This window comes from Thermodesulforhabdus norvegica, assembly GCF_900114975.1.
In the GTDB taxonomy this organism is placed as follows: domain Bacteria; phylum Desulfobacterota; class Syntrophobacteria; order Syntrophobacterales; family Thermodesulforhabdaceae; genus Thermodesulforhabdus; species Thermodesulforhabdus norvegica.
This window is the reverse complement of sequence record NZ_FOUU01000002.1, coordinates 218,825-446,362: the sequence shown is the minus strand read 5'-3', so window position 1 is coordinate 446,362 and position 227,538 is coordinate 218,825. Positions and strand designations below refer to the sequence as shown.

The 227,538-nt window shown below is 50.5% G+C and carries 204 protein-coding genes and 2 tRNA genes (1 of these 206 running past the window's edge); 76 read left to right on the top strand and 130 right to left on the bottom strand.

All coding sequences use genetic code 11. The features are described 5' to 3' along the window. Nucleotides 1-147: 147 nt before the first annotated feature. Both BM091_RS05670 and BM091_RS05665 read left to right on the top strand, forming a co-directional pair. Complete coding sequence (locus BM091_RS05670) at nucleotides 148-696, top strand: hypothetical protein (protein ID WP_093394133.1); 549 nt, start codon at nucleotides 148-150, stop codon at nucleotides 694-696. A gap of 251 nt (nucleotides 697-947) precedes the next feature. After that, nucleotides 948-1,505 (top strand): hypothetical protein, encoded by a 558-nt coding sequence (locus BM091_RS05665; protein WP_143083101.1) that lies wholly within the window; start codon nucleotides 948-950, stop codon nucleotides 1,503-1,505. Here the strand turns inward: BM091_RS05665 and BM091_RS05660 are convergent. The 3 genes from BM091_RS05660 to moaA form a co-directional block, all read right to left on the bottom strand. Continuing rightward, entirely contained in the window at nucleotides 1,456-3,420 is a 1,965-nt protein-coding gene (locus BM091_RS05660; protein WP_093394129.1) for a transketolase, read from the bottom strand. The two genes, BM091_RS05665 and BM091_RS05660, sit on opposite strands and share 50 nt — an antisense overlap. A gap of 30 nt (nucleotides 3,421-3,450) precedes the next feature. Beyond that, nucleotides 3,451-4,323: an Mrp/NBP35 family ATP-binding protein gene (locus tag BM091_RS05655; protein ID WP_093394128.1), complete on the bottom strand. Its 873-nt coding sequence runs from the start codon at nucleotides 4,321-4,323 to the stop codon at nucleotides 3,451-3,453. Between the two features lie 74 nt (nucleotides 4,324-4,397). Beyond that, a complete protein-coding gene (moaA, locus tag BM091_RS05650; protein WP_093394127.1) occupies nucleotides 4,398-5,387 on the bottom strand; it encodes a GTP 3',8-cyclase MoaA in 990 nt (329 codons plus the stop codon). 106 nt (nucleotides 5,388-5,493) lie between these two features. Between moaA and fbp the strand changes: the two genes are divergently transcribed. From fbp to rsmA, 3 genes are read left to right on the top strand one after another with little or no spacing between them, the layout of a single operon-like run. Beyond that, on the top strand, nucleotides 5,494-6,513 hold the full coding sequence (fbp, locus tag BM091_RS05645; protein WP_093394126.1) for a class 1 fructose-bisphosphatase: 1,020 nt from the start codon (nucleotides 5,494-5,496) through the stop codon (nucleotides 6,511-6,513). Nucleotides 6,514-6,517: 4 nt separating this feature from the next. Continuing rightward, a complete protein-coding gene (tsaD, locus tag BM091_RS05640; protein WP_093394124.1) occupies nucleotides 6,518-7,537 on the top strand; it encodes a tRNA (adenosine(37)-N6)-threonylcarbamoyltransferase complex transferase subunit TsaD in 1,020 nt (339 codons plus the stop codon). A 3-nt stretch (nucleotides 7,538-7,540) separates the two neighbouring features. Continuing rightward, nucleotides 7,541-8,398 (top strand): 16S rRNA (adenine(1518)-N(6)/adenine(1519)-N(6))-dimethyltransferase RsmA, encoded by an 858-nt coding sequence (gene rsmA, locus BM091_RS05635; protein ID WP_093394123.1) that lies wholly within the window; start codon nucleotides 7,541-7,543, stop codon nucleotides 8,396-8,398. Here rsmA and gspD read toward each other — a convergent pair. The 12 genes from gspD to mqnB are packed head-to-tail and all read right to left on the bottom strand — an operon-like array spanning nucleotide 8,395 to nucleotide 20,509. After that, entirely contained in the window at nucleotides 8,395-10,590 is a 2,196-nt protein-coding gene (gene gspD / locus BM091_RS05630; RefSeq protein ID WP_093394121.1) for a type II secretion system secretin GspD, read from the bottom strand. The genes rsmA and gspD overlap by 4 nt on opposite strands. A 3-nt stretch (nucleotides 10,591-10,593) precedes the next feature. Then, a complete protein-coding gene (locus BM091_RS05625) occupies nucleotides 10,594-11,196 on the bottom strand; it encodes a hypothetical protein (RefSeq protein ID WP_093394120.1) in 603 nt (200 codons plus the stop codon). 2 nt (nucleotides 11,197-11,198) lie between these two features. Beyond that, a complete protein-coding gene (locus tag BM091_RS05620; protein ID WP_093394118.1) occupies nucleotides 11,199-12,515 on the bottom strand; it encodes a PilN domain-containing protein in 1,317 nt (438 codons plus the stop codon). After that, nucleotides 12,516-13,352, bottom strand: coding sequence for a type II secretion system minor pseudopilin (locus tag BM091_RS05615; protein ID WP_093394117.1), 837 nt, complete (start codon nucleotides 13,350-13,352; stop codon nucleotides 12,516-12,518). Then, a complete protein-coding gene (locus tag BM091_RS05610) occupies nucleotides 13,345-13,962 on the bottom strand; it encodes a PulJ/GspJ family protein (protein ID WP_245735285.1) in 618 nt (205 codons plus the stop codon). The genes BM091_RS05615 and BM091_RS05610 overlap by 8 nt, the downstream gene beginning before the upstream one ends. Before the next feature lie 16 nt (nucleotides 13,963-13,978). Continuing rightward, the gene (locus BM091_RS05605) at nucleotides 13,979-14,335 is read right to left on the bottom strand and encodes a prepilin-type N-terminal cleavage/methylation domain-containing protein (RefSeq protein ID WP_177193536.1); all 357 of its coding nucleotides are present in this window, start codon (nucleotides 14,333-14,335) and stop codon (nucleotides 13,979-13,981) included. Further along, nucleotides 14,332-14,775 (bottom strand): pilus assembly FimT family protein, encoded by a 444-nt coding sequence (locus BM091_RS05600; protein ID WP_093394112.1) that lies wholly within the window; start codon nucleotides 14,773-14,775, stop codon nucleotides 14,332-14,334. The genes BM091_RS05605 and BM091_RS05600 overlap by 4 nt, the downstream gene beginning before the upstream one ends. A 20-nt stretch (nucleotides 14,776-14,795) precedes the next feature. Further along, on the bottom strand, nucleotides 14,796-15,983 hold the full coding sequence (locus tag BM091_RS05595; protein ID WP_093394110.1) for a type II secretion system F family protein: 1,188 nt from the start codon (nucleotides 15,981-15,983) through the stop codon (nucleotides 14,796-14,798). Nucleotides 15,984-15,994: 11 nt separating this feature from the next. Continuing rightward, on the bottom strand, nucleotides 15,995-17,692 hold the full coding sequence (locus tag BM091_RS05590) for a GspE/PulE family protein (protein ID WP_093394109.1): 1,698 nt from the start codon (nucleotides 17,690-17,692) through the stop codon (nucleotides 15,995-15,997). A 16-nt stretch (nucleotides 17,693-17,708) separates the two neighbouring features. Next, nucleotides 17,709-18,836, bottom strand: a complete 1,128-nt coding sequence (locus BM091_RS05585) for a hypothetical protein (RefSeq protein WP_093394107.1) — start codon at nucleotides 18,834-18,836, stop codon at nucleotides 17,709-17,711. 15 nt (nucleotides 18,837-18,851) lie between these two features. Next, complete coding sequence (locus tag BM091_RS05580; protein WP_093394106.1) at nucleotides 18,852-19,697, bottom strand: 1,4-dihydroxy-6-naphtoate synthase; 846 nt, start codon at nucleotides 19,695-19,697, stop codon at nucleotides 18,852-18,854. Nucleotides 19,698-19,699: 2 nt separating this feature from the next. Further along, complete coding sequence (mqnB, locus tag BM091_RS05575; protein ID WP_093394104.1) at nucleotides 19,700-20,509, bottom strand: futalosine hydrolase; 810 nt, start codon at nucleotides 20,507-20,509, stop codon at nucleotides 19,700-19,702. An 83-nt stretch (nucleotides 20,510-20,592) separates the two neighbouring features. Between mqnB and dusB the strand changes: the two genes are divergently transcribed. From dusB to BM091_RS05560, 3 genes are read left to right on the top strand one after another with little or no spacing between them, the layout of a single operon-like run. Further along, on the top strand, nucleotides 20,593-21,630 hold the full coding sequence (gene dusB, locus BM091_RS05570) for a tRNA dihydrouridine synthase DusB (RefSeq protein ID WP_093394103.1): 1,038 nt from the start codon (nucleotides 20,593-20,595) through the stop codon (nucleotides 21,628-21,630). A gap of 4 nt (nucleotides 21,631-21,634) precedes the next feature. After that, complete coding sequence (gene ispH, locus BM091_RS05565) at nucleotides 21,635-22,486, top strand: 4-hydroxy-3-methylbut-2-enyl diphosphate reductase (protein WP_093394101.1); 852 nt, start codon at nucleotides 21,635-21,637, stop codon at nucleotides 22,484-22,486. A 6-nt stretch (nucleotides 22,487-22,492) separates the two neighbouring features. Then, nucleotides 22,493-23,413, top strand: a complete 921-nt coding sequence (locus tag BM091_RS05560) for a glycosyltransferase (RefSeq protein ID WP_093394100.1) — start codon at nucleotides 22,493-22,495, stop codon at nucleotides 23,411-23,413. Here the strand turns inward: BM091_RS05560 and BM091_RS05555 are convergent. The 7 genes from BM091_RS05555 to BM091_RS05525 all read right to left on the bottom strand — a co-directional run bounded on the left by BM091_RS05555 (nucleotide 23,296) and on the right by BM091_RS05525 (nucleotide 29,890). Then, nucleotides 23,296-24,540, bottom strand: coding sequence for an ABC transporter substrate-binding protein (locus tag BM091_RS05555; RefSeq protein ID WP_093394098.1), 1,245 nt, complete (start codon nucleotides 24,538-24,540; stop codon nucleotides 23,296-23,298). The genes BM091_RS05560 and BM091_RS05555 overlap by 118 nt on opposite strands. Continuing rightward, nucleotides 24,518-25,864, bottom strand: a complete 1,347-nt coding sequence (der, locus tag BM091_RS05550) for a ribosome biogenesis GTPase Der (protein WP_093394096.1) — start codon at nucleotides 25,862-25,864, stop codon at nucleotides 24,518-24,520. Before der ends, BM091_RS05555 begins: the two co-directional genes overlap by 23 nt. A gap of 21 nt (nucleotides 25,865-25,885) precedes the next feature. Next, nucleotides 25,886-27,133, bottom strand: a complete 1,248-nt coding sequence (gene rho / locus BM091_RS05545) for a transcription termination factor Rho (RefSeq protein ID WP_093394286.1) — start codon at nucleotides 27,131-27,133, stop codon at nucleotides 25,886-25,888. A 177-nt stretch (nucleotides 27,134-27,310) separates the two neighbouring features. Beyond that, the gene (bamD, locus tag BM091_RS05540; RefSeq protein ID WP_093394095.1) at nucleotides 27,311-28,069 is read right to left on the bottom strand and encodes an outer membrane protein assembly factor BamD; all 759 of its coding nucleotides are present in this window, start codon (nucleotides 28,067-28,069) and stop codon (nucleotides 27,311-27,313) included. Between the two features lie 112 nt (nucleotides 28,070-28,181). Beyond that, nucleotides 28,182-29,138, bottom strand: coding sequence for a thioredoxin-disulfide reductase (trxB, locus tag BM091_RS05535; RefSeq protein ID WP_177193535.1), 957 nt, complete (start codon nucleotides 29,136-29,138; stop codon nucleotides 28,182-28,184). A gap of 11 nt (nucleotides 29,139-29,149) precedes the next feature. Next, nucleotides 29,150-29,479 (bottom strand): thioredoxin, encoded by a 330-nt coding sequence (gene trxA, locus BM091_RS05530; protein ID WP_093394093.1) that lies wholly within the window; start codon nucleotides 29,477-29,479, stop codon nucleotides 29,150-29,152. A 213-nt stretch (nucleotides 29,480-29,692) separates the two neighbouring features. Further along, complete coding sequence (locus tag BM091_RS05525; protein ID WP_093394091.1) at nucleotides 29,693-29,890, bottom strand: hypothetical protein; 198 nt, start codon at nucleotides 29,888-29,890, stop codon at nucleotides 29,693-29,695. A gap of 284 nt (nucleotides 29,891-30,174) precedes the next feature. Here BM091_RS05525 and BM091_RS05520 point away from each other — a divergent pair, with 284 nt between their 5' ends. The 5 genes from BM091_RS05520 (at nucleotide 30,175) to BM091_RS05495 (ending at nucleotide 41,056) form a co-directional block, all read left to right on the top strand. Beyond that, nucleotides 30,175-31,437 carry a CoB--CoM heterodisulfide reductase iron-sulfur subunit A family protein gene (locus BM091_RS05520; RefSeq protein WP_093394090.1) on the top strand — a complete coding sequence of 421 codons (1,263 nt, stop codon included), beginning with the start codon at nucleotides 30,175-30,177 and terminating at the stop codon, nucleotides 31,435-31,437. 4 nt (nucleotides 31,438-31,441) lie between these two features. Further along, entirely contained in the window at nucleotides 31,442-33,652 is a 2,211-nt protein-coding gene (locus BM091_RS14390) for an FAD-dependent oxidoreductase (RefSeq protein WP_093394088.1), read from the top strand. Between the two features lie 84 nt (nucleotides 33,653-33,736). Further along, nucleotides 33,737-34,888, top strand: a complete 1,152-nt coding sequence (locus tag BM091_RS05510) for a 4Fe-4S dicluster domain-containing protein (RefSeq protein ID WP_093394087.1) — start codon at nucleotides 33,737-33,739, stop codon at nucleotides 34,886-34,888. A 481-nt stretch (nucleotides 34,889-35,369) separates the two neighbouring features. Beyond that, nucleotides 35,370-36,527 (top strand): efflux RND transporter periplasmic adaptor subunit, encoded by a 1,158-nt coding sequence (locus BM091_RS05500; RefSeq protein ID WP_093394083.1) that lies wholly within the window; start codon nucleotides 35,370-35,372, stop codon nucleotides 36,525-36,527. Continuing rightward, the gene (locus BM091_RS05495; RefSeq protein WP_093394081.1) at nucleotides 36,527-41,056 is read left to right on the top strand and encodes an efflux RND transporter permease subunit; all 4,530 of its coding nucleotides are present in this window, start codon (nucleotides 36,527-36,529) and stop codon (nucleotides 41,054-41,056) included. The genes BM091_RS05500 and BM091_RS05495 overlap by 1 nt, the downstream gene beginning before the upstream one ends. Nucleotides 41,057-41,117: 61 nt before the next feature. Here the strand turns inward: BM091_RS05495 and BM091_RS05490 are convergent, their stop codons facing one another. Then, complete coding sequence (locus BM091_RS05490; RefSeq protein WP_093394080.1) at nucleotides 41,118-42,302, bottom strand: tetratricopeptide repeat protein; 1,185 nt, start codon at nucleotides 42,300-42,302, stop codon at nucleotides 41,118-41,120. A 204-nt stretch (nucleotides 42,303-42,506) separates the two neighbouring features. On the opposite strand from BM091_RS05490, the gene BM091_RS05485 reads away from it, so the two are divergent. Then, nucleotides 42,507-42,917: a thioesterase family protein gene (locus tag BM091_RS05485; RefSeq protein ID WP_093394078.1), complete on the top strand. Its 411-nt coding sequence runs from the start codon at nucleotides 42,507-42,509 to the stop codon at nucleotides 42,915-42,917. Between the two features lie 117 nt (nucleotides 42,918-43,034). Further along, entirely contained in the window at nucleotides 43,035-45,062 is a 2,028-nt protein-coding gene (locus tag BM091_RS05480) for an acetate--CoA ligase family protein (RefSeq protein WP_093394077.1), read from the top strand. On the opposite strand, the gene BM091_RS05475 is transcribed toward BM091_RS05480, so the two are convergent. Then, nucleotides 45,049-45,699, bottom strand: a complete 651-nt coding sequence (locus BM091_RS05475) for a class II aldolase/adducin family protein (RefSeq protein ID WP_093394075.1) — start codon at nucleotides 45,697-45,699, stop codon at nucleotides 45,049-45,051. The two genes, BM091_RS05480 and BM091_RS05475, sit on opposite strands and share 14 nt — an antisense overlap. A gap of 79 nt (nucleotides 45,700-45,778) precedes the next feature. Between BM091_RS05475 and ftsY the strand changes: the two genes are divergently transcribed. Further along, nucleotides 45,779-46,795, top strand: a complete 1,017-nt coding sequence (ftsY, locus tag BM091_RS05470; protein ID WP_093394074.1) for a signal recognition particle-docking protein FtsY — start codon at nucleotides 45,779-45,781, stop codon at nucleotides 46,793-46,795. 80 nt (nucleotides 46,796-46,875) lie between these two features. Here the strand turns inward: ftsY and BM091_RS05465 are convergent, their stop codons facing one another. Continuing rightward, entirely contained in the window at nucleotides 46,876-47,076 is a 201-nt protein-coding gene (locus BM091_RS05465; protein ID WP_093394072.1) for a cold-shock protein, read from the bottom strand. Between the two features lie 507 nt (nucleotides 47,077-47,583). Here BM091_RS05465 and BM091_RS05460 point away from each other — a divergent pair. The 4 genes from BM091_RS05460 (at nucleotide 47,584) to lpxC (ending at nucleotide 51,887) form a co-directional block, all read left to right on the top strand. Continuing rightward, nucleotides 47,584-48,579 (top strand): ABC transporter permease subunit, encoded by a 996-nt coding sequence (locus tag BM091_RS05460; RefSeq protein ID WP_093394070.1) that lies wholly within the window; start codon nucleotides 47,584-47,586, stop codon nucleotides 48,577-48,579. Beyond that, a complete protein-coding gene (locus BM091_RS05455; protein WP_093394069.1) occupies nucleotides 48,576-49,307 on the top strand; it encodes an amino acid ABC transporter ATP-binding protein in 732 nt (243 codons plus the stop codon). Before BM091_RS05460 ends, BM091_RS05455 begins: the two co-directional genes overlap by 4 nt. A 138-nt stretch (nucleotides 49,308-49,445) precedes the next feature. Continuing rightward, nucleotides 49,446-50,783, top strand: a complete 1,338-nt coding sequence (locus tag BM091_RS05450) for a TolC family protein (RefSeq protein WP_093394067.1) — start codon at nucleotides 49,446-49,448, stop codon at nucleotides 50,781-50,783. Between the two features lie 135 nt (nucleotides 50,784-50,918). Further along, on the top strand, nucleotides 50,919-51,887 hold the full coding sequence (lpxC, locus tag BM091_RS05445; RefSeq protein ID WP_093394066.1) for a UDP-3-O-acyl-N-acetylglucosamine deacetylase: 969 nt from the start codon (nucleotides 50,919-50,921) through the stop codon (nucleotides 51,885-51,887). Between the two features lie 14 nt (nucleotides 51,888-51,901). Here the strand turns inward: lpxC and BM091_RS05440 are convergent, their stop codons facing one another. Genes BM091_RS05440 through elbB form a run of 4 tightly spaced genes read right to left on the bottom strand, consistent with a single transcriptional unit; the run spans nucleotide 51,902 to nucleotide 54,686 of the window. Next, complete coding sequence (locus BM091_RS05440) at nucleotides 51,902-52,246, bottom strand: DUF4405 domain-containing protein (RefSeq protein WP_093394064.1); 345 nt, start codon at nucleotides 52,244-52,246, stop codon at nucleotides 51,902-51,904. 26 nt (nucleotides 52,247-52,272) lie between these two features. Then, complete coding sequence (locus BM091_RS05435; RefSeq protein ID WP_093394063.1) at nucleotides 52,273-53,178, bottom strand: TIGR01777 family oxidoreductase; 906 nt, start codon at nucleotides 53,176-53,178, stop codon at nucleotides 52,273-52,275. A gap of 15 nt (nucleotides 53,179-53,193) precedes the next feature. Next, nucleotides 53,194-54,024, bottom strand: a complete 831-nt coding sequence (locus BM091_RS05430; RefSeq protein WP_093394061.1) for a rhodanese-like domain-containing protein — start codon at nucleotides 54,022-54,024, stop codon at nucleotides 53,194-53,196. Nucleotides 54,025-54,026: 2 nt separating this feature from the next. Beyond that, nucleotides 54,027-54,686, bottom strand: a complete 660-nt coding sequence (elbB, locus tag BM091_RS05425; protein ID WP_093394060.1) for an isoprenoid biosynthesis glyoxalase ElbB — start codon at nucleotides 54,684-54,686, stop codon at nucleotides 54,027-54,029. A gap of 117 nt (nucleotides 54,687-54,803) precedes the next feature. On the opposite strand from elbB, the gene gltX reads away from it, so the two are divergent. The 3 genes from gltX to BM091_RS05410 are packed head-to-tail and all read left to right on the top strand — an operon-like array spanning nucleotide 54,804 to nucleotide 57,022. After that, on the top strand, nucleotides 54,804-56,228 hold the full coding sequence (gltX, locus tag BM091_RS05420) for a glutamate--tRNA ligase (RefSeq protein ID WP_093394058.1): 1,425 nt from the start codon (nucleotides 54,804-54,806) through the stop codon (nucleotides 56,226-56,228). Between the two features lie 15 nt (nucleotides 56,229-56,243). Then, nucleotides 56,244-56,636, top strand: coding sequence for a PilZ domain-containing protein (locus tag BM091_RS05415; protein WP_093394056.1), 393 nt, complete (start codon nucleotides 56,244-56,246; stop codon nucleotides 56,634-56,636). Next, nucleotides 56,633-57,022: a PilZ domain-containing protein gene (locus tag BM091_RS05410; RefSeq protein ID WP_093394055.1), complete on the top strand. Its 390-nt coding sequence runs from the start codon at nucleotides 56,633-56,635 to the stop codon at nucleotides 57,020-57,022. The genes BM091_RS05415 and BM091_RS05410 overlap by 4 nt, the downstream gene beginning before the upstream one ends. A 55-nt stretch (nucleotides 57,023-57,077) precedes the next feature. Here BM091_RS05410 and BM091_RS05405 read toward each other — a convergent pair. The 11 genes from BM091_RS05405 to BM091_RS05355 form a co-directional block, all read right to left on the bottom strand. After that, nucleotides 57,078-57,153, bottom strand: a tRNA-Val gene (locus tag BM091_RS05405). Between the two features lie 73 nt (nucleotides 57,154-57,226). After that, a complete protein-coding gene (gene fdhD, locus BM091_RS05400; RefSeq protein WP_093394053.1) occupies nucleotides 57,227-58,057 on the bottom strand; it encodes a formate dehydrogenase accessory sulfurtransferase FdhD in 831 nt (276 codons plus the stop codon). Further along, the gene (locus BM091_RS05395) at nucleotides 58,039-58,482 is read right to left on the bottom strand and encodes an NUDIX domain-containing protein (RefSeq protein WP_093394052.1); all 444 of its coding nucleotides are present in this window, start codon (nucleotides 58,480-58,482) and stop codon (nucleotides 58,039-58,041) included. The genes fdhD and BM091_RS05395 overlap by 19 nt, the downstream gene beginning before the upstream one ends. 19 nt (nucleotides 58,483-58,501) lie before the next feature. After that, nucleotides 58,502-59,824: a uracil-xanthine permease family protein gene (locus BM091_RS05390; RefSeq protein ID WP_093394050.1), complete on the bottom strand. Its 1,323-nt coding sequence runs from the start codon at nucleotides 59,822-59,824 to the stop codon at nucleotides 58,502-58,504. Then, nucleotides 59,821-60,774, bottom strand: coding sequence for a ribose-phosphate diphosphokinase (locus BM091_RS05385; protein ID WP_093394049.1), 954 nt, complete (start codon nucleotides 60,772-60,774; stop codon nucleotides 59,821-59,823). Before BM091_RS05385 ends, BM091_RS05390 begins: the two co-directional genes overlap by 4 nt. Nucleotides 60,775-60,814: 40 nt before the next feature. Beyond that, nucleotides 60,815-61,573, bottom strand: coding sequence for a zinc ribbon domain-containing protein (locus tag BM091_RS05380; RefSeq protein ID WP_093394047.1), 759 nt, complete (start codon nucleotides 61,571-61,573; stop codon nucleotides 60,815-60,817). A gap of 3 nt (nucleotides 61,574-61,576) precedes the next feature. Further along, nucleotides 61,577-62,398: a Nif3-like dinuclear metal center hexameric protein gene (locus BM091_RS05375; protein ID WP_093394045.1), complete on the bottom strand. Its 822-nt coding sequence runs from the start codon at nucleotides 62,396-62,398 to the stop codon at nucleotides 61,577-61,579. A gap of 212 nt (nucleotides 62,399-62,610) precedes the next feature. Next, nucleotides 62,611-63,888, bottom strand: a complete 1,278-nt coding sequence (locus BM091_RS05370; protein ID WP_093394044.1) for a DUF1302 family protein — start codon at nucleotides 63,886-63,888, stop codon at nucleotides 62,611-62,613. A gap of 15 nt (nucleotides 63,889-63,903) precedes the next feature. After that, entirely contained in the window at nucleotides 63,904-64,713 is an 810-nt protein-coding gene (locus BM091_RS05365) for an outer membrane lipoprotein-sorting protein (protein WP_093394042.1), read from the bottom strand. Next, nucleotides 64,710-65,345, bottom strand: coding sequence for an MMPL family transporter (locus tag BM091_RS05360; protein WP_093394041.1), 636 nt, complete (start codon nucleotides 65,343-65,345; stop codon nucleotides 64,710-64,712). The genes BM091_RS05365 and BM091_RS05360 overlap by 4 nt, the downstream gene beginning before the upstream one ends. Continuing rightward, entirely contained in the window at nucleotides 65,282-67,330 is a 2,049-nt protein-coding gene (locus tag BM091_RS05355; RefSeq protein WP_093394039.1) for an efflux RND transporter permease subunit, read from the bottom strand. Before BM091_RS05355 ends, BM091_RS05360 begins: the two co-directional genes overlap by 64 nt. Nucleotides 67,331-67,545: 215 nt before the next feature. Between BM091_RS05355 and BM091_RS05350 the strand changes: the two genes are divergently transcribed. Next, the gene (locus BM091_RS05350) at nucleotides 67,546-68,301 is read left to right on the top strand and encodes a DsbC family protein (RefSeq protein WP_093394038.1); all 756 of its coding nucleotides are present in this window, start codon (nucleotides 67,546-67,548) and stop codon (nucleotides 68,299-68,301) included. A 4-nt stretch (nucleotides 68,302-68,305) separates the two neighbouring features. Here the strand turns inward: BM091_RS05350 and BM091_RS05345 are convergent, their stop codons facing one another. The 3 genes from BM091_RS05345 to efp are packed head-to-tail and all read right to left on the bottom strand — an operon-like array spanning nucleotide 68,306 to nucleotide 70,302. Continuing rightward, nucleotides 68,306-68,815, bottom strand: coding sequence for a DUF1285 domain-containing protein (locus BM091_RS05345; protein WP_093394036.1), 510 nt, complete (start codon nucleotides 68,813-68,815; stop codon nucleotides 68,306-68,308). After that, a complete protein-coding gene (gene epmA, locus BM091_RS05340; RefSeq protein ID WP_281243977.1) occupies nucleotides 68,781-69,752 on the bottom strand; it encodes an EF-P lysine aminoacylase EpmA in 972 nt (323 codons plus the stop codon). The genes BM091_RS05345 and epmA overlap by 35 nt, the downstream gene beginning before the upstream one ends. Continuing rightward, nucleotides 69,727-70,302, bottom strand: coding sequence for an elongation factor P (gene efp / locus BM091_RS05335; protein WP_093394035.1), 576 nt, complete (start codon nucleotides 70,300-70,302; stop codon nucleotides 69,727-69,729). Before efp ends, epmA begins: the two co-directional genes overlap by 26 nt. A 133-nt stretch (nucleotides 70,303-70,435) precedes the next feature. Here efp and eno point away from each other — a divergent pair, with 133 nt between their 5' ends. Further along, nucleotides 70,436-71,722 carry a phosphopyruvate hydratase gene (eno, locus tag BM091_RS05330; protein ID WP_093394033.1) on the top strand — a complete coding sequence of 429 codons (1,287 nt, stop codon included), beginning with the start codon at nucleotides 70,436-70,438 and terminating at the stop codon, nucleotides 71,720-71,722. A 41-nt stretch (nucleotides 71,723-71,763) separates the two neighbouring features. Here eno and BM091_RS05325 read toward each other — a convergent pair whose 3' ends face one another. From BM091_RS05325 to BM091_RS05295, 7 genes are read right to left on the bottom strand one after another with little or no spacing between them, the layout of a single operon-like run. Then, nucleotides 71,764-73,320 carry an ABC transporter ATP-binding protein gene (locus BM091_RS05325; protein ID WP_093394032.1) on the bottom strand — a complete coding sequence of 519 codons (1,557 nt, stop codon included), beginning with the start codon at nucleotides 73,318-73,320 and terminating at the stop codon, nucleotides 71,764-71,766. A gap of 24 nt (nucleotides 73,321-73,344) precedes the next feature. Then, nucleotides 73,345-74,748 carry a sigma-54-dependent transcriptional regulator gene (locus BM091_RS05320; RefSeq protein ID WP_093394031.1) on the bottom strand — a complete coding sequence of 468 codons (1,404 nt, stop codon included), beginning with the start codon at nucleotides 74,746-74,748 and terminating at the stop codon, nucleotides 73,345-73,347. After that, entirely contained in the window at nucleotides 74,720-76,252 is a 1,533-nt protein-coding gene (locus BM091_RS05315; protein ID WP_093394030.1) for a two-component system sensor histidine kinase NtrB, read from the bottom strand. The genes BM091_RS05320 and BM091_RS05315 overlap by 29 nt, the downstream gene beginning before the upstream one ends. Then, nucleotides 76,249-77,610, bottom strand: coding sequence for a glucose-6-phosphate isomerase (locus BM091_RS05310; RefSeq protein WP_093394029.1), 1,362 nt, complete (start codon nucleotides 77,608-77,610; stop codon nucleotides 76,249-76,251). The genes BM091_RS05315 and BM091_RS05310 overlap by 4 nt, the downstream gene beginning before the upstream one ends. Before the next feature lie 12 nt (nucleotides 77,611-77,622). Continuing rightward, nucleotides 77,623-79,026, bottom strand: a complete 1,404-nt coding sequence (locus BM091_RS05305; RefSeq protein ID WP_093394027.1) for a replication-associated recombination protein A — start codon at nucleotides 79,024-79,026, stop codon at nucleotides 77,623-77,625. Continuing rightward, nucleotides 79,019-79,837, bottom strand: a complete 819-nt coding sequence (locus tag BM091_RS05300) for an alpha/beta fold hydrolase (protein WP_093394025.1) — start codon at nucleotides 79,835-79,837, stop codon at nucleotides 79,019-79,021. The genes BM091_RS05305 and BM091_RS05300 overlap by 8 nt, the downstream gene beginning before the upstream one ends. 28 nt (nucleotides 79,838-79,865) lie before the next feature. Next, on the bottom strand, nucleotides 79,866-80,402 hold the full coding sequence (locus tag BM091_RS05295; protein ID WP_093394023.1) for a hypothetical protein: 537 nt from the start codon (nucleotides 80,400-80,402) through the stop codon (nucleotides 79,866-79,868). Between the two features lie 311 nt (nucleotides 80,403-80,713). Between BM091_RS05295 and rpmI the strand changes: the two genes are divergently transcribed. Genes rpmI through purN form a run of 7 tightly spaced genes read left to right on the top strand, consistent with a single transcriptional unit; the run spans nucleotide 80,714 to nucleotide 89,805 of the window. After that, nucleotides 80,714-80,911, top strand: coding sequence for a 50S ribosomal protein L35 (gene rpmI / locus BM091_RS05285; RefSeq protein WP_093394020.1), 198 nt, complete (start codon nucleotides 80,714-80,716; stop codon nucleotides 80,909-80,911). Nucleotides 80,912-80,943: 32 nt separating this feature from the next. After that, on the top strand, nucleotides 80,944-81,297 hold the full coding sequence (rplT, locus tag BM091_RS05280) for a 50S ribosomal protein L20 (protein WP_093394018.1): 354 nt from the start codon (nucleotides 80,944-80,946) through the stop codon (nucleotides 81,295-81,297). A gap of 4 nt (nucleotides 81,298-81,301) precedes the next feature. Then, nucleotides 81,302-82,330, top strand: coding sequence for a phenylalanine--tRNA ligase subunit alpha (pheS, locus tag BM091_RS05275; protein WP_093394016.1), 1,029 nt, complete (start codon nucleotides 81,302-81,304; stop codon nucleotides 82,328-82,330). A gap of 20 nt (nucleotides 82,331-82,350) precedes the next feature. Next, nucleotides 82,351-84,753, top strand: a complete 2,403-nt coding sequence (pheT, locus tag BM091_RS05270; protein ID WP_093394015.1) for a phenylalanine--tRNA ligase subunit beta — start codon at nucleotides 82,351-82,353, stop codon at nucleotides 84,751-84,753. A gap of 4 nt (nucleotides 84,754-84,757) precedes the next feature. Further along, nucleotides 84,758-85,102, top strand: coding sequence for a PilZ domain-containing protein (locus BM091_RS05265; protein WP_093394013.1), 345 nt, complete (start codon nucleotides 84,758-84,760; stop codon nucleotides 85,100-85,102). A 14-nt stretch (nucleotides 85,103-85,116) separates the two neighbouring features. Further along, complete coding sequence (locus tag BM091_RS05260; RefSeq protein WP_093394011.1) at nucleotides 85,117-89,049, top strand: phosphoribosylformylglycinamidine synthase subunit PurQ; 3,933 nt, start codon at nucleotides 85,117-85,119, stop codon at nucleotides 89,047-89,049. 15 nt (nucleotides 89,050-89,064) lie between these two features. Beyond that, nucleotides 89,065-89,805 carry a phosphoribosylglycinamide formyltransferase gene (gene purN, locus BM091_RS05255; RefSeq protein ID WP_093394010.1) on the top strand — a complete coding sequence of 247 codons (741 nt, stop codon included), beginning with the start codon at nucleotides 89,065-89,067 and terminating at the stop codon, nucleotides 89,803-89,805. Here purN and bioB read toward each other — a convergent pair. From bioB to BM091_RS05235, 4 genes are all read right to left on the bottom strand, one after another. Beyond that, nucleotides 89,767-90,771, bottom strand: coding sequence for a biotin synthase BioB (gene bioB / locus BM091_RS05250; protein ID WP_177193534.1), 1,005 nt, complete (start codon nucleotides 90,769-90,771; stop codon nucleotides 89,767-89,769). The two genes, purN and bioB, sit on opposite strands and share 39 nt — an antisense overlap. 90 nt (nucleotides 90,772-90,861) lie before the next feature. Continuing rightward, on the bottom strand, nucleotides 90,862-92,187 hold the full coding sequence (locus BM091_RS05245) for an alginate export family protein (RefSeq protein ID WP_093394006.1): 1,326 nt from the start codon (nucleotides 92,185-92,187) through the stop codon (nucleotides 90,862-90,864). A 229-nt stretch (nucleotides 92,188-92,416) separates the two neighbouring features. Continuing rightward, nucleotides 92,417-93,202, bottom strand: coding sequence for an SAM hydrolase/SAM-dependent halogenase family protein (locus tag BM091_RS05240; RefSeq protein ID WP_177193533.1), 786 nt, complete (start codon nucleotides 93,200-93,202; stop codon nucleotides 92,417-92,419). Next, nucleotides 93,199-94,155, bottom strand: a complete 957-nt coding sequence (locus BM091_RS05235) for a DMT family transporter (protein WP_093394003.1) — start codon at nucleotides 94,153-94,155, stop codon at nucleotides 93,199-93,201. Before BM091_RS05235 ends, BM091_RS05240 begins: the two co-directional genes overlap by 4 nt. A gap of 218 nt (nucleotides 94,156-94,373) precedes the next feature. Between BM091_RS05235 and BM091_RS13865 the strand changes: the two genes are divergently transcribed. The 5 genes from BM091_RS13865 to BM091_RS05215 are packed head-to-tail and all read left to right on the top strand — an operon-like array spanning nucleotide 94,374 to nucleotide 98,173. Then, nucleotides 94,374-95,027 (top strand): 7-carboxy-7-deazaguanine synthase QueE, encoded by a 654-nt coding sequence (locus BM091_RS13865; RefSeq protein ID WP_177193532.1) that lies wholly within the window; start codon nucleotides 94,374-94,376, stop codon nucleotides 95,025-95,027. 3 nt (nucleotides 95,028-95,030) lie between these two features. Beyond that, on the top strand, nucleotides 95,031-95,735 hold the full coding sequence (gene queC, locus BM091_RS13860; protein WP_177193531.1) for a 7-cyano-7-deazaguanine synthase QueC: 705 nt from the start codon (nucleotides 95,031-95,033) through the stop codon (nucleotides 95,733-95,735). After that, nucleotides 95,732-96,178, top strand: a complete 447-nt coding sequence (gene queF, locus BM091_RS05225; RefSeq protein ID WP_093394002.1) for a preQ(1) synthase — start codon at nucleotides 95,732-95,734, stop codon at nucleotides 96,176-96,178. The genes queC and queF overlap by 4 nt, the downstream gene beginning before the upstream one ends. 16 nt (nucleotides 96,179-96,194) lie before the next feature. Continuing rightward, nucleotides 96,195-97,613 (top strand): UDP-N-acetylmuramate--L-alanine ligase, encoded by a 1,419-nt coding sequence (locus BM091_RS05220; RefSeq protein WP_093394000.1) that lies wholly within the window; start codon nucleotides 96,195-96,197, stop codon nucleotides 97,611-97,613. Next, nucleotides 97,610-98,173, top strand: coding sequence for an epoxyqueuosine reductase QueH (locus BM091_RS05215; protein WP_093393999.1), 564 nt, complete (start codon nucleotides 97,610-97,612; stop codon nucleotides 98,171-98,173). Before BM091_RS05220 ends, BM091_RS05215 begins: the two co-directional genes overlap by 4 nt. Here the strand turns inward: BM091_RS05215 and BM091_RS05210 are convergent. Next, nucleotides 98,145-99,629 carry a B12-binding domain-containing radical SAM protein gene (locus tag BM091_RS05210; RefSeq protein WP_093393997.1) on the bottom strand — a complete coding sequence of 495 codons (1,485 nt, stop codon included), beginning with the start codon at nucleotides 99,627-99,629 and terminating at the stop codon, nucleotides 98,145-98,147. The two genes, BM091_RS05215 and BM091_RS05210, sit on opposite strands and share 29 nt — an antisense overlap. Nucleotides 99,630-99,744: 115 nt before the next feature. Here BM091_RS05210 and BM091_RS05205 point away from each other — a divergent pair, with 115 nt between their 5' ends. Further along, entirely contained in the window at nucleotides 99,745-100,245 is a 501-nt protein-coding gene (locus tag BM091_RS05205) for a hypothetical protein (RefSeq protein WP_093393996.1), read from the top strand. Nucleotides 100,246-100,473: 228 nt separating this feature from the next. On the opposite strand, the gene BM091_RS05200 is transcribed toward BM091_RS05205, so the two are convergent. The 13 genes from BM091_RS05200 to BM091_RS05140 all read right to left on the bottom strand — a co-directional run bounded on the left by BM091_RS05200 (nucleotide 100,474) and on the right by BM091_RS05140 (nucleotide 112,773). Beyond that, on the bottom strand, nucleotides 100,474-101,316 hold the full coding sequence (locus tag BM091_RS05200; RefSeq protein WP_093393994.1) for an esterase/lipase family protein: 843 nt from the start codon (nucleotides 101,314-101,316) through the stop codon (nucleotides 100,474-100,476). 17 nt (nucleotides 101,317-101,333) lie between these two features. Next, nucleotides 101,334-102,017 (bottom strand): HAD family hydrolase, encoded by a 684-nt coding sequence (locus tag BM091_RS05195; RefSeq protein WP_093393993.1) that lies wholly within the window; start codon nucleotides 102,015-102,017, stop codon nucleotides 101,334-101,336. Between the two features lie 5 nt (nucleotides 102,018-102,022). Continuing rightward, the gene (locus BM091_RS05190; RefSeq protein WP_093393991.1) at nucleotides 102,023-103,504 is read right to left on the bottom strand and encodes a thymidylate synthase; all 1,482 of its coding nucleotides are present in this window, start codon (nucleotides 103,502-103,504) and stop codon (nucleotides 102,023-102,025) included. A gap of 1 nt (nucleotide 103,505) precedes the next feature. Then, nucleotides 103,506-104,075 carry a deoxycytidylate deaminase gene (locus BM091_RS05185; RefSeq protein ID WP_093393990.1) on the bottom strand — a complete coding sequence of 190 codons (570 nt, stop codon included), beginning with the start codon at nucleotides 104,073-104,075 and terminating at the stop codon, nucleotides 103,506-103,508. A gap of 2 nt (nucleotides 104,076-104,077) precedes the next feature. After that, on the bottom strand, nucleotides 104,078-104,716 hold the full coding sequence (locus BM091_RS05180) for a 2Fe-2S iron-sulfur cluster-binding protein (protein ID WP_093393988.1): 639 nt from the start codon (nucleotides 104,714-104,716) through the stop codon (nucleotides 104,078-104,080). An 8-nt stretch (nucleotides 104,717-104,724) separates the two neighbouring features. Further along, on the bottom strand, nucleotides 104,725-106,668 hold the full coding sequence (locus BM091_RS05175) for an NADH-quinone oxidoreductase subunit NuoF (RefSeq protein WP_093393987.1): 1,944 nt from the start codon (nucleotides 106,666-106,668) through the stop codon (nucleotides 104,725-104,727). Further along, nucleotides 106,668-107,216: an NADH-quinone oxidoreductase subunit NuoE gene (nuoE, locus tag BM091_RS05170; protein ID WP_245735273.1), complete on the bottom strand. Its 549-nt coding sequence runs from the start codon at nucleotides 107,214-107,216 to the stop codon at nucleotides 106,668-106,670. Before nuoE ends, BM091_RS05175 begins: the two co-directional genes overlap by 1 nt. A 43-nt stretch (nucleotides 107,217-107,259) precedes the next feature. Then, a complete protein-coding gene (gene rpe / locus BM091_RS05165; protein WP_093393984.1) occupies nucleotides 107,260-107,967 on the bottom strand; it encodes a ribulose-phosphate 3-epimerase in 708 nt (235 codons plus the stop codon). Between the two features lie 6 nt (nucleotides 107,968-107,973). After that, nucleotides 107,974-109,353: a 16S rRNA (cytosine(967)-C(5))-methyltransferase RsmB gene (gene rsmB / locus BM091_RS05160; RefSeq protein ID WP_093393982.1), complete on the bottom strand. Its 1,380-nt coding sequence runs from the start codon at nucleotides 109,351-109,353 to the stop codon at nucleotides 107,974-107,976. Beyond that, on the bottom strand, nucleotides 109,350-110,198 hold the full coding sequence (locus tag BM091_RS05155) for a DUF116 domain-containing protein (protein WP_245735272.1): 849 nt from the start codon (nucleotides 110,196-110,198) through the stop codon (nucleotides 109,350-109,352). Before BM091_RS05155 ends, rsmB begins: the two co-directional genes overlap by 4 nt. Next, the gene (fmt, locus tag BM091_RS05150; protein WP_218148812.1) at nucleotides 110,195-111,196 is read right to left on the bottom strand and encodes a methionyl-tRNA formyltransferase; all 1,002 of its coding nucleotides are present in this window, start codon (nucleotides 111,194-111,196) and stop codon (nucleotides 110,195-110,197) included. Before fmt ends, BM091_RS05155 begins: the two co-directional genes overlap by 4 nt. After that, on the bottom strand, nucleotides 111,186-111,710 hold the full coding sequence (gene def / locus BM091_RS05145; RefSeq protein ID WP_093393981.1) for a peptide deformylase: 525 nt from the start codon (nucleotides 111,708-111,710) through the stop codon (nucleotides 111,186-111,188). Before def ends, fmt begins: the two co-directional genes overlap by 11 nt. A 124-nt stretch (nucleotides 111,711-111,834) precedes the next feature. Beyond that, nucleotides 111,835-112,773, bottom strand: coding sequence for an NAD-dependent epimerase/dehydratase family protein (locus BM091_RS05140; protein ID WP_093393979.1), 939 nt, complete (start codon nucleotides 112,771-112,773; stop codon nucleotides 111,835-111,837). A gap of 211 nt (nucleotides 112,774-112,984) precedes the next feature. On the opposite strand from BM091_RS05140, the gene BM091_RS05135 reads away from it, so the two are divergent. From BM091_RS05135 to meaB, 3 genes are read left to right on the top strand one after another with little or no spacing between them, the layout of a single operon-like run. Further along, the gene (locus BM091_RS05135) at nucleotides 112,985-114,670 is read left to right on the top strand and encodes a methylmalonyl-CoA mutase family protein (protein ID WP_093394279.1); all 1,686 of its coding nucleotides are present in this window, start codon (nucleotides 112,985-112,987) and stop codon (nucleotides 114,668-114,670) included. Between the two features lie 15 nt (nucleotides 114,671-114,685). Further along, nucleotides 114,686-115,096, top strand: coding sequence for a coenzyme B12-dependent isobutyryl CoA mutase small subunit (gene icmB / locus BM091_RS05130; protein WP_093393978.1), 411 nt, complete (start codon nucleotides 114,686-114,688; stop codon nucleotides 115,094-115,096). A 51-nt stretch (nucleotides 115,097-115,147) separates the two neighbouring features. Then, on the top strand, nucleotides 115,148-116,137 hold the full coding sequence (meaB, locus tag BM091_RS05125) for a methylmalonyl Co-A mutase-associated GTPase MeaB (protein ID WP_093393976.1): 990 nt from the start codon (nucleotides 115,148-115,150) through the stop codon (nucleotides 116,135-116,137). A gap of 35 nt (nucleotides 116,138-116,172) precedes the next feature. Here the strand turns inward: meaB and rfaE2 are convergent, their stop codons facing one another. The 7 genes from rfaE2 to BM091_RS05090 all read right to left on the bottom strand — a co-directional run bounded on the left by rfaE2 (nucleotide 116,173) and on the right by BM091_RS05090 (nucleotide 120,789). Further along, a complete protein-coding gene (gene rfaE2 / locus BM091_RS05120) occupies nucleotides 116,173-116,607 on the bottom strand; it encodes a D-glycero-beta-D-manno-heptose 1-phosphate adenylyltransferase (protein ID WP_281243976.1) in 435 nt (144 codons plus the stop codon). 31 nt (nucleotides 116,608-116,638) lie between these two features. Further along, nucleotides 116,639-117,136 (bottom strand): hypothetical protein, encoded by a 498-nt coding sequence (locus tag BM091_RS05115; protein ID WP_093393973.1) that lies wholly within the window; start codon nucleotides 117,134-117,136, stop codon nucleotides 116,639-116,641. 19 nt (nucleotides 117,137-117,155) lie between these two features. Continuing rightward, nucleotides 117,156-117,365 (bottom strand): hypothetical protein, encoded by a 210-nt coding sequence (locus tag BM091_RS05110; RefSeq protein WP_093393972.1) that lies wholly within the window; start codon nucleotides 117,363-117,365, stop codon nucleotides 117,156-117,158. 79 nt (nucleotides 117,366-117,444) lie between these two features. Further along, on the bottom strand, nucleotides 117,445-117,966 hold the full coding sequence (locus BM091_RS05105; protein WP_093394277.1) for a tRNA (cytidine(34)-2'-O)-methyltransferase: 522 nt from the start codon (nucleotides 117,964-117,966) through the stop codon (nucleotides 117,445-117,447). Nucleotides 117,967-118,074: 108 nt separating this feature from the next. Then, entirely contained in the window at nucleotides 118,075-118,581 is a 507-nt protein-coding gene (infC, locus tag BM091_RS05100) for a translation initiation factor IF-3 (protein ID WP_093393971.1), read from the bottom strand. 15 nt (nucleotides 118,582-118,596) lie between these two features. Continuing rightward, the gene (gene thrS / locus BM091_RS05095) at nucleotides 118,597-120,546 is read right to left on the bottom strand and encodes a threonine--tRNA ligase (RefSeq protein WP_177193530.1); all 1,950 of its coding nucleotides are present in this window, start codon (nucleotides 120,544-120,546) and stop codon (nucleotides 118,597-118,599) included. A gap of 168 nt (nucleotides 120,547-120,714) precedes the next feature. Next, nucleotides 120,715-120,789, bottom strand: a tRNA-Val gene (locus BM091_RS05090). A gap of 758 nt (nucleotides 120,790-121,547) precedes the next feature. On the opposite strand from BM091_RS05090, the gene BM091_RS05080 reads away from it, so the two are divergent. After that, nucleotides 121,548-122,864: an MFS transporter gene (locus BM091_RS05080; RefSeq protein WP_093393966.1), complete on the top strand. Its 1,317-nt coding sequence runs from the start codon at nucleotides 121,548-121,550 to the stop codon at nucleotides 122,862-122,864. A gap of 33 nt (nucleotides 122,865-122,897) precedes the next feature. On the opposite strand, the gene BM091_RS05075 is transcribed toward BM091_RS05080, so the two are convergent. The 3 genes from BM091_RS05075 to BM091_RS13855 all read right to left on the bottom strand — a co-directional run bounded on the left by BM091_RS05075 (nucleotide 122,898) and on the right by BM091_RS13855 (nucleotide 125,696). Continuing rightward, nucleotides 122,898-124,712 (bottom strand): SLC13 family permease, encoded by a 1,815-nt coding sequence (locus BM091_RS05075; protein ID WP_093393965.1) that lies wholly within the window; start codon nucleotides 124,710-124,712, stop codon nucleotides 122,898-122,900. Between the two features lie 223 nt (nucleotides 124,713-124,935). After that, on the bottom strand, nucleotides 124,936-125,502 hold the full coding sequence (locus BM091_RS05070) for a type 1 periplasmic-binding domain-containing protein (RefSeq protein WP_093393963.1): 567 nt from the start codon (nucleotides 125,500-125,502) through the stop codon (nucleotides 124,936-124,938). Between the two features lie 23 nt (nucleotides 125,503-125,525). Next, the gene (locus BM091_RS13855; RefSeq protein ID WP_177193529.1) at nucleotides 125,526-125,696 is read right to left on the bottom strand and encodes a hypothetical protein; all 171 of its coding nucleotides are present in this window, start codon (nucleotides 125,694-125,696) and stop codon (nucleotides 125,526-125,528) included. A gap of 264 nt (nucleotides 125,697-125,960) precedes the next feature. Here BM091_RS13855 and lon point away from each other — a divergent pair, with 264 nt between their 5' ends. The 11 genes from lon to BM091_RS05015 all read left to right on the top strand — a co-directional run bounded on the left by lon (nucleotide 125,961) and on the right by BM091_RS05015 (nucleotide 138,085). Continuing rightward, complete coding sequence (lon, locus tag BM091_RS05065; RefSeq protein WP_093393962.1) at nucleotides 125,961-127,979, top strand: endopeptidase La; 2,019 nt, start codon at nucleotides 125,961-125,963, stop codon at nucleotides 127,977-127,979. An 86-nt stretch (nucleotides 127,980-128,065) separates the two neighbouring features. Next, the gene (locus BM091_RS05060) at nucleotides 128,066-129,844 is read left to right on the top strand and encodes a cation:proton antiporter (RefSeq protein ID WP_093393960.1); all 1,779 of its coding nucleotides are present in this window, start codon (nucleotides 128,066-128,068) and stop codon (nucleotides 129,842-129,844) included. After that, nucleotides 129,841-131,397: an alpha-isopropylmalate synthase regulatory domain-containing protein gene (locus tag BM091_RS05055; protein ID WP_093393959.1), complete on the top strand. Its 1,557-nt coding sequence runs from the start codon at nucleotides 129,841-129,843 to the stop codon at nucleotides 131,395-131,397. The genes BM091_RS05060 and BM091_RS05055 overlap by 4 nt, the downstream gene beginning before the upstream one ends. Nucleotides 131,398-131,406: 9 nt before the next feature. Further along, nucleotides 131,407-131,841 carry an acyl-CoA thioesterase gene (locus tag BM091_RS05050; RefSeq protein WP_245735267.1) on the top strand — a complete coding sequence of 145 codons (435 nt, stop codon included), beginning with the start codon at nucleotides 131,407-131,409 and terminating at the stop codon, nucleotides 131,839-131,841. A gap of 4 nt (nucleotides 131,842-131,845) precedes the next feature. Then, nucleotides 131,846-132,592: a 1-(5-phosphoribosyl)-5-[(5-phosphoribosylamino)methylideneamino]imidazole-4-carboxamide isomerase gene (hisA, locus tag BM091_RS05045; protein WP_093393958.1), complete on the top strand. Its 747-nt coding sequence runs from the start codon at nucleotides 131,846-131,848 to the stop codon at nucleotides 132,590-132,592. Continuing rightward, nucleotides 132,592-133,044 carry a GatB/YqeY domain-containing protein gene (locus BM091_RS05040; protein ID WP_093393957.1) on the top strand — a complete coding sequence of 151 codons (453 nt, stop codon included), beginning with the start codon at nucleotides 132,592-132,594 and terminating at the stop codon, nucleotides 133,042-133,044. Before hisA ends, BM091_RS05040 begins: the two co-directional genes overlap by 1 nt. A 107-nt stretch (nucleotides 133,045-133,151) precedes the next feature. Beyond that, nucleotides 133,152-133,604, top strand: a complete 453-nt coding sequence (locus BM091_RS05035) for an Hsp20/alpha crystallin family protein (RefSeq protein ID WP_093393956.1) — start codon at nucleotides 133,152-133,154, stop codon at nucleotides 133,602-133,604. 140 nt (nucleotides 133,605-133,744) lie between these two features. Then, nucleotides 133,745-134,542: a prolipoprotein diacylglyceryl transferase gene (gene lgt, locus BM091_RS05030; protein ID WP_093393955.1), complete on the top strand. Its 798-nt coding sequence runs from the start codon at nucleotides 133,745-133,747 to the stop codon at nucleotides 134,540-134,542. 6 nt (nucleotides 134,543-134,548) lie between these two features. Beyond that, nucleotides 134,549-136,465, top strand: coding sequence for a bifunctional acetyl-CoA hydrolase/transferase family protein/GNAT family N-acetyltransferase (locus BM091_RS05025; protein WP_093393953.1), 1,917 nt, complete (start codon nucleotides 134,549-134,551; stop codon nucleotides 136,463-136,465). Beyond that, nucleotides 136,455-137,357 carry a hypothetical protein gene (locus BM091_RS05020; protein WP_093393952.1) on the top strand — a complete coding sequence of 301 codons (903 nt, stop codon included), beginning with the start codon at nucleotides 136,455-136,457 and terminating at the stop codon, nucleotides 137,355-137,357. Before BM091_RS05025 ends, BM091_RS05020 begins: the two co-directional genes overlap by 11 nt. Continuing rightward, complete coding sequence (locus tag BM091_RS05015; protein ID WP_093393950.1) at nucleotides 137,354-138,085, top strand: MBL fold metallo-hydrolase; 732 nt, start codon at nucleotides 137,354-137,356, stop codon at nucleotides 138,083-138,085. Before BM091_RS05020 ends, BM091_RS05015 begins: the two co-directional genes overlap by 4 nt. 181 nt (nucleotides 138,086-138,266) lie before the next feature. Here BM091_RS05015 and BM091_RS05010 read toward each other — a convergent pair whose 3' ends face one another. The 19 genes from BM091_RS05010 to BM091_RS04920 all read right to left on the bottom strand — a co-directional run bounded on the left by BM091_RS05010 (nucleotide 138,267) and on the right by BM091_RS04920 (nucleotide 162,469). After that, complete coding sequence (locus tag BM091_RS05010) at nucleotides 138,267-140,336, bottom strand: molybdopterin-containing oxidoreductase family protein (protein ID WP_093393949.1); 2,070 nt, start codon at nucleotides 140,334-140,336, stop codon at nucleotides 138,267-138,269. 15 nt (nucleotides 140,337-140,351) lie between these two features. Continuing rightward, complete coding sequence (locus BM091_RS05005) at nucleotides 140,352-141,302, bottom strand: class I SAM-dependent methyltransferase (RefSeq protein WP_093393947.1); 951 nt, start codon at nucleotides 141,300-141,302, stop codon at nucleotides 140,352-140,354. A gap of 13 nt (nucleotides 141,303-141,315) precedes the next feature. Continuing rightward, entirely contained in the window at nucleotides 141,316-144,342 is a 3,027-nt protein-coding gene (locus tag BM091_RS05000) for an acyl-CoA dehydratase activase (RefSeq protein ID WP_093394274.1), read from the bottom strand. A 14-nt stretch (nucleotides 144,343-144,356) separates the two neighbouring features. Then, nucleotides 144,357-145,232: a radical SAM protein gene (locus BM091_RS04995; RefSeq protein WP_093393946.1), complete on the bottom strand. Its 876-nt coding sequence runs from the start codon at nucleotides 145,230-145,232 to the stop codon at nucleotides 144,357-144,359. Beyond that, nucleotides 145,229-146,425, bottom strand: a complete 1,197-nt coding sequence (locus BM091_RS04990) for a hypothetical protein (protein ID WP_093393945.1) — start codon at nucleotides 146,423-146,425, stop codon at nucleotides 145,229-145,231. Before BM091_RS04990 ends, BM091_RS04995 begins: the two co-directional genes overlap by 4 nt. A gap of 2 nt (nucleotides 146,426-146,427) precedes the next feature. Next, nucleotides 146,428-147,258: an AAA family ATPase gene (locus BM091_RS04985; protein WP_093393943.1), complete on the bottom strand. Its 831-nt coding sequence runs from the start codon at nucleotides 147,256-147,258 to the stop codon at nucleotides 146,428-146,430. Between the two features lie 87 nt (nucleotides 147,259-147,345). Continuing rightward, nucleotides 147,346-148,254, bottom strand: a complete 909-nt coding sequence (locus BM091_RS04980) for a glycosyltransferase family 2 protein (protein WP_093393942.1) — start codon at nucleotides 148,252-148,254, stop codon at nucleotides 147,346-147,348. Beyond that, nucleotides 148,229-149,665: a glycosyltransferase gene (locus tag BM091_RS04975; protein WP_093393940.1), complete on the bottom strand. Its 1,437-nt coding sequence runs from the start codon at nucleotides 149,663-149,665 to the stop codon at nucleotides 148,229-148,231. Before BM091_RS04975 ends, BM091_RS04980 begins: the two co-directional genes overlap by 26 nt. A gap of 16 nt (nucleotides 149,666-149,681) precedes the next feature. Next, nucleotides 149,682-151,907 carry a glycosyltransferase gene (locus BM091_RS04970; protein WP_093393939.1) on the bottom strand — a complete coding sequence of 742 codons (2,226 nt, stop codon included), beginning with the start codon at nucleotides 151,905-151,907 and terminating at the stop codon, nucleotides 149,682-149,684. Continuing rightward, the gene (locus tag BM091_RS04965) at nucleotides 151,889-152,656 is read right to left on the bottom strand and encodes a phosphocholine cytidylyltransferase family protein (RefSeq protein ID WP_093393937.1); all 768 of its coding nucleotides are present in this window, start codon (nucleotides 152,654-152,656) and stop codon (nucleotides 151,889-151,891) included. Before BM091_RS04965 ends, BM091_RS04970 begins: the two co-directional genes overlap by 19 nt. Beyond that, a complete protein-coding gene (locus tag BM091_RS04960; RefSeq protein WP_143083099.1) occupies nucleotides 152,656-153,762 on the bottom strand; it encodes a CDP-alcohol phosphatidyltransferase family protein in 1,107 nt (368 codons plus the stop codon). Before BM091_RS04960 ends, BM091_RS04965 begins: the two co-directional genes overlap by 1 nt. Before the next feature lie 20 nt (nucleotides 153,763-153,782). Further along, nucleotides 153,783-156,251 (bottom strand): Lon protease family protein, encoded by a 2,469-nt coding sequence (locus BM091_RS04955; RefSeq protein ID WP_093393934.1) that lies wholly within the window; start codon nucleotides 156,249-156,251, stop codon nucleotides 153,783-153,785. Between the two features lie 15 nt (nucleotides 156,252-156,266). Next, a complete protein-coding gene (locus BM091_RS04950; protein ID WP_093393933.1) occupies nucleotides 156,267-156,521 on the bottom strand; it encodes a KH domain-containing protein in 255 nt (84 codons plus the stop codon). Then, nucleotides 156,518-156,838 (bottom strand): MTH1187 family thiamine-binding protein, encoded by a 321-nt coding sequence (locus tag BM091_RS04945; RefSeq protein WP_093393931.1) that lies wholly within the window; start codon nucleotides 156,836-156,838, stop codon nucleotides 156,518-156,520. The genes BM091_RS04950 and BM091_RS04945 overlap by 4 nt, the downstream gene beginning before the upstream one ends. 36 nt (nucleotides 156,839-156,874) lie before the next feature. Continuing rightward, nucleotides 156,875-157,732: a sugar phosphate isomerase/epimerase family protein gene (locus BM091_RS04940; protein WP_177193528.1), complete on the bottom strand. Its 858-nt coding sequence runs from the start codon at nucleotides 157,730-157,732 to the stop codon at nucleotides 156,875-156,877. Next, a complete protein-coding gene (locus tag BM091_RS04935; protein ID WP_177193527.1) occupies nucleotides 157,702-158,904 on the bottom strand; it encodes a THUMP domain-containing class I SAM-dependent RNA methyltransferase in 1,203 nt (400 codons plus the stop codon). The genes BM091_RS04940 and BM091_RS04935 overlap by 31 nt, the downstream gene beginning before the upstream one ends. A gap of 83 nt (nucleotides 158,905-158,987) precedes the next feature. Next, entirely contained in the window at nucleotides 158,988-159,560 is a 573-nt protein-coding gene (locus BM091_RS04930; protein ID WP_093393927.1) for an archaemetzincin, read from the bottom strand. A 9-nt stretch (nucleotides 159,561-159,569) separates the two neighbouring features. Next, the gene (locus BM091_RS04925) at nucleotides 159,570-160,916 is read right to left on the bottom strand and encodes a sigma-54-dependent transcriptional regulator (RefSeq protein ID WP_245735265.1); all 1,347 of its coding nucleotides are present in this window, start codon (nucleotides 160,914-160,916) and stop codon (nucleotides 159,570-159,572) included. A 17-nt stretch (nucleotides 160,917-160,933) separates the two neighbouring features. Continuing rightward, entirely contained in the window at nucleotides 160,934-162,469 is a 1,536-nt protein-coding gene (locus BM091_RS04920; RefSeq protein ID WP_093393925.1) for an ATP-binding protein, read from the bottom strand. Between the two features lie 160 nt (nucleotides 162,470-162,629). Between BM091_RS04920 and BM091_RS04915 the strand changes: the two genes are divergently transcribed. The 6 genes from BM091_RS04915 (at nucleotide 162,630) to BM091_RS04890 (ending at nucleotide 171,143) form a co-directional block, all read left to right on the top strand. Further along, nucleotides 162,630-163,526 (top strand): glycine cleavage system protein H, encoded by an 897-nt coding sequence (locus tag BM091_RS04915; protein ID WP_093393924.1) that lies wholly within the window; start codon nucleotides 162,630-162,632, stop codon nucleotides 163,524-163,526. Beyond that, on the top strand, nucleotides 163,523-164,044 hold the full coding sequence (locus tag BM091_RS04910) for a 4Fe-4S dicluster domain-containing protein (protein ID WP_093393922.1): 522 nt from the start codon (nucleotides 163,523-163,525) through the stop codon (nucleotides 164,042-164,044). The genes BM091_RS04915 and BM091_RS04910 overlap by 4 nt, the downstream gene beginning before the upstream one ends. Before the next feature lie 11 nt (nucleotides 164,045-164,055). After that, nucleotides 164,056-164,913, top strand: a complete 858-nt coding sequence (locus BM091_RS04905; protein ID WP_245735263.1) for a CoB--CoM heterodisulfide reductase iron-sulfur subunit B family protein — start codon at nucleotides 164,056-164,058, stop codon at nucleotides 164,911-164,913. Nucleotides 164,914-164,918: 5 nt separating this feature from the next. Beyond that, nucleotides 164,919-169,403, top strand: coding sequence for an FAD-dependent oxidoreductase (locus BM091_RS04900; RefSeq protein WP_093393920.1), 4,485 nt, complete (start codon nucleotides 164,919-164,921; stop codon nucleotides 169,401-169,403). Beyond that, nucleotides 169,400-170,401 (top strand): radical SAM protein, encoded by a 1,002-nt coding sequence (locus BM091_RS04895; RefSeq protein ID WP_177193526.1) that lies wholly within the window; start codon nucleotides 169,400-169,402, stop codon nucleotides 170,399-170,401. The genes BM091_RS04900 and BM091_RS04895 overlap by 4 nt, the downstream gene beginning before the upstream one ends. 130 nt (nucleotides 170,402-170,531) lie before the next feature. Then, nucleotides 170,532-171,143 (top strand): zinc metalloprotease, encoded by a 612-nt coding sequence (locus BM091_RS04890; protein ID WP_143083098.1) that lies wholly within the window; start codon nucleotides 170,532-170,534, stop codon nucleotides 171,141-171,143. Nucleotides 171,144-171,147: 4 nt separating this feature from the next. On the opposite strand, the gene BM091_RS04885 is transcribed toward BM091_RS04890, so the two are convergent. After that, nucleotides 171,148-172,332 (bottom strand): PD-(D/E)XK nuclease family protein, encoded by a 1,185-nt coding sequence (locus tag BM091_RS04885; RefSeq protein ID WP_177193525.1) that lies wholly within the window; start codon nucleotides 172,330-172,332, stop codon nucleotides 171,148-171,150. 113 nt (nucleotides 172,333-172,445) lie between these two features. Then, nucleotides 172,446-172,979 (bottom strand): tRNA (N6-threonylcarbamoyladenosine(37)-N6)-methyltransferase TrmO, encoded by a 534-nt coding sequence (tsaA, locus tag BM091_RS04880; RefSeq protein ID WP_093393914.1) that lies wholly within the window; start codon nucleotides 172,977-172,979, stop codon nucleotides 172,446-172,448. Between the two features lie 269 nt (nucleotides 172,980-173,248). Between tsaA and BM091_RS04875 the strand changes: the two genes are divergently transcribed. Further along, nucleotides 173,249-174,751 (top strand): sensor histidine kinase, encoded by a 1,503-nt coding sequence (locus BM091_RS04875; protein ID WP_093393912.1) that lies wholly within the window; start codon nucleotides 173,249-173,251, stop codon nucleotides 174,749-174,751. Beyond that, a complete protein-coding gene (locus tag BM091_RS04870) occupies nucleotides 174,736-176,151 on the top strand; it encodes a sigma-54-dependent transcriptional regulator (protein WP_093393911.1) in 1,416 nt (471 codons plus the stop codon). The genes BM091_RS04875 and BM091_RS04870 overlap by 16 nt, the downstream gene beginning before the upstream one ends. Before the next feature lie 36 nt (nucleotides 176,152-176,187). Here the strand turns inward: BM091_RS04870 and BM091_RS04865 are convergent, their stop codons facing one another. The 10 genes from BM091_RS04865 to BM091_RS04820 all read right to left on the bottom strand — a co-directional run bounded on the left by BM091_RS04865 (nucleotide 176,188) and on the right by BM091_RS04820 (nucleotide 188,889). Then, nucleotides 176,188-177,147: a universal stress protein gene (locus BM091_RS04865; RefSeq protein WP_093393909.1), complete on the bottom strand. Its 960-nt coding sequence runs from the start codon at nucleotides 177,145-177,147 to the stop codon at nucleotides 176,188-176,190. A gap of 25 nt (nucleotides 177,148-177,172) precedes the next feature. Further along, a complete protein-coding gene (locus tag BM091_RS04860) occupies nucleotides 177,173-179,878 on the bottom strand; it encodes a bifunctional acetate--CoA ligase family protein/GNAT family N-acetyltransferase (protein ID WP_093393908.1) in 2,706 nt (901 codons plus the stop codon). Nucleotides 179,879-179,911: 33 nt separating this feature from the next. Continuing rightward, nucleotides 179,912-181,198, bottom strand: coding sequence for a GAF domain-containing sensor histidine kinase (locus BM091_RS04855; RefSeq protein WP_093393906.1), 1,287 nt, complete (start codon nucleotides 181,196-181,198; stop codon nucleotides 179,912-179,914). 21 nt (nucleotides 181,199-181,219) lie between these two features. Then, a complete protein-coding gene (locus tag BM091_RS04850) occupies nucleotides 181,220-183,847 on the bottom strand; it encodes a PEP/pyruvate-binding domain-containing protein (RefSeq protein WP_093393905.1) in 2,628 nt (875 codons plus the stop codon). Between the two features lie 72 nt (nucleotides 183,848-183,919). Beyond that, nucleotides 183,920-184,624: a hypothetical protein gene (locus BM091_RS04845; protein ID WP_093393903.1), complete on the bottom strand. Its 705-nt coding sequence runs from the start codon at nucleotides 184,622-184,624 to the stop codon at nucleotides 183,920-183,922. A gap of 2 nt (nucleotides 184,625-184,626) precedes the next feature. Beyond that, nucleotides 184,627-185,916, bottom strand: a complete 1,290-nt coding sequence (locus BM091_RS04840) for a sulfite exporter TauE/SafE family protein (protein WP_093393902.1) — start codon at nucleotides 185,914-185,916, stop codon at nucleotides 184,627-184,629. Nucleotides 185,917-185,936: 20 nt separating this feature from the next. Then, nucleotides 185,937-186,377, bottom strand: coding sequence for a sigma-54-dependent transcriptional regulator (locus tag BM091_RS04835; protein ID WP_093393901.1), 441 nt, complete (start codon nucleotides 186,375-186,377; stop codon nucleotides 185,937-185,939). Continuing rightward, complete coding sequence (locus BM091_RS04830) at nucleotides 186,374-186,769, bottom strand: response regulator (RefSeq protein ID WP_218148811.1); 396 nt, start codon at nucleotides 186,767-186,769, stop codon at nucleotides 186,374-186,376. The genes BM091_RS04835 and BM091_RS04830 overlap by 4 nt, the downstream gene beginning before the upstream one ends. Then, nucleotides 186,750-188,489, bottom strand: coding sequence for a sensor histidine kinase (locus BM091_RS04825; protein ID WP_093393899.1), 1,740 nt, complete (start codon nucleotides 188,487-188,489; stop codon nucleotides 186,750-186,752). The genes BM091_RS04830 and BM091_RS04825 overlap by 20 nt, the downstream gene beginning before the upstream one ends. Beyond that, nucleotides 188,476-188,889, bottom strand: coding sequence for a response regulator (locus BM091_RS04820; RefSeq protein ID WP_093393898.1), 414 nt, complete (start codon nucleotides 188,887-188,889; stop codon nucleotides 188,476-188,478). The genes BM091_RS04825 and BM091_RS04820 overlap by 14 nt, the downstream gene beginning before the upstream one ends. A gap of 269 nt (nucleotides 188,890-189,158) precedes the next feature. On the opposite strand from BM091_RS04820, the gene BM091_RS04815 reads away from it, so the two are divergent. From BM091_RS04815 to BM091_RS04785, 7 genes are read left to right on the top strand one after another with little or no spacing between them, the layout of a single operon-like run. After that, on the top strand, nucleotides 189,159-190,091 hold the full coding sequence (locus BM091_RS04815) for a sensor histidine kinase (RefSeq protein WP_093393896.1): 933 nt from the start codon (nucleotides 189,159-189,161) through the stop codon (nucleotides 190,089-190,091). After that, a complete protein-coding gene (locus BM091_RS04810; protein ID WP_093393895.1) occupies nucleotides 190,075-190,446 on the top strand; it encodes a hypothetical protein in 372 nt (123 codons plus the stop codon). Before BM091_RS04815 ends, BM091_RS04810 begins: the two co-directional genes overlap by 17 nt. Further along, a complete protein-coding gene (locus tag BM091_RS04805) occupies nucleotides 190,443-192,122 on the top strand; it encodes a sensor histidine kinase (RefSeq protein WP_143083097.1) in 1,680 nt (559 codons plus the stop codon). Before BM091_RS04810 ends, BM091_RS04805 begins: the two co-directional genes overlap by 4 nt. Beyond that, on the top strand, nucleotides 192,119-193,600 hold the full coding sequence (locus BM091_RS04800; RefSeq protein ID WP_093393892.1) for a sigma-54-dependent transcriptional regulator: 1,482 nt from the start codon (nucleotides 192,119-192,121) through the stop codon (nucleotides 193,598-193,600). The genes BM091_RS04805 and BM091_RS04800 overlap by 4 nt, the downstream gene beginning before the upstream one ends. Further along, the gene (locus tag BM091_RS04795) at nucleotides 193,582-195,243 is read left to right on the top strand and encodes a sensor histidine kinase (protein WP_093393890.1); all 1,662 of its coding nucleotides are present in this window, start codon (nucleotides 193,582-193,584) and stop codon (nucleotides 195,241-195,243) included. Before BM091_RS04800 ends, BM091_RS04795 begins: the two co-directional genes overlap by 19 nt. 23 nt (nucleotides 195,244-195,266) lie before the next feature. After that, nucleotides 195,267-195,662, top strand: coding sequence for a response regulator (locus BM091_RS04790; protein ID WP_093393889.1), 396 nt, complete (start codon nucleotides 195,267-195,269; stop codon nucleotides 195,660-195,662). 6 nt (nucleotides 195,663-195,668) lie between these two features. Continuing rightward, a complete protein-coding gene (locus tag BM091_RS04785) occupies nucleotides 195,669-198,260 on the top strand; it encodes a PEP/pyruvate-binding domain-containing protein (protein ID WP_093393887.1) in 2,592 nt (863 codons plus the stop codon). Between the two features lie 4 nt (nucleotides 198,261-198,264). Here BM091_RS04785 and BM091_RS04780 read toward each other — a convergent pair whose 3' ends face one another. From BM091_RS04780 to BM091_RS04725, 12 genes are all read right to left on the bottom strand, one after another. After that, nucleotides 198,265-199,104 (bottom strand): universal stress protein, encoded by an 840-nt coding sequence (locus BM091_RS04780; protein ID WP_093393886.1) that lies wholly within the window; start codon nucleotides 199,102-199,104, stop codon nucleotides 198,265-198,267. Beyond that, nucleotides 199,101-200,999 (bottom strand): hybrid sensor histidine kinase/response regulator, encoded by a 1,899-nt coding sequence (locus tag BM091_RS04775; protein WP_093393884.1) that lies wholly within the window; start codon nucleotides 200,997-200,999, stop codon nucleotides 199,101-199,103. The genes BM091_RS04780 and BM091_RS04775 overlap by 4 nt, the downstream gene beginning before the upstream one ends. 210 nt (nucleotides 201,000-201,209) lie before the next feature. After that, the gene (locus BM091_RS04770) at nucleotides 201,210-203,024 is read right to left on the bottom strand and encodes a methyl-accepting chemotaxis protein (protein WP_177193524.1); all 1,815 of its coding nucleotides are present in this window, start codon (nucleotides 203,022-203,024) and stop codon (nucleotides 201,210-201,212) included. A 260-nt stretch (nucleotides 203,025-203,284) separates the two neighbouring features. Next, complete coding sequence (locus BM091_RS04765; protein ID WP_093393881.1) at nucleotides 203,285-203,716, bottom strand: response regulator; 432 nt, start codon at nucleotides 203,714-203,716, stop codon at nucleotides 203,285-203,287. 70 nt (nucleotides 203,717-203,786) lie between these two features. Continuing rightward, complete coding sequence (locus BM091_RS04760) at nucleotides 203,787-205,397, bottom strand: SLC13 family permease (RefSeq protein WP_093393879.1); 1,611 nt, start codon at nucleotides 205,395-205,397, stop codon at nucleotides 203,787-203,789. Nucleotides 205,398-205,475: 78 nt separating this feature from the next. Beyond that, a complete protein-coding gene (locus BM091_RS04755; RefSeq protein ID WP_093393878.1) occupies nucleotides 205,476-205,928 on the bottom strand; it encodes a response regulator in 453 nt (150 codons plus the stop codon). A gap of 21 nt (nucleotides 205,929-205,949) precedes the next feature. Then, the gene (locus tag BM091_RS04750) at nucleotides 205,950-206,540 is read right to left on the bottom strand and encodes a CBS domain-containing protein (RefSeq protein ID WP_093393876.1); all 591 of its coding nucleotides are present in this window, start codon (nucleotides 206,538-206,540) and stop codon (nucleotides 205,950-205,952) included. 189 nt (nucleotides 206,541-206,729) lie between these two features. After that, nucleotides 206,730-207,362 (bottom strand): sensor histidine kinase, encoded by a 633-nt coding sequence (locus BM091_RS04745; protein ID WP_093393875.1) that lies wholly within the window; start codon nucleotides 207,360-207,362, stop codon nucleotides 206,730-206,732. Nucleotides 207,363-207,376: 14 nt separating this feature from the next. Beyond that, a complete protein-coding gene (locus BM091_RS04740) occupies nucleotides 207,377-207,751 on the bottom strand; it encodes a response regulator (protein WP_093393873.1) in 375 nt (124 codons plus the stop codon). Between the two features lie 15 nt (nucleotides 207,752-207,766). Next, nucleotides 207,767-209,473, bottom strand: coding sequence for a sensor histidine kinase (locus tag BM091_RS04735; protein WP_093393872.1), 1,707 nt, complete (start codon nucleotides 209,471-209,473; stop codon nucleotides 207,767-207,769). A 4-nt stretch (nucleotides 209,474-209,477) separates the two neighbouring features. Then, nucleotides 209,478-209,840 (bottom strand): NifB/NifX family molybdenum-iron cluster-binding protein, encoded by a 363-nt coding sequence (locus BM091_RS04730; RefSeq protein WP_093393871.1) that lies wholly within the window; start codon nucleotides 209,838-209,840, stop codon nucleotides 209,478-209,480. A gap of 20 nt (nucleotides 209,841-209,860) precedes the next feature. Next, nucleotides 209,861-211,285 (bottom strand): sigma-54 interaction domain-containing protein, encoded by a 1,425-nt coding sequence (locus BM091_RS04725; protein ID WP_093393869.1) that lies wholly within the window; start codon nucleotides 211,283-211,285, stop codon nucleotides 209,861-209,863. 261 nt (nucleotides 211,286-211,546) lie between these two features. Between BM091_RS04725 and BM091_RS04720 the strand changes: the two genes are divergently transcribed. From BM091_RS04720 to BM091_RS04710, 3 genes are read left to right on the top strand one after another with little or no spacing between them, the layout of a single operon-like run. After that, nucleotides 211,547-211,831 carry a hypothetical protein gene (locus BM091_RS04720; RefSeq protein ID WP_093393868.1) on the top strand — a complete coding sequence of 95 codons (285 nt, stop codon included), beginning with the start codon at nucleotides 211,547-211,549 and terminating at the stop codon, nucleotides 211,829-211,831. Between the two features lie 19 nt (nucleotides 211,832-211,850). Then, on the top strand, nucleotides 211,851-212,339 hold the full coding sequence (locus BM091_RS04715; protein WP_093393866.1) for a response regulator: 489 nt from the start codon (nucleotides 211,851-211,853) through the stop codon (nucleotides 212,337-212,339). Between the two features lie 11 nt (nucleotides 212,340-212,350). After that, on the top strand, nucleotides 212,351-212,812 hold the full coding sequence (locus BM091_RS04710; protein WP_093393865.1) for a response regulator: 462 nt from the start codon (nucleotides 212,351-212,353) through the stop codon (nucleotides 212,810-212,812). An 81-nt stretch (nucleotides 212,813-212,893) separates the two neighbouring features. Here the strand turns inward: BM091_RS04710 and BM091_RS04705 are convergent, their stop codons facing one another. The 7 genes from BM091_RS04705 to trkA form a co-directional block, all read right to left on the bottom strand. After that, nucleotides 212,894-214,042 carry an acyl-CoA dehydrogenase family protein gene (locus BM091_RS04705; protein ID WP_093393863.1) on the bottom strand — a complete coding sequence of 383 codons (1,149 nt, stop codon included), beginning with the start codon at nucleotides 214,040-214,042 and terminating at the stop codon, nucleotides 212,894-212,896. A 12-nt stretch (nucleotides 214,043-214,054) separates the two neighbouring features. Next, entirely contained in the window at nucleotides 214,055-214,915 is an 861-nt protein-coding gene (locus BM091_RS04700; protein WP_093393862.1) for a 3-hydroxybutyryl-CoA dehydrogenase, read from the bottom strand. A gap of 30 nt (nucleotides 214,916-214,945) precedes the next feature. Further along, complete coding sequence (locus BM091_RS04695) at nucleotides 214,946-216,121, bottom strand: acetyl-CoA C-acetyltransferase (RefSeq protein ID WP_093393860.1); 1,176 nt, start codon at nucleotides 216,119-216,121, stop codon at nucleotides 214,946-214,948. Nucleotides 216,122-216,218: 97 nt separating this feature from the next. Beyond that, the gene (locus tag BM091_RS04690; protein WP_093394268.1) at nucleotides 216,219-216,524 is read right to left on the bottom strand and encodes a DUF167 domain-containing protein; all 306 of its coding nucleotides are present in this window, start codon (nucleotides 216,522-216,524) and stop codon (nucleotides 216,219-216,221) included. After that, on the bottom strand, nucleotides 216,521-217,198 hold the full coding sequence (locus BM091_RS04685) for a rhomboid family intramembrane serine protease (RefSeq protein WP_093393859.1): 678 nt from the start codon (nucleotides 217,196-217,198) through the stop codon (nucleotides 216,521-216,523). The genes BM091_RS04690 and BM091_RS04685 overlap by 4 nt, the downstream gene beginning before the upstream one ends. Nucleotides 217,199-217,213: 15 nt before the next feature. Then, nucleotides 217,214-218,662 (bottom strand): TrkH family potassium uptake protein, encoded by a 1,449-nt coding sequence (locus BM091_RS04680; RefSeq protein WP_093393857.1) that lies wholly within the window; start codon nucleotides 218,660-218,662, stop codon nucleotides 217,214-217,216. Between the two features lie 3 nt (nucleotides 218,663-218,665). Next, nucleotides 218,666-220,030 (bottom strand): Trk system potassium transporter TrkA, encoded by a 1,365-nt coding sequence (trkA, locus tag BM091_RS04675; RefSeq protein WP_093393856.1) that lies wholly within the window; start codon nucleotides 220,028-220,030, stop codon nucleotides 218,666-218,668. Between the two features lie 341 nt (nucleotides 220,031-220,371). Here trkA and speD point away from each other — a divergent pair, with 341 nt between their 5' ends. Genes speD through BM091_RS04655 form a run of 4 tightly spaced genes read left to right on the top strand, consistent with a single transcriptional unit; the run spans nucleotide 220,372 to nucleotide 223,017 of the window. Then, entirely contained in the window at nucleotides 220,372-220,752 is a 381-nt protein-coding gene (speD, locus tag BM091_RS04670; protein ID WP_093393854.1) for an adenosylmethionine decarboxylase, read from the top strand. After that, complete coding sequence (gene speE, locus BM091_RS04665; RefSeq protein WP_093393853.1) at nucleotides 220,749-221,696, top strand: polyamine aminopropyltransferase; 948 nt, start codon at nucleotides 220,749-220,751, stop codon at nucleotides 221,694-221,696. The genes speD and speE overlap by 4 nt, the downstream gene beginning before the upstream one ends. Nucleotides 221,697-221,716: 20 nt before the next feature. Next, nucleotides 221,717-222,094: an FmdB family zinc ribbon protein gene (locus BM091_RS04660; RefSeq protein WP_093393851.1), complete on the top strand. Its 378-nt coding sequence runs from the start codon at nucleotides 221,717-221,719 to the stop codon at nucleotides 222,092-222,094. Beyond that, a complete protein-coding gene (locus BM091_RS04655) occupies nucleotides 222,091-223,017 on the top strand; it encodes an RluA family pseudouridine synthase (RefSeq protein WP_093393850.1) in 927 nt (308 codons plus the stop codon). The genes BM091_RS04660 and BM091_RS04655 overlap by 4 nt, the downstream gene beginning before the upstream one ends. On the opposite strand, the gene BM091_RS04650 is transcribed toward BM091_RS04655, so the two are convergent. Continuing rightward, nucleotides 222,953-225,238, bottom strand: a complete 2,286-nt coding sequence (locus tag BM091_RS04650) for a dynamin family protein (RefSeq protein ID WP_093393849.1) — start codon at nucleotides 225,236-225,238, stop codon at nucleotides 222,953-222,955. The genes BM091_RS04655 and BM091_RS04650 overlap by 65 nt on opposite strands. A gap of 238 nt (nucleotides 225,239-225,476) precedes the next feature. Next, complete coding sequence (locus tag BM091_RS04645) at nucleotides 225,477-226,490, bottom strand: hypothetical protein (RefSeq protein WP_093393848.1); 1,014 nt, start codon at nucleotides 226,488-226,490, stop codon at nucleotides 225,477-225,479. A gap of 186 nt (nucleotides 226,491-226,676) precedes the next feature. On the opposite strand from BM091_RS04645, the gene manA reads away from it, so the two are divergent. Continuing rightward, nucleotides 226,677-227,538 carry the 5' portion of a mannose-6-phosphate isomerase, class I gene (gene manA, locus BM091_RS04640; protein WP_093393846.1) on the top strand. Its footprint extends 332 nt past the window's final position, so only the first 862 of its 1,194 coding nucleotides appear in the window; the start codon lies at nucleotides 226,677-226,679; its stop codon lies off the right edge, out of view.

The following is a 227,538-nucleotide window of genomic DNA, read 5'->3' as shown; positions in this document are numbered from 1 at the left end:
GTCGGAAAGCTTGACCCGATTCGAGGGGATTGCGACAATCTTCCACTGTTTGCCCATGTGGAGACGGATAAGAAACATTTTTCCCTATTTAACGAAATTATGGTATAAGTCTCTGTTCACCGATTTAATCGTACTGGTATTGCGACTATGGGCCTGGTTATAGACCTCACCGAGAAGAAATACGACATGATGGCCCGTGAGGCTTTCGGCTCACTGGCTAGGCGCTTCGGATGCGAAATAACGGGCCAGACCTGTTTGAAGGATCTTAACGATTCTTTTATAAGCTTTTTCCTGCCCATATCTCCTACCATCTTTCACATCCTGTCAAGGAGTGCCTCAAAAATAATCTTCTTCCGACATGAGGGAAAAGTGAACCTCGATGAAGATCAAGAAAAAAGAATGATGGTTTTGAACCTGACGCTTTTCCTGGCCGATCAGATAAGGTTTGAAGCGATGTACAGGCTTCGATGGGTTCTTGATTTCCCAACCCGCCACATCCCGATAGTACGCCTCATAGCCGATTTCCATCAAAAATACAGTAACTTCGAACGTTTCACCCCTGCTCTATCCCCCGAACATCCGAGTTATCATGAATACGACCGTGTCGCCGACACTTCGGATAAAGCGGCAGTTGTAAGAAGGTTAATCCCGGACCTGATAAAGGCCTTCCAGGAAAGCACTCCTCCCGATCGTTGAAGCCTATGCCCAAAGAGCTTTTTCACTTTCACCAGAGTAGGATCGTTCTCAACGCGTTCGGGAATTACCTCCGGAATACAGATTCCCGCGCTTTTTTAGTCTCAACGATCTTCCCCGATTCTTTTTTTTATTCCCCCTTCCCCGGTTATCCGAATCTTGGACGATCCTTACACGGGCTGGAAGGCAGAGACTTTACGGAGGCCGTAAAAAAGCTATCATCAGACACATTGCGTCGAACTAAGCCGGTGCTGATGGGCATCGGTGTTCATCTTTTTACCGATGCCCTGTGGCATCCTTCCATCAACAGAGCCGCCGATATAATTTCGCAGGAATTTCGATGGCCTCGTTCCGCTTCTCACACTTTGCTGGAGTCTTTCCTTCAGCGGTGTTTCCTGCCGGAAAGGACCGAAAAAGGCATCATCCGGGAGATGATGGGTTCCACGAGGCTTCTACCGGGTATTGGACCGGTTCTGACGCAGGTTACAAAGGAGCTCCTGGAAGTCCTTTCGGTTTCTTCCCGGGGCATCACGCAATGGAAAATTTATCTTACGATGAATCTTCACATACTCTTTCTTCTGGTTCTGCACCACAAAGCAGTTTCAAAAACACTATGGAACAGGATCTCATCGGGCAATCCGCCGGGGGATTTGACGTCTATCCTTGCGCCAGGAAGGATATATGTTACCCGGTTTAAAGAAAAGATCGACCACTTTCGAGAAGTGGCCGATCTTTTTTCCCGGCAATTTTACAGTGACCGCATCAGGCAGCTAACCACCCTTTTTGACGGGCTTCTAAAAGTGCTTCAATAATTCCCCTGCTATCTATTCCCTGTTCTCTGTAGAGTTCGATAGGTTTGCCGGACTGACCGTAACGGTGCACACCCAGACGAATGAACCTGCACGAAAGACCTTCCTCAGCAATAATCGAAGCGACGATCGCTCCAAGCCCCGTTTCTACGTTATGATCCTCAACCGTAACTATGAGGCCCGTTTCGGAGGCTCTTATCACCGACTCGGTATCAAAAGGTTTTATGGAGGCACAGTTTACGACGGCACATTCAATTCCGTGTTGATCCTTAAGAACCTGCCAGGCCTCAACAGCCTGAGCCACCGTGGAACCGTAAGTTAAAATCGCAGCGTCACTACCTCGACGAATCCAGTCGGCTTTTCCGGGCACAAAAGTATAGTCTCCTCCGAAAAAGGGCCTACCTTCCGTGTCCGTAATAACGGGCGTCCTGGAACGGCCCATGCCGACGAAAACATTTCCGGGCATATTCGCCACAAGGCGAACAATTCTATCGGTCTGATTGGGGTCGGCCGGGATAAAAATGGACCATCCGAAAAGATTCCTGAGAAGCCCAACGTAATCTATGCACTGATGAGTCGGGCCATCTTCGCCGACGTCAAGCCCAAGGTGAGTGCAAACGACCTTCAACCACGTACCGTTCATGTCGTTCAGTCGGTGCTGATTGTAAGTTTCGCATACCCCGAAGACCCCAAAGGTGCTGAAAAAAACCACAAAACCTTCCCTGCTGATAGCCCCGCTCACCGTAGCTGCATGATGTTCCTGAATACCGCATTCGTAAAAGGCGCGCTCACAGGCTTTGCGAAACCCCGTCATTTTCACAGAGCCTTCGAGATCACAACTGAAGCCCAGTATTCTGGGAACGGGGCCCGAGTTATTGAGGCGAGCGAGGTCTTCAAGAGCGGCACCGTAAGCGGATCGGTTATCCGTCTTTACATCGGTTCCGTAAGTGCGCGGTACACCGGTATCCAGGGTAGGGGCGCTCACGGCAGGATGATACGGCGGTCTGAATTGCCTGTGAGAAGCAAGCTTTTTCTTTAACTCCGGGATGGGGTTTTCCATCCCGAGCTCCTGAAATGCCCTGGCAGCCTCTTCTTCGGAAAGAGGCATACCGTGGTACTTTTCGTTGTTTTCCATAAAAGAAACGCCCTTGCCCATAACGGTCCTTGCTACTATGACCGTAGGACGGGAAGGATCATCCACATCCATAAGAAAAACACGTCGCAGGGCGGCAAAAAGCTGATCAAAGTCGTTGCCATCTTCAACGTATATGACGTTCCATCCGGCAGCACGATATTCATCACGGACTCTCTGAGGCATGACACATTCGGTTTTGCCCCCGATTTGCAGATGGTTGCGATCGACTATGCCAACGAGGTTCGAGAGCCCGTACTTTACGGCAAAACGTCTGGCTTCGGCAATCTGGCCCTTTTGCTGTTCTCCGTCTCCCATAAGAACGAATACCCGGGAGGGAACCGTCTTCTTCAGTTTCTCAGCCAGGGCCATCCCGGTCCCGGCCGAAAGTCCCTGCCCGAGGTTTCCCGTATTCCACTCTACACCGGGAACATAATGCTCCACATGACCGCCGAAGGCCGAGCCGGTCCTTCTGAATTCCAGCAGGAACTCCTCTTCCTTAACATAGCCGAATTCGCACAAAACGCTGTAAACACCAGGGCTTATATGCCCCATGCTGACAACAATCCTGTCTCTATCCTCCCAGGCGGGATTGTCGGGACGATGATTTGCCATGCTGTAAAGCAGGAGCAACGTGTGCAGGGAAGACATTGAACCGCCGGGATGACCGCTACCGGCCAGAGTGGTAGCGGCAAGTATTCTGCGAACACAGCGACGCCACATCCCGTTTAGTTCGGCTTTTTGCTCTTCCGTCAGACCATCCTGATGGTAATCAATTCGCATCATATCTTTTACTCCGGGTTTCTCACTGAAACATTAATTCGTGGCCATACGACACGGCGGTACGAGCTGAAGCCTTGCAACTATCTCATCCACAACGGTCTTAACCGCATCGGAAAAAGGATCCCCGGGATTCTTTTCGAGTATCGGCTTACCGGAATCACCGGCCTCAACTACCGCAGGATTAAAGGGAAGACTTCCCAGAAAGGCTATGCCCATGTCTTTAGCCGTCTTTTCCCCTCCACCGGTTTTAAAGATCGGAACGAAGCCTCCGCAATGAGGGCAGTACAGGCCTGCCATGTTTTCGACGATACCCAGAATGTTCAGGCCCACCTTCCGGCAGAAGTTGATCGATTTTCGCACATCCGCCAGGGCCACTTCCTGAGGTGTGGTTACTATTACGGCCTGTGCTTCGGGAATTATGTGCGCAATGCTGAGGGGTTCATCGCCCGTTCCGGGAGGGCAATCGATCACCAGAAAGTCAAGATCCCCCCATTCAATGTCGGCAATAAACTGCTTTATGACCCCGTGCTTTATGGGACCCCGCCATATAACCGCAGAGTCTCTATCCTGAAGCAAAGACTCAATGGACACCACCTGAAGATTCCGACCATACCTGTGGGGCATTATTTCCTGATTGGGCGTAACACCGAGAAGTCCCTGCAGGCCCAGCATTCTGGGAACGCTGGGTCCGTGAAGGTCCACATCCATGAGTCCCACACGATAGCCTCGATTGGCAAGCTCCAGAGCACAATAAACGGCAACACTACTTTTGCCAACCCCACCTTTTCCGCTCATCACAATGAGCTTATACTTTATACGGTCAAGCTTGCACCGCAGTATCTCGTCCTTTGATTCCTGATGACGCTTTTCACAGCTACTGCAGGACTTGCCTTCACACTTTTCCATTGCTTTCTCCCTTTCCAAATTTCGATAAAAAAGCAGTGCAAAGACTAATCAGTAGACAGCCTTTTTGTCAATTCCTATCCCCCGATTTTGATCATGGGGCGACCAATGCATTTATGAAACAATTCTTCGTTAAGGCCGTGTTTTTCCGGCTTTTCCTTCAGAGCCCGAACAATAGCTTCTTTCAATTTTTCGTCATCCTCCGAGCTTCTGAGGATGGCCCTGAGATCGGTCTCCTTCGTTGCAAAAAGACAGGTCCGAAGTTTACCGTCAGCAGTAAGCCTCAGGCGGTTACAGGTAGCGCAAAAGTGATGGCTTATGGGGCTTATTATACCCACTTTACCGAGAGCCCCGCGAAAGGCATAGTACTTCGCCGGTCCGTTGGAGTTCAGACTTACCGCGGGTAAAAGCTCACCGACATTTTTCAGACGCTCGACTATTTCGTCCGAAGAAACGAACCTGGACGACCATTCGCCACTTCCAAAAGGCATAAACTCGATAAAACGCACGTGGAAAGGATATTCAAACGTTAAAGCGGCAAGATCTTCAATTTCATCGTCGTTCAGCCCTTTGATAACGACGACATTCAGCTTAACGGGATGAAACCCTATTCTGTAAGCCGTCATAATGCCGTTCCAGACCCGATTGAAATAGTCTCTTCTCGTTATTTCGGCAAATCGCTCCCGCTTCAGTGTGTCAAGACTTACGTTTATTCGCCTGATGCCGGCGTTCCACAGGTCCCATGCGAACTCCTCAAGCAACACTCCGTTGGTGGTTATGCTTACACAACCACGCCCAACGATTTCAACAAGAGACCTGCAAAACTCAACTACGCCTTTCCTCACAAGGGGCTCTCCACCGGTAACCCGCACCTTGCTTATACCGATTGAGCCGGCAACATTCAGAATCCGGATTATTTCCTCATAGGAAAGAACATCCTCGTGGGACAATCTGGGTACCCCCTCCTCGGGCATGCAGTAGATGCATCTCAGATTACACCTGTCGGTTATGGATATTCTCAAGTAGTCCACAGTCCGCCCGTGAGCATCGATGTTTTCGTAAGCCATATCGTCACTCCATCCCTTCCATTAATCCGATCCCACGTGTATGATAAGATCTTGTGAGTCCTTTACAAGTATTATGTCAACTTTACCTGAAAAAGGAGCAATCGGAATGCCGGTTAAGGAAGTCGGAATAACGGTTACGGAGCATCTTTTGAGGGAACAGCGTGAGACGCCTTACGCAACCGGAGCATTCACGCAACTGCTTAATGAACTCATTGTTGCCGCAAAGATAATCCACAGAGAGGTCAGCAAGGCCGGACTGGTGGACATCCTGGGTTCCACGGGATCGAGAAACGTTTACGGTGAACAGGTTCAGAAACTGGACGATTTTGCCAATCACACGATAATCCGCCGTGTCATGCACACAGGTCATGTCTGTGCCATAGCCTCTGAGGAAGACGCGGACATTGTGGAGGTTCCTCAGGAGTATCCCAGAGGTCCTTACATACTGCTCATAGATCCCCTGGACGGGTCCTCCAATATAGACGTAAATGCAAGTATTGGGACGATTTTTTCGATACACCGGCGGCTTAAGGATGACGGTCCGGTAACTCTTGATGAGGTATTGCGGAAGGGCTCGGAACAGGTGGCTGCCGGTTATTTTATTTACGGATCCAGTACAATGCTCGTTTACAGTACGGGAAAAGGCGTAAACGGCTTTACCTTAAATCCGGGACTCGGCGAGTTTCTCCTCAGCCATCCCAATATAACCATGCCGGAAAGGGGAAAGATCTACAGCGTAAACGAAGGGAATTATGCTTACTGGGACGAACCCGTGAGGCGTTATGTGGATTATCTCAAAACCCCCGATCCGGAGACTTCCAGACCCTACACATCGAGATACATAGGAACTCTGGTGGGAGATTTTCACCGCAACCTACTGAAAGGCGGAATTTTCATGTACCCTGCCGACAGAAAAGATCCCAAAAAGCCCAGGGGAAAGCTGCGCCTTCTTTTTGAAGCCGCTCCTCTTGCCTTCATTGCAGAACAGGCCGGAGGAACTGCTTCCGACGGATCTCGTAGAATTCTCGATCTGGAGCCCGAAACGCTTCACGACAGGGTCCCTCTCTTCATCGGAAGCAAGGATGACGTCGTTACGGCAGAAAAATTCCTGTCAGGAGAGCTATAGTGCCATGATAATTCTGGGGATTGAATCGTCCTGCGACGAAACGGCGGCGGCGCTCGTTGAGGAAGGTCGTCGCATTCTTTCCGGTGCCGTAGCAAGCCAGATAGCCGTCCACGGTCCCTTCGGGGGGGTGGTTCCCGAACTGGCCTCGAGGAAACACGTGGAGGCTATTCTGGTCGTTATTGAAAAGGCATTAAAAGAAGCCGGTGTGACCGTTGACGAGGTGGACGCCATAGCCGTAACTCAGGGTCCCGGACTGGTGGGTTCTCTTCTCGTGGGTATCTCTGCCGCAAAAGCCCTATCCTACTCACTGGGCAAACCCCTTATAGGGGTAAACCATCTCGAAGCTCACATTCATGCTGCCTTTATCGAAGATGAGCCGATAGAAGAACCTGCGGTATGCCTGGTGGTCTCGGGCGGCCACACGGCGCTGTACTACATGGAATCATCGGATTCCAGACCCCACTATCTGGGAGGAACGCTCGATGACGCCGCCGGCGAAGCCTTCGACAAGGTGGCAAAACTGCTCGGCCTCGGCTACCCCGGCGGGGTCGTTATAGACCGCCTGTCTGTTTCGGGTAACCCTGAAGCCTTTGACTTCCCCAGAGCCTACCTCGGAAGAGACTCCTTTGACTTCAGCTTTAGTGGTCTGAAAACGGCCGTGGCGAATTTCGTCCGGAAGTTCGGAAACCCTGCCCTTGAAGGCGAGGTACCCTATCGTGTGGAGGATCTGGTTGCCAGTTTCCAGGAAGCCGTCGTGGACGTGCTCGTAGATAAGACCACGGCTGCAGCCGTTCATCACGGCGTTAAACATGTGATCGTTGTTGGGGGCGTTGCCGCCAACCGCCGCTTAAGAGAACGATTCGCCGAAGCGTCCATAGAAAAGGGATGGACACTCCACATTCCTCCCGTTTCTCTGTGCACGGACAATGCGGTTATGGTGGCCGCGGCCGGCTATGCGGTGTGGAAACGCCAGGGCTTTGTAAAAGACCCTCTATCGCTGGATGCCGTATCACGGTGGCTCTGATACATGCTTCTGCGCCCTTCAGACTACTTCCGAATGTTTTCCGGCCGGATACGAAAAACCCTGGGACAGCACTTTCTCATTCAGCCCCGAACGGCCGAAAAAATAGTCCAGGCACTGATGGTTCGCCCCGGAGATACTGTGATTGAGATCGGCCCCGGCCTGGGAGCTCTTACAGCCCACCTGATAAGGCTTCCCTGCAACCTCCATCTCGTAGAACTCGACGCCGATATAGCAAAGGCTTTGCAGTCCGTAATGCCTTCGGAGACTCCGGCTACCGTTTTCTGGCACATTGAAGACATCCTTTCTTCCGATCTATTAAACAAGCCGGGCGAGTCGAAAAAGGCTGAAAAGATAAAGGTGATAGGAAACATACCTTACTCCATAAGCTCACCCTTGCTTATGCGGCTCATTGAAAATCACCGACATATCGACAGGGCAGTTTTAATGGTACAGCGTGAGGTTGCCCGGAGGTGGACGGCAAAACCGGGAACCCGGGAATACGGTCTCCCCACCGTTCTGCTCGCCTGCTGTGCACTGACGGAGCGACTTTTTTACGTGGGGCCGGGTCAATTCTACCCCAAGCCAAAAGTTCATTCAGCGGTGGTGAAAATCAAGTTTTTCGAAAGGGCCTGCTGGGAATACCCGGGATGGCCCTATTTCCGGCAGGTGGCTTCCCGCCTATTCCGGATGCGCCGAAAGACCGTTCTAACAATTCTCAAGAGTTTCATGGACGCAACGCTGGCGGAGCAGATACTCAGAGAAGCCGGCGCGAGCCCCGGCACCAGGCCCGAAAACCTGAGTCCCGAAGAAATCCTCCGGCTTGCCCGGTCAATCGCCTCTAAAGGCCAGAGAACAGATTAATTTCCCTTCGGAACGGGCAAAGGCGGCCGAGTCGGCTTTGATGGTTCGGCTTCACCTGCAATTACTTCTCTGAGCAAATTGAGTTTTTTCAGGAATTCCGCAGCAGCCTCATTTTCCGCATGGTCTATAACCCTGGGAGTTATGGCAACCAGTAATTCGGTCCTGTTAAGAGACGTGTCGGTACTCGAAAACAGGGGTGAAAGAATGGGAATACGACTCAGGAATGGAATGCCCGTGCGGGTCGTATCGGTTTTTTCCTGAATAATGCCCCCGATGACAACGGTATTACCGTCTCTTGCAAGCAATGTGGTTGATATTTTCCTTTCCGTGAAGGCAGGAGAATCTATACCGGAAACCGTGTTTTTTACGGCATCCCGTATGGTTTGTTCCACTTCGAGACGAACGATACCCCCTTCGTTTATGTGAGGGGTCACCTTCAGGATAATTCCGGTATCGACGTAGTTAACCGTGTTAATCAGGGTTTCTCCGGCGGTATCTACAGATTGCTGGCTCACAACAGGAGTACTCCCTCCCACCGTAATGCTTGCTTCCTTGTTGTCGGTGGCAAGTATCGTCGGAGCAGACAAGACCTTGAAATGGCTGAACGAAGAAAGAAGGTTGATGAGCGAAGCAATGTCTCCCTCAAGGCTTCCCCAGAAAAGCGACAGTCCCTGAGAGGTAGCGGTTCCGAGATCAAAGTCTCTGTTGAAAGGCACACCGTAGTTCTGAACTATGCTATACTGTCCGGCATAACCGCCGATGTCCATTCCCTTGTTTTTCAAATACCACTCGACACCGTACTGGGTTTCATCAGTAAGCGTGATTTCGGCTATAAGAAGCTCTATCAGTACTCCTCTGGGAAGCACATCAAGGGTTTCGATGGCTTTTTTGATCTTTTCATAATCACCGGGCAAAGCTTTAACTATTATGGCATTGTTGGTCTCATCTGCAATAATGGTTACTTCACCCGCAAGCTTTGCACTTACGCCCGGCGTTTTGGCTTGCTCGCCCTGGGACTTCTGTTCTTCTGCCTTCACAATCTGAACCCCTGTGTGTTTTTCCTCGCTTCCTCCTGTGAATACCTCCTTCAGAACGTCCACTATGTTCTTCGCCAGACCGTTTTGCACAAAGTAGATAAAGAACTGCTCTCCAGAATCCCTTCCCTCCACATCGAGGCTTTTTATCCACTTTTTGGCCGTATCCAGAATGTGACGATCGGGAGATACAAGGATTAAAGCACTTATACGCTCCATCGGAATCAAGGCCAGATTTCTGGATATCATCTGCTTGTAGGATTCATTCAGTTTGTCCATAACGTTGTTAAATGCATCGGCCGCTTCAACGGGGTTCAGGTACTCAAGGGTCACAATCTCAATGCCCATCTGATCGAAGATGTTAACATCAAGAAGCCTCAGAATGTCCACAAGAGTCCGGATGTTGTCCATGGTGTCCACAAAGATCAACGTATTAGTCACCGGATCCACGGAAACGGGCCTGTTCACCGTCAGGAATGGCTGAATGACGCCCTGCGCCTGTTTGGCATCGATAAACTGCAGGCGATACATGCAGATTGCGGGCTTTTCCTGCCGAGAGGCTTCCAGATCCCGGGGGCCTACCAGGCTGAGGCCCGAGCCACGTGTGCGAGCGGCAAGCTGTATGTAATAAACCCCATCTCGTTCGAATACATCCACACCGTGAGCCGAGTATACCTGGCTAAGAAGCATCAGCAACTCATCGTTCGAATATTCACCCTCAAGGTAGAAGCTCATCGAAAGGTTTAAGGCGGGATCGAGAACATAGTTGACCTTAAGATATTCCCCGAAAATCTGTTGAGTTACCTCAACGATATTGGCTCGATCGAAGTTGAAAACAACCTTCCGGCGCAGTTGCTCCGGCGAGGGTTTTTCCGGAATGGCTCTTTCGGAGGGAGCAAGAATCCCAAACCGTCCTGACGGTCTCTGTTCCGGAAATGAAAGAGGCTTCTCTTTTCCCTCTTCCGGTGCTTTCCCGGGAGCAGAAGGAACTTCTTCCCTTTTGGCCTCTATTTGTTCGCCACCTCTCAGCGTCTGCCTTATCTGCTCCGGTACGAGGCTCCCGGGAGCAGAAGGATGCCTTTGCAGGGAAGAACAGGACGAAAGAAAAAACAGCGCTACCACACCGGCTACCACCGAAACAAATCCTGGCCATCTCATGCTTTACCCTTTCTTCTCCATAAGAACCGTTAGGACAAGGTTTACCATTAGCCCCGACTCATTCCTGCCACGCCTTACATAACGAACATTGAGCTGTCTAACAATGAGAGCCGGTGATTCATCAAGCCATTTTAAAAGAGAATAAAGGCCGTAAATGTCGGCATCCAGCACAAATCGGAACTCAACCTCGCGGTAGAGCTGGTAATCTTTGGTCGATGAGATCTGATAGCTCCGTACCGAAAGAACCGGATTTTTGCCCTGCTCCGATTCCGCTATCCTGCCAAGAGACGTCGCAAGCTCGAGAGGATCCCGTCCCTTGTAAAGCCTGTCCCTCAGCTTCTCAACTTCCTCACGACGCTTTTCGAGCTCTTCTTTGAAAGCCTCAGCCTCTTTAAGTTTCGACCGGTATCTTTCTACAAGCATCTCCGTTGAGGCAATACGGGCTTTGATGTCTTCGTACCGGGTATGAACGGGAACCAGCCACAGGAACAGCAAAAAGCAGCAGAATAACAGACCCAGTGCATACACAACCACAACAGTTCGATGCCTTTTGATGTCCTGTAGCAGTACGTTTACGGAAACCTTATTCTTCAGTTCTTTTAGCATTCTCAATCCGCAGCCTTCTGAAATTCGTTCCAGTCCACTACAAAACGAATACTGAACATTTCCCTGCCGGTCCGATTGTTCTTCCTTACCGGAGCCACAAAGCCCACATCCCTAAATCCCGGAATTCTGGAGAGAACGGAAACATACTCGACGGCGGATTTACTTTCACCTCGAAGCATTACGACATTACCACCGGAAAGATCGAAATAGTTAAGCCAGGTATCGTCGGGTGTCACATCACTGAGCTTCTCAAAAAGCCTGCTGACGGGTACGTTCTGTTTCATTATCTGATCAAGCGTCCTGCGTTCCTCTGCCAGCTTTTCAATGGTCTTAATATTTGCCTCGATGGGTTTCCAACGCTCCTCCAGGTTTTGCCTTGCCTTTAAGAGTTGATTCAGCTCTTTTTCGGCAATCTCTAACCGGTAATCCATCAAAAAGCCCCACCCAACGAGGAGTGTCAGAAAGACTGCCAGAGGAATCAAAGACCTGGGTACCCGGGGTAATCCCAGGCGCACGGACCCCTCAAATCCGTAAATTCTTGTGCCCTTCAGGAACCCCTTCAGGGCGTTTCCGATAAACTCTCCTGATTCAACAATCCTGACATTTGCATCCAGAAAGTTTTCCGAAACACCTACTATTCCTTTAGCACCCGAAAGCTTCTGAAGAAACAGCATTCTGGATATCGAGCCGTCCGGGCCGATAAGAGCAGATTCCGTCACACCGCCCCGACCAACGTGATAGGCGCCGAATGAACCGGAACCGCAGGGTATAACAACCCAGGTGTCTTCCAATCCGACACTCTCAGCAAAGGCCTCAACCAGGAGGCAGTCGGGCACGATAGTCCACGAAACGAAAGAATCGGCCGGTAAAAGCTGAATAAACCTGCCGTATGAAGACTTTTCCGTCCAAAGAATGTTGACCAGAACGGAATCCCCACGCCCGGAAACCAGGGGTTTAAAATTTTTGTAGATCACCAGATCATCTACGTCTCGATGAAGGGTGTGCTCCTGCCTTTCGTATTCGATTATCCTGTGAAGATTATCCAGTACCCCCGCTGGATAAGTGGTTCTCGTCGTATTGTAAAACTCCCGAGAAAGAACAACCATCAGAGCGCTTCTGTCCGATTTTACCAATTCCGCAATTCTTTCAGAAATCAAGCCCAGGTTTTCGGAACCATGGTGACGAATTTCTTCCAATGGCCCCACCGTCCATGAGCCACCGTTGCGGCCGGCGGCAACAATCCAGACCCTGTCCTGAAAAACATACAGAACGAGAACTCTTCGAGCCGGAATGGGTATTTTCTCCAGATATGACCTCATTTAAAGCATTTCCTTGATTTCCACAATTCTGTAATGCGGCACAGATCCGGTATCCAGCTTTACAATCGCGTAGATAACCACCCGTCCGTACCTACCACACAGGGCACCCGAGAGAATACGGTAAAGTCCCCCGTTTTTCCAGACCACAGTTTCCTCATTTTCAGCATCTTCAACAAGGGCCTTACGATTGCCGTACACGGTAAGAAGTGAAAAAGGGCTCCTTATCCCCGGAAGCAGGTCATCCTGATCGTCTGTCTCCATTCCGTACCAGAAAGTTTCCCATTCAACGCCGGGTATGAGAAGTATTTCTTCTATGTACCTGAGAGGCCTGTTAAAAGGGCCGTAGGATAACCCCGCTTCTTCATATTCAATCTTTTCGGCCCCCAGATCTCGTGAAACATCATCACCGTCGATAAAATCCATTATACGATCCGTCCAGATCTTCGCCGTTTCCTGAGACAGCCCGCTTTTCTCTGTAAGAATCTTTTCAAGTTCTCCTCTGTCAACAAGGTTTGCGTTAATTTTCGTGGATTCTTCCTCAATCCGCACCCTGACGGTACATCTGGAATAACTCAGGGCATGAACGGTTCCGTCGGGGCGCCATTCTTTTTTGCCGACATCTTCCAGTTCGAGCTTACGACCCGCTTCCCACCCCATTCTTGCAAGAGCTTCCTGCACTCCGCCCAGAGCCGCATACCGTGCGTAAAAACGAGAAACCACGGATCCTTCCGAAGAAAGCATAAATCTAAAGATTATCGCAGTACTCATTGCAATCCAGATAATCAGCCCCGATATCCACAGGCAGACGATCAGGACAACGCCTCTTGAATCATTCACTTTTAACCCCACCCCGGTTAAGCACCGGACCGAAAGGGGCCGTTTTAATAATCCAGACAAAGGGCTGCCCCTTTTCTTCCATCCAGAGGGAGATCCTTATCTCTTCCGGCAACCCATTTTCTTCGTCCCATTTTTCTCTGAACTGCGAATCCTCGCCTCTGTATGCAAATTCAAGCTTCGCAACGGGAATCTCGGTTTCCACAGACCCTTCTGCGTCATCTCCTTCTACGAATCTATCCAGATCGTCCTCGGAGTTAAAAGCCGACAAAATTTTCTGTCGATACGAAAAAACCCGATTTTCTTCATCGAATAAGTAGGCCGCCAGGACGGAATTATTTTTTGAGACGCCCATCGGGGATATTCTCGAAGCAAAAACCAGCTTCTTTGACTCGGCAATCAATAACGGCGATCCCGAGAACCCGGGAAAATCGGCCTTGAAGTCGAGGTAGCAAACCTGGCGATTCATAAGATCAAGGATATGGAATACCGAGGAAAAGGTTTTCCTTTTTTCATTTCTCACACGATCCCAGGCTATCAGTGAAGCCCCGAGAGCCGACACGATTATTGCCAGCACCATACTCCCCACAGTGATTGCCACCAGCACCTCCATAAGCGTGAGGCCGTGGCTATTCTTCAGAGCTAACGACGCTGAATTCAATCTCGCTGTCCTCATAGCGGAGCTTTACGCGGTAAAGGGCAACACTGGAGGCTATTTCACCATCGTTTACCCTGGTAGCAACGACATAGACCACCGGAGAACCGGGAAGTTCCTTCAGAACGATGGAGTCCTCATGAACCAGCGAAGGATCCCTGAAGATCGCCTGAGCTGCCGCATCAAGAACGGGAATGGCCTTCATCCGTCTATCCAGTCGATAGCGACTTTGATAAACACCTCCGATCAGAGCCATAGCACTTCCGACAACAAGTACCGCAATCACCAGGGCAACCAGAACTTCGACGAGAGTGAAACCCTTCTTATTCACGATGAAGTGCCTTCCGTCCACGATACACTGTTCAGGATGGGATCTACCGATATGATGTACTGGCGTTCTCTGTCAAAGGTTACATCGAGCTTTACCGGTGGAGCCGTACCGTCGGGAAAAAATCTTACCGCATACCTTCCATTCCCCAGATCTTCCAGTCCTTCCGCATAGATGTCGGCATTTTCAGGAATTCGACCGTGTGCGTTTTGTCCAACACCGAAGGTTCGCTCCCCGGAGTCGATAAAAAAAATTTCCGTCTTCCCCGAAGCCAGGGCTTTTTCACGGCTCTTTAACAGGGATTCAACCATGGCCGTAACGAAATTCCGCTCTTTCATCCTCAAGGCTCCGCCACCTATTCTCGGAGCCACCATGCCTACAGCGAGAGAAAAAATCAGTACGACCAGGATCACTTCGATAAGAGTAAAACCTCTATTTTTCATTCTCCCGAGGCCTCTAAACTCTAAAACCTAACTTCCGTAATGCTAACAATAGCCCCAAACATGCTCAGCACCATTGCTCCTATTACGCAGCCCGTCCCTATTATCACCACTGGCTCCATGAGGGTTATCATTCTTTGCAGAATCTTTCCGGTCTCGCTTTCAAAATATTCTCCAAGTTCCATAAGCCCTCTGCCGAGCTCTCCTCTTTCTTCGGAAAGCCTCAATACGGTTCCAACCCTGACCGGGATGTTCTTTAACCCGGCAAAAAAAGCGCTAACCGAGCGCCCAACCCGAACATCATTGTACAGCGGTTTAAGGCTATCCCTGATAAAACCATTACCAACGACGCTCAGAGCCAGATGAATTGACTTAAGTAGCGGCACTCCTGCATTTACCATGGTGCCAATGGTCATAAAAAAACGGGCCAGCTCGGTGTAGATAACAAGATTCTTCACAAAGGGAATGTTAAGAACCCAGCGATCGAGGTGCCGTCGCCAGTACTCTCTGCCTGAGAGATGTCTTCCTCCAAAAAACAAAGCCAGCATTATCACAGGAAGAGTCCACCCGTAGTTCTGAAGGAATAATCCCATCTTCAGAAGAACTGCCGTGACGGCGGGTATCTCCTGCTGAAGATCCTGAAATATTCTTGCAAATCTGGGAAGAACGTAAACGAGGAGGACAATCATGGAGATCATGCTCATGCCGAGAAGCAACATAGGGTAAATGGAGGCCGATATGAGATTTTGTTTAAACCGGTGTTTTCTTTCCAGATAAGCCCCGACCTGCTCCAGAATCCGTATCAGGGTTCCACTTGCCTCACCTGCCCTGATCATAGGGGGCAGAAAAACCCCAAACAGGGATTCGTGCTCCTGTAGAGCTTCCGAAAGGCTTCCGCCCCGACGAACAACCCCATGAACATCCTGCAATATCCTCCTGAAGGTTTTATCAGATTCCTGTTGGGCTAGAAGTATCAAAGCCCTGTCCACAGGCAGGCCGGAGCGCAAAAGATTGGCCAGTTCACGGCAGAAGGTTATGATTGCTTCATCGCGAACACGACCGGTCTTTCTTCGGGTGGCTTCGCCGATCCTGATGGGAAAGAGGTCGTTCTCTTTTAACTTCCTTACGGCTTCCTCCACACTGGAAGCCTGAATAACACCCTTATGAACGGCACCGTTTCTATCATGGGCTCTGTAGGAAAAATAAGCCACCGCTCACCCCATTACGTAAGACTGGTAACCCGGAGAACCTCCGATATAGTGGTAATCCCCTGGAGTACCTTCTGGCAGCCCTGAGATATCAGCGGTCGATAGCCCAAATCGGAGGCCAGCCGGGCCAGCTCCCCGGCATCCTTCCCTGCAACAATCCCGGACCGCACGCGATCTCGTACAATAAAAAGTTCAAATATACCCTGACGGCCCCTGTACCCCGTAAACCCACACTTTCTGCATCCTCTATGACGAAAAATAACGGGTCTTTCGTCCAGATGAGGGGTCCATCTTTGAAGCAGATTCATATCTTCATCGGTTGCTTCGTAGGGTTCCCTGCACTCTTCGCAAAGAACCCTTACCAGCCTCTGGGCCATGACGGCGAGCACAGAATCGGCGATAAGGAATGATTCAATGCCTAAATCCCTCAGCCTTGTTATCGCCCCCGGAGCATCATTGGTATGCAGTGTCGAAAAAACGAGATGACCCGTCAGGGCAGATTCCACCGCTATGTCCGCCGTTTCGTGATCACGAATTTCTCCGATGAGAAGCACGTCCGGATCCTGACGCACAAGAGATCTCAGTGCATTGGCAAAGGTAAGATTTATCTGTGGCTTAACCTGGATCTGATTTATTCCGTCGATCTGATACTCCACCGGGTCTTCTACGGTTATTATTTTCTTGGTTGCCGTATTGAGACGCCGAAGTATGGCATAAAGGGTCGTCGTCTTTCCCGACCCGGTAGGTCCCGTCACGAGAATCATCCCGTAAGGCCGCTCTATCAGTTCGGTAACTATCTTGAGCTGCTGAGAATCCATGCCCAGCTTTTCCAGATTGTACTCGACGGCTTCCTGGGACAGCAGCCTGAGAACCACACTTTCACCGTATATCGTTGGGGCCGTAGAAACCCGTATATCGACATCACGATGGCCGAACCTGAGCTTAATTCGACCGTCCTGAGGAAGCCGTCGCTCCGCAATGTCCATATTTGCCATTAGCTTCAATCGGCTTATGATCGCTGGCTGCATGCTTTTCGGAGGAGAATCAAGCTCATAAAGGACGCCGTCCACGCGGCATCGTACCTTAAAGGCCTTCTCCGTGGGCTCAAAATGAATATCCGATGCCCGCATATCAAGAGCCCGGGTAAGCAGAACGTTTACAAGGCGAACCACCGGTGCTTCCTGAGCGAGCCCCCTCAGACGATCCAGATCATCCTCATAAACATCCACACCGACGGGCACATCAACGCTTTCCTCGGCTTCTCCGGTAATTCCACCCATGGCCCCGTAAATTCTATCTATGGCCGTCCGTATTTCGTCTCCGTGACCCACAGCAACCGACACCCGTGATCCGGAAAAATGCTTTTCCAGCAGGGAGGTCGTGGTCAGGTCCCAGGGTTCGTTTATAATTAAAACCACATCGGAATTCTCTCCCTGAAGCGGCAGGATTGCATGATGTCTCAGAAAATCTATAGAAACTCCGTCAAGCAACACGGGCTTTTCCGGATATTCGTGGCTCCTCAGGTAAGGAATACCCAAAAGAGAAGCCACAATCCTGAGAACCCTTTCTTCGTCAGTAATATCCATCTGCTTTGCCGCTTCCAACAGAGGCCAGTTTAAGGAATAGAGAAGTTCCCTGAGGCCGGCTTTCTTTTCATCTCCGAGCCCGAATTCCCTGGCAAGTTCTTCGACTAAATCTCTGGCAAGATCCATCCAGAAGTAATCTCCTTTAATGTTTTTCCACGATTCTCTCGTCTAAAAATAACACCACCAGCGGTCTGTCATCATTCACGAAAATCTCTTCTGCCGGACTCAGAAAGGCGGAGCTGAGGTTTTGAAAAGACACCTGAGGATAACAGCAGGCCCCGAATTCCAAAACCTGTTCGAAAAACCCTGTAGAACCAGAACGACCTTCCGCACTTTTGTTCAAAAGTTCGGAAAACCTCAGAGCTTCCGTTTTCAATTCAGAAAGGACATCACCCAATTCCGGCTCATCGACAAATCGCGCCAGAGCATCCCAGAAGGGTCGTCTGTCGTACTTTAGAACCTCAGTCCTGAATTTTTCGAATTCCTCAACCGCCATTTTCTCGAAAACGTTGATAACCCTTACGTTGAACACGAATTCTTCCTTCCATTCACCGCCAGCCCGTTCGATTTTCGTTCTCAGAGGGTCAACCAGTTCCTCGACGACCTCTCTGGTAACACAAAGTAGCACCGGAGCACCGAGAGGTTCACCAATAAAGGCCTGCCTGTAAAGGCGCAACCACGAAGTGATCCGCTTCGGGATCATATAGCCGAAATAACTTCTTTGAGGAAGATGCTCGGCCGTAATCCTGACCGAATCGTCCACATCCTCATCGAACTCTTCTTCAAGCCCCAGGCTCAGCCGGAATTGAGACTCCAGCTCGTGGACTTTTGATAAATCAGCATCCAGTTCAATATCTCTTTCGTCAAGATCCCGCGCCAGTTCCATTATGAGCGCGGCCTCAACAAACCTTACCCACTCGTCCGATACCTTATTTTCCTCCGGCGTCCTGATAGCCGACCTCAACCTGAGTCTCGACTCTTCCCACTCATCGTGTTCTTTCAGTAAGGATATGGTATCGATCAGATGCTTTTCACCGTGAACCCTGGCGAGATCCTGATATCCTCGATAGATTGCGGCTATTTTACGACGATCTTCGTCTCTTTTGATGACCCGGAACGCCCTTAATTCTCCTCTGTTCCACGGAGGAAACTGCGGTGGCCTCAAAACTTCAAGCACATTAACGGAAGGCAGTACGAGTGAGGCAAATCTGTAAAAAGACTCAGGCAACACGGTAAAAGGAAAAAGAAAAATTTTATCAAATAAGCTCATAGCTCAACCGCTCCTTTAGAGTCCATCATCGTCGTAAAATACAGACTCCGGTTCCGCCACATCTAACTTCCTGCATGCTTTCTGAAGAATAGTCCTTACAGCTCTGCGCCCTTCCTGACCCACGTCGAGAGAAAACTCGTTAACGAAGGAGTCGATATGTTTCATAATTATCCAGTCGTCCATCTCCTGGGCGTACCGTCTGATCAAAGTCATCACCTCGTCGGTATGCTTCCGAGAATAAAGAATACTTTCTCTGATTGCATCTTTAATTGCTTCTGCAAAACCTTCTGGAAAACCGCGTCGTAGTGCAATAACTCCTAGAGGAAGAGGAAGCCCGGTCATATTTTCCCACATCTCCGCCAGATCGCAAACACACGTAAGCCCGTAAGAATTATAAGTCCACCTACCTTCATGGATAACGACTCCGGCATCGACCAGCCCTTTCTGGACGGCGGGCATTATCTCATGAAAAACCATTTCGACCCTTTCGCCACTGTGAAGCCCTGATAACTCCAGCAGTAAATTAGCCGTCGTTCTCTTTCCCGGGATGGCAACCCGGGCATTTTTCAATTCGTCACCGGACATCCTGCGCCTTGAAACCATTATCGGTCCCACTCCCCGGCCGATTGCTCCTCCGGCAGGAAGAAGACAGTAATCCCTCCACACGTCCAGATAGGCGTGAACGGATATTTTAACGACGTCAAGGGCACCATTACAGGCAAGCCCGTTAAGCTCTTCGACATCGGCTATGTGAGCTCTGATAAGGGTCCGGGGTAGAGAGACCCTGCCGGTAATCAGAGGACCGAAAATAAACGTATCATTTGGACATGGAGAAATGCCCAGCGTTATTTCCCTGGTCATGATCAGGACAGCTCCTGTTTAATCAGCCATTTTTTTATAATTGGCACGCTTTTTCGAACAATCGTGCCCGTATTATACATGGCCTCTTCTACACGCCACCGTTTTTTGTCTCTTATGCCCGCCACATTGCTCACACCCCGAAGTGCAATTACCGGAAGGCCAAGACGCACGCAGGCCAGCATGACCGAAGCCGTTTCCAGATCTTCGATCACTGCACCATAAGCCCCGTAGCGTTTTTTTGCAATATCCTCCGAGCCGCTTACGGAGCACACCGACAGTGCTGAACCGTAGTGCAACCGGAAGCCCCCAACCGAAAATCCGCCTTCACCCTCCGAAGGATACCGACCAGGATACGTTCCCTCGGGCAAGGCTTCGATGAATAAAGACAAAAGTTTTTCCGAAATACTCACCCTGTCGAACAGAGACCTTTCTCCGATTCTGTGTGCCGGAATGCCCATAATCTCATAAGACTGTATAACTCCCCGGTCCTGCATAATCCCGTCGTCTCCAAACAGGGCTTCTGTTACGAACACAACGTCACCCACCTTAACCTTATCTTTCAAATAAGTCCCGGCACACCCCGCATGAATTAGAAAGTGAGGCTTATGTTCATAAAAAAGAGCAGCTACCGTAAAGGCTGCATTTGACTTTCCGATACCTGTCGTAACGCAGATAACCGACAAATCATCATCCCAGTTGACGCCGCAGAGCATCTGACCGTAGAAATCGAAAACCTCGCAAAATTCCGTCCCTAAAAGAGGCCTCATTTCCAGTTCTGTAGGGATTACCACCCCTAGTCTAAACCCGGACATTTTGATAACCTGCTTTTTTGCAAAAACCTTTTTAAAGGCTTTTCAATCATAGATAAAAGCAAAATTACTGCAAGAGGCGCATTATGGGACCTGTTGTTGGAGGCTTCCGGCTCGACAATCCGCTTATAATGGCGCCCATGGCGGGAGTAACTCACACGCTTTTCCGCCGACTTGTTGCCATGCACGGTGCAGCAATGGTGGTTTCTGAAATGATCAGCGCTGAAGGCCTTAGAAGAAAGGATCCCGGATCCTTTAAATACGTGACTCTTGATTCCAGTATTCCTGCCCTGCAGGCCTTTCAGCTATTCGGATCGGAACCTGCATCCTTCGAAGAAGCGGTAAAAATCCTGGAGGATCTGGGAGCCCCGGTAGTTGACATTAATGCCGGTTGTCCTGTACCGAAGGTTGTCCGGAAAGGAGCAGGAGCAGCTCTTCTGAGAGAACCCAGCCGCCTCTACAGGATTGTGGAGAGGGTTAAGAAAACATCTACTCTGCCGGTAACGGTAAAACTCAGACTCGGATGGGATTCAGGATCGATAAACATATGCGAAGTTGCCAAAAATCTTGAAGAACTGGGAGTTGCGGCCATTACAATCCATGCCAGAACCGCAAAGCAGCTCTATTCCGGGCAGGCTCAATGGGAATGGATAAAAAAGGTTAAAAAAGACATCCGGGTTCCGGTGATAGGAAACGGGGACGTTGGATCTTTGAAAGATCTGCTCAGGATGTACGGGGAAACGGGCTGTGACGGGATTATGATCGGCAGAGGCGCTCTAGGAAACCCCTGGCTCTTCCAGGCAGGCGCAGCTCACTTCAGGCCGGACTCTGTGAACCCACCCCCTGACGATTGGTCAGTCTTTCACGGTACGGCAAAAGCTTACATCAGGCTTCTGGCAGAAGCACCTGAAGAACTTTCTTTTTTGCGTAATCCGGCTATAATAAGAAAAAACCTTATGTGGTTCTCCAGAGGTTGCCCGGCATCCTCGGAATTCCGGGGAAAGATAAATGAGAGCAAAACGGTCAAAGAAATGCTAAGTGCTTTCGACAGATGGTTTGAACAGGTAATTCTCAAAAGCAATGTGTCGTTCCTTGAAGCAAAAAAGTTGATCGGGGAGAGTTAACAGGATGAAGATTATCGTCGCAAAAACCGCGGGATTCTGCAACGGAGTGCGATATGCTCTTGAGATGACTCTCGAGGCAATCCGTAACAAAAAGGCCGACGAATGCATCTGCACTCTGGGCCCTCTTATACACAACCATCAGGTACTGGCAATGCTTAAAGAAAGGGGCGTGGAGGAGATTCAATCTCCGGACGAAGCAACCGGCAAAATCGTGGTCATTCGTGCTCACGGCGTACCCCCCGGTGTGAGAAAGGAGCTGTATCGTAAAGCCCATCGTGTAATAAACGCAACCTGCAAACGGGTTGCAAGAGTTCAGGCCGTCATAAAGCAGTATGCCCGCAAGGGATACAGCACCATCATCGTGGGGGACGAAAACCATGCCGAGGTCATCGGTCTAAAAGGTTACGCAGAAGGTAGAGGCATAGTTATTCAAAATGTCAATGACCTGGAAAAGATTCCACAGGGATGTTCAAAGGTGCTCCTGGTAGCGCAGACCACCCAGAACGAGAAGACCTTTGCCGGGATAGTGGAAGCCTTTCGGAGGAAGTTTCCCGGGGGCGTTGTTAAACATACAATATGCGGGGCCACGAGAGAAAGACAGGAAGAAGTTCGCAAGCTGGCCGGAATTGTGGAGGCCATGGTGATCGTCGGGGGATACCACAGCGGAAACACGATAAGGCTTGCCGAAGTTGCCCGCTCCACGGGAATACCCACATACCATGTGGAAACAGAGAAAGATCTCAACATGAAAGAAATGTCCCGATACAAAACCGTGGGTGTTTCTGCCGGCGCATCAACCCCTCAGTGGCTGATTCACAACGTGGTTCAGGCATTACGGCAACTCGACGATTCATGATGCAAGATGAACACAACCATTCCCGTAAGTGTTATAATTCCAGCTTACAACAGGGCCCGCTTTCTCGTCGAAGCAATAAAATCGGTACTGGCTCAGAAGTTCGTCCGTCCGCTGGAAATAATCGTCGTAGATGACGGTTCTACCGACGAAACCTCTCGGGTCGTCGATAGCTTTATCCCTCAAATAACCTATTTCTACCAGGAACACTCAGGGGTAAGCAGCGCAAGGAACCGGGGGATATGCATCTCCTCCGGCGAATGGATCGCTTTTCTGGACTCAGACGATCTGTGGAAACCCGAAAAGCTCTTCAGGCACTGGGCCTTTATCCTTGCTAACCCTCATTTGCTCATATCTCAAACAGAAGAAATCTGGATACGAAAGGGCCGAAGAGTAAATCCCAGGAAATACCATAAAAAACCGGAAGGACTCTGCTTCGAGCGCCTTCTTGAACGATGTCTGATAAGCCCTTCTGCCGTTATGATTCACAGGAAGCTTTTCGACGAGGTAGGGCTTTTCGACGAAAACCTCCCCGCCTGCGAGGACTACGACCTGTGGCTCAGGATAGGATGCCGCCATCCCGTCGGGCTTTTGAAAGAACCCCTTGTTATAAAAAGAGGAGGACACGAAGACCAGTTATCTTCATCTGTGCCTGCCCTCGACAGGTATCGCATTCAGGCAATTGTAAAGTTGCTGATCAAAGAGCCTCTGTCAAAAGGACAAAGGCAGGAGGCGTTAAAAATGCTCGAGAAAAAGTGCCGTATTTATGCAGCAGGTTGCGCAAAAAGGGGGCGCACCGAGGAAGCCCGGTTTTATTTATCTTTACCCGAAGTATTCGCCGATTCTCGGGAACAACCCTTAAGGCCTGAACTTTCGCATATAGAATTCGTTGCAGGGACAAACATCCCGCCTTTGAACAGGGCAAGATGAAAAGATCCGCTGACGCGGCCTTCTTGGGAAAAACGCATAATTCCGCTTACACCTTCAAAATATTCCTGCCTTCCCAGGAAAGCCCGAAAATCGGCGACCGTTACCGAAGGCCCTGTTTTTCTCAAGCGCAGGCTTTTAACGTAAGATGCGTAAACAGTGGCCGCATCGTAAAAGAGGCTGTCTATCCATTCAGGTGCCCGCAGAAACTTTCTCTTGAACCGCTCGAAGAAGGAATTCCAGGGATGGTATTCAGGATCACCGACGCAGGGCCTAACAAAAATAAATCGATTCAAGTAACCTGGAGGAACCCGCCTGGCCATATGCTGATCGAAATATGAGGGTACCAGAAAAAAACCCGAATATCCCAGGCTCATTATTCTGGAGTAGACTTGATTAATCCATTGAGGCGACCCGGAAAGCCATATCACTCTAGGTTTTCCGGCAATAACGGACTTGATCTCATCACACGGCTCATCCTGACCGCCTTTCCATTTCACAACACGGCAGGGTGCTTTTCCGGAATCCCAGGCTTTTTCAAAAGCGGAATAAAGAACACTTCCGTACCCATCGGGCTCCAGCACAATCACAAAGGAAGAAACATCATCCGATGTTCCTTTCACAAGCGAGGCGACATACTTGCCTTCTTCGCCATCCGTAGCAACGAATGAGAAGACCTGCGAAAGCTCCTTTAACCCCTCATGCGAAGATGTCGGGGCAATAATCACGGCATCGGGGCGACGCTCCACAATTTTCAGGATTTCGCTAAAGGGCAGTTGAACAAAGAAAACTCCGAAAGACCTCTCGGAAACGTATGAAAGGATGTTCTCTCTTTCCCAGTCCACATAATAGAGAGAAACCTCAATTCCGGCATCCTTAAAGGCTAACTCCATGCCCCTTCTGGCCGCCAAACCCTCATCCTTCAGCGGACCGCTTAAAGGCAGCAGGGCCATAATCTTCCCGGGATCATGCCCGGGGGGCCTGACCACTTCCGTCTCCGGGGTTCTTTCTCGAGAAACTTCAGGACTTTTCGGCCATTTCAGATAGACCAGCAGAGAGGCGGCAATAAGTATCAAAAGCAGTAAAACATATCGACGACGACGGCGCCTAGGCCTCCTCCGCAACCCCACCGGACCTTCCCCGGAATATAAGCCTGACAGGACTCTGAGACAGTTGAAAAGCCGAACGAAACTGGTTTACCAGATAACGCTCATAAGAAAAATGAATATCATCGGGCCTATTACAGAAAAGCACAAAGGTCGGCGGGCGCGTAGATGGCTGTGTGACATAATAAAATTTCAGAGGCCGACCACCTCTTTGAGGGGGATGATGTTTCTCAAGGATACTTCGAAAGACTCTGTTAAGAACGCCGGTTCCTATTCTGGTCGAATATTGATCGAACACTTCAAGGGCCAGCTTAAGCACCTTTCGGACATTTTGCCCCGTAAGAGCCGACATGGGCACCACCGGCGCAAAGGGAAGAAACTGAAACCGGCGGCGTACATCCTCAATAACCCTATGAGCTTCCCTTTTATCGGACTGAATCAAATCCCACTTGTTAACACCTATGATACACCCCTTGTACCGCCTCTGAATATAACCCCCTATGTGCAGATCCTGATCAGTGGGTCCTTCCGTTGCATCAATAAGGATAACAGCAATATCGCTTTTATCGATACTTTCCAGAGATTTTACAACACAGATCTTTTCCAGCTTCTCCTTGATTCGCGCCCTTCGTCTTATACCGGCCGTATCGACCAGAACGAACCGCCTTCTTTTGTATTCCAGCTCCACATCCACGGCGTCTCTGGTCGTCCCCGGCATGTCACTGACAACCATTCTGGGCATACCCAGCAGGCAATTCACGAACTGAGATTTCCCCACATTGGGCCTTCCAACCACTGCCATTCGGATAATGTCGGTGTTGTCCTGAATACTAAGATCTACCGGCGGTTCTTTACGGATTGGGAGTTTATCAACGATTCGATCGAGCAGATCTTCAACACCATGTCCGTGAATGGCGCTTAACGGTATGACTTCTTCCACTCCCAATTCGTAGAACTCTCCCACCAGTTCTTCCTGTCTGGGCCCGTCAACCTTGTTTACCGCAACGATAAGAGGTTTTTCTACCCGTCGTATTTCCCTGACGATCTCTTTTTCTTCGGGATGCAGACCCGATCGTACATCGCACAGTAAAACCACCAGATCGGACTCATTGATAGCCAGCTTCACCTGTTCCTGGACCTCTGCTTCAACCCCATCTCGAGCATCACTCATGATGCCCGCAGTATCCATAAGGAAAAAATGCCTGCCCTGCCACTCCACATCGGCATACAACCTGTCGCGGGTAACTCCCGGAAGATCGTCTACTATGGCACGCCTGCTCTGCGTCAAACGGTTAAACAGGGTGGATTTTCCAACATTAGGTCGTCCTATAATTGCAACAATCGCCATATCCTCTCTTAGTATCCCGATTCATTGACTCATAGATGCCAGGAATTCGGCGTTATCTCTGGTGCCCATCATTTTGTCAAGGAGAAACTCCATCGCATCAACAGGATTAAGCGGAGAAAGAAGCTTCCTCAGAATCCAGATGCGATTCAAATCCTCGGGCGGCAGTAATAGCTCTTCTTTTCTGGTACCCGATTTATTGATATCTATGGCCGGGAATATCCTTCTGTCGGCAAGCCTTCTATCAAGAACAATCTCCATGTTACCGGTTCCCTTGAATTCTTCGAAAATCACCTCATCCATTCTGCTTCCGGTATCAATCAGGGCCGTGGCAACGATAGTAAGACTACCCCCTTCTTCGATATTTCTCGCCGCCCCGAAAAACCTTTTAGGACGGTTCAAAGCATTTGAATCCAGACCTCCCGAAAGAATCTTGCCGCTTGGAGGTACAACTGTGTTGTAAGCCCTTGCAAGTCTGGTAATGCTGTCCAGAAGTATAACCACATCCCTTTTATGTTCCACCAACCGCTTTGCCTTCTCGATAACCATTTCCGCAACCTGCACATGTCTCTGCGCAGGTTCGTCAAAGGTGGAACTCACCACCTCCGCCCTCACATTGCGTTCCATATCCGTCACTTCTTCGGGACGCTCGTCAATAAGGAGCACTATAAGGTAGGCCTCGGGATGGTTTATAGATATGGCGTTGGCAATATTCTGCAGGAGCATGGTCTTTCCGGTCCTTGGCGGGGCAACTATCAATCCGCGTTGACCGAAACCTATGGGAGTCAGCAGGTCCATGATTCGGGTAGAAAAATTATCGGGGTCCGTTTCCAGCCTGATGCGGCGATTGGGGTATATGGGCGTAAGATTATCGAAGAGAATCTTGTTCTTTGCCACCTCAGGCGGTTCGTAGTTTATGGCCTCTACCTTCAGAAGAGCAAAATACCTTTCGTTGTCTTTGGGAGGTCGAATCTGCCCGGAAACCGTATCACCCGTTCGCAGATTGAAACGCCTTATCTGAGACGGGGATACATAGATATCGTCGGGCCCCGGTAGGTAGTTATAATCCTGAGTTCTCAGAAAACCGAAGCCATCGGGCAGTACCTCCAGGACCCCTTCCCCGTAAATTATTCCCTGCCTTTCTGCATGAGCCTGAAGCAGGGCAAAGATAAGATCCTGCTTCCTCATGGAAGCGGCGCCCTCAATCCCGTACTGCTCGGCCAGGTAAAGAAGATACTTGATATTCTGTTTCTTAAGGTCGGCAAGATTCATTATACCCTGGTAAGGAGTCTCAGGCACCCCAGCTTCCAACTCGTTCTGATCCCTCTCGTTTAAATCGTTCGGATGCACCATGACCTCTTCCTTCCTTTCCCCAATTTTTTTCTTAATCTACCGGGTAACTCGATTGAATTGTAGTGGCCGGAAATGTCGATCAAACAACAGATACGCCTAAAACCCGAGCTTTGTCCACAAACTCGGCCTGTCAAAGCCCTTATCGATTTCCTCTCGACATCGTGCAAGCATTTCTTGAGCCTCTTTTACCTTGCCCATTTCGTTCATTTCCGAAAGATATTCGGAAAGGGCATATTCGAGCCTGCCTGCGGCCGCTCTGTACTCGCCTCGCTTCATGTAAAAGCGTGCCACGTATAATTCATACTCGGCAAGTTTCTTACGACATTCAACGGCTTTATCCCGGGCTTTTTGAGCCCAAACCGTTCCAGCGTAGGCCTGGGTAATCCGCTCAAAAACCGTAAGGGCCCTGCGCAACTGGCCATGATCCCTATCAATAGAACGCGCCATATTGGCGTAACACATTCCCAGCTGATAAAGCACATAGGGCACGACGGGATTACCGGGATGAAGCCTGGCAAACTGCTCATAGGCAGCCGCCGCTTCCTCGTACTTTTCATCCAGATAATAAGCGTCTGCAAGCTTCAATTCGGCAAGAACTACGTACTTGCTGTAGGGATATTGCTGAATTATTTGCTCAAAAGCCTTCTGGGCATCTCCATAATCCTTATCCTGAATGCTCTGAAGCCCTTTCCATACCAGCTGATCCGGCGTCGCACCTATTTCCGAACCGGATTCGAAGAGATCTCCAAAATAAAATTCCATCAGGTTAGTACCACACCCACCGACCAGCAGGACGCAAAAGAGAACACAAACTATTTCAAACAAAGCCCTGCGCTTTATATCCATCCCCCGCATCGCATCGTCTCAAATCTCATGGTAATATCTAATAAAGAAGCCTGACTGCATTATAACCGAAAGATTCTCATCTTAATCTCAATTACAGCACGGTGGAATTATAACGAGACGCTCATGGAGACACGGTTGGCCACATACCTTCATTGTTTTCAATATACAAGCCGGCAGAATAGGCCGCTATTGCACCATCACTTACGGCCGTAACAATCTGACGCAACGGCTTCGACCTCACATCACCTGCCGCAAAAACCCCCGGTACGGAAGTTCTCATGTTTTCATCGGTCACAATAAAGCCTCCATCATCTCTACCGATTGCCGGAGGCACAAAAGAAACGTTGGGACTTAAACCGACGAATATGAACACCCCGCTCACAGGTAGACTATATTCCCTGGCATCGCTCTTATTATAAAGAACAACCTCCTCTACCCCGCTATCTCCCCGAATTTCGCGCACCTCAGTATTCCACAATATGCTTATCTTGTCATTGGATTTAGCTCTCTCCTGTAAAACCATTGCGGCTCTGAGCCTATCACGCCTGTGAATGAGATACACCTTACGGGCAAAGCGGGTAAGATAGACTGCTTCTTCAACCGCCGTGTCCCCCCCTCCTACCACCGCAACATCCTGCTCCCTGAAAAACGGAGCATCGCAGACGCCGCAATAGGAAACGCCGGAGCCCACAAATTCTCGCTCCCCCCTTACCCCCAGGGCTCTAGGTGTAGCACCGGAGGCGATTATAACGGTTTTTGCCCGGTAGGTTGCTCCATCCGTCACGATCTGCTTGACAGGTCCCTGAACCTCAAGGGCGGTTACTTCGGCCTGAATTCTCTCAACACCGAAGGAATCCACATGTTCGTTAAACCTGCGGGCAAGCTCAAAAGCCTCTATCGGCTCCGCAAAGCCGGGATAATTCTCCACCTTTTCGTAATTCAGCAACTGCCCACCCGGAGCGAACCTTTCCAATATCAGCGTTTTCAACCTCGACCGGGCCGCATAAATCCCCGCCGCACAACCCGCAGGCCCGGAGCCGATAACAACCACATCATAGATGCCAGACACTTCCGACATTGTCCGGAACTCTAGGCAATAAGCCGGTCGATCACGGCGGAAATCTGAGACTTACCGACAGCCCCCGTTATCTGATCGACCACATTGCCGTTTTTAAAGAAGATGAGTGTGGGAATAGCCCGGATTCCGAATTTGGAGGGCGTCTGAGGATTTTCATCCACGTTGCACTTACCGACCTTGATCTTACCATGATACTCATTGGCAATCTCATCAATCACCGGAGCTATAGCTCGACAGGGTCCGCACCATGCTGCCCAAAAATCGACAAGTACGGGAATATCGGATTTAAGCACTTCAGACTCAAAATTCTTATCGGTGATCTCCACAATATTTCCCGCCATAGCCATTCTCTCCTCAAAAACAAGTTCTTATGAATTACACCCAGAACGTTTCCGAAAGACACAGCACTTGGACTATATCCACCCCTTATCCTATTGTCAATCATGTACTGGAAAAATACCCTTCCCCGGCACTCCGACCCATCCCCCACAAACCTTTACCACTTCAGGAAGTAAATTAGTCGTAGCTTCGATTCCCCGACAAGCAAGGCTCTCTCAGGACAGAAACTTCTTCTTCAAATCATCCCAGGGAGTAAAAACCATTACCAAAATCGCCGTTATCAAATAAAAGGCAAACACAGAAGCCGGAAAAGTCAGGTACAAAAAAGCATACACCGGAAACACTGCCGCACAGGACAGTGCAAACCTTATAACGTATTTCAACCAGCCTCCCTGATCCTTTCGATCCTCCATGGCCTGACTCCGCTATCGTGTTATTTATCGGTTTATTACAACACCTTGACGACAAATCATACCGGGTGATCTTTTTTTCACGAGCCTTTTACTACCCGTCGCATCTTTAACCTGTCAAGCAAATAAATTTAGGTTTTTTATTTGCGCCTCAGATCATATTTGTGTATATGAGCACATGTAGGAACGAATATGTTGTGAACAGCACACTAAGCGGGCAGTAACGCCGGTTCTTTCGGGCTTGTCCATTTTAAGAATTTCGTCACATTTACAACGGGAGGAAAGTGATGGGTGGTCCGGTTAACCAAAGCATCCTCGTTGTTGGCGGTGGAATGAGCGGTATGACCGCCGCCATTGAAGCCGCCGAGGCAGGATATGAAGTGTATCTGGTAGAAAAAAATCCTTATCTGGGCGGCAGAGTGGCTCAGTTGAATCAGTATTTTCCGAAGCTGTGCCCTCCTTACTGTGGTCTTGAGATAAACTTCAGGCGGATTAAGCAAAATCCCAGGATCCATGTCCTGACCCTTGCAGAAGTGGAAGGCATAACAGGTCATGAGGGCAATTTCTCCGCTACCGTGGTCGTAAAACCCAGATATGTTAACGAGAAGTGTACCTGTTGCGGCAAATGCGCCGAAGCAACCACACTTGAAATAGATAATCCCTTCAACTTCGGGATGGATAAGATCAAGGCTGCCTATCTACCCCACGACCTGGCGTATCCCATGAGATATGTCATTGATCCGGTTCTCGTACAGAGCCCCGAGGCAAAAAAGGTTAAAGAGGCCTGTCCTTATGATGCCATTGACCTGGACATGCAGCCTCAGAAGGTCGAGCTCAACGTAGGAGCCATAATCTGGGCTACCGGATGGAATCCCTACGATGCAAAAAAACTCGATACCTACGGGTTCGGCACTTACAAAGACGTAATAACAAACGTGATGATGGAGCGCATGGCTTCCTGGAACGGACCGACTCAGGGCAAAATCCTTCGCCCCTCCAACGGTCAGCCCCCTGAGACCGTGGCTTTCGTGCAATGTGCCGGATCGAGAGACGAAAATCATTTGCCTTTCTGTTCGAGCATATGCTGTCTCGCCTCCATGAAGCAGGCCACCTATGTGAGAGAGCAAATTCCCGACGCAAAGGTTTACATTTTTTACATAGATATCCGGGCAAAGGATCGTTACGAGGATTTCTACAACAGGGTCAAAAATGACGAAAAGGTTACCTTCTTCAAGGGCAAGGTTGCCAAGATCGAACAGGCTGAAGGATCAGACCAGCTGGTTCTTCATGTTGAAAACACAATGACGGGAGCTCTGGAGCAAATCTCCGCCGATCTGGTCGTGCTGGCAACGGGCATGGAACCCAGCACGGTATCACAGCCCCTTCCCATACCGGTAGCCTACGATGACTACCAGTTCCTGCCCGGGCTTGTGGTCCAGCCCGGCATTTACGCAGCCGGCTGTGTTCGTACCCCCACAAACGTTGCAGAAGTGGTACAGGACGGAACGGCAGCGGCCATAAAGGCCATTCAGTCGATTTCAAGGAGGTAATCCCATGGAGAAAAAGATTGGCGTTTATATTTGTACGGGTTGCGGAATCGGGGAGGCCCTGAACCCGGAGCAACTGGGCAATGTGGCACAGGAAGAATACGGCGTAGCCGTCTGCAAAACCCACCCATTCCTGTGCAGCAAGGAAGGCGTGGACGTAATAAAGTCCGACATAGCCGAAGGCGTGAATACCATCGTAATAGCGGCATGCTCTCCCCGCGTGATGTACGACCTTTTTAACTTCGACGGTTGCATCGTCGACCGGGTTAACATCCGAGAACAGGTCGCCTGGTGCCAGCCCCCCGGCGAAGAAGATACGCAGATGATGGCCGAAGACTACCTCAGGATGGGTCTTGCTAAAGTAAACAAAATGGAGCTACCAGAGCCCTATAAGCCCGAAGAAGAAATGTCCAGGGACGTTCTCGTCGTAGGCGGTGGAGCAGCAGGGCTTGCAGCAGCACTGGCAGCAGCAGATGCGGGGTACAAGGTAACGCTGGTAGAAAAGGAAAAAGAGCTGGGTGGCTTCGTGAGAAAGGTAAAGGAGGTTGCAACCCTTCCTTACAAAGCCTTCAAGAGCGGTTATCTGGACGAATACATCGAAAAGGTAAAGAACCACGAAAACATCACGGTTTACACGGAAGCAAAGATTCTCAAGACCGCAGGCGGACCTGGATTGTTCGACGTCACGATTTCTCAAAACGGTAGCTCCGTCGAGCACCGCTTTGGGGCAATAGTTCTCGCTGCAGGTTGGGTACCTTACGATCCCAAAAAGCTCGACCCAAAACTGGGTTACGGCCGTTACGACAACGTCGTAACAGGCGTGGAATTCGAAGAAATGCTGGCTCAGGGAAATCTTAAACGGCCAAAAGACGGAGGCAGTGTAAACTCCGTTGCCTTTCTGCTCTGTGCAGGATCCCGTGACCCCAATCATCTACCCTACTGTTCCACAACCTGTTGCATCAGCTCTCTGAAGCAGGCTCTGCAGATAAAGGAGCAAAATCCAGACGCCAATGTTTATGTATTTTTCAAAGAGATGCGAACACCCGGTCAGGCAGAGGATCTCTACAGGAAGGCTCAGGAGGCGGGGGTAATATTCCTCAGATGCCAGGATCCCCAGGTAGAATCGGGAGCAACGGGGCTCACCGTCAAGGGATATGAAGATCTTGTGGGCGAGGAGGTCGAAGTTGACGGTCTCGATCTTGTCGTCCTTGCCACCGGCATGGTTCCCGTTACGGCTTTCGGAGAAAACGTGGTAGCAAAACCGGAAGATCAGAAAGAGGAAGAAGAGCCGGTACCAACTGACATCATTTTGAAATCCGACGTGCTCAACCTTGAATATCGTCAGGGACCTGAAGTACCGATTCTTAAGTACGGTTTCCCCGACTCTCACTTCATTTGCTTCCCCTATGAAAGTCGCCGCACCGGAATTTACGCGGCAGGATGTGTGCGCCGTCCGATGGGCGTTGCAACGGCAATTGAGGACGGAACCGGTGCCGCCATGAAGGCAATTCAGTGCATTGAAATGGTACACAAGGGGATGGCCGTACATCCTCGAGCCGGAGACATGTCTTTTCCGGAATTCTTCATGCAGAGATGTACTCAGTGCAAGCGATGCACCGTTGAATGCCCCTTTGGTGCAATAAACGAAGACGAAAAGGCAAATCCCCTTCCCAACCCGACCCGGTGCAGGCGCTGTGGCGTGTGTATGGGAGCATGTCCCGAACGGATCATCTCCTTCAAGAATTATTCAGTGGGCATGATTGGCGACATGATAAAAGCCATGAACGTCCCCGATGAATACGAAGAAAAGCCACGGATCCTCGTTCTCGCCTGTGAAAACGACTCGTACCCTGCTCTTGATATGGCAGGTGTGCGCCGCATGAAGTACAATCCCTGGATAAGGGTGATCCCTCTCCGTTGCCTGGGTTCCATGAACCTGATATGGATTGCCGATGCACTGTCTTCGGGCATTGACGGAGTTCTACTCCTCGGCTGCAAGTACGGCGAAGACTATCAGTGCCATTTCATCCGGGGTAGTGAGCTGGCCAACATCAGGCTCGGAAAGATCAAGGAAACACTGGATCGACTGGTTCTGGAATCCGAGCGGGTACGATTCGAAACCGTAAGCATAACGGACTACGCAAAGTTGCCTGAAATTCTGGATGATTTTGCAAAGAAGATAGAAGAGATCGGGCCCAATCCGTACAAAGGTTTCTAGAAGACGAGGCGAAGGGGGATCTTGTTTCCCCTTCCCCGGCTTTATATGCACATCAGGTCTAGGAAGTAGCAAAGGAGGACGAATATGGGCATTAAGGTTGACCCGACGTTAATGAAAGAGCTCGAGATTTACGGGCTAAAAGACGCTAAAAAGTGTTTCCACTGTGGAAACTGCACGGCCGTGTGCCCTCTTTCGGAAAACAAAACACCTTTTCCCAGGAAGCTGGTCAAGTATGTGCAGCTTGGGCTGAGAGACAAGATCTTAAGGAGCCCGGAACCGTGGCTGTGCTATTACTGCGGGACCTGCTCTGAAAAATGCCCCCGGGGAGCCGACCCGGGAGAGACCATGATGGTTATGCGCCGTTATCTGACGGCACAATACGACTGGACCGGTTTTGCCCGAAGGTTTTATACATCAGAAAAATTCGAAATCGTCGCCATAGTTATTGTGGCCGTACTGGTGGGGTTGGGACTCCTTATTTTTAATACAGGAAACCCTGACTGGGAGCACGCCCGTCTTAATTCGGTATGGCCCAAAGAAAAGATCGAACTGGCCGACCTCATCATGGCGGCAGTTCTATCTTTTCTCCTTCTCAGTAACGCCTACCGTTGCATGAAGTTCATTCTGGGCGATCTGGTGGGCAAGATACCTTTCAAATATTACCGGGCAGAGTTTAAAGAGCTCGTTGTCAATTTTCTGACCCAGAAGAGATGGGCAAAGTGCGAAGACAAGATGCAGTGGTTTGTGCATCTCATGATTATGACCGGTTACAGCACCGCCTTCCTTCTTGTGGTCGGTCTGATCAGATTGTTCCAGCGTGACGAAATCTATCCGCCTCTGCACCCCATAAGACTGCTCGGTTACTATTCAACGGCAGCCATACTCTACGGCTGTACTTACGCTCTTATCGGAAGGATCCGGAAGAGCAAACCCCCTTACAAAAATTCTCATCCCACCGACTGGATGTTTCTGATACTCCTTGAACTGACCACCCTCACGGGCATCTTTATTCACTTCACCCGTCTTCTCGACCTACCTTTTGCCACCTATGCACTCTATGTCATCCACATGATGGTTGCCGTTCCGATGCTTGTGCTTGAAGTACCCTTCGCCAAATGGGCTCACCTTGCCTACCGTCCTCTGGTTCTTTATTTTCTGAGGGTCAAAGATCGTTATCTTGCTGATCAGGAGGCCCTTGAGGCCACTTCGCCTGCGGCGGAAGAACAGGCGGCATAAAAAAGCATACCGGATCGGCCAAGGCCGGTCCGGTTGCTCAGGAATAAGGGTTTTACCTTCACGGGTTGCTGCCTTACCCTTACCTGCATAAGCTCAGAACATTCCATCAATCCCACCCTTTTAAAACCGGCAAAACCTTCTCCGAGCAGATTTTGGTCTCCCTCGTGTCCGGTCACAAACTCCGGACATTCTCAATCCCTTTCCTACTGGCTGAAGTTGAAAGCAAGCTAAAGGCATCCGGTTTAAAGCATCCTCTGCGGAGATGCTGAAGTCAGAAGGGCTATTGGGTGTTTTTCGGTTCCCTCCGGACGGGTGATTCATCAACGTTGACATGTGAATATTAGATCTGTATTAAAAACAGGTGGTCGCAATACGAATCCATGTTCACACAGTTATGATTGGCGATAAGGAAATGCGGCTTAAGGCATTGAAGAAGCTGCAATTTAAGCTGCAGGAGCTACAATCCGGTCGGAGGTTGCGAATGTGGAGTAAGGGCGCAGGGAAGTGGGGCATTGTTTTTGTAATTTTCGGAATCACGGCTCTTTTCGGCTGTAATGACGGAACCAGCAGGCAGTCTTCTCAGGCCGCTATGCCTCCTCCTGAAGTAACCGTGGTTGTCGTTGAACCAAGAGACGTAACCCTTAGCACAACCCTTCCCGGTCGTGTTGCCGCTTATCGAACGGCCGAAATTCGGCCTCAGGTCAGCGGTCTTCTATTGAAGCGCTTTTTCAAAGAGGGATCTGAGGTAAAGGCCGGTGATATGCTTTATCTTATAGACCCTGCTCCTTTCAAAGCAGCACTGGAGAATGCCGAAGCAGCCCTGGCAAAGGCACAGGCCAACCTTCCGGCGATAAAAGCAAGGGCCGAGCGGTATGAGAAATTGAGAGTCGATGGAGCCATAAGTCAGCAGGACTATGACGATGCTGTATCTGCCTTAAAGCAGGCACAGGCCGATATCGCATACTGGAAAGCCCAGGTAGAAAAAGCCCGTATAGACCTCGGTTACTGTTACATAAGGGCTCCCATCTCCGGCAGAATTGGAAAATCTTTCGTTACCGAAGGCGCCGTTGTGACGGCTTACCAATCTCAGCCACTGGCGGTTATCCATCAGCTCGACCCGGTCTATGTCGATGTGACTCAGTCCACGGTGGAACTGCTTCAACTTAAACGGCGCGTTGAAGAGGGAATACTTCGGAACGATGCGCCTTCCCTGAACAATGTTACCCTGATCCTTGAAGACGGAACCACTTATCCCCACGCGGGAACGCTTCAATTCAGAGATGTCTCCGTCGATCCGACAACCGGGTCGGTGGTGATCAGGATTGTTTTCAACAACCCTGATCGTACTTTGCTTCCGGGGATGTTCGTGCGGGCAACTGTAAACGAGGGAACGAGGCATGGTGCGCTTCTGGTTCCACAAGAGGCCGTTATGAGAGATCGCGGAGGGAATCCCTATTGCCTGGTGGTAAATCAGGAAAACAGGGTGGAGATGCGGATGCTTCAGATCGACCGCGCTGTTGACAACCTGTGGCTCGTTACATCGGGCATTGCTCCGGGTGATCGAGTCATCGTTGATGGGCTTCAGTTTGTACGAGCGGGAATGGTCGTGAAGCCGGTTCTTTCTCAGGAGGAAAAGTAATGCTTTCCAGGTTTTTTCTAGATAGGCCGGTATTTGCATGGGTAATTGCCATCGCCCTTATGAGCGCAGGGCTTTTGGCCATCCATTTTCTGCCCGTTTCTCAATATCCCGAACTGGCTCCTCCCGTTATAGCCGTTGAAGCCTTCTATCCGGGCGCTTCGGCCGAGACTGTGGAAAGTACGGTCACCCAGATAATCGAACAGAAAATGACGGGACTCGACAGGCTGTGGTACATTTCGGCCTACAGCAGTTCCTCAGGCGCCAGCCGGATTGAACTGACCTTTGCACCGGGTACCGACCCCGACATTGCCTGGTCCAAAGTTCAGAACAAACTGCAACTGGCCATGGCCAGCCTTCCAGAAGTGGTACAACGCCAGGGAGTAGAAGTCAGTAAATCGACCAGAAACTACATGCTCGTGGTGGGAATTGTATCAGAAGACGAAAGCCTGAGCGAAAACGATCTTCGTGATTATGCCATTTCCAATCTCGAGAAGGTTCTTGCCCGAATACCGGGAGTTGGAGAAGTCGAAGTCTTCGGAACGGAACATGCCATGAGAATATGGCTGGATCCGGACAGGTTGACCAATTATTCCCTTACCGTAGAAGACGTGGTCGGGGCGCTTGAAGCTTATAACGTTGAAGTTTCTGCGGGACAGTTTGGCGGTTCCCCTGCTATTTCCGGACAGAGGCTCAACGCCTCTATCGTCGTCCAGCACTATCTTCAAGCCCCCGAAGAATTCGAAAACATTCCCATAAGGATCAATCAAGATGGTTCCACAGTGAGGATTGGCGACGTTGCCAGGGCTGAGCTGGGAACAGAACGTTACGATATTTTCGCCAGATATAACGGGAAGCCTGCGGCATTCATGGCCATTCGAAAAGAGCCCGGAGCCAATTCACTTGAGACGGCGGATAGAATAAAGAAAAGGCTGGAGGAGTTAAGTCGGTATTTCCCGCCTGGAGTAAGGGTAGTCTATCCTTACGATACGACGCCTTTTACGCGTGTGGCCATTCATGAGGTCGTAAGAACTCTGATTGAAGCCATAATTCTCGTTTTCATGGTTATGTGGCTATTCCTGGGCAGTTTTCGCGCCACCATTATCCCCACCATTGCAGTACCTGTTGTTGTTCTGGGAACCTTTGCGGTCATCTGGATTCTTGGTTTTTCCATTAACATGCTCACAATGTTTGCCATGATACTGGCCATAGGACTCCTTGTAGACGATGCCATTGTGGTGGTTGAAAATGTCGATCGCTTAATGGTTGAAGAAGGATTACCGCCAAGACAGGCCACTGCAAAATCCATGGATCAAATCACCGGTGCTCTTATTGGAATAGGCCTCGTCCTTTCTGCCGTATTCGGACCTATGGCCTTTTTCCCGGGATCAACGGGCATAATTTACCGTCAATTTTCCGTAACCATAGCTTCAGCCATGTTACTTTCCGTGGTCGTGGCGCTAATCCTGACCCCTGTTCTAAGTGCAAACATCTTGAAGCCCCTTCCCCCGGGCCATAGGCCTTCCGATACGGCTCCTACGGTTCTCAGACCTTTCTTCCGCTGGTTCGATCGAACTTTCTACCGCTGTCGTGACCTGTACGTCCGCACGGTGAGACACATCATTAGAAAAAGCTCCCCTTATGTCGTCCTGTATTTGATACTTGTGATTATCACGGGCTTCCTTTTTCTCCGTATGCCTACATCATACCTTCCCGACGAAGATCAGGGATTGCTTTTCACTCAGGTAATTCTTCCTTCCGGATCAACACTGGAGCAAACTCAAAAAGTCATGGAACGAATCCAGAGTTATTTTCTGAACCATGAAAGAGAAGCGGTGGAGTCCTTCGCCTATGTGGCGGGCATATCCTTCGCCGGCGAGGCGCAGAATGTGGGCATGGGCTTTGTGAAGCTGAGAGATTGGGAACTAAGGGACAGTGATGAGTTAAGAGCGCGGGCCGTGGTCAATCGGGCCATGAGGGCCTTCGCCGCCTTTAGAGATGCTATGGTTTTCGTGTATCCTCCACCGGCCGTTATAGAGCTCGGAAACGCATCGGGTTTCGATTTTGAACTACTGGATTTCGGCGGGGTAGGCCACGATGCCCTTATGAAAGCACGCGATCAGCTCCTGATGATGGCAGCTCAGGATCCACGAGTAATTCGTGTAAGGCCTAACGGGATGGATGACGCGGCACAGTATAAGATTGATGTGGATTGGGAAAAGGCAGGTGCCCTTGGAATAGACATATCCTCCATCCACACGACGCTATCTGCCGCTTTTGGAGGAACTTACGTTAATAATTTCACCAGGGCCGGCCGGGTCAAAAAGGTCTATGTACAGGCGGATGCCCCTTTCAGGATGCTACCTGAACACCTGAAAAAACTCTACGTGAGGAACAGCAAGGGCGAGATGGTTCCCTTCACGTCCTTCGCCAGTGGCCGATGGACCTATGGAGCAGTAAAACTCGAGCGCTATAACGGATTCCCTTCAATCAACATATGGGGTGAGCCTGCGCCCGGTAAAAGTTCCGGCGAAGCCATGAAGGCTATGGAAGAACTGGCCTCAAAGCTACCGGAAGGAATTGGATTTGACTGGACAGGCCTCTCCTTTCAGGAAAAGATGGCGTCAGCCCAGGCTCCCATTATGTATGCTTTCTCTATATTCGTCATTTTCCTGGTACTGGCGGCGCTATACGAGAGTTGGTCAGTCCCCATCTCGATCCTTCTCTGCCTTCCGCTCGGTGCAATAGGAGGAATCCTGGCATCCAGTCTGAGAGGGATGACAAACGACGTTTACTTTCAGATCGGAATCCTTACAACCCTGGGGCTCACAACCAAAAACGCCATCCTCATCGTCCAGTTTGCAAAAGACCGGGTGGAGAAAGAAGGAATGGATCTCGTGAAGGCAACCGTTGAAGGTGCTCGACTGAGACTCCGGCCTATTGTGATGACTTCGATGGCCTTCGGATTCGGAGTGCTTCCACTGGCAGTAACTAAAGGGCCTGGGTCCGGAGCACAGAATGCAATAGGGGTATGTGTCCTGGGAGGAATGGTAGCATCAACCTTCCTGGCCACCTTCTTCGTACCACTCTTTTACGTGCTGGTATCCAGAGCCGGAAAGTGGAGACGAAAGGCTGTTATGGTCATGCTGATTACCGGACTAATAATTACCGGAGGATGTAGCTTCATCCCTGTGTATGAACGACCTGATGCGCCGATTCCCGAAAAATGGCCCCGGGGAGAGGTGGGTGAAAAGGCAGAAGAGGATACCCGGGCTCCCTTGCCTCAGGAAATCGGCTGGCGTCACTTCATTAACGATCCCAGGATGAAAGAAGTCATCGAGCTGGCACTTCAAAATAATCGGGATCTTAAACTGGCGGCTCTCAAAGTTGAAAAAGCACGGGCCCTTTATGGGGTTCAGAGGGCCGAGCTTTTCCCGGCCCTTACGGGGGAAGCCGCCATGACAAAAGAACGTCAATCTTCTCGCCTTATAAGCCCTGATGAGCCCCGAACCGTTGAACAGTACAGCCTGAACCTGGGAACAGCATCATGGGAGATAGACTTTTTTGGCAGGATAAGAAGTCTTGAGAGGCAGGCCCTGGAGGAATATCTTTCAACGGAGGCCGCAAGAAAAAGTGCTCAAATTCTGCTTATTGAGGAAGTGGCCAGAGCGTACCTTGCCCTGGCGGCAGATCGTGAAGGGCTTGCTCTCGCCGAAAATACCCTAAAGACCCAAGAAGAGATGTACAGGCTCATTCGAAAACGCTATGTAGAAGGGGTTGCAACGGAACTCGATCTCCGGAGAGCGGAAACTCAGGTGGAATCCGCAAGGCGCGATGTTGCCGAATATACCCAGAGGATAGCCCAAGACAAAAATGCTCTGGATCTCCTCGTCGGTATGCCGGTTCCGGAGAGGCTTCTTCCGGAGAGTCTCCAGACTCTGGTGCCACCCCGGGACATTTCCCCCGGACTGTCTTCGGAAGTTCTGCTGAATCGCCCGGACATAATAGCAGCAGAACACAGACTTAAAGCCGCTTATGCTTCAATCGGCGCTGCCAGAGCCGCCTTCTACCCCAGGATTTCTCTTACCACACTGCTTGGGGTTGCAAGCGATGATCTTCTGAATCTGTTCGATTCCGGAACCGGAATCTGGAGATTTACACCACAACTCAACATACCCATCTTCGACACCCGTATATGGGCGGCATACAGGGTGAGTAAGGTCGAAAGGGACATAGCTATAGCCGAATACGAAAAGGCAATTCAAAATGCCTTTCGTGAAGTTGCCGATGCCCTTGCCGTAAAAGCCACCATAGACGACCAGGTCAGGGCTCAGGAGTCTCTGGTAAGAGCACTGGAGCGGAGCTACGAACTATCCCAAAAGAGATACTTGAACGGCATAGATTCTTACTTAAGCGTTCTGGATGCCCAGCGCTCCCTTTACGATGCGAAAGAGCAACTCATTATGCTCAAATTGACCAGGCTCGCCAACCATATAACCTTATATGCCGTGCTGGGGGGTGGAGTAAACTAACCCGACGAGAGACTGCCCGACGAGGCCATCAGGCAGTCTCAAAGGTTTTTCACCGGCGATATCAGCCCGTCCCATCACTTATCTTTTCAAGGAACTTTTGCACCTTTTCACTGGGCTTCTTTTCCAGGAAATCACCGAGTATCTCCCGGGCTTTAGCAACCTGATGCCTCGAATTCAGATACTCGGCATACTCGATAACCAGAGATTCATTCTCAGAATCAAGCTCCATGGCCTTTTCGTACCAACCAAGAGCTTCATCCTCATGGTTTAGATCCCTGTGCACTCGGGCAAGCATAGCCGTAGCCTTCACGTGATCGGGATTGATCTGCAGAGCTCGGTGAAGTGCCTCCGCCGCCCCGTACAAATCACCTTTTTTCAAAAGTTTTCCCGCCATCTCTGCGTATGTGTCGGCCACACTGTCGGACAGTCCTTCCGGACTCCAGTGTATTTGCTGATCACTCAAGGCAACCCGATCGTATAATTCCCAGGCTTCTTCGTTAAAGGGATCCTTCTGGATATGCAGCTTTATTAAATCCTTCGCAACATCAAGATGACCGGCCTCAACGAGAGCGTTAAAACTGTTGAAAACTATGTTCCTGTCTTCCGGCTTCGCCCTGAAGGCCTTCTGAAAATGTTCCAGAGCCCCCTGGAGGTCTCCGTCATTCCAGAGAATCACCCCGAGATTGTTGTGAGCCTTTGCATGGTCGGGATCGTGCTCAAGGGCCATTTCAAAACAAACCCTTGCGCGATCCACCCTTCCCTTTTCGAACTGCTTTTCGCCTTCTAGCGTCAAAAAGTCGGCCTCTGCTATTTCTCTTTCACTCTGCAAGCCGGAGGAAGCTTCCGATGGCGTTATCTGCAAAGAGCCCTCTTCAATCTGTTCAAGAAAACGCCGCATCTCGTCGTCCCAGGGATTTCTCTCGATGTAAGCTCTGACGACATCCACAGCGTCATTTTTCTGACCCGCCGCAATAAACAATTCTGCACAGCGACGAATTACGTTGGGGTCGTCGGAATCAATCTCAAGGGCCTTCTGAACGCACTCCGCCGCCTCCCTATACCTACCCTCACGCCAGAGAAGACGACTCATGGAGCATAGAGCCTCGGGATAATAGGGATCGAGTTCGAGGGCTTTCTCAAAAGCCTTCCTTGCTTCGTCAAAAAGACCTCTTCTAAAAAAATCCTCTCCTTCCTCGTACCAATCCTGAGGAAGCTTGAAAACGTCATCAGATAACTGTTCGTTCATGGTTATTTCTCCCGACCATTTTAAAATGTATTTTTGTTAACCCCCAATCGCCGTAATCTTTTATTACCATGGTAAACTAATAACTTGCCTTTTGTCATTAACTCACGGTAAATTTGACATGCGATGTTTCCTCTCTCACTCAGGATTTAGCAAAATCGGTTCCACATCCTTAAAGCAAAGTCAACCCATAACAGGAGATGAGCCATGCCACGAGCCAGTTTACAGGCAGGAATTACAAATGAGCTAACTATAAAAACGGGGCCTGAGCATTCGGCCCGGGCTTTTTTCGAGCATCTTCCCGATGTTTTTGCAACCCCCGTGCTCTCGGGATTCATGGAAAAGGTCTGTGCAGAGCTCGTGCAGAAGCATCTGGAGCCGGGGGAACAGTCGGTGGGAACTGCAATGGACTTAAAGCACCTTGCTCCCACACCACTCGGAATGAACGTAACGATAAAGGCAGAACTCAGCAAGATAAACGGCCGTCAGTTGATCTTCCGGCTGGAAGCTTACGATGAGGTCGAGAAAATAGCCGAGGCGACTCATTACAGGTTCATAATTGACGTGGAAAAATTCAATAAGAGGGTGGCCGAAAAGGCCGCAAAAGAAAGCAACTAGCGTCTTTTCCCGTTACGTTTCCGGGTAATCGGAGAAAGGGGGTGAAAAGCCTCTACAGAAGCTGATGTTGACTTATGTGCTTAAAATCTAGGGTTTCCTTAAATGAGGGAGGTCCTTATGGCAGGAGAATCGCTGGATGCACTTTTTCGGCCGGCCAGTGTTGCCGTCGTAGGCGCCTCGGAGAACCCCGCCAAGCTCGGCCATGAAATCTTAAAAAATATCGTGGACAGCGGCTTTCACGGGGCTATATATCCCATCAACCCCAAGGCTGAAAAGATTCTCGGGTTGGCCTGCTTCAAAAGCATAGAATATGTCCCGGATAAGGTTGATCTGGCGGTAATCGTGGTTCCGGCACGCGCCGTCCCGGGAGTTGTGGATGAGTGCGGCCGTAAAGGAGTAAAAGCCGCCGTAATTATTACGGGAGGATTTGCGGAAGCAGGACCCGAAGGTGAAGAGTTACAAAACAAGGTTGTGGAAATTGCCCGATCGCACAACATCCGCATCCTGGGGCCGAACTGCCAGGGGATTAATGTCCCTTACCATCCACTGTGTGCCTCATGGCCTCTGCTTACCAAAAAGGGGCGTGTTGCCGTCATCAGTCAAAGCGGAACCGTTGCTGCGGCAATGATGGACTGGTTTTCTCAGGAAGGCTTGGGAGTATCCGCCTTTGTGAGCATGGGAAACCGATGTGACATAGACGAGGTAGATCTCGTTGAATACTTCAACAGGGATCAGAATACATCAACCATTGCTTTATACATTGAGGGCTTAAAGGATCCTCCGGCTTTTAAAAAAGTTCTCGATAACCTGACAAAGCCTCTTGTCCTTTTAAAATCCGGTCGTACCCCTAAAGGGATTCGAGCGGCCGAATCTCATACCCGTTCCCTCGCCGGAGATGACGCTCTTTACGAAGCCCTGTGCAAAAAGTACGGCCTATGCAGGGCCGACACAATTGAAGAGTTTTACGATTTTGCCAAGGCTTTTGCTTATCTGCCACGCCCAGAGGGAAACAAAATTCTATTCGTAACGACTTCGGGAGGCGCAGGCATTCTGGCAACCGATCAGGCTGAAAAAGAAGGTCTCGACGTAGCTCCAATTCCGCCAGAAATTGTCGAATCCGTCAAAGAAGTGGTGCCCCAGCACGCCATTGTATCAAATCCCCTGGATCTTACGGGTGATGCCACGGCGGAGATGTTCGGTGAGGTTGTTTCCCGGACACGCGGTTTCTACGACGTAATCGGTTTAATCTTCGGAGATCCCGTTGAAAGGGCCTCGCAGGTGGTAACCCCTGGAGGCAATGAAGTCGTAATATTTCTGGGCGGTGCCGATGTAGAACGAGCGGAAAAAGCCAAAATGCACGAACGGGGTGTTCCCGTGTTCCCAACGCCCGAAAGAGCCGTAAAAGCGCTTGCGCAGCTGTTACCGGCTCACAGAAAGGGCAAAAAGGAAACCCCGCCAAGGGTTCCTCAGAGGAAAGTCGATCTCAAGGACACCCGACTGCTTTCCTTATCCCAGGCTCTGGAATACTTAAAGGCCCAGGGTTTGCCCTGCATACACTTTGAAAAGGCTCCCAACGAAGGAGCGGCAGTACACTTTGCTCACATTATGGGATTTCCCGTTGCTCTCAAGGTTGATTCGTCGAAAGTTGCCCATAAAACCGACATCGGCGGCGTACAGTTAAACGTCAGGTCTGCCCATGAGGTCAGAGTCGTTTTCGAGCGCATGCGAAAGCGTTATGCCGAGATTATCCCGGACGAGGCTTTTCCCGGCGTGGTTGTCATGCCCATGGCAGAAGAAGGAATTGAAGTTATAATGGGAGCTCATAGAGATGAGTCCTTCGGGACGGTATTGCTGTTCGGCCTGGGCGGAATCCACGTTGAAATCTTTCAGGACGTATCAACCCGGCTCCTGCCGGTTTCTGAAGACGAATTGTACGAAATGGTAAATGAAATTAGAGGCGCGATAATCTTCCAGGGCTACCGCGGAAGACCGCCCATTGACACCCGTTTGATCGTCGAAGGTCTTAAAGGAATAGCAAAAATCATGGAAACCGATGGCTCCATTGTGACCCTGGACATCAATCCGGCAATCCTATACCCTGAGGAATTCGTAATAGTTGACGCACGAATCATCAAGAAGATCTGACGGAGAACAACCGTTCTAATTCCCTGAGCTTCTCTTGATCCAGCGGTCCCGGTAATTTTCCGGAGACGATGGCGGTGAAAACGCCAACGAGCGCAGCGTGCTCCAGTTTTTCTGTACGATAGTATGCCTCGCTGAGGTTTCTACCCACGGTTATGGAGCCGTGTCTTTCAAGCAGAAGAGCATTGCAATTTGTAATCAACCGGGTAACTTGATCTGCCAGTTCTTTACTGGAAGGTGGGGCGTACGGCACCGTCGGAACCGGTCCCACGGAAAGCCAGACTTCGGGTAACCAGGCGGAATTAAAATTAACACCCGTCATCGTAAGGGCTGTAAGAACCGGCGGATGGGCGTGTACTATTGCCCGGACATCCTTTCGCACCGAGTAAATGCCAAGGTGCATAGGGAGTTCAACCGAAGGCTTGCCTCTGCCTGTTAAAACGTCTCCCGAGGTGCTTACGACCAGGATGTCTTCAGCCGAAAGCTCGCCCTTGCATACTCCCGATCTTGTGATAAGGATTTCATCATCATTTTTGCGAACGCTGATATTCCCGTCTGTGGCAGAAACCAGGCCTCTTTCGTAAAGCTTTTTACCGACCAAAATTATTTCATCAAGCCCGTCTTTGTCGATCCGTCCCATCACAGTTCCTTTCTTTTCCGAATCACTATTTTATGATACTTACTTCTCGTCAATCACTATTACCACGAGGGACGGTAAAATGATATGGTGGAAGCGCAGGACCGACAGAAGTGACCCGGAGCCTCAGCCGGCAGTCACAACAGAACAAGACAACACGATTCACCCTGAACGTCACGACCAGGAAGGCGGAATAATAGGACGTCTAAAAGCCAAACTCAAGAACGCAAGGGAAAGTCTGTCCAAAAAGATCGACACGGTGGTAGCCAGGGGCAGGCCTGTAGACCAGGAACTCCTAGAAGAACTCGAAGAAGCCCTTATAATGGCCGATGTTGGAGTCAATGCCACGTCTTTAATCATGGCAAGAATCACGGAGGTAATAAAAAAACAAAGGCCCCAGGATTCTTCAAAGGTGCAGGACATATTAAAGGACGAACTCGTCAATTTGCTCACAATACCCGCACACCCCCTGGATCCATCATCGGCAAAACCCTTCGTGATAATGGTCACCGGTGTCAACGGAGTGGGTAAAACCACTACTATAGCAAAGCTTGCAAATTACTGGAAAAACCAGAATTTTTCACCTCTTCTCGTGGCTGCCGATACATTCCGAGCAGCCGCCATAGACCAGCTCGTACTATGGGGAGAGAGAATCAGGGTTCCGGTGATAAAGCAACAGCCGGGTGCCGATCCTTCGGCCGTAGTCTATGATGCTCTCGAGGCGGCAATCTCGCGAAAGCATGATCTTGTTATTGTAGATACCGCCGGAAGGATGCACACGAGGGTCAATCTCATGGAGGAACTGAAAAAGATTAATCGTGTTATTTCCAAGAAACTGCCCGGTGCTCCACACGAAACCCTACTGGTCATCGACGCCACGACGGGTCAGAATGCCCTCTCTCAGGCACGACTTTTCAAAGAAGCTGTTGGTATTTCCGGACTGGTGGTCACGAAGCTGGACGGAACCGCAAAGGGCGGAACGGTCATTGCCCTCTGCCACGAACTGGGGGTTCCCATAAGGTTTATAGGGGTTGGAGAAGGTCTGGATGATATTGAACCCTTTGATCCCGTGGCATTTGTAGAGGCTCTGCTGGGCTGAATGGATCATCGGCAATATAAAAACCCGGAGCTTTCGGCTCCGGGTTCTTTTTCGGGCTTCGAGTCAACCGCTGTGATAATCTAGAGTTTCTTCACGCGTACCGCCTGTGGCCCTTTAGGGCTCTGTTCGATCTCAAAAGAGACCCGCTCACCATCTCTCAGTGTTCTGAACCCCTTGCCCTCAATAGCCGTGTAGTGAACGAACACATCACCCTGGGTCTCAGTTTCAATGAACCCATACCCCTTCTTCTCGTTGAACCACTTTACTCTTCCCTCAACCATTGAACCACCTACCTCCTTAAAAATACATGTACCCATAACCTGTTGGAAGGAACTAACGCGGAACGCAAACTCCCCGGACCCAGGGTGTCAATCGCGTCACTCGCCTCGTTCCTGCCAACAAACCACACAAAAAAAGAGCGAACCCCACTTCCGTGGTTCGCTCGCTCTTCCAAAGATCAATCCGGTAATACACGACTTTTATCCTTCTTGTTGTACCGAACAACTTCAAAACTGCTTTTATCTCAACCCCGCGTCCACGTCAAGGACTTTTGGCTATTCTCCACTCATGACGATTTATACCCCTCCGTTTTTGCCGGCAAGAAGGGCAATTGAACCACAGAACGCAAAAACACTTTTGCTGTAGACCTTGGTCATTCTTCTCAGTCCCTTCCGTTATCGGAAATTGCAAGCAATCGGGTATCAATATTAATATTTGCATTTCACAACGTAGTTGTATATGGAAAGCCACGTGGATATTCAAAACCAGAGTGGAGAGGGTTGGATTAAATGATGAGGCATTCATACCGACAGAGATATCCTCATTACCGTTTATGGGTTGTAGTTTTTTGGATCGGCATGGCCCTGATTGTGGGACTCCTTTACTTTGCCACGGTTCAGATTGAGTATGTATGGAGATGGTATCGCATTCCCCAGTACTTTTTTTACAAAGCCAGTGTGGAGGTTCGGGCCGATGGAGATGGGGACGTCGTGGAGATTTCTCCTGACGGAGAAGTCATAGTAGAAGGTCCTGAAGGAAAAGAAACCTACAGACTGGGTAAAAAGGCAAAAATCCTTGTAAACGAGGGCGACCATGTTTTTGCCGGGGACGTTTTAGGACGTTATACGGAGTGGAAGATCGGAATAATGCTCATGGGCCTTATAATGACCCTGAAGGTCAGCATCGTGAGTATAATACTCGGTATTATAATTGGGCTCATAACCGGTCTTGCCCGCATTTCCGACAACCCGGCTTGCAGATGGTCCGCCATAGTATACATTGAATTAATCCGCGGATCACCCCTGCTTGTGCAAATATTCATATGGTACTTTGTCCTGGGAACCCTTATAAACACTCTTCTTGCACGGCAAGGACTGGCACAGTTACCGCCGCTCTACTACGGGGTTGCCGCTCTGGCCTTTTTCTCTGGAGCCTACATAGCCGAAATCGTCAGAGCCGGCATTCAGTCCATCCATCGCGGGCAGATGGAAGCCGCCAGGTCTCTAGGCATGACCTATGCCCAGGCAATGAGGTACGTCATACTGCCTCAGGCCTTTAGACGCATTCTTCCCCCTCTTGCCGGTCAGTTTATAAGTCTTATAAAAGATTCCTCACTTCTTGGGATCATAGCCATAAGAGAACTGACGAAAGCCACACGAGAGATAGTAACCAGCAGCCTTCAGCCTTTCGAGTTGTGGTTTCTCTGTGCCGCTTTGTACCTTGTGCTCACCTTTGGTCTTTCCATGGTAATGCAGTATCTTGAGAGGAGGTTTATCGTCACGTGATACGGGTAGAAAAGATCTCAAAAACCTTCTTCGTGCCTCAGGAAGTTAAGGCCTTAGACAATGTATCCTGTGAAATAAAAAAAGGTGAAGTCGTGGTAATAATAGGCCCATCGGGATCGGGAAAGAGCACTTTTTTACGATGTCTTAACAGACTGGAATATGCCGACTCGGGCCACATTTACATCGACGGTATTGACATACTCGATTCGAAAACCGACATAAACAAGGTCAGGGCCGAAGTGGGGATGGTTTTTCAATCCTTTAATCTTTTTCCCCACAAAACGGTTCTCGAAAATATAACCCTGGCACAGCAAATAGTAAGAAAGCGATCCAGGCAGGAAGCCGTTGAAAAGGCCAGATACCTCCTCGATAAGGTCGGCATACCCGACAAAGCAGGGGTTTATCCCGATCAGCTTTCGGGCGGTCAGCAACAGAGAGTCGCCATTGCCAGGGCACTGGCCATGGATCCAAAGGTAATGCTTTTCGACGAACCCACATCGGCTCTGGATCCGGAGATGATAGGCGAAGTTCTGGACGTTATGAAAACCCTTGCCCGTGAGGGTATGACCATGGTGGTAGTTACTCATGAAATGGGGTTTGCCAGGGAGGTGGCGGACAGAGTAATTTTCATGGATCACGGCCGCATCGTCGAAGAAGGAACGCCGGAACACTTCTTTACCAATCCGACACATGAGCGAACAAGGTTATTTCTAAGCCAGATACTTTAAGCCGCGGATCAAAGCCGTGTTCTTACAATAATGAACTTCAGCCTGGAAAAATTTCTTTGTAAACAAACATGAACATCCGATACTGCAATTTCATTGCTTCTTCTGCTTCTTTTAAAGCTATCAGGAGGGGGAGTAAAAATGGCTGGAAATGTAAGGGTTTATCTTGTTATCGCTCTGATCCTTTCAAACTTTTTCCTAACTTTCATAACACCCTCCCGCGCAACAGAAACGCTAACCCTTGATAGGGCGATCGAGGAAGCAATTGCGAATAATTCGATAATCAAGCAGGCCATTGAGCGTCAGAGAGCCGCGACGGAAGCCGTCAAAAGCGCCAGGGCCGATTTTCTCCCCAAGTTTTCGGCTCAATATTCCTACACGCATTTGAAGGATGCCCCTTATTCCATTTTTACGATTCCCTTTATCCCGGCGCCCACGATGAAGGTCGCCGTGGGTAACAGGGACACGGTGGAATGGTATCTCAGGGCAACCCAGCCGATCTTTACCGGGTTTGCCCTGATCACGAAATTAAAAATGGCTAACCTGGAGCTGGACACACGTCAAATGGAACGAGAGCAGGCTATACTGGATGTTGCCCGTGACGTGAAGGTAGCTTATTTCCGTTTGCTCCTGGCGGAGCATTACCTTGATGTGGCCGGAGACGAAGTCTCGGCACTAAAGGCCCACGAAAAGGACGCAGAACGCTTTTACGAGCAGGGACTTATTCCTCATAATGACCTGCTTAAATCCAGAGTGGCCAGAGCTCAGTCCGAACAAAAGCTGGAAGTTGCAAGAAGCAATCTGGAAATTGCAAGGGCGGCTTTGAATTCCCTGCTTCAGAGAGATCTCCTTGATCCTCTTCATGTGGAAGACATCAGGGGTGTGCCGGAAGAGAGCTTCACGCTGGAAGGCCTTTTTTCTGAAGCCCTGGAAAAACGCCCCGAAGTTAAATTGCTTAAGCTTGCCGTTCACAAAACCGATCTGGCGGCAGACCTTGCAAAAAGTGAGTACTATCCCAAGGTTTATGCAGTCGCCCAATACGCCCAGGAAGGGGAAGGGTTACTGGCCTCGAGCAATGATTATCAGAACGATCATAACTTCGCGGTGGGTGTAAACATCACCTGGAACTTCTTCGAATGGGGGAAAACTTATGCTGAGGTAAACAAGTGGTTAAGGGAAAAGAAAGCGCTGGAGTACAGCCTTGAAGAAGCAATCAAAAACATAAAGCTTCAGGTAAAGGACGCTTACGAAAAGCTTCTGGTTGCTCGAAAAAACATAATTACGGCAGAATCGGCACTTGAGCAGGCCAGGGAAAACTTTCGCATAACAAACCTTCAGTACCAGCAGAATGTTACAACCTCTACAGAGGTGCTGGATGCCAGAACATTTTTGACCCAGGCCGAAGTCAATTACTATAATGCTCTGTACGGCTATCACATAGCCAGAGCCGAACTGGAAAGGGCCGTCGGAAGAAAATAAACAATTCTTCAGCTTTTCTTGACGGGAGAAAAAATCGTTTGTAAAAGGTCATGGATATACGGAGGCTGAAAGGGCCGGGAAGGCGGCCTGATGTGAGGCGTTGGTTTCTTAAAACTAAAAAATGAGGAGGAAAGGGTGGGGGCGAGCGCTCTTTACCAGCATACTCTTAAGGATGTTGTGAAACTGTCCGGAATCGGTCTTCACACGGGTGCAAGGACAAGGATCTATTTGAAACCAGCCCCATCCGACACGGGTATTCTCCTTTCCAGAACGGATAAACAATGTGCTTCACCCTTAAGGGCTCTTTGTGACGTGGTCACAAAGTCTTACTTTGCCACAACAATTGGATTCAACGGAACGGGAATTTCGACGGTGGAGCACCTCCTTGCGGCTTTATTCGGATGCGGTGTTGACAACGTTGTCATAGAAGTAGAGGGCCCGGAGATCCCGATTTGCGACGGAAGCGCAAAAAATTACGTAGAAGCCATTTTAAAAACAGGCCTGAAGCGTCAGAACGCGCCGAGGTCTTTTGCGGCCGTGGCAAATCCGGTAGTGTACCGTGAAGGAGACGCCTTACTGGAAGCAAGGCCCTCAGATGAACTCATCATAGAGTATTCCATCGAGTTCGATCACCCCTGCATAGGTTATCAATACAAGCAGTGGAAGTTCGGCATAGGCAACTTTATAAGAGAAATTGCTCCGGCCAGAACCTTTGGCTTCCTGAAAGACGTGGAAAAGTTACAAAGCCAGGGGCTGGCGCTGGGAGGATCGCTGGAAAACGCCATAGTTTTCGGTGAGGGCAAGATACTCAACCACGAAGGGCTGAGATTCCCCGATGAATGCGTGCGTCATAAGGTTCTCGACTTTATAGGCGACATACTTCTACTGGGAAAACCCGTAATCGGACACTTCAGGATTCATAAAGGCGGTCATGCTCTTCACCATAAATTTCTCAGGAAACTGATACCACACCTTGTTGAACTTCCCCGATCGGAGTTACCGCTCGGGGCTCTGGAAGCCTTTACGGAGCCGAAAGAGTATGAAAAAATACTTACACCCCCATCGGAAATAGAGGAAGGTTTAAGCAGCGTAGCCTGTGAATGAGGTAAGCTCACCCTTTAGTGCATTATGATCCACCCTGCAATCAAAACGGCAATCCATCCTCCACATAAGGTCAGCAGGAAACGGCTCCACTTAGCCCCAAAATATTTCTGTGCGGATCCTTTAATCCACGACCAGTTGAGCCACAAATGTAAGGTCAATATAACAAGCATGGAAATTCCGAGGAACAAATGGATATCGCCCCACTCATGACGATGCAACCCGAGAAAGAATTTTTCTTCCGGGCCCACCCTGCCTCCTTTTGGAATGACAAAGCCCAGCAACAGGCCCAGTGCGGCAGTTGATGTTGCGGTAAGAAATAAAAGCGAATCGAGTATAAACTTGACGGTATTCTTTTGCATGACCCACTCCTCCGAGCCCAGTTTAATCAATTGCCCACCAGTATAGCCCTCAAGGCTTCATCAATATCAGGGTATTTAAACCTGAAACCGTAACGGAGCAGCTTATCGGGAATAACCCTCTGACTGACCGTTAAGGCGTTGCTCATCTCTCCAAGAACCAGCCTCAGAAGCCACCCCGGTAACCTCAAAAAAGCGGGTTTGCCCATGTAGTGTGCAATCGTTCTGGTTAATTCCCTGTTCCTTACGGGATTTGGAGCGCATAGATTTACCGGCCCTGAGAGTGAACTTTCCCCGATTATAAATTCCATCGCCCCTGCAAGGTCTTCAATATGGATCCAGGAAAACCACTGATTCCCGCTTCCCATTACCGCTCCCAGTCCGTAGCGAAAGGGCCTTAACATTTGCACAAGAGCTCCACCATGCTTCCCCAGAACGATGCCGAATCTGGTAACGACAACACGAGATCCCTTCTGTTGTGCTCTCAGTGCAGCCTGTTCCCAGGCCACACAGACCTGAGAAAGGAAATCCCTGCCGGGCCCATCATCTTCTCTCAGAATCCTCTCACCACCATCCCCATAATAACCCACCGCCGAAGTGCTTATGAGAACCACAGAGCCGTCAGAAGGAAGTGCTTCAACCACGTTTTCGGTGGTCTTCACACGAGACTCCATAATCACCTGCTTGACTCGCCTGTTCCAGCGCTGGAAGATGGAAGCTCCGGCAAGATTGATAACCACGTCGTGATCTCCTATAAGACTCATCCACTCTCCCTTTTTCGTGGTGTCTCCATAGACATAAGAAACGGAAGAATCCAGGCTTTCGGGCCTTTCAGGCTGTAACCCCACAACGGTGATCCGGTAATTCTTTGAAAGGAAATAGCTTGTAAGGTAACTCCCAACAAAGCCCAGCCCACCGGTCATGAATATCTTCATCGGTCTCTCCTTAGACTATCCCGAAAAACGATCCATCAAATCACCAACTATCCTCATGTGTTTTTTCTCGGCCTGTGCCAATTCCGAAAGTACTTTTTTACCCTTATCATCCTTCCATTCCGTCAGGCACCTGTAGTAAAAGTCGTAAGCCTGAGCTTCAACGGTCAGAGCAAACTCCAGAACCTCATCAGGGCGATCGGGAGACAGGCTCAACGTGGCCTCAATATCCCCGGCTCCAACACCACCTTCAAGGATGTCCAGGGCAAAGCTCTCAATGGAGATAGAAGTTCCCACTTCTTCCCGATAAAGGCGGGTCAGCAATTCTTTGTGAGATTTCTCGAATCCGGCAAGAAGACCGAGGGTCTTACGTAATTCTTCGGGATAATGATCAGAGCCGGAAAGGCCGATGTAAAACGCCTCGAGATTATTTTCCATGAGATAGGCAAGTTTGATAAGTTCACCGGGAGATTCGTTGCCCTTCAGGAACCTTTGCCAGGAGCGCACTTCACCAAAAGCTCTAGGCCCGATCCAGGCTCCCATACCTCCTTTTAGATTTTTTACCAATTCAAAGCCGGCTTCTTTTAGAATTCGGGCGGCAATGTGGCTTCTCTTCCCTGAACCACAGTAAACAACGATGGTGGTGTCCCGGGGAAGCTCATCTGCCCTGTCGGGTAACTCGGGCAATGGAATTAAGCTTGCTCCCGGGAGGTGTTCCTTATGATATTCCTGAGGTTGTCTTACATCCAGGAGGAACACGGAACCCCGGGGATTCCTCATAAGCTCTTGAAGCTCTTCCGGAAAAATTTCCTCAATTTCCTGTGGGAAAATAGGAATTTCCCAACTCATGGTTAACTCTGGCAGAGTTCTATGACTTTGTTGACCAGTTTTTCAATACCCATCGCAACGTCTTTTATGCTCGGCCCCAGCATATATGCCGGAGTGGTCACAATTTTGTGTTTTTCATCGACATGAAAATCGTGCACGGGGCAGTTGTGATGAACGCCGCCCATCTTTTCTATAGCGGAAGCCGTTGCCTCATCAAAGCCAATGGTTACTTCGGGTCTGATATCGGATAGGGCCGCAGTGACAACCGCAGGAGCGATGCATATGGCACCTATGGGCTTCCCTGCTTCAACTAGTTCCCTGATCAAACGCTTCACCTCGGGATGTACCGTAGCATCAGGGCCCCTGAAAGCAAAATCACTCAGATTCTTGGCCGCCCCGAATCCTCCCGGAATTATAAGACCGTCTATCTCATCGGCGGATACTTCTCCAAGGTTTTTTATATTTCCACGGGCAATTCTGGCAGATTCTACAAGTACATTCCTGGTTTCATTCATCACTTCCTGGGTCAGATGGTTTATAACATGGTACTGTTCCATGTCCGGAGCCATGCAGACTATTTCGGCACCCGCTCTGTCAAGGGCAAGCAGAGTGAGGACGGCTTCGTGAATCTCGGTACCGTCGTACACCCCACATCCAGACAAAAGAACTCCTATCCTGGGCATGGCAACCTCCTGATTTGCGTTTGTATTAAAAAACCCGATCTTGAGTTAAACTATTTATCATGCTAACGTCAAAAGGCTTATAAAAAAATGAGTATTACTGCAACAATCGGAGGTCTCATGGCGAAGGTGGTGACGCGATTTGCTCCAAGCCCTACAGGCTACCTGCATATAGGCGGTGCACGCACGGCTCTATTTAACTGGCTCTTCGCCCGGCATAACAACGGCACTTTCATACTCCGGATTGAAAACACCGATACTCAGAGATCCACCCAGGAGTACACTCAATCCATACTGGAGGCCCTGACCTGGTTGGGACTGAATTGGGACGAAGGCCCCTACTTTCAGACGGACCGTTTAGACATTTACCGTGACTTTGCCCGGAAGCTTTACGAATCCGGATGGGCTTATTACTGCGAGTGTGATCCGGAAGATGTGGAAAGAAGAAGGCGTGAGGCCCAAAAGGCGGGTCTAAAACCCAGATACGACAGGCGATGTCGCGATAAGGGGCTTGATCCCGGCCCCGGACGGGCACTTCGTTTTAGATGCCCCGAAAGCGGTTCAACCGTTCTGCACGATATTGTTAAGGGTCCTATCGTTTTTGATAATTCGGAACTCGACGATCTAGTTCTCATACGTCGCGACGGTATGCCAACATACAACTTCACCGTGGTGGTGGACGACATAACAATGGGTATAACCCATGTAATTCGCGGTGATGACCATGTTAATAATACTCCAAAACAAATTCTACTGTACCACGCACTGGGTGCTCCGTTACCGGTCTTTGCGCATGTTCCCATGATTCTTGGACCGGATCGGACCAGACTCTCCAAGCGACACGGAGCAACATCCGTATTGGCCTACAGGGACATGGGTTATCTACCGGAAGCCATCGTCAATTACCTGGCGAGGCTCGGCTGGTCTCACGGCGACCAGGAAATCTTTTCCCGCGAAGAGCTTATAGAAAAGTTTTCTCTGGAAAACATCGGAACATCTGCCAGCGTATTCGACATTGAGAAACTGAGGTGGCTTAACGGGCATTACATCAGAAGCAAAAAGCCGGAAGAGTTGTGCGCACTCCTCAAGCCTTTTTTGCAAAAGTGCGGCTATCCACCAAAGCCGGATGAATACATACTCAAAGCCGCCATAACGCTCCAGCCTCGATGTTCGACTCTTGAGGAACTGGCTCAATTGATGAACTTCTACATGACCGATCGGTTTGAATACGAAGAAAGCGGCGTTAAGAAATTCTTCGTCCCCGAAATTCTTCCGATACTTGAAGATATCGTGGAGTACCTGGAACAAATAGAAAAATTGGATGAAAAGGAGCTGGAGGTTTACTTTCGGAATCTTGCAGAAAAGAAAGGAATTAAATTAAAAATGATAGCACAGCCGGTAAGGCTGGCTCTCACAGGGCGAACGGCCAGTCCGGGACTGTTTGAAATAATGTCGATTCTCGGGAAAGAAGAGGTTATAAACAGGCTGAAACGAGCCTGCGAATATATACGCACGGGGCTGATGCCCGTTGCCCGGAGTCAATAACCCCGGTGGACTATCATGGAACAAAAAGATAGAAGGCGTTTTTCCAGAGTCCGTTTTCAGGCGGAAGCGGTGGTTTCTCTTCGTCCTCATAACGTTACAACCACCGGCAGAATAAGAGATTTGAGTCTTAAGGGAATGTACGTATCCACCGAAAAGTCCTTTCCCCAGGGTTCCGGGGTTGACGTAACAATTCTGGCAAGAACGCCTGCGGCAGAATTAACTCTAAAACTTGACGGCAGGGTTTTGCGTTCGGAACCTGAAGGGATGGCTCTTGAGTTTTCGAAAATGGACCTGGATACGTTTATACATTTGAAAAATATTATTGCTTTAAACTCCGGAGATCTCGATAAGGTCGTGAAAGAATTTCACGACTTCATAAAGAATAAAACCCGGGGGCAGGCACAATGAAACAAAACAGGCGTTTCACGAGAACAACCATACCGGGCGTAAAGGTGGTCATGAAGACCACCGAAGGTAAGGCTATTGAGGCGCTCCTTCGCAATATAAGCCTCTGCGGTGTGAGTGTAGTCACCGACGATCTTTTACCGGTGGGCGCCAAAGTGGAGGTTGAAATCATCAGGGAACCTTCGGGATCTCGGAAATCACCGAAACACCCCATTCAGGGACACATTGTACGCCACACCAGTAACGGCATGGCCGTTGAGTTTGCAAAAATGGACGTGGATCAATTTTCTTATCTTAAGGAACTAATAGCCTCCAGGCTGGGTAAGTCCCCTGTGCTCCAGGAAATCACGGATTTTCTTCAAAAAAAGGATACAGCCAGAACAGAATAATTTCGTCGGTCAGATTGAGTTTCAGAAAAGCCTCCCTTTCAAAAACCTTAACCTGTGGTGGGCGGGGCGAGATTCGAACTCGCGACTTCCACCGTGTGAGGATGGCACTCTCACCACTGAGTTACCCGCCCAAAACTTTCTGAGACTTATAGCTCACCGGAATACAAAATGCAAGCCTTCCGAAGGAACAACGATCTAAAAACCCTACCATTTTTCCAGTATGAGTCGATCTTTCCCGGCATAGACGGTCATACTGCTTCCCCGAACGTAGCCTATCAGCGTCAGGTTCAGGGTCTCGGCCAGATCAACGGCAAGCTTCGTGGCAGCATGTCTGCTGGCCACAATGGGGATTCCCACCTGTGCGGCTTTTATGATAACCTCAGAAGTCAGACGGCCCGTTGTTATAAAGAGCTTATCGGAAAGGGACATATCATCCATAAACGCTCTACCTATGATCATATCAAGAGCGTTGTGGCGGCCTATGTCGTATCTATAGTAGATTACATCATCAGTGGTTGCCAGAATGCAATTGTGAACACCATGGGTACGCTTGTAAGTACTGCTGAACCTATTCAGAGATTCCATAAGTTGCCAGATCTGATCGGGCCTGACCGACACTTCCGAATTAACAGGTTTTGAAAGAAGCTCATCAAGGACATCACAAAAAACGCTACCTTTGGCACATCCGGAGGTTATAGCCCTTTTCAACCAGAACTTATCCCTTGAGCCCACATCCCCTTCGTATTTCACGTCCACCACACCTCGCTCAGAATCCACAGAAACACCCTGAAGCTTCTTGCGATCTCTTATCCATCCCTCACCGATAAAAAACCCTACGGCAAGCTCATCAAGATGTTTTCCCGCACACATCAATGTGATCATCTGATCCCCGTTGAAATACAGGGTAACCGGAGTTTCCTCCACTATCCACTGGCGCGTTCCCAAACACAGATCACCTTTCTTACAGATCAAGACATCAACTTCAGCGGAAGGCTCATCTTCCGGAGTCTGGTCAATCAAGAGAGTTTCTTCCATGACCTGAACTCCTCGATAATCTTTCCGTGATCGAAGGCAATAGGTGATGGCAGATTATCCAGCGGGAAGAAGGCGCACCTTGCCGCGTCGTCACCCGCCACGGGATCGGCCTCCATCTCAGTCCAGAAAACAACCGTTACAGTATGATGCCTGGGATCTCTGGCAGGATCGGAGTAGGCTCTGAACTGGTTAAGGGTGTGCAATTCCAGACCGGTTTCCTCCTTGATTTCTCGCCTGACGGCATCTTCAAGGCTTTCTCCGTAATCCACAAATCCACCCGGGAGAGCCCACCCATAAGGGGGGTTTTTTCTTTCAATGAGAAGGATCTCATTTCTGTGGTTCACTATAATGCAGTCAACGGTAAGAAAAGGATTACGATATACATGCACGGTAAAACCGCAGTTCGGGCATCTGACGCTTTTCATGGTTATTATCCTTTGTAAATTAGCTTTCTCCCGATTTCACGACCAGATGTTCCAGTAGTAGCGCCACAAGGATACCTGAAACAAGGCTGTTTTTCAAAAAAAGCCGGATCCAGCCGGGAGCTTCCATAGCAATCCTCTCGGGCATCAGTGCAACAAGAAGCCCTACCACCACGGAAATCCCTATGACGGTGGTATCCCTAACGGCCCTGTAATTTTCCCGGGCCATTTTAAAAGCCGCCGCGACCTGAGATCCCAGGGCTGCGCAGAGGACTGCTGCAACCACCGCAGGAGGCACAAGAGAACACAGGAAAGCTATCCTCGGCAAGAAGCCGAGCACGAGAGCAATAACACCGCAGGTTGTGGCAACGTATCGTGAGGCCACCCTTTGCATGGCAACCATGCCGGGGCTTATACCGTAGCTTACCAGCCCTACGGTCCCCGTAATACCGCACACAATACCCGAAAGACCGTTCAAAAATAGACAGCGACGCAAACGCTTATTAAGAGACGATTCCCTTTCGGAAAGCACCGAGGCAAGCCCTGCAAGACTGCCCATGGTGTTTACGACAACGGCAGCATAGGAGACCAGGCAGGATACCAGGGCCATAGGCGGGAATCGCATGTTTACATCCGTCCACAGGCCCGGTAAGAGCAAAAAAGGCGCAAAATCGGATTCCCCTTTCGGGATGAGGTCCAGAATAAGAAAAATGAAAGTCCCCCCGACAATACCCACAAGCATGGCAAAGCTTCTAAAATAACCCTTCATCCGTTCGGATAACAATGCCGTGCCCAAAACTACCAGTAGCGACGCCGAGAAAGTAACCCATCCCGGGCGTCCAGAGGGTCCGTTCTGACCCGTCAGGTCGGCTATCAGATGAGGAAGCAAAGAAAAAGCAATGAGCATAAGTATTACCACCACGACGTTGGGCGTAAAGAACCGCCGTACCTGTGAGGTTCGTAAAATCAGGGCCCATAGACTCAACACTGCACCACAAAAAACCATCCCTCCTTGAACCGATGAAACCCCGAGGGGAGCAAGGAACAGCACAGTCAAAAGGTGCGCCGTAGCAGGCCCTTCCAGCACAGGGTATCCGTGACCCCAGAGGCTCTGAACGATGGTAAAGGCGCCGGAAATTATGAAGGTCAACTGAACGAACCTGATACGATCATCGGTGGAAAAGGAAAAAGCATGGTCGCATAGAGTAACCGCCGTAAGAAGGGCAGGGAAAAGCATAAAGAACCACTGCAGACCGTAAAAGAAAAGAAGCGCCCAAGGTGGACGCTCATCAACACCGTAAAGAAAGCCGGCTTCCTTTTTGCCCGTCGAGGTCTTTTCTTTCAATGTTGAATTTCAAACAAAGAGCTTATGGAATCTTCGTTATGAATGCTACGAATGGCCTCGGAAAAAAGCCTGGATGCCGATACGACTTTAATCTTCGGACACAAAGCGGCCTTGGGAGTAAGGGGCAGAGTGTCCGTAACAACCAGCGTTTCTATAGGAGATTCCTCAATGCGTTCTATAGCCGGTCCGGAAAGTACCGCATGGGTTACACAGGCATGTACAGACCGGGCACCACGCTCGATTAATGTCTTTGCCGCTTCTTTAAGAGTTCCCGCCGTATCAACCATATCGTCCAGAATTATCGCCGTTTTGCCGGCGACGTCGCCTATGATATTCATGGCTTCGGCCTTGTTGACGTCTGCCCTGCGTTTGTCAATCAGGGCCAGTCCTGCATTCAGTCTGCTGGCATAGGCTCTGGCGCGAGGTACTCCACCGGCGTCGGGCGACACGATCACGAGATCATGGTCGAAGTGTTCTCTTATGTAAGGGAGAAGAACCGGCGACGCATAGAGATTGTCAACGGGAATGTCAAAAAAACCCTGGATCTGCCCCGCATGGAGATCCATAGTCAGGATACGGTCGGCTCCGGCGCGTGAAATCAGGTCGGCCACCAGACGAGCCGTTATGGGAACACGAGGTTTATTCTTGCGATCCTGGCGGGCATAGCTGTAATAAGGCATCACTGCCGTAATTCTTCTTGCCGAAGCTCTTTTGAGAGCATCGATCATGACCAGCAGTTCCACGAGGTGATCATTTACGGGATGAGCCCCGGATTGCACGACAAACACGTCAGCTCCTCGAACATTCTCCTGAATCTCAACCCTGATTTCCCCATCGCTGAAGGTGGAAACCAGGGCCCGTCCCAAAGGAATGTCCAGATTTTCGCATATCTTCCTGGCAAGCTCGGGGTTGCTGTTACCCGTAAATATCTTCAGGCCGTACATCGCCATTGGCAAAAAACCTCCCTGAAGGGCTCCCTGTTCTTCAGATTCAATTATTCACATGCACTTCAAGAATCTGCTCCACCGCCTCAACATACTCTTCATGACCGGGCCAGTAAATATAGCGATGGCAATGGGGGCAATGCATAATAGATTGATCTTTCTGAAGTTCTATAAAAAGCTGAGGAGGAATGCTCATGTAGCAGACCTTACAAACTCCACGCTCGACAGGCGCAACGGCAACACCGTCATGCCGAACAAGGAGGAATTCACACCTTTTCCGTATCTGCGGTTCCAATCTGGCTTTGATTTCTTCCTGCAAGCGCTCCAGGTGTAAAATCTTTTTATCGATTTCCTCTATACCTCGATCAAGCGCCAGGAGCTCTTCGGTCAGCTTGTCTCTGCGAGCCTTCAACTCCTTCTCAAGCTCTTTAACCTCCCCGGTCAGCGCCTCAATGCTCTCCATGCATTCAAGCAATCGGTCTTCTTTATCCACTATGTCCTGTCTCAATTCCTCCTGCTCTTTGAGCAGTGCCCGGTATTCCCTGTTGGTTTTTACCTCACCCTCCTTCTGTCGCGCTCTTTTCAGGCGTTCCTCCAGTAAGGCAATATCTTTTTCCAGCTGTCTGTGAAGCTTCTTTAGATTTTCCAGCTCGGCCTTCTTCATGACAACATCGGCCTCAAAGGCCTGAAATTCTTTTTCCAGCTGAGCTCTTCTTCTGGGCGACTCTTCCTTTTCACGCATAAGCCTTTTCTTGGCATCTTCAAGGGCCTGTAATTGTACCAGAAGCTTCAATTGCTCGTTCAATGCTTACCTCCGCGGTAAATAATATTTTACCGGACAGACTTCCTTTTCGGACAGATGCACCTTTACGTCAATCTTCTCTAACTTAGCCCTTTTACGAAGATTTTCGACAACCCTTTCCAGGGCCACCACTTCGGATCTGTAGTGCCCCACCATGATCAGGCCCAGACCACCATGAACCGCCTTCTGGATATCGTGATACTTCACCTCACCGGTAATCAGGCAATCTGCCCCGAAGGTTACAAAATCGTCAACAAAGGCGCCTCCACTTCCGGAGCAGATTCCCACCTTGGAAACAGTCCTCTTTCCATCACCTGCCCATAACAGGGGAACACCGCCAAACAAACCCGATACCTCAGCTACCAGCTCCTCAAGCTCCGTCGGCCTTATAGTGCCAACAACACCCACGCCCCAGTAATCTACGTCTCTTCCCGGGCGCATTTCGGACTTTACGGGTAAGACATCGGAAAGAGAAAGCTTTTCTGCCAGAACGGCATTCGTTCCTTCCGATGAACAGTCCAGATTGGTATGGGCCACAATGAGAGCAATATTCCGCCTGACCAGCTCACACACAAGATCGGTGGGATAAATATCCTCACGTATCGCTTCGGCAGGCCGAAAAATGAGTGGATGATGGCTGACTATACAATTGCATCCAAGCTGATCGGCCTCTTCCACGACCTTTTCGGTAACATCCAGGGACACCAAAATTGCCTTAACAGTAGCGTCGGGCCTTCCAACCTGAAGACCTACCCTATCCCACTCCTCGGCATATTCAAAAGGTGCAAAACCATCAATCCATTCCAGAAGCCGCCCTACGGTCAACATTGTTTTCTCCAAAAATAAAAAGGGGATATTCTCAGCGAATATCCCCTTGCCCTCAATCCAAATAAGCCTGTCCTCGTACTTAAAGGACCACGGCTTTTAATACCGGCTGTTTCTCCTTCACCGTTTTTCATGTTCACTTCCCGAGAAAGACCTTCCACTTCTGCACAAATGAAGCATTCATAAGAACACGAAAATCTCCGAATCTGTCAAGCTTAAAAATAATATCGTATTCTGGCGTATACGTTGGTGTTTCCCTCAAACTGCCCGAAAAAGGTATCGTCGTCATTGCCGTAAAATATGTTTGCACCTAGAACAAGGGTCACGGCGTCGGAATATTTATAAGACAGCTTGGGTCTAAGGTACATGTCTTCTTCCAGAGGGGAAAAAAATCCAAAGAAGGACACCGTCAGGTTCTGTCTCATAAAGAGGCCGGTATAGCGGAGGGTAAGCCACAATCGTTCACGGTCACGCTTTCCGCCGGATTCCTCGTATTCTCCGAAATTAAGCAGATGTTCTACGTAAGCCTGCACTCCAAGTGTCTGGTCCGGTGCAACATCTTTGCTGTATCCAATCAGCCATCTAATTTCTGAGTTTGGCATGTAGGGGTTATCACCATCGAGGTCATCGAGGCTCCTGTACCAGGCAAACTCACCGTTTATAATGCCACCAAAAGCAGGGCCGCGGAAACTACCTCCCCATACCTCAAGCCTGGGAAAAACATTCTCGTCATCTCCGGGATCGTAGCCCAGAGGCTGTCCCCAGCGGCCTCGATAGCCGTAAAGAGAGGTTTCCCAGCTACCAAAGGTCTTAAAGATTCTTCCAGCGATCTCTCCACTGGTAGGGCAGCGTGCCGGATAATCGGGGTCTATTTCCGGATTTTCGGGTCCGGATATTTCGCCCTTCATAAAATCATAGTAAGAAAGCCGCTCTCCGGAAACGAAGGTATCTCCGGTAAAAAAGGGAATCCATGCAACGTCAAGGGATACCAGATCGAAATAGAAGGTCCATCTGACCGCGTTAGCCGGCTTCTTCAGGTATTCGTCATCACGACCGATGAAGAAGCTTTGCCAATCTTTTGGGAAAACATCGTTCAGGAACACGAAATCTCCCGTACCCCATGTAATAATCTGACGTCCCAGTTTGAGGTCGAGAGACGGAAAGGGCAGCAGCACGTAAGCTTCCCGCAAATCCAGGTGCACTTCTCGATCAACACCGTCCACGACGAATTCAGGCCTGATCGATAAAGTGAAGTCGGAAAGATCCCGGGTATAATCAAGCTGAAGCCTGACTTCTCCCAGAAGCCACCTGGTTTCGGCAGCATCTTCACCTGCGACGCGAGACGCCCCGGAAACCTCCATAAAACCTTTTACATACCGGATCACATTTTCTAAACACTCTCCTATCGACGCGCCCGCACTATCGGCGCACCGGCCAATCCCGGGCAGAGCGACAAACACCAACAGCACAAGCAACTTAACCCTACGCTTCATTTGACTCTCTCCGTCTCAGCGCCTTATGTACTGCCTCGGAGGCCTTCTCAAATATCGCTCTGAAAAAATGTCTTCCGGTACATTGACGTTGTACTTTACACTACGAAACCTCATCTCGGTATAGCCACCGCTGTTCAGATCCTCCATCTTGGCCTTAATAACGGTCGGAAAGCCCTGAATTACCGATACATCTTCTACGGTCATCCGCCTGTACAGCTTCCCGTTCTTGTCCAGATATTCTGCCTTCATGGGAAGGAAGGTGTTCTTATCGATCCACACCGTGTATGAACTGAATTCCACAATATCTGCATCCTTGGGAATGTTTTTCAAAACGTAATGGGCTTCGGTTTCTTCAATAAGTTCATGACGGTCGTCTTCAGGAGAGCGGCCTGAGACATCCTCGTAGAAAAAATGAGACCCCACGAAGCTCGTTCTTTTGTCCGACGCAGCAATACGCTTTACCAGATCCAGAGCCGGCAGATACAGCCACCTGTCATCGTCTCGATCGGTATGCTTATGAACCATAAAAACAGTCTTCCTCACATCCCCCGGTTCGAAGAAATAAACGTAGTAAAACTGATCCCCACCATCTTCCAGGTCTTTACGTATTATTCTAAACTGTCTTTCCCTAACTCTCCCCTGAGAGTCGTATATTTTCATTTCAGCATCCGCAATACCGTCATCTCCTGCGTAATAGGATGCAATGTTTGCCCGGTTGACTATTTCTTCAACCGCCATGGAAGAAAAAACCGGCGAAAAAGGGATCAGCAGGATGCACAGAAAAAAAGCCGTAATTATACCTTTACCGTAACCTTTCTTTTTCATTTCACAACCTCCTTACTATTAGTGGTCCTCCTGAACAGGAGCTTCTCAAACACCGTGACCATCGAAGGAAGTATAATCAAGGTTGCAATTCCTGAGACCATCATTATGCTGGCAATCAAAAACCCGACGGTTCGGTACGGTATCAGGTGGGCAAAAAGAAGAGGCAAAAATCCCAGGGCTATTACAACGGCATTCCTGCTGATGGCTCTGCCGGGCTCGCCAAACATCCTGAAACACGTTTCGGTCCAGTCTCCCTGCTTTGCATAAATCTCCTTACTTCGCTGAATAAAATGGATGGCAAAGTCTATGCTCATTCCAAGGGTTAGGCTGGAAAGAACCGCAACGGGCATGTCGTAGTCTTTTCCAACCCAGCCTATTATTCCGTAGATAAAGCAAATGGTGACAGTCAGGGGAATCATCGACAGTATACCCCATAGGACCGATCTGAAAAGCAAAGACATGATCAGGAAAACCACAACGAAGCTTCCCATCAGGCTTTTCAACATCCCCGTTACCATTTTGTTTTGCCAGACCACGTTTATGTAAGTAAGGCCGGCCCATCGATGGGTCATAGGTACAGGAGGAGGATTGTTCGAAATGAAGTCCTCAACGGCCCTGCGTACGGATTCCATATCCCTATTATCCCCCTCTTCAGCTGAAACCACAGGTTAAGGCTCCTGTAATCCGGCGTAACGAAGTGCCAGAGGTCCTCCGGGTCGTGACTGCCCTGGTAGGAAAACAGGCACTGAGCCACGGCGGCCCGGGAGTCGGGGATAATTGCCATGTCCTTACGTCCTTCAAAGAGTTCCTGATGGACCTTTTTAACGATATCTGTAAGGGCGTTGATCTTTCCGACCTTTGGATGAGCCACCACGGAAGCCTGCAATTTCTCCAGGTACCTCAGAATTTCCGGGCTTTTTGCAAGTTCTAAAGAAGACCTTTCATCTTCTATTTTCTGCATAACCGAGTCCCAGACATTCCACTCTTCATCGGTCAGGTCGGCAGGTAGTTTTTCATCCAGTCGAAGGGCTAAATCCTTGAACTCTTTCAGAAGGCCTGCGATATTCGCAGTGGACGCATGTTTTTTTTCAAGCTCATCGAGCTCGCCTTCCAGTTCTTTCAAGAACTCCAAAATCCTGCCGGCTTCCTCTTTTCGGGAAGAATTGAGAAAAGCCTTTATTCTGGAAAGGGTATGTGTGAATTCCTCCCTGCCATAGGGCATGTCCAGAACAAGGTAGGCCTCATAGGTGCCGCCGAAATGCTCATTCAGCACTTCATCGGCAATTCGTATTGGGTGGCTTCTGGCAAACCACTTAACCGGGTTGTCGTTGATCACAATTCTCGAAATACCGATACAGGACCATATAAAAATGACCGTCGATACCCCCAGGACAACCTTCGCGTGCCCGGGAATCCATCTGCCCAAAAAGATCAGTATTCTGTTAAAAATGTTGCTTTCCCGGCCGCTATCATGCCTCTTGAAGGCCTTTATCCTTCTTTCGGGAAGAAAGATCATCACATAGGCAGGAATCAACGTCACCGTAAGTACCCAGGCAACACCCACGCCCAAAGCAACAAAAGCACCGAAGACCCTGATGGGCGGTATAGGCGTAAGGGTAAGGCTCGCAAAGCCCACCATCGTTGTAATGCTGGTGTAAAGCATGGGAACGAAAAGTTCGGACATTACGGCTTCCAGGGTTTTCTTTCTATCCCGGTACCTCCCGTAAAGATCGAAGAACATGGACAGCAGGTGCACAGAGTCCGCTACTGATATGGGCATCAGGAATATCGGTATCATAGAGCTCATGATATGAACCGTAAATCCGCAGGCCACGAGAAGCCCCATCGTGACTATAACGGTTAAAACGGCCACAAGCATTGGGGCCAGGATTAAAGTCAGATTTCTGAAGAACATCCACAGGAGGACGAAAATAACCACACCGGCCATTGGTGCAGAAACTCTCATCTGATAAAACATCTCATAACCGAAGGTATCTTCCGCTATCGGCAGCCCCGTGAGGTGATACGACTCCGTTCCGCCGGCTTCTTTTGCAATTATCTTTTCTATTTCCGTTCCCACCCGGTGGGCTATTTTCTTTTCTTCTATGGGAACATAGATGACCAGAGCTTTCCCGTCGGAACTGACAAGGGTATCACGAAAAAGGGGGTTGGCCAGTGCTCGATCCCTTATGTGGAGCGCTTCTTCCCGGGTTTCTGGAGGCTTCTGCATAAGGTACCTGAACCTTACGGAACCGGGCCCTGCCTGGATTATGTCATCTACCGTCGAAGGTGCAAGTACGTCCTGAACTATCACTCCCGGAATTGCCGTGATAGATTTTGTGATACGATAAATTTTTCCCAGGGTTTCCGGCCTGAACACCCCGTCCGGTGAACTTTCATCAACAATACCGAGAACTATCATATCCCAGAGAGCAAACCTGCGTTTTACCTCGTTGTGGAATACTCTGACAGGTTCACCGGAAGAAAGCATATTTTCGGGATCCGTATCGATTTTCATACGGGGGATGAAAAAAGCCGTTGAAAACGTAACGATGAGCGTGATGATAACAACAAGCCACCTGTATTTCAATACGGCCTGTAAAAATCGATTGCCCATACAGGTTTCTCCTTACTAACAAGTTACAGTTACCTCAGAGGTTGATGACAGGCTTTAATACAATATTCCTGAAACCTGTCAATCCAGGAGTTCTTATTATCAAAAACAAAAAGGCCATGTCCAACTTTCGGCTTGTATGCCGAAGGAAGTCCAAGTATAAAAGCCCGTAAGATTTTTCAGGGTCAGACACTTTCATTCAGAAAAGGAGGAAATTTATGAATCTTAAGAGAGCGTTCGCTTTCGGTACTTTTGCGGTGATGATCACTCTGGTGGTGATGGCCGGGGCTGCAGGAGAATGCCCGAATGCTCAGGTTGTTCACGACGGCATTCTGAAAGTTTTCGGCAGAGACTTCGAAGTAAAAGATGTAATACCCTCCCCCATTTCAGGCATCTGCGAAGCTCACGTTATGGTAGGCGGCCGATACAACATACTTTATGTTGACTCAACAGGCACATACTTCTTTGCGGGCAACCTGATTGAAATAGCCACAAAGAAAAATTTGACCCAGGAGACCCTTCAGAGCCTTAACAAACTAACTGCGGAAGACGTAAAAAAACTCAAAGAACTGGTGGCCTTCACAATTGGAAAGAAGGGTCCCGAGCTTTTCTTCGTGACCGATCCTCAATGCCCGTACTGTAAAAAGGGTTTGCCGATAATTAAAAAACTCGCTTCCGAGGGAAAGCTTCAGGCCCACGTTCTGCTCTTTCCCCTGTCTTTTCATAAGGGAGCAAAGGAACAGAGTATCTCTATAGTATGTGACAAAAAGGGGCTGGAAGGTCTGGAGGCTCAATATGAGTCCGAAAATCAGTGTGATAAAGGGAAAAAGCTGGTTGAAGAAACCGTGGCGTTTCTCCAGTCCAAAGGCGTGAGAGGAACGCCTTCCTATATTTTCCCAAACGGTAATCTCCACGTCGGACTTATAGGGTCTGAAGATGAACTTTTGAAGATGGTGCAGGAAGAATCGAACTAATCTTTTAGTGAAAGGATCTGTGCTTCTGATCGTGGCACAGATCCCCTTCTGCTATGTAATATTTTTTTCCCGAGATCTGAACAAAGTATCTCCGAGTATCCTCATCCCACTCAATGTAACGGGCGAGTTCGTAGTAAGCGGTTTTAGAAAAACGTGCCTTAAGGTTCTTTTTCGTGGCGAGACAGTAGAGGGCCCTATTGTCTTTAATCCTGAGTGTATCCACTCTGAGTTCTTCTTTTCTTCCATCTGTCAACTCTATCTCTAGGGTCTCAATCCCACCGTCATCCGATAATTGGATGTGCACATAGCGTACCCAGAGTGGAGCATCGGCAACCCTCACAGGATGGATTTCACCCTCACATCTCAAAAAGTATTTCCCCTCTTCTTCAAAAAGAGAACGGCTGAGCATTCTCAAAAGCTGTCTGTCGAGAACGGGATTACCTTCACAAAACCACTGTCCGTGCTCATCAATGTAGTAGTCATAAACATGTTTCTGCCCTTCGGGAATTTTCATAAAAATCCTCCGAGAAGGCCACCACCTCTCCAATCTTTGCAGCACCCGTTATAATCATTACCAGACGATCCACCCCCAGGGCAATTCCGGCACAGGGCGGAAGGCTTGAAAGAGCCGAAAGGAATTTTTTCGGTACAGGCAAAGGCGGCAGTGAACCCTCAGATCTTGCTGAAAGGACCTGTTCGAACCTTCGACGTTGCTCGATCGGGTCCGTTAATTCGGAGAACCCGTTCGCCAGTTCCAGCCCTCCCCAGTAAAGCTCAAACCTCTCACACACCATTGGATCGTTTTCTTTAAGTCTGGCCAGAGCCGATTCCGAAGCAGGATAATCCTTCAGTACCGTAGGATCGGGAATACCCATTTGGGGTTCAACCTTTTCGACGAGATCGACATAAAACCTGTCCGGATCGGGCTTTCGGACGGGGTTCCATCCCGCCCACCTTAAAAAGGCTTCTTCCACGGTTATCACGGAAAGGCCGTTATTGTGTCTCAATAACTTCCCCTCGTAGGCGAAGGGAGACGGAAGGTTCAGCTCAAAGGCAACAAAACTGATGAGATCCCTGCAATCCTCGATCAAAGCCTCATAGCTTTCTCCCGCTCTGTACCACTCGAGCATGGTGAACTCAGGAAGATGTTTTTTGCCCAGCTCTCCCTTTCGAAATACCCTGGTAATCTGAAAAATTTTCTCAAGGCCCGAAGCAATAAGCCGTTTCATGTGGAGTTCGGGGCTTGTTATCAGCCATCCGAGTTCACACCTGAGCGGTTCAATATGAGCTTCAGGGGCAGGTTCACTGGTGATCAGGGGGGTTTCAACTTCAAGGAATCCCCTGTCCCAAAAAAAACGGCGGAGGCACTTCAAAATCTCCGCCCTTTTCGCGATAAAGGTAATATTTCTTTCGGGAATCAAACCGTCACTTTGATCCAACCCGCTCCACATAAGCTCCCGTGCGAGTATCAATCTTCAGCACATCTCCCTCTTCAACAAAAAGAGGCACCTGCACTTCGTAACCCGTCTCAAGTGTAACCGGTTTGGTTGCACCCGACGCAGTATCACCCTTTACCCCCGGTTCGGCCTTAACGACCTTGAGCTCTACAAAGTTTGGCAGGGTTATCCCTATCGGTCGTTCTTTGTAAAAAAGCATATTCACCTTGATGTTGGGGGTCAGGTAATTGACGGCGTCACCAAGCTGATCTGAAGTCATCTCAACCTGCTCGAAGTTGGTCATATTCATAAAATAGTACCTGCTACCTTCCTGATACAGAAACTCAACCTCCTGCTCCTCCGTATCGGCCTCCACGAACTTGTCACCCGACCGATAAGTCCGGTCAAACTGGACTCCCGTTATGAGGTTTTTAAGTCGGCATTTGTAAAGCGCCTGCCCCTTACCGGGTTTGGTAAACTCAAAATCAACCACCAGATAGGGTTCACCGTCTATTTCCAGCTTAATCCCTTTCTTAAGATCACTGGCGTTCAACGTAGCTCCCATTATATTTCCCTCACTCCCTTATATTGATTGCCTTCACAGGGTTTCGAGTATAATAGGGGTAGCCGGCAACAGAGGTCAAGGATTTTGGTCACAGGCAAAGGCAAACAGGATCGTCAACAGGGAGGAAAGAAAAATGAGCGAAATCATCGCCGTAAGGGCCAGAGAAATTCTGGACTCCAGGGGCAACCCAACGGTTGAAGCTGAAGTATGGCTTGACACCGGCTACATGGGGCGCGCTGCCGTTCCATCAGGAGCATCAACGGGGTCGAGGGAAGCCCTGGAGCTTAGAGATGGAGATGAAAAACGCTATTTGGGTAAGGGGGTTCTCAAGGCCGTAAGGAACATTACCGACGAAATAGCTCCCAAACTGCTGGGAATGGATGCAAGAGATCAGGTTGCCATTGACCGAATACTCATTGAGCTGGACGGAACCGAAAACAAGAGCCGGCTTGGAGCCAACGCAATCCTTGCCGTCAGTATGGCCGTTGCCAGGGCTGCTGCCGAGGAAGCAGGCCTCCCGCTCTACAGGTACCTCGGAGGCACGGGCTCATATCTAATGCCCGTTCCGCTTATGAACGTCCTCAACGGAGGTCAGCACGCCGACAACAACCTGGACATTCAGGAATTCATGATCGCACCCGCAGGCGCACCCAATTTCCGGGAAGCTTTGCGCATGGGGGCAGAAACCTTTCAGGCCCTCAAAAAAATCCTTAAGTCCAGAGGCCTCATCACCGCCGTAGGAGACGAAGGCGGCTTCGCACCGAACCTTACATCTAACGCAGAAGCACTGGACGTTCTTATGGAAGCCATTAAAGCCGCAGGTTTTGAAGCCGGAAAGGATATCTTCATAGCCCTGGATGCGGCGGCAAGCGAATTCTATCGAGACGGGAAGTACTTCCTGGCAGCCGAATCCAAACCGGAAAAAACGCCGGAAGAACTGGTTTCCTACTACGAAAATCTGGTAAATTCCTATCCGTTGATCTCCATTGAGGACGGAATGGCCGAGGATGACTGGGCAGGCTGGAAACTTCTGACAGATCGCCTCGGATCAAAGATCCAGATCGTGGGAGACGACCTCTTCGTTACAAATACCAAAATAATCGCCCGGGGCATAAAAGAAGGTGTGGCAAACTCCGTGTTAATAAAGCTAAATCAGATAGGCACGGTAACCGAAACCATCGAAGCAATAGACATGGCTCACAAGGCCGGATACACCGCCGTAGTCTCTCACAGATCGGGCGAAACGGAAGACACATTTATTGCAGATCTTTCCGTCGCCTGCAGAACCGGCCAGATCAAAACCGGATCACTGTCAAGAACGGATCGGGTTGCAAAATACAACCAGCTTCTCCGTATAGAAGAAGAACTGGAAGGCACCGCAATCTTTGCCGGGCTTAAGGCATTCCGGAAAACACTGTAATCCGAACATGAAGGGCGGGCACCATGCCTGCCCTGTTCCTTTCAGCCAATCCAATCGCTGTAGAACAACTCCCGTATGGTTCGGCAACACTTCTGCCTATAACCGTGATGGTGATAATGGCTCAGCCTGAGAGATTCCACCTCATGCTTCATGAAATCCTGAAAGGGTAAATCCATCACTATGTGACCACGATGCATGACAACAGCCCGATCGCACAAAAAAGAAAGGAAACAAAGGTCGTGGCTTATTATTATGAGCGTTGACTCAAGGCTATCGAGAATCTTTATCAGCTCTGACTCACTTTCCGGATCCAGATTATTGGTCGGTTCATCAAGTATCAGCACTTCAGGCCTCATGCTCAAAACCGAAGCAAGTACCAGACGCCGTTGCTCACCGCCGCTCAACCTGTGAGGCACCCGATCGTCATAACCTGCCAGGTTTACACAGTTCATGGCCCATCTCACCCGATTGTCCACCTCCTCACCATCAAGCTCCATGTTTTCGGGACCGAAGGCGACCTCTTCACGACAGCTCGGGCAGAAAAGCTGATCCATAGGATCCTGAAACACCATGCCCACACGCTTCCAGAGTTCCCCGCGCACCTTATCGGTTACCGGTCTTCCCTCGAAGAAATACTCACCGCAGGGCTTCAGAACTCCGCTGAGTATAAGCGCAAGTGTTGACTTTCCGGCTCCGTTCGCTCCGATTAACCCGATTCTTTCACCTTTTTTTACATCCAGAGAAATACCGTGAAGTGCAACGGTTCCGTCCCGATACCGGTACCCGACATTTCTCAGAGATATAAGACTTTCGTTAGCCTCTGACCCCTTCTCTCCGGTTTTAGTCTTTACGGGAAAATCCGTTCCGCAACAGTAAAACCTGTAGGTGAAGTCAAGACCGTGCTCCTTCAACGAAGCCCTGTGAGACACAAGGTCACCCATAGAATAATCATGATGGATCTTCCCCTGCTTCAAAACAACCGCTCTGTTACAGAGGTGGTATAAAAAGAAGAGGTCGTGACTTATACAAATCAGCGTACCTTTGTAGCCATCCAGAATTTCAAGGGCTTTTTCTTCGTATTCGGGGTCCAGCCCGGCCGTGGGCTCATCCAGAATTACAATAGAAGGGTTCATCACAAGCACAGATGCAAGAGCCACTAGCTTGCGCTGGCCGTAGCTGAGATTGTGAGGTTCTCTGTCCAGAAGGTTCGAGATCCCGAAGAGTTCTGCCGTTTCAAGAACCCTATCGCCGGCAACATCGGGGGAAATTCCCTCGGTAAGCAAGCCAAAGGCGATGTCGTCTTTCACGGACGTGCAGAAAAGCTGGTCGTCGGGATCCTGAAAAACCATTCCACAGACGACGGAATCATCTTTCCAGCATTTACCCTCTGTAGGGGCGTAAATACCGGCCAAAACTTTCCCCAGGGTGGTCTTACCCGAACCATTGTGCCCCACAAGAGCGATCCTGTCCCCTTCGTAAACGGAAAGGCTTATATTACTGAGCGCCCTCAGACCGCCGGGATAAATGTATCCCACCTTCTCCAGCTCTACGATCTTTCGATAGCCCTTAACGGTTACCCGATAGGCAACATCATGCATAAATCACTCACCAGGAAGCTCCTGTCAGGCGAGCACATACCGCGCTCCCCTGCCCTTTCCAATTCTGACCACAACGCCTTTTTCTCTAAGGTCATCGAGCTCTCTGAGAGACTGTCGGGGAGAAATGTTATTGATCTCGGCGTAATACTTATTGGTGATGTACCCGTGTTTCCTTATGAATTCCAGCGCTTTTTCCTGCCTTCTGGTTAGCGGAACCGAGGTCTTTCCACCTTCGATTTCTCGATCCGGTTCGGGATTCCTGACCTCATCCGGTAAATCCCTGAGAGTTATCTCTTCACCCGTTGCCAGTATAAGAGCCCGTTCGATTACATTTTCCAGCTCCCTTACGTTACCCGGCCAGTGATAGTCCATAAGACATCTCATGGCTTCGGGATGAACTCTTACGGGCGACCTTTTACCGAGTTCCCCGGCATATTTGGTCAGAAAGTGCTGTATGAGCAAGGGGATATCCTCTTTTCGCTCTCTAAGAGGCGGAACGTGAATGTGAACGACATTAAGACGATAGAAAAGGTCCTGGCGGAATCGGCCTTCTTCCATCTCGGCTTTAAGATCTCTGTTTGACGCCGCAATAACCCTGACATCGACCCTTATGGTTTCCATACCACCTACCCGTTCGAACTCCATTTCCTGAAGTACCCTCAAGAGCTTTACCTGAAGATGAGGTGACATTTCACTGATCTCATCAAGAAAGAGAGTGCCCTCGTGGGCCAGCTCAAAGCGTCCTTTTCTTCTCTGAACCGCTCCGGTAAAGGCTCCCTTTTCGTGCCCGAAAAGCTCGCTTTCGAGCAGTGTCTCCGGAAGGGCACCACAGTTAACCGATACGAAGGGCTTGTCGCGTCTAGGGCTATGATAGTGGATGGCACGGGCTATAAGCTCTTTTCCGGTGCCGGATTCTCCGGTTATGAGCACCGTGGCCTTGGAGGGGGCTATTTTCTCGATGGTATCAAAAAGCTTTTTCATCACGGGGCTCTTGCCCACGATATTGCTAAATCTGTACCGTTCTTCAACTTCCCTTTGAAGCTCTTTCTTGGCCGAAACCAGCCTGAAGTGTTCAAGAGCCTTTGAAACGACCACCAGAAACTCTTCGTTGGTAAAGGGCTTGCAGATATAATCAAAGGCTCCCTTTTTCATGGCTTCAACGGCCTTTTCCACCGTGCCGTAGGCCGTCATCATTATTATGGGAACATCGGGTTTAGCCCTGTGCAGACGGTCCAGAAAGGTTATCCCGTCTATCTCCGGCATTTTCATATCGGTTACAACAACATCCACATCGTTGTTCATCGCAATCTGCAGGGCTTCACGGGCGTTGTCGGCGGTCAGGACCTCATAACCCTCGTCTTCGAGAATTTCCTCAAGTACGATAAGCCAGTTCTTCTCATCATCCACCACCAGCACTATTGGCTTCATCTCTCCTTTCCGCCTCCCTCAGGGGAATTTTAACCGTAACGGCCGTGCCCTTCCCTTCGGCACTCTCCACAAAAATCTCACCACCGTGCTCTTCAACTATGGATCTCACAATGGCCAGTCCCAGCCCCGTCCCTCTTTCCTTCGTCGTAAAAAAAGGCCTGAAAATCTTGTCCCTGATCGAATCGTCTATACCCGGACCGGTATCCCTCACGGTAACGAGGAAACTCCCTTCCCCATTAACCATACCACCAGCCCTGATACCGTCAAACCCGTCCAGCTTTGTTTCCACCGTAAGAGTTCCCCCGGTCTTTTCCATTGCCTGAAGGGCATTGGTTATGATGTTGTAAAAAGCCCGGTAAAGAAGCAATTCGTCGGCCTGAACCCGCACGCCGGCTCCTGAAAAGCTTTTCTCCACCCGGATACCCGAAGAGGACCATTGAGAAGTGAGAGTTGCAAGAATCCTGTTGAGGATCTCTTCCACGTCGCAGGGGGCAATTTGAGGCTCTTTAGGACGGGCGAAATCCAGAAACTCCACAACAATATTGTTAAGCCTGGATGCTTCTTCAATTATAATACCCGCAAGGCGCTTCTGCTTCTCATCGGACAGTCTGTTTTGAAGCAGTTGAGCGGTGCTGTTAATAATCCCCAGGGGATTTTTTATCTCGTGGGAAACAGAGGCTATCATTTCGCCCAGAGTTGCAAGATGCTCCGCTCTGTGAAGCCGTTCACGCAGACGCTGTCTTTCCTCGGCACGGCGTTCTATAATGATCTCTGCCCGCTTGGCTATGAGCGCAAGGGCAACGAGAAGGACGCCGCAGAAAACGGTAAAACCGCCGATAACAAACCACTGAAACCGAAATATCATCTCATAATCACGAGATACATCCTGGATTACCTCAAAAACACCGAGAATCTTTCCCCTCTTCCATGTAAAGGGCCTCTCTTCCCACATGGGGATATAGGTCTTCAGCCTGAAGGCCCTCTTACCCCAGGGCCATTCAAAACCCAGAAAGGACTTACCGCCTTCAAAGACCGAAACGCTTTCTCCGGCCGTAACTCTTTTGAAAATGTCCCCCAGGTTAACCTTTTTGCCCAAATCATCGGATTCGGTACTGTAGGTAAGGATTTGATTCAGGTCATAGATATTAACCTTTTCGACCGAAAGACCGTGAATTGCCGTCCTCACCACCCTGTCAAGCCGTTCGTACTGCTGAGGCCTCCGCAATTCGATGGTTTTTTCCACAATCAGCACAGGAAGGGTGAACTGGTACCAGACCTGATAATTCAGGTTCTCGGCAACCAGAGCGGCGTATTCCTCGCTTTTTCTCAAAATGATTTCCTTTACTCCACGGGCAATAAAAGCCGAAAGGATAAAAGTGCTGACCAGCACGACTACAAGGCTGGACAGCGAAAGGAACTTTACAAGTTCAAAAGGTTGAACTCTTTCAAGCTCTTCAATGTTTCTTTTAACGCCCTTCCTCAAGGTCAATCCCAACCTTTTCAAAGATACCTTACGAACTCCTCAAACCCTTTACGACCCATAAGTCCGTAAGTCATCTTCTTCGAGAGCTCGACTCCCGGCTGATCAAAAGGATTCACGCCGTACAGGTATCCCATAAAAACCGTTTGAAGCTCGTAAAGGAAAAAGGCCTGCCCTATTGTGTAGGGGGTAACCTGGGGAAACCACAGTGTGATATTCGGGCGTCCGGCCTCAGCAAGAGCCCAGGCAGTGGCTCGCTGTTCTGCGTGGAAAAGTTCTCCCATTTTCTTGCCACCCAGATATCCTGCATCTGCCAGCGATTCTTCTTCTGCCGGAGGAATGTCAACATCGGCGGGCCAGGATTTTACGCCTATGAAAGTTATGATTTTGTTGTTCGGCCCTTCCCTGTACAGTTGAAGTTGAGAATGCTGATCCGTAACCCCTCGAGCCTTGACGGGCGTGGGTCCATAGAGTTTCTCTCCTACTTTCTTCCCAAGGCTTTCGGCTATGAGCTGCCTCAGCCAATCGGCAAAGGAATAAAGGGAATCGGAGTAAGCCCAATAAACGTGAATATTCTTACCCTTGTCCAGATCGGCTATTACATGGTAGAGACCGTTACAGTATGCAGGGTTTTCTATTACGGAGGCGGTTTCGCACAGTGCCGCCATGGCTCTGGCACCTTCACGCAGTTCCCTGATGTCCAACCCAAGAAGAGCTGCCGGCACAAGCCCTACTGCCGAAAGAACCGAAAAACGACCGCCAAGCCCGGGAGGTATGTCGCAGCTCAGAACGCCTGACTCTCTCACCCACGATCGAAGTACACCTTTGTCGGGGTCCGTAACAACAACGAAATGCTTTTTAAGAGCTTCCCGTCCCAGTAACGAAACAACCCTTTCCTTTACGATAAGGAACTGACTTAAAGTTTCAGCCGTCGTTCCGGACTTGCTTATGACGACGAAGACGGTCCGTCCGAGATCCACCATATCCAGAAACTGTGAGAAGGTAAGGGGATCTATGTTATCAAGAACGAAAAAACGAGGCCTTGTAGTGAGGTTGTAAAAGGGGCTGACGAGTGCATCGAACAATGCCTGAGCTCCAAGGGCAGACCCACCTATCCCGAGTACAACGATGTTGTCAACAAGCCTGCCCTTGAAGTGTTCGGCTATCTCTAAAACCCGTTCTTCGACCTTTTCGTCCTCGATTATGTCCCAGAAAGCCAGAAGTCCCGATTCCCGTTCCTTTAGGATCCGTTCATGTACTTTTCGGGCTTCTGGGAGCCACCGCTCCACATCTTCATCGGCAATACCGTCCTGAACTCCCACCGCCAGGGCCCTGCAATAGGCCCAATCAAACCCTATCATGCCTTTCGCCGTCCCGGTCATAGCCTCTCCTGTTTATTGATCGCGTTTTTCGGACTGCGGCTCACCGGAGCCCTTCTGCTTAACGTCATCACCTTTCTTCCGGAAGAGCTTCCGAACCTTCTCCCGCCTCTCCTCAAGGACTTTTCGCCACTTCCCTTCCCAGCCCAGATGTCCCGGTTCGTAAAAAATCGTGCTTTCATACCCCTCGGGCATGTAGTTTTCGGGAACCCATCCACCGGCGTATTCATGAGGATATTTGTAATCCCTTGAGTAGCCCAGCCGTTCCATAAGTGCCGTCGGGGCGTTTCTAAGATGAAGGGGTACCGGAATAGAGCCGGTCTGTGCCGCCAGAGCTCTGGCTTTTTTAAAAGCTACATAAACCCTGTTGCTCTTTGGAGCCATGGCCACGTAAACGGCCGCCTGAGCCAGAGCAAGGTCCCCTTCAGGGCTTCCCATAAACTGATAGGCCTGCATTGCACTTATCGCTTCCACCAGCGCAAAGGGATCGGCAAGGCTTACGTCTTCGCAGGCCGCCTGCACGATTCTCCGGGCAATGTAGAGAGGATCCTCTCCGGCCTCCAGCATCCTAGCCAGCCAGTAAAGAGCCGCATCGGGATCACTGCCGCGGAGGCTTTTGTGAAAGGCCGATATGAGATCGTAATGCTGATCTCCCGATTTGTCGTAGCGAACGGCCGGACGCTGCATGGCATCTCTGACGGCCTGAGCGTCTATTTGCCTTACCCCCCTGTCCGGATCCGGTGGAGTGGTCATGACAACGGCTTCGAGAGTATTAAGCAGGCGACGGGCATCTCCTCCGGCCCAGTCGATAAGAAGCGATCTGGCCTCCCGGGTTATTTCAGCAGGGTAAGCCCCCAGGCCTCTTTCAACATCAGAAAGGGCCCTGTCCAGAATGACGGACAGGTCCTCCGCAGAAAGAGGCTCCAACAGCAAAACATGGACCCTTGAGAGCAGCGGATGGATTATTTCAAAAGAAGGGTTCTCGGTTGTTGCTCCTATAAGACGTATCGTACCCGCTTCCACATGCGGGAGCAGGACGTCCTGCTGAGCCTTGTTCAATCTGTGAATTTCATCAAGAAAAAGCCATGCCCTTTTAGCCTGAGTTCTCCAGATCTGCCGCGCCTCTTCGACGGCCGCTCTGATTTCAGGAACACCCGCCGTTACCGCAGAATAGAAAATGAAGTGCCCCCCGGCCGCATCGACGATAAGCCGGGCAAGGGTTGTTTTTCCCGTCCCCGGAGGCCCCCAGAAGATAAGCGAAGGAAATTCACGGCTTCGAAAGTATCTCCACAATATCTTCCCGGGGGCAAGCAGGTGTCTCTGTCCTACAAACTCATCAATACTCCGGGGTCTCATCCTTTCGGCCAGAGGCGCTAGCTCGGCAAACCCCGTATATCTATCACTCAAGACCCTATCCATTACTCCGGTCCAAAAACTCCTTAAAAAAGGAATCAACGGTGCTGTTAAAAAGTTCCGGGTTTTCTAAGTGTATCGCATGTCCGATATTCTCCCATTCGACAAGTCTTGCATTGGGTATAAGTTCGGCAAGAACCCGGGAATTTTCCGGAGGAACAAGTATATCATCCTTTCCGGTAATTATCAGCACAGGACATTTCAAAGCAGAAAGTTTTTCACAGACATCAAAGGTATTGATTGCCGCCACCTGGGCCTGGAATGCATCAATGGGCTGAGGCGGCATGCTGAGATGAACCTTCTTGTATTCTTCTATCTCTTCGGGATGCTTCTCCCGGAAAGCGGGCCCGAAAAGTAAAGGAATATTTTTATCGAGAATTTCCTCCGGGGTAAGCCCCTGGTTATTACCAAGCCTTTCGAGCACCCAGGCTTCGGGAGCAATCCTTCTGGCCCTCCCGCAATGAGTGCACCCGAGAACCATTGCTCTGACCCTGTCCGGAGCCATGACGGCAAGCTGCTGGGCAATCATTCCACCCATGGAAATGCCCACGACAAAAGCTCTGTCTATTCCCAACTCCTCTAAAAGCGCTAAGGCATCACCGGCAAAGTCCTCCATAGAATAAGGCCCGGGCGGCATGGAAGATCTGCCGGCTCCACGATTGTCAAAAACTATAACTCTATACCTTTCTTTGAAATAAGGAATCTGCCTGTACCAGGACCAGGCACCACCGCTTAACCCGCTTAAGAAAATCAAAGGAGCACCATCACCGTGGACTTCATAATAGATCTCCACCTCACCGTTCTTGCAGTAAGCCATAAGTCCCCCTCCTGTCCAATCCCTTAACTCAGCGCCTCAGAAAATTCTCCTCTTCTCCCTCGCTTTCTCTTTCAAAGTCAAAAAATATGTGGCCAATTCGCCGTCCCCCCACTCCCTTCCATTTTTCCGGCACCTTCTCCCTCACCGATGAGACCATGCCTATTTCGACTGAGTGAGTAACCATATTACTCCTATTACCCTCTGCATCCACGGCCGACATCTCAATGCGAAGATATTCAACGTTGTAAAGCCGGGGAACATCAATGGTCATAAATCCCACAATGCGCGACCCTTTACCCTCTTTTAACGGTATGTAGTGTCGTGAGAACATATTCCCGCCAAGCTGGGATACCGTCACCCAAAACCCCACAAGATCCCCGTCTTTATCCTCTGCATCGACAAAGATCGGTAGTATCCTGCCCGAAGGTATCCTGGAATAGGTGAAGGAATCCACGATCTCAGGTGGCCGACCGATAACCTCAGACGGATCCTTCTGCACCGGCGGCACCGAAACAACGCACCCGGCACAAAATAAAGCAATCAGCGCAACCGTAAACTTTCTCATGGCACATTACCTCTCGATTTGAAATTGTCCTCAAGTCATTTTAATTTATTTTCCCTATGAGACAAAAAGTGAATGAACCCAAAATTCCTGATCTTCTTTTCAGAGAGCCCCAGAGGCCGCCCCAAAAATGTCTCTATCTCCCACCCAACAGATTGTTTATCGGCAGCACTGGCGCTATTATAGGGGCCACCGTCAAGGAGACGGAAAAGATCTTGACAGAAAAGATCGGTATTCATAGAGTACTCGCTTCGATTAAAGGAATATTGTTGTGCTACGCCAGGATGCAGAAGAACAGTTGAGGAGATGACGGAATGCCGAAATTAAAAACACACAGAGGAGCGGCAAAGCGGTTTAAGGTTTCGGGTACCGGGAAGCTCATTCGCTCCAAGGCCTATAAAAGTCACCTGCTTACGCACAAGAACAGAAAACGCAAAAGACGCCTGAAACGTAAAGCCGTAGTGACAGGTGCTGCCGTACAGGCACTTAAAAGAATTTTGCCCTATTCTTAACGAATATTTTGGAATTACAGGGGGAAATCGTCATGACCCGTGTTAAAAAGGCTGTAAAATCGCGTCGCCGTCGAAAGAAAATCATCAAGATGGCAAAGGGCTACCGTGGAGCCCGTGGAAAGCTCCTGCGCCAGGCAAGTGAAGCCGTTGTCCGCGCTCACAAGTACGCTTACAGGGATCGCAGGCGTAAGAAGCGGGATTTCAGAAGACTGTGGATTCAAAGGATTAATGCCGCCGTAAGACAACAGGGTCTTAATTACTCCACCTTCATTTACGGTCTGAAAAAAGCAAACATCGGAATGGACAGAAAAGTGCTTGCCGGCCTTGCAGTGCAGGATCCTGATGCCTTCAAGGCCGTTGTGGAACGCGTAAAGGAAGTTCTCTAGAGTCATGGAAGAGCAGATAAAAGAGCTTTTAGAGCAGGCCCTGAGAGACCTTGAGGCTGCGGGAAGTGATCTGAAAGAAATCGACGGCGTAAGGGTAAAGTACCTGGGGAAGAAAGGGCAACTCACGGCGCTTCTTAGAAAGCTCGGTACGCTGGATCCGGCCCTCCGCCCCGTAGCAGGGAAGGCTCTAAACGAGGCGCGGGAAAACATTGAAAAAGCAATCGAAGAGGCCAGGAAACGGGCTAAAGAAGCCGTTATCCTGAGAATAGAGCCCTTTGACGTAACCGTACCCGGAAGGCGTCCCGCCGTCGGGAGCATACATCCCATCACCCAGACGGCCCGTGAAATAGCCAGGATCTTCGTGCAAATGGGTTTTGAAATAGTTGAAGGGCCTGAGGTTGAGCTTGATTACTATAACTTTGAAGCACTCAACATTCCAAAGGATCATCCCGCCCGGGACATGCAGGATACTTTTTACGTTTCCGAAGATGTGGTTCTCCGAACCCACACCTCTCCAATTCAGATCCGGGTAATGGAAAAACGGAAGCCACCGGTTCAGATAATAGCACCCGGCAAAGTTTACCGATGTGACTCCGACATGACCCATTCTCCCATGTTCCATCAGGTCGAAGGGCTGATGGTCGGAAAAAATGTTTCCTTTGCAGACCTCAAAGGCGTTCTAACCCTCTTCGTTCACCAGATGTTCGGCACTCACATCGGGGTCAGATTTCGACCCAGTTTTTTCCCCTTCACCGAACCCAGCGCGGAAGTGGATATTCAGTGCGTAATCTGCGGAGGTAGCGGCTGCAGGGTCTGTTCTGAAACCGGATGGCTCGAAATTCTGGGATGCGGGATGGTTGACCCTGCCGTTTACGGTTATGTGGGCTACGACCCCGAAGAAGTAACCGGTTTTGCTTTCGGAATGGGCATTGAGCGCATTGCCATGCTCAAATGGGGTATTAACGATCTCCGTATGTTCTTTGAAAACGACATCCGCTTTCTTCACCAGTTCAGGTTCACTCCAAAACCGTAGTTGCAGTCAGGAGTGGCAACATGCGATTAAGCTTCAGGTGGTTAAGGGCCTATGTTGAAATCGATGCAACCGCCCATGAGGTTGCAGACCGCCTTACCATGGCCGGCCTTGAAGTCGAAGGAGTTTATGATCGATTTCCTCATCTGAAAAAGGTTGTCCCGGCAAAGATATTGCGCGTTATGAACCATCCATCTGCAGACCGCCTGAAGCTGTGCAGGTGCACGGACGGGAATCGCGAGTACGGAATCGTCTGCGGTGCTCCCAACGTAAGAGAGGGAATAACGGTCCCTCTTGCCCTGCCCGGAGCAAAACTTCCAAGCGGTATTCGTATAGGTGAAGCCCTGATACGGGGAGAAAAGTCCGAAGGAATGCTTGCATCTCAAAAAGAGCTGGGCCTTGGAGAAGATGCATCAGGCTTATGGATTTTACCCGACGACATACCCCTGGGAATCCCTCTTGACCGCGCTCTCGACATTGAGGACTGGATCCTTGAGATTTCCGTTACCCCCAACCGGGGAGACTGTCTGTCTGTAATCGGACTGGCCAGAGAGGTCGCGGCACTGTACGGCAAAAAGGTCAGGTATCCGGAAATTTCTCTTTCCGAAGAGGGGCCTCCGGTAGAACAGGTTGCCCGTGTAGACATAGAGGATCCGGAGAAGTGCCCCAGATACACGGCCAGAGTGCTTTTCGATGTTACCATAGGTCCTTCGCCCAGATGGATGGTGGACAGGCTTGAGTCGGCTGGCATCAGATCCATAAACAATGTGGTGGATGTAACGAATTATGTGATGCTGGAGATGGGGCAACCTCTGCACGCCTTTGACTATGATCGGCTTGCAGAGCATCGCATTGTCGTCCGCTGTGCAAGAAGCGGAGAAGTCTTCCGAACTCTGGATGGACAGGACAGAATTCTTTTCGACGATACCCTTATGATCTGCGACGGACGGGGGCCTGTTGCCATAGGCGGAATTATGGGTGGCGAAAATTCCGAAATAACCTCCGAAACACGCCATGTGCTAATAGAAAGCGCCTGGTTTAACCCCCTTTCGATAAGACGCACGAGCAAGAAACTGCGTTTGTCTTCGGAATCGAGCTACCGCTTTGAGCGCTCCGTGGACCCCGAAGGCGTGGTAAAAGCACTTGATCGAGCGGCTCAGCTGATGATGGAGACTGCGGGCGGACGGCTTGCGAGGGGAATTATCGACGTTTATCCCAGACCCCATCGGAGACCGGTGCTCCACCTCAGGGTTGATCGAACAAATCGATACCTGGGCACCTCTTTTTCCGTCGAAGAGATGGAATCGGCGCTGAAACGACTGGAAATGGAGGTTGATAAAATCGACGGCAATAACCTAAGGGTTATTCCACCTTCTTACCGTCAGGATGTTACACGTGAGGTGGATCTAACGGAGGAAATCGCAAGAATAATCGGTTACGACAGGGTGCCGACCAAACACCCCGGAACCACGGTAATGCCCAGGGAAGAAGATACCCATTTGCGCCTGAGAGAAGAACTGAAAGATCTGTGCAGGGGTATGGGGCTTACGGAGATTTTAACGTTTTCCTTCATCTCGCAGAGTTCACTCGGCAAACTGAGACTTCCGGAAAGGGATGTCCGACTCAGACCCATAAAACTCATGAATCCTCTGAGCGAAGAACAGGCGGTCATGCGCACCAGCCTGATTCCCAATATGCTGGAGACGATAAGATTCAATCTGGACAGACAGAACGAATCACTTCGGCTTTTTGAATTGAGCAAGGTTTTCATCCCCAAAGGAACCGATCAGCTACCTCAGGAAGATTTTCAGCTGGTCGTTGCCCTTACCGGATTAAGGACCGATGATCCACTCTACGATCCAAACCCGGCCGACTACGCCGACATCAAGGGTATCTGCGAAAACATTATGGACTTCTTCAGAATACCTGAGGTGAAATACTCAAAAGACGAATTGCCTCCGTACATGGATCCGGTTAAGGCGGCATCTCTGTTCGTGAAGGGAGAGTATGTGGGAACGGTGGGCAAAATCCACCCCCTCGTTGTTGAGGCCTTTGATATTGCCGTTCCCGTATGGCTTCTGGAGCTGGACTTTGAAAAGCTATTTCGCATGAGAGGGCTCTCGCTGAGTTTCCGACCTCTTCCCAAATATCCTTTTGTGCCCCGGGACCTTGCCGTTGTTGCCGACGAAGACTTTCCGGTTCAGGAAATTCTGGATTACCTGAATAATCTTGAAGAACCCCTTCTTGAAAAGGTTTTCATATTCGACATTTTCAGAAGTAAACAACTGGGCGAGGGCAAGAAAAGCGTTGCATATAGGATTATCTACAGACACCCGGAAAGAAGCCTTACCGACGAGGAAGTAAACGAGCTTCACGGACGTATTGTTCAGAAGATCCTGGAAACCTTTGATTTAAGACTCAGGTGAAACCATGGCTCAACCAAAACCCGTACAGGTATTGATGTACATAGGTGATGACATATTCGTGGGCACCTCTAACAATTTCGGGCCCGAGGGAATACTAATACAGATGTCCGATCCGCCCATGCTGGGAACTCCGGTAAAGTTGAAACTCCAGTTTCCCGATCTTCCCAATGCAATCGAAGCTGCGGGTGAAGTCGTGTGGACTAACCCTTACGGAACCGGAGATGCTTACGTTCCCAAGGGATGCGCCGTGAAGTTTAAGGGGTTGCCCAGCGACGTGGCTTCTGCTCTGAACAACCTATCATTTCAGTATCATCAGTCCGGTGATCCTCTGAAGTTTTACTACTCCTGACGAAAGTAGAACACATGATAAAGAGGCTGGAAATAAGTCTTAAGAAGAACCTGCCTGACCCTGAAGGTGCTCTTCTGGCAAGAAGAATTCGCGATTACTTCGGCATTGAGATCGGCAGAATAAGAGTCGTACGGGTCATAACCTTTGATCTTGATTTATCCGAAGATGAGTTTGAAGCTATAAGAAAGCACATTTTTACAAACCCGGTAATACACGAATCCTCTTTTGAAACTCTCATAAGGGACCCTCAGTGGGTGATATGGGTTGGGTTAAGGCCCGGCGTTAAGGATACGGCAGGAGAGGTAGCCCTTGAGGCGGTCAGAGATTACCTGCTGGCCCTGCAATCGGAAAGGTATGAAGGAATTGCGGAACGAGGTGCCGCCTTTACGTCAAAGTTGTACGAGATAGAAGGTGGTAAACTCAGGCGCGCGGATCTGGAGCGCATTGCAGGAGAACTTCTCGCCAATGATTTGATACAGCAGTGGAAGATCTTTTCAGGGCAGGAGTGGGATAACGATAGAGGCATAGGGTTTATCCTGCCCAGGGTTATCCTTGAGAAAGGGGCTTCCGTAACAACCATTCCGATTCCGTCCGACAAAGCTCTTGAAGAACTAAGCAGAGAGCGAAATCTGGCTCTGAACCCTCAGGACATACCCGTCATACGAAACTATTTCAACCGCCCTGAAGTCCGTGCTTTCAGGGCCCGGGTGGGCCTTGGAGACCCAACCGATGTGGAACTGGAGGCCATTTCTCAGGCAAGGAGCGACCATTGCAATCATAACACCTTTCGGGGATACTTCGAGTACATAGATCTGGATACCGGTCAGGTCACCAAAATAGATAATCTCTTTAAAACCTTCATAGAAAAACCGACCCTGAAAATTGCTTCCGAAAAAGACTGGGTGGTATCGGTTCTCTGGGATAATGCCGGAGTTGCACGGTTTGACGACCACCACCACTACGTAATAACCGGAGAAACTCATAACAGCCCTTCCAACATGGAGGCTTACGGTGGGGCGCTGACCGGCATCGTGGGCGTATATCGGGACATCATGGGAACCGGAAAAGGGGCCAGGATGGTCGGAGGCATGTACGGATACTGCGTGGGCCATCGGGATTACAATGGGCCCCTGCGACCTCATCTTCATCCCCGACGTTTGCTCGACGGCGTTGTTGAAGGTGTCAGGGACGGAGGGAACAAGCACGGAGTACCGACTTTATACGGTCTCCTGTATTTCCATCCCTCCTATATGGGCAAATGCCTGGTATTCGTCTCTTCTGTGGGGATAATGCCTCATAGCGTACCCAACGGACCCTGTCACATGAAGCGGCCGTCTCCCGGCGACCTCATCGTCATGTGTGGAGGCCGCGTCGGTAAAGACGGAATTCACGGAGTTACTGCCTCCAGCGAGGTTTATTCCGAACACACTCCGGCAGGTCATGTGCAGATTGGAGACCCTTACACGCAGAAAAAAATGCACGACTTTCTTCTGGAGGCCCGTGACGAAGGCCTCATTTCCTTCATAACCGACAACGGGGGAGGAGGTCTTTCTTCATCTATAGGTGAATCTGCACGAATTGCCGGTGGTGCTTACGTGGAACTGGATAAAGTACCGCTAAAATACGAAGGACTCGACGCCTGGGAGATCTGGGTTTCGGAATCTCAGGAGCGCATGACCGTCGGCGTGAAGCCCGAACACATCGACCGTTTCATGGAGCTTTCAAAAAAACACGAAGTGGAAAGCACGGTCATAGGGCGTTACGAAGATAGCGGCAAGCTGCACCTGGTCTATAAAGGAAAGACCTGTGCTTACCTCGATATAAGCTTTTTTGAAGAAGAGTTTCCCCAGTGGAAGTTTCGGGCGGAATGGATCGGCCCGGAGCGAAGAGGCCTGAGAGAACCCGTAATCCAGGAACCATCGGATTACGGATCGCTTCTAAGAAAGATGCTGTCACGGCCCAACCTCCATTCCCGGGAGTGGATACACCGTCAGTACGACCACGAAGTACAGGGCGGAAGTGTTATAAAGTATTTCGTGGGAAAAACCAGAGATATTCCCTCTGATGCGGTGGTAATAAGACCTGTCCTTAATTCCAAACGGGGGCTTGCAATAGCCCAGGCACTTCACCCGCTTTACGGGATCATAGACACCTATCACATGGTGGCCGCATCCATCGACGAATGTGTAAGACGGCTTGTTGCGGTGGGCGGAGACATGTCTCAAATAGGGGGCGTTGACAATTTCTGCTGGCCCTCCATTCAATTCGACCCGGAAACCAACCCGGACGGCTTTTACAAAGCAGCCCAGCTTGTTCGTGCCTGCATGGCTTTGAAGGATTACTGCCTGGACTTCGGCATCCCACTGCTCTCCGGGAAAGACAGCATGTATGTGGACGGAATGCTCAGAGGAGAATTCGGAGAGCGCCATAAGGTTTCAGGCCTTCCCACGATGCAATTTACGGCGACATCCGTAGTGCCCGACATTAACGACTGCATAACACCGGAGTTCAAACAGCCGGGTGATTACATTTACATTCTGGGCGTTACACGAAACGAGCTGGGCGGGTCGGAGTATTATGATCTCTTCGGCTATACCGGTCTAAACGTCCCAAAGGTCAACACCAGAGAGCTAATACCGCTCTACAGAGCACTGGAACGGGCTATTCGGTCTCGCCTTCTGGCCTCCTGCCACGGGATATACAGAGGCGGCCTTGCCGTTCACCTTGCAATGTGTGCCATTGGAGGATGTCTTGGAGCCAGAATTGATCTTGGTTCAGTACCCTCTGAAGGAGTATCCCGAAACGATACCCTTCTTTTCAGCGAATCGGCAGGCCGTTTTCTGGTAACCGTTGCTCCGGAGGACAGAAAAGCTTTTGAAGAAATTTTCAGGGGCCTGCCCTTTGCGTGTATAGGAAAAGTCCTCGAAGAACAGACCCTTGAGTGCACAGCCCTGAACGGCGGGGTTCTTTTCAAGGAAGACCTCGGGGCATTGAAAAAGGCATGGTCGGGAAGGGAAATCATAGAAGAAGAATACGGTATGTATCCCATAACGGCCGGGTCGGATTGTGTCTATAGAGCAGCCGGAGTCGAAAAGATAGGGTTAAAGTCCTCCGGTTTCCCGGGTTTAAAATCGAAAATCAAAGCCCTCGTGCTCACGGGGTTTGGACTGAACTGCGATGTGGAAACCGCCTACGCGCTGGAGAAGGCCGGAGCGATCGTCGAGCGCGTTCACCTCAACGATCTTATAGAAGGTCGAAAAAACATCGAAGATTACAGAATTTTTGTCATCGACGGCGGCTTTTCCTGGGCCGACGAACACGGAGCCGGCCTGATTATGGCCGTCAGAATGAAACACCGTCTGGGGGACAGGCTGTTCGAATTCGTCGAAAAAGAGGGGCTCGTACTCGGGATCTGTAACGGCTTTCAGGTTCTGGTAAATCTGGGCCTTCTTCCGGGCATAACCCCGGGGAGCTTTTCCAGAGATGTGGCCCTCATAGCCAATGACTGCGGTCGCTTTATAGACGAGTGGGTGTGGCTTCAGGTCAATCAGAAGTCGCCCTGTGTATTCACTCAGGGCCTGGAAGTTTCGACCCTGGAGTATCCTGTTCGTCATGGAGAAGGAAAATTCTATGCAGAACCACAGGTAGTGGAGCTTCTTAAGAGGAACAATCAGGTTGTCTTCAGATATGCCCTGCCTGACGGTACTCCTGCAAGGGGTCGATTTCCCTTCAATCCCAACGGTTCTCTTGAGGACATTGCCGGTATTTGCGACATAACGGGTCGTGTGCTTGGAATGATGCCCCATCCCGAAGCCTACAACCACTGGACAAATCACCCCGACTGGCCCCTCCACAAAGAATATCTGAGAAGGCGAGGAACAGCCTATCCTGAGGAAGGCCTTGGAATCGTCCTTTTCAGGAATGCCCTTCGGGTTCTGAGTGAATAAAAGCGGAGTGTCTGGATGAGTACGAACATAGCCGTCTTTGTATCGGGTAGCGGCACAAACCTTCAGGCCATGATAGATCGGCGTCTGGGGCGGGCCGACGGAATCGTCCGAACACTTAAGGCCGACATAAAAGCGGTTATAAGCGACAGAGCGGAAGCTTACGGTCTGGAGCGAGCACGCAAACACGGAATCCCGGCTTACGCAGTTGACTACGGCTTCTACATCCAAAAGCACAGGGGTGATAGAGAGAAAGCCTACCGGGAAGCGGAAGAAGAAATCTTATCGGTACTGGCAAAATACGACATCGACTACATATGCCTTGCCGGATACATGCGCCTTCTCACTCCGGATTTCCTGAAGCACTTTCGTAAAGGGCCCGTCTACGGCGTTATCAACATCCATCCCGCCCTTCTCCCGTCCTTCCCCGGGATGCACGGTTATGAAGACACCTTTAATTACGGGTGCAAATGGGGAGGGATAACGGTTCATTTCGTCGATGAAGGCAAAGATACAGGCCCTATAATTGCCCAGGCAGTTTACCCCATCTGGCCCGACGACACCGTCGAAAGTGTAAGACTGAGAGGGCTTAGCGTCGAGTACGAACTCTACAGCCAGTGTATTAACTGGATTGCCGAAGAACGGCTTTCCTTCTCAAGGATCAACAGCAGAACCGTAATATCCATAACAGATCCGGAATATGAACGCTTTATGCGCAAATTAACGGAAAAAGCCCTGACGACCCATATCGGCCTGTAACTCTGCGAGCCGATCTTTCACACGACCTATCATGGCCATGTCTTTCTCCAGAGGATCCCCTTCCGTTGTCAGGTATCCCCCAACCATAAGCCCGTTTACTGCCACCTCGAGTGCCAGTTCCTGCCTGTCGCCCAGAGCAGGTTCTCTCCCACCGCAGAGTCTAAATGTCGCACCGGGGGAAATCAGTCTGAAGATTACAAGAGTCCTGATTATTTCGTCGGATGACGGAGGTTTCATCTTTTCAAGAGGGGTTCCGGGCCTGGGGTTAAGAATATTCACCGGTATGGAATCAACTTCCATACTTTTCAATTCGTAAATCATTTCAATTCTTTCATAAAATGTTTCACCCAGTCCGATAATACCACCAGAACAAACCGTCAGGCCCGCTTCCCGGGCCGATTCAACGGTCTTTATTCGGTCTTCGTATGAATGAGTGGTACAGATCTGCCGGAAATATCCACGAGAGGTTTCCAGATTGTGATGATACATACTCAGACCCGCAGCTTTCAGCTCCTCTGCCATGGATCGGTCTATTATGCCGAGAGATGCACAAAGTTGAAGATTTGTCTCCCTGCGTAATTTTTCAATAATCCTGAGAATCTTTTCAAAATCCCCCTTTGACGGTTTTTTGCCGCTTATAACAATGGAAAAGCGTTTTACGCCGGCCCGGTCCATATCGATTGCTTTTTGCAGAATGGTTTCGTAATCCAGGAGAGGATATTCGGTTATCGGACTACGGTACCACACCGACTGGGCGCAAAACTTACAGTCCTCGCTGCACTTTCCCGAACGAGCGTTGATAATACTGCAGGTCTCGGTATTAATCCCTGTAAATTTAAGTCTCACACGCCGGCCCAGTTCCAGAAGCTCCTCCTGGAAAGAATCCGCCCTATCGTAAAGAATTCCGGCAATCTCCCGGGAAATTCCATTACCGTCGAGGCTGTGAAGAGCAAGGCCAGGGCTCATAAAATTCCTCCTGGGGCTGGGCATAACAAAACCCCGGTGGAGGCTTAACCCCACCGGGGTAATAGGCAACCTGAACTTCAACAACGCCGGCTAGAACTTCCAGAGCAACCGAGCACCGACCTCGTAGATGTTGTCGTCTTCTTCGTTGGTCGAAAGAGCGTCATCACCGATGAGGTAAGCGCCTACGAGACGGAGCGTCAGACCATCCATAAGCTTATGATCGATGTAGAGATCCAGTTCGTGACCAATGCTGTCATCGTACTCATCGGTGGCCTCGTTGGCCAAAACATCATCGTCGGTTCCGAGATAGTAATAGTTGAAGGTAACCTTGGTAGTATCAAGAGCCTGCCAGGCAACGCCGGCATGGATGGTCCAGAGGTTTCTGGGAGCATCACCGGCATCGTAATCGCCGCGATTGGGCAGACCACCACCCATACCATAGCTGCTCGTGTACCAGTCATTGCCCGCAACATTCACGTCCAGTGTGCCCAGACCGGCGATTTCAGCCCAGTAATGAGACCTTCCGGCAGGATAGGCAAAATCGTCAGAGGTCCAGAAGCCACCAAGAGTGAAAGTAAAAGCACCCATGTAAAAATCAAGGGCCGCCTCTACCATCCAGCCTTCGTAGTCCTCATCCTCATCGGTACCGGCAATGTCATAACCGCCGAGGTTCTTCACGAAGTTAACCTTGGCTCCCAGCCAATCCATCTTATAGCCCAGAGAGAAACCCAGATCCACCAGGTGGTTATCTTCCTTGTCCACTGCACCCGTACCACCATATCCAATGCTGTTTGGATAGGAATAATCGGCGTCATGAGCGTACTGATAGAAGAGAACAGCCGCCGCATTGAAAGGACCTTCCGCATACTTCAGAGCAAGGAACCAATCATCCATGTCGTTATAGTCCGTCACCGGATCGCTGTTAACACCGGCTATATAACCCAGCTCAACCTTTACCGGATCAAAAGCGGTCTTTAGAACGAAAGCGGAAGCATCATCTGCTACAATCCAACCATCAAGATAGCTCAAACCCTGGACACCCACAAGAGCCCTGACAGGCGTGTTGGGGATCATGAAGTCAAGATACACGTTCTTCATCTCCAGGTTAACGGCGTCGGCACCCCAGTCACCACCACCATGCCTTCCGGCACCTTTTTCAAGACCCCAGAGCGTATCGGCTTCCCACTTCGTTACAAGCTGAAGATTCTCGCTTCCCACGAAAGTAAAATATAACCTCAGTCGCTGATCGATCCAGTTGGCAGTATCGTCCAGATCACTATTGGCATCTTTCATATTCTCATTAGCGTGAATTCTCCAGCGATACATACCACCGTACTTGAACTCAACGGCGAAGGACGGAACGGCAATAGCCACCGCCGCAACCAAAGCAATCAACATTACCAGATACTTACGCATCTCTTTCCTCCTCTTCTAAATTTTTACACCCGATCTATCCCTCATCTCCACAACTTAACACAACCCCTTCTTTACAAACAGCGCCTTGCCAAAGCCCCAAATTTCACCCCCTTTCAGCACACACAACTCCACCGTCTATAAAATGCTACTCCTTCTTACCCCATCGATCCATCAGGTGTCAACATGAAAAATTTTTCAAGATAACGGCAAGCATAACCGATAAAGCTTTTTACCACCTGCAAAATACCCGATCCCCAATTCCGGCCGACAATGTCTCGGAAGCATTACCACAACACACCGATATTTCAAGATGGTCATAGCTTCCCCAGAGGGCACACAAAGCCCCTTCAGGAACATCGCCATAGGTATTTACAATACTCTCAATAGCCTTATCGCCAACCCTGACCCTGAAATTCGAGCTTTTCACGACACCTTCCGGCAAACAATCTTTCCTTATATTGGTTATCAGGTTTCCAAAGCGGTCGATGTGAATAACCTGACCTTTTACCTCAGCAACACCACGATCAACTTCCGTCCATTCGGCAATGTAAGGTTCACATCCGGTACCCACCGCATCTATTTGACCTCCAGAGGCAAGATAAGCCGCCACAGGTGCAAAGACATCACGACCGTGGAAGGTGGAGCTGACGCTGCTTCTGAAAAGAGAAACATTTTCCAGCGAGAAGGCCCTATAACCTCCGGATTTTAACACCCAGGAAAAAAGACCGTTATCGGGACCGACCAGATATTTCCTCCCCACTTCCACGGCAAGAGCCTTTCTGGCAGTCCCCACCCCGGGGTCCACAACACACAGGAAAATCGTACCCGATGGGAAAAAATCGAATACCGAATAAAGGACGTAAGCAGCAGACTCAATCCTGAAAGGGTCAACTTCATGAGATATATCTACAAATTCCACATCATCGAGACCTTTTAAAATTACGGCCTTCATGGCGGCAACATAGCCGTCACGGGTACCGAAATCCGTAAGCAGGGCAATAAGCGGCCTTCTCACGGTGATCTCCTTTCCCGCTGAGCACGAATTAAAGCCGGCGTATCCGGGTCGTATTCCTTTTTCAGCTGCAACATAATAACGGACCCGATAACCATCAATCCCCCCAGAATCTGCGGTATATCGAGCTTTTCTCCCAGAAAGAAAAAGGAAACAAAACCCGCAGTAATGGGCTCAAGGGTCGCCGTTATGCTGGCCCGGGTTGAACGAATCAGGTTGATTCCCAGAAAATACAGGCCAAAGGGCACCAGAGTTCCGAAGATTGCGATGTATAAAACGAGAAGCCACATGAAGCCGTTCATGTCCCGGCGAAATCCCGTAAGGGGTGGGTGCAAAAGATTCCAGAGAAGTGTTGCAAAAAGAAGGGCATAAAAAAACACGGTCCAGGGACTGTACCGCCGCATTCCCCGTTCCCCGTGAACCGAATACCAGGCAAAAGAAAGAGCGGCACCGAGCCCTCCAAGGATTCCCATTTTGTTCATGGAAAGAAGGTCGAGATCGTAACCCCCGACGACCAGAAAACACCCAAAGGTTGCCCCCGCCAGGGCCAGAAACACGTAGAAACTTACCCGCTCCCTGGCGATAACCACGGAGTAAAGGGTTATGAAGGCAGGAGCGAGATATTCGAGAAGAATTGCCGCGGCAACCTTGATTTTGCTTATGGCATAAAAGTAAGTAAATTGAACCATACCCATTCCAAGAATTCCAAGGACTGCAAAATAGAGGACATCGGATTTTTTGATCCTGAGCAAATCAGGCCGTAAGAAGGCAAGAAACAATCCCAGCAGGGGAGTAGATATGGTAAGGCGCAACTGGACCACATCGTAGGGAGTCAAACCGTGGATAAAAAGATACTTTCCCGATGTGCCGGAGACTGCCCACATAACGGCCGCAAGAATCACATATACGTAGCCTATCCTGGGAACGACACCGTTCGAATCCACCTTTTCCACCATAGCTACACCCTCCGAACCACGACATGTACCACCATAACTCAGGTAAGGTCAAAAATTCTCTTTCCCTCTCGTGAAAAACGACCCACCTCAAAATTGCCTCAATTGCTGGCCTCTTGAACGGAATTTTCCCGTGATGGGGGAAATGGATCAAATTTTCCTTTAATTTTTGCACATCCGGGGTAAATAAAGGCCGGTAGACCGCGATCCGGAGGGCTTTTATGGGAGAGCCGGGGATTTTCGTCTCCGAGATGTTCATCAGCATACAGGGAGAATCATCCTTTGCCGGATGGCCTTGTGTTTTTATCAGAACGGCAGGATGTAACCTGAAGTGCACCTATTGCGACACCCTCTATGCCCGCAACGGCGGTCGTAAAGTGACGCTTCGTAACTGCCTTCGTTTCGTGGAAGATTCGGGCCTGAAGCTGGTCGAAATAACGGGAGGAGAACCCCTATTGCAGGAGGAGCTCCCCCGCCTGGTAAAAATGTTGATCGATCGGGAATACACCGTCCTCATCGAAACCAACGGATCTCTGGACATAAGCCCAATCCCCGAAAAGGCAATACGGATCATGGATATAAAATGCCCCTCCAGCGGAATGATGCATAAAAACGACTATGAAAACCTCAAGCGCCTCCACCCCGCAGACGAGGTCAAGTTCGTAATCGGTAATTTCGAAGATTACCTCTTTGCATCCCAATGGGCCCGTAGGGTGCTGGAAGAATCCCCTGTCAGAGTTATACACTTCTCTCCTGTTTTCGGCCTCCTTGAGCCCTCAACCCTGGCAGAGTGGATACTCAAGGATAAAATCCCGGTAAGGTTGAACCTTCAACTTCACAAATATATCTGGTCGCCTGACGCAAAAGGAGTTTAAACGATGAACCGTTCCAGAGCAGTTGTGCTTCTTTCCGGGGGAATTGACTCAACGACAACCCTTGCCGTTGCAAAGCATCAGGGATACGAGCTTTACGCTCTTACCTTTCGCTACGGACAGCGTCATGAAAAAGAGATCCAATCGGCCCGGAGATTGGCCCGTGTTTTTGGCGTAAAAAAACACCTCATTCTGGAAATACCACTTCACCTTATCGGAGCTTCTGCTCTTACCGATGATATCCCCGTCCCTAAGGACGTTCCTCAAGACAAAATCGGGAGAAATGTGCCGATTACATATGTTCCCGGCCGCAACACCATCTTTCTGGCCTGTGCCGTTGCCTGGGGCGAGACGGTGGGAGCATACGACATTTTTATCGGGGCAAATGCTCTGGACTACTCCGGCTATCCCGACTGCCGACCCGAGTTCATAGAAGCCTTTGAAAAGGTGGCGAACCTGGGAACAAGGGCCGGATCAGAAGAGGGACAAAGGTTCAGGATACACGCACCCCTGATTTCCTTAAGCAAAAAGGAGATCATCCTCAAGGGCATCTCTCTGGGTGTCGATTACGCCCTTACACATTCCTGCTATGATCCGGACCCTCAGGGAAGAGCCTGTGGCAGATGCGAAAGCTGTATATTGCGACGCAAAGGATTCAAGGAAGCCGGGATACCGGATCCAACGATTTATGCGGAGGAACAACAAAAATGAGTGAACGGGTAAAGCGAGAACTGTCTCAGCTCGGCCGATCTGCATCCATACCCGAAAACCCCGATAAGGCCGTACTTGAAACCTTTGAAAACCCTCATCCCGACGTTCACTATGTGGTTCGCCTGAAGGCACCCGAATTTACCTGCCTTTGCCCGATAACGGGCCAGCCCGATTTCGCCACAATCATTGTGGATTACGTACCCGGCAAGTGGATCCTTGAAAGCAAGTCCTTCAAGCTGTTTCTCGGAAGCTTCAGAAACACGGGAATTTTCCACGAAGACGGCACCGTTTACATTCACAAAAGGCTCAAGGAAGCCCTTGATCCCGTTTATCTCAGGGTTATCGGATTCTGGAACGTAAGGGGTGGGATATCCATTGATGTAGCCGTGGAAAGCGGAAGGCTCCCGGAGAACTGCAGACCTCTGCCAATCCGGCAGGACTAAAGAGGAGCATTCGGTCATGACCATTAAGAGCCGGCCGATTTATCTGCTCGGAATAGGCGGTATAGCCATGGGAAACCTCGCGGGATTTCTACAGGAAAAGGGTTATCCCGTTGCAGGTTCGGACAGAAGTCTCTATTCCCCGATGAAAGAATTTCTCACGGCAAGAAACATCCCCGTAAGGATGCCTTACGCTGAAGCCAATGTAAGTGCTATCCGCCCCGATCTGGCCGTCATCGGCAACGCAATCAGAGCGGACAATCCAGAGGCTCGATGGATCGTCCAATCCGGCACTTCATACATGAGCATGCCGGAGGCAATAAACCACTTCATGCTGAACAATCACAAAAGCCTTGTTGTAGCAGGGACTCACGGCAAAAGCACCACGGCCGCACTGCTTCTCTGGGTTCTTCATCAGGCGGGAATGGACCCCTCGGGATTTGTCGGCGCAATCATTAAAAAAGAGGGTAAAGGTTACATGCACGGAAGCGGCCCTTTTGCCGTAATAGAAGGAGACGAATACGACACGGCCTTTTTCGATAAAAGGCCCAAGTTCCTGCACTACAATCCCTTTGGGGCAATCGTAACGGGTATAGAATTCGATCATGCCGACATCTACAAGGACGTCTATGCAATAAGAAAGGCCTTTGAAAGTTTCGTAAGGCTAATTCCCCCCGAGGGCGTTCTGGTTCTCAGAAATGAAGACCCTCACGCCGATACCTTGAGAAAAATCTGCCGGGGAAAGGTAGTAACTTACGGTCTCTCCGAGAAAGCCGACTGGAGAATTCTGTCATGGGACGCCGACGGAAGGATGTCTTTCATGGCCCTGTGCCACGGGCACGGCAAACATTACTCCTTTCCACTGAGTCTCATCGGAAAACACAACGCCCTAAATGCCCTGGCAGTTGTGGCTCTTCTGGATGCCCTGGGAATTGACCTCAACAGGGCAATACCCGGCTTCGCCACCTATCCCGGTCTGAAAAGGCGTCAGGAAATACTGGTCTTTCAGGAAGATCTCATTCTGGTCGACGACTTCGCACACCACCCCACGGCCGTCACAGAAACCATAAAAGCACTGAAAGCACACTTTCCTGAAAGACGGCTGATTGCCATTTTCGAACCCAGAACCAACACGAGCAAACGGGCTTACTTTCAGGATGCTTACGCAGAAGCTTTTGACGGATCGGAGATAGTGATATTAAAGGCACCACCCGATTACAACGAACTGCCGGAAAAGGACAGGCTTAACCTGCCTGAGTTGGCCGCCCGGTTGAAAGATCTCAGGATAGATGCACATTGGGCTTTATCGTCAGACGAGGTTGTTTCAATATGCCTGCGTTACTTACAAAAAGGAGATCTCGTGCTCTGCATGAGTAATGGCGACATGGATGGAGTCCCCGAAAAGCTGTCCCGGTCTTTCAGGAGCAGAGCAGGATGAAAAAGATACTTCTTCACGTTTGCTGTGGTCCATGCACTTTCTATCCCCTTGAGAAGCTCCGATCCAACGGATGGGAAGTGATGGCCTTTTTTTACAATCCCAACATTCATCCCTACTCGGAGTGGCTCAGACGGCGGGAAGCGCTGACGGAAATGGCCGAAGCAAAAGGTCTCCGGGTCATAATAAGAAACGATTATCCCCTGGAAGAATTCCTGAGAAACGTTGCTTTTCGGGAGTCTCAGAGATGCACCTACTGCTACACCCTGAGACTGGAAGCCACGGCCAGACTGGCAAAAAAAAGCGGTTTTGACGCCTTTACGACGACCCTTCTTTACAGCAAGCGCCAGAAACACGAACTGGCCAAGAACATAGCCGAGAATGCAGCCGCAAAATACAAAATCCCTTTCTACTACGAAGACTTCAGGTCCGGATGGAAAGAGGGCCAGCGCATGGCTCAGGAGTCGGGCATATACCGCCAGCAGTATTGCGGCTGCATCTTCAGCGAGAAGGAGCGCTTTTACAGGGTTTCCTCTACCGGGACTCCCAGAAAAGCTTCCTGAAGTGATACCCGTAGATCGCGTAAGTCACCGTAAAAACAAAAGATCTTGGGTATTTCAGCAGGGTTTTTACGAGAGACTTCCAGTAGAGACGCTTAAGACCCCGTCGGTCTCGAATTCCCAGAAACCATATGGAACGAAGAAAGGCGATTACATCGCATAACAGCACCTTACTCTTTGCTCTGGGTCTGTAGGTCTCCAGGAATCTGTAAATCCGTCGATAGTAGTTGCCGGGCTCGTAGGCCTTTTTCATCAATTTGTTGTACTGCTCGATTATCCACTTTCGGTCGAGCCTGGTCACGAAGTTAAGCGTGCCCCTTTCGTCTGTATTGTCACCCGTGGGGTCGAAAAGAAGCCTTCCTTCTTTCTGCAGTCGTTTGTAGAGCCTGGTTGTGGGAATAGCCGTAAGCAGACCGATCATGGCGGTGACTATTCCGTTTTCCTGAATGAATTCGAACTGCTTTTTGAATATATCCGGCTTGTCGTGATCGAAACCGATAATAAAACCACCCATGACGGCAAGACCGTGTTCGTGAATACGCCGTACCGACTCCGAGAGACTTCTTTTAAGGTTCTGGTATTTGCCGCATTCTTTAAGGCTTTCTTCTTCAGGAGTTTCCAGCCCCAAGAAAACCTTATTGAAACCGGCCTCAACCATCAGATCCATCAACTCCTCATCGTCTGCCAGATCGACGGATGCTTCTGTGAAAAAACTGAAAGGATAACCCCGAGCTGCCTGCCATGAGACGACATCCCTCAACAGCGATTTTACCCGTCTCTTATGCCCTATGAAATTGTCATCAACAATGAACACCGATCCCCGCCAGCCCCGTTTGTACAAAGCCTCGAGTTCTTCAATCATCTGTTCGTTACTCTTCGTACGCGGCCTACGGCCGTTCATCACGATTATGTCGCAAAACTCGCAATCGTAAGGGCAGCCCCGGGAATACTGAACACTCATCGTCGCATAACGGTCCATCTTTATCAGATCCCAGGCCGGAATGGGGGTGTTGGTCAGATCCGGATGTTCATCCGATTGATATATCCTGCGTGCCCTGCCGCCCGCCAGATCTTCGACGAATTCGGGAATCAGGGCTTCGCCTTCACCGAGTATCAGATGATCCACCTGAGGAAATTCCTGATGAAAGCACAGGAAAAGCGGGCCTCCTCCTACAACCTTCCTGCCGAGTGCATGAGCCATTTCGATAACCTTTTCCGTGGAAGGTCTCTGAACCACCATCGCACTTATCCAGACATAATCGGCCCAGCGAATATGATGTTCTCTGAGGGGTTCCACATTCATATCCACAAGCCTCAGGTTCCACTCTTTCGGTAGCATAGCCGCAACGGTAAGTGCTCCAAGAGGCGGAAAAGCAGCCTTTCGACCCACAATTTTAAGAGCATGAGTAAAGCTCCAGAAAGTTTCACTGACTTTCGGGTAAACCAGCAAAATGTTCATTTCGCCGTCTCCTTGTTTTGGCTTAAATTGTCGATTGTCGACCCCTCCGATTTGTGTAATAGTTTAGTCAATTGAGATTCCGAAAGCCAGAACATTCACAGAGGAAAACAAGGCGATGCATGAAGCTCATGGAAAGGCTAAAGCCATTATAACAAAAGCTCTGGCCTTTCACGAAGCCTTACGGGCAAAACTGCTCGAGGATTCAGAATTCCTGAAACTTATCAGAAAATACCGCCTGACAATAGAACATACCTGGCAATGCATGAAAGATCTCAGAATACCTGAAAAGTGTGCCCTGTGCGGACAGTCTGAAAAAGGAAGCTGCTGTGCTCCCGAAGTGGCCACCTGGTACGATCCCGAAACATTGCTCGTCAATCTTTTAATGGGCCAATCTATGCCAAAGAACCCTTACTATCCGGACCACTGCATCTTTCTGGGAAAAAGCGGCTGTACGCTAAAGGCCCGGCACTATTACTGTGTTCAGTTCCTGTGCCCCTCCATAAAACAGGACCTGTCGGAAAAAAACCTGGAAAAGTTGATGAAGACCGCCGGCCGAGAAATCCTTGCAGGCTCTCAAACGCTGACCTATCTTCACAGAAAAATCATCACGGCGTAATAAATCGGGATGGCGTATTTATGGCGTGATAATGGCGTAATTTTGATCTTTCCGCCTCAGTCTTTTAATGGGTTTTTCGACTGCATCACTGCCGAATCCTTATCAGATCAGGATCTGAGGTGATGGTCGGAAGTTGGCACCGGGTTTGCTTAAAAAGAAGGTCAGAAGAGAAACCAACTCTTTCCTCCTCGTCTCGCTAACCGGTCTAGCCCCGCCGGTTAGCTTTTTTTATGCCCTGCTTTCCGAGAAAGCCGTTACCGTGTTGCACAGCCGTTTCAAAAGAGGCGGCCAGAAAAGGCAGGCAACATGACACATTGGGCCGATCATCCGTTCTTCCCAGCCATCGGGTACATCATAGAGAGAAAAAGGTGGAAGCACCATGTTGTCGGTTGGACTCCAGTACTGGATGGCAGGAAAAGGCGGATTACGAAAATCGTCATAGGAGTTCAGAACGAGAGGGCTGTTGTAATCAAGAGACCTTGCAAGTCTGCCCCGGGTAAAAACCGTAAGCTTACTTCCTTTGAAGGGGGTTCCAATAGTAATAACCCCGGAAACAGGGAGGTCTTCCGCCACCAGCTTCAACGCAATCTTCCCTGCCAGTAATCCGCCCAGACTGTGGCCTATGAAAACGACGGGTTCCTTTTGCGCTCTCACTGCTTCCTTCACCTGCAAATACAGCTTCTCGGCAACCTCCACAAAGGAACCATCCCAGGGATTGTGACGAAGATAGATTATCCTCAAGTTTTCATGCCGTGCAATGAGAGAGAAGAAAAGCCAGGCCGAGGGATTATGAAACAGCCCGTGGATACATATAACCATTGCCTTGGCACTGTTCCCTTCTTCGACTCCCTTTTCTCGAAAGGCAAACCAGCCAAGAGGATAAGTAAGGATTATAAGGGGCAATGTAAGAAGGCTCGTCAAATAGGACAGTAACACGCCGTATTTCAGGTCTCTGCCCGTCCGGCCTTCAACGATAGACCTTTCACCGCCGGATGCTACTTCATACCAGTAAAGGAAATAAGTGATGGCCGGAAGCAGAAGCCACAGAGTAACTACTATCGAGCACAACATATGCGATCTCCTCCGCTTTATAGGCGATTCTCGAAAAAAGGGACTAGTTCCATAAGATCTGATATTGCATAATCCGGGCCCGGCAGTTCCCCCCGTAGTATTCCCGCAATGGCGTCTCTTTCCCTGTCAGGTCTGATAACGTACCAGACCGTTCTAAAGCCCGAGGTCCTTGCAGGCGCAATGTCCAGTTCGTAAGTATCACCAACCATCCAGCAATCGGAAGGATCAATATTTGCTTCTTTGACTGCCTTCAGGAAGATGTCCGGAGAAGGTTTTTTTACGCCGGCCCGGTAGCTCAAAACTTTGTATTCAAAAAGAGAAACGATATCAGGATACTTTGCCGAAAAACCCTGAAAAAAAGGATGCCATATGTTGGAAATTATTCCTAAAGTGTAACCCATCTGCAAAAGCCGAACTATCACTTTGTCCGCTCCGGGAAGCAGTTCCACACAGGTATATTGCTCTTCCCATACGGTTCTGACGGCTTCGAAGATTTTTCCCGGAGAAATATGGGGAAGCTCCTGTGAAAGCAGGCAGGCCAGATCATCGGGAGTCTCGGCATTCTCCGTCATAATCAATTTACCAATTCGCTTTATGTCGCGCTCTTTCAGGTCCAGGGCCGCCCCGATGAGCCGCCTGGGAGAAGCCTCTGCACCCGTTACGAGCGTATGCCCTATATCAAAAAAGATCACTTCCTTCACAACGCCTAATCCTGTTCAAAAGGAAGTCCTTCCCTGAGACATCGCTCGGCCCGCTCAAGCTGGCGCCCCAGATAGATGGCATGATTTATGTCAGATATAACGGCATCGCGAGCTATCTCATGCTGAAGCCGCGTGGCCTTACGGTGTCTGTAAGTTTTTAGCGTCACATCCCCCGTACGGTATTCCACCAATATGGCATCCCCGTCCAGAGATATCCGAAAGTAGCCCATTGGATCCAGTCGATAACGGAATTCTCTTTCAGAAGCCACCATGGCAGCCCTGTCAATCTCCGCCTCGTCTATGCTTATGGAATGGCTTATTACCGTGATGGCTCCAGGCGCCAGAGCAACTTCATGGGATACCTTTTTTTGGAGTGCCATAAGGCCGTAAAAATTGACCAGCCAGGCATCCAGGGCATTATGAGTCCGAAACGTTGCCGTGAGAGTGAGCCTGTCTTCGAACTTCCTGAAAAAAACCGAAACCAAACAGGGCCGACCCTCCACTTCTTCCGAAAGATCCCTTGCGGGATCCCACAACACCACATAGCACTTACGGTCCTCAGGATCCCTGCGAAGACGCCTGACAACCCTGTCTATTTGATCAAATCCGAAGTACGCTCTTATGCGATGCCCGTAGGAATAACTCGTGTCTTCCGGAAGCAGGTTATCCAGGAAATTTCGACCATATCTTTCCAGCAATTCGGGATCAAAGCCGTGTTTTCTGAGGTCCTCTTCAGGAACGGGCTCGGGCTTTTCAACCACAACCTTAACGTTCTGAAGCTCCCGGCGCCGGCCTTTTTTGAGCACAACAGGGCGACCGAAACAGTACAGCCTGTGGATTAGATCTCGCCAGGCCGTGAGAGGATCGTCGGCCCATATCGTATGAATTCGGGGGTTGCCGGGATAGTGATTGACGATCATGCGGGGAAGCGGAACCACTTTTCTGGGTGGAAGAGGCGCAGGATTCTTTTCGTAACGGGAAATGAATTCTTTCACCTTATCGAGAGCCGCCCGGTCAGGGGGTTCCCCCGGGAAGAGTATTTTGGGCTTTCTTACAAAGTCAGAAGGTTTTACGAGGTTATCGATTATTCGACCCGTGCCCAGAATACGCACCGGTTTTGGAATGGTTCCGTCATCAAGGGGTTCATAACCGATCTCAACACCGTCCAGCTCCTCAACGCCCCTTTCAAAGAACGCAATAAGTTCATCCGCAGAATGGGAACGATTCCTCCCGTAAATTATCAGCGTATCGATTTGAGGATTGTAGAGAAGATTACGGAGCAACTCTCTCAGGCCGTTTCCGTAAAGGGTCCCCACCACAGCTACTGGGGAATCCTGACCGTTCAGCGAAAGGCCTGCCCTGGTTAGCTGATTTATGACATAATCCGTTGCAGACCAGAGGGTTATAATCCCCACGGTACCGTAAGGATTGCAGATTACGAGCTGATCTTTCCAGTAGAGCGGAATAAACTCCTGACGATCTTCCATATCATCCCGTTGCTTCCATGCGCCTTCGTGATGTAATTCCCGTAAAGCTGTCAAATATGTATCTGTAGGTTTCATCCGAAATGGTCAACTGTTCAAAAACCTCTATCCCGGCTTCCTTAACCGCCTGCTTCCAGAATTCGTCTCTCCTGGGATCAAGAGACTCATAAGGATGTTCATAATAGACTGCTCTGATCCGTGCCATGGCGATGAGCTTCAGGCAAACATAGCAGGGAGCAAGGGTTGTGTAGAGTGTGGCTCCTTCGACGGAAATACCGTATCTTGCAGCCTGGGCAATGGCGTTCGCTTCAGCATGAGAAGCCTTACAGAAATTGTACTTGTCAACATCTGGAACTTTCAAATAACGACGGAAGCAGAAAGGAGAACCATCAACGGGAGGCTGATCTATACAGTGAGGCGCACCGGGCATTGCACCGTTATAACCCGTTGCGAGAATATGGTTATCCTTTACTATCACGGCGCCCACCCGCCTGGAATTGCAGGTCGATCTCGTGCTCACGATCTTGGCAATTACCATAAAATATTCATGCCAGCTGGGTCGTCCCGTGCTCATGATCATTCCTTCCAGATAAGGGCCGCAGTTGGACAGGCGTTCACACAGGCTCTGCAATTCTGGCAGTTCTCCCTCAGGTCTGTTCCCGGTTCGGGGAAAAGTGCAACCATTGTTTCGATACCCCTCCGGGCAAAGGTGAGCAGAGACTTCCCGTTCCGCTGTCTGCAAAGAAAGACGCATCTGCCGCAAAGAACACATCTTATGGGGACATGATACATAACGCCGAAGTCCACAAGATCGGGAACATCCCTCTCGAGCTTCGGATAGGGCTTCGGAGAGAGGCCCACTCCCAGATGCTTTGCTATCCTCATGAGAAGGCACGGCTTTACGGTAGGGCATGTCTTTGCGTGACAGGGATGGCCCGACATTATGAGCTTAAAAGCCGCAATCTGAAGCCGCCTTACTTCAGGCGTATCCGTTCGGATTTTAAGGCCCTCCTTTGCTTCGAGAGTACAGGACGGGACAGGAGCGGCGTAGCCTTCCACTTCTACGAAGCACAGTCTACAGGAGGCGTGGGGGTGATCCCGTTCCTTCAGAAAACAGAGGTTGGGAATGAAGATCCCGTTGCTCAGACATGCCTCCAGAACGGTCGCGCCTTCATGAGCTTCTACAGGATTGCCGTTTACAATTATCAGTGCCATTGTTCACCTTATGCCGTCTTTTTCTTCGGTTGTTGATCCGGAGGTCTTTCAATTACGGGCGCAAGTTCAGGCGGAGAGACCTTCCTTACGGCATCGTACTCCGGCGGGCATGCCACCATGCACTCACCGCACTTCACACAAAGGCTCTGGTCAATGGCTTTCTTCCTGCCTTTGGTCGTAAAAATTGCTTCAACGGGACAGGATCCCACACAGGCTTCACAGCCACGGGCACACTTGTCGAGATCAATGTAGTAGGCTATCAGGGCACGGCACTTAAGAGCAGGACAGCGCTTTTCTTCAACATGAGCCCTGTATTCATCCATGAAATACTTGAGAGAGGTAATCACCGGATTAGGGGCCGTCTTTCCCAGTCCGCATAGAGACCCTGCTTTTACTTCATGGGCAAGCCGCTCCAGCAATTCGAGATCGTTTCCAGAACCTTCCCCTTTTGTAATCCTGTCGAGAATGTCCAGCATATGCTTCGTACCAATCCTGCAGAAGGTGCACTTACCGCACGATTCCTTCTGGGTAAATTCGAGAAAATATCTTGCAACGTCCACCATGCAACTGTCTTCGTCCATAACAACCATTCCACCCGAACCCATCATAGCACCGGCTCGGGTGAGGGAGTCAAAATCTATGGGGGTATCCAGAAACTCTTCAGGAAGACACCCACCGGAAGGTCCTCCGATCTGAACGGCCTTAAACTTCTTTTTTCCGGGAATACCACCGCAGACCTCGAATATAAGCTCCCTTAAAGTGGTCCCCATTGCTATTTCCACGAGTCCGGCGTGCTTCACATTGCCGACGACGGAAAATATGGCCGTGCCCGGACTGCTTTCGGTTCCGATGGAGCGAAACCATTCCGCACCTTTAGAGAGTATGGCCGGAACGGACGCCAGAGTCTTGACGTTGTTTACGACCGTGGGAAGTCCCCACAAGCCCTTCTCCACCGGGTAAGGCGGTCTGTGGCGGGGCATACCACGGCGCCCCTCAAGAGACTGAATTAAGGCCGTTTCTTCACCACAAACAAATGCTCCGGATCCCTGAAACACCCGGACATCCAGTGAAAAGCCCGACCCCAGAATATTTTCTCCCACAAAACCGTACTTCCGGGCTTCTTCTATCGCATGCCTTACGGTTTTCACCGCCAGAGGATATTCGGCCCTGACATAAACGATGGCTTCCGATGCACCAACGGCATAGGCACAGATGATCAACCCCTCAAGAAGCTGATGCGGATTGCTTTCAATAATGGTTCTGTCCATATAAGCGCCCGGGTCACCCTCATCGGCGTTACATATTACAATCTTCCCATTGGAAGGCTGATTCCTTGCAAGTCGCCACTTTCTTCCCGTGGGAAACCCCGCACCACCACGGCCTCTGAGACCCGATTTCTCGATCTCCTCGATTATCCGGGAAGGATCCGTTTCAAGGGCGCGTGCCAGGGCTTCATATCCGCCCTTTTCGATGTATTCTCTTATATCCCATGGACTAATAAATCCACAATACTCCATGACCACCCGCTGTTCCAGACTAAACCTGGGAAAGGTCGTAACGGGTGGTATAAGATCGTTTTCCTCCATTGCACCCAGAATGTATTCAAAGGAGGGATCACCATCTTCCAGGTAGGATCTGACTATAAGCTTTCCTTTACTGGCATTTACTCCATGATAGCAGATCGGAGGAAAACCCAGGGCGGGGTTTGATACGATGATAAGAGGCTCAGCATAACAATGGCCGAGACATCCCACATCCACGACATGGGCATCAATACCCCTCTCTGCAAGGGTTTCTTCTATAGCCCTGCGGGTCTCTTCGGCTCCAGCCGCTTTCGCGCAGGTTGACATTGTTATGCAAATAACAGGCCTGTTACCGGCCTGCTCCTGCTCCAGCTCACCCTTTATCCGCTCCTTGATATCCTCGTAAACCCGAAGCGATTTTTTCTCCATCACGCCGACGCCTTCTCTACCCTGGCTCGTTCTTCCTGCTGTCTTTGTATCTCAAACTGAACGAAAAGCCCTTCCACCTTACTCGGCTGCATATGGCCGACAACATTATCATCTACAACCGCTACAGGCGCAAGGGCGCAACACCCGACACAGGCAACACGTTCTATGCTGTATTCCCTATCAGGCGTCGTCTGTCCGGCCTTTATGCCAAGACGACGCTCGAAGTTTTCCAGGATAATGTCGCCTCCTGCAACATGGCAGGCCGTTCCCATACAGACCTTTATTTCATGTCGACCGGGAGGATAAAAGCGAAACTGGTTGTAAAAAGTGGCCACTCCGTAGACCTCACTGAGAGAAATATCCAGATAGCGAGCCACTTCCTGCATTGCCAGTGGAGGAAGATACCGAAAGCGCTCCTGAACGGCCTGTAGAAGGGGTATCAGATTACTCCTGTGCTTATCGAATTTCCGGAGAATCCCGGGTAACTCCTCCTTAATTGCCCTGAGCTCATCCTCCGTTAAATCGACGTGAGGCGCAAGCATCTTCATCCTCCAGCCCTGCTAATGGCGATGACATTCAACATGCATCTTTTTAATCCATATCACAGGAATCGGCTTGATTCAATAGACGGCCGCGAAAACCGGCTGCCGCCTTCCTCAACCTACTAATATTCCCAGCATAATCGCCTCCGGCAAAAACGGCCGTTCCGGCAACATAGACGTCCACATCGTAGTTTGCCAGAACGGGTATGGTCTTTTCGTTCACGCCACCGTCAACCTCTATAAGAACTTCTCGTCCCCGTTCCTTAATCCACTTTCTCAAAACCTCTATCTTGCGAACCACCGAGGGAATGAAGCTCTGCCCGCCAAATCCAGGATTAACCGACATAACCAGCACCATATCCACATCATCCAGTAGAGGTTCGATTGCCGAAATGGGAGTACCCGGGTTAACGGCTACTCCGGGGCGTGCTCCTGCTTTCCTTATCTGCTGGATTACCCTGTGTACATGCACAGAGGCTTCAACGTGAACCACCAGCCAATCGGCCCCGGCAGCGACGAAGTCCTCCACATACCTTTCCGGTCGGGCGATCATAAGGTGAACGTCAAAGGGAAGAGTTGAATACTTTCTTATTGCCGATATTACCGGAGGGCCAATGGTGAGATTTGGAACGAAGTGGCCGTCCATGACATCCACATGGATCCAGTCTGCACCCGCCGATTCAACAGCTCTAACTTCTTCTCCCAGGCGGGAAAAGTCCGCTGAAAGTATCGAAGGAGCTATCAATGGTTTTTCCATAAACAGCTACCTCTTACCTTTCGGCCTCTCCCAGGTGATTACGAAAAAACCGTCCACATCATGCCTGTGCGGGAAGGTCTGAATATAGCCGTCCCTTACAATCTCGTCCACCTCGGGCAGGAGGTCTCCGGGCCTTATTCCCTTATTACCTCCCCAGATCTTCCTGGACCAGCCAAAGGACTTTTCAAACTTCACTGCTACCTCGAGATTTTCCTCATCGAAGATGGAACAGGTCGCATAGGTCAGAGTCCCTCCGGGCTGGACGAACAGAGATGCATGACTCAACAAATCCCACTGAAGCCGGGATATTCTCCAGGGATCCCTGGGATGGGTTTTCCACTTAATGTCAGGATTGCGCCGCACCGTTCCCCAGCCCGTGCACGGCGCATCCAGAAGTACTCTATCGAAAAGTCCTATTTCGTCGGCACTGAGAGACCTTACATCGGAAACCAGGGGGGTAATAATGGAAACCCCGAGTCTCCGGGCATTTTCTTCCAGCGACTCCAGCTTCCAGGCGGCCGAATCAACGGCAACTATCTCGCCCTTCCCCTCCATAAGGAAAGCAAGCTGTGTTGTTTTTACTCCGTGCCCACAACATAAATCCAGAACCCGTTCTCCGGCCAGGGGATAAACCATATAACCGACGAGCTGAGACGCTTCGTCCTGAACCTGAATCCACCCCTTAACAAAAGGTTCCATTTGAGAAAGATCCTCTCTCAGCCCCTTGACCCTGAGGGCGTTCCGAAGATACCTCCCCTCTTCCACCGAACAGCTCCGCTCGCGAAACCAGTCAGAAAGGGTCTCAAGGCTCACCTTTTCCGGATGAAAACGAAAAACGAGAGGGGCAACTCTATTGTTGGCCTCGCATATTTCCACGATTTCGTCATAGGGGAATTTTTTTGCGAGCTTTTCAACAAACCAGAGAGGATGGGAAGTGGTTACGGCTATAAATTTCCCCGGCTCCCTCTCCGGATCGGGCCACTCCCACTCATCAGGGCCTCTACGGGCCGCTTCTCTGAGAATTCCGTTGACGAAGGAGACAATATACCTGGGCTGAGTTGCCCGTGCTATTCTCACGGTCTCGTTTACCGCAGCGTGATCCGGTATCCGGTTCAGGAAAAACAACTGATACAACCCCAGCCTCAACAGCACTCTCACTTCGGGCTTGATCTTTTCAAAGGAAACCCTGCTCAGTTTCTGTACGTGCCAGTCCAGCCGTCCCTGCCACCTCAGGGTTCCGTAAACCAATTCCGTAATGAGAGCCCGATCGGCAGGAGAGAGATAAGGGTGGTTTTTCAAAAGAGCCCTCAGGAGTTTATCGGGGTGAACGTTTTTTTGCTCGATGTGAAGAAGAACATGATAAGCCAGCGCTCTTGGTGTCATCATCCGATTTCTATCTCTCCTTCTTTAGAAGGGGATAATCCACCGCCACATACTTCTCTTAACACTCCTTCTATCGCCTGAACATCAACCTGAGTATTAAAGCAGGGACCGTGAGGTCGGCGGTTGAAGATTCCATACACCGGCAGGGGAGCCGTATCCTGAATACCACTCGTAAGATCTCGTTCACAGGCCACTGCAATAATCAGGTCCGGTTTCGTTTCCACAACAATACGCCTTGCGATCGTCCCACCGGTCGCAACACTTAAAGCCGCACCGTAGCGTTCGGAAATCTCCAGAAGATCCTTTATTACGCAGCGACCGCATCTTTTGCAGTTCTGGACCCTGTAAGTGATTTTAACGGGACATTCGCTGTTCTGGAGGCAATGGGGCATGAGAAGCAAGATCCGTCGTGGAAGATGTCCGTCGCGACAGTAGGCCATCACGAGTTCGTTATTCACCCTGACGAAAGCGTGCTGAACATCCTCTTTAGAAAGCCCTATCAATCTCCCGACGACTATAAAAAGAGGCAAAAAATACTTTATGGCAATGCTCCTGAGCTTTTTGGCAAAAGGCAACGGTATGTCCCGACCTCGAACAACAACAACGACCAGCAGAGAAAGGACCAAAAGGATCGAGCCGCCGCCGAGTATCAGGCTTCCCAGGAAAAACCACCTGACGAAGTTCGGAAGGGCCTGAAATCCCATTGCGGGTACGGCGTAGGCAAGGAAGCAAAAAAGGATGACCAGAACAGAGGTAAGCAGGATTATCAGCAGGAAAAGTCTTTTATCGGCAGATCGACTTTCCTTCAAAGCCCTGCGATCTCCTTCAGTCCTATCAGATGCCCTCACGACCTCATCTCACCGAGCACGGATCCGACAAATTCCGGCAATCCCCTTGCAAACTCCTCAGCCCCAAGGCGCCTGCGTCCCTCAAGCTGAAAAAACCTTACCGGGACGGCCGTACCGTCTCCGGCGCAGATCCAGGCTACAGAATTAGCAACCTCAATAACTTTGCCCGGTTCTACATTAAAGTTGACGGGCCTCGGCCGCGACGCCCCAAAACACTTTACTCTTTTCCCTCGCCAAAAGGTAACGGCTCCGGGAAGGGGATCAAAGGCCCGGATGCGACGGGAAACGAGATACCCCGGCTCAAACCAGCTAATAATCGTTTCGTCCTTGGAGATGGGAGGAGCATAGGTCGCAACTCCTTCGTCCTGTTCTCTCGGCTCAACCTCGCCCTTTACCCACTTTTCGAGAGTCTCAACCAGAAGCTCCCCGCCCATAAGGGCTAATCTGTCGTGAAGGGAGCCAGCAGTTTCACATTCACCAACTCCAACAACTTTCTGTGCCAGAATGGGCCCGGTATCCATTCCCTCGTCCATAAGCATGATCGTAACCCCCGTTACCTCATCGCCGGAAAGGATAGCCCGCTGAATGGGGGCCGCTCCACGAAAACGCGGCAGAAGGGACGGATGCACGTTCAATGCACCGAGGGGAAATTTAAGGAGTTCTTCGGGAATAAGCTGACCGTAAGCTGCAACGACGAGCACATCCGGAGCAAGAGACCTGATAAAATTCACGGCTTCAGGGGATCGAATACGGCCGGGCTGAAAGATCGGAAGGCCCACTTTTTCCGCAAAGACCTTAACCGGAGGCGGGGTTAATTTCAGGCCCCGGCCTCTGGGACGATCTTCCCGGGTAACCACACAGAGAATTTCAAACCTCGGCGTGTTTTCGGTCTTAATCGACCGAGCGTACAGAGCTTCAAGGGTGGGAACGGCAAACTCAGGAGTCCCGCAGAAAACAATTCTCACAGCTCTGCCCACCGCGACCATCTCAGCCGGCAATCCCCGCTTCCTGAGCCATCTTGCTCTTTTTCCAGCGCCTCAGGAAAAGCTCTCTTGCCACCGGGCCAAGCCTATCAATAAAAAGATAGCCGTCAAGATGATCAATCTCATGCTGTAAAACTATGGCGAGAAGCCCATCTGCATCGATAACAACTTCTTTACCATCCGGGTCTAACCCTTTAACCCTGACCCTTTCATAGCGCTTCACCCTGGCGTAATAGCCCGGCACACTCAGGCAGCCCTCTTCATACTTGGTACGACCCTCGGCATGAACTATAACGGGGTTAACAAGGGCAATTAGCCCTTCCTGAACTTCCGGTTTTTGCAGATCCAGAACTATTACCCTGCGCAGATCTCCAACCTGAGTTGCCGCAAGGCCAATGCCCGGAGCGTCATACATCGTCTCTGCCATATCGTTTATGAGTTTCCTGACGGAAGAATCGACAGAGCCGACGGGTTTCGCCGTTTGCTTTAATACAGGATCGGGATAAGTGTGGATACGAAGCAGTGCCATTTTACTTTCCTCTCATAAGCTCTATTGCGTGCGATCCAGTCTAACAGCTCACAATCTCGAGGGCAACCTCACGAGTTGCCCTTCCTCCCGGCAACAATTTAAAAAAATGGACTTAATGGTTCCTTCAACCCAGAGAACGGGAAAACCATTCCACGGTTTTCCTTATACCATCTTCAAGTTCCGTCCAACCATCTACATAAGAACTAATTTTACTATTGTCCAGGATACTTACCTCCAGATCCCCCGGTCTTGGCGGTGCGAAAAGAACTCCGGGTTTCTTCCCCGCAATGGAGCTTATGAGCTCAAGAAGCCTTCTGGTAGTGGTCCCCTTCCCCGTCGATACGTTGAAAACTCCCAGAAGACGCCCTCTGACGGCAAGACTGTGGGCTTTCTCTACATCTCCGACATAGACATAATCCCTTATACATCCTTCATCTCCCACACTTCTTCGGGCATAAACCGTTACTTCCAACCCCCTCAGAATACGCTCGCAGAAAATTGCAACGACCCCGGCCTCACCGTAGGGATCCTGTCGTGGGCCGTAGACATTTGCGTACCTTAGTATCGTATAGGAAAGACCGTAGTTATGGCGATAAACCCTGAGATAGTGTTCGACTGATGCCTTGGCAACCGCATAAGGGCTTTTGGGATTCAGGGTCCATTCTTCAGAAGCCTTTGAATTTTCGGGAACTTCCCCGTAAATTGCCCCTCCTGTTGAGGCAAAAACAAAATGCTTCACTCCAAACTCTCGGCAGGCTTCAAGGACATTCAAAGTCCCCATAACGTTGACCATTGCATCGCCATAAGGGTCCTTCACCGAGATGCTCACGGAAGCCTGAGCGGCCTGATGAGAAACCACTTCGGGCCTGAACTCACGGAAAACCCGAAAAATCTCATCTCTATTACAGATGTCCACGCAGTAAAAAGGCACATCAGAACCGAGATTTTCCTTTTTACCCGTTGAAAGGTTGTCCACCACGACAACCTCACTCCCCCTTGCAACCTCACCATCAACTATGTGACTTCCGATAAAACCTGCACCACCTGTGACCAGCAGCTTCATTTCGATCCTCCAGACCCTGGAGTTTCATCTTACAAAAACTGTTTGACATCCCATAACTACCAAACTATGAGATAAACGAGATTTTGAAGCATCATTTGCATTGTTTCATATCAAAGAACATTCTGGCAAACATGAATCATTTTAGTTATCCCGCCAGGTATTTTGATGCCTTACCAGAAGGACGATGAGGAGGGAATCGGTAATGGGAAAAATGTTTTCTGAATCGGCAATTGAGCGGATTGAACAGGAGTATAAGGAGTGGCTTCAGGAATACGAGAAGGCACTTCAGAAACTCCCGGAACGGCTTGAAAGGTTTTCCACCGTTTCCGATCTTGAAGTAAAGCCACTTTACACGCCCCTGGACATAAAAGACAAGGATTACCTGGAAGACATCGGTTTTCCGGGTCGCTATCCCTTCACCAGAGGCGTGCAGACCACGATGTACAGGGCCAGGCTATGGACCATGAGAATGTTTGCCGGCCTGGGGACAGCGGAACAGACAAACGAGAGGTTTCACTACCTCATAAATCATGGAGAAACGGGGCTGAGTGTCGCCTTCGACTTCCCCACTTTAATGGGTTACGATACGGATTCACCTCTCGCCCGGGGAGAATGCGGCCGATGTGGGGTTGCCATTGACACAATAGAGGACATGGAACGGCTTTTTGCGGGTATAAACCTTGAGGAAGTTACCACTTCCATGACCATCAACCCTCCCGCATCGGTAATATGGGCGATGTACATAGCCAATGCGGAAAACCAGGGCTTCGACAGGCGTAAGCTCGGCGGAACCATTCAGAATGATTGTCTTAAAGAATTTATCGCCCAGAAGACACTCATGTTGCCCCCCGAGCCAAGCCTCAGACTCGTCGTTGATACCGTTGAGTTCGGAACACGGGAAGTTCCCCGCTGGAACACAATAAGCATAAGCGGGTATCACATACGAGAGGCGGGAGCAACGGCCGTTCAGGAACTGGCCTTTACGATTTACGACGGTATCACCTATGTAGAAGAGTGCATAAAGCGGGGCTTAAACGTTGACGACTTCGCCGGAAGGCTCTCCTTCTTCTGGAATTCTCACATAGACTTCTTTGAAGAAATAGCAAAGATGCGAGCCGCAAGAAGAATGTGGGCACGAATAATGAAGGAGCGCTTCAAGGCGCAGAAACCCCGGTCCATGATGTGCCGATTCCATGTCCAGACGGCAGGTTGTTCTCTTACGGCTCAGGAGCCTTACAACAACATAATCCGAACCACTACAGAAGCTCTGGCAGCAATTCTCGGAGGATGTCAATCCCTGCACACGAACTCTCTCGATGAGGTTTACATGATCCCGAGCGAATTTGCCGTGAAGATAGCACTCAGAACACAGCAGATTCTGGCCGACGAGGTCGGAGTTGCCAACGTCATCGATCCGCTGGCGGGCTCTTATTACGTGGAAGCCCTGACAGATCGCATGGAAGAAGAAGCCAATGAGTACATCCGCAAGCTCGACGAGATGGGAGGAATGGTTGCGGCAATAGAAAAGAATTATCCTCAGATGGAGATTGCCGACAGCGCATATAGATTTCAGCAGCAGATAGAAAGAGGCGAAAAAATTATTATCGGAATAAACAAGTTTCCCTCCGAAATTCCACCTTTGGAGGTCCTTAAGATCGATCCCGAAATAGAACGGCTGCAAATAGAGCGGTTAAACAGGTTCAAAGAACGACGCAACAAGGTCAAGCTCCAGAAGGCACTGGACGAGCTAAGGCGGCGTTGTGAGGGGCCTCCCTGCTGGGAAAACAACGTTATGCCGGCTCTCATCGAAGCCGTGAAAGCGGGCGCAACGGAGCAGGAGTGTTGTGACGTCTATCGAGAGGTATTTGGGACTTATACCGACCCGGCATCATTCTAAGAGGAGGGAAACTGTATGGCAGAGGAACGAAAAATCAGGGTATTAATAGCAAAACCGGGGCTGGACGGTCATGACAGAGGTGCAAGGGTTGTGGCCAGAGCCCTGCGTGATGCGGGTTTTGAGGTAATCTATACGGGATGTCACCAGACTCCGGAACAGATAGTACAAACGGCAATCCAGGAAGATGTGGATCTCATAGGGCTAAGTATCCTTTCGGGAGCACATAACTACTCTTTTCCCAGAATAATGGAACTGCTAAAAGAAAACGGTGCTGACGACATCACGGTAATAGGCGGGGGGATTTTCCCGCTCGAGGACATACCCAGGCTTAAAGAGATCGGCATAAAAGAAATATTTACTCCGGGTACAAAGCTTGAGGATATAATCAGGTGGGTTAGAGAAAACGTTAAACCCAGAAAAATGTGATCGCTCCACAGGCAAAGGAGACTCATCGTCATAGAGAAAGAAGGTGTTTTTATGAGCGACGTTGTTCAGCAAGTGTTAAAAGGCGATGTACGGACTGTGGCACGACTGCTTCGTGACATCGACGATCAGGTGCCATCCACCAGGACGATTCTCAGAGAACTTTATCCTTATACCGGAAAGGCCTACGTCATCGGCATTACCGGCCCACCGGGTGCCGGTAAATCAACCCTTGTTGATCAGATGACGGCCTATTACCGCAAGCTGGGAAAAACCGTTGCGATCCTGGCCATTGATCCCACCAGTCCTTTCAGCGGCGGCGCTATTCTCGGAGATCGCATCCGCATGCAGAGACATTTCCTCGACAGCGGGGTTTTCATTCGAAGTCTTGCAACCCGTGGACACTTTGGCGGCCTTACCAAATCCACTCACGACATGATTACCGTGCTGGACGCAATGGGGAAGGACATCATCCTTGTGGAAACCGTGGGAGTCGGCCAGGGTGAGGTGGAAATAGCCGATTGTGCCCATACAACCCTTGTCGTTACCGTCCCGGGGCTTGGGGACGACATCCAGGCCATAAAAGCCGGTATTATGGAGATCGGTAACATCTTTGTGGTAAATAAAGCCGACCGTGAGGGCGCGAAGAAAACCGTCCAGGAATTGCGAAATCTCCTTGAAATGGGGAAACGCTTTCGCATGGAAGCAGGGGCAGAAGACGGATGGGATCCTCCTGTAATTGAGACTCAGGCACACAAAGGCATAGGAATAGACGATCTCTGCGAAGCCATAGAAAAACACAGGGAGTTCATATCGGCCAGGGAGAAGGAATGGCAGAAGATAGTTCGGAAGCGGGTTCTACATCAATTTTCGGAAACACTGAAAGACGAGCTTTTCAAGGAAATGGTTAAAAGGCTTAGAAAGAAAGGTCTTGAGCTGGAAGATATAGTATCGATGATAGTTAACAAAGAGTCTGATCCATACTCTCTGGCCAGGCAGTACATAAACGAAGAAATGGTCCCGGAGGTTTCGGAAGGGGCTTAACGGCGGAAAAGCCGGGAGAAGTTCGGGACTCCCGGCTATTCGCCTCTTATTTTTTCGATGATCCCTGTCGTGGAGTACCCGCTCAGGTAGGGCGCACGATAAACTCTTCCTCCGTGTTTTAGAACCACGTCACGACCGACTATGGCATGTTCATCCCAGTCGGCACCCTTTACCAGAACATCGGGAATAATAAGCTCAATCAGAGGTAGAGGATCGGGAGTATCAAAGATGGTAACGAAATCAACGCAGTGAAGCCCTGCCACCAGTTCGGCTCTTGCCTTTTCGTCAAGTATGGGCCTTTTGGGTCCCTTTAGCATGGCGACGGACCTGTCTGAGTTGACCCCCACGATGAGGATGTCTCCCTGTGCTTTTGCTTCTTCCAGGTAGCGCAGATGTCCCGGATGAAGAATATCAAAACATCCATTTGTAAAGACTATACACAAGCCTTGCTCCCTGTATTTGTTACACATCTCTGCGAGTTGCATGTGAGAAAGAATTTTTTCACGAGCCCGGATAAACATTCTTATTCGCCCTTTTTTCCCTGATGTAACACTCCACCCTGGACTCAACCTCTTTGAGCTCTTCCAGGCTCATGTCTGGTTTCAGAACAATGTAATCGCTGTCGAGAGCGTCTATAAGGCCTTCCCTGTACATCTGCAACCAAAAGAGTAGGCTTTCCGCTATCGAATATTCGTCGGTTAGTATTTCTCCCGGATCCTCAACGAAAATCCTCCCTCCGAACATTCCCTTAAGCTCTCTCAGGGCATGTCTTCCCATTCCCCTTCGCTTAGGCCCCAAAACTTCAAGGAAATACACGGTAATATCTCTTTTCCCCTCCTCGTTAAGAGCTATGCTCACCGTACCGCGATAACAACCGGGTTTTTCGAAAGAAACAATCTCCATGGAGCCATAGCCCTTCAGAATGGTAAGCAACTCCTTCACAGAAAAACTGCCGAAAGCAGCTCGCCATGTAATTCCCTTCCACTCGACTTCGGCCACCGATTCATTCCTCCATGGTCTACAAGACGGAAAAACAGCATGCACCATCTTCCGATACGGAACGGTCTCTCCCCAACCTGCGTTTCCTGGCAGTATCTACGGCTTTTCGAAGTTTTTCCGACCAGAGATCGGGCCTTGTAACCACACTATCGCCGTTATCCAGAACTATCTGAAAAGAACTTAAAGGAGGATCGGTCTTCGAGCAGGCCCTGCTCTCAAAAATAACCACTCAGTACCTTTTGCCTTTCCTCATAACGACCAGATAGAACCCAAGATCGCGAAGTTCCGGACAATGATCAAAAAACCGCTCACACAACGCCTTCGCATCGTTCACCATGGCCTCCCCCTTCATGGCGGCATATCCCGGCAAACAAAGTGCCAAACTCAAGCTGTCTTAGAGCTTCATACAGAGCGATTCCCACAGCGGTAGAAAGGTTAAGGCTTCTCACTCGGCTTCGATCATGAGGAATCCTTATTACCGGATACGAAGGATCCTCTAGAAGCTCACGGGGAAGACCGGAGGTTTCGGACCCAAAGACAAGACAGTCGTCAATATTGAATCTCCAATCCGTATAAAGCATCTTACCTCTGGTGGAAAAGAGGACGCATCGCCCCGGGCGAACCGTCTCCAGAAAGTCCGAAAAGGACTCGTGAATGTGTAAATCAACATAAGGCCAATAATCCAGACCTGCCCGTTTGAGGTGTCTGTCACTGAGATGAAACCCAAGGGGCCTTATCAGGTGAAGCGGTGTACGAGTAGCTGCACACGTCCTGGCAATATTCCCGGTATTCTGAGGAATCTCAGGACGGTACAAAACAACACGCACCATCAGCTCAAAAACCTTCTCCCTGAAGGAATTAAAATAACAGAGTACCAATAAGGTTCACAAGGAACTCACGGTATACGAGGAAACTCCCCGTATACCGCCTGAAAACCATTATTTCGGAGCCAGAACCATAACCAGGTTCCGCCCTTCTTCTCTGGGCATTTGCTCTACCACGGCCTCGCCTTCCAGCTCCTGGCGGATCCGCTCTAAAATCTGATAACCCTGATCTTTGTAAACGATTTCTCGCCCTCGAAAAAGCACCGTTATCTTGGCTTTGTTCCTCTGAGACAGAAAGCGCCTGATGTGGCGTAACTTGGTCTGAAAATCGTGTTCGTCCGTCTTGGGACGAATTTTGACCTCTTTGACCTGGATAACGGTCTGCTTCTTCCTGGCTTCCTGAGACTTCTTGCTGAGCTGGTACTTGTATTTACCGTAATCCATGATCTTGCAGACGGGAGGATCGGCCTGAGGAGCAACTTCCACCAGGTCCAGCCCCTCTTCCTCCGCTATCTGCAACGCCTGTGAAAGCGGTACAATACCGAGTTGCTTCCCATCGGTGCCTATCAGACGCACCTCACGAGCCTTAATCTCATGATTAACACGTACTTCTCGCTCCAGAGCAGAACCCTCCTTTTAAATAATCCCCAATCCTACACGCCCTTTAGACTCAACTCGACACTCTTTTTCCAGGAGATCCACGAACTGATCCGTACTCATCGCCCCTAGCTGTTTTCCGTCGCGTCTCCTGGGATTTATCATTCCTGCTTCAACCTCTCTGTCGCCTATAACCACCATATAAGGAATCTTCTGAACCTGAGCTTCCCTGATCTTGTATCCCAGCTTCTCGCTGCGGTCATCCAGTTCGACTCTCACCCCGGCATCACGCAGTTCTTCGCAGACCTTCCGGGCATAGTCCAGCTGCTTATCAGTAACGGTAACGATAACGGCTTGTACAGGAGCCAGCCACAGAGGGAAAGCCCCTGCGTAATGCTCAATAAGAATCCCTATAAATCTCTCCATTGCACCCAGTATAACCCGATGAAGCATCACAGGCCGATGTCTTTCTCCATCAGGCCCTACATATGTCAAATCAAATCGCTCCGGTAAAGTAAAATCGCACTGAATCGTCGCACATTGCCACCTTCTTTCCAGCGCATCTTTCAATTTTACGTCAATTTTTGGACCGTAAAAGGCCCCTTCACCCTCACAAATGGCATAAGGAATTCCCTTGGCATCCAGGGCACTCATAAGAGCCGTGGTAGCCCTTTCCCAATCCTCATCGGTACCGATCGATTTTTCAGGACGGGTACTGATCTCCATTTCATAGGGAAACCCGAACATATCCATAACATCTATTACAAAATCGATAACCCCCTGAATCTCGGACTGAAGTTGATCAGGCGTACACAATATATGAGCATCGTCCTGAGTAAACTGTCTTACCCTCAGGAGACCGTGTAATACACCGGACTTTTCATGACGATGAACCGTTCCCAGCTCGAAATAACGAATGGGCAGATCTCTGTAGCTCCGCACTTTGGATTTATAAATCAGCATGTGGGCGAGACAGTTCATCGGTTTTATACCGTAAGATTGACCCTCAATTTCCGTAAAATACATAAATTCCCGATAATTATCGAAGTGTCCCGACCTTTTCCAGAGTTCGGTCTTCAGAAGAGTCGGACCCATGACAATCTGATATCCGCGGCGCAGATGTTCCCGTTTCTCAAAGGCTTCAAGGATCTGCCGGAGCATGGCTCCCCTGGGATGATAAATAACCATTCCTGCGCCCACTTCGTCGCTGAACTGGAAAAGATCCAGCTCTCGCCCCAGCCGCCTGTGGTCTCTTCGTTTTGCCTCCTCGAGAAAGTTCAAATACCTCTCCAGGGACTGCCTATCGGCAAAAGCGGTACCGTAAATCCTCTGTAGCATCGGATTACGCTCATCACCCCGCCAATAGGCCCCGGCCACGCCGGTTAACCTGAAGGCTCCTATGTAGCCGGTGTCGGGTATGTGGGGTCCACGGCAGAGATCCACGAAAGTACCCTGCTGGTAAAGGGATACTGTCGGCTCGTCGAGCTCCTCCAGAAGCTCCACTTTGTACTTTTCTCCTTTTTCTCTGAAAAATCGTATGGCCTCCTCCCGCGGCATTTCCCGTCTTACGAAAGGCACCCGCTCCGAAATTATCTGAGACATTCGCTTTTCTATCTTTTCCAGATCTTCGGGAGAAAAAGGTTTCGGTACATCAAAGTCGTAGTAAAAACCGTTTTCGATTGCCGGACCTATGGCAACCCTGGCATCGGGAAAAAGTTCTTTTACGGCCTGAGCCATGACATGTGAGGTACTGTGCCTTAAAATTTCGAGACCTTCTGGAGAATCTATCGATACGGGTTCAACGGTATGGTTACCGCTTTCGTACAGGGGGCGATCCAGGTCGTAAAGATTTCCGTTAACCCTGGCGGCGACCCATTTAGTGTCCAGTTCACCGTACAGTTTCTTCAACACCTCCCTGACCGGGGTCCCTTTCTCGACCTGCAGAAGCTTGCCGTCCGAGCCTTTCACCTCTACAACTTCCTGTTCCATAAAACCCCCCATCGGTCTAACTTTAAAATAAAAGGCATCGCCAGTGGCGATGCCCTATGAACTGTGCTATCTGCCAATGTTAATTCCGCGTATAGAAAGATAAAATAAAACTACTTTCGCACATCCAACTGGCGAGTCCCCACCCTTGACTCTCCTGATCACAATAGATGGTAGGCACGGACGGTTTCGAACCGTCGACCTCTACCGCGTCAAGGTAGCGCTCTCCCCCTGAGCTACGTGCCTACTCCGAACTAATCCCGGTTGGTCTGAAGTTCCAACCCGGTAAGTAAAAACGCCCTTTTCAATCCAGATCCTTCAAGCCATTAAAATCTTCACGGCTATGAACCATACAGAAAATGTTATGCTCTGTCAAGGATTGAAGAAGCCACCAATGACCCACGGTTGGCCATATGCCACAAAAAAGCCCGAAAAACGGGAAAACCGGTCGAATCAACTCCGACCGGCCACACATTAAAAACCCACAACACCAACCCCGTTATTACCACCCAGCGCCCATATTTCTCAAGGCGAACCACCGTGCCCTTACAGATGGAGCTTCCGCTTGAGATGTAACCTTCCGCATTAGACACCGCCCGCAAAAACGAACACGTGACCTCAAATCGGGAACGAAACCGGGTTTACAAAAGCTGAAAAAACGGCTCGAGCAGACCGACAGGCAATCTGAATCGGGTAGACAGTCGTTTTTGTAAAGTGATAGTCTGTATCCTCTCCAGTTGTTGAAGGGCTATCCTGTTTTATCGCCCTATTCGTTGTTCTTCTTTTTCGGGACAGGTGAGGAGCAGCAAGGAAAGCCAAAAAGATCTGGAATAAAAGGTGGGAGATTGATACAACCGGGCGAATAGGGGTTCAAGGAACGGGGCAGAAGAGACGGCGAGCCGGTGGATACCATAAAAACTTCGGTATGCTTTGGCGAAGATCCCTTACGGCTTTTTCGCCGATTGACGGCATTGTGGTGTGCGAAAATTGCAGGGAGCTAACTTATGAAGGCTGAAGAATCCCTCTCAGTCGACATCAGGTCGACGGCATTTTATCGCTGGTATGTTTTTTCGGCACTGGCTCTGGCATACTTTTTCGTTTACTTCCATCGCGTTTCTTTTTCTGTAGTTGCCGACAGGCTGGTTTCGGAATTCCAAACCTCTGCTCAGACAATAGGCCTCCTGGGATCCGTCTATTTTTATTGCTATGCCCTGATGCAATTCCCTTCAGGCCTTCTTTCCGACTCGGTGGGCCCCAGAAAGGCCGTAACCTTTTTTACCTGCGTTGCGGCACTGGGTAGTATTGTCTTCGCCTATGCTCCGAACCTCACGATAGCTTTTGTCGGCAGATTCTTGGTCGGCCTGGGAGCTGCAGTTGTCTTCATTCCCACGATGAAAATACTGTCAAAGTGGTTTCATCCGCTGGAGTTCGCTTCGGCAAGCGGCCTGCTCAATGCAGTGGGAGGCCTCGGAATTCTGGGGGCAACATGGATTCTTGCTTTCCTCACGGCAACGGTTGGATGGCGACCGACCTTCAAAATTATAGGAATCACCACCCTCGTCATAGCGGCTCTTGTATGGCTCGTCGTCAGGGACTCTCCCGAGGACAAAGTGCGTCGCTCTTGTAACGGGAGCCTTTCCGGTAACCCGGGCGGAGCCAATGCAACATACAGCTTAAGAGAAGCGAGCAAGAAGGTGTTTTCGTCCCGCCAGTTCTGGATTTTCGCAACCTGGGCTTTTTTTAATTACGGCATATTCTTCGGCTTCGGAGCTCTCTGGAGCGGCCCCTATCTCATGGACACCTACGGAATGGACAGACAGAAGGCCGGCATGATCCTCAGCCTTATAGCCTGGGGAATGATCTTTGGGAGCCCTATTTTGGGATTACTCTCGGACCGGATCCTGAAGAGCAGAAAAATCCCTCTGATTCTGTGCGCCATGATTGTTACTTTGGAGCTCTTACTGCTCTATCTTTATCCCTCAGGACTCTCACTGCCGTTACTGATCCTATTCTTTCTTCTTTTTTCCGTCGGATCGTCCTCTGTTGTGGTAATAGCCTTCACGGCCCTTAAAGAACTTTTCCCCATTGAAACGGCCGGAACGGCCCTCGGGGCTCTAAACCTATTTCCCTTTTTAGGTGGTGCCATTGCAATGCCACTTCTGGGACGGGTTCTGGATCTTTACGGAAGAAATCCGGCAAAAGGTCTGGGGTATCCCGTAGAGGCTTACAAAACGCTCTTCCTCTTGCTTGTGGTCGCTTCCGCAGTTGTTTTGATATGCACGATATTCATGGCCGAAACCCACGAGGCCCGCAGAAGTTAGGATATGCCCGCCCGAAATCGGGCGGGCATATCCCTAGGAAACGCCGTAGAAGAAGTATATAATCGAAAGTTCAACGACCAGGAATATCAGCGTCATAATGCCACCGGCTTTTGCATAATCAATTGTTCGGTATCCTCCGGGTCTCATGATAAGCGCATTCACCTGATGCGTGGGCAAAACGAAGGTATTGGAAGCCGAGATCCCCACCACAAGAGCGGCCATCCTCGGGTCTGCACCGGCCATTACGGCCATGTTCATGCATAGAGGCACGAGCAGGACCGTTGCTCCCACATTGGATATAACCAGTGTAAAGAAGGAGGTCATAACGGCCACTACGGTAAGCAGGCCAATCGGGGGGACCTGTCCCACCATATCCATGACCTTTCTCGCGATGTAAGCTGCCGTCCCGGTCTGCTCAAAGGCTATCCCCAGAGGTATAAGCCCTCCCAGCAGGAACACGGTCATCCAGTCGACAGACTGATAGGCTTCATCAATGGACAGTACACCCGTTATGATCATGCCCAGAGCACCGGTCATAAGAGCAACGGAAAGGCGAATCTTCGTAAAGATCACAAGGCTCAAGGCCAGGGCAAGCCAGAAAATTGCATATTTTGCTTTCTCCGGCCTCAGTATCTCGCCCTCGAGAGGGGTTGCAAAGGTCAGAATTCTAGGTTGAGGCATATTCCTTATGCGGTGGAATCTTTCCCAGGGTCCCTCAAGAAGTATAACGTCCCCGGTTTTCAGCCGCACATGGTTTATGCCGGTCACGTATATCCTGTCTCCTGTATTTATAGCCAGGGGATTAACCCGGAATCGATTTTGGAACTTTGCTTCTTCAAGGGTTTTTCCCACGAGCTCCGAGCGGGGAGACACTACGGTCTCTACAACACCTGAATTGGTACGGGCGAATTCGTCGGCAAAAAAATCCAGCGAGGGTTTCAATCTCCAGCCCATATCTTCTGCAAGCTTCTCAACCCTTTCGCGCTTCCCCATGACCACGAGAACATCCCCCGGCGATATGGATTCTCCTTTCTGGACAACCCTTCGCATCTTCTTGGTTTTTGGGTTGCCTACGGCCACCACCGTAACGAGATAATTTCTTCGAATGTCGAGTTCTTCAAGTGTTTTGGGACCGGGAAAATCATCCGGAACTTCCACCTCATAGGGCTGCTCAAAAACGGAATAAACCTCAAGGAGCCTTGCAGTTATGCCCACATCTGCCTCACCAGAGCTGGCGGGAAGAACGTATTTGCCGAAAAGGGCAAAGTAAAGCAGAGCACTTGAGAGCAGGCAGACGCCAATCGGGGTCTGCGTGAACAGACCGAAGGGTTCCAGTTTCTTACCTTCCAGAACCAGAAGATCGTTAAGGAGAATGGTCGGGCTTGCCCCAACGAGCGTCAGCGTACCTCCGATGATGGCACAAAAGCCCATGGGCATTAGAAGCCTGGAGACGGGGATTCCCAGGCGTTTTGCGACACGCTGGGTTGCAGGTAGAAAAAGAGCGGCCGCGCCTATGTTCTGCATCATGCTGGATATAACACCCACCGTGCCGGCGACCAGAGCCATGACCCGCCGCTCGCTTTTGCCCCCCAATTTGATAATGGGGGTGGCAACTTTGTTCATTACCCCGGTTTTGTCCAGTCCCGCACCGATAATGATCACGGCAATGATGGATACCACGGCATTACTGCTCAGTCCTGAGAAGGCCTGTTGAGGGGTTACGAGTCCCATGAGGGGAAGAAGAACCATCATTATGATCCCCACGACATCGACCCGCACCCATTCAAAAACGAAGAGCACAATTGCAAAGGCAAGCACAGCCAAAGTAAGAACCATGTCAGCCGTCACGGTCGCACTCCTTTCTCACTCTGAAAGGTGAATGGTCTTTTTCTCCTTTCTTTTGTTCTCGTGCCTGAAAAAGAAGGTCAGAAGGAATGCTATGATGAGCAGCCCCAGTCGCAACCAAAAGTTCCCATTCATTACACCCCCCTTTTGTGATTTATTGTACAATTTGTATCAAAAAATTTTCTTCCCCGGACGACATAGTGCCATCCGGGGAAGAAAGCCCCTTCTAAGCAACGGAAGAAACCGCATAGACCGGAATTACCGTTTTCTCGGTTTCATGTACAACCTCGGGATGGGCTTCGGGCTCGCTTATAACAAACTCAACCCTTTTTAACTCTCCAACGGCTTCCTTAATACACTTGTCCAGCGGACCCACTTTCACCATATGCATGAAAGGAATGCCCCGCCTTTCAGCCTCACGATAAAACTCCGCAACACTTTCTTTGGCGTTTTCCTTAAACCTTTCCTCAATCAGACTGCAATAAGGAGCCACCGTTTCCGGCCTGTCGGCAATCTGCAACACATTCATGGCAACGATTTCATAACCCATTCGCTCCGCAAACCCAAGGGCATATTCGACGACCGCTCTGGAAAAACAATCCTCATGACTGACGACCAAAACCTTCTTGGGTTCTGCATCAGCACGAGCCATAACCTGCCGCGCATGATCCCCCAACCCTGCTTCTGCAAAAGTGATAGCCTCGGTACTGGCTTCAACAGCTTCTCTCAGAGTGCTCCGTTTTTCTACCTTAACGTCGCCCTTTTTGAAACGCTTTGTGATCTTCTTTAACATAATCATCCCCCCTTTTGCAAACATCAGCTTTTATAAATCCTTGCCCTAGGACGATCGGCGGTCTTTCTTTTAACCACGCGGCGCTCTTCTCTTTTCTCAGGCCTCGCCAGGCGGATTGCCTCTTCGGCCTCTCCGGCCTCGGCAAAGGCCACGGCCGCCGCCAGCGCCTCAAGCTTTTCTTTAATCCGCTTCATGGTGCCCTCCTCTTTTCTGTTTGTTTCTCTTTCGCCCGGAATTAATTACAATGGATATGCCAAACAGGATCTGTTATCGTAAGGCTCTGTAACTCAAGGCATTGGCCCGATAGTCCGGATCAGGCTGCAGGATTTTTGCCGTTGCAATTTGCAATATTGAGTGGACAGAGGGAACAAATTGCTGTTGAATCAATAACATAGGGTTTGTTACAAAGAACATCGTATCGTTTCATGATGCAACATTAAGTCCCCGGAGGGGCTGTTATGATTTTTTTTAAAAAGCCCGAAGAGCCCTCGCAGGTGTCCGAAGAGACCAAGGATCTGGATAAACTTCAGGAGCGAATCCAGAATGCTCAACTACCTCCTGCCGTATCTTCCGTTGCCATGAAGGAACTGGAAAAACTCAGATCCACAGACCCTTCCGTAGCGGAATACTCTATAGGAATAAACTACCTGGACTTTTTAATTTCTCTCCCCTGGAACCGATACACGGAAGATAATCTTGATCTGGAAAGGGCACAGAAAATTCTGGATCAGGAGCATCACGGGCTCCGTCACGTAAAGGATCGAATTCTGGAATACCTGGCGACCAGGACTCTCTGCTCACTCCAGCCATTCAGAATACTCGTGGTCGATGACGAACAGATTGCCAGAACGAACCTTGAGTATGTTCTCAGGAAAGAGGGCTACGAGGTAGATACGGCGGAAAACGGACTGGAAGCTTTCGAAAAGGTCAGGAAACGGGAGTTCGACCTGGTTCTGGCCGATCTGAAAATGGACAAGATGGACGGCTTGCAGCTCCTTGAAGCCGTAAAAAAGATTTCTCCTGCAACCGAGACCGTTATAATCACGGGCTATGCTACCGTAAGCACTGCCGTCGAAGCACTACAAAAAGGAGCCGTGCACTACCTTTCCAAACCCATCAAGCTCGACGAATTGAGAAAACTCGTTGCCGACATAAGGGTTAAAAGAAGGCACCTGCAGATAGCCCGTGGACCGATACTCTGTTTTTCCGGCCCTCCGGGAACGGGGAAAACTTCAATCGGTAGATCCATCGCCCATGCCCTGGGCCGTAAATTCGTCAGAATGTCTCTTGCCGGTTTGAGAGACGAATCTGAACTTCGCGGCCACAGGCGCACTTACGTGGGTGCCATGCCGGGCCGTATCATTCAGGAGATAAAGAAGCTGGGAGTAAAAAACCCCGTTTTTATGCTCGACGAGATAGACAAAGTAGGGCAGGACTTCAGGGGCGATCCCGCTTCGGTTCTCCTTGAGATTCTGGATCCGGAGCAAAACAACCAGTTTGTGGACTATTATCTTGATGTCCCATTTGATCTGTCCGCTGTCATGTTCATTGGAACGGCAAACATGGTCGAAAAACTACCTCGTCCTCTTCTGGACAGGCTGGAAGTAATAGAGTTTCAGGGGTACACCGAGCGTGAAAAGATTTCTATTGCCCGAAACTTCATTATCCCAAGACAGCTCAGAGAGCACGGGCTTAGAGAAAAAGAAATCAGGTTTGAAGATGAATCCATAAAGACGGTGATAAGGGAATACACGCGTGAGGCCGGAGTGAGGGGGCTGGAAAGAGAGGTGGCAACGCTTTGCAGGAAAATAGCCCGGTTATACCTGGCAGACCCTTCAAACAAAGAGGTCGGCGACATTACGCCGGAGGTCGTCCGGGAACTTCTGGGTCCTCCGAAGTACGAACTGGAGGTTGCAGCGGCAAAACACAGAATAGGCGTGACCACGGGGCTTGTGTGGAGTGAGGTAGGCGGTGAAATAATCTTTGTGGAAGCTGCTCGAATGAGAGGAAGCCAGCAGCTCATCCTCACAGGATCCCTTGGTACTATCCTTAAAGAATCCGCCCAGACCGCCCTCAGCTATGTACGAAGTCATGCAGAAGAACTGGGGATTGATCCCGACTTTTTTAAGGATTCCGACATTCACATCCATATACCGGCGGGAGCCATTCCCAAGGACGGCCCGTCGGCAGGACTTACCATCGTGCTGGCTCTTGTATCTCTGCTTACTCAACGTCCGGCGCGCCGGGATGTTGCGCTAACGGGCGAGGTCACACTGAGCGGCAGGATTTTACCCGTAGGAGGAGTCAGAGAAAAAATACTCGCCGCACAGAGGTCCGGGGTTCGCTGCGTTGTATTTCCGGAAAGAAACCGGCCTGACGTCGCCGGTCTGGAAGAAGATGTTCTTTTGGATCTCGAAGTAGTTTTTGCCGGTGAGGTTACCGATGTGGTTGACCTGGCCCTCCTGCCTCGATCGTAGCCCTTCATTTCTTGTAAAGTTTTCTGCGATGTGACAATATCGGAAAGAACGGATCACCCCACAAAAAACATGAGGTTCTGCACCGAATGGCATCGCTTTACACGGTTGTGACGGCACTGATATTGGGTATTGTTTCTCAGGTTCTCGATCGGACATTCCGTATTCCTGCAATAGTTTTTTACCTTGTCTTTGGAATTCTGGGCGGTCCGATGGTTTTGAATTTTATCCGGGTAGAATCCCTGGGAAGTGGGCTTATTACTCTCGTCGAAATTGCCGTTGCCCTCATACTATTCGAAGGAGGCCTGACTCTCACTTCTGTGAGCTTCAGAATCGAGACGGCCATAATTCACAGGCTTCTCTGGGGTACTCTGACCCTTACCGGTCTGGGTGCAGCATTGCTGGCCATTCACCTTTTACGGGTTCCCTGGAAGTTTGCCCTGTTGTTTGGGGCAATAATCATAGTCACGGGCCCAACCGTGATGGGGTCTATACTCCGGAACGCAAGCCTTTTACCCCGTCTGGAGGCACTACTCCACTGGGAGTCCATCTGGGGAGATGTGGCCGGGGTTGTGGTAAGCGCCGTGGCAATAGAGTTACTGGCTCATCCCCTGAGTGTCCAGTCTCCTATAGGAGGAATTATTACCCTGCTTTCGAGAGTCGGGGTTGGTATTGCCGCCGGATTGATAGGAGGTTTCTTTCTGCTCAGGGTTGCAATTCCCTTTCTGGAACATCTTCACGACGAAATATTGCCGGGAATCGTATCCTTCGGCAGTGCCATAGCCATATTTGCATTATCAAATGCCGTAATCGAAGGATCGGGGCCTCTAGCGGCGGTCATACTCGGGATAATTTTAAGATCTCTTTCCGGCCGTACTGTAAGAGAAATCCGTCATTTTCACGAGCAGATCGTCACGATGTTCATAGGCATGCTTTTTGTCCTGCTTTCTGCCCGGGTCGACCTAAGGCCGCTCAGGGACGACTGGCCTCCGATACTTGGGGTGGCCCTCATCCTGGGAGGCCTCATACGCCCCTTTGCCGTTTATGGCTCTTTATACAAGACCGGAACTTCTCTGGCCGAAAGAACCTACATAGCTTTTATAGGTCCAAGAGGTATTCTATCCATAGCGTCCGTCGCCTATGCCGGCATAGTGATAGGAGAAAATTCACGAGAGATCGAACTGATCACGGCCACCGTATTTGCCATCATCATGATTTCCGGTATTTCGGCAACTCTACTCTGCAGGCCTCTTGCAAGGATCCTTAAGGTCGATGCACCACCGGAAAAAACCGGCATTCTTTTCGTCGGTCTTAACGAATTAAGTGTGGGCATTGCAAAATTAATAAAAGATTACGTACCGGTAGCCTTTATCGACACAAATCCCACTTCCTGCACTCTCGTATCGGCTGAAGGGCTTGAAGCTCTTTGCGCCGACGTGGTGGACGGATCCGTTTACGAAGAAGCCACCTATTCCGGCTTTAAGAGGCTCGTTGCGATAACCTCGGAGGATCCGCTCAACGAACTGGTCGCAATAAAATCGGCTCCCTATTTAGGGTCCAGAAACGTCTTTAAAGCCCGAGGTCATGCCGGACATGAGGTAATTTCGGTAGAGCCTTTCACCTTCTTCGTTCCTATCTTTCCCGAACACTTTACCGTTTCAGAAGCCGTTAAAGATCTTCGTAACGGGGCAGGAAAGCTGGAAATACTGGACATCAATGGAAAGATCGAAAGTCACGACAATACTATAATTCCTCTGTTTGAAATTCTCGGCGGTGGTAACGGAGTGAAACCGATAACCCCGGGATACACCCCGTCAGGTAAAAGCCTTTGTTTTATTAAACGAGTAGCCCCAGGAGGCCAGCCATGAAACACGTAGCCTTTCTCGACACTACCCTCAGGGACGGAATCAAAATACCCGGACTTATGCTGTTACCGGAAGAAAAAATACAGATTGCTCGCCAGATTGCCACGCTGGGCGTGGATATTCTGGAGGGCGGATTTCCGGCAGCATCGGAAGAGCAGTACAGAACCCTCTGTGTAATGGCCGAAGAAATTCAAGGGCCTTCTTTCTGCGTGCTTGCCAGGGCAACAAATCCCGAAGATTTCCGCATCGCGAGAGATGTCCTGAAAAGGCATCCAAAACCGCGCATTCACACCTTTATACCCGCTTCGGCGGCATACAGAGACCACTTCTTGAAAAAGCCTCTCGACGAGTGCCTCAGGATCGCCGTCGAAGCCGTAAAAAGGGGGAAAGATGTGGCCGATCATGTTGAGTTTTCCTTTGTGGACGCCTTCAGGGCCAGTGAGAACGAGCTTCTGAAGCTCCTGGATGCGGTTCTCGAGGCCGGAGCAGATACCATCACCTTTGCCGACACGGTAGGGTACGCCACACCCTGGCTTATCGAAAATATCATAGGCAAGATCTGCTCAGAGATAAAAGACGAAATCGTCGTGGGGATTCACTGTCACAACGACCTCGGCCTTGCAACCCCTAACTCCATCGCCGCTCTTCGTGCCGGAGCATCCCTCGTCCACTGCACGGTGAACGGTCTCGGGGAGCGGGCGGGAAACGCCAGGCTTGAAGAGATCGCCACAATTATAGCGATCCACGGCAAAGCCCTGGGACTTTCGACTTCTGTAGCCATGGACCGCATCGGGCCCGTTTGCAGACTTCTTGAAAGGCACACAGGCATATCTTTCGGTCCGCTTAAACCTCTCACCGGATCTTACGCCTTCTACTGCGAACCATCAGGGCCTCAAATAGGAGACGTTGCCGAATTACCGCCCTGCTTCGTGATTAGAGAAGAAGACATCGGCATGGTCAAAAATGGAGAACCTATGGATCAGGATACTCCTTTTGAGGTTTTTAAGGCCAGAGTCAAAGAACTGGGCTATGTTTTAAAAGAAGGGGAATATCAGAGGTGCTATGAAACGTTCCAGAGGCTTGCTTCCAAGAAAGAGAACATCTTCAATTCCGACCTGGAGCTAATAGTAAGGCAGGCTCTGTTCCATGTGCCTCAGAAGTACCGACTTTTGTATCTAAACGTCTCGGCGGGATCCATTCCCGTGCCTCATGCGACGGTTCAACTGGAAATCGACGGTCAGGTCGTTCAGGACGCAGGGTTCGGTCACGGGCCTGTAGATGCGGCCTTTAAAACGATCTTTCGCATGGTCAGAAGGTTTCCAAAGCTCATCCATTATGAGGTAAAAGCCGCAACGCTGGGAACCGATGCCCAGGGAATGGTTCTTCTTAGAGTACAGGAAGGTGATACAATTGTCGATGGATGGGGCGCTCATGTGGATATAGTTCTTGCAAGCGCCCAGGCGCTGATCGATGCTCTCAACAAGCTGGAGCATTACGGCGGACGGCGTGAAGTTTCCGAATACACCGACGATGAAGCCTGGAGTATCGTTCTTTAGGGGGTAACCGTGAGGGATCCAAAAAGTAGCGATATAATCGGGGCACGGATTCGCGTGCTTTACGCCGACACCGACAAAATGGGGCAGGCCTATTACGGGAATTTTATGAAGTGGTTTGAGGCGGGAAGGAGTGAATGGTTTAGAGCTCACGGAAGGAGTTACCGAAAGCTGGAAGAAGAGGGATATTTCCTGCCCGTCATAGAAGCCTATTGCAGATACTACAGGCCTGTTTTTTACGACGATGTAATAGTAATACAAACCCGCCTTTCTTCTCCCACGCCTGCCCGATTTCGTTTTGATTACAGTATATACAGAGACGGTAATGCCGATGAGGTTCTTGCAGAAGGGTACACGGTGCATGTTTGCGTAAATGCCGAACGAAGGCCCGTAAAACCGCCGTCCTTTCTCAAAGAACTGGCTACCGGGGTGCACAAGGAGGAATAGATCGGTGATCATTTACCCTGCCATTGACATAAAAAACGGGAAGTGCGTGAGGCTATATCAGGGAGATCCTTCAAAAGAAACCGTGTACGGAAGCGATCCGCTGACGGTTGCCCGCAGATGGGAAAGCCTGGGTGCAACCTGGCTTCACATTGTGGATCTTGACGGGGCCTTTGCGGGCAGGCCCGTTCACTACGAAGTGATTGCCAGAATTGCATCCACTCTATCCATACCCGTTCAGGTGGGAGGAGGGATCAGAAACAGCGAAGATGTGGAAAAGTACCTGGAGGCCGGGATTTCAAGAGTAATTGTGGGAACCAGGGCTCTCAAAGATCCCGAATGGTTCTCACAGGTCTGCACTGCCTATCCGGGTCGGATTGCCGCCGGACTTGATGCCCGCAACGGATTCGTTGCAGTAAAGGGCTGGAAAAATGTGACGAGCGTTACCGTGGCTGAGGTTGCACGGATCTGGAACGATCTGCCTCTGGCGGCTTTGATCTACACGGACATTGCAAGGGATGGGACTCAAAGAGGTGTTAATGTAAAGGCAACGGAGTCGCTACTTAAAATTACCAGGCACCCCGTAATTGCCTCCGGAGGCGTGGCTTCAATAGAAGACATACTGGTTCTCCTTCCTCTCGTAAAGGAAGGCCTCAACGGCGTGATTGTAGGACGGGCTTTATACACCGGTTCTTTAAAACTGGAAGAAGCTATCAGGATCGTCAATTATCATCTTTCCGGGAGGGAACGCTGATGGCTGCGGAGATTAGGAGCAAAATAGAAGAAGCACTAAAAGAGGCTATACGCAACCGGGATGAGACGGCAAAAAACGCTCTCAGAGGCCTTCTCACGGCCATGAAAAACAGAGAAAAGGAGCTGATGAAAGAGCTTGATGATCAGGAAGTCGTGAAAATCGTTTCTTCTCAGGTAAAGATGCGTCGCGAATCTGTGGAGCAATATAAACAGGGCGGAAGAGACGATCTTGTGGAAAAAGAGGAAGCCGAAATCAGAGTGCTTGAACAATTCCTGCCCAGGCCTCTTACCGATGAAGAACTCGAGCGTCTGGTGGAGGAATGCATCGAAGAAGTAAAGGCCAAAACACCCAGGGACCTCGGCAAAGTAATGAAGATCATAATGCCCAGGGTCGCAGGACGAGCCGACGGCAAGATCGTTAACGAAATGGTCAGAAAAAAGCTTTCAGGATGATTAACGATCTATCTTCTCGCCCCCTTGACAGCCTGAAAGGAGTTCTTATTTTTTAGGCGGAAAGATTGATAAGGTACTAAAATCACAGGCAAAAAGGAGGTGATGGTATGTTAGGGCTGGTACCCAGGAGAAGAAGCCTTCTGGACGTACCATCTCCCTTTGATTTGATCGATAGGTGGTTTGAGTCCTTTGAGCTTCCGGTGCTGGATCGGGTGTTTGAAAGAGATCGATTCTGGGTTCCTGCTTTTGATGTGTCGGAAACGGACGATCATATTGTGGTGAAGGCGGATCTGCCGGGAATTGATCCGAAGGAGCTGGACATCTCTATCACGGGGAATGTGCTGACTGTAAAGGGTGAAAAGAAACAGGAGCATGAGGAGAAGGGTGAGTCCTATCACAGGGTAGAGAGGACCTTTGGATCCTTTACCAGGTCCTTCACGCTGCCTGCTGACGTGGATCCTAACGGTGTTGAGGCGACTTACAAAGACGGTGTGTTGAAACTGATGATCCCCAAGACGGAGAAGTCAAAGCGTAAGAAAATAGAGGTTAAGACTCAGTAGAGTTGCGGTCACCAGTAGGTGGTCGCTCCGATGGTGAGCGAAAAGCGGGGAAACACCCCGCTTTTCTATTTCCTTCCCGGGCCGTCCTTCGTAAAATGTAGCGAAAACTTTTTTCAGATCACAGGGAGTGAACAGTTGTAATGATCCCCTATCCTCATATAGATCCTGACATAGTTCGCATTGGCCCTTTTCACATTCGATGGTACGGTTTAATGTATCTTCTTGGTTTTATCGCAGCCTACTTCGTTATCCCAAGGCAGGAAAAAAGTCGTTCACTGGGACTTCAGGGAGCAACCCTGCAGGATCTGCTTTTCTGGGTTGCCCTGGGTCTTATCGTTGGAGCACGGGCAGGACATCTGGTTTTTTACCAGTACCCCTACTTTGACTATTACCTCTCCCACCCTCTGGAAATAATAGCCCTATGGCATGGCGGAATGTCCTTCCACGGAGGGCTTATAGGCTCTGTGCTGGCCGGCTATATTTTCTGCAGAAAGAAAGGTCTGCCTTTTTGGGGAGTTGCCGATTGTGTTGTGGTAGCGGCCCCCATCGGACTTGGCCTCGGTCGCATCGGCAACTTCATAAACGGCGAGCTTTACGGCCGGATTACAGAGGTCCCATGGGCAATGGTTTTCCCCATGGGTGGGCCCTTTCCCAGACACCCTTCTCAGCTTTACGAGGCCTTCGGTGAGGGGCTTATTCTTTTTGCAATTCTGTGGAAGATGCAGAAGAAAAACCTGGCCGATGGAATGATGGTGGCTCTTTTTTTGATATGTTACGGAACCATACGTTTCATCCTGGAATTTTTCCGTGAACCGGATCCTCAGATAGGTTTCATTCTCGGTTTTTTCAGCATGGGCCAGGTTCTGTGTGCCGGGATGATACTGGCAGGGTCATCGGTTATAATCCTGCTCAAAAAGCGCAAAACTAACGGGAGTTAAAGGGACATGGTTGCAAAACCGGCTCTTTCGCTGATCGACTGGCGCGGTTCCTATCAGCAAAAGAAAATGCCGGCCGAAAAAGCCCTGAGGGCCATTAAAAGAGGCCAACGGGTGTTTATCGGCTCGGGGTGCGGTGAGCCTCAGTATCTTGTGGAGAAACTTGTGGAGCAAATGTCCTATCTGGCAGACATTGAGATACTCCACATTCTCAGTCTGGGAAGGACCCGCTATACCGACGCGTGTTTTCAGGAAAAGTGTCGATTAAAATCGTTTTTTGTGGCCGCATCTTCGAGAGAAGCCGTAGCAGAGGGGCGTGCCGATTATACCCCGATAAATTTATCCGATGTGCCCACCCTTTTCAGAAACAACATCCTGCCGGTGGACGTTGCCCTGATCCAGGTATCTCCACCGGACGAGCACGGATTTTGTAGCTACGGGGTCGCCGTGGACATAGTCAAACCTGCCACGGAATGCGCACGCTACGTGATTGCCCAGGTAAACGCCAGTATGCCCCGCACATTAGGAGATTCCTTCATCCATGTAAACAACATAGACGCCATCGTTGAACACGACGAACCCATACTGGAGATGCCTCCACCTGTTGTAAACGAAATTGCCCGGATGATAGGCCATCATGTGGCCGAACTGGTTGAAGACGAGGCAACACTGAGGGTCGGAGTGGGTAGTCTGTCAAGTGCCTGCCTCTATGCTCTTGAGGGCAAGAAAGATCTCGGTGTGCATACAGACATGCTCACGGATCCCTATCTCTACCTCATTGAAAAGGGAGTTATCACCAACGAGAAGAAGACATTGCACCCGGGAAAGATTATAGCCAGCTTTTGCGCAGGAACGGAAAAGCTGTACCGCTTTGTTCACAATAACCCCCTCGTTGAATTTCACCCCGTCGATTACACCAACAACTACAGGATTATTGCCCAGAATCGCAAGATGACCACCATACACTCGGCTCTTGAAGTGGACCTAAGCGGGCAGGTTTGTGCCGATTCGGTCGGTTATGAGATCTACAGCGGTGTCGGTGGAGCCGTGGATTTCCTTCGGGGGGCAAGGCATTCCGAGGGAGGACGATCTATTGTGGTGCTTCCGTCAACCACAATAGACGGCAGCAAATCCCGCATTGTGCCCACCCTGACGGAGGGAAGCGGAGTTGTGACAACGAGGGCTGGTGTTGAATACGTGGTAACAGAATACGGAACGGCTTATCTGATGGGGAAAAGCCTGAGGGAGAGGACTCTTGAGCTTATAAATATTGCCCACCCGGACTTTCGGGAGGAACTGCTCCAGGAGGCTTATCGCCTTAATTACCTGAGGCGCGAGATATACCCCGTGGGGATCAGTTTTTACCCGGAAAACCTGGAAGTTAAACAGTTGTTTGACGGCGATCTGGAACTGACCTTCAGGCCGGTCCGCCCTTCCGACGAAACCATAGTGAGGAACTTTCTGGCGTCCCTGCCCAGGGAAGAACCTTACGTCAGGTTCCTGTCTCTGATGAAGGTTTACCCCAAATACAACGTTCAGGAAATTCTCCATATCGACTATCGCTCCAAGATGGTTTTGCTGGGAATTGACGGTCTTCCGGGGCATGAGCGGGTTGTAGCCATGGGGGGATATGTTTTAGACGAAGAACTCATGACAGCAGAAGTTGACTTTGCCGTACATCCCGATTACGGACGCCGCGGTGTGGGAACCTTTCTGCTTCAGAGGCTTGCGGAAATCGGTCGAAATGCAGGAATTAAGACCTTCGTCGCCTATGTTACAAAGGGACAGGAAAAAGTCTTCGGAGTCTTTGAGGCTCTGGGCTATCTGGTTAGAATAACTCTTGCAGACGATGTTTACGAAATACGACTCTTCCTCGATACCCCAACGGACCTTTGCCTGGTGGATCTGCCGTCAGATGGAAGATAACAGAGATTTAATCTCCAGAATTGAGGAAATAGAAAAACAGCTCCGGGAGTTGAGCCTGACGTGCTATGAATTGCAACGAGAAATAGACAGGGTTTTACATTTTATAAATGAGCCCGCCGAGCCGCTTCCTGAAAGGCATCCCGTGTTGCGAATATTAACCCAGAGGGGGCATTCCGTTCTGTCCTTTGGAGACATGTCAGAAGTAATTCTTCCGCAAAGGCCCAGACAGGAGCTTTATGATCGCTATTACGGGCTTTTGAAGAAATATTCCTTCAGGCTTTTTCTCCGTGATCTTCTGCACAGAGACCACGGTGAAGACTGGCGCAACCTGAGCCGTTACTGCTCCACCAGGACCGCAAGGCAATATATCAATTTTCTTTCTCTGGCGGGACTGGTAGAGATCGAAGATAACAGCTTTGCTTTTAGATACACGGGCCCAAAAGTAAGAAGCTTTGGCTCAACCCTGGAATGGTACATTGCGGAAATATTCGTACGGGAGTTCTATGCCCCTGCACTTTTCGCCGTAAAACTCAAGAACACAAAGCACGGTGGAGACTACGATGTGGTGGCCGGCTGCCATGGGAAGCTGGTTTATGTGGAGGTTAAATCGAGTCCTCCGAGAGGCGTTGAACTTCCCCATGTCGAATCTTTCATAAACAGGCTTGAGGATCTATCACCTGATCTGGCCTTTTTTCTGGTTGATACGGAATTAAGAATGAAGGACAAAATCGTGAAGCTCTTTGAAGAAGCGACGGGCAGAGAGCCGGTGCGATTGGTCAGAGAGTTGTTTTACCTCGACAACGGTATATATTTGATAAATGCCAGAAAGGGGATAACATCCAACATTCGGCGGTGCCTGCAGCACTATTTCTATAACAGGAGGTTTGAATGAAGCTTACAGACGAATTCTTCGTTTATCCCTGGGAAAGTATGACGGAAAACAACTGCAACAGTTATGTAATCGGCAAAAAGGAAAAAATTCTTATAGATCCGGGTCACTATCATTTATTACCCAGGCTCGAGCAGAAGATGAAAGAAGACGGCATATCCTTTGACGACATAAGCCTTGTCCTCGTAACACATCCTCATCCGGACCACATGGAAGGTATTGCTGCATGGAATCAGAGGCCGGCCCTGATCGCCCTGCACCCGGATGCTCTGGATTTCATCGAGCAGTTCGGACAAATCTGGGAAGACGCAACGGGAAAGACTCTTCCAAAGTTCGAGGTTGATTTCTTTGTGACGGAGGGAAACCTTAAGGTCGGCCCTTACTCCTTTCAGGTAATACACACTCCAGGACATGCTCCGGGATCCCTTTCTTTTTACTGGGAAGACGGCAGGGTTCTCTTCACGGGCGATGTTATCTTCGTGCAAAGCTTCGGCCGTTTTGATCTGCCCGGCGCCGATCCGGTGGCATTGATACAGAGCATAGAAAAACTGGTTCAACTGGATACCGAATTCCTTGCACCGGGACACGGCCCTATGCTCCAGGGACGCGGCTCGGTGAAAGAGAACTTTTATATCGTTTTAGGGCTTTTCCAGCAGATGGTAGCAAGGGAGATGAAGAAGAATAACGAGGTTTTGCAGGGTTTCCCGGAAGGGCAAAACAGAAACGGTTGAGCTGCCGGGCAAAAAGAGGGGATGCCCTTCAGGCGTCCCCTGTCACTATTCAGAACTCTATCCCGTGACCTTCAGGATCTCAAACATAAACCGGGCACCACAGAGCTTACCACGGATAACGGAGGCTTTTGCTTCCCGATCAAGTAATTTCTCAGGCCTTCTAATCTGGAAGAGCTTACAATCATTTCACTTTATCCACACGACAATAAAAGCTCCGATTTGAGGGCGTGCAGGTTAGGGGGTTACGGCGAGAGTCATCGGTCAGGTTGTTAACCCCGCACTCTTCATTAACTTCTCCCCATCCCCAGGCAATACGCACCACACCCGGTCTCACCACATCGGACCTGCGGGCTTTCATTTTAACCTGTCCTTTTGGAGTCGTTATGGAAACCACGGCAAAGTCTTCTATTCCCAGTCTTTCAGCATCCTGCGGATGGATTTCTACAAATCCCTCGGGTTCAAGCTTTCTCAGGAAGGGCACATTATGGAATTGGGTGTGAGTGTAACGATTTGTTCGCTCACCGCTTATCCCGATGAGTACATTACCCCCTGAATTGTCATCAACTAATTCGGCAAAACTGATCGGCTCATCGGAAAAACCCTTTTCAAAAGGAACTGCCGGATACCCTGCCTCTTCCAGAGTTTTTGACGCAAACTCTACTTTACCGCTGGGCGTATTGAAGCCTTCACTTTTGTATTTTTCGTAACGCAACTCTTCCACCCATATACCGTCCGGATTCTTTCTTAAATCCTCAACGGTAATTCCTGCAGGCTCGAGTTGATAGTTCAGGGCCTCGTCTACGGATTCCCATGGGAAAAACTTACCTAGGCCCAGGAATTTTGCCAGTTCAAAGATTATTTTCCAATCCGGCCAGCTGTTTCCAACAGGTCCTATAACTGCATCCTGCAGGATTACGAGAGCATTACGCAAGTAAGCCCGATTAATCTGGGTCTTTTCGAAACAGGTTGTGGCCGGCAGGATAACGTCTGCGTAATGGGATGTGCGATTTCGAAAAGGATCGATGCAGACCATAAAGTCCAGCTTTTCAAAGGCCTTTCTGACTCTGGATGATTCCGTCATTGTAACCACCGGATTGCCCGACTGGACCACAAGGGCTTTAACGGCATAAGGCTTTTCGTCAAGAATGGCATCAATGAGGCACGACTGAGCATGCCGTCCCCAGTTTGGATGGAAGTTATCAAAAAGGGAATAATCGGACGTGATGGGCCTGATCCCTTCCGGAAGTTCATCCCTTAACTGAATGTTTCTAACGGGAACGGGCTGAGGAATGAAGTCACCGCCGGGAACGTCGATGTTTCCGGTAATCGCCCTGAGCATGGCTATTGCCCTGGTTGTATCAAAGACCTCAAGCTGCATATCCAGCCCGTTTCCGTCTATTATGCAGGCAGGTTTGCCAGTTGCGTATAATTTTGCGGCTTTTTCTATGTCTTCCTTTGAGAGCCAGACTTTTTTTGAAACTTCATCGAGTGAAAAGCGGTTAAGCACATCGCAGAGTCGATCAAAACCATGGGAGTAAGAGTCAATAAAGGACCTATCAAGCCATCCTTTTTCTACGATGAGCCTCAACATTGCCATGACCAGCAAGCCATCGTGGGCCGGCTTGACGGGTAACCAGATGTCGGCCCGTCTGCCGAAAAAAGTTCTTACCGGATCCACCACGATAAGCTTCGCCCCTTTTTCCCTGGCAAAGAGAATTGCTTCGGCCATACCGGGAGCAGTATTCCTGTCGTTTTTCCCCCAGATTACTATGCATTTAGCTTCTTTCACCATGGGTATGGTCATGGCCCCATAAACATACCAGTGGGCCATTTCCCTTGCGACGTGGCATACCGATCCATTACCTATGGTGTTTGGCGACCCAAAAGCGTTCATCAATCTGTTTGCATAGTCCCAGGGTGTTCCCCAATCGGCTGCCATGCCTCGAAGCCATGCAACGGCCTGAGGGCCGTGACGATCTTTGATTTTCTGGAGTCGATCGGCTATAAAACCCATGGCATCTTCCCAGGAAACCTCCCGGGTTTTACCGGTTTTTCTGTCACGTATGATCGGGTTCGTGATCCGCTCCGGTGAATAAACTATCTCGGGAGCGGCAAGCAACTTGGGACATACAAGCCGCTTCTCCGGAGGCAAAAAAGATTTTCTGGTTGCCCCAATTAGTTTTCCGTCCTCGACTTTAACCTCAGCCGGGCAACATGCCGAACAGAGCCTGCATACGGTGTGTTTTATCATGATTCTCCCCTTAACTTATCTTCTCGCTTTCACATAGTAACTTATAATGTATTCGTAATGGTTCCTGTGGTTTCTTATTATCCAGGGTTGATGTGACTGATGTTCCACCCTCCAGGGCGGTGAAATTACTTCATGAACCCCTTCAAGGACCTTCCTAACGTTGTCAATACCGTAACCGGCAAAAAGGCCGTCGCTCTTTCCGCCAAGCCATTCATCGGGGGGCGCTACATCGGGAGACCAGGAAAAAGGATCGGCCACCAGGCACTCGGCGTCCCGGAGTTTCGCAACACGGTTTAACTCTTTCATGTGAGCCAGCGGAGATGGAACCTTATCGATGACATTAAGAGAGGTCACAACACGGAACATATTACTCCGAAAGGGCAACCTGAGGCAATCTGCAACGATAAATTCGGCTCTTTCGGGGCTCCACTCTCCGGGAAGGATGATCTCCCGTTCTGTAACCATATTACCTTCCTGAACCAATTTCGCCCTCAACCTGCCATCCCTGGCAAGCCTTCGGGCTGCTTTTATAAAGGTCACCGAAAGGTCAATTCCCACAACGAAGTCGCACTTCCGCGAGACCTCCAGAGCAAAACGCCCGACTGCACATCCGATATCAAGGCACATCCCTCCGGCTTCAGTGACCATGTCCGCCCATGCCGAGTAGGGCAGGCTTCCCGTGTTGATCACCGGTTTTTCACCCATGAGGTCGTGATAATGGCTCCAGAGATAGGAAGACAGGCCGTGTAGGGTTTCGTACTTATTCTGAGGAGATGGTTTCCAGTCAGGATCCGGTGTAAGATAAGCGATGCCCTCTTCGATCCGAAAATTTCTCCCGCATCTTGAGCATATCAAACTTCCCCGCTCAATTTCTCCCCTTTCCCTCACCAGATCTTGCGCCTTAAGTTCGTACTCCTCGGGAAGGCAAGAAGGACAAACAAGGTATTCCAGCAATGCCTCTTTCATCGATTTCTCCTTATTACATGGCCATCTTCTGACGGTTCCCACTTTTTCTCTGGAATTCGTAATTCTTTACTACGTTGTTATAGGCCTCAACCCTCGTGAGGACACCTGCCACCGCCGTGTGTTCATCGAATTCGAGAACAAGGGCCGGTTTTTCGGACAACACATGCCTGTAGAAGTGCTCGATAAAGGAGTCGGGACCGCAACTGAAGTTGGTCAGATGAACACCGTAAAGACCTTCATGACGGGCAATATGCTTTGCAGCTCTGAGTATCCTGGATCCGAATCCCCAATACATTCTGGGAAAGTCACTCATATCTTCCAGGCTAAGATCTACGAAGTCCAGAGTGATCGCCTTTATTCCTCGCCTGGCGAGCTGTTTTCCCAGCTGCAGGTTGAGCCTTACATCGTACAGGTTATAAGGTCTTCCGGATATGACCCAGATAGGCTCTTCGCCATTTGAACGGGAAATTACTTCTCTACCGATCTTTAACAGTTCTTCACGAAAACCCAGTTGTACATCGAAAGCCTTCTTTACGATACGGGTCAACAGGGCACGATCGGGTTTCAGAGATCCCGGCATTGCTTCGACTATTCGGTCTGCGATGTATTCCGGAGGATCGTTGAGATAAACGGTCGGTTTCACAATCCTTGCCGGATCCAGGTTCAGAGCAAATCTCGTAATGTACTGCCCGCTTTCCACAAGAGGGCAGAAAAACCCGGCTTCCTTCTCACTGTAAGAGGGCATGTTGATGACGTTGGGAAGGAAAAGCATGTCGACTCGTTGAGAAAGCCAGCGAACATGTCCATGGAACACCATCACAGGAAAGCAGGTTTCGGCGGTAACACTTTCGACTCCTTTACGGGCGATGTCCTGAGTGGTCTGAGGGCTGAGCAACAAAGGAAAGCCGAGTTCCCGGAAAATCACAACCCAGAAGGGTGCCCATTCCCAGAAATGAAGCCCCAGCGGCATTCCGATTACGGGAAGACCTTTCTTACCTGCAGATATCCTGCCCGGAACCACATCCCATCGGGACATCAAATCAAAAAACAGGGAATTCCTTTTGCCGATATAATTGACCGTCTCTTTCTCTTTACCGTGACTTACCTCATAACGCCCACAGTCTCCTCCCCATATGCTCTTACGGCCCACGAAGTCGTAAACCTTGAGCTTGCATTCGTTGTGACATTTCGGGTCTGCACGGCAGATAACCTCCTGAAAGCTCACAGAAGCTTCCGATAACTTCTTGAGATCCCGCTGTCTGGGCGTTACTTCACCCCTTTCGTACATTTCCCTAACGAGCAGGGCGGCTCCGTAAGCGCCCATCACTTCACGATGTCTGGGTACAATTATCGGTCGGTTAAGAACCCGCTCAAAGGCCGCAACCACAGCCTTATTAAGGGAAGGGCCACCGAGAAACATCACCCTTCGGCCGACGGGGCGTCGTCCAACAACTCTGTTGAGATAATTGTGAACGACGGCGTAACACAAACCGGCTATCAGATCTTCACGGCTTGCCCCCTTCTGAGCGTATCCTGCAAGGTCTGATTCCATAAAAACCGTGCATCTTTCCGTAAGGTGAATGGGAGACTCCGAAGCCATGGCTATTTCCTGAAATTCTCCGACTATGTTTATATTCATCTTATTCGCCAGTTCGTGAAGAAAACTGCCGGTACCGGCAGCACATACTTTATTCATGTCGAAGTCAACCGGATGACCCCGATCTATCCGTATGTACTTGCTGTCCTGCCCACCAATCTCAAAAATCGTGTCAACTTCAGGGTCCATATAAACGGCGCCACGGGCATGGGCGGTAATCTCATCGACTATGAGATCTGCATCCACGAAGTCGCCCACGACATTTCTTCCGGACCCCGTGGTGGCCAGCCCCAATATTCTGCACTCACCCTTCGTGGTCTCCAAAAGCACCCCCAGAAGATACTGCACCACCTCGATGGGCTTGCCTCGCGTGGGCACATAGCACTTATGGAGAAGCCTCCCCGATCGATCTATAAAAGCATACTTCGTGGTGGTCGAACCTATATCAATGCCCAAAAAGCCTTCCCACTTTTTTCTTTTCCGGACTTTCAGCGAATTATCCTCATCAAAGCGGCTTAACTCCAGCCTGAGAGGCCCGGTTCTGGGGAAGTCATAGTCCATCGTGGTTATGGCACTTAAGTCCTTTGAAGGCAACTTACGCCAGCCTCTTTCTATTGCAATCAGCGCCACGCCCAGGGCACCCATTGAGGTGTGATAAGGCGGCACGGTGATACCCGGGAAGTAGTGCCGAAATGCCCGAACCTGAAGCCGATTGCTGGCCATCCCGCCTATAAACACGACGGGATCCTTTACGGTGCGATTCCCAACGATGTTGCTGACAAAGTTGGCCGCATTTCCGTAATGAAGGCCTGCAATGATGTTCATCAGGGGTTCACCTTTGTTCTGTAAATGGATCATGTCGGATTTGGTAAATACCGTGCATCGGCATGCTACGGGGGCGGGTGAGGTACTTTTCAGGCCCAGCTCAATAAAGTCGTCCAGCACACGCTGTAACTGCTCCTGCGATGGTTTCCAGCTTTTGTCGTACATGGAGTAAGCAAGGCGCTCGGCCTGCTGATCGATAAACGATCCCGTACCGGATGCGCAGGGGCCGTTCATCTCAAAATCTTCCAGGTACCACCTTCTACCGTCAGATCCGGGATCGTATCCGATCTGGAAAAGAAGGGCATCCTGCCCACCCATGCTTATGATGGTTCTGACACCGGGCACCACATAAACCGTACCCACAACCTGAGCAATGGTCTCGGCTTCAAAGGGCAGATCAAGAATTCTGGCAATCAACTCACCGTGCATTCCCGTAAGAGCAACACTCACAAGAGTCGAACCGTAGCGCTCCCGAACCAGCGACAGCACATCCTTAAAGTGTTCGAAAACCAGACCGAAATGCCTCCTGTAGGGAAGCTCTTCAACAATATTACCTTCTTCGTCAACCACCATTCCGTTTATGCTTACCGATCCTATGTCCAGCCCCAGATAATACATTGCAGACTCCTTTATCATTGGGTGCCTATAAAAAAAGGTCGGAACTCCGATTCATCCCACGACAAAGCTTTATCAATGGTTGCCAGAATAGCAGGGATATCACAGGGCAGATCACCCTGGAGGTTTAAATAGTTAGTATAGTGATCGCTAAAAAGCTTTGTCCTCGTGTTGATATTTTCAATCAGAATGCGGGCCTCTCGTAGCACGCCGTGAGGACCCAGCATTTTGAACTTTCCCTTTCGAATCCAGTGTAACATCAGGGTGTTTATCTTGGGCACAAAGGTTCTAAGGCGCACGAAGTCAGGAGAAATTATGTTTATTGCGGAAGCCGTTTCAACGGCATGTTCTTCGCTCAATTCCGGGCCTGCAATTCCCAGGATCACGTATTCACTCAGCTCAATCCCGGCCTCCCTGACCATAAGCCCTGCTTCTATTTGCTGCTGTCTCGTGGCACCCTTTTTGATCCTCCTGAGCACGAGGTCATGACCGCTTTCAAGCCCAACATGGATCCTCGAAAGACCGGCCTCTCGAAGGCGTTTCATTTCTTGAAAACCCTTTTTGCAAATGTACTGGGCCGATCCGTAAACGGTTATGCGTTCCAGACGGGGCAGCACACGCCTCGCGTATTCACACACTTCCGCCAGTTGCTCCGTTGGCATGGCAATTGTGTTTCCTGCGGGAAGGAAGAGGCTTTTCACTCTTGATCCGTATATTCTGGCGGCTTCATCAATGTCCCTTTTGATTTCTCCAACAGGTCTGACCCTGTATTTCGGCCCTTTTTTGTAAACCATACAGAAGGTGCATTTGTTGTGAGGACAACCGACGGTTGCCTGGATCAGGAGACTATCTGCCTCACTGGGCGGCCTGTATATAGGTCCCTCGTACTTCATGCCTTCCCATACCTGTCCTGCCTGTTAAGATAGGCTACGGCGTTTTTCAATCCCCCGAGGGTTAAATCTTCCATAAAAAATATCCGGGCAATCTTTTGAATGGTAATACTTTCGTATTTCCAGAGTGTCTTGGGAATCGGATTGAGCCACACACTGGCGGGAAAGGCTTCTCTTAATTCCTGCAACCAGCGGTATCCGGGTTTTTTAACGGTTGTGAAAACATCGAGAGAGCCGAAAGAAGCCATGAGTTCAGAAGGAGCCATATTTGCGTCTCCTATAATTATAAGCCTGGCTTCAGGGCCTCGCTGTAGCAAATCTTCCCATTTTACGGCTTTCGTTCTGGGCGGGTCTTCATAAACCGTCCCGTAGATACAGTTATGGAAATAGTAGTATTTTACGTCCTCGAAAGTATCACGAATTCGGTTAAAAAGCGTTTTAACAATGGGGATATAAGGGGTCATCGAGTAGCCGCCATTGTCGAGAAGGACTATTAAAGAGACCCGATTACGGAGCTCGGGACGGAATATGAGCTCGATTTCTCCACCGTTTTTGGCCGTCCTGTAAATCGTTTCATCGACATCAAGCTCCGAAAGAGGGCCAATCGGTTTCAGGCTTTTCATACATGATAGAATATGTCTTATGTTTTCCCGGGTTATAGGCGCATCATCGCTGTAGTTAACATAGCGTCTTTCGCCAATGACCTTTCTGGCCGTCCCATGGACGCCCGAGCCCAGCACTCTAACTCCTCCCTGAGAAAATCCGCCGTGTCCGAAAGGAGATCTACCGCCGGTTCCGATCCATCGATCCCCGCCTCTGTGCTTACCCTCCTGACTCTGCAGCGTTTCCCAGAAGCGCTTCATCAGCTCTTCCAGTGGCATAGAATGGACTTGTTCTCGTGTTAGAAGGCCTTTGTCCACGGCCTCATCGAGCCATTCTCTGAAGGGTTTTGCAGCAAGCAGGGCTTCCCAGTCTTCCGCTGTAAGCCCGCCCTGTTCACCAAAAAAATACTCCCTGAAGACCTGCTCAAAGACATCGTAGTGCTCTACTCGTTTCACGAAAATCAGCCTGGTCAACAGGAAAAGACGATCCAGGCTGGTTATAAGCCCTCTGGAAAGAGCCTCATAAAAATCAAGGATGGAACGGCCGCTGACAGGAATCCCGGCCTCTCGCAGCCTGTAAAAAAAATCCAGCATGGCTAATACCTGCTACGCCTGGACATACCCTTAAACCTGAGGATATCCTCCGTACGCTTAAGAAGTGTACCGATAAAAGGAATATCCCTACCGGCTCCTGGCCCTTTTATCCCTGCAGCTCTCATCGCACCAATCCAGTCCAGCAACTCTGCGGTTGCAGGAGGTTTTTCAAACTCCTGATCACGGAGTCTGTAAAAAGTTGTAAGGCTTGCCTCGAGAAAAGGCTCCGGAATGTCAGGATAGTGAAGCCTCACTATGATGGCCATTTCTTCAGGAGACGGAAAAGGAATATAGTGACAGAAACACCTTCGAAGGAAAGGATCTGAAAGTTCTCTCTTGGCATTACTGGTTATGACAATTATCGGCCTGTGTTTTGCCACAACCTTGTGGTTAATCTCACGGATTATGAAGGAACCGTCTTCAAGCACGTCCAGGAGGTTATCCTGGGTGTCCGAGTCGGTTTTATCTATTTCGTCCAGTAAGAGCACACGGCGTTCTTCCGCCGTAAAGGCCCGGCCTATAGGCCCGAAGCGGATGTAGTCCCAGATGTTGTTGACGTCTCGACCCGTGCCCTCGGTTCCGAACCTCGAGTCGTTAAGCCTTAAAACCGTATCGTAGACGTAACAGAGCTCTTCTCCTTTAAAGGTGGATTTGCATCGGGCTTCCTCCATCTTAAGGCCGAGGGCTCTTGCTATTTCAAAGGCCAGCTGCGTTTTACCGGTACCGGCCTCTCCCGTAAGGAGGAGCGGCTTTTCCATGGCTATCGCTATGTTCACTATTTCTTTAAGCTCTGGATTGAGATAGTATCTGTCGGTGCCTTCAAACTTCAGCATGAATCATCCCCCGTTCTTTCCCGACTGCGAATAAACATAACCGTTAAATAGTAGCGAGAATTGATCACAAGGACAACCGCAAGGCTTCTACGGAAGTCTGATCCCTTCCGAAAGACCCCTGAAGGCCGCAAGCAACTTCTCTCCGGAGTTTTCTTCAAAGAAGATAATCCTTAACACATCGTAGATTGCCGCAAGAAGGTCGAACATAACGAAACCGGGAACCTTTCTCCCGTATCGCTTCCAAACCCTCACCCTGTTACGGTAGATAAAATAACGCCTTAAGGGCGGGTGGAAACTGGGGCGAACCTTTACGGGTCCAAGAGAATAGTAACGCCTGCGGTCTCCAAGGCTATGAAAAAGAACGGCTGGACAAACCACATGTATGACCATCCCTTTGGACAGACCTCTAAGACAGAAGTCGTTGTCAACGTAATCGATAAAAAAGTCTTCATCCATTAGCCCGATCTCCGAGAAAACCCGGACGGGTATGAGACTTCCGGAAGATATGGAAAAAAACACACCTTTAAGACAGCGTTGATGGCCGCAGAGCTTTCTGATAAAGCCCCACGGGGCAGGGAGTACATGTCTGTAAAAAAAACCTCCCAGCTCGTCAAACACGTTGGGCGCCAGCATAAGGAGTTTTTCCTTTTCCGACTCCGTAAGGGACCAATAGTAACCGCTCATAACCTCCATGAAATCCGGTGCCGGCAAGGAATCCTGATCGAGTAAAAGCACCCACTCAAACCCGCACTCTATGGCAAAGCGGATCCCCTGATTCTGCGCAGCCGCAAGCCCTCTATTTTCTCCGTTAACGATCAACTTCAGGCGCCCGTCTTCAAGACCTTGCAGGCAAGACGCCCCCCCCGGCGTATTATCCACCACTATGACCAGCCCAACCTGTTTAAGTATGGTCATTATACGATAGGACAAATCCTCTGTGGGGTGAAAGGAAACTATGACGGCAGCAGTCCTACTGCCCAGGGAATCTGCTTCCATTCCTTCCTTCCGATCCCATCACCTGCTCATAAAGCTCCATAAGCGATTTCGCGTGCTCTTTGATATCAACAACATGGGTATCCCGAGCCCCTTTCATAAGGCTTTTCCGCAGGTCCCGATCATTGCAGAACATACGAATTTTTTCAGCGAGATCCCCGGGTAAGGCAGGGTCAAAAAGAAGCCCGTTCAATCCATGACGAACGACCTCAGGAGTGCCTCCCCGGTTGCTGGCAATAACCGGTGTTCCTGCGGATATCGCTTCTCGCACTACCAGGGGAGCATTTTCTTCGCACAGAGAAGGAAAGACAACGGCATCAAGACCATGATAAACCCCTGCAAGGGAATCGGGATTTCTGTCAAACCTGCCTTTATAAACCAATTTTTTCCTAAAGGAGTCCTTCAGCGAAGCAATACACCGTTCGTAGAAAAGGGTGTCGTAAATCTGTCCGTGAATTTCTATTCTTATGCCGTCAAGATCATTCAGCCGATTCAGCTCATCTATCAGCAAAGAAAAACCCTTGGTTGCAGTTATATTTCCCACAAATCCGACAACAACCTCGTCCCCTTCAATTCTATCAGGTCCGGGAGCAACCTTTTGAATACCCAGAGGAAGATACTTTATGTTTCCGTATCCGAGCGTTTCGTACCGCTTTTTCAGGTATTGAGACGGGCTGATAAGGCAGGCGCAGTGAGCAAGCTGGCTTTTAAGGTATTCCAGCCGGAAAAAGAATTCCATAACCCTGACGGGATCCACAACAGAAGGCCGAACCTCGGTGACCTGATTTGAAGTCCCGGCACGATAAACCACTTTTTTTATTATGTTTTTGATTCTTCCCGGAACGAACCTCCTGGCATACTGCTTTAACAAAGGATGCCTGTCAAAAAAGGAAGCCAGAGCCACCGCCTCTGCGGCCGTTGAACCGGGCTGTGAATTGCAGTCAGCACAGGCAAATCCATCTTCAGGGCCCGGGCAGACGGTGTAATCCGGCCTGAAAAGATTAACCTTTGGGCAGATGTACCAGTAATCATGCAGGGTCAAGACCGAAGGTATCCCTTTGTAACGAGCAATGTAAGGGAGATTACCCGACAGAGAAAAAAGATGCTGAAAATGCACGAGATCGGGACGCCGTTCCTCAAGGATACGGGAGAAGACCCCGGCTATTTGCCTGTTTATAAACCCGTTAAAGAAAGTATAAAGATCGTTAAAGTTGTTTACTACTCTGATAACACTGATACCGTCGACGTACTCTTCAAAAACGGTGTAGTCCCTGCTCGCCAAATCGACCGTTCTGGAAAATACCGTAACTTCGAGACCTTCTGATATCAGGGTTCTGGCGAGATCGTAGGAATAAATTTCCGCGCCACCCAGCTCACGATGAGGAAACCCATGAGTCACCATAAGCACTTTCATGATCGGAATCTCCAGCTCAGCCTGCAATCTCTCTGAATACCCCGGCAACCCGGGGCGCCATGGCTTTTGGAGAATAGGTGTTCATCGTATGGAAGTATGCCTTCTCACCGATGTTTTTTCTAAGATCCGGATTGGTCACCAGTAGCTCAAGATACTTTACCCATTCCTCGGTTCCGTCAGCCAGGAAACCGTTTTCTCCGGATCGAATAGCGAAGCGATAAGATTCGGTGGGAGATGCCACAGTAGGGATTCTTAAAAGCGCCGCTTCAAAGTACTTTAATTCGCTCTTTGCATCATTGAATACGTTTTGAACCAGAGGAACGATGTTAATGTCGGCCCTGGCTATATTGTAAGGAAGGTATCTCCAGTGAACATAGGGTAGAAATCTGACCCGTCTTTTTTCAATCCATCTGTCGAAACGAGCGTCCAGCTTGAGATGTCCGCCTATTAAAAGGTCGACATCAGGGTGATGCTCCAGGATGGCGAGCAACGCTTCGGAGGCCACCAGAAAATCCTGATCGTGGGTTGTGGTCCCGCTGAAATAGCCTATGTAGATTCTGGAATTGTTCGTTTCCTTCAGGGCGTAAGCATTTTCTGAAATGTTTATCACTTCCGATGACAGAGCATTACGAATTACGTAAGCCTTTTTTCCAGTAGCGCTTACGAGCCGGGATAAGGCCTCTGTAGGTACCAGGCAGATATCGCAAAGATCCATTGCCTTCCGGTGGTTCCTGATGACCTGTCTGAGCTCGTCTTTCGAAACACCCCTAACGTTAAGATAAGGAAGAGCCTCATCGTCGAAAATATAGTCGTCAATATCGTACACCACGGTAATATCGTTTTTCTTGCAGGTTTTAACGATATCATCAATCAAGGGAGAATAGAAAAGTCGATAAAGCACAACAACGCTGTGACGAAAGACCTCGTCGGCTCTTGCAGGTAATTCGTTATCGGGAATCACGGAAGCCTTAATGCCGGCAATACCGAGATATTCCGACATGTGATAGCCGCGATACCGCTGTCCCCCATCCAGATGGTTCACAATGAAACAGACCGAAAGCTCCTGATTCACACTTCTGCCAGAGCCCACCGGCTTATCGACGCTTTTTATTTTGTGTCCGGCACTTACGGTCCGTTCCAGGAGACCCTTTACTGCGGAAAGAGCTGTGGAATAAGCTCTCCCGCGGACCGTTCCTTCAGGAAACAATCTTGATGTAAGAGCACGGTAGCCGGAAATAAGCCTCCATCCGAAGCTTTTCTGGATCAATTCAAGCTCGCGGCTTATTCTTTGATAATCCGTTTCAACTCCGGCAAGGCTATCCCTTACCGTACGGAGTTCATCAAGCAATTGTCTTCTGGCGGTTTCCAGATTGGAACACCACTCTTTCAGGTTCTCGTTATCCCTTCTCAGCAGATCAACTTCCTGTCTTAACGAGTGGTTTTCCCGGTTAAGAGAGTTCAGAAGTTCACCGTAGTGCTGCTCCAAAACCTTCTTCTCGTGAAACTGCCAGAAGGTTATAAACTCCGGAGTAAAAAGATCCCGGTGTTTCCTTATTACCTTAAGGTAGACATCCCTGTGATCAAATCCCCCGAAGGCGGCCTTCTGCGTATTTCTGGACCACGCATTGTACTGGCAGGTTACCTTCGGGACATAAACCAGAGGGGTACGCCTGGAAAAACGTATAAGCATGTCCCAGTCTTCAAAAACTTCCAGTTCCTCGTCAAAACCGCCGATTTCTTCCAGCGTCTTTCGATCCAGAAGTACCGATATAAGGGGTATGTAATTTTCGAAAAGGAGCAAGGGAAAGCTGAAGTCACGTCCAAACTCGGTAATGACTCTTTTCACCACAAATTCGCCTTTATCCGGATCATAAGATTTCAGCACATGCCGACAGCCCGTATAGGCTCCCCGGAAATCCGTTTCGTTAAGGCATCTCACCAGGACTTCAAGGTGATCCGGATAGAATTCATCATCATCATCCAGAAAGGCGACATATCGACCCGTTGAGGCACTTATGCCGACATTGGCCGCGCGGGCCCTTCCTTTTGACTCGTCAATTCTGCAATACTTAAACTTACCTCCGAGTATCTCCTCGATACGGGAAATATCAGGGTCCTCTCCACCGTCGTTCACAATAATCACTTCGCAGGACGAATAAGTCTGGCGGGCAATACTTTCAAGTGCATGAATCAGAAGCTTTGGGCGATCCTTGGTTCTTACAATTACGGATACTTCGGCCATCTACGATCTACCTCAAACCCCGCAATGTCTCCCCGAATTCTCGGAAAAATCTCATTTAAAGCTCTTTCATAATCTTCCGGAAAATCTATCTCTATCCAGGGAAGCCCGGCCACGGGAACGGCTTCTATGTACATCTCCGCCGCAAGCCTGTCCACAGCAAAGGGAACCATCTCTTTTCTAAAACCCTGTTCAAGAAGGAGCCCTATGGTCTCTTGTAAACGTTGCTTTCCGTAAGCCGAAAACTTCAGAAGCCCTACGTTTTCTCCGTGACCGTCCCTGAGCGACTTGCTTAAGGCGACCACACGGCTTCCTTCGACCTTCACCTTCATTTCCTCTTCGTTGAGATGGGCGTCGAAATCCATGGCAAGGGCTTCAGAATGGGGATCCGTAGCAAGCCGCCTGAGTATTTCCGGATGAAACAGGACATCCGAATTCAATATAAAACAGCCCTTATCCACCTTCGAAAGGCCGAGCCACAGAGAATACATGCTGGAAGTGGTCTGGAAGTCTGCATTGTGAACGTATTCTACACTGTCGCCAAGCCAGTCTTCCACAACTTCCGATCCATAACCGGTAACAACAACGATTCTTTCAATACCACACATGAGAAAGCATCGAATTTGAAGGGATATCAGCGGAACACCATCGAACGGCAACATGCACTTGGGATGATCTTTAGTATAGGGAAGCAGGCGGGTACCCTGCCCTGCCGCAAGGATTACGGCCGTATCGGGAAAATCCGCAATCATCACAATACCCCCCGCAGTTTAAGAGAGCGGAATAACAGGAATGCAAAAATGGGGGCACCAAAGCCACCCACAAGGAGGAACCACTCAAGGCGTCCCAAAATCGACAAGACCACGAGAAGGTACGCAAAGTCTCTGTTGGCTATCCTGTCCAGAATGCCGGAATCGGGGGACAACTCACTTAAGGGACTTTCAGAGAAAAGAAGCCCTGCGGAGGGTCTGCAACCCCGGTCACCCCAGGTCGAAGCGTAAAGGGAAAACAAAAAGGCCGCTATACTCGAAAATATCAGCGAAAGACCCAACACTCCATAGGGCAAGAAGCCGGAAATCGTAACGGACCGGTAGGTCAGGCCCGAAAAAACCACCCAGTGAACAATATTGTCCGTTACCACATCCAGGAGTCCTCCAAATCTGCTCCTTTGATACCTCAGGCGGGCCAATTCACCGTCACATCCATCCAGTATTGAGCTCAACAAAAACAGAAGCGTCCCGATAATCGTAACGGTATGACTTCGGCAAAACAGAAGAAGTCCCCCTGTGACCCCCAGGATAAAGTTGAAAATCGTTATGTGATTGGGATGCAGGGGTAGTGAACTGAGACGCCGGGTTATGGCTATCGATACCTTTCTGTTAATCTTTCTCGTAAGAAAACTGTCCGTAGGGCTAAAAAGACTTTGATAGAGATATTCCTCAACCCGTTCGACATCTTCTCTTGTTCGAATAAATATTATCGGGCCCTCGTAACGGGGCTTCTCACTCATGCCCCCCTTAATCAGACGGACAAGAGGAACGGTAAGAAACATGTCAGAAGGAACAATCAGAGACGACCCTGACGCCAGATTTTTTATACTTTCATAATCACCGTAATTTACAACCCGGAAGCAAAAGTCGCCATCTGAAACAGGCGTGGGCCGATTAAGAGCACGATCAATATTTTCTGCCGATTCCCGGCTTATGAAAACGACCCTGTTAAAACCCGCAGCCTTAAGCGCTTCAACCTGCCGCCTCAATAAGCTAATCCCCCCCAGCCTGACGTACATGGCCGGGAGAGATCTTTTCCCGTCAATCTTAACCAGCCGTCCTGTGTCAACTATTACCGCTTCGGTCATGAAAATCCTTAACCGAGCTTTTAAGAACCACAGGCAGGGCAACCACCACCGTCGGTCTCCTGTCTGGACTTCTTTTCTTCTTCCTCTTTGGCAAACTTCTTCACGATCTCTGCTATTTCACGGAGCCTGTCGTCCACCTTCCTGAAGAACGTTCCCTCCGGATACGTGCCATCTTCCTGCAATTTCCCTGCTTCCATACCGGTAAGAATTTCAATCCCTTCCTCAATTGTGCTAATCGGCCATATGTGAAACAGGCCTTTTTCTACAGCCTCGATCACCTCTTTCTTCAGCATGAGGTTATTCACATTCTTTTTGGGAATTATTACCCCCTGTTTTCCGTTCAATCCCTTGTGCTTGCAAATATCGAAAAAGGCTTCGATCTTGCGGGTTACGCCGCCCACGGGTTGAATTTCTCCTTTCTGACTAACCGATCCCGTCACCGCAATACCCTGATAGATCGGTACCTGAGCAATCGCACTGAGCAGGGCATAAAGTTCCGTGCTGGAAGCGCTGTCCCCCTCCACCATACCGTAGCTTTGCTCGAAACACAGTGTCGCAGTAAGGGAAATGGGTTTGTTATGGGCAAAGCGCTCTTTCAAGAAGCTGGTCAGTATCATAACACCTTTTGTATGAATTCGACCGCTTAACTGGGATTCTCTCTCAATCGCTATTACGCCTTCTCTACCCACAGAAACCGTTGCCGTTATTCTGTTGGGCTTTCCGAATTCATGGTCTCCCGTCATCAAGATGGACAGGCCGTTGACCTGTCCCACCTTCCATCCATCGGTTTCAACCCAGAAAATGTCCTTGGCTACGAGTTCCTTAACCTTTTCCTCAATCAGGTTGGAACGGTAGATTCGCTTCTCCACTGCCCTGTCGACGTGCTCATCACTTATAAAGGTCGCATTATCCAGGCTTGCAAAGTAGTTTGCCTCTCTTATCAGGTCGCCGATATCTCCGATTTCAAGGGAAAGCTTCTCCCGATCTTCGGTTTTTTCCATGCTGTACTCAATAAGCCGGGCAAAGCCTTTTTTATCCATATGCCGGCAACCGTTCTCTTCGCAGAATCTGGCAACCAGCCGTGCGCATTTAACTACGTTATCATCGTTTCGATCCATGCGGTCATCAAGATGGGCCTTCACCTTGAAGAGCTTCTGGAATTTGTCGTCGTAAATGTAAAGAAGTTCGTACAGCCAGGGATCACCGGTCAGTACAATCTTTACGTTCAGCGGGATTGGTTCCGGCCTTATCGTTCTCGTACTGAAGAGACCGTAAAGCTCGCCGAGATCTTCAATTTTTATCTCCTTGTCTCGAAGGGCCCTCTTAAGAGCTTCCCAGGATATGTACCACTTGAGCAGATCCAGTGCCTTCATCACCAGGTAACCGCCGTTGGCCTTGTGCAGAGCACCTGGCTTAATCATGGTGAAATCCGTAAAAAGGGCGCCGAACCAGGCCTGTCTCTCTATCGTGCCGAAGAGATTCGGGTATGCGGGATTTGACTCGATAATTACAGGAGCACCCTGAAGTTCCGAATTGTCGATGAAGACATTCACATCATATCGCTTTATCATTCCGTCTCTTTGAGGTACCGGTACATGAGGCAACTGAGGCTGTTGCTGTTCTTCGGGTTTTTTCTTAAAATCGTCTATATTCTCAAGAATATCTTCCTGGACGGACTTAAGGTAATCGATTACATCGGGTTCGTCCTTATACTTTTCCATGTAGGTTTCCATAAGTTGCCCTACAACAAAGAGGGCTATTTCACTATCCAGCTTATTTCTCTTTTGTCTGAAGTTTTCCTCTACTTCACGGATTTTTTTAATAGCCTCTTTCATCTTTTCATGGAGTTCATCGCTTTTCCTTCGGAGCTCCTTCTTCTCCTCTTCGCTCAATTGTGCAAGGTCTTCCTGAGACAAAGGTTGTCCATCGGGGCCTGCCGGTATGATAACCATTCCCACCTGGGAAAACTGAAGTATGAAACCTTCCTGACGGGCGTGTTCCGAAAGCTCCTCGATTATCTCCCGCCTGATCTTTTCAAAAGCCTGCTGAAGTTCTTTTTCCTTGGCGCGGTAATCGTCGCTGTCAAAAACCTCCGGCACCTTCTGCTGAAGGGTCTGGATGAATTCGTGCATGTCCTTTTTAAGCTCTTTCCCCTTACCGGGAGACAGCTTTATGGCTTTCGGGCGATCGGGCTCCTTAAAGTTGTAAACATAGCACCAGTCGGGAGGGGTTGGTTCCTTTCTGGCCTGCTCTTCCAGGAAAGTCTTCGCTATATAGGTTAGTCCCGTTTTAGGAGGACCTGCTACAAAAATATTGTATCCATCGGCCTTCATGCCCATGCCGAAAAGGATCGCATCAATTGCCCTTTCCTGCCCTAAAACGGGCTGGACGTCTCCGATAAGGTCTGCCGTTGTATCAAAAGGCAGGTTAGATATATCGACATGTGCCCGCAGTTCCGATGGCGACAGCTCTTCATGCCTCCGTACCATATCACTCCCCCCGTCTTAACCCAGAACGTCCAGCTGGATTTTCTTGCCATGACTGGCGGCAACAGCCTGCAGAACCGTCCTGATTGCGTTGATTGTATGTCCCTCTTTTCCTATTATACGGCCAAGGTCTTCCGGTGCCACTTTCAATTCCATAAGTATGGTTTTCTCATTCTCCCGGGCTGCAAGAAGTACCTCCTCGGGTCTGGTAACAAGAGACTTCACAAGATATTCGGCAAGGCTCTTAATTTTCTTACTCAGAGGTTCACTCATGGTCCTGGATCCTCCATATTTCCCAGCTTCTCTTTAACTGAAATAACCTTTTCCTCAGCACGTACCCTTTTATCTCTCCGATCGTCTATTCTCACATGAGAAAGCACCCGGGCTACCCCTTCAACAAAACAGCTTTCGTGCATTTTCTTAACGACCTCAAAAATTTCATCCAGGCTTCCCTCAATAATCGTTCCCATTGGCGTCAACTCGTAGTAAAGCCCCGAAGACTCAACCACTTTGACGGCCCTGGCCACGATCTCACTTATGCTGGTACTACCCGTACCTATAGGCACAACACTTACTTCGGCTATAGCCATGGAACTCTCCTTTTTGCATGAGAAGCCTTTTATTTTTTAAGATTTGTCGGATATTTGCGCAAGCCTTTTCCTGTAATCCCCGTAGTACGAAGAGGGCATAATTCTCCCAAGAGCCTCACAGGATCTGACAAAGTCCTCATCACTGTGAGGTTCCATGGTAAGAAGCGGAAACAGCTTTTTCGTCCTGAGAAAATCAAAAAGCAGGTCAAAATTTACCGTTCCGCATCCCGGGGGAGCATGATCGTCTTTCAAACCCCCGTTGTCGTGAATGTGAATCTCTCTGAGATAACCATGAAGCTCATCAAGCCAGGTTTTGAGCGAGGAGCCGGAAAAACAATTCTGATGGCCCGTGTCCAGGCAAAAGCCGACATAAGGGCTGTTCAGTCTGTCGAGTATTTCCCTGTGAAGCCCGGGACCTTCTTCCCATACGTTTTCTATCGCAAGAAAGAATCCACCGTCTTCTGCACGTTTTGCCACGGATTCAAAGCACGGCATTGCCCGGTCGATCCATTCCTTCCTCTGACTCCTGTGGTGACGCGGGTCATAACCGGTATGGATAACCACCTGGAGAGGTAACATTTCCCGGGCTATGTCCATAAAACGGCTCAGCCTCAGATAAGATATATGCCTTATCAGGGGATCAACACTACCGGCACATAGATCCCAGAAAGGACCGTGAAGAGTAAAAGGCACCTTGTGATATTTAAGCAGATCCGAAAGCCTTACAAAATCCTGAAGGGGAACCCTATCCATATCTCCTGCCTGTATCCCTATTTCAACGCAGAGACGGCTCTGGATAACGAAATCGAGATACCGGTCTATATAACGATAGGGCATGTTTACAAAAACACCATCAAGAGGGTTTACAGTTCGAATAAGCCTGCGTATATCCATAGTCCACCATGAGGTAGCCTCGTTAGTGTTACAGGGGAACGGTTGTAAAGGCTCAGTAGATTTTTGTCCGGCAGGATAATCATAACCCGCCATCCCCGGTAATATTTATCGATATGGGCAAAAATCTTCCTGTACATTTCCGTGACCGCGGTTGTGATACGCTTTCCGTAAGGCGGGTTTAAAAAGAGCAATCCCTTTTCGAGCCCTTCATTTTGCGGAGTCCATCCGAAAAAGTCCGTCCTTATCCAGGTTATCCTGTCCTCAACCCCGGCACGACGGGCATTTTCCTTAGCAAGCCTTATGTAGCCGCTGCTCCTGTCGATCGCAACTATTCTTATATCCCTGTTCAGGGCCATCTCGGCTTGAGCAACCCGCTTCTCATGCTTCCAGAAACCCTCCTGAAAAGACGGCCACAGCTCAAACAGAAAAGACCTGAAAAAGCCCGGCGGAATTTTCAAAGCCTTAAGAGCAGCTTCGACGGCCACGGTTCCCGAACCGGTCATACCGTCAACCAGAGGCATATCACCGTTCCATTCTGCAAGCTCCAGCAGGACCGCAGCCAGCGTCTCCCGGAGTGGAGCCGGCCCGGGGTACAGCCTGTAACCCCTTTGATGCAAGTGGGCTCCCGTCATATCAAGCCTTACGGAGCAAAGATTTCTGATCACAGAAATCCATATCCTCTGTCTGGGCTTCTCCAGCTCTCTGGACTCATCAAAAGCCTCCTCTTCCCCACAGAACACCACACCGCAGCTCCTGAACCTATCGGCAATTGCTGCGTGCAAAGTATCCCTCACCAGCCCCTCATGCCTTATCTTCGACCGCTCCACGTTGGAGTAATAGTGAACCGGGATCTCCGGATTGATCCAGAGTTCCCAGGGAATTTCCCGTGCCTTCATGTACAGACCATCGGCGTGAAAACACTTAAATCCCGGAATACATATACCAACCCGGCTTGCCGTGCGAAGTCTAAGACAGAGCCTGTAGGCATCCCAGATGCGGCCCTGAGTTCTCAGAACCGACGGACCGGCATCTTCACACTCAAAACCCAGATCCACCAATTCACGACGGCACAATTCCTTCCAGTGAGGCGTAACCAGGACATCTATCCTGTGGACCCTGGCACGTATGTGTTTTTTTACTCTGCGAATAAAGGCCTTGCTGCTCCTGTCCAAATCAGCCTTCAACTCCACGCTACCGTTCCGACTTCCCGTTTTTTTAAGGACCTCACCACCACAAACTACATTATCAAGAACGATTATTTCTCATCCCTCTCTGCCCGTTTCATTATGCGCTGCAATAAAAACCTGCATCTATCGCAAAAGACAAGCGGTATTTCATCGAGGGACTCCAGCCTCGAGCTGAACTGCATGAGGCATCTCAGATGATTGCAATGATACAGTGAAAACACGTGACCTATCTCGTGCAGGGTCACCTTGGCAAGCCTCTCGTAAAAGAGCGACAGGGGTACAGGACCACCGTGGACGTCCCTGTCCAGCCGATAGGTTGATACCACCGCGGCCCGCCCTCCCAATTCCGCTTCTCCAAAGACATAGGTAAATATCGGCAGGCATATATCAACGCTTACGACACCCAGGACACAAGGATAATCGACGTAAAGAGAGCGTAGAAACTTGAGGAGAAGCCCTGCATCGTATTGCCTTCTGTCGCCGATGTAGGCATCTTCAGGGAGATCTACACCCTTGCTAACATCAACCGGCACATTGAGATACCCCTGAATATGAGCGGCAACTACCCTCGGGATAAGATTGCCCACCGTGCCCAGCGGCACTACCACAACGGGAGCTTTGTTCTGTTCCGTTCCGTCCATTTTTCAAGTTCACTCAGGCGGGGTAAGCCCGTATTTTTTTATTTTGTGATGAAGGGTTGTTCTGTTTATGTCAAGGATTCGAGCCGCTTTACTGATGTTCCAGCCGCATTCTTTCAGCACCTTTTCTATGTGGCGCTTCTCCACGGCTTTTAAAGACTGATCGGCCTCATTTCTGAACTCACCACCTCGAAGCAAAAAGTCGAAGTCCTGGCGAGTTAACATTCTGCCCCGTGCAAGCACCACCGCCCTTTCTATCGCATTCTCGAGCTCCCGTACGTTCCCCGGCCAGTCATAGGATTCCAGAAGCTGTATGGCATCTCTCGATATTGCCGTAACGGGTTTGTTCGTTTCACGGCGGAATCTGGCGAGGAAGTGCTCAGCCAGCAGAGATATATCCTCTTTTCTCTCCCGCAAAGGAGGAACCTCGATGTCGATTACATTGAGCCTGAAGTACAGATCCTTCCTGAAATTACCACGCCGGATCTCCTCTTCCAGATTACGATTCGTTGCGGATATGCATCTGAAATCAACGTTAATGTAACTCCTTCCACCCACCCTCTGAAAACGTTTCTCCTCGAGCACCCGTAAAAGGTCAACCTGCATCTTCAGAGGAATTTCACCTATTTCATCGAGGAACAGGGTGCCTCCGTCAGCAAGTTCAAGCCTTCCCTTCCTGGTTTTTATGGCACCCGTGAAGGCTCCGGCCTCATGGCCGAATAACTCGGACTCCAGAAGGCTTTCAGAAAAGGCCCCGCAGTTTATTGCGATAAAGGGCCCGTAGCGCCGTGGGCTTTTTGCATGTATTGCCTTCGCAACCAGCTCTTTTCCCGTGCCCGTTTCACCCCGTATAAGCACGGGGGAGTCAACGGAGGCCACCTCTTCGATAACCTCGAAAAGTTTCTGCATGCAGGGGGCAGCACCTATCAGGTCTTCGTACTGGATGCGCCTTGAGATCTGTTCCCTCAGTACGATGTTTTCTTCTATGATGCGTTTTTGCTGAAGGAGCTTCTCCACCAGAAGGAGAAGATGTTCGGGTTCAAAGGGCTTCATAAGATAGTCGTGAGCTCCCAGCTTCATCGCTTCAACGGCCGTATCAACCGATCCAAAAGCGGTGATCATCACGACCATGGTTTCGGGACTAACCTCTCTGATCCGCTTCAATACCTCAATGCCGCTCATGTCGGGCATCTTAATGTCGAGAAACACGAGATCATACTCGGTTTCGTTGAGCCTGCTCAGGGCCTCAACGCCACCGGATGCGGCATCCACGTCGTATCCGGTTTTTTTCAGCCATCCAACGAGTGACTCTCTTACAATGAGTTCGTCATCCACAACGAGAATCCGGATTCTTGCCATAATATCTTCTTCCCGTATCAATATTTTTTACAGGGAAGGCGCACAATGAAGTCAGAACCCTTCCCGATCTGGCTCACCACGTATATGCTACCCCGATGTTCCTTTATAATACCGTAGACAACAGAAAGGCCCAGGCCCACGCCTTTGTCTCTTTCCTTCGTCGTGTAAAAAGGTTCAAAGATCTGAGAAATAACTTCCTGAGGAATCCCCACACCCGTGTCTATTACGTCTATCCGAACCTGGTCACGATGTTCCTCGTATCCGGTCTTTATCGTCAGCGTTCCTCCGTCGGGCATTGCCTCAACGGCATTGAAAACCAGATTCATCAAACATTGCTGAATCTGGCCCGGATCCCCGTAAACTTCGGGTATAGATTCCTTGAGTTCCAGCACGAGAGAGATACCCTGTAGCTCCATTCTATGCTTGCTGAGAACCACCACACGGCGTATCAGCTCATTTACGTTAAAAAAGGTCTTCTCCAGCTTCTGCTGCCTCGAAAAGGAAAGAAGGTTTCCAACGATCGTACTGCACCGGGCGGATTCCTGATCGATCAACTGAAGGTAATGGCAAAATTGGGCCTTTTCGTCGGGATCAAGGGGTTTATCTTCTTCAAGACGCTTGCGCATCAATCTTGCCAGGGCATGGATACCCGAAAGGGGGTTGTTTATTTCGTGGACTGCACTGGCAACGAGTTTTCCCAGAGCTATCATCTTGTCTTCATGTATGAGCCGGGCCAGGTCCTTTTTCAGCGCCCTTGTTTTCTGCTCGACCCGCTTCTCCAGTTCGTCGGTAATATCCCGAATGATTTCCAGTACGACTTCGATTTTTCCTTTGGGATTTCTTAAAGGCACGGTGGTTATCTCACAATACCTGGTAGCATTATCACGATCCCTGTGCTCGTGAATTGCATGTCCCGCACTTCCCGTGGTCAGGCACTCCTTCAGGGGACAATGGATGCCGTGCTGATAACAAGGCTCGGCAAGGCGATGGGTAATCTGATAACAGGGCTTTCCCACAACGTCGTCCTTCTTCATGCCTATCCACTCAAGCATGGCATTGTTGGCCTCAAGAACCTTCATATCGGGACGCATTATAATGACCCTGTCTTTGATGCTCGAGAACATGGTCTCGGCGATGTTCTCAATCAAGGCCAGCTGCCGCTCTCTGAAAAATTGCTCTTCCTGAAAACGAATCAGATCGCTGAACAGCCGGGATATGGTGGCACCGAGAACCTGTATTTTCGGCGGGGCGTGCTGTAGAAACTCTTTAAGGACTTCTTCCTTTCCCGTAAGATCCAGCACCAGATCGAGATCTGGAATCGAGTACAGGTCCTGAAGGTCGGGTGTCGTGTAGATCCCCTTTTCTCTGGCAAGCTGTATCCCAACAGCCCGGTCATTGCCGTCAACAACGGCCACGATCTCCGCGTTCAGCCAGGGAAAGCGTTCCGCATCGATCATCTCAAGAAGAGACCGACACCGACGCCCTCCTCCGATTATGGCAATACGGAGCGGCCTTTCAAAGGATTCCTCAATTGTTCCTTCCTTCTCAAACATCTTTGCACCCCCTGTTGTTGATTTTTTAAACACCGATGTGCAAATCTGGTCAACAGAGAATGACGACACGTTGAAGATTTCTTCGTTTTTCTTTCCTGTAGCCTCTGGCACCAATATTGCTTAAAATAGTAGCAACCCTTTATTGCAGGGAGGCATCAAAATGGCTGGGCGCACGAAAAAGAGAAAGGTTGTATTTGGGATTAAGGAAGAGCAGTGTGTGTGGATGAAGGCCGGTGTGGTTAACTTCAAGATATGCCACAACGGTTATGATTGCACGACCTGCGCCTTTGATCGGGCAATGCGGGAAGCAATAAGCAGGAACAGCCACGGAAGGACATGGCGTGAAGAGCTTCTCCGTAAGGCCCATGGAGAAAAGTTTTGCAGGTACATGTTAACAGGGGACGTACCCCTTCGGAACTGTGCAAACGCCTATGATTGCGCCCGCTGTGAATTCGATCAACTTATGGAGGCCTATCATACTTCTTCCTTTTTCGATCCTGTGGCGAAGGTCAACGTATCCGGTTTTATTCTGGCGGCAGACTACTACTATCACCCCTGTCACACCTGGGCCCGCTGTGAATACGGAGGCCTTATGAGGGTTGGCATGGACGACTTCGCGTGGAAGCTTCTGGGTTTTCTGACGGAAATTCGGTTGCCGGAAATCGGGTCCCGTATAGGAGATCGTTTCCCCGGGTGGACGGCCAGGCGAGAAGAAAAGATAGCCCCTCTTGCCGCTCCGGTGAAGGGTGTTGTGGTAGCCCGCAACTATCGGGCGCTGGAAATGCCCGACGAGGCCAAACGAGACCCCTACGGAGAAGGCTGGTTGCTCATGATCGAGCCGGAAAATTCAACAAAGTCTCTTGATCGGCTTCTTGATTTCGACCGGGCTACAGGCTGGATGGCGGGAGAAGTTCGCGTTTTAGACGAGCTGGTGGCCGATACTTACGGAATGTCACTTGCCGCAACCGGAGGCGAGCGTGTCGAAGACATATACGGGAATCTCAAACAGATAGGTTGGGATCGCCTTGTTGAAACCTTTCTCATAAAGCAGTCATGACGAATTACGAATTTGCAGAAAGGATACCCGAGGGCTTCGGGCAGAAAGTGACCCTCTGTTACCAGTGTCGGAAGTGCACGGCCGGTTGCCCTCTTGCCTTCGCAATGGACGTTCCCCCGGACAGGATCATACGGCTTGTGGTCCTCGGGCTGGAAGAAAAGGTCCTGAAAAGCAGAGCCCTCTGGATTTGCTCTTCCTGTCAGACCTGCACCACCCGGTGCCCCAACGGGATAGACATTGCCGGAATAATCGACGAGTTAAAGCATCTTGCGGCAGAACTGGAGGCAGTCCATCCCGAGTGTGGCGACCTGTATGCCTTTCACAGGTTTTTTCTGGATGACGCCGTATCCAGAGGGAGGATTTACGAGCCTGCCGTAATCGGGAAGTATTCACTTAAGTTCATAAAGAAGAAGTTAAGAGACGGCACGCTCCGGGAAGATTTCCGGAAGGGCTTTTTCCTTGTGAAACACGGGCGAATGCAACTTCTTCCCCCGAAAAAGAGACCCTTGAGCCTTTAAGGAGTCAGGAATTGATCAGAAGCCTGAGCTTTTATCCGGGCTGCTCTCTGGAGGGAACGGCCAGAGATTACCGAAAATCCATCGAAAAGGCTTTCCGTCACCTCGGTATAAGTCTGGAAGAACTCGAAAACTGGACCTGCTGTGGAGCAAGTGCCGCACACAGCCTTGACAGAGAGCTTGCTTTCAGGCTTTCGGCCTTCAACCTGGTCATTGCCGAAAAAGCGGGGCGTGATCTTCTGGTACCCTGTGCACTCTGTTTTCACAATCTAAAATCGGCGGAGAAGAAGATCCTTGGTTCCGAAGATCTTGCAAAGCATTACGGCTATTCGGGTTCCATCAGGGTTTACGACATCGCATCTTTCCTGGCACTTCCCGAAGTTCTTGAAAAAATAAGAAGGCTGGTAACCAGACCTATCAAAGGACTCAGGGCCGTCTGTTATTACGGTTGCCTGACAGCCCGCCCTCCCTCAATTACGGATTGCCCCGAACCGGAAAACCCATCGTCTCTCGAAAGAGTTCTATCCGTTCTGGAGGCCGAACCTGTGGAGTGGCCTCAAAAAACCGACTGTTGCGGTGCAGGCCACGCCGTTCCCAGGCCGGAACTGGTAGAAACGCTGGTGAAGCACCTCTACGATGCCGCAGTTGCGTGGGGGGCGGATTGCATTGTGGTGTCCTGCCAGATGTGTCAGGCAAACCTGGACATGTTTCAGGAAAATCTGACGCGCAAATCGGCATTGTCGCATCCTATTCCCGTACTTTACGTAACAGAGCTGATAAACCTCGCTTCTGGAGAAAAAGAGGAAGCCGACTTTAAGGGCCACTTTGTGGATCCATCGCCTTTAATCAGCCGCATTTTCTCCGGGAGGTAGTTCCTATGGCCGAAGAGAGGGTCAGGGTGGCCGTTATAGGCGGTGGGATTGCCGGCATTCAGGCCGCCCTTGATCTGGCCGAAGCGGGTTATCACGTCTATCTGATAGAACGGGACATAAGTATAGGCGGCAATATGGCCCGCCTGGATAAGACATTCCCTACCAACGATTGTTCTACCTGTATGCTTTCTCCAAAGCTTCTGGAGGTAGGAGCTCATCCCAATGTGGAAATCCTCACGCGGTGTGAGGTTATCCGGCTGGAAGGTAAACCCGGCAATTTCACCCTTACGGTAAGGAAATATCCCCGCTTTGTCCTTGAGGACCGTTGTACCGCCTGTGGAGAATGCTCAAAGGTGTGCCCGGTAGAGCTACCCGCCGATTTCAACCTGGGGCTAAACAGCCGCAGAGCCATATACCGACATTATCCCCAGGCCGTACCTTCCGCCTTTGCCATAGATAAGGCCGGAATTGCACCGTGCAGAGCCGCATGCCCTGCCGGGATCAGCGTGCAGGGATACTTGGCACTTATCGGAAAAAGGCGCTACGAGGAGGCTCTGAGGCTCATAAAAAAAGACAACCCCTTTGCGGCCGTATGCGGCAGGGTGTGTCACCATCCCTGCGAAAAGGCCTGCTATAGAGGTGAAGTGGACGAACCCATAGCGATAGAAGCCCTTAAAAGGTTCGTGGCGGACCTCGACCTTTTTTCGGAAAACCCTTACATTCCGGAACGGAAGTCTGACAGAAAAGAACGTGTTGCCATAATCGGAAGCGGTCCGGCGGGCCTTACTGCAGCCTATTATCTCGCCGTCGAAGGCTACAGGGTTTCGGTTTTTGAGGCCATGGATCGACCCGGTGGTCTTATGACCTACGGTATCCCCGGTTTCCGACTGCCCCGCAGGGTGGTGGAAAAGGAAATTGAAATCATAATGAAACTCGGCATTGATTTACAGACGGGCAAAGTTTGGGGGAAGGATTTTACCATCGGGTCACTAAAAGAAAAAGGGTTCGACGCCGTTATCATTGCAACAGGTGCCCAGAAGCCTTTGAACCTCAACGTTCCGGGGGAAAATCTCAAGGGCGTAATCCCGGCAATAGGTTTTCTCCGTGTTTTTCACCGCCTTGAAGGAAAGATTGACTTCGACCCAGGAAAGCGAGTTGCCGTTATCGGTGGCGGAAACGTTGCCTTTGACGTAGCAAGAGTTGCCAGGCGTCTCGGAGCTTCGGAAGTCACCGTACTCTATCGGCGAAGCGAGGCGGAGCTTCCGGCCACGCCGGAAGAGGTTACCAATGCACTGGAAGAAGGCGTCTCGATAAGGTACCTTACGGGAATAGTGGGGATAGAAGGTCATAACGGTAAAGTTTCCGGAGTCAGGTGTATAAAAATGTCCCTTGGGCCGCCCGATGAAAGCGGCCGGAGAAGGCCGATACCGGTTGAAGGAGAATTTTTTACGGTACCGGCCGACACCGTCTTCGTGGCCATAGGGCAACGTACCGACACGAGCCCTTTTGAACTGGAGTCACCCGAATATCGGCCCGCTTTGTCTCGCTGGGGAACCGTCATAGTCGATCCTATCACTTACGAGACTTCCGTTCCCGGCGTGTTTGCAGCAGGTGATGTGGTTCTCGGGCCTTCATCGGTCGTTCAGGCTGTGGGAACCGGGAAGGAAGCGGCCGTATCGGTCGATCGGTTTATCAGAGGAGTTGATCTCAGGGCCGGGAGAAAACGCAACCTTTCGGTTGCAGAAAAACCCTCATCGGCAAGAATTCCAGGGTCTTCAACAACGAAGAGGCTGGTACTGCCCCGTATCCCTGCCGGCGAGAGGATCAAGGGGTTCGATGAGGTGACGGGTTCTCCATCCGAGACTGATGTTCTTGCAGAAGCCGGTCGCTGTCTGAATTGTGGAATATGCAGTGAATGTCACAGATGCGAAGATGTTTGTCTTGCCGGAGCCGTCGATCCGGACATGGCCGTTGAAGAAAGGAAGCTCTCCGTCGGAGGCATTGTGGTCGCTACAGGTTATAAGACCTTTGATGCATCCGTAAAACCGGAATACGGCTACGGTCGCTATGCAAATGTGGTCACAAGCCTTGAATACGAACGACTGCTTGCGGCTTCCGGTCCGACGGGCGGGCAGATAGTTCGACCCGGAGACGGAAAAGCCCCCAGGCGTATAGCCTGGATTCAGTGTGTGGGATCCCGGGATAGGGCAATCGGCCGCGAATATTGCTCGGCCGTATGCTGTATGTACGCAATAAAGCAGGCGCTTATTACAAAAGAACACCATCCCGAAGTGGAAACTGCGATATTTTTTATAGACATCCGCGCTGTGGGCAAGGGATTTGAAAGTTACTACGAGCGAGCTCGTGGGCAGGGGGTCCGGTTCATAAGAAGTGCAGTGTCGAGGATCATTGAAACCCCCGAAGACCGATGCCTGGAAATCACCTACGCGGACGACACCGAAAATCCGGCCAATCCTTCCGTGAAGACAGAAAAATTCGACCTGGTGGTCCTATCCGTTGGGCTCGAACCCAATCATAAAGATTCAGGCAGCCGCCTGGATCTTCCTCTTGACGGTTATGGTTTCGTGAACACAGATCCTTTAAGCCCCACCACCCTTCCGGAATTTCCCGGAGTAACCGTTTGCGGAGTTTCCGAAGCACCCAAAGACATTCCGGAATCGGTCGTTCAGGCATCTTCGGCCGCCGGCGGCCTCATGGAACTTCTTGGCGCACCGGCCGTCGATTATAGTGAAGAAGGGGGAACACTCTTTTCTTCAATACCTCTAGACCCCCCCAGAATAGGCGTTTTTATATGCCACTGCGGCACCAACATAGCGGGGGTTGTGGACGTAAAGGCCGTTGCGGAATACGCAGGAAGGCTTCCCGGAGTTGTCCACGCAACAGATCTGCTCTTTGCCTGTGCGGGTGACGGAACCCGTCATATTGCCGAAACCATAGCCCGGAAGGCCATCAACCGTGTTGTGGTTGCTTCCTGTTCCCCCAGAACCCACGAACCGCTGTTTCAAAAGGCTCTGGCATCGGCGGGGTTAAACCCCTACCTTCTCGAAATGGCCAACATACGGGATCAGTGTTCATGGGTTCACTCTGACGATCCGGGGGGCGCAACCAGAAAGGCCATGGACCTCGTCAGAATGGCCGTTGCGAAGACACATTACCTCGAACCCATAAGGGAAATACGCATACCCATAGCGCAGAAGGTTCTCGTGGTAGGGGGCGGGCCGTCAGGGATGACGGCCGCACTGGCGGTCGCTAAGGCCGGTTTTGAAGTCGTGCTGGTGGAAGAAAAGTCCCATCTCGGCGGATATGCCGTTGACAGACTATTCTTCCATCCCTCGGGTATTTCAATAAGAGATGTGTTAAAGCGGCTTGAGGAGGAAGTAACGGGCCATGAGAAGATAACCCTTTGTCTTTCAACCCGGGTTCTGAGGTCCGAGGGGCACCCGGGCCGTTTTCTTACGACTCTGGGGAAAGTTGACGATTCCGGAAAGGTTTACGAAAGGATTACCGTTGAACACGGAGCCGTCATCATCGCCACAGGGGCAAGAGAATACGAAGGCTCTGAGTATCTGAGAGGAACTCACCCGGGCGTTGTAACTCAGGGAGAATTTCAGAGAATGCTGTTCGAGGAAGACCAAGAGGTTCTTAACGAAATTAAGCATATAGTGATGATTCAGTGTGTGGGCTCAAGGGATGAGGCGCATCCCTATTGCAGTCGAGTTTGCTGTACAACGGCGGTTTCCAATGCGCTGAGATTTAAGGAAATCTGCCCCAATGTCCATGTGTCGATACTCTACCGGGACATCCGAACCTTTGGTATGCGTGAGCTTGTCTATTTAAAAGCCCGGGAGAAAGGTGTGCGGTTTTTCAGGTATGACCTCCACAATGGAAAACCCGAGGTCGTCCCCGGCGAAAAGGGATTGAAGGTCAGAGTCTTTGATGAGTCTCTGGGAGAGAATATAGAGCTAATGGCCGATCTGGTGGTGCTCAGTACAGGAATTGAACCCCTTGAGTCAAACAGGGAGATGGCTTCACTTTTTAAGGTTGGTCTGGATCAGGACGGTTTTTTTCTTGAGGCCCATCCCAAGCTCCGCCCTGTGGATACGGCCACAACGGGAATCTATGTTGCCGGGACCGCCCAGGGGCCCAAGTTTCTTGAGGAATGCACTGACCAGGCAAAGGCTTCGGCCGCAAAGGCCGTGGTATTCCTTAACCGGCGCTACCTTATCACGGGCGGTAGGATTGCCGTTGTCGATCCCAAAAGGTGCAGTCGTTGCCTTACATGCGTGAGGGTTTGCCCTTACGGGGCGCCTTCCATAAGGGCTAACGGTACTTATTCGGCACAAATAGATCCTGCCATCTGTCAGGGATGCGGAATTTGCTCTGCGGAATGCCCGGCCAAAGCGATAGACCTCAGATGTTTTACCGACTTACAGATAAAGGCCAAGATATCGGCAATGGCGGCGGCATGAAGATTCCGGAGTTTCTTAAAAGGTGGCGAATCCCCCGCCTTGACTGGATTCAGATCGAAATTTCGTCGGTTTGTACGGCCTCCTGTGTATACTGCCCCAGGACGGTTTTCGGGAAAAACTGGAAAAGAGGTCTAATGTCCCCCAGGGTCTTTGGTTCCGTTGCCGGAGCCTTTAAATACACCGGTTTCGTTCACCTTCAGGGGTGGGGAGAGCCGCTGCTCCATCCCATGTTTTTTGATTTTGTCCGTGAGGCCAGAAAGGCAGGGTGCACAGTGGGCACGACCACTTCAGGTCAGACGCTTTCTTCCGATCGGGCGAAGAAGTTTGTTGAAGAAGGCCCTGATGTGATGGCCTTTTCTGTAGCGGGTTGTTCAGAAATCAACGATATCTACCGTAAAGGAACTTCCTTTTCTAAAGTGATGAAAAGCATTGAGGCGATCTCAGGGGAGAAAGAAAGGCTCGGACGGAGATACCCCGTCCTTCACATAGCCTACATGCTTCTCATGTCCGCCTTAGATGAACTCAGGCGTATAGGTCCGGTCTTCGGGGCAACGGGGGTTCAGGAAGTTGTCATAAGCACGCTCAATTATGTACCTCATCCTTCTCTGAAGAATGAGTCCTTCTTTTACTGCGATACAGGCAAGCGGGAAAAAGCCAGAGAAATTCTAATGCAACTATTGGAGGAATCGGGTTCCGGCGGCATCCCGAGAATCGCCGTGAATTTTCCTCCTTTCAACAAAGGACGGGGTTGTCTGGAAAAGGCCACTCGAAGTGTGTTCGTATCCCATGAAGGATCCGTACATCCATGTGTTTATCTTGGTATCCCGCTGAAAAACCCTGCCGGAGACGAAGCTGCCAATGTGGTCAGCTTTGGAAACCTGGAATACGAAGACTTATCCGAAATATGGCATCGCCCATCCTATAGAGAATGGAGAAAAAACCTTGAAAAGATCAGGCAACACGATCTGTGCAGGGATTGTGGAAGATTTTGCCCTTGAGCCTTCCAGGCTACATCTGTAGTATCCTGAACTCGATATTAACGGATATCGTCAAATCATCAATCCTGTAAAGTTTACTTTTGGGTTTGCCCGGTGATGTTCCCGGCACGATAACTGAAAGGATTTGTGCATGGAGTGGATGATTTCGGGGCTGAAGGATCTGGATTCCTGGCTTGGATGGGCCGTATCGGTTGCTGTTGCCTGTGGTATTCACGGAATTGCCCAGTTTTTTTCGGTGCTATTACTTGTACCCCCTCACAAGCAGGACAAAAACCGCGAAGGGTTCCCTCAACCATTTCAGTTTATAGATCCGCTGGGCATACCCATGTTCCTACTCACCGGGTGGTCCTGGACCCGACCTTACCCACTTCCGGACATAACCTTCGAAAAGCCCTTTCTTTATACGGTGATTTTCTATATTGCCGGTTCGGTGGGAAATGTGGCCCTTGCCGGGATTATCTCAACTCTCTACGTGCTTTTGCTGCCCTCAACGGTCTTCAATCTGGCGATGAAGATTAACCTTTACGTGGCCGTTGCCAACATAACAATCCCGATCCCTCCGTTCAGTCTGGGGAGAGGAATCTTTGCCGGTTTTCAATACGACTTCGGCAGGCGGGCGGAATTAACTGCAATGGTTCTGTTTACCCTTTACACAGCCTGGTGCTACAAGGCGGGTTCATATTTCGGATTTGAGTACGTCTGGAGAATCGGTGATTATCTACTGGATATGCTTATAGGATAGTGCGTTACTCGGAACCCTGTGACCCTGCAATGGCAGCGCCGGCATCCTCCGCAAAGCTGTAGACTTCAATTCCCAGCCGTTCGGCCACTTCTTTAGCTTTTTTGTCAACCATCGGAGAGATAACGATCAATTTACGGGCTTTACGGTTGTGGCGTTTTTCGTAAAAGCGGGCCTTTCTTTCAAAGAGGTACATGTCCGCTTTGCTCATGGATGATTTAATCTCACCAATTATCAGGATCCCGTCTTTGATGATAAGATCAAGCTCCACCTGCTCTGGCCTTCCAAAGACCTCACCCGTATCGTCATACTCGGTAACGCTAATAACCTCTACATTAAAAAACTCTTCCAAGATGCCCTTGAGAGCGTTTCGGAACGATTGTTCCGTATAAAGCCCCCACCGTGCTCCTAAAGCTCCGATGGTCGATTCGAACCTTCGGTCCGATGCCTCAAGCCGTTTCAAAATCTGGCGAATTACCTGCTGGTTCTCTTCCCAGCGTCTATCCGACTCCTCCTTTAATTCTCTGAGTGCACGCTTATACTCCTCCCAACGCCTCTCCGACTCCTCCTTTAACTCCCTCAGCTCACGCTTATACTCCTCCCACCTCCTATCCGACTCCTCCTTTAACTCCCTAAGTGCACGCTGATTCTCCTCCCAGCGCCTATCCGACTCCTCTTTTAACTCCCTCAGTTCACGCTTATACTCCTCCCACCGCCTCTCCGACTCCTCCTTGAACTCCCTCAGCTCACGCTTATACTCCTCCCACCGCCTCTCCGACTCCTCCTTTAACTCCCTAAGTGCGCGTTGATTTTCCTCCCACCTCCTATCCGACTCCTCCTTTAACTCCCTGAATGCACGCTGATTCTCCTCCCAGCGCCTATCCGATTCCTCTTTTAACTCCCTCAGTTCACGCTTATACTCCTCCCAGCGCCTCTCCGACTCCTCTTTCATCTCCCTGAGAACGCGCTGATTCTCCTCCCACCTCCTGCTTTGTTCCTCCCACCTACGACTTTGCTCTTCACGATCACGGCGCAGTTCCTCAAGCAGACGGTCAAAACGGCTCTCGGTTTCCTTCTTATCCGCAAAATGCCTGCCGGAAAGGCGCAATATAAGCTCCTGCACCTCCGGGTCCTTCTCAATGATACGCGGCAGTTCCTGCATTATGATCTGCTTCACCTGCTCGTTATTCATCGTCAACCTCTGGGATAGATTTCTTTCCTAATCTTTTTGCCGTTAAATCTATCCTATTATTAGCCGGAGCTTCAAGTAAATGTTTTAACTCAACCACTTTAATTTAAAGCACATCAATTACCGGCATCGGATTCGTCGACAAAACGATCGTCCGATCTTATACCGGATATCATGCCGGTTTTTCTTTCGAGCCACCCCACCCTTACGGGAGGCTCGGGAACGTCGAAAGCAGGTACGAAGGGCTTTATATCAATTAGGGGAGTTTCGTTCAGAATGTCCACGTTTTCAATGTATATTACGGGGCCACAAATGTCCAACAGCTTCACAACAGACAAGCCCACCGGGTTCGGCCGAACGGGCGCTCTTGTTGCAAACACACCCCGTTCCTCAGTATCAAGGAAGGGTTTCACCTTGAGCCGACATTGCCGAACTTTGTGAAAATGATAAAGAAGTATCAAATGAGAAAACCCGAGCAGATCCTGCATTCCATCAACGAAGGGTTCAAATACCTCCACGGTTCCCCTGACTCCCTTTGCCCCTGAAGGCTGTATGGGCATGTCTTCTAGCCTTTTAAAGGGACTTCTGATGATTCCGATAGGTCTGTATTCGAAGATCCACTCCAGCACTGCTTTACTTCCATCAGCCATTTTCACCCTCCACCCTTCACTCCGCATAAGGTTACGATAAGCGTATGGCTCCACCATTCAGTGCACGGCAAATCCGTTAATTCCAGTTTGCCTGAAAACCATTATAGTATAATCCGTTTGTAGCCGCAGAGCTCATCTTTTTTCCCGCCGGGTCCATAAGGATCCCAATTCATACAGGGAATCTTTGAATTGGAACGGGAAAAAGTGCGGCTTATAATTATCTGGACATAAGGCTCGGTGGACACAATGTAAAGTTACCGGGATGGATTATGAAGTTTGACCTTAGAACAAGGATATTGGGGCTTTTAATTCTGACCGTTGCAATCAGTTGCAGCGGCGCCGTCTTTACGCTCTGGTTTACCCACCAGGCCAAGCGTCTGGATTTACAGGGGGCTGCCGTAACAGAATCCCTGCTGACGCTGGAACATCTCATGGAATCTCTTATTATGCAAAAGGGATACCTTACTTACTACTTCCTCAGTGAAGACCCTTCCTGGCTGGAGATGCTCAGGAATTACGAAGAGGCCTTTCAGAAAGAGTTAAAAGACCTCCGGGTCCTTTTGGTCGGGATGAACAATTCCGTCGATGAAACCAACCTGGGTGTTCTTGAGGATTTGTCTCGCCTTGAGTCGATGTATGTCAGGTATTCATCCCGGAGAGATCAGGTACTTAACCTCTATCGTACCGGGAAGCGTGAAGAAGGAATGGCCCTTCACTGGCAGGTCAGAAAAGAATTTCACGAGATACTGGCTCACGCCAAGAAGATCCAGGATCGGCTGGAGGATAGGCTAACCGATGCAAGGAATCTCCAAAATGCCAGATTCCGGACTCTTACAACTCTTGCCTGGGGCGCCCTCCCTGCATCTATCATCATTGCCATTCTGCTCACCGTCGTTCTCTTCAGAAACCTTCTCGGACCCTTACGCCGTCTTGCTTATGAAGATACAAACATAGAAGCCAACATAACGGGAAGCGAGGAAATACAGGCTCTTCACAAGAAGCTAACATCTCTCATGGACAGTGTGACGGAAGTCAGCAGTAAGCTCGAAGAGAGCAGAGAACACCTTGCCCAGTCTGAAAAGATGGCTCTTGTGGGCAGGCTTGCCGCAGGGGTAGCCCACAGCATTCGGAACCCTCTAACGTCGGTAAAGATGAGGCTTTTTGCCCTGGAAAGAAGTCTTAAACTTACACCTACTCAGAAAGAGGATTTTGAAGTAATTTCTGAGGAGATTCGCCACATAGACACCATCGTGAGAAACTTTCTGGAGTTTGCAAGGCCTCCTCGCCTGACCATGCAGAAAATAAGCTTTTCGGACATTACCGACGGGACGCTCCAGCTCCTTCACCATCGCCTGGAATCTTACGGGGTGAGCGTCACCGTTCATCGCACAGCCCCTCTTCCGGAAACCCAGCTGGATCCGGACCGTCTGAAAGAGGCTCTGGTTAACATCATACTCAACGCCTGCGAAGCCATGGTGGACGGAGGCAACCTCGACATTTTCGAAGAAGTGGGAACGATGGAGCCTTACGGTCAGGTAATCCTTGTGAAAATTAGAGATACCGGCCCGGGGATTCCTCAGGAAATCCAGCACAGGATCTTCGAACCCTTCTTCAGCACCAAAGACGAAGGATCGGGCCTGGGATTAAGCATAGCCAAACGGGTGGTTGAAGACCACGGAGGCTGGATTCACGTTCATTCCAGCCCGGGTCATGGAGCTACCTTTGTTATCGGAATACCCCTTGGAGAGAGGGTTGCATGGCCGCGATTGTGATTATCGATGACGATCCACAGCTCAGAAGGAGTCTTGCTCGGCTTCTTGCCGACGACGGCCACGATGTGAAGGGCCTGGGAACGGGGGAAGCCGGGATTGAACACTTAAAAAGCCACCGGGCCGACCTGGTAATACTGGACCTGCGGCTTCCCGGAATGGACGGGATGGAAACCTTTCAGGCAATAAAGCGGATTGATCCAAAGTTACCCGTGATCATTATGACGGCCTACGGCACCACCGAAACCGCCATAGAAGCAACCAAACAGGGGGCCTTCGACTATGTTCTGAAGCCCTTTGAGGTCAAATCCTTTCTCAAGATAGTGGACGAGGCCCTGAGGGCCGGTAATTTCACAAGGAGCCGGATCACCTTTAACCCTGAAGAGGGTGAGGATGACGAAGCTTTCAGGAATGCTATAGTCGGTCGTAGCCCTGTGATGCAGGAAGTCTATAAAGCCATCGGGAGGGTCGCACCCACAGATGCTACCGTTCTCATCAGAGGAGAATCGGGAACGGGAAAGGAACTGGTCGCAAGAGCCATATATCAGCACAGCACCAGATCGGAAAAGCCCTTTATGGTTATAAACTGTGTGGCCATTCCGGAGACACTTCTAGAAAGTGAACTCTTCGGTTATGAGAAGGGAGCCTTTACAGGAGCCGTGAGCAGAAAGCTCGGCAAGGTCGAACAGGCCAGCGGCGGCACCATATTCCTCGACGAAATAGGCGACATGCCTCTATCCATACAGGCGAAAATATTGAGGCTTCTGCAGGAGAAAAAAATCGAGCGTCTAGGGGGAGGCAAACCTATACCTGTAGATGTAAGAATAATAGCGGCAACGAACAGAGATCTCGAAGCCGCAGTGTCCGAAGGAACCTTTCGAGACGATCTCTATTACAGGCTCAAAGTCGTTACCATAATGCTTCCACCTTTGAGAGACCGCAGAGAAGACATACCTCTTCTGGTCAACTACTTTCTTGCCCGCAGCTCCCGCGAGATGGGCATACCCAATCCGGGCATTACAGAGGAAGCCCTGCAATTTATGACCACTCTGGAATGGCCGGGCAACGTCAGAGAGCTTGAAAACACGGTGCGAAAGCTCCTCATATTCAACCGGGGCGTTCCCATAACGAAAGAAGAAGTACAGAAGACACTGGAAGAAACATCGTTCCTGCAATCGGGTCATTCCGACGATGAGGCCCTGATAAAATGGATACGCTTACAGCTGGCCTCATCACCCCGCAAAGAACACCTCTTCGAATATCTGCTGGATCGCACCGCAGAACTCATCATAAGAGAAGCATTGCAGATGACCGGGGGCAACAGATCGCAGGCGGCAAGGCTTCTCGGTTTGTCCCGGCCTGCGCTGTTGGGGAGAATGGAAAAGTACGGGATTCGATCCTGAGAAGCAAGGCCTGCTCGAGGCAGGCCTTGCCCCGTCTCATGCGCAGGAAACCACCCAGACGGCTTCCTGACGGGCCAGTTGCAGTACCTTATTGCTTACCCTTCCCAGTAAAAACTCCTCCACTTTAGAGATCCCTCGCCTTCCCACAACAATCGTCCCGTACTTCCTCATTCTGGCCTGATTGACGATCTCTTCGGCCCTGCTCGCAACATCGGTTACGACGGTTTGTGAGGAGCGTAGTCCGTAGGAGGCCAGAATTTCCACCACATCCTCCATAATTCGCTCGATCTGCCGGCGGGCCGTCTCCCTTTCTTGCTCCACCCAGTCAAACCACTCCGGAGGAAGCGCCGAAAGCGACATGTCCGTTATCGGAGGTACCACCGCCTGGCCCATGCCTCTTAAAATATGCACCACCTGAACATCATGATCCGAATTTTGAAAGATCCGACCCACGCAGTGGGCGATTCTGGTGGTCTCGGGCGAACCGTCAACGGCAATAACCACCCCCTTTTCCGGAGGGCCAAATCCGACAACGGCAACAGGAACCATGCTCAGCCTGCCTATAACCTTGGTAACGATGCTTCCAAGTATGAGGTCTTTAAGCCTGCTTTCTCCCCTGCGTCCCATCACGAGAACATCGTAGCCCTTTTGAGCCTCAAAAATGATATCCCTTGCCACCCCTACCTGACGGATCTCCGTTCTCACCTTTACAAGATCCCCGGAAAAACCGCTGTTGACGAGCTTCTGGCGATTTTCTTCCAGCTTCTTCTCCACCCTTTCTCTGTAGGCCTCCAGATAGGCCCTGACCTGATGCATCCTGTATCGGGCCAGTGGATTCTGCTGGAAGTCCCACAATATTTCGGGCAGAGGATTCGCAACATGGAAAAGTACCACCTCCGTGCCTTCTGCCGGGAAAACCGCACACAGGTAATCCACAATTCGATCGGTCCACTCGGATCCGTCCACCGCTGCAAGTATCCTTCTCTGCTGGCTCATCTCACAGCCCTCCCGTTAAAGGTAACTAATCCCTGAAATACTCCTCGGCGGGAAGATGGGTCTTATGCAGATCGATAATCACCTCACACTCGCCGAGATCCTTTGAAAACTTCGTCGTGAAGCCGAGCTTCTTGGCTAAAGCCAGCATGCCTCTGTTTTCCCTTAATACCGTTCCCCACACCTCCTTGATACCTCGTTTTTTGGCTATAACCAGACATCTGGAAAGCAACATGGCACCGACACCACGCCCCTGCCACGGATCTCCGACCAGGATTGAAAACTCCGCCCGCCTTCCGTCGGGATCGGATATAACGCGGGCAACACCCAGCATTCGTTCATCCGCCGAAGATGCATCCAGTGCAACCAGAGCGATCTCTCGGTCGTAGTCCACCTGAGTAAACCTCACGAGCATGTCTTCGGACAGTTCCTTCAAGGGCCTGAAGAAGCGGTAGTATATGCTCGTAGGCGAAAGCACATGGAAAAGCTCTACCAGAAGAGGCGCATCTTCGGGTCGAATGGGGCGTATAAAGATATCTATCCCACCGGAGGTGGTGCCTCTGGTTTCCCATTCTTCGGGATAGGGGCTGATGATGAGATGGTGGGGAGAGGTGACCGAAGCCGGCTGAAGGATAACCCTTGCGTCCACAACCACAGGTTTCCCCCCGACTATGAACACCGGATTCATGTCCACCTCGGAAATTTCCGGAAAATCGATCAGGAGCTGGGAAAATCGTATGAGCATTTCCTCAAGAGCTTCTATGTCCGCCGGGGGGAGGTTCCGGAATCCCGAAAGAATCCTGAAGACCTTCGTCTTTTCCATAAGTTCCCGGGCGAGACTCCTGTTAAGGGGAGGAAAAGTCACGGCTCTATCTCTTATTACTTCCGTGTAAATCCCTCCCATCCCGAAAAGAACCGCAGGGCCGAAAAGCGGGTCGTGCTTCGCCCCAACCAGAACCTCACATTCGGCTTTTTTGATCATCCTCTGGATACTTACACCTTCGATTCGTGCCGAGGGATTCCAGGACTTTGCCGAAGCCACTATTTCTTCGAAGAGGCGAACCACTTCTTCAGGAGACCTGACATCCACACGAACACCCTTTGCTTCCGTCTTATGAAGGATGTCGGGCGATGCGATCTTCATTACCACAGGAAAACCCAGTTGAACGGCAATGTGTCTGGCTTCATCGGCACTTCTCGCAAGGACGGTACGGTTTACGGGAATACCGTAGGCAGAAAGCAACTCTTTAGCCTCGACTTCACCCATTACGCCGTTTGATTCATTCACGGAGCCCTTTACGAGCTCTTCGGCCCTCTTACGGTCGAAGCTAAGCGCTCTGTTGAGCTTAGGAGGAATCTGCTGAATAACCTTTAACTGCACCTGCTGGCGATAGAGGTAGAGGAACGATTCGATCGCCCGTTCGGGAGTTTCATAGGTCGGTATGTTCGCCCTGTTCAGGATATCACGGCCCATCTGAACATTCTGCCCGCCCATCCACACCGCAAGAACCGGCTTTGCCGAATGCTTAACCTCCCGTGCTATAATCTCCGCAACCGCCGTAGGATCGGTCATGGCCTGGGGTGTCAGTATAACGAGAACTCCGTCAACCTCCGGAGCTCTGAGGCAGGTCTGTAAAGTTGCCAGATACCGTTCCGGAGAGGCATCTCCCAGAATGTCTATCGGGTTGTTGTGGCTCCATTGAGGCGGAAGGATTTCGTTCAATTTCTGGAGTGTTTCCGGTTCCAGCCTTACGGGCTCAAAACCCATGTCGGCCAGAGCATCGGCTGCCATAACTCCGGGGCCACCCGCATTGGTGATTATCGCCAAACCCGATCCCCTGGGTCTGGGTTGCTTGCCCAGAAGCTCGGCACAGTCAAAAAGCTCGCCGATGGTCCTCACCCTCAGGACCCCAGCACGCCAGAAGGCGGCATCGTAGAGTATGTCCTCACCGGCCATGGCACCGGTGTGAGAAGCGGCGGCTCGGGCTCCGGCAGGAGACTTCCCGGCCTTCAGAACGATTATGGGCTTCAAACGCGAAACCGACCGGCTCGCGCTCATGAACTTCCTCATATTGGGGATACTTTCCACATAGAGGAGAATGCTGGTCACCCGGGGAGTGTTCCCGAGGTAGTCAATAAGATCGGCAAAGTCCACATCGGCCATGGAACCTATGCTGACGAAGTGACTGAAGCCGAACCCTTCTGCCAGTGCCAGATCCAGAACGGCCGTGCAGATGGCGCCGCTCTGAGAAATGAAGGCCATACGCCCAGGCAAAGGAGTTGCGGCTGCAAAGCTTGCGTTGAGCTTGGCGTGAGGCACGATAATGCCGAGGCAGTTGGGCCCTATAATCCTTACCCGGTGCTTCCGAGCCTCCGCCAGGATCTTTTCTTCAAGTTTGCGACCTTCAGGCCCCGTTTCACGACCGCCTGCCGAAAGAATTACGGCACCGCCTACCCCCCTCTCACCGCACTCGCGAATGACTTCCGGAACCGATGCAATGGGAACGGCAACAACCACAAGATCAATCTTTTGATCAATTTCCGAGATACTCTTAAAGCATTGCCTGTCCCATACCCTGTCGTACTTGGGGTTAATCGGAAAAACCGGTCCGGGAAAACCCCCTTCAACCAGGTTTTTCATAACCGCCCATCCGACACTGCCTCTGTTGTTGCTCGCACCGATTACGGCAATGGATTCGGGATCGAATATGCGGTCGAGTCCGTAAATTCCCATGGTTCACCTCCGTTACTTTAAAGAAAGAGTCCTTTATCCGACGCAACAAGACAGATGACCCTGCTTTGCAATGCTCACGTGAAAAACACTTCCGGCTCCCGGCTTAGAATGCACCCACACCGAACCCCTGTGCCGCTCTGCCACCTCCCTGACGATGCTCAAACCAAGGCCCGACCCCGAAGGAGTCCTGTTAGACCCCGGCGAATAAATGGCATGAAAGGGCTTAAAAAGATCCTTATGGGCTTCTTCGGGAATTCCCTGGCCGTTGTCCTTTACCCAGAGCACATAATGCGTCGGCGTCTCATCACATCCCACTTCTATTAAGTCGGCGCCTCCGTGCTTAATGGCATTATGAATCAGGTTTCTCAAAACCCGGGTAATCATGATCCTGTCGGCGACGATGACGGGCAGACGACAGGCTATCTTTACCGACACCCCGAGCTTTTCGCAGATTTCCGACAGCTCTTCACAAACCTCCTGAACCACGGCCTCCAGCGCCACTTCTTCCAGTCTCATCGGCATTTCTCGGGTGTGCACCAGTGAATTTATCTGCTCCAGAAGCTCCATAGCAGCCTGGCAGGACTTCATAATCTGACTGCAATAAAACCTGGTCTTATCGTCAAAAGAGTCCTGACACCGGGCAAGCAACCTGCGGGCAAAGCCGTAGGCCGCTATGATGGGGCCTTTGAGATCGTGAGATATACTGGACGCAAAGAACTTTATAACCTCTTTCCTCTGATGAAGTTCCTCAACCTTTCTGCTAAGGTGTCCCATCAGACGACAGTGGCTCAGGGCCACGGCAATCTGCTGTCCCATTGCCATAAGAAGGTCAACACGATTCTGGTTAAGCCTTATGGACCTTCGTGCCCCGAGATTCATAACCCCTTCAAGACGCCCCGCCACCAACAGAGGCACGCAGATGACGATGCGAATTCCGCGGGATCGTAGAATTCTCGCCCTTTCGGAATCCCCGAGATCTTCCACGCGCTGTGCAAGAAAAGACTTCGTAAGGGCAGCCCTGCCGGTGAATCCCTCACCGAAACGGATCTGCTCCAGACCGGCTACGTCCATGCCCCGATGGGCTTTCAACTCAAGACAGGTCCTGTCGTCGGAAACGGCGTAAAGCCGACCCGTGTCCATACCGAAACGGGACATGACTATGTCCAGACACCCCTCCATCAACTCACAGACATCCTCCGTTTTCACCAGCCATGCACTCATCTCCATCAGGGCAGCAAGCTGACGGTTCCGCTTCGCCAGTCTTGAATGCGAAAAGGGGATGGTTATGTATTTTTCCGACCTGTTATCACCCTTTGCCATTTTAAACCTCTTGCAGTGGCTCTATCTCCAGGCCAGAGCCTCCAGGTCCTTCAAAAACCTGTTCCTGTAATGCTCCACCGACGATGAATCGGCCATGATCATGTCCAATTGCCGGGTATGTATTATAATGTATCCCAGTACACGAAGACGGCCAAGCATTGTCTCTTCGGGATGACCCTCGATGCGGGCCGTCAAAGAGTCTTCGGTGACCCTGGTACTGAATCCGTAATCTTCCAGAATGTCCTGTATGAAAAGGGCTCTCATGATCCTTCTTTTTAGATCCGCCGCGCCTCCTTTAAAGCGAAAGCTCACGTAGTTTTCTCTCTTCCGCTCGCTCACATAGGCTTCCACAACGGAAAAGTGAAAGCCGAAGCGGGATTGAAGGCTGCAGTAGTGGCGAGATATCATGAAGTAGTTTTTTACGCCATAAGGCGAGGATAGCCCGGGATCCAGGTAAGGGTTCATGGTTGCTTCATGAAGGATTGCCATAAAGCCGCGGGCATCAACCGGAGGCGGGCCCTCCCAGGGGACTGCCGTCATCCCTTCCCACAGAGCTATCATGGGTTTACAGGCAATCTGTTCCAGAGAAACATAAGGCCCTTTCACTTCCTCCCTGAAGCCCCCGTCCAGGTCCAGCAGCCAGAACTGCATGGGGATGTCCGTCACCAACCTTTTGGCACTCTTTTCAGGGAAAGCATGCTCCGTCCCGAAGCTGAACATCTCTAACACGGCCTTTTCGTGACAGAAACGGGTAATATCGTGATAGGTTCTGCAATACCTGGGACGGAACTCCCGCGAATCAGGATCAAGGAGCGTCAGAGGAACGACATGAGAAGCTATTCTGCTGAGAAGGTCGTGCACGGGCGTACCCACCATAAGAGGCCTTGCAGTCCGGGTGTTATCACCTTCTGCCGGTCTGTGCTCTCCATCAATTACCATGCACCGTAAGGCATCAACCGTAACGATCTGCCCCTCCTTCAGGGCGGCGATCGCTCCGGTCATTCCGAAAACCGCCGGTATGTTGAATTCCCTTGCCACATGGGCCAGATGTCCCGTGATACTGCCTTCCTCCGTAACCAGAGCCGAAGCCTGTCGGAGTGCCGATGCCCATGCCGGGAGGGCCTGAGCCGCCACGAGAACTGCGCCTTCCGGAACCCGCAGCAGATCGGCATGACGCCTTAGAAAAAACACCTGCCCGGACGCAACCCCTGGAGAGGCCGTCGTTCCTCCCTGAATTATAACCGGCAGGTCGGTTCTAAAATCACCGACGACGCGGGGCTTCTGCGCTACCTGAAGAGGACGGGCCTGGAGTATGACGATTCTCCCCGCTGAATCAACGGCCCATTCAATGTCCTGAGGCTCTCCAAAGTGTTCTTCTATCTTTACGGCAAGGTCGGCAAGTTTTATCACTTCTTCGTCCCTGAGAGAGGGCTGCAAACGTTCTTCTCCGACAACTTCAAACCTGCATATTCCCTCATCGGGCAAACACACGAACTTCCGTTCCTTGTCCCGAATGCGCTTTTCGATGATCTCATGGGGTTTTCTGCGGGTCACCAGAAACTCATCGAAGCGCCCTGTCCCATCCACAACGGCCCGTGGAAGCCCCCAGATTGAATTGATCAGGAGCACATCATCGCTGCCGAAGGGATGGCGGGTGTAAAGAACCCCACCCGCCACGGCATCCACCATGACCAGACAGCCGACGGCCATGGCAAGCCCCTCCTCAAGAATTCCGTGTCGGTAGCGGTAGGTCATGGCCGTCAGGTTGTAGAGGCTGGCAATGACTTCTCTGTAAGCGTCGAAGAGGGAATCCTCCGACACATTCAGCACAGACCGATATTGACCGGCAAAAGACACCCCCTTTGCATCTTCCCCGATGGCACTGGACCGCAGGGCAAGTCTGACCGACGGGCCAAGCCTCTTCTTAAGAGCATCAACATGGGACAGGACTTCGCGCCTGAGTTCTTCCGGAACCGCACTGTTCATAAAAGCCTTCTGGAGCCGGGTGCTCATCCTGTAAAGCCCGTCCATGTCCTCCCGGTCGGCACTCTGTATAATGCGGGCTATCTCGTCCTGAAGACCGTGTTCTCTGACGAAAAGCCGAAAGGCTTCGGTCGTTATAACGAACCCATCGGGAACGACTACACCCAATCGATTCCTCAACTCTCCGAGATTGGCCATTTTGGGCCCTACCAGATCGGCCTCTTCGCGGGTTACGACGGAGAGATCCACGACAAGAGGGGGTGATGGAAGGTCGGCAGAGCAGGAAATCGGGGATTCCTTCAGTTCACCCTGAATCCTCCGCCTTATGGATTCAAAAACGTCGTAAAGTTCTCGATACCTGTCATCGGCCAGGATATTCAGGTTCTGAACCATAGTGTACACCTGTGTGGTTATCTCGGTACAGGCAGCACGAATATAGGACATACCGAAAGGACGGGTGCCTCGAAGCTTCTCCTCAATATCGGTCATTATGGCCAGGGCCCTGTTGTTTGCCTCGATGAGGCGGCGGAAGGCCAGATAGCGGGCTTGAAAGGTAAGGCGGAGTTCATTTATATCGTGGGTTTTGAGAGAAGATGACCGAGGGCGGCGTGAGAAAAAAGGTCCGGCCAACCGTTTTATAGCTGAGATGAAACCCGCCATGGTCATCTTCACTCTCCGATGTGAGTGACCCCGCGCAAAAGCGCGGGGAGGAGGTGTGAGAAAAGGGGGGAGGAAAACTCACACCTCCTTTTTCGCTCCGGCCTTCATCTCCAGCCCTATGCCGTCAAAGAGCATCAGAATCGCACATCCCCACCACATTGTGTAAATAACGTAGAACAGGAGGGCGAAAGTGAGGATTCCCGCTTTTTCGGCCACTTTTTTCGGCTTTATACCGTAAAAGTTATATCCCACTTCAACCGCGCGGCTCTGGATATCCTTTGCAAGTTTTGCCAGGGCAAACTGCTTCTGGGGCGTAAGTTCTTTATTCAGCATTCCAAGGGTCTTCCACCAGGCAAAGAGAACCTGACGCTCGTCAATCCCGTAGCGCTCTCTTACGGCCTCACCTCGATTGTAATACATATCATCCGAATCGGCTACGGCGGCAGAAAGAAGAACGCCCAGATCTCCCCTGAGATGCACAGCGTTACCCTCCGTCCAGGTTGTGATCCCGTTACTTGAGAGAATCCTCTGTATGTTGGCTTTCAGAAGTTCCGATTCGATGCCTAGCCTGACCTCTACAACCTTTCCCCTAGCCGATGAGGCCTTCTCGCTCATTTCCTTCATGAAGTAGCTCGAGCCTTTTGAGATCTGATTAAAGAGGCGGTCTGCGGCGTGAAAAGCGTTTTCACCACCGAAGTAGGGTTGAAACATAATCCAGAGCACGACGAAGAAGGTAATCGTTAATACGACACCTGCCGTGAATTGTCTTCCATGCTTTATCATCTTTATGCCTCCCCTCTAAGAACCTTCAGGTTTCCTGCAAACTTAGACAGCACCCAGACGCCAAAAATGCCGATCAGAACGAAGAAGACCCAATTTCCCACAACCGAAAGCGTTTTCACCGATGCCGGAGAAAGGCTTATGACCTTCATATCCACGAGCTTTCCGGGAAGGGCAAAGAGCCGGTTCAGGAAACCCGCAAGTATTGTGGTTGCATAAAACCCCCGTATATAGATCCCTTTAACGACCTTTGTCGTGAGAGCACCGATCTGGATACCCAGAAGAGATCCGAGAAGCATTCCCATGGCCAGCGTGTAGAAGATGAACCCGTAGATGGCATACTGGCTTATTGAGGCATATCCTGCCGTGAATATGATCTGAAGGATATCGGTTCCGACCGTCGTGAAGGAAGAGACGCCGAGGACATAAACGAATATCGGGAAGGTCAGGAATCCGCCACCCACTCCCATAATAGCTGCAACCATTCCCACGACAAAACCGGCAGCGGCAACGAACCAAGCCGAGATCCTCTTACCTCCCGGTACGAGGTCCATGTCGAATCTTATGGTAGGAGGGATTGATAGGGACTGCAGTCGTGCCGGCAGCCCGACTTTCCCGGAAGCTGCTCTGGTCCCTTTTGGGCTTTCGCCGTGATGGCCTCCCACATCCACACCGGATTTTCGAAGCCTCAGGAAGTCAACAAAGGCATAAATACCGAGGAAGCCAAGGAGCACGACATAAACCACGCTGATAAAAAGATCGCTCATAACGGGGTTATACTCGTATATTGCCCTGTTAAGAGTTCCTCCCACCGTCACTCCAATTCCCGAACCCACGAGAAAAGCAATTGCAAGTCCGACACAGACGTTTCCCAGTTTTTTATGGACCACCGTGCCCATGATGGCCTTTGCGAAAATGTGGAACAGGTCCGTTCCAACGGCAAGAATCCCCTTGATGCCCGCACTCATAAGCGCAGGGGTTATAACGAAGCCGCCTCCGGCACCTATGCAGCCCGTTATGAGTCCGGCACAAAGCCCGACGAGTATGGAAATCAGAAAGATCCTGGTGTTGTAAAAGGCAGGGGCATAGGCCGACTTGCCGCCCAGAACGGCCGGAAGTTCACCGCCCGACGCCGCAAAGCCCACGGCAAAAAGCAACGCCGGTAGCGCGGCCACTGCAAGAAGGAAAAGCCTCTTTTTACTCGTGACGATGTTCCGTACCGTGTCAATCTCCCACTTTGCATGGGCCACCGAAGCGGCCAGCAAGGCTTCATAAGTTTTGCGAATTAAGCTCATACCCTGATTCCTCCTTTTTGTTATGTTTCCTCGTTTTCTAGCTCGCCCTGTGCAATCTTTCGCCTCAGGGCAATCCTGGTCTCGTGAAGCACCTTTTTTTGATAGGCATCCTGCACCTTGTAGAGCAGTTCGTCTATGTCCATTGGTTTCATGAGATAGTCGAAGGCACCCAGTTCCATCCCCGTTACGGCCGTTTCCACATTTGCATGTCCCGTAAGCATGATCACCTCCACAAGAGGATGCCTGGCCTTTATGGCTCTCAGGGTTTCCAGGCCATCCATACCCGGCATCTTTACATCGAGGATCACCACATCGAAGGGATCCTGACTCAAACATTCCAGGGCTTCCTCTCCGCTTTTCACCCCCTTTACCTGCACACCCCGCTTTTTCAGCCTTTTCATCAGGGTTTCCAGGAAATCCAGCTCGTCATCGACTACAAGAAGCCTTATGTTTTCGATCATGCCTCTCCCCCCTTTCTATGAGAAAGGGCCTTCTTTATGACCTGGAGAAGCGTGTCGAAATCGCAGGGCTTCCCCAGGTAGTCGAAGGCGCCCAGTTCTTTTCCGGCCCGGGCAGCCTCTTCAGAACCGTGTCCCGTAAGCATGATGACCGGCATGGAGGGCTCCATGATCCGGAAGATCCGAAGCACCTCCAGTCCGTTCAGATCCTCCATTTTCAGATCCAGCACGACCACGTCGAAGGAGCCGCTCCTGAGCTTGTTGAGCGCCTCCTTGCCTGAGGAGGCACACTCCACATGGAAGCCCCGTTTTTTCAACCTCCGCGACAGCACGTCCGTGTAGCCCACTTCGTCGTCCACAATCAGAATCCTGCCGTTATTCCGATCTTCCACCACGGCTTTCTTCCTCTTCGCGGATCACGGGAAGATAAACCCCAAAGGTTGTTCCCTGTCCCACCACGCTATCGACGGTGATTTCGCCGCCCAGCCGCTTAACTATCCCGTAGCAGATGGAAAGCCCCAATCCCGTGCCCTTGCCTACCGGCTTTGTCGTGAAAAAGGGATCGAAGATTCTGGGCAGTATGGACTCGGGAATACCGGGTCCCGTATCGGCGACGGTTATGACGACCCAGCCGTTCTCCTGGGAGGTCCGCAGGGTGAGTTCTCCTCCGCGGGTGTCCATGGCATCAAGGGCGTTGTTTATGAGATTAAGCAAAACCTGCTGGAGTTCTGATGGGGAAGCGAGCACGGGTTTTATAGCATCGGCGCATTCGACCTTAAGATTCACGCGATCGTAACGGGCCTTCTGGCTGACGACCCCAACGACATCTTCGACTACATCGTTTACATTAACCTCCTGAACCCGTGCATCGCTTCCACGGGCAAAGCTCAGGAGCTTCTGGGTTATGTCCTTGCAACGGGCTCCCTGAGTCTTTATCTGACGGACCGTATTGGCAATCTCCGCCACCAGATCCTCACGACCCGCAGACTTTGCCACGGCCTCGATCTCGGGCAGGAGATCCTCAATCCACCCGGCCTCTTCCACCATGATGGCAACGGGGTTGTTAATCTCGTGAGCCACGCCGGCGGCAAGCTCACCCAGAGACGCAAGCTTACCGGTCTGGATCACCTGTTCACTGAGAATCTCCTTTTCACGGTCCGCCTGCTCAATTCTCTCCGCCACCCTGTAAGAGAGCGCCCAGGCAACGAGGACGACGGTAACGATGCTCAGTGCCACGAGGGCAATGCTGAAACGCCTTGCCGCGTAGAGTTCGGAAAAGGCATCGCGGCTGTCCTGCTCGTAGATCATAAACCAGTTACCGTTCTTAAGAGGTTTTGCCACGTAGAGTGTCCCGTTTATCTCCCTGTACGGCGCTACTGCATCGGTTCTTACCCGATTCAGCCCTGACGATCCCGCAACATCTTCTCCGAAAAGGGTTTCGAGAATCTTCCAGGGTTCCATGAGGGGCTGGAATGAGACGGCAGTCTGGTACTCGCCAAGCCGGTTCACGATGAAAGCGCGGCCCGTTTCGCCCACACGAACACTTTCAACGAGACGGGTAAAGCCGAGAAAATCTATGGTTGCACGGAGTATCAGGAAGGAATCACCGTAAGCAACCTGAACGGCAACGATGAAGTGAGGAAGACCTCTCAGGCCGAGAAAAACATCGCTTATGAAATAGGGCTGCTTGCTGGCTTCTTTGAACCACCTGGCATCGGCATAGTTGGCCCTGACGAGATGGAAAGGGCCGGCATAGGCAATCTGGTACCCGGTGGAGTCCACACATCCCAAATCGACATAAACCCCGCCGAAATTTCTCTGGAGGTTGTTAAGAATCTCCGCCAGACCGGCACTATCCGTCAGCTTCTCAAGGGGCATCAGGGTTGCAAGAGTCTGAATTTCCGCAAGCTTCTCCCTGAGAAATTGATCTATCTGTCGGGCATGCTTTTCCACGATCTCCTGAATGTGACCGATAACTCTGTGCTTGTAGGAGGTGTGAAAGCGGTATCCGGCAACGGCGGCCATAAGGAAAAGAGGAATGAGAGATACGGCCACTATCGTTAAGGCTATGGTGCGTCGGAGCGACCTGTAATAGAGCTCTTCATTCCTTCCCATCGCTCCTTCTCCTCTTTCCGCCACAACAGCACTCGGCGTAGACCAGGATTACCTCTCGAAGGGCCACCAGATTTCCCTTTTCGACCACCGTAACGCGTCCGTGCCAGCCCGGCGGAATGACTCCATTCAGGGCGTCGGGGGGCAGATCGAGAGAGTGAAGGATGACGACCATGTGCGGACTCTGGCTGCGAAGGGTTTCTAAAGAGTTCCACATTGAGCCGTGAAGCAGTTCCGCATCCAGTATGACGATGTCGTAAGATACCCCCGCCTTACCTCCGACCACCCCGTCTCCCGGTGCGGTTTCCACCTCGTGCCCGTCTCTGAGAAGCTCTCTCTGCAGAAGCGACCGAACGTGTCTGTTTCTGTCTATAACCAACACCCGACACCCCGAAGGTTCCATTGTTCCGTAACTCCGTGCACTTTCCGGTGAACTCGCAGGACCTGAGGGCAAGTAGCATGCCACACCTCAGGAGCCCGAAAATCACTGCATCGCAGCACCGAACCACCCGTCGGGGTGTTGGCAGGCTTTACAGATGTGTAAAGTCTGCCGACAGGGACTAACGCCGGAACCGGCTTCCCGGATCACCTTTGAAGACCGGCGGCCAGATGGCCCGGCATTTGCTCATATAGCCTGAACGAATCAGGACTGATCAGGACTGAGGGCCGATCATGAACCCGGGAAGCCTTATGAGTCTTGCACTTCAGTGGAGCTGCGCGCTGGTCGCCCTTTACGGAATCCATGTGCACAAGACGAAGGCAGAAGTCGGCGGGTTGTTATGCCTTGTGCTCATGTCTTCGTGGCAGTACCTGAGGCACGAGAGGCGAATTGAGGCGCTCAAAAAAGAAAAGACCGTGGTCAGGGAAAGTCTTATAAGGTCTCAAAAGCTTGCCGCTCTGGGCACACTCGCATCCGGCATTGCCCACGAAGTCAATAACCCTCTCGCCGTGATCGACCAGGAGGTTCAATGGATTGAGGGCCTGATATCGAGAACTCCGGAAAAGATTGCAGATGATCTTCTCGGTGAAATCCGGGAATCCCTTTCGGTCATAAGAGATCACGTAAGGCGGTGTGCCGAGGTAACCCGCCGGCTTCTTCAGATGGCACGGCAGGATAGGCCCTTATTGCAACAGATAGACCTCAACAGACTGGTTGACGACGTGATCAGAACGGTTGAACGGGTTATCGGAAACAGGAAAATCCTTTTCGTAAGAAATCTCGATCTCGCCCTTCCACCCGTGAAGACCGATCCCCAGATCGTCCGCCTGATATTGGTAAATCTTCTGAATAACGCCGTTCACGCCCTGGAAGACGAGGGAAAAGGAGAAATCGTTATTTCAACAGGTCGAAGCAATCACGGGACGGTCTTCTTCTCGGTTTCAGATAACGGCCCCGGTATTCCGGAGGAAATCAGGGAGAAAATATTCGAGCCTTTCTTCACGACAAAGGACGAAGGCACCGGAACGGGCATAGGGCTGGCGCTCTGCCAGGTTCTTGCAGACAAACTCGGAGGGGCCATTGATGTGGACAGCGCTCCCGGGCGGGGAACCACTTTTACGGTCTGGTTAAGCGGAGGTGAGGCGGGCTGTGAAATTAAGCCGTGATGTGGTCGGCATTCCCGTTATTGTTACCGTAGCCCTGATGGGCGTTATGATCCTGATAAGCCTGGGTATCTTGGCAGACAGAGCCATCCGCAATGCCGTCATCGAGCAATTTAACGGTCAGCAGATGATCCTTGCCGACGTTGCGACAAAATCCATAGCCGAGAAGTTCAGCAGGCTTACGCAACAACTGAGCCCTTCAACAAACCCGGTGGGCGAACGGGAGGATTTAAAATCCTGGGGGGTTCTGGAGGTTGCGCTTCTCGACTGCGCCACGGGAAGTTTTCAGGTCAGGAGTCCCTCTTTGGAGCTTCGATCCGGGCCTGCAACTCCGCCGGGCCGACATGGCTCGATGTGACGAAGGAGTACAACGGAAGGCCTCTGGGACTCCTCGTGGTCCCGTCAGAAGAAGGACCGTTTATCGTTGCCCTTATCGATGTTTATCTCTTTCTGGAACCCCTTCTTCGGGAAATAAGATCGGGGAAAACTGGATATGCCTGGCTCATCGACGACCGGGGCCGTTTTCTCTACCACCCCATGGATTCCTTTGTGGGCCGGAATGCCTTCTCCATAAGAGAAAAGGTGGCACCGGGCCTTCCCTACGAGTCGATTAACCGCATTCAGAGGGCCATGATCAGAGGCGAGAGGGGAACCGGAAGGTACTGGTCGGCCTGGCACAGAGACTGGGTTGGACCGGTCGAGAAACTCATAGCCTACACCCCCGTGAAACCTGAATCACCCGAGGGTATTTCCTGGTCTCTTGCCGTGGTTGTTCCCATATGGGAGGTCGAGGGGACCGTCAGATCCGTTGGTAAAAAGCTTTTTGCCGTTTACGGGTTCGTTTTCCTGATCCTGGTGGGCGGCGGGATTTTCATCACCTACCGGGAACGAAAGTGGACAGACAATCTAGAGCGACTGGTGGAAGAACGAACACGAGAACTGCGCCGTTCAGAAGATCGCTACCGTTCTCTCGTGGAAAGCGCAGAGGACTTCATATTCACCATAACCCCCGACGGTCTGATCGGCTCAATAAACAGCTTCACGGCCCGCTTTCTGGGAATCTCCCCCCTCAGTGCCGTCAACAGGCCCGTTGAAGAAATCTTTTCCCCTGAGGCGGCGTCAAAGCTCAAGGAGATGGTTGCCCGTGTACTAACCCACCGCAGGAGTTGCCGCAAAGAGATCGAAGCTCCTCTGAAACCGGGCGCCGCCTTAATGTTCCTCTCCGTTACGGTATGTCCCTTCGGTTTTGAAAACCCCGAGGGCGAAGCCGCCCTTTGCATAGTCCGTGATCTTACGGAACACAGGAAGCTGGAACGTCAGCTTATCAATGCCGAGAAACTGGCTTCTCTGGGAACCCTTGCGGCCGGGGTTGCCCACGAAATAAACAACCCTCTGGGCGTGATTCTTGGTTTCTGCGATCTGCTTAAAGAAAAGTTTCCCCCCGATTCCGAGGAATACGAAGATCTGCTCACAATCGAAAAGCAGGGTAGCCTCTGCAAAAGGGTGGTGGAAAACCTTCTGAGCTTCGCCCGAAAAAACGGCAGCGAAAACGGTAAGGCCGATGTGAATGCCTGCATTTCCGAACTGCTTCGCCTGGTAGGCCACTTCCTCGAACAGGGTCACATAGAAGTCGTCACGGAGCTCCAGGAAAACCTTCCCTGCGTGGCAGCGGACCCCGGTGAGTTACAGCAGGTCTTTCTTAACCTGATCACCAATGCCAGGGCTGCCATGAAACAGGGAGGAACACTCTCCATAAGAACCTTCAGGGACGGGGCCGAAGGGCCCGTGGTTGTTGAAGTTGCCGACACCGGAGAAGGAATTCCCGAAGAGTACCTGGACAGAATATTCGAGCCTTTCTTCACAACAAAGCCCGAAGGGGAAGGAACGGGATTGGGGCTTTTCGTAACGTACGGGATTGTCACAAGGTACGGGGGAACCATCACCTGCGAAAGCTCCGCTAAGGGGTCGGAAGGTCGTGGAGGAGGTACGCTTTTCCGCATCAAGCTCCCGGCAGTTCCGGAGGAAGACTCATGAAGGATGAAACCATCCTGGTGGTCGACGACGAACCCGATATGCTTCGTCTTCTGGAACGGATTCTCACGACCAGAGCAAATTACAGGGTTCTGAAGCATTCAGATCCCTATGCGGCGCTGGAAGAGCTTAAAAAAACGAGAGTTCATGCCGCTGTGGTCGACCTGAAGATGCCCGGCATGGACGGAATACGCTTCATTCAGGAAGCGAAAACCATTCAGCCTGACCTGGAGGCCATCGTGCTCACGGCCTACGGGACCATCGAGTCGGCGGTGGAAGCCGTTAAAAAGGGAGCCTTCGACTACATCACCAAGCCTTTCAAAAAAGAAAGGCTCCTGATCGCCCTTTCCAGGGCACTGGAGTGGAGGAGAATACTTGCCGAAAACAGGAGCCTCAAGGAGATAATAGGCGAGCAGGAAGAAAATCTGGGAATAGTGGGAAGCAGTGAGGCCATCTGTCGCGTGCGCGCCATGATTTTTCAGGTGGCCCCCACGAATGCCACGGTGCTTATAACGGGTTCCAGCGGAACCGGAAAAGAACTGGTAGCCCAGGCGATACACAGGCTGAGCTCCAGGCGAAGCAGGAGATTCGTCAGTATAAACTGCGCCGCAATTCCAGAATCCATTCTGGAAAGTGAGCTCTTCGGCTATGTCAGAGGGGCCTTCACCGGAGCGTGGAAGGACAGAAAGGGCCTGATCGAGGAAGCTCAGGGTGGGACGCTCTTTCTCGATGAGGTCGGCGATATGCCCATGGCGGTTCAGGCAAAACTGCTCAGGCTTCTGGAGCACGGTGAATACAGGCCCCTCGGTAGTAACGAATTGAAAAAGGCCGACGTGAGAATCATAGCGGCAACGAACAAAAACCTGGAAAAGGCCGTAGAAGACAAAACCTTCCGGGAAGATCTCTACTATCGCCTTAAGGTCTTCCACATCCACGTCCCCGACCTGGACGAGCGCAAAGAGGACATTCCCATCTTAAGTCAATTTTTCCTGAAAAAATATGCTCACCTTCACGGAAAACCCGTTCGCTCCCTTTCCCCCGAAGCTCTGCGTCTGCTCGTCTCCAGGACGTGGCAGGGCAACGTCAGGGAGCTGGCCCACACCATCGAGCGGGCGGTTATTCTTTCAACAGGAGAGGTGCTGGAGCGGGAACACCTGCTCTCCCACCAGGCAACCCGTAAAACCGAAAGAGACCCCGGGTCTCCCTGTAAAACGTTAAACCGGGAGGACGCCGAAGAGGTCTCTTTTATACTCACATTGCCCTTCAAAGACGCCAGAAACCGGATCATTCGATGGTTTCACAGGCTGTACATAACTTCGCTCTTAAGAAGATGCGGAGGCAACGTCTCACGGGCGGCAGAACTGGCCGGCATTCAGAGGCAGTACCTCCATCAGATCATGAAAGAAGAAGGCATTCAGGCTCAGGAATTTCGTTCTCGGGAAAGTCATCAGGCAGGCCGGACATGGAACGACGATATCTGACACTTCAGATAAGGATCATCGGAGCAATCATGTTCTTTTCGGTAATGCCCATCGCAATCCTTGGAACGTCGATTTATTACGAATTTCACAGATCCTACACCCGACAGGTAACCGAGTATCTGCGGTCCATAGTGGAAGATCGGCGGCACGCTCTGGATCTCTTCTTCCGTGAAAGGATAGCACAGCTTTCGACGGTTGCCCACACCAACTCCGTGGAACAACTGAAAGACGAAGAATACCTGGAGTACATTTTCCGGCTCATGCAGGGTCAATCACGCTTTTACATAGACCTGGGAGTGATTACCCAGAAGGGGGATCATATTGCCTACTGCGGCCCCTATGCCCTCAAAGGGGTTAACTACTCCGACGCCCGGTGGTTTCGGGAAGTCATGAGGCGCGGGACCTACATAAGCGATGTATTTCTCGGAGTAAGGCAGTACCCTCACTTTATCGTGGCCGTGAGTCGCCACGAAGAAGATCGGTGGTGGATCCTGAGAGCCACGATAAACACGGACTTTTTTGAGTCTCTGGTAAAGACCGCACAGATCGGGGAGGGCGGAGATGCCTTCCTGCTCAACGAAGCCGGTGTTTATCAAACAACCCCACGCTTCCAGGGAAAACTTCTCGATGCAATTCCGGGATTCAGATGGCCGCACTTTCGGGGAACCCGCGTGGTGGAAATGGACTTCCGGGGCAGTCGTTCCCTCGTGGGCACGGCCTGGCTTGAAACCGTTCCCTGGCTCCTGGTCATAACCATAGACCTCACAGAAGAGCTGAAACCCCTGCATCAAGCGGGAAGGCTCAGCCTGATCATCGGCCTGGGAGGCGTCGCGATCGTTTTCATCGGAGCCTTTTTGGTATCCCGGGCAATGATCAACCAGCTTATAGAGGCCGAAAGAGAAAAGGAAGCCCTCGATGCAAGCCTTCTTCAGTCGAGCAAGATGATGGCACTGGGGCGTCTGGCTGCCGGCATCGCCCATGAAATCAACAATCCACTGTCGGTGATAAAGGAAAAGGCGGGATGGCTTAGAGACCTCCTGGAAGAAGAAGACATCTCTTCAAGTAAAAACTTCCAGGAGTTTGCCGACGCCGTGGAAAAGATCGAATATCACGTTGACAGGGCCAGAACGGTAACGCACAGGCTGCTGGGCTTTGCAAGACGCATGGAACCCGTTCAGGAGTCGGTGGATCTTCACAGGATTCTCGAGGAGTGTCTGAGCTTCATAGAAAACGAAGCTTTTCATCGCAACATAAAAATCGTAAGGAATTTCGATCCAGAGCTCCCTCTCATCACAACCGACCCTTCTCAACTTCAGCAGGTTTTTCTGAACATCCTCAACAACGCCATGGACGCAGTAGATAAAGACGGCACCGTATGGATCGACACCTACTACGACGATTTCCGGCAACAGGTGGTGATCCGGATCGCCGACAGCGGACCCGGCATCCCCGAGAACATCATCGACAGGATTTTCGATCCCTTCGTGACCACCAAAGCTCTCGGCAAGGGAACGGGACTGGGCCTTTCGATTACTTATTCAATAGTTCAGAAACTGGGAGGTCGCATAACCGCCGAAAATGCTGCTGAAGAAGGCAAAGGAGCGGTCTTCACCGTCCTTTTGCCCGTGAAGGCACCGGTTTAACGACGCCCTAAAAGAGGTGACCCATGGCGGAAAGGAAGTGCCGCGTACTGATAATTGATGACGAACGGGATTTTGTGGAAACCCTGGTAAGGCGTCTTGAACGCCGTGGATTCGAAGCATACGGCGCCCTGCGCGGTAAAGAAGGGATTGAACTTCTCGAAACCCATGATGTTGACGTCGTGGTGCTGGACATTCGCATGCCCGAAATGGACGGCCTGGAGGTTCTGGAAATCATAAAAAGACGCCGACCTTTCGTAGAGGTTATACTCCTTACGGGTCATGGTTCCCTGGAATCCAGCCTCAAAGGCCTGGAACTCGGGGCTTACGACTACATGCTGAAACCGGCCGACCTCAGGGCATTGATCGAAAAAATACGAGAAGCCCACGAGAGAAGGCTCCTGAGAATGGAGCAGAAGTGAAGAGGTATGAGGATCTTCAGGTATTTATCGAGAAAAGGTAAAAAGAGAGCCTTTCAGAGGGAAAAACTCAGACAGAAGCTCAGGGAAAGGTATTCGGACTTTCTGGAACTCCTCAGCTCCAATGTGGAGCTGGCCGACATCATTTCGGACATATCGGAGACCCTCAGAACCGGTAAGATCGTCGGCATGAATTACGTCCGATCCCGGGCAACCCTGGCGGTCTCTCACGCTCTGAGGATGATAAGAGCACTCAACCGGATGTCGGGAAACCGTTATGCTTCACTCTACGAGGTCTTCGATAGCCTGAAGAATTCCATTGAAAAAGAGATCTCCCTTGCTCCACCCTCTCTTCCCCGCACCATCGTCTTCCCTCTTTCACACGTGGACTTAACCATGGGTGATTGGGTGGGAGGTAAAAGCGCTCACCTGGGTGAAATAGCTTCCCGGGCAAAGCTCCCCGTACCGGAAGGATTCGCCGTAAGCGTGAAGGCTTTCCACATCTTTTTTGAAAAGAACGACCTTAAAGCCGAAATTTCTAAACTCAAGCAACTCACGGACTTCAACGACACTGCGGCGACGCAGAACCTGAGCGAACAGATTCAGGCACTTATCCTCAGATCCCCCGTTCCCGACGAAGTGAAAGACGCCCTTCTGGCGGCCTTCGACGGTCTTGCACGGAGGAAGAAGGCCGAAGATTTCTCCGTTGCCGTGAGAAGCAGTGCCGTTGGCGAAGACACGGAAAGGAGCTTTGCAGGTCAGTATGTCTCCCTCCTGAACGTCTCGAGGGAAAAGCTCGTTGATGCTTACAAAATAGTCGTTGCAAGCCTCTACACGCCCCGAGCCCTGGCTTACAGATTCTACAGCGGAATTCCCGATGAAGACGTAACGATGGGGGTTTTGTGCCTTGAGATGATCGATTCAGTGGCCGCCGGTGTAATTTACACGGCGGATCCAACCTCGCCTTCCTCAAACCAGATAATCATCTCCGCAGTATGGGGGCTGGGTCCCTATGCCGTCGAAGGACGCGTGCAACCGGACAGATACGTGGTAGATCGAAGCCGGCCCCTGAAGATTGCGGAAATCCGGGTCTCCGAGAAACCCGTCCAGCTGGTGAGAAACCCGTCGGGAGGACTCAGGGAAACCGCCGTCAGCCCGGAAAAGATCACGGCCCCATGCCTTCGGGAAGATCAGATAATAACCCTCGCAGAATACGGCCTGCGCCTGGAGTCCCACTTCGGATGCCCTCAGGACGCAGAATGGGCTCTTGACCCCGAAGGTCGCCTGCTGATCCTCCAGAGCAGACCTCTCCAGTACGTGGAAAGGGAGAAAGACGGCCGGGACGAAGTGGTGGAGGTTAAAGGGCTTGAGCCCATTATTTCTGGAGGCGAAACGGCCTGTCCCGGAGCAGGAGCCGGCAGAGTTTTTATAATCAGGGACGAAGAGGATTTAGACAAATTCCCGGAAGGCGGCATCCTCGTCGCCAGGCACTCGTCGCCTCAGTTCGTGGTTTTGATGAACAAGGCTTCAGCAATCGTCTGTGAATACGGCTCCACAACGGGCCACATGGCATCGGTCGCAAGGGAGTTCGGCATACCCACACTTCTGGGCGTACCGGGCGCTATGGAAAGACTTAAAGAAGGGATGGAAGTGACCGTCGATGCCACAGGAAGAAGAATTTTTGCCGGAACGATACGGGAGCTTCTGAGAAACAGAGATCGTCGAAAGGCCACCGTCCCGGGCACACCCGTTCATAACATTCTCGCCAGAGTCGCCCAGTACATAGTGCCGCTCAACCTCACATCACCACGGGATCCCTCCTTCTCCCCCCACAACTGCAGGACCATTCACGACATCATGCGGTACGTTCACGAAAAGTCCTACGAGGAGATGTTCACCATTGGCGATGCTCTGTCAGACGAAATAAGGTTCGCACTGCGCGTCAAGGCCTCACTTCCCATTGATCTCTACATCATAGATCTGGGAGGTGGACTCGCTAAAGAAGACCTCTTCCTGGAGAAGGATTCCGTGGAAATCGAGGAAATAGTCAACCCTCCACTGAGAGCACTTCTTTCGGGGATGACCGACGAGAAGGTAAGGCAGAAAGAGCCACGCCCCGTGGACCTGAGAGGCTTTCTCTCGGTAATGACGGAACAGATGCTATCGCCCCCGAAACTCGGAGCCGAACGATTTGGCGATCGGAGTTACGCAATGATTTCCGATAAATATCTTAACTTCAATTCCCGTGTGGGCTATCACTACAGCCTCCTGGACGCCTATTGCGGAAAAACGGTTCACAAAAACTACGTATCCTTTTCCTTTATGGGCGGAGCGGCCGACGACCTGCGGCGGCACCGGCGGGCTGAGTGTATCGGCATTATCCTGAAAGAACTGGGCTTCTCCGTTGAAGTAAAAGGCGACAGGGTAACAGGCCGAATAGTAAAATACGAAGCCCCCTATCTCCTGGAGTGCCTCAGGCAGATAGGCCTCATGCTGGAGTACACAAGGCAGATGGACATGCTCATGTCAACGGATAAATCTGCAGAATTCTTTGCCCGGAGGTTTCTGGAACAGAATTACCGCCTCGACGACCTCTGCTGACCCGCTATCTTCCGACCCACAGACAGAATCCCTTCAGATGGTTCAGTATCACGTCACAGCAGGACCCGCGAAACCACCCCTTCTTTTCTCCCCGACCCGTTTTGCCCATGGCAACAACGGCGTACTTCTCACGCTTCAGCTTATCCAGAATCACATCGGCAGGCTTGCCTCCCGCAACCATTTCCACGGAAATCCTTTCTGCGGGAACGCCGTTTTCTCGGAGCATCTCCACCGCCTTCTCCAGTATCCCGGCCCCTTCCTCTTCTTTTTCCCTGGTTTCGAGAACATGGAGAACCGTAATGTGATGGAGAGACTCCTCGGAAAGCATAAAACCAACATGGTCGGTCACGGCAAAGGCCGCCTCAGACCCGTCCACACATACGAGGCACCCCCGACGGTCCTTTTCAAACTCCCGGCATATCCAGACCGGAAAGGGAATAGGCCGCTCCAGAATCTCCCGGCTCACGCTGTAGGAGAAGAGTTTCTCAAAAATCGTGTAACCCCTCCGGCCCAGAACCACGGCGTCGTACAATCCCTGACGGCCCTCCCGGATTATGTCCTTGACGGTCCCGAATTTTCTGCTTGTGATCTTGAACTCTATGTTTTCCCTTTTGAATCCGTTTTGAACAAGGATGTGTTCTGCCGTTGCAAGAGCTTCCTTAACCCGGGCTATAAGCTCCTTTTCCCCATCTTCCTCCTTTTTCCCCGCCATCGCTTCGGGTGGGGCAACATAGAAAAGAGTCACCTTCAGTTTTTCCACATTTCTGAAAAACCCGGCCACAAACCTTACCCCGTAAAGGTAGCTCGGATTGTCACTCACCGTTACCAGAACATGCCTGTTCATGAGCTTCTCCACTTTTCAAGAAGGCGCATAACATCGGCCATCGAGAAGGGTTTGTTAATAACCTCAACGAATCCCTTATCCGTAAAAGCTCCCCCTTTCTTCTCAACAGCATAACCCGTCATTACCACAATCTTGATGTTTTCCTTCCGGGAAAGAATCCCGTCGATCAGCACATAACCGTCCATTTCTCCGGGAAGGCCCAGATCGGCGATCACGATATCGACGGCGTCCTTAATACTTTCGAAGATCTCCAGGGCTTCCCTACCATCACCGGCTTTATGAACGGTAAAGCCTTTCCTTGCAAGAAATTCCGCCAGCATTTCCCGAAGCGGTACCTCGTCTTCCACGAGAAGGACGCAACCCTTCTTCTCCTCCGGACCATCCGGTTTCGGCACACCGGCATCGTCAGCCACCCCGCCGCACTCAGAGCAAAGAGCCGGAAGATAGATGTCAAAAGCCGTTCCCTTTCCCGGCTCGCTCCTGACGTCGATAAAACCGCCCAGACTTCTCACCTCAGAGTAAACCACATAAAGACCCATCCCTCCGGGCCTCACCTTGGTGCTGAAGAAAGGCTCGAAGATTCGCTTCCGCGTGACCTCGTCCATTCCAACTCCGGTGTCCTCAACGGTGAGCCTGACGAACCGACCGGCCTTTACTCCGGACTCCGGAGGAATGTCCCTTTCCCGAAGTCTGACGTTTTCCGTTCGGACTACAATGCTGCCACCGTCGGGAATGGCCTCCTGGGCATTCAGGGCGAGGTTCGTTACGATACGTTCGATCTGCCCCGGCCTGGCATTGACGGCCCAGAGATCGGGCGCAAGATCCATCCGGAAGTGAATGTTTTCCCGCAGGAGCCGGCGAAATGTGCGTTCCCATTCCACAAGCACTGTATTCAGAAAAATCGGCTGCTTCTCTTCTTTATCCTGCGATCCGGCAAACCTCATGAGGTGGGTGCAGAGATCGGAGCCGCGCCTTACGGCCTGCCGGACCTCCGCCATGCAGGCCTTAACCGCCTCATCCTCAAGGCGATCTTCGGGGATCAGCTCCGTAGCAGCCTGAACGATCATGAGAATATTCCTGAAATCGTGGGCTATTCCCAGGACAAGCCTTCCTACGGCTTCGAGTTTCTGAAAGGTCCTCAGATACTGCTCCATCCTGCGCTCTGAAGTGACATCCTGAGCAGTCTGGATTGCTCCCCTGATAACCCCTCTCTCATCGTAGATTCTCCCCGCAATCAGCTTCACCGCTTTTACGGAATCCTCCACAGAAAATTCTGTCTCCACCACGACGGCACCTTCTTTAAGCCAGACTCCGGATCTTTTGAACTTTTCGGCAATTTCTTCGGGCGTCATCGTTATGAGGAGCTCCGCCAGGGTCGGAGGCGGGCTTTCTCTTTCCGGATATAAAGGCGAAAAATCAGGCTTTCTACCCAGAAGCCCTTCCCTGGACATGCCCGTCAGCTTTTCACAGGCCCTGTTCCAGAGAATCACCCGCCCACCGGTATCCACGGCAAAGGTCGGTATCGGGATAGAGTCGAAAAGAGTCTGCATGAAGCGGAAGGATTCCTGTTCCTTCTCCCGTATCTTTTTCTCCATCTCCACAGTGGAGACCAGAGCCTGAAAGGATTTTCCCATATAGCAGATGCCTACCAGGACCAGAAGGGATGTGGATAAGGCGATCAACTCTTCCACAACAAGGTATCCCGCACTATCCTCCGTGACTTCCAACAGTCCCACGATGCGGCGGGCAATCATAAGGACAAAGGCAACGCACAAAAGCGTCCACCCCACACGCTGAAAAGCCCTTTTGCCATAAACAAAGGCCATCGTAGCAGCAGCTAACTGAAGAAAAGTCGATAAAATCAGTATTAAAGCGATAACCTCCGGTTCTTTCATAAGTCTTTCTCCTGAAGGTCCTTAAAGCGGGGCCATCACACCCGTGATTACCTCTCTTCTAAAAGCCATCCAATCCTCTCACTCCCGTTAACCACTGTGAACAAGTGTGGTTATCACAAGTTACAACAAATATTAACGATAAATTTCACTGGACATATCGACGCTTACCGGAAGCTAAAACGTGCATAAACGTCCCCATCAAAATATTCTCTATGTGAAGTCCTGGCACGGAACAGATCCTCCCGCCTTCATGCCGGCCATGCGGGCAAGCTGGATCATGGAGTTATTAAGGATTTCCACCGAGTTTTTTATGTCTGAAGAAATGGCGGCAACTTCCTCGGCAAGCCCTGCGTTGCGGGCCACAACCCGATTTATTTCCCCAAAAGCGCTGTTTAACTGCTCTATACCCCTTCGCTGTTCACCTGATCCCCGCACCACTTCTTCCATCAGAGCAGCCATTTGACCTGAGCCGTTGACGATCCGCCTGAAAGAGCTCATGCAATTCCTCACAACATTGCGCCCTATGCCTATTTTCGCTTGAGAAAGCTCAATAAGCCGCGCCGAGTCCTTTGCGGCCTCGGCGGCTCTGAGTGCAAGAACCCTCACCTCGTCGGCCACAACGGCAAAACCTGCCCCCGCATTTCCTGCTCTTGCGGCTTCCACGGCGGCGTTAAGAGCGAGAAGATTGGTTTGAAAGGCTATGTCGTTGATCTTCTTCACAATAACGGAAGTTTCCTCACCGGCTTTGTGTATTTCCTTCATGGCCGAAACCATATTACGCAAAGCCTCCTGAACCTCACCGACCACCCTTTCGACCTCAAGGGCAAACTCACCTGCCCTTTGTCCCTTGTCTTCGTTAGCCCTTGCCATGGCGGCAATTTCCTCCAGGGATGCAAAGCTTTCTTCCACGGAAGAGGCCTGCTGTGTTGCCCCTTCCGCAAGGTCTCTGCTGTTCTTTTCAAGCCCCATAATCTTTCCCGTGATATCGGTAACCCTGCGGTTTACCTCCTCAACGCTGACCACTACAGGACGGGTGATGGACCTGGAGATCAGAAAACCCAGGACTACCCCCGTGATAAGCGTAACTGCGCTTCCGACAAGAAAGATCTTCTTCAGAAGATTTATTTCGTTCCTCGTTCGGCCACGCAGGTCGTCGAGCAATTTCATCAGGTCGTCAAGGGCGGCGCGCGATGCTCCTATCATCTTATCTTCACCCTGAAGCTTAACCTTGAGGGCATTTCTGTATTCCTCACCGGCTTTCTCATAAGCAGAAAGAAGGACTGCAAGCTCGCCGGCCAGCGTCTTCAGCTCTGAATTGCCACTTACCTCTGCAAGTTTGGTGAAATCCTCAAGGCAGACTTTAACCTTCTGTAATTGCTCGTCGTAAGCACCAAAGGCTTCCAGCGTACCCAGATTAACGGCATACATCCCTCTTACCCTGAGCGTAAGGAACCCGGCATAAAAGGCTTCAAAAGAGGATATGAGTCCTGCCGCCTTTTTGATCTCACCGAGATCCCCCGCAGAAAAGGCCGACCGCTGGAACCCTTCCAGTTTGTTCTTCAGGGCCTGCAGTCTTTCGGTTACGTCCCAGGCCAAATCCCTCCATCTTGCAAAGGCATCCAGTCTGGGTTTATATGATCCGACATAATCACCGAGAAAGGCCTTTTTATAGGCTTCAAGATTCTTAAAAAGAGCTTCCGTCTCAACCCCGTAGTAAGACCTTACGACCGGATGCTTATTCAGATCGTCAAGGAGATGGCGCAGTTCTTCGTAATTTCTCTGCCACTTTTCAACCGAATTGAGTTTATCTCCCCTGACCTTTTCAAAGCCTCTGAGTGCGAAATTCTTCTCCTGCCTCCTTAACTCCAGAACCCACAGGGTCGCTTCGTTAACCTTTTCTTCCAGAAGCCCCAGAACCTGAGCTTTACTCAACCCATAGTAACCGACTGCCGCTACGGCCCCCACGAGCAAAACAAAGACGACGACAAGAAAGGCTATCCTGGTTCCTATTCTCTCCGCCACCATGCCCAACCCCTTCTTAGACTCCTTTCGCTTGCCTCCTCGCACCATCAGGGCAAATTCCATGCCCGGCATTGCTTTGGGAATTTTAAGGGAAGGGAGAGGGGTGAGGGTGTCGGAATGCTTTACAGTGTGTGTCCGTTTTGTTTACAGTGTCGGCGGTCAGAAGACATAAGCGGCGCGGCAGGGAGGGCACCGTGAAAGCCTTGCCGCGCCGCAAAGGGAGCTCACTCCTCCGGGAAAGGGGGGATAACCCGGAAGGAGCGTTACTCCACCATGGAAAGGGCATTACGGATGGCGGCCTCTCTGATTTTCTCTTCGTGAGCCCGCTTCTTCTCCGTGGCCTCCGTGACCTTCCTGATAAGCTCGTCTATGTCGCAGGGCTTCATGAGATAATCGAAGGCCCCCTTCTTCATGCCCTCAACGGCATTTTCCACGGTGGCATGCCCCGTCAGCATGATAACCTCAATCAGTGGAAAACGGGCTTTTATTTCTCTCAGGGTTTCTATGCCGTCCATACCCGGCATCTTAACATCCAGTATTACCACATCGACGTCTCGATGGTTATCCAGCTTTTCCAGGGCTTCTTCACCGCTGAGGGCACTTATTATCTTGAGATTTCTTCTGGAAAGCCGCCTCGTCATGGCCTCAACAAAGGCCTCTTCGTCATCTACGAGCATCACATAAGGTTCCCGCATGACCCGCTCCTTCTGCAGAAAATTTCCTTTAACCGGAACCCCGCAGGAATCGCAGGGTTCCCTGTTATCTTTACTTTACACCTCCGGAAGCAAGCACGTTCCGTGCCGTCTCAAGTAACCCTTCGGGAAACCCCACGAACGGGTAAATCACCATAAACCCCAGCACCCATACTATGGCAAGGGACAGGAACCAGACCACGAACCCGTATTTTACGAAGTCCACCGGCTCTATGGCGTTTCTTCCCGTATCGGGATAAGTTCCCAGGGCATAGACTATGGCGTTGTTAGGAGTACCCACAATGAGGAAGTGGGCAAAGGATGTGGCAAAGGCGGTGGCAAGACCCGATGCCCAGGGTTCTGCCGGATGTCCCGACATAATGCTCATGGGAACAACAATGGGTCCGAGAAGCGCAGTTACTCCGGCATCGGACATGAAGTTGGTCATGAGTCCCGAGAAGGTCGAAAGCCCTATCCAGAGCCCCAGGCCCTGACCTATGCCCAGGGACTTGAGAGCATCCAGGAAGGTACTGGCAAGCCACATTGCGGCACCGCTCTGCTTCAGCAGTTCACCCAGAGTAAGAGCCCCGCAGTACATGAACCAGGCATCCCAGGAAATGCCGTGGAGGATTTTCTGCCACGAAGTGATACGAAAGACTATGGGAATGAGGAGTGCAAGGAGCGAAGGGCCGCCAAGCCCCAGATCATGTCCTCCGAAGATCCAGAGAAAGAGGATCAGGAGGAGCATTCCCAGGGTAACCCATTCCTCGTATTTCATTTTGCCCATACGCTTCGTCTCTTCCTTGAGAGCCGCAAGGCCGGGTGTGAGGTCCTTTGTCTTGATGTTTCGGCCGAAAACGATAAGCATATAGACGGCAACCATGAAGCCGAGAACGGGGGCAAGAGGGAAACCGTATTTCATCCAGGTAAAGAAATCCATGGGCACCCTGTAACCTTCCCAGAATCCCATCATCAGAACATTTCGACCGCCTGCTGCCGGAGAACCCACGCCTCCCACGTTGAGGGAAAAACAGAGGGCAAAAAGCAGAAACTTTGCCAGTGCCGGATCGTGGTCAATCCGTCCTGAGGGGCTTCGTGCAACAACAGACCCGTAATAAACCGCCATAATCACCGGGGTCATGAAGGCACACATAGCATGAGCCGAAATAAAAGAACCAATTATGGACATGCTGATACAAAGGACGAAAACGGGGATCAAAAATCCCCGTGTCCAGCCCAGAATCCAGGCGGCAAGTCGCTTGTGAAGCCCCACTTCCACGACGACAACCCCCATGGCAAGAACCCCCAGAAGGAACATGGGAGCATCACCCGCAAAGCTCTTGCCCACCTCTTTCTTGGGAAGCAGCCCCAGAAAGTAAGCCAGTATGGGCATCAGAATCCCCGTAAGACCTATAGGTAAGGCCTCGGTTGCAAAGAAGATAACAGCCATGGGAATGATCCCCAGAACGATCATGCTCTTTCTGGCGGCTTCATTTGCATCGTGGGCCAGATGCCATTTAATCATCTGGTCGGCAAAACCCTGTTCGGAAACGACCCGAATCAGGCTCTGAGGCGGTGGTATCAGAAAACCGACTATTATGAAAACGGCGACACCCACACAGAGCCATAAAGTTTTGTTTGCCAGAATACCTTTTTTGGCGGGTACATGTACATCGTGAGCCATGACGCAAATCCCCCTTTCGCATGAAAAGTTCACGCGACCACCTTAAAAAATCAGATATAAGCTAATTTTTTCGGTAAGTTACGGGTCTTCTCTGTCTTCCAGAACCGCCCTGGGCGATTCAAAATACCTCATCATTTTCGCCTTTCTTATTCGCTCCTCCTGATCCGCTTTTCTGGCATAGGCGCCCTGAACCTTTTCAACGAGATCGTCAATTTCCGTGGGTTTTAACAGGTAATCGTAAGCCCCGAGCTTCATGCCTTCGATGGCCGTTTCGACGGTGGCATGACCGGTCAGCATTATCACCTCGGTGAGAGGCTTTATGTTTTTGATTTCTCTAAGAGTCTGCACTCCGTCCATTCCCGGCATGGCCACGTCGAGTATAACCACATCGTAGTTGTATTCTTTTATAAGCTCCACCGCCTCTTCCCCGCTGTAGGCCCTGGAGACTTCGAAGTCCCTCAGTGCAAGCCTTTCGGCCAGAGAATCGGTAAAATCCTTTTCGTCGTCGACAATCAAAAGACGCAGTTTCATTTCTCCCCCCTATGAAACATTCTACTGTATCGGGCATGCCTCAATCTCCGATGCAATCACCTCAAAAACATCCACAAGCCTGAGTATCCCCACAATCTCTTCCTTACCGTTCAGAACCAGCAGTGATTGATGTTGACCCATCACCAGTTTGTGAACCGCTCTGTCAAGGGTATCCTCCTCCCGGACATACTCTCCTTCCTGCGGGGTGTACATAAAGTCCCGAACCTTTCTCTCCGCAGCCTTCTGACAGAGGTCCCTTAATCCCGAGGAAAAAAGCTCGTACCTTTCAATGAGATCTTCCAGAAATTCGGCGCTGAATCCGCTGGCAGTGACTCTGGGGACAGAGGAAGAATCCATGATCCTGGCATAGCGCGGCTCAAGGGCTCTGAGCACGTCGAGCTGGCTGACTTTACCCACAACCCGCCCCTCGTCGTCAAGCACGAGGACGGCTCTGTGAGGATAGCGTATCTCCTGAGAAGTCCTCGTTTTTTCGAGATATTTTCGTTGAGCCTCCTTAAGCACCCGGACGGCCTCCTGGAGCGTTGCGTTCTCACCGACGGTTGCATACTCCCCAAGAGGTATCATAAGATCCTTAACCCTGAACTGCTTCATTTCTCTCTCCTGTGCCCGAGGTTAAGAGAAATTCGTCACAATCGCCAGAGCAATAAAGCAACAACCATGCCTAAGGGAAGAACTCTTATATTTCAATATGATAGCAAAACAATGGCGGGATAGTAACAATTACGGAACTTTTTGAAACATCATGCAATAGACCAGGTTTCATTATGATACATTATGAAACTAACCGCCGATCTCACAGGTGCCTGTTCGCACTCCTTCCTTTATCTCTGCCCGCACCCCTATTTCATCCATTACCCTTCTAAAAGAGGAATCTTCCAGAAGCCCGCTCAGTGAAGCAAACCGGACTTTCTCTTCCGGGGTCGAACGAAAGGTTACGGTAGCGCCCTTATCTTCCCGGTTACAGGCGATCCGGATTACCGTGCCGGAGGGCAGATCATCGGCATAGCTCATAAGAAGGGCAAAGTGGATCATGTTCCATTTGACCGGGCAGGTCCTGACGACGACCTGATCGGCACGGTCGATCAGGCAATCTATGTTCTTCTGCCTGAGGAAACGTCGAGAAAGGACGATCATATCTTCGATGCTCTGCTTCAGGTCCAGCGTCTCTACGGGGTGATCGGCACTGTGGGCGTAGCGGTTCAGGGCACCTAGTATGAGCTGGCCTCTGGCTATTTGCTCCTTTACCAGAGCAAGTTTGGATTCAATCCTGCCGTCTGGCCCCCTGAGCCTGATAATGTCTTCAACCAAACCGGCAGATTCACCGATAATGGCAAGAACGTTCCTCAGTTCGTGGGTCGCCCCTGCGGTGACCTTACCCAGAAAGGCATCCTCTCTTATTTTCCAGTCCTCCATTTTTGCCCTCTCCTCTATTGCTTCATCCGGGTGGCTTCAAAAAGCTTTTCCATAAGAGTATCAATATTCAGCGGTTTCATAAGGTAATCAAAGGCGCCGAGTCTCATGCCCTCTATGCCATCTCTGGTATCCCCGTGACCCGTAAGAAGGATAACGGGAAGATGCGGCCTGGTTTCCTTTATGTGCCTTAACACCTCAAGGCCGCTCATCCCGGGCATTCTCACATCCAGAACCACAACATCCACGTCACCTTCTTCAAGAAAGTTAATGGCTTCACCACCATCCAGGGCCACCAGGGCCTTAACGCCTCTTATTTCCAGCCTTTCTGCCAGGGTCCTTACAAACTCCTCCTCATCGTCAACCAGCAACACCCTAAGTTCATCACTCATGATCTAACCCCCTTTCTATTCCGCAAGAGGTGCCTTTTTGGGCAGATATACCGTAAAGGTTGTGCCTTCTCCCACCTGACTCTGAACCTGGATGTCTCCCCCGAGTTTTTTCACTATCCCGTAAGTTATAGGCAGACCCAATCCCGTACCGTAGCCCTTCTTTGTGGTAAAAAAGGGTTCAAAAATATGCTTCATCGTTTCTTCGTCCATGCCGTGGCCGTTGTCCTGGATGCTCACGGCCACCTTATCGGCATCCACCTCCCAGGAAGTAATCGACACGGTTCCCCCATCCGGCACGGCTTCGAAGGCGTTGTTGAGAATGTTCAGAAAAACCTGTTGCAGTTGGCCTCGATCGGAGGCTATGCGGGGGAGGTTTTCGGCCAGCTGGAGCCTTACATCTATGTTTCGGTAAAGGGCTTCCTTCTCCAGAAATGTCAGCACTTCACGAATCACGTCGTTCAGGTCCAGGACTTCGATTTGAACGTCCATCCGACGGGCAAAACCCAGAAGCCTGTGGGTAATGTTACGGCAGCGGTCCACCGATTTCAGGATATCCCGGGTAAGAGCCTCCAGTTTGTCCCTGTGAGGGTTCTCGGGCATCCGGGCAAGCAAATCCAGTATGAGGCCGGCCTTTTCGTTGATTATGGCCATGGGGTTGTTGATTTCGTGAGCGACACCTGCGGCAAGTCGGCCAAGAGAAGAAAGCTTGTGATGATGCTGCAGTTCTCTGAAGGCGGCCTCTCTTTTCTCGTCGGCCTCTTTTATCCTGTTGACGAATATCCCGGTCACCTTGATGACCACGAAGAGAAGAACCAGGGTGCCGCCGATAAAAAGGATAAGCATTTCGCTTTTAAGGGCCGTCCATGCTCTCAGCACTCTTACCTTTGGCTTTACCATCACGAGAACCAGATCGGGCTCACCGAGAAATGCGTAACTCATAAAGAGGTCTCTTCCCTGGTCGTCCTGAATGGAAACCACAGAGGGCTGATAGGTGGGAGAAGGAACCGGTATCGGGATCCTGGTCAGGACCCCGCCGTAAAACTTCGACGGAGTTTGTAGTATGCCGTCCTTATTTATGAGAAAAGCGTCGCTTTCGGGGTCCAGATTCATGGAAAGGATAACATCGTTCAGGCGATCCGTATCGATGGTCGCTCTGACAACCCAGGTTTTGCCTCCGGGTACAGAGTTTTCGACCGCAACGACCATGTGAGGAAACTTGCGGTATCCCAAAAAAACGTCGCTCACATAGCTTCCCTTTATGCGCACCTCATGAAACCAGGGCTGTTCCGAATAGTCCTTGCCCCGAAGTTGATAGGGACCCACGTAATTAATCTGGATCCCCCTTTCGTCGATAATCCCTAAATCGACGAAACCCCGAAACTCCGTTTTCATTACCGAAAAGATCCTGCCGAGCTTTTCGGGGTCGGCCAGTTCTTCGAAGGAATAGGCTTTTGCCACAAAGCTTACCGTGGCCAGGCGTTCGGCAACGAAAAGCTCCAGAGAATGCTTGGCCTTTCCGACGAGTGACTGCATAGGGGACAGGATTTCCTTGTGGAGAGTTGCCCTGTACTCCATGTAGTTTATGAAGGCCATAAGAAATAGAGGAACGAAGGTAACGAGAATCATCGTAATGGCCAGATTTCTACGGAGAATTGCATATCTGGCCCCGCTGTCTCCGGGGTGGAAGGTAAAAAAGTCCCTCAACTTTTCCATAACGCCCATCTGCTCATTCTCCCGTCCCTTTAATTAGGATATCGCCCGGCTTCAGATCCCCTGAAGTGATCTTCCTTTTGACCTCATCCAGCGTTCCCACCACAAAGTCCACAACGGAAATCTTCTTCCAGGTAAGATATTCGTAATATTCCTGTTCAATCCCCCCACACACCACGGTGTCTACCCCCTCGGAGACGATAAGCCTGCAGAGGTTTTCCGCCGAGGCCTGAGGGAGCACCACCGTCTTTTCTTCAGAAAAACCCTCACCTTCTCTGTAGACGGCAAGCCAGGCCTCAGGAGCCATATCAAACCTGCTGGCGACCTCTTCTCCCCTGAGGGCAACCAGTATCTTTCTCTCCCGTCCTTTTGCCTCCATGGCCCTTATCTCCGCCAATGTCAGGTTATCCCGTACTGTTTCATCTTCCTCCACAGGGTTGCCCTACCCCATCCGAGCATCCTGGCCGCTTTGGACTTCCTCCCTCCGGCCTTCACAAGGGCTTCCAGGATCATACGCCTTTCCATATCTTCCCACTTAACCTGCGGAGCACTGCTGTTCAACTCAGGCGTCACTTCCTCTTTATAAAGTTTTTCGCAGCCCTCGGAGGAAACCCCATCGGCTTCCTTCTTTCCGGAACGCACGGCCTCAACAACATAGGCAGGAATGTGCTCCGGTGTTATGGAGTTTCCCGTGCAGACATTTACGGCATACTCAACGATGTTCTTCAGCTCCCGGACATTTCCGGGATAGGAATAATCCAGAAGGATGCTTCGTGCCTCCGGAGAAAACCTTACTATTTTCTTACCGAATCTGGATGAAAAGGTTCGAAGAAAGTGATCCATGAGAAGCTGAACATCGCCTTCGCGTTCTCTCAAGGGCGGCACGTGCAGCCTGACCACGTTAAGCCTGAAAAGAAGATCTTCCCTGAACCTTCCTTCTCGAACCATTGCCGCAAGGTCTCTGTGAGTTGCGGCAATTATTCTCACGTTAACCCTTATCCCGCTTCCGCTTCCAAGAGGATAGATAACATGGTCGTCAAGGAAGGTAAGGAGTTTAACCTGAAGGGAAAGCGGCAAATCGCCGATTTCCGTAAGAAAAAGCGTTCCGTTGTGGGCAAGGCGGAATCTTCCGGGCTTATTGTGAGTTGCGCCTGTAAAGGCTCCTTTAACGTGGCCGAAGAGCTCGGACTCCAGAAGGGTCTCCGGAAGAGCGCCGCAATTTACCTTGACGAAAGGCCCTTTGGATCTGTTGGACATCTTGTGAATCACCTCGGCAAGGAGATCCTTCCCGGTTCCCGTCTCTCCGGTTATCAGAACCGAGGAGTCGGTCTGGGCGATGCCGGGAAGGATAGAAAAGAGCCTCTCCATTGTAGGGCTCCGACCGATTATATCCCCGACACTGAAGGGATTCGCCGAAGAATCCTGTCGCTGTGCCGAATCTTCCAGGCTCTCGAGGATCTCAACGTACCCCACACACCTTCCGTCTTTACTCCTTACCCTTGAGAAAACAGCATGAACGGGGATTTTCCTTCGGTCCCGGGCAATAACGTCACCATCCTCCGAAACCGACTCCTCTCCGCCCAGATCATCTTTAACGGGACATCTGCTTCCACAGATGCTGCTTCTTACAACATGAGCACAGGTAAGCCCTCTGGCCTCGTCAGAAGAAAAACCGGTGAGCACCTCTGCCGCCCTGTTCTGATAAACCACCCTTCGATCCCTCGATATAAACACCACCGCTACGGGGAGTTCGTCGAAAACACTTCCCAGCGTCACGGGGTCGTCGTAAAGGCCAGCAATAGTTATTCCATCCAACCGTCCCATGGACTTTCACCTCCCGCCAGATCTGTTTCAGCACATTACGTATCATAACTTATCATAGTGTATCAACATGATTTTTCATTATGTTTCATCAGGTCTTCGGAGTTTTCGGGCTGGCATATTTTCGTGCCGGTTCCAGAGGCTCATGTTACGGTTATCACGATGTGTTTTATGTTGAAACGGCTAAAGCTGCAGAGTGGAACGGCCGTTGCATCATCTGCGGATTAAGAAGGATGCCAAAGTTTTGAAGAAAGGAGGGCCGTCATGTCTTGGAAAAAATATATCGAGGACACCTTTGCGGCAGTAGCCTTTGCCGAAAAAGGTCTGGACCTGTCCGGATTCGGTGTGAACCGCAGGGCACTGACGGTGAGGACCCTGGTCAGGGAAGTCAGGGACGTCTATTCGGCCGTGGCCTTTGCCGAAGAAAACTGTCACGACACGGCTCTGGAGATTCTGAAAAAGAAAGCCGCCCGACCTTCCCTCGGTAAGTTTCTTGAAGACGTGGGTCTGGCCAACGTCCCGATAAAGCTCTGTGTGGTTAACATATAGCTTTCTTTACCGGAAAGCGATGAACCCCAGGGTTCTTATTGTGGACGGAGACGAGGATTTTCGGGATAGGCTTGCAGAACTTCTTGAAAGAAGAGGTTACAGGGTATCAACGGCCGGTTCCGTTGATGAATTCTTACAGGATGCGGGAAAGGAGATAGACGTTATAGTTGCCGGCCAATATGTGCTAAACGGGCATGAAAGCAACCTTTTTAACGCACTGGATCACATTGAACCTCCTCCGGAAGTAATTCTTATGCTCAGATCGGGCAGTATCCGGAGCGCCATAGCGGGGATGAAAAAAGGGGTTTTTGACGACATCTATGTGCCCTTTGAGATATCGGAACTGGAGGAAAAGATTCGCAGGGCTTTCAATTCCCGGCAGAAGAAGGCTCTGCGGTTTAGAGGGCGAAGTTTAAAGAAGAGGCTGGAAAACATCTTCGTTGCTGCAACCTTCGCAGAAGCGAATGTTGACCTGCCCGAAGATCAAGGGAAAAAACCCCATAAGTAGGGAGGCCCATCATGGAGAAAATAAAGGTGCTCCTCGTGGACGATGAAAAAGAATTCGTAGATGCACTGAGGGAAAGGCTTGAGATACGTGATCTTCCGTCAGGGGTAGCCTATAACGGGGAACAGGCGCTTCAGATAGTAGAAGATGAAATTCCCGACGTTATGGTTCTGGACCTGAAGATGCCGGGTATTGACGGCATGGAAGTTCTTCGAAGGATAAGGAAGGCCTATCCCGAAGTGCAGGTTATCATCCTGACCGGCCACGGCTCCGAAAAAGACGAGGAAGAAGCCCGAAGGCTTGGTGCTTTTGAATACCTGCAAAAACCGGTGGATATAGACGAACTGGTAAGGCTTCTTCGGCTGGCCTATAAGAAAAAAATGGAAGACACCATGGTTGCCGCAACCTTTGCCGAAGCAGGTGAGTTTGACACTGCAAGGGACATCATGAAGGAAGGAAAAAAGAAAAAGGATTGAGTCGATTTCTGCGGATTTTGAGGCGGCTCAGAGGGCTTCTGTGGGGAGCACCTACAGTGCTCCCCCTTTTTATGAAACCCGCTATTGCATATAGTGACGTGCTATTATGAGCCGCTGGATCTCGCTGGTTCCTTCATAAATGGTCGTCACCCGAACGTCTCTGTAGAAGCGCTCCAGAGGAAAGTCCTTCGTATAGCCATAGCCTCCGAGGATTTGCATGGCGTCGTAACAGGCCTTATTGGCTGCTTCGGTTGCAAAGAGCTTGGCCATGGAGGCCTCTTTCATGTAGGGCTTTTTCCTGTCCTTGAGATACGCCGCCTTGAGCAGGAGAAGCCGTGCCGCTTCAAGCCGGGTGTAGTTGTCGGCTATCATCCACTGGATTGCCTGATGCTGAATGATGGGAACATCGAACTGGATTCGTTCCTTGGCGTACTGAGTGGCAAAGTCCATTGCGGCAAGGCCTATCCCCAGCGCCATCGACCCTATGCCTATTCGCCCGCCTGCAAGCTCCGTTACGGCTATTTTGAACCCCTGGTTGAGTTCTCCCAGAAGGTTTTCCCTGGGAACCCGGCAATCCTCGAGTATTAGCTCGTTGGTCGACGAGCCCACCTGGCCCATCTTCCTTTCGTCTTTGCCGACCGTAAACCCCGGAAAGTCGGGCTCAACCAGAAAAGCGCTTATACCCTTCCCTTTGGGGGCTTCCTTATCGGTCACGGCCCAGACCACGAAAAGACCTGCATATTCGGCACTGGATATGAATATCTTTCGCCCGTTCAGCACCCAGGTATCACCGTCCAGTACGGCCGTGGTTCTCATGGCGGCGGGATCCGACCCGGCGTTGGGCTCCGTGAGGCCAAAGGCCCCGGCATAAAAGGTTCCGTCACACAGAGGGGGAATGTACTTTCGCTTCTGTTCTTCGGTGCCCACCGCCTGGATTACTTCTGCCACCATATTGGTAACCGACACCGTAACCGTGGTGGATGCACAGGCTCTGCCGAGCTCCGTCATGGCCAGAGAAAAGGCCACCGCTCCGGCGCCCGTTCCACCATACTCGGGATCAACGGCCAGACCGTTGAAGCCGAGCTCTGCAAGTTTTTTCAGGTTTTTCTTCAAAATCTCCCGATTTTTAGTTTCATCAAGTTCCGCCGCAACAGGTTCAAGCTCCTGCCTGGCAAATCGTGCAGCCGTTTCCTGAATTATCCTTTGTTCTTCCGTTAACTCAAAATCCATAACCCCCTCCCTCTATTCATACTCGTAAAAACCCTTTCCCGTCTTCCGACCGAGCCATCCCGCTTCAACATATCGTCTCAAAAGCGGACAGGGTCTGTACTTGGGATCCTTGAACCCTTCGTACAGGGTCTCCATGATTGCCAGGCAAGTGTCCAGGCCGATCAGGTCGGCCAGGGCCAGAGGACCCATCGGATGATTCATTCCCAGCTTCATTACCGTGTCAATTGCCTCTCTGGTGCCCACTCCCTCGTAAAGACAGTAAATGGCCTCGTTTATCATGGGCATGAGAATCCTGTTGGCAATAAAACCGGGATAATCACTTGCTTCGGCAGGTGTCTTTCCGAATTTAAGGGCTAGATCCCAGGTTACCTGAAAGGTTTCGTCGGACGTCGTAAGGGCCCTTATCACTTCGACGAGTTTCATAACGGGTACGGGATTCATAAAGTGCATTCCGATAACCCTGTCAGGGCGCTTTGTCTGAGCGGCGATGCGTCCGATGGGGATGGAGGACGTGTTTGTGGCGAGTATTGTGTGTTCGGGGCAAATTTCGTCGAGATCCCTGAAAATCTGAAACTTTATCTGCTCGTTTTCCGTAGCAGCTTCAACGACGTAGTCGGCCGAAGCCATATCCTTGAGATCGGAGCTCAACTCTATTTTTGAGAGCACCGCCTCCTTTTCTTCCACCGTCATTTTCCCTTTGTCCACATTCCGAGAAAGGATCTTTGCAATGTTGTCGTAACCTCGCTGTGCCAGTTCCATCTTTATGTCGTTAAGAATCACCTTCAGGCCGCTCATGGCGGCAACCTGAGCAATACCGTGACCCATCTGACCGGCACCAACGACACCGAAAACCTTTACATCCTCGGCTTTCATCTGAGTCCCCTCCTCTTTGAAAAACCAAATCTATCGCTTAACAACCATCGCTACGGCTTCTCCACCCCCGAGACAGAGGGATGCAAGCCCCGTTTTCTTATCCCGTCGAATCATCTCGTAAAGGAGTGTCACCAGGACACGGGCTCCACTTGCTCCTATGGGATGCCCAAGGGCAACGCTCCCGCCGTTTACATTCACTTTGGAGTGATCCAGCCCCAGCTCTCTGAGAACCGCAACCGTTGATCCGCTGAAGGCTTCGTTTATCTCATAGAGGTCCACATCTTCGAGTCCGATGCCTTCTTTTTTAAGGCATTTGGGAATTGCCCATATAGGAGCAACGAGTACGTATTTCATATCAATACCTGCGGAAGCCTGTGCCCCTATTGTGGCCATAATCGGACACCCCAGCTCCTCCGCCTTTTCTCTGGCCATGACCACAACAGCAGCCGCTCCATCACTGATTATGGAAGCGTTTCCCGCCGTTGTAACTCCACCTTCCTTAAAAACCGGCTTCATCCCGGCAAGCACCTCATAGGGCGTCTCCCTGGGGCACTCGTCGGTGTCGAAAACTATGGGATCGCCTTTCCTCTGAGGAACCCTGACCGGAACTATCTCGTCTTTAAACTTACCCTGCCGTATGGCTTCCATGGCTCTGCGATAAGACTCCGCGGCGTATCTGTCCTGATCTTCCCTGGACACCCCGTATTTCTCCGAGCAGAGCTCATTGGAGATGCCCATATGGAAGTCGTTCACGATATCCCAGAGTCCGTCATGAATCATGTGATCTATCAGCTTGCCATCGCCCATACGATAGCCAAAACGAGCCTTTTCGAGATAGTAGGGCGCCATACTCATGTTTTCCATTCCACCGGCAACAACCACATCGGCATCGCCAACCTGGATGGCCTGAGCGGCCAGCATAACGGCCTTGAGCCCCGAACCGCAGACCTTGTTAACGGTCAGACATTCAACTTCCCAGGGCATATTTGCCTTTACGGCCGCTTGCTTTGCGGGATTCTGACCATAGCCACAAGGAAGTACCTGACCCATTATCACTTCGTTAACATCCTCTTTTCTGATTCCGGCACGCCTCACCGCCTCTTCAATAACAATAGCCCCCAGATCCGTCGCCCCGACGGTGGAAAGCGTCCCGTTGAAGGCACCCAGTGGCGTTCTTACGGCACTTACTATTACGGCCTCGCGCATAATGTTCCTCCATACGATACAGGTATTCACAAAGTGCAAACTTATTCCCCCTGTTTATCAAAAGGATTTGAAACTATCAAATAAAATTAAGACGGCCCTATTTTCGTGGGAGTTTTGAAATAAGGGCATCCGGATTGGATGTTCTGATCCTGATGCGTTTGTTTCTTCCCGATGCTCCCGATACGATCGAGACATCTCTTTTGGGGATGCCCAGATAACTTGCCATAAGTTCGATACAGCTTCTGTTCGCCGCACCTTCCACCGGAGGGGCCGTAACCCGAACCTTCAGGCGGTTGTTGTGAACGCCTGCTATCTCATCTCTGGACGCCTTTGGCTGAACGGTAACATCGACAATAATGGAATCATTTTGAAGCGTTACATAAGAAGGAACTTCCACTCTCATCTCCATCTTCTGACCCTGAAAAACCTTAAAAGCACAATTCCCCCTATAAAACCGCCTATATGAGCCCACCAGGCTATACCCCCTACCTGGGCGCCTGCAAGGAGAGAAAGAGTCCCGCTGTAGAATTGAAGGATGAACCAGAGGCCCAGGAAGACAAAAGCCGGTATTTCAACTATCTGGATGAAGATAAAGATGGGCACGAGGGTCAGGACTCTGGCTCTCGGGTAAAGAATCATGTAAGCCCCCATGACTCCTGAAATGGCTCCGCTTGCACCCACGGTGGGTACAGGAGAAAGAGGGTTGGTAATAAGGTGTATCAACGCGGCGATTAATCCGCTCAGGAGGTAAAAAAGAAAATAGCGGAGATGACCGAGGGCACTTTCTACGTTATCCCCGAAAATGTAAAGCGTCCACATATTGCCTATGAGGTGCAACCAACCTCCGTGGAGGAACATGGAGCTGAAGAAAGGGATGATCTGTTCGATCAAGGAAAAGTGCACCGCAACGTCAAGTCTGAAATATCTTGCAGGAACGAGGCCGTAAAGGAGAAAAAATTCTCCCACATAAGGCCCAAGGGTCAGCTCGTACAGAAAGACCACAATGCATGATGCGATAATCAGGTAATTTACCACCGGCGTTCGGTAAGAAGGGTTTGCATCTCTTAAAGGGATCATTTTGTCTCCTCAAACTCATTTTCGCCAGAATTCAGGTACGAACAACACAATAACGGTGAAAATTTCGAGTCTTCCCAGAATCATGCAGAAAGTCAGGACCCCTTTGGCAAAATAGGGCATATGAAAGTAGTTTTCCGTAGGACCAACAGTACCGAGACCCGGACCTATGTTACCGATGGTGGCGGCAACGGAGGCAAAAGAAGTCAGGATGTCAACTCCTGTTGCGGCAACGAGAAGAACCCCAAGGCAGTATAAGAGCATGTAGAGTACGAAAAAACCGAGCACACTGTTCAACACATCCTGAGAAACCTGCTGGCCTTGAAGTTTAATCCGGGAGACCCCATGAGGGTGTATAAGCCGAAAGAGTTCACGGTAGGCGTGTTTTAAAAGAAGCATTACGCGCATACATTTCATGCCGCCTCCCGTTGACCCGGCACAGGCCCCTATGAACATGGAGATGAAGAGAATTGCCTGGGGCAAAAAGGGCCATGCTTCGTAATCTGCCGTTGCGTAACCCGTGGTTGTTATAATTGATATTACCTGAAAGAGTGAATAACGAAGGGCTTCCGTCAGATTTGAATAAACATTGCCGTGGACTGCGAGGGTTGTGAAAACCACAAAGGACAGAACCAGGGCGGAAAAAAATCTGAACTCCGGGTCCCGAAACATACGGCCCGGTTTTCCGATAAGAAGCTGATAGTGAAGCGAGAAGTTCACACCTGCAACGAACATAAAAAAGATGATCACGGCATCAACGTACGCACTGCGGAAGTGGGCAATGCTGGCATTCTTTGTAGAAAATCCTCCCGTCGCAAGCGTTCCAAAGGTATGGCAGAGCGCATCAAAAAGATTCATTCCTCCGAACATCAATAGTACCGTCTCCAGAACGGTGAAAAGGAGGTATACCTTCCAGAGCAGAAGAGCGGTATCTCTTATCCTGGGCCTTAGTTTATCCGGTACCGGTGAGGGAACCTCGGCTTTGTAGAGTTGCATGCCTCCTGCCCCCAGAAAGGGCAGTATGGCAAGAGAAAAGACTATTATTCCCATTCCTCCAAGCCAGTGGGTAAGGCTTCTCCAGAATAGAATCCCGGGAGCCACGGACTCTATGTCGGTCAGAACGGATGCGCCGGTGGTCGTAAATCCCGAAACGGATTCGAAAAAGCAGTCAACAAAGCTACCAAGAGTGCGGCTGAAGTAGAAGGGTAAAGCTCCAAGTATCCCGGCTCCTATCCATCCAAGGGTGACAATGGCCATGCCTTCTCTGTGGCCCAGTGCTACGACCTGTGCTTTACGGCCGGCGGCGAACAGGATGGATCCCCCCGTCAGGCCTGTTGCCATGGACTTTAAGAGAGGGCCAAAAGAGTCATCGGAATACCAGAGACCCGCAATGATCGGGAAAATCATGGTCATGGAGACGGAGATGAACAGGCCGCCCAGAGCTTTGCTCATGTAACCCCAGTGCATCGGTCACCTTCTCATCTTCACCATGAGTTCTCGTTCAACGGCGGAAATGCTCTGCCTGGTCGAAAGGATTACGACACGATCTCCGGGCTCGATGACCGTATCTCCCGTAGGGATGTGCGCCCCATCTTTGCGGATAAGACAAAGTATAAGAACCCCTCTCGGAAATTTTATATTTTTCAGAGGTTTCCCGGTTATGCCGGATTCCGGCTCCGCGACCACTTCAAGTACCTCCACGTCTTCTCCCTTGAGGGCAATTGCCGAAACAACCCTGCCTCTTCTCACGAATTGCAGTATTGTGTTAATGGCTGCAAGCCGGGAACTGACGATATTCCTCAAACCAACGGCCGACATCATTGGAATATAGGCAAATCTGTTTACCCTGGTTATTGTTCTGGCCGCACCGGCCTTCCCGGCAAGAAGCGAGCACAGAATGTTGGTACCATCGTCGCCCGTTGCTGAAATGACCATGTCCATGTGATGAATGTTCTCTTCGAGAAGTAGGTCCCGGTCGGTTCCGTCACCCTTTATGACCACGGCACGTTGCAGAAGGCTCGACAAATGGTCACATCGCTGGGCGTTTTTTTCTACTATTTTTACGCTGTAATTTCTGGCTTCCAGGGTTTGAGCCAACTTCAACCCAAAGTGCCCTCCCCCAATGATCATGATGTTTTTAACCTCTCTCGGAGTGCACCTGAAAAAGGCAAGCACCTTCCGAAGGACTGATTGCTCACAGGCCACGTAGAGAAGATCATTTTCCCGGATCTTATCACTTCCGGTAGGAACAAGAGTGTGTTCATCCCTGAAAACCACGCCTATTATAAAGGGCAGGCCTCCTGACTCGGCCCGAATATCCGCAACGGTCCGACCTATACAGGGGGAACATCCATCGATGCGAATTCCCAGAAGTTTTACCCTACCACCTGCAAATTCGCTAACGTCCTCGACATCCGGAACTGAAAGAAGCCTTACAACTGTTTTCACAGCCTCTTCTTCCGGATTTATGATCATGTCAATCTTCAATTCCCTGGAAAGAATATCCCGGCTTATTCCGTAGTACATATCACTTCTGATTCGGGCAAGTTTGACAACTCCGGGAGAAAGGACCCCGGCGAAGAAGGAGCTTATTATGTTTGTTTCGTCGCTGTCCGTCACGGCAAGGAAAAGGTCTGCTTCACGAATGCCTGCCTCCATCAGTACATTGGGATCATTCCCCGAGCCCAGTACGGGCTGAACGTCCAATAAGTTTTCGCAGCGACTGAGGGCTTCCGGATTTCGGTCTATAATGACGACCTCTTTGTTTTCGGTGGCGAGACGCTTAGCAATGTGGTAACCCACCTCACCGGCACCGACGATAATGATCCTGTTCATCAACACCCCCAAACCCGCTCAAACCGTCGCGGGTATTTTTCAATTTTAACACCTGTCTTGTAATGAAAGGAGAAGAAGGGTACAAGAGAATTTAGCCCCTGGGGGAAATTCCGGCAGGCTTTCGGGGATGAAATCGCCTGCTGTAAAAAAGCCCCGGCCTTTTCAAAAAAAGTAAATTTTTGTCTTGCATTCGTTCTAAAATTCTGTATAGTGTGGGCGGTTTTGTCGGAGCCTCCATTTATGGCGGTTTTGGGGCAAATACCCACCCATGAAGTGGAGGTTTTATTTTTTGTGAACTTAAAACGAAGGTAAAACCATGACGTGAGGATGCAGAGAAAAAGATGAAATCACTGGGAAAACACCTGATCGTTGAGCTTTATGATTGCAACAGAGATCTGATTGCTCGCGTCGATAAGGTGGAGCAAATCCTGGTCGACGCCGTTAAACTTTCAAAGGCAACCATTGTAGCACCCGTTTTCCACCAGTTTAACCCCCACGGTGTAAGTGGGGTGGTCGTAATAGCAGAATCCCACTTTTCCATTCATACCTGGCCTGAGTATGGTTACTGCGCTCTTGACATCTTCACGTGTGGAGAGCTCATTGATTCCGATGCGGCCTTACATTTTATGAAAGAGGCTTTTCAGGCAAAGAGTATGTCGGTGATGGAGCTCAAGCGGGGGACTCTGGATATTCCGGAGGGTGAATTGAGGCACAAGCCATGACGACTTTACGAGAGGCAGGCGGATCCTTTTTGTGGTTCAGAGAACCGGCTTTTAACGGGGTGGCGATAAGTTATTTGTGTGACAGGGTGGTCTACACCGGTCATTCCAGGTTCCAGCGCATAGACATCATCGACACCAGGCTTCACGGACGGGTGCTTTTTCTGGACGGCGTCGGCCAATCTGCAGAGCGCGATGAATTTATCTACCACGAGCTTCTCGTCCATCCGGCCATGTTCAGCCATCCCAATCCTGAGTCTGTGCTTATTGTGGGCGGAGCTGAAGGAGCTACACTTAGAGAGGTTCTCCGCCACGAAACGGTAAAGCGGGCGGTAATGGTTGATATTGACGGAGAGCTTATTGAAATCTGCAAAAAGTACTTGCCCCAGTGGAACTCCGGAAGCTTTGAAGACCCCAGAGCGGAAGTCGTCGTCGGCGATGGGCGGAAGTTTGTAGAAGAGACTGATGAAAAGTTTGACGTCATTATAGTGGATCTCAGCGATCCTCTTGAGGACAGTCCCGCGGTTTACCTTTTCACCAGAGAGTTTTACACCTTACTCCGGGATCACCTGAAAGATGCCAGCGGATGTGTGGTGGTTCAGGGAGAAGGTGTAAGCCCTCAGGAAAATACCCTTCACGTTCGCATGGTAAAAACCCTTGAAGCCGTATTCCCGGTCGTTCGACCCATTATATACAGCCTCCACAGTTTCCACCGGCCCGATTCCCACATTCTGGCAACGCTTCAGAAAGACTGGCAACCCGAGATGCCTGCCAGGCGTCTGGAGAAGGCGGGTATGAATTTGAAGTTCCTGTCACCGGAGGTAATGAAAGCAGTTTTTGCCGTCCCGCCTTACCTTAAGCAGGCTTACGAAAAAGAAAAGCACATAATCACCGACGAGAACCCCTCCTTTGAGGGCGTGTATCACCTGGAACCTGTCGATAATTAAAGCCCGGAGAGGGGCCTGCCATGCCCATATACGAGTTCCGGTGCAGAAAGTGCGGAAGGAAAAATGAGTTTATCACCTTCCGCATTTCCGAGCCTTTGAGTCCTTCCTGCCGTTATTGCGGCAGCAACGACCTCTCAAGACTCGTCTCGCGGGTAAGGGTCAGGCTCTCGGAAGAAACGAGGTTTGAGCGACTTGCGGATCCTGCCAGATGGGGAAATATAGACGAAAATGATCCAAGAAGCCTTGCCAGAGCCCTGAAAACAATGGGACAGGAGATCGGGGACGATCTCGAAACGGACATAGACGAACTCGTGGAAGAATCTCTTGAAGAAGGTCTTTCCGAAACCGAGCAGGCCGGCGGAGAGGAAGAGCAGAACGCCAGCGACCCTGTTTCATGAAGAATAACCGCCCGGGAAAACTCATGTCTCCAACCTACTGGGAATGGGAAATCGAGCTCGGGGAGACCGGGTTGACGCTGGCAGAGTTTATAAGCAAATCGACGGGTTTGCCGGGGTTTCAGGTAGAGGAGCTCATTCGTTTCGGCTCTGTCCACGTATCGGGCAAGAAAATTCACGATCCCCTGTTCCGTCTCGATGCCGGAAATATCGTCAGGATCTACTGGCCCTGGCATGGAGTGCATCGCTTTTACGAGATCAATCCGGAGCGAATCATTTTCAGAGACAAGTGGGTGCTGGCTTACAACAAAGAAGCCGGTATCCCCAGCCAGCAAACCCCGTCGGATAGTTACAACAACGTTTACCACGCAATCATCAGGTTTCTGCGACGGGAAGGGATCTCAGAACCCTACGTTGCAATTCACCACAGGCTCGATCAGGACACCTCGGGAGTTATTATTTTTTCCGTTGACAGGGGTGCCAACAAAGAGCTTGCCAGGGCTTTTTCACGAAGGCAGGTAACCAAGGAGTACCTGGTGTGGGCCGAAGGCAGGCTTCCGTCAACGGAATGGATTGCAGACCAGGACATAACCAGGCTTAAAGCACGCTACACCTGGACGGAACATGGAAAGGGAAAAAAAGCGGAGACTTATTTCAGGGTTCTGCTCAGCAGAGGCAATACTCACCTTTTACTTGCCCTGCCAAAAACGGGACGAACCCACCAGATACGGATTCACGTAACGGCAAGTGGCCTGAGAATCCCCGGAGACAGGCTTTACGGAGGACGACCTCAAAGGCACCTTCTGCTCCACGCCTACCGCCTCCGCCTTAAGCACCCCGTAACAGGCATACCGCTGACAATCACCGCCCCTCTCCCCGATTACTGGCCTGAACGTGAAAGCATAGCTCTTTTGCTTCGGGACTGAGACAGCCCGCCTCCATTCGAATCCTGTCAAGCCCTTCGAGAATACCGGAAACGGCCGATTCGGTTTCATCGAGGAGAGCATCCAGGGAATGCTGTTTGTTTTCCTCTTCTACTTTAAGCTGCTCTAATCTCTCAAGATTTACCTTCACGGTCTCAACCCTCATGGTGAACTCTCTCAAGAGCGAAGCAATGCCTTCGTCGATCAGGCGATGCACGTATCCAAAGCGGAAGTTCTGGCGGTAGTCGCGGAATGCATAAAGGACTTCCTCTCTGGCCTGACGCTTAACCAGGGAAACGGCCTCGAGCAGGTTGTCTTCTCTTAGTAATGCTTCTTTGTCTGTCCTGTGAGCCCGCAAAAGCTTCTTCAGCCTGTTCCAGAGTCTGGCCATCCTGCCCAGGCCGTATTTTGCATAGAGAACACCCTTCGCGAGCACGTAATCATCGGCAAGCAGTCCAAAATTCGGAGGCGAAACATTCCATGATGGACTCCAACGATCCATGCTCAATTCCTCACCTTCGGTCAAAGTGACGCCAAGTCCACGAAGGGCATTCCGGTAGTCCTCCAGTGGAACTTTAAGGAGCGACCAGAAACCTCTCGCCGCTTCAGATAACCTGTATCGTACGAAGTCCTCCTGTTCCCTGGCAAAGGTCATAATTCTGACGTTGACTTTATCGATAACAAACCTGGCCAGGTCGGCTCTGAAATGGATGTAAAAGTCATAAAGAGCAGTAATAAGACCCTTTAGATCCTTCAATCTTGTTTCAAAGGACTCTTCAATACGATAATTCTCTATCATTCTGACGGTATCGGAAACAACGGGACCGTATTTCAGGTCAAAAAACTTTTGAATTGCTTTATCACACTCGGCAACGAGAGAATTTCTCAGTCCTGATATCATGCTTTCAAGCATATTCATCGCCGAGACGACATCGTGCTGTCGTTTCTCTATTTCCGAAATAACCTGCTTCTTCTCCCGGAAATCCCCTTTAAGTAAAGATTTTCTCGTGCGGATAAAATCCAGAACAGACGCCCCCACCAACCTGGCTCTGGTAACACCTGTGTCTATCACCAGCGCTTTACCTCGAGCCACGATACCGGTAAGTTCCCCTCTAAAAAGGGAAAAGCCCTTATTAGAGATTTTAAGTAACTCAGGCGTGGTTTCCTTCCACAGTGACAGCCTGCGCGATTCTGAAACCGAGCCCCCGGACCGTTCGATGAGCTCTGCCAGAGCCGAAAACGTGAAAACCTGCGGCCTGCTTTCAAACAACGCCAGTTCCTTCCGGACCCGTTCTTCAAGGCCAATCAGATCTTCAGACGACGGGTGCACGTCCATATCCACATTCAGGACAAAAACCGTGCTTTCCATCATCGATAAGGAGCGGATGAATTCCAGCAACTTAAAATCTGCCTCTCTCAAGCCTATTCTGCTGCTTATAACATAAACTATCGCATGGGCCGTGTAGAGGTATTCCTGAAGGAGCGCATAATGCAGTGGATTTGGCGCGTCACTTCCCTGGCAATCCGCAATTTCCACATCCCTTTCGATCCACCCACCGGGATAGCGTAGCTCCACATTTCGGACGTATACCGCATGGGATTCACGACCAACGTATTCCCGGTGCCTTACGAGTTCGGATCCTTTCAGTTTAATAACCGGTTGATCTTTCAGGACAGACTCAAGGGACTCATAACCCTCCAGGTAGGCCTTAAGAAGAAGCAGGTTTCTGCGGCCTTCGTGCGAAAGGTCTGCTTCGGCAAAGGCATTAAGGGCCTTTGCAAGAACCTCTCTGTCTTTTTGGCGCCTTATGTCGAAATCCCTTATTTCTCCGAAAAACGAAGCCACTCCTGAAAGGCCTTTTACGATTCTTCTGACTTCGCCGTCAACCTGGTCAAGGCTTTTGAGCTGAATCACCGCTTCAGGTTTTTCGTCGCTTATAACCCGGGTCACAAAGGCGGTTACAATTCCGGCACCGCGTTTAAGCAGGTCGTCCCCCAGCAGAGCGTTAATCAGAGTACTTTTTCCGGATTTTACGGATCCGACAACGGCTATCCTGAATCGCGAATCTGAAAAGGTATCCCCGGCAAACCCGATGTAACTGTTCCATTCCTTTACTTCCTTTTCCGTTGCAATTCCGGTAGCAGAAAGCTTATCGATGTGACCTTTTAAACTTTCCAGGATGGAAAAAAATTGATTTTTCAGAGCATTATAAGAGTTAGCCATGGCTCTCCTATCTTAGCTGGAAATTGGGGATTTCCGGTCAGCTTTAACTGATACCGGATTCATAACCAGCCGTTTACCACATTTTCAAAGCAGGGTACCTTCAAACAGGCATCTTCCGCAGATCTGGATTACAAGGAAAATTCCTCAAAATCAAGCAACTGTGGGAGTACTCATGAAGCCTTTCGGAAATTTTGGGAAATTTCACGGGCGCAGGAATAAAGCCTGCTCAAATCACAGGTTAAAAATCAAAGGAGTAGTACAGAGCAAGCCCCCTGGCTTTGACATATTCCTCAACTTCGGGCTCGGAAATCATATAAGTGACGAGTACCGGAAAGATATTTTCAAACACACCTTCCAATCTTTTCAACCTTCTCTGGATGAATCGATCCACATCTTTTCTGGAGAGCTGGCTCTTCCCCTCCCCGATGATGGTCACCTTCTCTTCGCCTCTCCGGCCTTCTCCGATTATGTTCACTTCAACATACTTCCCGCTTTTATCCCTTACAAATTGCCTCCTCAACCTTCCTTCCACAACGATCTGATAGTCTCTTTCCAGCAGCCTGGGCAAAGAGCGAAACGCTTCGTCCTCCAGTCTGTATCCAACCGTTATTGCAAGCCCTCCCAGCTGTTCTCTGGTTTTCCGATGCTCTGAAGCCAGGGCACGCAACTCCATCTCGGTGCGCTTTTGAGCTTCCGCAAGCTCTTCAACCCTGACGGCAAGAGCATTCAACCTCTCATCCGTCCTGCGTTGAGCTTCCGCAAGTTCCTCTACCCTCTGCTCGGTCCTCTTCTGAGCCTCCGCAAGCTCCTCTACCTTCAAAGCAAGTGAATTCAACCTCTCATCCGTCCTGCGCTGAGCCTCCGCCAGCTCCTCAACTCTCTGCTCGGTCCTCTTCTGAGCTTCAGCAAGCTCCTCCACCTTCAAAGCAAGTGAATTCAACCTCTCGTCGGTCCTGCGTTGAGCTTCCGCAAGTTCCTCTACCCTCTGCTCGGTCCTCTTCTGAGCCTCCGCAAGCTCCTCCACCCTCTGCTCGGTGCGCCGTTGAGCCTCAGCAAGCGCTTCTATCTTCTCAGCAGCTCGCTGTTGCGCTTCGGCCAGATCTCTGACGATATTTCTCAGATCATCGAACTCCTGCTTGCCGACAGACTCCGCCCTCTGTCTTTCCAGTTCCTCAAGAAGCCCGAGCAGGATTTCTCTGAGATCGGGTGAAACCTTTTCCAGTTTTCTTATAAAGGCTACACTCACGGGCATATCCTAAAATCTCCCTTCATTGTTTCTCAAACATTATACAAACTTTCAGAAAAAGCAAATCGGTTTTGACGATATGCCTCACGGATAGAGTAACAAAATCAGGAGATCAGGGGGGTTCTCAAATGCTTACGGAGTAATTATTTTCATAAAGGCTTCAGCAACCTGAAAAAAGGGGGATTTTCATCCGTGAAGTGGAGACCCTTACGTCTTAAAAATCCCGTAATGCATTATGAATGGGGCCAGAGGGGTAAGGGCGCTTTCATACCCAGGCTAATAGGCCTGCACGATTGGGACGAGAACCTTCCATGGGCAGAACTGTGGATGGGAGCACATCCCAAGGCCCCGTCCAGAACAGAAATAGAGGGCAGAGAAGCAGGACTGGACGAGCTTATCCATTCCTTTCCCGAAGAACTTCTGGGAAACCGAATTCTGAATAAGTTTGGCGCAGAACTCCCGTTTCTTCTCAAAGTGCTCACGGCGGCTGAACCACTTTCCATTCAGGCCCACCCGGATGCTCAAAGGGCCCGCGAACTTCACAGGCTACAGCCGGAGCACTATCCGGACGCCAGACACAAACCCGAAATAGCCATAGCCCTGGAAAATTTTGAGTGTTTGGTGGGGATCGGTTCCCCGGAGATTCTGGAGAACAAGCTCAGAAAATATCCGGAAATAAGAAAGCTGGTCGCAGAAGATATCGATCCTACCCGACCCGATTCGGAGCGGATTTTCAAAAAGCTTATATCCCTATCAATCGATGCCCCCGATCGCATTGAAGAAGCGGTAAATGCCTTACACAAACGCCTGCTGACGAAGTCCCGGGACAGCCTGGAACGCATGGAAAAATTGTTTCTGTCACTTTCCACCAAATACGACCATACCGACGTGGGTCTTTTGCTAATATTTCTGATGAATCATTTAGCCCTGACACCGGGGGATGCGGTTTACCTCGGACCGGGAATACCTCATGCCTACATATCAGGAGCTATAGTCGAATGTATGGCAAACTCGGACAACGTCGTGCGAGCAGGCCTCACACCCAAGCACAAAG

Bases quoted from the DNA above. Each gene is read 5' to 3' on its own strand.
- BM091_RS05670 (WP_093394133.1), top strand. From the start codon at position 148: ATGGGCCTGGTTATAGACCTCACCGAGAAGAAATACGACATGATGGCC.
- BM091_RS05665 (WP_143083101.1), top strand. From the start codon at position 948: ATGGGCATCGGTGTTCATCTTTTTACCGATGCCCTGTGGCATCCTTCC.
- BM091_RS05660 (WP_093394129.1), bottom strand. From the start codon at position 3,420: ATGATGCGAATTGATTACCATCAGGATGGTCTGACGGAAGAGCAAAAA.
- BM091_RS05655 (WP_093394128.1), bottom strand. From the start codon at position 4,323: ATGGAAAAGTGTGAAGGCAAGTCCTGCAGTAGCTGTGAAAAGCGTCAT.
- moaA (WP_093394127.1), bottom strand. From the start codon at position 5,387: ATGGCTTACGAAAACATCGATGCTCACGGGCGGACTGTGGACTACTTG.
- fbp (WP_093394126.1), top strand. From the start codon at position 5,494: ATGCCGGTTAAGGAAGTCGGAATAACGGTTACGGAGCATCTTTTGAGG.
- tsaD (WP_093394124.1), top strand. From the start codon at position 6,518: ATGATAATTCTGGGGATTGAATCGTCCTGCGACGAAACGGCGGCGGCG.
- rsmA (WP_093394123.1), top strand. From the start codon at position 7,541: ATGCTTCTGCGCCCTTCAGACTACTTCCGAATGTTTTCCGGCCGGATA.
- gspD (WP_093394121.1), bottom strand. From the start codon at position 10,590: ATGAGATGGCCAGGATTTGTTTCGGTGGTAGCCGGTGTGGTAGCGCTG.
- BM091_RS05625 (WP_093394120.1), bottom strand. From the start codon at position 11,196: ATGCTAAAAGAACTGAAGAATAAGGTTTCCGTAAACGTACTGCTACAG.
- BM091_RS05620 (WP_093394118.1), bottom strand. From the start codon at position 12,515: ATGAGGTCATATCTGGAGAAAATACCCATTCCGGCTCGAAGAGTTCTC.
- BM091_RS05610 (WP_245735285.1), bottom strand. From the start codon at position 13,962: ATGGAGGTGCTGGTGGCAATCACTGTGGGGAGTATGGTGCTGGCAATA.
- BM091_RS05600 (WP_093394112.1), bottom strand. From the start codon at position 14,775: ATGAAAAATAGAGGTTTTACTCTTATCGAAGTGATCCTGGTCGTACTG.
- BM091_RS05590 (WP_093394109.1), bottom strand. From the start codon at position 17,692: ATGGATCTTGCCAGAGATTTAGTCGAAGAACTTGCCAGGGAATTCGGG.
- BM091_RS05585 (WP_093394107.1), bottom strand. From the start codon at position 18,836: ATGAGCTTATTTGATAAAATTTTTCTTTTTCCTTTTACCGTGTTGCCT.
- BM091_RS05580 (WP_093394106.1), bottom strand. From the start codon at position 19,697: ATGACCAGGGAAATAACGCTGGGCATTTCTCCATGTCCAAATGATACG.
- mqnB (WP_093394104.1), bottom strand. From the start codon at position 20,509: ATGTCCGGGTTTAGACTAGGGGTGGTAATCCCTACAGAACTGGAAATG.
- dusB (WP_093394103.1), top strand. From the start codon at position 20,593: ATGGGACCTGTTGTTGGAGGCTTCCGGCTCGACAATCCGCTTATAATG.
- ispH (WP_093394101.1), top strand. From the start codon at position 21,635: ATGAAGATTATCGTCGCAAAAACCGCGGGATTCTGCAACGGAGTGCGA.
- BM091_RS05560 (WP_093394100.1), top strand. From the start codon at position 22,493: ATGAACACAACCATTCCCGTAAGTGTTATAATTCCAGCTTACAACAGG.
- der (WP_093394096.1), bottom strand. From the start codon at position 25,864: ATGGCGATTGTTGCAATTATAGGACGACCTAATGTTGGAAAATCCACC.
- rho (WP_093394286.1), bottom strand. From the start codon at position 27,133: ATGAATCTTGCCGACCTTAAGAAACAGAATATCAAGTATCTTCTTTAC.
- bamD (WP_093394095.1), bottom strand. From the start codon at position 28,069: ATGCGGGGGATGGATATAAAGCGCAGGGCTTTGTTTGAAATAGTTTGT.
- trxB (WP_177193535.1), bottom strand. From the start codon at position 29,138: ATGTCGGAAGTGTCTGGCATCTATGATGTGGTTGTTATCGGCTCCGGG.
- trxA (WP_093394093.1), bottom strand. From the start codon at position 29,479: ATGGCGGGAAATATTGTGGAGATCACCGATAAGAATTTTGAGTCTGAA.
- BM091_RS05525 (WP_093394091.1), bottom strand. From the start codon at position 29,890: ATGGAGGATCGAAAGGATCAGGGAGGCTGGTTGAAATACGTTATAAGG.
- BM091_RS05520 (WP_093394090.1), top strand. From the start codon at position 30,175: ATGGGTGGTCCGGTTAACCAAAGCATCCTCGTTGTTGGCGGTGGAATG.
- BM091_RS14390 (WP_093394088.1), top strand. From the start codon at position 31,442: ATGGAGAAAAAGATTGGCGTTTATATTTGTACGGGTTGCGGAATCGGG.
- BM091_RS05510 (WP_093394087.1), top strand. From the start codon at position 33,737: ATGGGCATTAAGGTTGACCCGACGTTAATGAAAGAGCTCGAGATTTAC.
- BM091_RS05500 (WP_093394083.1), top strand. From the start codon at position 35,370: ATGTGGAGTAAGGGCGCAGGGAAGTGGGGCATTGTTTTTGTAATTTTC.
- BM091_RS05495 (WP_093394081.1), top strand. From the start codon at position 36,527: ATGCTTTCCAGGTTTTTTCTAGATAGGCCGGTATTTGCATGGGTAATT.
- BM091_RS05490 (WP_093394080.1), bottom strand. From the start codon at position 42,302: ATGAACGAACAGTTATCTGATGACGTTTTCAAGCTTCCTCAGGATTGG.
- BM091_RS05485 (WP_093394078.1), top strand. From the start codon at position 42,507: ATGCCACGAGCCAGTTTACAGGCAGGAATTACAAATGAGCTAACTATA.
- BM091_RS05480 (WP_093394077.1), top strand. From the start codon at position 43,035: ATGGCAGGAGAATCGCTGGATGCACTTTTTCGGCCGGCCAGTGTTGCC.
- BM091_RS05475 (WP_093394075.1), bottom strand. From the start codon at position 45,699: ATGGGACGGATCGACAAAGACGGGCTTGATGAAATAATTTTGGTCGGT.
- ftsY (WP_093394074.1), top strand. From the start codon at position 45,779: ATGATATGGTGGAAGCGCAGGACCGACAGAAGTGACCCGGAGCCTCAG.
- BM091_RS05465 (WP_093394072.1), bottom strand. From the start codon at position 47,076: ATGGTTGAGGGAAGAGTAAAGTGGTTCAACGAGAAGAAGGGGTATGGG.
- BM091_RS05460 (WP_093394070.1), top strand. From the start codon at position 47,584: ATGATGAGGCATTCATACCGACAGAGATATCCTCATTACCGTTTATGG.
- BM091_RS05450 (WP_093394067.1), top strand. From the start codon at position 49,446: ATGGCTGGAAATGTAAGGGTTTATCTTGTTATCGCTCTGATCCTTTCA.
- BM091_RS05440 (WP_093394064.1), bottom strand. From the start codon at position 52,246: ATGCAAAAGAATACCGTCAAGTTTATACTCGATTCGCTTTTATTTCTT.
- BM091_RS05435 (WP_093394063.1), bottom strand. From the start codon at position 53,178: ATGAAGATATTCATGACCGGTGGGCTGGGCTTTGTTGGGAGTTACCTT.
- BM091_RS05430 (WP_093394061.1), bottom strand. From the start codon at position 54,024: ATGAGTTGGGAAATTCCTATTTTCCCACAGGAAATTGAGGAAATTTTT.
- elbB (WP_093394060.1), bottom strand. From the start codon at position 54,686: ATGCCCAGGATAGGAGTTCTTTTGTCTGGATGTGGGGTGTACGACGGT.
- gltX (WP_093394058.1), top strand. From the start codon at position 54,804: ATGGCGAAGGTGGTGACGCGATTTGCTCCAAGCCCTACAGGCTACCTG.
- BM091_RS05415 (WP_093394056.1), top strand. From the start codon at position 56,244: ATGGAACAAAAAGATAGAAGGCGTTTTTCCAGAGTCCGTTTTCAGGCG.
- BM091_RS05410 (WP_093394055.1), top strand. From the start codon at position 56,633: ATGAAACAAAACAGGCGTTTCACGAGAACAACCATACCGGGCGTAAAG.
- fdhD (WP_093394053.1), bottom strand. From the start codon at position 58,057: ATGGAAGAAACTCTCTTGATTGACCAGACTCCGGAAGATGAGCCTTCC.
- BM091_RS05395 (WP_093394052.1), bottom strand. From the start codon at position 58,482: ATGAAAAGCGTCAGATGCCCGAACTGCGGTTTTACCGTGCATGTATAT.
- BM091_RS05385 (WP_093394049.1), bottom strand. From the start codon at position 60,774: ATGGCGATGTACGGCCTGAAGATATTTACGGGTAACAGCAACCCCGAG.
- BM091_RS05375 (WP_093394045.1), bottom strand. From the start codon at position 62,398: ATGTTGACCGTAGGGCGGCTTCTGGAATGGATTGATGGTTTTGCACCT.
- BM091_RS05370 (WP_093394044.1), bottom strand. From the start codon at position 63,888: ATGAAGCGTAGGGTTAAGTTGCTTGTGCTGTTGGTGTTTGTCGCTCTG.
- BM091_RS05365 (WP_093394042.1), bottom strand. From the start codon at position 64,713: ATGAAAAAGAAAGGTTACGGTAAAGGTATAATTACGGCTTTTTTTCTG.
- BM091_RS05360 (WP_093394041.1), bottom strand. From the start codon at position 65,345: ATGGAATCCGTACGCAGGGCCGTTGAGGACTTCATTTCGAACAATCCT.
- BM091_RS05355 (WP_093394039.1), bottom strand. From the start codon at position 67,330: ATGGGCAATCGATTTTTACAGGCCGTATTGAAATACAGGTGGCTTGTT.
- BM091_RS05350 (WP_093394038.1), top strand. From the start codon at position 67,546: ATGAATCTTAAGAGAGCGTTCGCTTTCGGTACTTTTGCGGTGATGATC.
- BM091_RS05345 (WP_093394036.1), bottom strand. From the start codon at position 68,815: ATGAAAATTCCCGAAGGGCAGAAACATGTTTATGACTACTACATTGAT.
- epmA (WP_281243977.1), bottom strand. From the start codon at position 69,752: ATGTGGAGCGGGTTGGATCAAAGTGACGGTTTGATTCCCGAAAGAAAT.
- efp (WP_093394035.1), bottom strand. From the start codon at position 70,302: ATGGGAGCTACGTTGAACGCCAGTGATCTTAAGAAAGGGATTAAGCTG.
- eno (WP_093394033.1), top strand. From the start codon at position 70,436: ATGAGCGAAATCATCGCCGTAAGGGCCAGAGAAATTCTGGACTCCAGG.
- BM091_RS05325 (WP_093394032.1), bottom strand. From the start codon at position 73,320: ATGCATGATGTTGCCTATCGGGTAACCGTTAAGGGCTATCGAAAGATC.
- BM091_RS05320 (WP_093394031.1), bottom strand. From the start codon at position 74,748: ATGAAGCCAATAGTGCTGGTGGTGGATGATGAGAAGAACTGGCTTATC.
- BM091_RS05310 (WP_093394029.1), bottom strand. From the start codon at position 77,610: ATGACCGGGACGGCGAAAGGCATGATAGGGTTTGATTGGGCCTATTGC.
- BM091_RS05305 (WP_093394027.1), bottom strand. From the start codon at position 79,026: ATGGATAGGGTCTTGAGTGATAGATATACGGGGTTTGCCGAGCTAGCG.
- BM091_RS05300 (WP_093394025.1), bottom strand. From the start codon at position 79,837: ATGGCTTACTGCAAGAACGGTGAGGTGGAGATCTATTATGAAGTCCAC.
- BM091_RS05295 (WP_093394023.1), bottom strand. From the start codon at position 80,402: ATGAGAAAGTTTACGGTTGCGCTGATTGCTTTATTTTGTGCCGGGTGC.
- rpmI (WP_093394020.1), top strand. From the start codon at position 80,714: ATGCCGAAATTAAAAACACACAGAGGAGCGGCAAAGCGGTTTAAGGTT.
- rplT (WP_093394018.1), top strand. From the start codon at position 80,944: ATGACCCGTGTTAAAAAGGCTGTAAAATCGCGTCGCCGTCGAAAGAAA.
- pheS (WP_093394016.1), top strand. From the start codon at position 81,302: ATGGAAGAGCAGATAAAAGAGCTTTTAGAGCAGGCCCTGAGAGACCTT.
- pheT (WP_093394015.1), top strand. From the start codon at position 82,351: ATGCGATTAAGCTTCAGGTGGTTAAGGGCCTATGTTGAAATCGATGCA.
- BM091_RS05265 (WP_093394013.1), top strand. From the start codon at position 84,758: ATGGCTCAACCAAAACCCGTACAGGTATTGATGTACATAGGTGATGAC.
- BM091_RS05260 (WP_093394011.1), top strand. From the start codon at position 85,117: ATGATAAAGAGGCTGGAAATAAGTCTTAAGAAGAACCTGCCTGACCCT.
- purN (WP_093394010.1), top strand. From the start codon at position 89,065: ATGAGTACGAACATAGCCGTCTTTGTATCGGGTAGCGGCACAAACCTT.
- bioB (WP_177193534.1), bottom strand. From the start codon at position 90,771: ATGAGCCCTGGCCTTGCTCTTCACAGCCTCGACGGTAATGGAATTTCC.
- BM091_RS05245 (WP_093394006.1), bottom strand. From the start codon at position 92,187: ATGCGTAAGTATCTGGTAATGTTGATTGCTTTGGTTGCGGCGGTGGCT.
- BM091_RS05235 (WP_093394003.1), bottom strand. From the start codon at position 94,155: ATGGTGGAAAAGGTGGATTCGAACGGTGTCGTTCCCAGGATAGGCTAC.
- BM091_RS13865 (WP_177193532.1), top strand. From the start codon at position 94,374: ATGGGAGAGCCGGGGATTTTCGTCTCCGAGATGTTCATCAGCATACAG.
- queC (WP_177193531.1), top strand. From the start codon at position 95,031: ATGAACCGTTCCAGAGCAGTTGTGCTTCTTTCCGGGGGAATTGACTCA.
- queF (WP_093394002.1), top strand. From the start codon at position 95,732: ATGAGTGAACGGGTAAAGCGAGAACTGTCTCAGCTCGGCCGATCTGCA.
- BM091_RS05220 (WP_093394000.1), top strand. From the start codon at position 96,195: ATGACCATTAAGAGCCGGCCGATTTATCTGCTCGGAATAGGCGGTATA.
- BM091_RS05215 (WP_093393999.1), top strand. From the start codon at position 97,610: ATGAAAAAGATACTTCTTCACGTTTGCTGTGGTCCATGCACTTTCTAT.
- BM091_RS05210 (WP_093393997.1), bottom strand. From the start codon at position 99,629: ATGAACATTTTGCTGGTTTACCCGAAAGTCAGTGAAACTTTCTGGAGC.
- BM091_RS05205 (WP_093393996.1), top strand. From the start codon at position 99,745: ATGCATGAAGCTCATGGAAAGGCTAAAGCCATTATAACAAAAGCTCTG.
- BM091_RS05200 (WP_093393994.1), bottom strand. From the start codon at position 101,316: ATGTTGTGCTCGATAGTAGTTACTCTGTGGCTTCTGCTTCCGGCCATC.
- BM091_RS05190 (WP_093393991.1), bottom strand. From the start codon at position 103,504: ATGGAAGATCGTCAGGAGTTTATTCCGCTCTACTGGAAAGATCAGCTC.
- BM091_RS05185 (WP_093393990.1), bottom strand. From the start codon at position 104,075: ATGAGCACGGGACGACCCAGCTGGCATGAATATTTTATGGTAATTGCC.
- BM091_RS05180 (WP_093393988.1), bottom strand. From the start codon at position 104,716: ATGGCACTGATAATTGTAAACGGCAATCCTGTAGAAGCTCATGAAGGC.
- BM091_RS05175 (WP_093393987.1), bottom strand. From the start codon at position 106,668: ATGGAGAAAAAATCGCTTCGGGTTTACGAGGATATCAAGGAGCGGATA.
- nuoE (WP_245735273.1), bottom strand. From the start codon at position 107,216: ATGAAGATGCTTGCGCCTCACGTCGATTTAACGGAGGATGAGCTCAGG.
- rpe (WP_093393984.1), bottom strand. From the start codon at position 107,967: ATGGAAAAACCATTGATAGCTCCTTCGATACTTTCAGCGGACTTTTCC.
- rsmB (WP_093393982.1), bottom strand. From the start codon at position 109,353: ATGATGACACCAAGAGCGCTGGCTTATCATGTTCTTCTTCACATCGAG.
- def (WP_093393981.1), bottom strand. From the start codon at position 111,710: ATGGCACTGCTTCGTATCCACACTTATCCCGATCCTGTATTAAAGCAA.
- BM091_RS05140 (WP_093393979.1), bottom strand. From the start codon at position 112,773: ATGAAGCTGCTGGTCACAGGTGGTGCAGGTTTTATCGGAAGTCACATA.
- BM091_RS05135 (WP_093394279.1), top strand. From the start codon at position 112,985: ATGTTTTCTGAATCGGCAATTGAGCGGATTGAACAGGAGTATAAGGAG.
- icmB (WP_093393978.1), top strand. From the start codon at position 114,686: ATGGCAGAGGAACGAAAAATCAGGGTATTAATAGCAAAACCGGGGCTG.
- meaB (WP_093393976.1), top strand. From the start codon at position 115,148: ATGAGCGACGTTGTTCAGCAAGTGTTAAAAGGCGATGTACGGACTGTG.
- rfaE2 (WP_281243976.1), bottom strand. From the start codon at position 116,607: ATGTGTAACAAATACAGGGAGCAAGGCTTGTGTATAGTCTTTACAAAT.
- BM091_RS05105 (WP_093394277.1), bottom strand. From the start codon at position 117,966: ATGGTGCGTGTTGTTTTGTACCGTCCTGAGATTCCTCAGAATACCGGG.
- thrS (WP_177193530.1), bottom strand. From the start codon at position 120,546: ATGGAACAGGAAGTTGTAGAGGTGAAAGGCTCGGACGGCAAGCTTCTG.
- BM091_RS05080 (WP_093393966.1), top strand. From the start codon at position 121,548: ATGAAGGCTGAAGAATCCCTCTCAGTCGACATCAGGTCGACGGCATTT.
- BM091_RS05070 (WP_093393963.1), bottom strand. From the start codon at position 125,502: ATGTTAAAGAAGATCACAAAGCGTTTCAAAAAGGGCGACGTTAAGGTA.
- BM091_RS13855 (WP_177193529.1), bottom strand. From the start codon at position 125,696: ATGAAGCGGATTAAAGAAAAGCTTGAGGCGCTGGCGGCGGCCGTGGCC.
- lon (WP_093393962.1), top strand. From the start codon at position 125,961: ATGATTTTTTTTAAAAAGCCCGAAGAGCCCTCGCAGGTGTCCGAAGAG.
- BM091_RS05060 (WP_093393960.1), top strand. From the start codon at position 128,066: ATGGCATCGCTTTACACGGTTGTGACGGCACTGATATTGGGTATTGTT.
- BM091_RS05055 (WP_093393959.1), top strand. From the start codon at position 129,841: ATGAAACACGTAGCCTTTCTCGACACTACCCTCAGGGACGGAATCAAA.
- BM091_RS05040 (WP_093393957.1), top strand. From the start codon at position 132,592: ATGGCTGCGGAGATTAGGAGCAAAATAGAAGAAGCACTAAAAGAGGCT.
- BM091_RS05035 (WP_093393956.1), top strand. From the start codon at position 133,152: ATGTTAGGGCTGGTACCCAGGAGAAGAAGCCTTCTGGACGTACCATCT.
- lgt (WP_093393955.1), top strand. From the start codon at position 133,745: ATGATCCCCTATCCTCATATAGATCCTGACATAGTTCGCATTGGCCCT.
- BM091_RS05025 (WP_093393953.1), top strand. From the start codon at position 134,549: ATGGTTGCAAAACCGGCTCTTTCGCTGATCGACTGGCGCGGTTCCTAT.
- BM091_RS05020 (WP_093393952.1), top strand. From the start codon at position 136,455: ATGGAAGATAACAGAGATTTAATCTCCAGAATTGAGGAAATAGAAAAA.
- BM091_RS05015 (WP_093393950.1), top strand. From the start codon at position 137,354: ATGAAGCTTACAGACGAATTCTTCGTTTATCCCTGGGAAAGTATGACG.
- BM091_RS05010 (WP_093393949.1), bottom strand. From the start codon at position 140,336: ATGATAAAACACACCGTATGCAGGCTCTGTTCGGCATGTTGCCCGGCT.
- BM091_RS05005 (WP_093393947.1), bottom strand. From the start codon at position 141,302: ATGAAAGAGGCATTGCTGGAATACCTTGTTTGTCCTTCTTGCCTTCCC.
- BM091_RS05000 (WP_093394274.1), bottom strand. From the start codon at position 144,342: ATGTATTATCTGGGGCTGGACATAGGATCGGTAAGCATAAACGGAATG.
- BM091_RS04995 (WP_093393946.1), bottom strand. From the start codon at position 145,232: ATGAAGTACGAGGGACCTATATACAGGCCGCCCAGTGAGGCAGATAGT.
- BM091_RS04990 (WP_093393945.1), bottom strand. From the start codon at position 146,425: ATGCTGGATTTTTTTTACAGGCTGCGAGAGGCCGGGATTCCTGTCAGC.
- BM091_RS04985 (WP_093393943.1), bottom strand. From the start codon at position 147,258: ATGCTGAAGTTTGAAGGCACCGACAGATACTATCTCAATCCAGAGCTT.
- BM091_RS04980 (WP_093393942.1), bottom strand. From the start codon at position 148,254: ATGGAAGCAGATTCCCTGGGCAGTAGGACTGCTGCCGTCATAGTTTCC.
- BM091_RS04975 (WP_093393940.1), bottom strand. From the start codon at position 149,665: ATGAAAGTGCTTATGGTGACTCATGGGTTTCCTCATCGTGAGCTGGGT.
- BM091_RS04970 (WP_093393939.1), bottom strand. From the start codon at position 151,907: ATGGCCGAAGTATCCGTAATTGTAAGAACCAAGGATCGCCCAAAGCTT.
- BM091_RS04965 (WP_093393937.1), bottom strand. From the start codon at position 152,656: ATGATTGCGGATTTTCCCGATACGGCCGTAATCCTTGCGGCAGGGCAG.
- BM091_RS04960 (WP_143083099.1), bottom strand. From the start codon at position 153,762: ATGACCGAAGCGGTAATAGTTGACACAGGACGGCTGGTTAAGATTGAC.
- BM091_RS04955 (WP_093393934.1), bottom strand. From the start codon at position 156,251: ATGGTACGGAGGCATGAAGAGCTGTCGCCATCGGAACTGCGGGCACAT.
- BM091_RS04950 (WP_093393933.1), bottom strand. From the start codon at position 156,521: ATGAGTGAACCTCTGAGTAAGAAAATTAAGAGCCTTGCCGAATATCTT.
- BM091_RS04945 (WP_093393931.1), bottom strand. From the start codon at position 156,838: ATGGCTATAGCCGAAGTAAGTGTTGTGCCTATAGGTACGGGTAGTACC.
- BM091_RS04940 (WP_177193528.1), bottom strand. From the start codon at position 157,732: ATGGATATACGCAGGCTTATTCGAACTGTAAACCCTCTTGATGGTGTT.
- BM091_RS04930 (WP_093393927.1), bottom strand. From the start codon at position 159,560: ATGGACGGAACGGAACAGAACAAAGCTCCCGTTGTGGTAGTGCCGCTG.
- BM091_RS04925 (WP_245735265.1), bottom strand. From the start codon at position 160,916: ATGGCAAGAATCCGGATTCTCGTTGTGGATGACGAACTCATTGTAAGA.
- BM091_RS04920 (WP_093393925.1), bottom strand. From the start codon at position 162,469: ATGTTTGAGAAGGAAGGAACAATTGAGGAATCCTTTGAAAGGCCGCTC.
- BM091_RS04915 (WP_093393924.1), top strand. From the start codon at position 162,630: ATGGCTGGGCGCACGAAAAAGAGAAAGGTTGTATTTGGGATTAAGGAA.
- BM091_RS04910 (WP_093393922.1), top strand. From the start codon at position 163,523: ATGACGAATTACGAATTTGCAGAAAGGATACCCGAGGGCTTCGGGCAG.
- BM091_RS04900 (WP_093393920.1), top strand. From the start codon at position 164,919: ATGGCCGAAGAGAGGGTCAGGGTGGCCGTTATAGGCGGTGGGATTGCC.
- BM091_RS04895 (WP_177193526.1), top strand. From the start codon at position 169,400: ATGAAGATTCCGGAGTTTCTTAAAAGGTGGCGAATCCCCCGCCTTGAC.
- BM091_RS04890 (WP_143083098.1), top strand. From the start codon at position 170,532: ATGGAGTGGATGATTTCGGGGCTGAAGGATCTGGATTCCTGGCTTGGA.
- BM091_RS04885 (WP_177193525.1), bottom strand. From the start codon at position 172,332: ATGAATAACGAGCAGGTGAAGCAGATCATAATGCAGGAACTGCCGCGT.
- tsaA (WP_093393914.1), bottom strand. From the start codon at position 172,979: ATGGCTGATGGAAGTAAAGCAGTGCTGGAGTGGATCTTCGAATACAGA.
- BM091_RS04875 (WP_093393912.1), top strand. From the start codon at position 173,249: ATGAAGTTTGACCTTAGAACAAGGATATTGGGGCTTTTAATTCTGACC.
- BM091_RS04870 (WP_093393911.1), top strand. From the start codon at position 174,736: ATGGCCGCGATTGTGATTATCGATGACGATCCACAGCTCAGAAGGAGT.
- BM091_RS04865 (WP_093393909.1), bottom strand. From the start codon at position 177,147: ATGAGCCAGCAGAGAAGGATACTTGCAGCGGTGGACGGATCCGAGTGG.
- BM091_RS04860 (WP_093393908.1), bottom strand. From the start codon at position 179,878: ATGGGAATTTACGGACTCGACCGCATATTCGATCCCGAATCCATTGCC.
- BM091_RS04855 (WP_093393906.1), bottom strand. From the start codon at position 181,198: ATGGCAAAGGGTGATAACAGGTCGGAAAAATACATAACCATCCCCTTT.
- BM091_RS04850 (WP_093393905.1), bottom strand. From the start codon at position 183,847: ATGACCATGGCGGGTTTCATCTCAGCTATAAAACGGTTGGCCGGACCT.
- BM091_RS04845 (WP_093393903.1), bottom strand. From the start codon at position 184,624: ATGATAAAGCATGGAAGACAATTCACGGCAGGTGTCGTATTAACGATT.
- BM091_RS04840 (WP_093393902.1), bottom strand. From the start codon at position 185,916: ATGAGCTTAATTCGCAAAACTTATGAAGCCTTGCTGGCCGCTTCGGTG.
- BM091_RS04835 (WP_093393901.1), bottom strand. From the start codon at position 186,377: ATGATCGAAAACATAAGGCTTCTTGTAGTCGATGACGAGCTGGATTTC.
- BM091_RS04825 (WP_093393899.1), bottom strand. From the start codon at position 188,489: ATGGGAAGGAATGAAGAGCTCTATTACAGGTCGCTCCGACGCACCATA.
- BM091_RS04820 (WP_093393898.1), bottom strand. From the start codon at position 188,889: ATGGAACCTTCGGGGTGTCGGGTGTTGGTTATAGACAGAAACAGACAC.
- BM091_RS04815 (WP_093393896.1), top strand. From the start codon at position 189,159: ATGAACCCGGGAAGCCTTATGAGTCTTGCACTTCAGTGGAGCTGCGCG.
- BM091_RS04800 (WP_093393892.1), top strand. From the start codon at position 192,119: ATGAAGGATGAAACCATCCTGGTGGTCGACGACGAACCCGATATGCTT.
- BM091_RS04795 (WP_093393890.1), top strand. From the start codon at position 193,582: ATGGAACGACGATATCTGACACTTCAGATAAGGATCATCGGAGCAATC.
- BM091_RS04790 (WP_093393889.1), top strand. From the start codon at position 195,267: ATGGCGGAAAGGAAGTGCCGCGTACTGATAATTGATGACGAACGGGAT.
- BM091_RS04785 (WP_093393887.1), top strand. From the start codon at position 195,669: ATGAGGATCTTCAGGTATTTATCGAGAAAAGGTAAAAAGAGAGCCTTT.
- BM091_RS04780 (WP_093393886.1), bottom strand. From the start codon at position 199,104: ATGAACAGGCATGTTCTGGTAACGGTGAGTGACAATCCGAGCTACCTT.
- BM091_RS04775 (WP_093393884.1), bottom strand. From the start codon at position 200,999: ATGAAAGAACCGGAGGTTATCGCTTTAATACTGATTTTATCGACTTTT.
- BM091_RS04770 (WP_177193524.1), bottom strand. From the start codon at position 203,024: ATGGTGGCGGAGAGAATAGGAACCAGGATAGCCTTTCTTGTCGTCGTC.
- BM091_RS04765 (WP_093393881.1), bottom strand. From the start codon at position 203,716: ATGCGGGAACCTTATGTGATGCTCGTAGATGACGAAGAGGCCTTTGTT.
- BM091_RS04760 (WP_093393879.1), bottom strand. From the start codon at position 205,397: ATGGCTCACGATGTACATGTACCCGCCAAAAAAGGTATTCTGGCAAAC.
- BM091_RS04755 (WP_093393878.1), bottom strand. From the start codon at position 205,928: ATGAAACTGCGTCTTTTGATTGTCGACGACGAAAAGGATTTTACCGAT.
- BM091_RS04750 (WP_093393876.1), bottom strand. From the start codon at position 206,540: ATGAAGCAGTTCAGGGTTAAGGATCTTATGATACCTCTTGGGGAGTAT.
- BM091_RS04745 (WP_093393875.1), bottom strand. From the start codon at position 207,362: ATGGAGGACTGGAAAATAAGAGAGGATGCCTTTCTGGGTAAGGTCACC.
- BM091_RS04740 (WP_093393873.1), bottom strand. From the start codon at position 207,751: ATGAGTGATGAACTTAGGGTGTTGCTGGTTGACGATGAGGAGGAGTTT.
- BM091_RS04735 (WP_093393872.1), bottom strand. From the start codon at position 209,473: ATGGGCGTTATGGAAAAGTTGAGGGACTTTTTTACCTTCCACCCCGGA.
- BM091_RS04730 (WP_093393871.1), bottom strand. From the start codon at position 209,840: ATGGAGGCAAAAGGACGGGAGAGAAAGATACTGGTTGCCCTCAGGGGA.
- BM091_RS04725 (WP_093393869.1), bottom strand. From the start codon at position 211,285: ATGGGACGGTTGGATGGAATAACTATTGCTGGCCTTTACGACGACCCC.
- BM091_RS04720 (WP_093393868.1), top strand. From the start codon at position 211,547: ATGTCTTGGAAAAAATATATCGAGGACACCTTTGCGGCAGTAGCCTTT.
- BM091_RS04715 (WP_093393866.1), top strand. From the start codon at position 211,851: ATGAACCCCAGGGTTCTTATTGTGGACGGAGACGAGGATTTTCGGGAT.
- BM091_RS04710 (WP_093393865.1), top strand. From the start codon at position 212,351: ATGGAGAAAATAAAGGTGCTCCTCGTGGACGATGAAAAAGAATTCGTA.
- BM091_RS04705 (WP_093393863.1), bottom strand. From the start codon at position 214,042: ATGGATTTTGAGTTAACGGAAGAACAAAGGATAATTCAGGAAACGGCT.
- BM091_RS04700 (WP_093393862.1), bottom strand. From the start codon at position 214,915: ATGAAAGCCGAGGATGTAAAGGTTTTCGGTGTCGTTGGTGCCGGTCAG.
- BM091_RS04695 (WP_093393860.1), bottom strand. From the start codon at position 216,121: ATGCGCGAGGCCGTAATAGTAAGTGCCGTAAGAACGCCACTGGGTGCC.
- BM091_RS04690 (WP_093394268.1), bottom strand. From the start codon at position 216,524: ATGAGAGTGGAAGTTCCTTCTTATGTAACGCTTCAAAATGATTCCATT.
- BM091_RS04685 (WP_093393859.1), bottom strand. From the start codon at position 217,198: ATGATCCCTTTAAGAGATGCAAACCCTTCTTACCGAACGCCGGTGGTA.
- BM091_RS04680 (WP_093393857.1), bottom strand. From the start codon at position 218,662: ATGCACTGGGGTTACATGAGCAAAGCTCTGGGCGGCCTGTTCATCTCC.
- trkA (WP_093393856.1), bottom strand. From the start codon at position 220,030: ATGAACAGGATCATTATCGTCGGTGCCGGTGAGGTGGGTTACCACATT.
- speD (WP_093393854.1), top strand. From the start codon at position 220,372: ATGAAATCACTGGGAAAACACCTGATCGTTGAGCTTTATGATTGCAAC.
- speE (WP_093393853.1), top strand. From the start codon at position 220,749: ATGACGACTTTACGAGAGGCAGGCGGATCCTTTTTGTGGTTCAGAGAA.
- BM091_RS04660 (WP_093393851.1), top strand. From the start codon at position 221,717: ATGCCCATATACGAGTTCCGGTGCAGAAAGTGCGGAAGGAAAAATGAG.
- BM091_RS04655 (WP_093393850.1), top strand. From the start codon at position 222,091: ATGAAGAATAACCGCCCGGGAAAACTCATGTCTCCAACCTACTGGGAA.
- BM091_RS04650 (WP_093393849.1), bottom strand. From the start codon at position 225,238: ATGGCTAACTCTTATAATGCTCTGAAAAATCAATTTTTTTCCATCCTG.
- BM091_RS04645 (WP_093393848.1), bottom strand. From the start codon at position 226,490: ATGCCCGTGAGTGTAGCCTTTATAAGAAAACTGGAAAAGGTTTCACCC.